The following is a 230686-nucleotide window of genomic DNA, read 5'->3' on the forward strand; positions in this document are numbered from 1 at the left end:
GGTCTGCGCGATGGTCGTTGCGCCCTCTCCGGAGGAGGAGGATCGCCGCAGGCTGTCCCGCGAGCGACGGACCTTGATCGCGGAGCGGATCGAGCATGTGAACCGGATCAAGGGCCTTTTGTTCGCGCAAGGAATCTTCGACTACGTGCCGCTGCGGCGAGATCGGCGGAAGCGGCTCGAGGCCCTGCGGACGGGAGACGGGCGCGCATTGCTGCCGCATTTGCAGGCGCAAATCAGCCGCGAGCTCGACCGGCTCGAACTGCTGCTCAACCAGATCGCGGCGGTGGAGCGCGAGCAGGATGCATTGCTGACTGCAAGCCGACCAGCGAGCGAGAAGACGGCGTCGGATCCGGTCACACTGCTGCTCAACCTGAAGAGTATGGGCCCGAACTTCGCTGCCGTTCTCTGGTCGGAGGCGTTCTGGCGGCAGTTCGCCAACCGCCGCCAGGTTGCGGCCTATGCCGGGCTTGCGGCCACGCCCTGGCGCAGCGGCGGCATCGAGCGCGAGCAGGGCGTGTCGAAGGCCGGCAATCCGCGGCTGAGAACCACGATGATCCAGCTCGCCTGGCTCTGGGTGCGCCACCAGCCTCAATCGGCTCTGACCCAGTGGTTCAGGCGCACAGCCAGCGCGGCCGCAAGCGCACGATCGTGGCGCTGGCGCGCAAGCTGCTCGTGGCCCTTTGGAAGTACGTGACCGCCGGGGTCGTGATCGAGGGGGCCGTGATGAAGCCCATCGCCTGATGCGAGGCTCCCCACAACCTTAAAACCAATCTGCCGAGGACCGATCAGCCTCGGCCGATCCGGGTGGACGAACCGATGGATTGCATGGCTTCAAACGCCGCAACGAAGAATGGTCCCGTCCTCTCGAGCCTGCCCGCCGCAAGCGGAATGTTGGTGCAGTCGCTATCGCGCGACGACCGAATGTGAGTTTGATCTGGCATGCAAACCAGATTGCCAAAACCGGCTCGACCCTGAGATCGCCAACGATAGGAGCTTCCGCCGCCCGCTACGCCCGACCACAAAAGCCTGATGGCGTGCTCGCTCACGTCAAGACCAAGCCGCTTCGCGGCGGCCCTCACGGGCCGGTCTTGACCTGATCTGCGCGCGCCATCCGGAAGTCCACACGGTCGGGACGAAGAGCTGGCCTGCAGTCGAACAAAGAGCTGACCATCCCACTTGACACACCAAATCCCCATGTGAGCAATCCAGACTGTCTCCGCGGCGGCAAGATTCTGGATTGCTTCACCGCGCTCGCAATGAGGGAAACGGCCCATCAGATCCCCGTTCAGGCCGGAATGGCGGGAATATCTTGCCGCCCCGTTGCCCGAAACTCGGGCGAGTCGAAATCCTTTAAGCTTAAAATAAAGACTAGGAGGGCGGCCTTGCCGGTGGCAGACTGGCTCCGGTTCGCTGGCCTCAAGTCAAGGAAGTCACGATGCGCGATTGGGATGACGCTTACGCCAATTCGGCCCATATCCCGGGCGCGGACAAGATGCCGGCGCTGTGGGCGGAGCGGGCGGCGACGTACCGCGCCGGACTGACAGAGTTTCGTTCCGACATCGCCTATGGCGCCGGCGAGCGCCAGAAGCTCGACCTGGTCCTGCCCGACGGCGGCAGCAAGGGCCTCGTCGTGTTCGTCCATGGCGGCTATTGGCTGCGCTTCGACAAGTCGACCTGGACCGATCTCGCCGAAGGCGCGCGCCATCATGGCTGGACGGTGGCGCTGCCGAGCTACACGCTGGCGCCGGCCGCGCGCATCTCCGACATCACGGCCGAGATCGCCGCCGCGATCGCCAAGGCGGCCTCGCTGGTCGCAGGTCCGATCCGGCTCGCGGGCCATTCCGCCGGCGGCCATCTCGTCACCCGCATGCTGTGCGACGACAGCCGCCTCGAGTCCGCCGTCTACAACCGCATCGCCGGCACACTCTCGATCAGCGGCCTGCACGATCTGCGTCCGCTGCTGAAGACCAAGATGAACGAAACGCTGCGCATGACGATGGAGGAGGCGACGCTGGAAAGCGCGGCGTTGCATCTGCCGCGCGGGCATTCGCCTGTGACCGCCTGGGTCGGCGGCAGCGAGCGGCCCGAATTCATCCGCCAGTCCGATCTGATGGCCAATGTCTGGACCGGCTTCGACGTGCCGACGCACCTCGTCATCGATCCCGGCCTCAACCATTTTACCGTGATCGACGGACTGAAGGATCCGTCGTCGCCGATCACCGCCCGCCTGATCGGCCTCGACTGACGAAGCATGGAAGATCGATCGAAAGGACTTGGCATGACGTCCAGCGATTACGATCCCACGAGCGAAGGCGCCGAGACCGATTTCGCGCGGCGGATGTCCTACGGCGACTACCTTGCACTGGATGCGATCCTCGGCGCGCAGCACCCGCTGTCGGAGGCGCATGACGAGATGCTGTTCATCATCCAGCATCAGACCACGGAGCTCTGGATGCGGCTTGCCATCCACGAACTCAGCGCCGCGCGTCGGGCCATCGCGAAAGACGAGGTGCAGCCCGCCATGAAGATGCTGGCGCGGATGTCGCGCATCTTCGAGCAGCTCAACGGCGCCTGGGACGTGCTGCGCACGATGACGCCCAGCGAATATACCCGCTTCCGCTCGCAGCTCGGGCAATCCTCGGGCTTCCAGTCGCGCCAATACCGGCTGATCGAATTTCTGCTCGGCAACCGCAACCACGCCATGCTGAAGCCGCACGCGCACGATGCGGAGACCACCAAGCTGCTCGAAGCGGAACTTGCAACGCCAAGCCTCTATGACGAGGTGTTGCGCCTCGCCGACCGCAACGGGCTCAAGATGCCTGCGGCGGTGCTGGCGCGCGATATCCGTGAGACCCACAGCTTCAACGAAGGCGTGCTGCAGGCCTGGCGTATCGTCTACGAGGCGCCGGAGACGCACTGGATGCTCTATGAGCTCGCCGAGAAACTGGTCGATTTCGAGGACTATTTCCGGCGTTGGCGCTTCAACCATGTGACGACGGTCGAGCGCGTCATCGGATTCAAGCGCGGCACAGGCGGCACTGGCGGCGTCAGCTATCTCAAGCGCATGCTGGAGGTCGAGCTGTTCCCCGAACTCTGGCGCGTGCGCACGATTCTGTAGGGATGTCCATGACCCGGCTTCGCGTCTACGACGACACTAGGGCGCTGTTCCATTTGCCCGACGGCGTGATCTATCTCGACGGCAACTCGCTGGGGGCGCTGCCGCTGGGCGTTGCCGAGCGCGTTGGCCGCGTCATCACGGACGAGTGGGGCAACGAGCTGATCCGCGCCTGGAACACCGCCGGCTGGTACGCACAGCCGCGTCATGTCGGCGACCGCATCGCGCGGCTGGTCGGCGCGGAAGCGGGCTCCGTGATGGTCGGCGACACGCTGTCGCTCAAGGTCTATCAGGCGCTCGCCGCCGCGCTCGACATGAGCGTCTCGCGCAAGGTGATCCTGTCGGATACCGGTAACTTCCCGACCGACCTCTACATGGCTGAGGGCCTGATCGAAACGCTCGGGCGCGGCCATCAATTGCGCCTGGTGGCGCCGGAGGAGATCGAGACCGCATTGTCGGAGGAGGTCGCGGTGCTCTACATCACCGAGGTCGACTACCGCACCGGCCGCCGCCACGACATGGCGAAGTTGACCGCGAAAGCGCACGCCCTCGGCATCGTCACTGTCTGGGATCTCGCGCATTCCGCCGGCGCGCTGCCGGTCGATCTCGCCGGCTGTGGCGCCGATTTCGCCGCGGGGTGCACCTACAAATATCTCAATGCCGGTCCCGGCGCGCCGGCCTTCCTCTACGTTGCGCCGCGCCATGCCGACGGCGCTCGCGCCGCGCTGTCGGGCTGGATGGGCCATGCGAAGCCGTTTGCGTTCGAGCTCGCCTATGCCGCCGCCGGCGGCGTCGAACGCATGCGCGTGGGCACGCCGCCGGTGCTGGCCATGGCGGCGCTAGAGGCTTCGCTCGATATCTGGGACAGGGTCGACATCGCCGAAGTCCGCGCGCGCTCGCTGGGGCTCGGCGATCTCCTGATTGCCGAGGTCGAACGGCGCTGTCCGTCCCTGAAGCTGGTGACGCCACGCGCTCAGGAGCGCCGCGGCTCGCAGGTCTCCCTCGCATTCGAGGGCGGCTACGCCGCGATGCAGGCCCTGATCGCGCGCGGCGTCATCGGCGATTTCCGCGCGCCCGACATCATGCGGTTCGGCCTCACGCCGCTGTATATCGGCGAGAGCGAGATAGTGAGGGCGGCCGAGATCATCGAGGATGTGATCGCAGGCGAAGTGTGGCGCTGGCCGGAATACCAAGTCGTCAACGCGGTGACTTGAGGAAGACGACTCCTCGGGCTTCATAGCGACGACCCCTTGCGACGAGAATCCAGAATGCCTCCGCAGTGACACTGTGGATTGCGTCGCTTCGCGCGCATGACGGTAGTGGATCGGGCGCTTTCATCCCCACAACGCCGTCACGATTGCCTCGAGACCGTCCGTCAGCGCCGCGGGTCCCGGCTGCAAAATGATCGGCGACTTGATCTCGATGATGCAATTGTTGCGCACGGCCGGGATGCCGCTCCATCCGTCGCGCTGCTTGATGCGGGCGGGCACGACCTTCTTGCCGCACCAAGAGGCGAGGATGACGTCAGGTGCGGCCTCGCGCACCGCCTCTGTCGAAACGATGCGATCCTTTGCCGCCGGCCGATGCCGCAGTTCCGGGAAGACATCCACGCCGCCAGCGATCTCGATCAACTCGGAGACCCAGCCGATGCCCGAGATCAACGGATCATCCCATTCCTCGAAATAAACTTTTGGCGACGACGAGGGGCGAGGCGCTGCGGCGATTGCCGCAAGGCGCCGCTCGAAGCCTTGCGCGAGTTGTTCCGCGCACCCGGCGGCGCCGACCAGTGCACCGAGCGTGCGGATCATCGCCAGGATCCCGGCGATGTCGCGCTGGTTGAAGACGTGGACATCGATGCCGGCGCGGACGAGATCGGCCGCGATGCCGGCCTGGAGATCGGAGAACGCGAGCACGAGGTCTGGCTCCAATGCCAGGATCTTCGGGATGTCCGCTGAGACGAAAGCGGACACCCGTGGCTTCTCGCGCCGGACCTGCGGTGGGCGCACCGCGTAGCCGGAGACGCCGACGATACGGTCCTGCTCGCCGAGCAGATAGAGCGTCTCGACCGTCTCTTCGGTGAGGCAGACGACGCGGCGGGGCGGGAAGTGGCGCATGGAGGGAGCATATGCGCGAACGCGGCGCATATGTCAGCACCGCCATTACCTCGGAGGTCATTGCTTTGCCGCGCGAAGCAATTCACCCTGAGACAACAAGCAATTGGGAGGAGATGTGATGACGCCGCTCGAGAAACTTAAAGCGATGAAGATGCCGTTCGCCGAGCTCAAGGGCGTCGAGTTCGTCGAGGCCGGGAAGGACCGCGTGGTGGCGCGAATGACGGTCCGGCCCGATCTCTGCACGCTTCACCACACCATCCATGGCGGGGCAGTGATGGCCCTGGCCGATTCCGTCGGCGCGGCGGCGACCGTGATCAATCTGCCCGAGGATGCCAAGGGCACGACCACGCTGGAGAGCAAGACCAATTTCATCGGCGGGGCCAAGGAGGGAACCACAGTCATCGCCACCGCCACTCCGGTTCATCGTGGCCGGCGGACCCAGATCTGGACCACCCGGCTGGAAACCGAGGACGGCAAGCTCGTCGCCGTGGTGACCCAGACGCAGCTGGTCCTGTAAGACTACGGGACTTTGATTCTATTAACGAATTAGTCGCTCTCGCTGCCTCTAACTTGGGCAGGTCTCCGTCTTGAAAATTATGGTGCGATGCACAATATAGGAGGCCTAGGGATTCGAACGCCTCCTCGAGGGACACCAAGAGGAGTTTCTGACGTGGTACTTGAAGAGACCGTCCGCACCGCTCCCGGCTATGTGCGGACCTTGATCCAGCAGGAAGAATTGCCGCTCCTGCGCGATCATCTGCTGAGGCTTGATGCCGGCAGTCGACACGATCGCTTCAACGGCTTTCTCGACGACAGCTTCATCGAGCGTTACGCCGCCCGCTGCGCCGAGGACGGCACGGTGATCGTGGCCTATATCGTCGATGGCGTGGTCCGCGGCGCGGCCGAGCTGCATCCGCCGGAACATGATTGCTTGCCCGAAGTCGCCTTCAGCGTGGAAGCCTCCGCGCGCCGCCAGGGTGTCGGCACAGTGCTGTTCCGCCGCCTGATCGCGGAGGCGCGCTGGAAAGGCTACAAGCAGCTGCGCATCACCACGGGTGCCGAGAATCACGCGATGCGGGCGCTCGCCAGGAAGTTCGGGGCGCATCTGGCTTTCCGCCACGGCGAATCGACCGGTACGATCGACCTCGCGAGGACGCCTGAGGCCGAACTCGCCGATCTCGCGGCGTCGCCGTTCACGGCCGGGCGCGCGCTTCTCAGCTTCAACAGCACTTGCTGGAAGCTGATCTCGAGTATGTACGGCAGTCGCGCCGCATAGCCTGAAGGCAACGGACACGAATCAAAAAGCGGACCGGCATGGCCGGTCCGCTTTCGTATTCTGGGTGGTGAAATGAACGCTCAGGTGCCGGTGCGCTTGTCGTTGCCGAAACGGCGGACGACGCGGCGCTCGACCACCACGGAGCGCTGCGCGCCCTGTTCGCCGGCGATGACGCGCGTGGCCGTGATGCGGCTGTTGGTGCGAGCCTGCTTCTTCACCTCGGCCTGGACGACGTCGAGCGGCATTCCCATCAAGGCTGCGGCGATCTCGGCCTGCTGCGCCTGATCGTCGGTGATGCCGACGGCGGCGAAGATCGCCTCGTCCAGGGTGGGCGGATCGTGGCGCACGCGCCGCGTGCCATATTTGGTGTTCCAGTCTGCGCTCATAACGGCCTCGTTTTGATGCCGGGATACCTAGTGCCCTGAATGTTGCATTGCAATATGAAATCGGAGTGGCAGCTCAGCTATGCACCGTTCGGGTGTCATGGCGGTGACACAGCACCTGCGACGACCTCCACACGTTGCTGAGGCCAGCGTTTCAGAGCTGCGTCTCCGGCTTCGGTGAGCCGGTAAATCCCCCGCTCAGTGCGTTCGAACCAGCCGTACACATTGTTAAGCAAGATCTTGCCGGCATCGGGACAGCGTTCGCGCAGCTCGCGCACGCGCTTCGGGCCCTCGGCAAGCGCCGACGCGCAGGCCAGTGCCTGCTGCCGATAGGCCGTCATGATCGGTGCGCGGGTGCTGCCGCCGAGCACGGGATCGCCCTGGCGGCGTTGATGCTCGGCGACGAGCCGCGAGCGCACCTTCGGCTCCCGGCGCGGCGCAGCGGTCGGCGGTTTCACCAGCACCTCGACCTGGCCGCGATCGGTGACCCCGAGCATGCCGAAGCCGAGACGGCGGCAGAGATTGCGGTAGCGCGCATCGCTCTCGCGTCCCTTGCCGCGCGCTGACATCTTGGCCGCGATCCAGACCTCGTCGCCGGCCGGCGCGCGGTCGACCGCCTGGAGGATCAACTCGAGATTGAAGGCAAGCTTGAGCTCGCCGATGACCACGACCGGCGGATCGCCGGCGCTGAGACCGACGAGATCGCAGCCGCCGATCTCGCCCTTGACCGTGAAGCCGAGCTCTTCGAGGAAGCGTTTGACGGGCAGGTATAGCGCGGTTTCCAAGGCAGTTCCGATCGGAGAATCAGTTGCGGCTAGTCTAGTGCCTTCTCGCCTCCGATTGAATCAAGCCGGTGTTCGGACGATCAGATCAAAACGCAATCACACCCGACCACCTACCGGAATCAGCGCACCGGTGACGCCGCTCGCGGCGTCGCTGGCGAGGAACAGGATGACCTCGGCGAGTTCCTGCGACGTCACCCATTTGGAGAAATCGGCCTTCGGCATGTCGGCGCGATTGGCCGCGGTGTCGATAATCGAGGGCAGCACGGCATTCACGGTGACCTTGCCTTTCCATTCGTTGGCGAGCGCCTCGGTGAGGCGATGCACGCCGGCCTTCGACGCGGCATAGGGGCCCATCCCGCTGCCGGCCTGAAGCGCGCCCATGGCGCCGATGTTGACGATGCGACCGGCGTTGGACGCGGCGAGATGCGGCAGAGCCGCGCGCGAGGCGTTGAGCGCGGTGAGCACGTTGAGCGCGTGCATGCGCTGCCACGTCTTGATGTCGCCGTCGCCGATGGTCTCGAAGGCGAAGCCGCCGGCAATGTTGATCAGGGCATCGAGCCGGCCGAAATGCTTTGCCGCCGCATCAACGGCCGTCGTTGCCTGCGCCGGGTCGGACAGGTCGACGCCGCCGATCTCGATGCGGTCGGCGCTTGCGGGGGCTTGCGAAGGCGCGTGATCGATGCAGGCCACGCGCGCGCCGCGCGACTGCGCGGCCTCGGCAACGACCTTGCCGAGTGCGCCGAGCGCGCCGGTCACGATCAGGATCTTGTCTTGCATCATCGTTCTCCCGGCGCGGGGGCCGAAGATTGCAGATAGCGCTCCTTGAGCGCGGTCCGCTCTGCCGTGCCGAGCTTGAGCCCGTCGCGCAAATAGGTTTCGAGATCGCCGTATTCGCTGCCGACCGCTTCGAATGCGGCCGCAAGGTAAGAGGCCTCCACGCTGCCGATCGCGTCGAGAACATCGGCGGGGAGATCGGAGGCGTTTGAGGCGTCGCGCCTGTAGTGCCGGTTGGTCAAGAGGTAGTCCTCGGCAATGACGTCGTCCGGCACGCCCAGCGCATGCAGGATCAGCGCGCTGGCGAAGCCGGTGCGGTCCTTGCCGGCGGTGCAGTGGATCACCAGCGGCGCGCGGTCTTCCAGCAAATGGCCGAACAGCGTGCGAAAGCAGTGCGTGTTGTGGCGAACATAGTTCCGATAGGACTCGCGCATGAGCTCGAGCGCCACGGGTGCGGTGAGCGCGCCCCTGGCGAGCTCGGCGCGCAGCGCGGCCACGACGGTCGGCTCGATCGGCAGCGAATGCACCGTGATTTCGTTCACGACGCAGATGCCGGCTGCGCGCTCCTCCAGGCCGCGGAAATCGAATGCGCTTCTGACGCCCAGCGCGCGAACGATCTCGACGTCGGCTGCGGTGAGCTGGCCGAGATGATTGGAGCGGAAGATGTGCCGCCAGCGCGTGATGCGGCCATCGGTGGTCGGATAGCCGCCGAGGTCGCGAAAATTGCTGGCGCCTTGCAGGGAGAGATGGCGGGCAGGAGAGTCTGACATGAGATCAGCTTGGGTTATGTTCCATTGGACGCACGACGGGCGTTCTTAAGGGCTACTAGAGGGGGCGATCATGGGCTGCCACAAGGCCATTCTTTTGGCGGTCACCATGCTGGTGGACGGAGTTTGCCACGCGCCGCAGGCCGATGCGCAGACGGTCCGGACCTATCGCTGTGCCGATGGTACACGGTTCATCGTTGGTTTTTATGATGGCGACAAGCGCGCCTTTGTGCAGATCGACGGCGAGCCCGTAACGCTCGCGAAGCGGCTGGCGGTCTCTGGCGCGCGCTATTCGGGAGCCGGTATCACGCTGACCATCGGGAAGGCCGGGACCACCACGGTCAAGCATCTGAAGCGGCCGGTCACGGCCTGCGCGGTGGTCTGAACAGCCTGGTGCCCCTCAGAATCAAAAAGGACCGAAACTTCGTTGTTTCGGTCCCTTTTCAAACTGCCGCCGCTTGGAGGCGAGAGTGCGGCGGTCTCAAACCAAGTACAGGCATCAGCGTTCCCATTTGGGCTTGGCTTCATCGACCGCATCCTGATGGTACCAGCTGTCGCTGCAGATCGAGACGTTCGCGGGAAGCGAAGCGTGATCGGCGGGAAGGCGGGTATCGCCATAGCGGCGTCCGGCGAGGGCCGCACGGCCGCCGACGGGGAAGTGGTAGATCTTTGCAGATCCGTGACTCAGACCATTGTTCATCATTGCGATTCTCCTTGGTCGAAGCGCCTTGGCCTCCATGGTGCGCCCGACTCGTTCGATTGTGGTTACTGGAATCCCCATATCGGCCGGGCTTCCCGGATTGGAAAGTGCTGAAAAGGAAATCAGTTTCCGCCCAATTTGTGGGCAGGCAGCCTTCTGCATCGTCTAAGGCACGATCCCTCTGGCCAACGCGTGGGCCATTCCGAAGGTTGCGGGGCAGGGGGCGGATAGTTTGCGAAAATTGCCGGACGTTGATGCGCGTTTAGTCGGCAACTTCCGGGACGATGCTGGCTGCTCCAGAATCGGGCGTTTTCCGAGGAATTTTGCAGTGCAGCTTCACGTGAAGGTGCGCGGCTATGACGCACACTGCCGTGAGTGGTTCGCCGGCGACGTGGGGAGGTCGGCCGCGGTGGAAAACCGCCCGTACTGCGGCTTTTTGGCACGTAAAATGCTTGGGAAGCGCCGGCCGATGATGGCCGGGTACAAAACGTGCGGGGGCCTTCAGGCCCCCAACCTTTCGCATCATCTACAGAGAGGCTCAATGACCAAGTACAAGCTCGAGTACATCTGGCTCGACGGATATACGCCGACTCCGAATTTGCGCGGCAAAACTCAGATCAAGGAATTCGCGTCGTTCCCGACGCTCGAGCAGCTTCCGCTCTGGGGCTTCGATGGCTCCTCCACCATGCAGGCCGAAGGCCACAGCTCCGATTGCGTGCTGAAGCCGGTCGCGGTGTTCCCGGACGGTGCCCGCACCAACGGCGTGCTGGTGATGTGCGAAGTCATGATGCCGGACGGCAAGACCCCGCATCCGTCCAACAAGCGTGCCACCATCCTGGACGACGCCGGCGCCTGGTTCGGCTTCGAGCAGGAATACTTCTTCTACAAGAACGGCCGTCCGCTCGGCTTCCCCGAGGCCGGCTATCCGGCGCCGCAAGGTCCGTACTACACCGGCGTCGGTTACTCGAACGTCGGCGACGTCGCCCGCAAGATCGTCGAAGAGCACCTCGACCTCTGCCTCGCTGCTGGCATCAACCATGAAGGCATCAACGCGGAAGTCGCAAAGGGCCAGTGGGAATTCCAGATCTTCGGCAAGGGCTCCAAGAAGGCCGCTGACGAAATGTGGATGGCCCGCTACCTGATGCTGCGCCTGACCGAGAAGTACGGCATCGACATCGAATTCCACTGCAAGCCGCTCGGCGATACCGACTGGAACGGCTCGGGCATGCATGCGAACTTCTCGACCGAGTACATGCGGACGGTCGGCGGCAAGGAGTATTTCGAGGCGCTGATGGCCGCCTTCGACAAGAACCTGATGGACCACATCGCCGTCTACGGCCCGGACAACGACAAGCGTCTGACCGGCAAGCACGAGACCGCGCCGTGGAACAAGTTCAGCTACGGCATTGCCGACCGCGGCGCGTCGATCCGCGTTCCGCACTCCTTCGTCAACAACGGCTACAAGGGCTATCTGGAAGACCGCCGTCCGAACTCGCAGGGCGACCCCTACCAGATCGCTTCGCAGATCCTGAAGACGATCGCGTCCGTGCCGACCGACAAGAAGGCCGCGGCCTAAGATCCTCCCGGCCCGGGCTTGGGGGCTGGCCCGGGTTGGTCTCAATCCGCCGGAGCTGCAAGGCTCCGGCGGATTTTTGCATTTGAATGACGGCCGTTTCCGGGTCTGCCGACCGCGGCTCCGCGAAACTTGTCCATTGCCGCCGAAACCGGGATAGAGTGCTCCAGGATGCGCGCAGGGCCGGGGCACGGCTGGTGTTTGAAGGTTTCTACAAGGTGAGATTTCAGCTCGGCGATGCCATCGGCCGGAGCGTGATGCATGCCGGCAACGGCAAGATGCTCGGCGGCAATTCGGCCTTTGCGCATATCGGCACCTACGTGAAGACCGGCGAGGGCGTGGACATCGTGATCAACACCGTCCGCCATAACCCGGATCCGAGCTATCGCGCGATGGCGGGCACGGACGATGCGACCTTGATCGCGAAAGGCTGGGCGGACGGCGACCTCTATCGCTTCAAGGGCGAGCTGAAGGAGCTGCCCGGCGTGCCGTTCCAGTCGGTGATGACGCCGATCACGGATGACGAAGTGCCGATCGCCGGCGGCGTCGGCGAGGCCGGCATCGCCGACGGTCTCTACTCGATCCATCTGCGGATGCTCGACGGTCTCGACGGAGGCCTCACCGGCGTGATGCTGCTCAATCAGGGCCGCATCCTCGGCGGCGATGCGTCGTTCCACTATCTCGGCAGCTACACCGCTGCGAACGGCCGCTGGAAGGGCCAGATTCTCAACCAGGAGCACACGCCGGCCAAGGACGATCCGATCTTCGGCGGCCACGAGGTCGGCATCGGCTTCTCCGGCAGCTACGATGCGGAGCAGGCGGTGCTCGAGGCGACAGCGCTTGCCGGCAAGCGCAGCCTGCGCCTGACCGCCGCGCTCAAGCTGATGCATCGCGCCTGATCGCGCCAGGAACTGCTCATGGAAAATGTCCGCATGCTCTCGACGCTCGGCCTCATGGGCGGGATGCGCAGCCTGTCCTCGGCCTTCGAGACTGCAACCGGCATCCATGTCGATGCCGATTTCGCCCCGACCCTGGCGCTGCTGAAGCGGTTGCGCGAGGGCGAGGCCGCCGACCTCGTCATCCTCACCCGCGAAGGGCTCGACGAGATGATCGGCGAGGAGCGCGTGATTGCCGAGAGCGCGGCAGATCTGGCGCGGTCCTTCGTCGGCATCGCCGTGCGGGCCGGGCAGGCGCACCCCGACATCGGCAGCGAAGCGGCGCTGCGCACGACCCTGCTCGCAGCGCGGTCCGTCGCCTATTCGCGGCTCGGTGCGAGCGGCGTGTACTTCGCCCAGCTGATCGTGCGGATGGGGATCGCGGCCGAGATCAACGCCAGGGCCACCATCGTCGAGCAGGGATTTACGGCGGAGCGGCTAGTGACCGGCGAGGCGGACCTCGCCGTGCAGCAGATCAGCGAGCTGAAGCAGGTTGGCGGCATCGAGGTCGCCGGCCCGATCCCGCACGATTTGCAGACGCCGGCCGTGTTCTCCGCCGGCCGCATGGCGAATGCGAAACATGCCGACGCCGCCGACCGGCTGCTGCGCTATCTGTCATCGCCTGATGTCGTGCCCGTGCTGCGCCAATCAGGACTCGAGCCTTGAATTCGCCGGGACGGGGACGCAACGTGACGACCATGCGGACTTTCCTCCTTGCCATGCTGTTCGCGCTCGCCGTGCCCCTGACGGCGCAGGCGCAATCGGCCGACCTCGTTCTGTGCGATCGGGTCGCCGCCGATCCCAGCGATCCCGACAAGCCGGCTGACGTGAAGGGCGTGGCGGAGATTGCGGCCTCCGACATTGCAACCGCGGTCAGGTTCTGCAAACAGGCCGCGCCATCCTCGCGGCGCGCAATGTTCGCGCTCGGCCGCGCCTATGCGGCCAACAGGCAGACCGGAGAGGCGATCGCAGCCTGGCGCAAGGCCGCCGACAAGGGATCGAGCGCGGCCATGGTCGAACTCGGCGTGGCCTATGCCACCGGCGCTGGCGTTGCCAAGGACGAGGCGCAAGCGCGAAAGCTGTTCGAGAAGGCGGCGCAGGCCGGCAACCCCCGTGGCGTCAGCAATCTCGCCGCGCTCGGCGGCGCAGGTGGCGCCGCGCCGGCCGATCCCGCGCAGGCGCGCGCGCTGCTCGGCAAGGCTGCCGAGACCAACGCGGAAGCGCAGTACCAGCTCGGCCTGATGCTCTCCGAAGGCACGGGCGGTGCGAAGGACGACGTCGCGGCGCGTGCGCTGTTCGAGAAGGCGGCGGCACAAAACCATCCCGGCGCATTGGAGCGGATGGGCGCCTTCGCGCAGGAAGGCCGCGGCGGGCCCAAGGACAAGGACGCCGCGAAGGCCTATTACGAGCGCGCCGCGGCGCTCGGCGACGAGGACGCGAAGAAGGCGCTGGAGCGCATTCGCTGTCCCTACGCGATCAAGGACAAGCAGGGCAGGCTTGTCACCACGCTCTGCTTCTGAGCAGAGCCGGGACCTGACGGAACCCGGCTCGCGCGTACGTCGTTGTCGTCCGGACAAAACGGAGCGCGATCATGATCCGCAAACTGGCATCGGGCGAATATCGCCTCTATTCCCGCAAGGTGAATCCGAAGACCGGCAAGCGCCGCAATCTCGGCACGTTCAAGAGCCGTGCAGCCGCCGAGAAGCACGAGCGCGAGGTGCAGTACTTCAAGCGTCATTGACGCGTGAGAGGGCCTTTCCCGCGAGCCGGACGCAAAAAGTCGAAAAACAACCTCATGCACAGTAGCCAAGCCACTGAAATCACAGGGTTGCTGATTTTGCGAAATCGATTTGACCGTCGCGCAAAACAGGGGCATATGGCACCATTGGCGGCGAGCGTCCCGGGATCGGCCCCGCGCGGAAAAGCCGGATGGCTTCAATGCGGCGACGATGCTAGATAGCCCGCATTCTCATTTCTATTTGCGGGTTCAGGCGTTGCTGGACGGGCTCTACAAGGTTGAATACGGCGTGAACGATGCGTTCGGCTGCAGCATCATGTGCCTGCATGACGGCAAGATGCTGGGCGGCAATTCGGGCTTTGCGCATCTTGGCACCTATGTCGAGCGCGACGGCGAGATCATCGCCGAGGTCATCACCGAGCGGCATAACCACGATCCAAACTACAAGCCGCTGCTCGGAGCCGATGTCGCCTCGATTGGGGCGCGCGGCCGGCTCTACGGCAACCAGATCCGTCTCGAGGGCGGCGCGAATACCATGCCGAGCGCCAGATTCTGGGCCAATCTCACGCGGCTTGACGATGGGGCGCTGCCGGCATGCGGCACGATTGGGCCGGGCGGCATCGCCAACGGGCTCTATGGGATGAGCCTGCGCGCGCTCGACGGGGTCGATGCCGGACTGTCCGGCGTGATGCTCCTGATCGACGGGCGCATCCTCGGCGGCGATGCGTTCTTCTACTATCTCGGCTCCTATTCCTCGGCGGACGGCCGCTGGAAGGGCGAGATGCTGAACCAGGAGCACACGCCGGCGAAAGGCGAGAACCCGGTGTTCGGCGGCTACGAGGTCGGGATCGGTTTCTCCGGGACCTGCACGGAAGACAGCGGCGAACTCGAAGGCATCGCGCTCGCCGGCAAGCGGAGCTTACGGCTTGCGGCGTCGCTCAAGCTGATGCGGCGGGCGTAGTCTCGCCGCCGCTCAATGGTAGGGAACGAATTTCGCACCCTCGGCGAGAAATTTCGCGGCTGCCTTCATTGCATCGAGAAACATCGACTTCATCGCATCTGACCTCGTCTTTGCATGAGCAAGCAAAGACCGTGCCCGGCTCGGGCAGCTGCCATGCCGACGCTTCGCGCACGTTGCCATGGCTAGAGAGTCGATATCGTGAGTTGCTGGGCGGCGAAGCTGACGCTTTTGAAGAACTCGTCGACGAGCCGCGGAGCTCGAAATCGGTACAATCGGGCGAGCACGAGTTGCTGCGGTCGGTCCACATCGGCAAGGGGCCGGGACGTTAGCGTCCCATGGCCATAGACATTGTAGGGTGGCACAAAGTTCAGCAGCGCGTAGCCGAATCCGTTCGCTACGAGACTGCGGACCATCTCGAAGGAGTCGACGCGGTACGCCACAGTTGGACTGAGGCCGCGGTTTGCGAACAGCGACAGGAAGTAGTCGCGCGTCCGCGGCTGATCGAGCAGCACCATGGGCAGTGCGACCAGGTCGGAGAGGCTGCAACTCTGGCTGGAGGCCAGGGGATGTGCACTCGGCAGGACCACCTGGATCGGCATTGATCGCAGCGGTGAGGCGTGAAGCGTCGTCGGAATATCGTAGTCGTAGACAATGATCAGGTCGAAGCTTCCGTTGTGCAGACCGTCAAGCAGCGCTTCGTGCTTGTCCGCGCGCCAGCGCATTTCGATGTCTGGATGCTTCTCCTGGAGGTCGCGCAACACCAGCGGGATCAGATAGGGGGCGATCGTCGCAAGGCATCCGACGTTGATGCGGCCGGCGGCTCGAAACGGTCCTCGTTGCGCAACGGCCTCGATTTCGCGGGCGTGGAGGAGAATGTTCCGAGCATGGGCGGCGAGATCCTGTCCGGCCGAGGTCAGCACCAGACCGCGCGCGTGACGGCGGATGAACAATTGAGTCTGCAGAAATTCCTCAATCTGGGCGATCGCAGTCGAAATGGAGGCAGACGATACGTTCAGCGTTTCCGAGGCGCGCAACACGCTCTCGTGGTTCGCAGTTGCGAGAAAATACGTGAGTTGTCGCAGCGAAAGCTTAGGAACGGCCTCGCCGACCTCGATCTGGTCCCTGTATTTCTCGGCCGCCAAATCGGTTCACCTCGCAAAGGTCCATTTTCAGGCAGTGTCTGCTCGCATCATAAGCGCTGCCGCTGATCTATTGAGCAATTCAAGATTTCCAAACTCGTCTTGCATGTAACTATTATTGGCAGAACCAGAGCCGCACACAATACTCGAATGAGACTAATTCCAACGACCCGCGCGAGCGGAACGAGGGCAGCGATGGTTGCGCAAAAGCAGTTTCTGACGACCGCCTATGGTGGCTACCTCAAGCAGGAGATTCCGGGAGAGAACGTCGAACTCACGCACGTGGAGAAGGGATCGCCTGCCGGCGAGCTGCTGCGCCGCTACTGGCAGCCGATCGCGTTGACGTCCGAGCTCACAGACGTGCCGCTTGGCTTTCGTATGTTCGGCGAAGACCTCGTGGTGTTCCGCACCACCCAGGGCGAGTACGGCATTCTCGACCGGCATTGCAGCCATCGCGGCACGTCGCTGGAGTTCGGCCTGCCGACGGAGAACGGATTGCGGTGCTGCTATCACGGCTGGCTGTTCGGCGTGAACGGACAGGTGCTGGAAACGCCCGGCGATCCCCCTGGCAGCGCGCTCAAGGAGCGGCTGTTCCATGGCGCCTATCCCTGCAAGGAATACAAGGGTCTCATCTTCGGTTACTTCGGGCCGCCCGACAGCATCGCTGAATTCCCGATCTTCGACAGCTACGACTATCCCGGCGACAGAATGGTGCCGTATTGCATCACCTATCCCTGCAACTGGCTGCAGGTGCAGGAAAACGTGATGGACCCGGCACATGCCGTGTTCCTGCACACCCGCGTCACTTTCTCGCACTTCTCCGACACGTGGGGTGAATTGCCGGTGATGGACTTCGTGGAGACGCCGACCGGCATGATCTACGTCACAACGCGGCGCTGGAAGGACAAGGTCTGGGTCCGCTCCAACGACATCATCATGCCGAATCTCGCGCAGGTCGGCCATATCTGGGAAGACGGCCAGGACGCCAAGCAGTTCGGCCGCGTCGGCATCACCCGCTGGACGACGCCGATCGACAACACGACTTGCAAGGTGATCGGGTGGCGGCACTTCCATCCCGATGTCAATCCGAGGGGGATCGGCAAGGAAGAGGATTGCGGCCTGGAGAAGGTGGACTTCTACGGCCAGGGCGCCGGCGGTTCGTTCGAGGAGCGGCAACGCCTGCCAGGCGACTATGACGCGATCGTCACGCAGCGTCCCATCGCGCTGCATGGACTCGAGCACCTCACATACTGCGACAAGGGTGTGGTGATGCTGCGCAAGCTGCTGCGCCGCGACATCCGAAAGGTCGCCGCCGGCGAGGAGCCGCCGCGCTCGACGCTCCGCTCCGGCGGCGCGATCCCCACTTATTGCCACGATACCGTCCTTGCAATCCCGCCGATCGCGGGTGTCGATGATCTCGAATTGCAGGAAGAGGTCGGACGCCGTGTTACCGAGATCGTGATCGCGGGCGATCATCACGCCGCCGACGACCGGCACGACGTCGTCCGCAAGCTTTTGATCGAATACGAAAGCAGCGTCGCATCGCAGGCCGCGGCCTGAGCCTTCAACGAAGAGAGCGTGAACGTGTCGAGCAAAAGTCCCATTCATCCCGGCGCGGTAGCCTGGACCGGCGAGAATCCCGGAATTTATCTGAAGGACACCCAGGACGGTCCGTGGACCGGATTGATGTGCTTCTTCCGCATCTTCTACTCCGCGCACGGCATGGGTAGCGGCATCGTGGTTCTGGACCAACCCGGCCTTGCGAAAGGCCGCCCGGACGCCGACAATTTCTGCATCAGTGACAACGAGCCGCTCGCCAGATATCTGGTTGCGGAGTTTTTCTCGAAATTCGCTTCGTTCCGGGTCTCGCCCGGCATTGGCGCACTGACGTACCTGCCGATGGTCGAGTGCCGTCGCGAAGGCAGTACGCTGTCGAGCTATTCGGAGATCGTGCGCGCCGCCGACCTGGAGGTTGTCGCGACATGGTCGAAGCTCGGCGCGCCCTATGCGGTCGACATGCCGGCCGAGAGCGGCCCGACCAAGCTGCACCAGATGTACAGCCTTTTCCTCGATGCCGGTGATGGCGCTGTGACCATCAACGGCCGTTCGCTCGCGGGCAAGGTGGTGCAGCGCGATTTCGCCGGAACACGCAAGAGCACGGCGTTCCTGGCGTTCTCCGAATCCTGGATGCAGGTCTAAGCAGAGGAGGGGCAATGCCCGACGCCTTGCAGTTTCTCATGAGCGGACTGGTGGTGGGCAGCATCTACGGGCTGATAGGCGTCGGCTTCACTTGCATCTACAACGTCACCGGCATCGTCAATTTTGCCCAGGGCGATTTCGCGATGGTAGGCGCGATGAGCGCGATCGCGCTGAACGTCGCAGGCGTGCCGCTGTGGCTCGCGATTCTGCTCGCCATCGTGATCACCTGTGTGGTGGCGGTGTTGATCGAGCGCACCGCCATCCAACCCGTCCGCGGCGACGTCATGCGCGGCATCATCGTCACCATCGGCGTCGGGGTGGTGCTGCAAGGTCTCGCCGCGATCGTCTGGGGAACCGACGCGCAGCCGATGCCTGCGTTCTCGGGCGAGAAGTTGATCCATCTTCTCGGCGCAACCGTGATGCCGCAGTCGCTATGGGTGATCGGGATCGGCATCCTGGCGATGGGCGGCCTCGACCTGCTGTTTCGTCGCACCTATCTCGGCCAGATGTTCCGGGCCTGCGCGATGAATCCGTTCGCCGCGCGGCTGGTCGGCATGAAGGTCGAGACGATGAGTCTGGTCGGATTCGTCATGTCGGGCGCGCTGGGTGCGATCGCCGGCATCGTCGTCGCACCCATCGCGCTGACTCAATACGACAGTGGCCTGCAGCTGGGGATCAAGGGCTTTGTGGCCTGCATCGTCGGCGGCTTCGGCGGTCCGGTCGGCGCCGCCCTGGGCGGCCTGGTGCTCGGTGTGCTGGAGGCGTTCTCTGCAGGCTACGTGTCCTCCGGCTACAAGAACGCGATCGCCTTCGCGCTTCTGCTCGGCTTCCTGCTGTTCCGTCCCGGCGGGCTGCTCGGTGACTACGATCGGGTGCGCGCATGATGCGATGGCGTATTCTCGCGCTTGCTGCGGCTCTCCTGGCCTGTGCCGCAACCGGTAACGGCTACATCATCAGCCTGTTGGTGGTGATCGGGCTGCAGGCGCTGCCCGCGATTGGCCTCGCGCTGATCGCTGGATTTACGGGGCAGATCTCGCTCGGCCACGCTGCCTTTTATGGGCTCGGAGCCTATGGCGCGGCGCTGTTCGGCCGGTGGCTCGGTGTTCCCGCCTGGGTCGATATCGCGCTGTCGACTGCGATGGTGGCGCTGCTGGCCTGGGCGATCGGCTGGCTCGTGTTTCGTCTCAAGGGCCATTACCTTGCGATGGCGACACTGGCGTTCGGCATCATCGTGCAGATCTGCTTCACCGAAATGCATGGTGTCACCGGCGGTCAGGACGGACTGACGGGCATTCCGCCGCTGAGCCTGTTCGGCCTCACTTTCCGCAGCGATGCCGCAATGCTGGCGGTGGTCTGGCTGGTTGCGATCGCAGCGATCCTGGCCGCGCAAAATCTCGTGGCTTCGCCGACCGGTCTCGCCATGCGGGCGATCGCGGAAAACGAAGTCACGGCCCGGTCGGTCGGCAACGACGTCCAGTCGATCAAGCGGCTGATCATGATGGTAAGCGGCGCATTCTGCGCGCTCGGCGGCGGGCTCTATGCGCACTACATCGGTTATCTCAGTCCAGGCCCGTTCGACGTCGGTTTCTCCATCAAGCTGTTGCTGATGGTCGCGATCGGTGGTTTCGCCGACGTCTGGGGCGTGCTGCTCGGCGTCATCTTCATCACCTTGATCGGCGAGTTGCTGAAGCCGCTAGGCGCCTATGACATCGTGGCTTACGGGACGCTGCTGGTCGTCAGCGTGATCTACTGCCCCAATGGATTGTTGCGCGGCATGGCGGCGCTCGTCGCTCGTGCCCGGCGGACGGCAACCGCGGGGAGCACGCGATGACGATCCCGTTGCTCTCGGTCAAGACCGCGTCGGTGAGTTTCGGCGCCTTTCGCGCGCTGACCGACGTCAGCTTCGACGTCGATGCCGGTGAACTGGTCGCGCTGATCGGCCCGAACGGCGCGGGTAAGACCACGCTGCTCAACGTGCTCTCCGGAGAGATCACTCCGCAGACCGGTTCGGTGCAGTTCGACGGCCAGACCATCACGGGCGAGGCGCCGCACGACGTCGTCGCGCGCGGATTGGCGCGCACGTTCCAGGCAGCCGAGCCGTTCCAGAATATGTCGGTGCGCGAGAACGTCATGGTCGGCGGCGTCGCGCGGCATCGCATGGGTCTCTTGTCCTCGATGATCGGCCGCGGGACGGCGGTGCTCGACCAAGGACTGTTGCGGCGCGAGGCCGACGAACATCTCGCGGCGGTCGGATTGGCAGACCTTGCGGATCAACAGGCGTCGATCCTGACCGCCGGCCAGCGGCGGCTCCTCAGTATCGCGCGCGTGCTCGCCTCGGGCGCGCGGATGCTGGTGCTCGACGAACCCGGCGCCGGGCTGAACGAGCTTGAAAAACGTGCGCTCGGCGACATCATCTTGTCGCTCTCGCGCGCGGGCAAGACCATCCTGTTCATCGACCACGACATGCCGCTGGTGAGCCGGCTGGCGCGCCGGATTCTGGTGCTTGACCAGGGCCGCATCATCGCGGACGGCGAGCCGGCGGATGTGCGGCGAAATCCGCAGGTGCTCGATGCCTATCTCGGGCGCCGCGACGTCGCCCAGGAAGCGCCGAAGGTGATCCGGGCCGTCACATCACCGTTGCTGGAGATCGGCGGTCTCGGCGTCAGCTATGGCGGGCTCCTGGCGCTGGACAGCGTCTCGCTCGGGGTGGGCCGCGGAGAAATCGTGGCGCTGGTCGGCGCCAATGGCGCAGGAAAGAGCAGCTTGTTGCGGGCGATCGCGGGGGTGGAGCCGTGCAGCGCAGAGAAACTGACGTTCGGTCAGCGCGACCTGCGCGGCATGATGGCGGACCGGCGCGTGGCGAGCGGCATCAGCCTGGTGCCGGAGGGGCGTGCGTTGTTCGGATCGCTCACGGTGCTGCAGAACCTCGCTGCCGGCCGCTACGCGTTGCGGCGGGCGAGGGGCTTCCATCACGTCGTCTGGCGCGACTCCGCCGAACGAAGCGCCTTCGAGCAACGGCTCGAAACCGTGTATCAGCTCTTCCCGGTTTTGCAGGAACGTGCGGATCAACTGGTGGGCACGCTCAGCGGCGGGCAGCAACAGATGGTGGCGATCGGTCGCGCCCTGATGGGTGAGCCGAAATTGCTGATGCTGGACGAGCCCTCGCTTGGCCTGGCGCCGCAGGTCCTCATCGAAATCCTGCGCTGCGTCGAACGGTTGCGCGACCAGGGGCTGACGATCCTGCTGGTGGAGCAGAACGTGTCCGCCGCCTTGTCGATCGCCGACCGCGGCTACGTGCTCGCGGGCGGGCGGGTCATCGCGGAGGGCGCGGGCCGGACGCTGCTCCAGGACCGCGGTCTCACCGAGGCCTATCTCGGGTCGAGCGAGTCAGAAGCGGACGACGCCGGGCCAGGCCGTGACGCCGTCGCCGTCAACGGAGGTTGAATTGTCCGATCCTTCCTCCGCAATGATGGATCGCTCGGTCGAGACCAGCCTTCACGCTGCCGATCGCGCGGCGCTGGCGCGGATGCATGCCGTGCGTCCGGTCTGGCGAGGTGTTGCGGCGGCGCGGGACGTCATCGCGCTTCCGGATCGCACCATCCTCCATGCCGGCCCTCCGGTCCGGCCCGATGCGATCGCCGCGCCAATCGTCAACAGCGCCGTGATGGCGATCCTGTTCGAGCGCTGGGCGGCGGACGAAGGGGCGGCCCGGGCAATGCTGATGCGAGGGGAGGTGCGGCTGGCGCCCGCCCAGGATTTCGACGCGATGGTGCCCCTCGCCGCGGTGCTGTCGCCCGGCATGGCGGTGCAGATCGTGACCGATGCCGCCGACGCGACCAACGTCACGTGCAGTCCTCTGAACGGCGGAATGGCGCTGGCGCAACGGCTGGGTTTGTGCAGCCGCGAAGTGCTGACGCATCTGCGGTGGATGAACGGAAATCTAGCCGCAACCCTCGAGATCATCGCCGACCGAGACATCCCGCTGATCGAGATTGCCGATCCGGCGTTGATGGAGGGCGACGATTGCCATTCGCGCACGTCAGCGGCGACGCGTCGCCTGATCGAAGAACTCGCACCGCGCCTCGGCGGCGACACGCCAGAGCGCCGCTTTCTCGACCGGGCCTCGGCTTTCTTTCTCAATCTCTGGATGGCGGCAATGAAGTGCATCGCCAAGGCAGGGGAAGGAGAAGGGAGCAGCATCGTCACTGCGCTCGGCGGCAATGGGGTCGATTGCGGCGTCAAGCTCGGCGGCAGCGGTCAACGCTGGTTCGTCGCCGCGGCGGAGCCGCCCGAAGGCAATCTGCTGCCGGGCTTTCAGAGCAGCGATCGCCTCGGTGCGATCGGAGACAGCGCGCTGGTCGACGCCATGGGCTTCGGCGCGATGACCGCGCGATCTTTGCTGGCAGATGGCGCCACCGCGGCGGAAGCAGTCCAGCTGCTACCCGCGGCTCATCCCGGCTTCGTACGAAGCCGGATCAGGGTCGGGACGGTCGCGCGGGCCCTCGTGTCCGGCGGCATGCCGCTCGACGTCGTCCTCGGCGTTCTCGATCGCAAGGGACAAAACGGCCGCATCGGCGGCGGAATCTACCGGCCGCCCAGGGATCCGTTCGCTGCCGCGGTCGCTTCGCTCGCACCCACGACTTTCCAAACACAGGGGATCTGATGATGACGACCAAGGCCATACTGGCTGCGCTGCTACTGATGACGTCCGCCGTCGGCGCCCAGGCGGAAGACACGATCAAGATTGGCGGATTGCTAGAGACCTCCGGGCCTCTGGCCTCGCTCGGTCAGCCCGGACTCGAAGGTGCGATGCTCGCGGTCGAGCAGATCAACGCCAAGGGCGGTGTCGCCGGCAAGAAGCTCGAACTCGACAACGTCAACACCGAGGGCGACAACACCAAGACAGTGACGGCCGCCAAGCGGCTGCTCGAGCAGAACGGCGTGGTCGCCCTCGTCGGACCGATGAACAGCGGCTCGTCCTACGCGATTATCGACACCGTCCAGAATGCCGCAACGCCGATGATTTCCAACGGCGGCTCGCGTGGCATCGTCCTGCCCGCGCAGGACAAGAAATGGCTGTTCCTGTCGCCGCTCACCGACGTGCTGGTGCAGAGCGTCATGATGACGGACATGCAGAAGCGCAGAGCCAAGAAGATCGCGCTGCTGTATGCGGACTCGCCGTTCGGCACCAGTGGCCGCGACCAGCTCGTGAAGAATGCAGGCTCGTTCGGACTGACGCTCGTCGCCCAGGAATCCTACGCCAACGCCGACAAGGACATGACGCCGCAGCTCACCAAGATCCGCAGCGCGCAGCCGGATGCGGTGGTGATCTGGGCGACCGGCCCGGGCCAGGCGATTGCTGTGAAGAACTACCGCCAGCTCGGTCTCACTGCGCCGTTGTACATGTCGCACGCCGCCAATGACTTCAATTTCTTGCGGCTGGCCGGCGGCTCCGCCGACGACGTGCTGATCCCCTCGTCTAAGATCTACGTGATCGATTCACTCAAGGACTCCGATCCCCAGAAGGCCGCGCTGCGGCGCTTCGTGACCGACTACCAGAACAAGTACGGCAAGCCGCCGGCGACCTTTGCGGGAAACGCCTATGATGCCGTCAACATGATCGCGGCGGCGATCGGGAAGGGGGGCACCGATCGCGCCGGAATTCGGGACGCCATCGAGGGTCTGAAGGACTATGTCGGTGTGACCGCGGTGTATTCCTACGGCCCCGACGATCATTTCGGTGCAAAGGCCGACAGCGTCGTGATGCTGACCGTGAAGGACGGCAAGTTCACCATGGCGCAGTGACCGCCGCTGGCCACAGGAGCGAGCCATGCCGACCCTTTTCCTCAGCTTTGCGGATGGCGATTGCGTGCGCATCGAGGCGAATCCAAGTGAGACGGTCCTGGTTGCGGCGCGGCGCGCCGGAATCCCGCTGAGCTCGGATTGCGAGGTTGGCGATTGCCAGACCTGCCGTGCGACCTGTTTCGGCGGCGATCTGGACTACGAGGACGGCGCGTCGGTGTCGCTGTCGCGGCAGGAGATCGACGCCGGGGAGATGCTGCCCTGCGTAGCCAGCGCCCGCACCGACGTGCAAATCAGGCTGCCCTATGAGCGCGGCAAGCTGATCCCAGCGAAGCCGTTTTCGATGAAGATCGAGAGCATCGAACGGCTGAGCGCCTCCGTGGTCCGAGTCGTTACGCGCACGCTCGGACTTTCACCGATCCGGTTTCTGCCGGGCCAGTACGTCAATTTTCACGTGCCGGGCACGACGCACTGGCGCTCCTACTCGATGGCCAATTCTCTCGGCGACGATCGCTGCTTGGAGTTCCTGGTTCGCCTGCTGGAGGACGGGGAGATGTCGCGTTATCTGACCGAGCGCGCGGCCGTGGGCGACGTCGTCCAGTGCCGCGGCCCGCAGGGCGTTTTCTATCTGAGATCGGGCGGGCGGCCGGTGCTGATGGTGGCGGGCGGAACGGGCGTGGCGCCGATGATGTCCATGCTCCGGCAGATCAAGGCGTCCGGCGAGAGCCGCAACGTCACGCTTTGCTTCGGTGTGAATTCTGCCGATGATCTTTTCTTCGTAGACGAGCTGAACGAGCTCGCCAGGGCAATTCCGGAACTGGACGTGCGGATTGCGGTCGCTCATGGGCCGAGCCCGACGGGTATCAGCCAGGGACTGGTCACCGACCTGATCGGGGAGCGCTCTCTTTCAGGGCACGATGTCTATCTGTGCGGCCCGCCGGCAATGGCGGACAGCGCGCGCCGCATCGCGATCGGGCTGGGCGCGGCTCCCGACAACGTCATCGCGGAACGTTTCGTCGCGGCCGGGGCGGCGGCTTGAACCGGCAACGCTGCGAAAGCGAAACCGGCGTCCGGCTCCGGGCCCCTACACGCCGGTGGTGACCCCAACGCGGCCGAGGCCTGGCAGTTTGAGCGCCGGGCGCCGGATGTCGACGCCGAGCACGGCGCCGAAGAAATTGATCTCCAGGCCTTCGACCCAGCCGATCGAAAAGCCGATATATCCGGCAAGTGAAGCATAGATGCCTGTGCCGGACGCCGTTACCCCGAACCATCTGCCGGTATACGGGAAGTCCTTGCCGATCGCGGTCGGCGGCAGGACGGCTCGGAGCTCAGGGACGGAGTCGAGTGCGGCCTGCACGAAGGTATTAGAATTGGGCCCCGGCCAGACGCTGTAATCTCCATAGGATCGAAACTTGTAGTTTTCGATCACATGTCTGATTTTCGGGATCAGCGCCTCCGCGCGCGCTCCATCCACGGCGACAATGGTTTCCGGCGCCGCGCCGAACCACCGCCCGTCCGGAGCGAAGCCGTTGGTGCGGATCGGCTCGCCCCACGCCGTGTAGTCATAGCGGGTGTAGGTCGCCGCATCCTTCTCTTTTACGACGATCCAGGTGTGAATTGCGAAGATGCTGCGCCATCTCACCGTTCTCGCCCCGAATACCCGTACGACGGCTTCGCGATGATCGGCCGCGGCGGCCAGAAGCCCCGCGCTCGACCGATCGGCTGTTTGCCAATTCTGGCGGCCATCGCCCAGCCAGAAATATCTCGCCGCTGATGCGGTAAGCGGTGCGATGACGAGGAACAGAAAGATGAGCAAGGGCTTCTTCAAGGGAGCGGTACGGGCGGGGGCTTCGACGAAACCATATAGTTCGCATGAACGCCGCCGCCATAGCTGCTCCCATTGGTTCCCAACCCGCTTGTCAGCAGAGCCGGACGGGCAGCCGAGATCAAGTCGTTGTTCCGCACCAGCATTGGAGCGCGCCCATGGACATGAAGGAAGCCGCGGCAATGACGGAAGCCTCCGGGCTGACGGACGACCAAGGCGGCATGCAGCAGGCTTCAAGCCCGCGGTCGGGTTCCGGAGAGCAAAGAGGCGCTTTCAGCCGGCAGCTCCACTCGCCCTCGTCGGAATCGGTGAAGCGATGGGCCGACCAGTTGCGCGAGGTGACGGTGAAGGCGCCTTTGGTGTCTTTGCTTGTTGCTTTTCTGGCCGGGGCATGGATCGCTCGCCGTCGATAGGAACTGTGCGCTGCGCGACTTCATCCCAGGAACCCAGCGCTTCCGGAGCTGGCAACGGATCGAGGGAGAGGACACAAATGAGGCTTCTGGCGGCGGTTGTGACCATTCTTCTGGGCACCATTTCGTTCTCCATGGCGCAAAGCTCGGGAGGCTCTTCAGGCGGTTCTTCATCCAGCGGCGGCGCGAGCGCGGCTGGTTCGAGCGGCGCGGGTGGCTCGACGCTCTCGAACGGGACGACGCTCAGCGGAACTGGCGGTTCGCCAGGCCCCAACACGCTCAATGCAAAAAACCGGAGAACGACGGGCGCGAGACCCGGTGCTACCCCTTCTGATCAGGAAGGCGGTGGATCTCGACCGACCTACAACACGCCCGCCGCAAACGCTGCCATCCAGCAGCTCGGAAATACCAATACGGGCATCCTCAAGAAGTGACGATCATCAAGACCGGGCGGCGGCTGGACCAACCAAGAGGTGGGTCATCGGGGGTTATAATCCCGAAAGCTGCGGTTTGAACGACGGTATTGCGGCCGGGTGGTGCGCTGGTCCCGGGCTTCCCCTGGAAGCCCGTATGGCCTATGACGCTGCAACGCAAAAATCCCCCCATAAAGACCTCATGATCCGCCTCGACAACGTCAGCAAGCAAGCCGGCCACCAGATCCTGTTCATCGAAGCCTCCGCCGCCCTGAACAAGGGCGAGAAGATCGGCCTCGTCGGGCCGAACGGCGCCGGCAAGACCACATTGTTCCGGATGATCGCCGGCGAGGAGCTGCCTGACGAGGGGCAGGTCTCGACCGATCGCGGCATTACCATCGGTTATTTCAACCAGGACGTCGGCGAGATGAGCGGCCGCAGCGCGGTGGCCGAGGTGATGGATGGCGCCGGCCCCGTCAGCGAGGTTGCGGCCGAGCTGCGCGAGCTCGAGGCCGCGATGGCCGACCCTGAAAAGGCCGATCAGATGGACGAGATCATCGCGCGCTACGGCGAGGTGCAGCATCGTTTCGAGGAGTTGGACGGCTATGCACTCGATGGCCGTGCGCGCGAAGCGCTGTCCGGCCTCGGGTTCAGCCAGGAGATGATGGACGGCGACGTCGGAAAACTCTCCGGCGGCTGGAAGATGCGCGTGGCGCTGGCCCGTATTCTCCTGATGCGTCCCGACGTGATGCTGCTCGACGAGCCGAGCAACCATCTCGATCTCGAAAGCCTGATCTGGCTGGAAAAATTCCTGCACGATTACGAAGGCACGCTGCTGATGACCTCGCATGACCGCGAGTTCATCAACCGCGTCATCTCCAAGGTGATCGAGATCGACAGCGGCTCGCTCACCACCTACACTGGCAATTACGAGTTCTACGAGCAGCAGCGGGCGCAGAACGAGAAGCAGCAGCAGGCCCAGTTCGAGCGACAGCAGGCCATGCTGGCCAAGGAGATCAAGTTCATCGAGCGCTTCAAGGCGCGCGCCTCGCATGCCGCGCAAGTGCAGAGCCGGGTGAAGAAGCTCGACAAGATCGAACGGGTCGAGCCGCCGCGCCGCCGCCAGAGCGTGGCGTTCGACTTTTTGCCGGCGCCGCGCTCGGGTGAGGACGTCGTGGCGCTCAAGAACGTGCACAAGGGCTATGGCAGCAAGCGCATCTATGACGGCCTCGACTTCATGATCCGCCGCAGGGAGCGCTGGTGCGTGATGGGCGTCAACGGCGCCGGCAAGTCGACGCTGCTCAAGCTCGTCGCCGGTGCGAGCGAGCCGGACCAGGGCACAGTGGCGCTCGGGGGCAGCGTCAAGATGGGCTATTTCGCTCAGCACGCGATGGACCTGCTCGACGGCGAGCAGACGGTGTTTGAGTCACTCGAATATGCATTTCCGACCGCTGGGCAGGGCTCGTTGCGCGCGCTCGCCGGCTGCTTCGGCTTCTCCGGCGACGACGTCGAGAAGCGCTGCCGCGTGCTCTCGGGCGGCGAGAAGGCGCGGCTCGTGATGGCTAAGATGCTGTTTGACCCGCCGAACTTCCTGGTGCTGGACGAGCCCACCAACCATCTCGACCTCGCCACCAAGGAGATGCTGATCAATGCGCTGTCGGATTTCGAGGGCACCATGCTGTTCGTCTCGCATGACCGGCATTTTTTGGCGACGCTGTCGAACCGCGTGCTGGAGCTGACGCCTGATGGCATCCACCAATACGGCGGCGGCTACACGGAATATGTCACGCGCACCGGGCAGGAGGCGCCGGGATTGCGGAGCTAGCATTCCGCTGCGCGGCTTGACGCGTTGACACCTCCCGCTACGCTCCCTCAAAATGGGAGCGAAACGGCGATGAAGCAAATCCGGATCGGCGACATCACCATCGACGCGGTGATCGAGCGGGAAGGGCCGTGGCGGCGGCCGCAGGATTTCTTCCCGGCCTATGACGAGCGCGTGTTCGCCCGCCATCTGCCGACGATGGAGCCGGAGGTGTTCGATGCCGCGCGCGGCATGATGGTCATCACGTATCAGACTTTCGTGGTGCGGACGCCGCGCCATACCATCCTGGTCGATACCTGCACCGGCGAGAACAAGGGTCATCCGCCGCCGTTCGACTTTCCCGGCAAGGAACGCTGGCGCAACGAGTTGTTCGCGCTCGGCATCGGCTTCGAGCAGATCGATTATGTCTTCTGCACGCATCTGCACATCGACCACACCGGCTGGAACACGAGTTTGCGCGACGGCCGCTGGGTGCCGACGTTTCCAAATGCGAAATACGTCTTCCACAAGGGGGAGTATGCGGCCTGGGAAGCGGAGCATGCCAAGGGTAACAACCCGCCCGGCACTGTCTTCCGCGACAATTGCCTGCCGATCGTCGAGGCCGGGCAGGCGCTGCTGGTCGATGACGACTACGCGCTCGACGATACCGTGACGCTGACGCCGACGCCGGGGCATTCACCCTGCCATTGCTGCGTGAACATCTTCTCCAGAGGCCGGCGCGCGGTGGTCGCGGGCGACCTCATGCATCACCAGATCCAGTGCCGCGAGCCGGACTGGTCAGCTAAGCCGGATTGGGACCCGAAGCAGTCGGCGGTGTCGCGGCGAAAATTCTTTGGGTCGGTTGCCGACACCGACACGCTGATCCTGCCGGTGCATTTTCCGGCGCCGACGGTGGGATGGATCAGGCCGCTGGATGGGGCGTTCGACTATCGGTTCAAGCGGGATTGAGGCGCGAACATCCCGGTCAACGCTTGCTGCGCTGCGCGAGCACCAACGCGATGCCGCCGAGCATCGCAGGGGAGGCGAGCAACAATCGGAGCGTAACCGGCTCGGCCAGGAACAGCGCGCCGCCGATCGCGGCGATGGCGGGGACGGAAAGCTGGACGGAGGCCGCGCGGGCCGCCGTCAGGTAGCGCAAGGTGACGTACCACATCACATAGCCGAGCCCCGAGGCGATCGCGCCGGATGCGATCGCATAGGCGAACCCGGTCGGCGTGACGTGGAGATCGGAGAGCTGCCAGAGGTTCACGGCTGCGGCAAGCGGCAGGCAGCAGAGGAAATTGATGGCGTTGGCCTCGATGGGATGATCAACGCCCCGCGCCGACAGCGAGAACACGCCCCAGGCGATACCCGACATGGCGATCAGGACCGCGCCGATGGGATCGGGGGCGCTGACGCCGGGCAGAACCAGATAGATGAGGCCCAAGCTCGCGATCGAAAGCCCGATCCAGCCAGCTGTGGAGAACCGTTCTCCCTCCCGCAGCGCGACGCAGAACATCGTGAGCTGCACGGCGGTGAACAGGATCAGGGCGCCGGTGCCTGCCGGCAGCCGCACATAGGCAAACGAGAAGCAGATCAGGTAGACGAACAGGGCGGCCACCGACCTGACCTTGGCATAGGCAAATGACGGCAGATGCCCGTAGCGTTGCCAGACCACCAGCGCGAGAATTGCGACCGCCGCAAGCACCCGCACCGTCGTGAAGCTCGCGGGATCGATCAGCCCGGGCCCCAGCGCGAGCCGGCACAGCAGCGAGTTGGCTGCAAAGCAAACCATCGTCGCGGTCGTCAGCACAGCCGCCTGGGTGGTTTGCGAACTTGTGGTGATCAAGATCAGGATACTCGCCAGTCGCGACGCTGAAGCCGCAAAGGCATCGAAGCGGCTAAACCGGAGACAAGGGAAACAGCAAATCGGGCTCGATACGGTCTGGATCGAGCCCGATGACGTCTTTCGAAGATTACCGAGGATCTCTCCGGGCGCTTACGCGTTCGTCTCGCACTTCTTCATGAAGCTGTTCTTGGCGGCGCCGGCGAGCGGCTTGCCATCGGAGCCGACCGCCTTGGGTGCGCAGGCATCGGCCTTGCATTTCTTCAGGAACGAGGTCTTGGCGGCGCCGGCCAACGGCTTGCCGTCCTTGCCGATCGCTTTGCTCTCGCAGGTTTCTTGTGCGAATGCCGAGCCCGCTGCAAAGGCGGCAACAATCGCTGCGAGGAAAATCCGCTTCATCATGGGTGTCTCCTGAAACCAGAAATGGCCGGGAGATTGGAGCTGGGAATCGTGGCGCAATCAAGCAGGACGAGCGGACGTCGTCCGGTCGACGTACCGATTTTTCGAGCGCGGTCGGCGGCCGTCCATCCTTGTTGCACTGCTCGCAGACCCCGCCGCGCGACCCTGCTAGCTTCGATCGGCTTAGCTGAATGGAGCATCGTCATGGACGCCACGATCCCGAAGGGCGGGGAATCTGCTGATCGGCATTCCCACCTGGTTCGGCCCCAGGACATGGACTGGCAGAAGACCCGCTTTCCGGGGTGCGAGGCCAAAACGCTGCTGTTCGATCGCAGCACGGGCCTGATGACCGCCTTGATGCGCTTTGCGCCGGGATCGGTGCTGCCCGATCACGAGCATGTCGGCATCGAGCAGAGCTGGGTGATCGAAGGCGCGCTCGTCGACAAGGAGGGCCCGGCCGAGGGTATCGCCTGCAAGGCCGGCGAATTCATCTGGCGCGAGGCGGGCAGCCGCCACGCCGCCTGGTGTCCGGACGGCGCCTTGATCCTGGCGATCTTCCAGGTGCCGAACAAGTTCTTCGAAGCCGACGGCCGCGTCGTCGACGCCGCCGGTCAGGACTGGGACGAGACCTGGGGGCATACCGGCGCGCAACGCGCGCGGAGCACCTGACCGCTTCAAACGCCCCGCATGAGCAGGGCCTTGAAGTCGGCGCGTGCGCGCTGCGCCTCGGCGCGCGCGACCTCGGAGGCGTCGCCCATGCCGAAATAGCCGTGGATCAGGCCGGGGCCCTCGTGGTGCTTGACGCGGACTCCGGCCGCCTCCAGCGCCCGCACGTAAGCCGCACCCTCGTCGCGCAAGGGATCGAACCAGGCCGTGGTCACGATCGCAGGTGCCAGCCCGGCAAGCGATGCGGCGCGCAGCGGCGAGGCACGCCAGTCGGTCGCGTGAGCGGGATCGGCGAGATAATGGCCGCAAAACCATTCCATCGTAGCACGCGTGAGGAAGTAGCCGTCCGCATTCTCCGCGCGGGAGGGATAGCGCGCGTTCTCACGTGCGTCCGCGTAGCTGCCGAGGACGTCGGTCACGGGATAGACCAGCAATTGCGCGGCGAGCTTGATGCCGGCGTCGCGGCAGGCGATCGCGGTGGTGGCCGCGAGATTGCCGCCGGCGCTGTCGCCGGCAACGCCGAAGCGCTTTGCGTCACCGCCAAATTCCGCGACGCGGTTGAAGATATCTCCGACTGCGGTGAAGGCATCCTCGAAGGCGCCGGGAAAGCGCGTCTCGGGCGGGCGGCGATAGTCGACGGAGACGACCACCGCGCCAGTCTCGATCGCGAGATTGCGCGCCTGCCGGTCGTGGGTCTCGAGGTCGCCCGCGACCCAGCCGCCGCCGTGAAAGAACACCACGGTCGGTGCCGACGTGGTGCCGACCCGATAGACGCGTGCATCGAGCGGCCCGGCGCCGCCTTTCACCTTGATGTCCTGCACGGTATCGACGGGCGGCGGCGGTATGGCCGCGCGCGAGGCAGCCAGTGCGCGCAAGGAATCGCGGGCACTCTGTGGCGTCATCGTGACGGGATCGCGCATCGGCATGAGCGGAATGATCTGGGCGATGACGGGATCGAGCGGCGCGGCCATGAGGGTCCTCCGGGATTCTTGGTCTTGCTTGCGGACCAGCATAGGTTTTGCGGGCCGCATCGGCAACCGGCCTGCGTCGCAACGCCGGACGAACGGGCAGGGAGGTTCACGAGGTGGAATTCGAGACGCTGGTCCAGTCGCGCCGCAGCGTGCGCGGCTTCAAGAACGAGCCGGTGCCGCGCGCGGTGATCGAGGTGATCATCGAGAGCGCCAAACGCGCGCCCTCGTCGATGAACACCCAGCCCTGGCATGTCCATGTGCTCACGGGCCATCCGCTGGAGGAGGTGCGTCGCCGCAACATGGAGGAGATGGCCGGCGGCGCCAAGGTCAAGCGCGACATCGTCAGCCACGGCGAGTACCAGGGTGTGCATCGCACCCGGCAGGTCGACATTGCCAAGAAGCTGTTCGGCGCGATGGGAATCGCGCGCGACGACAAGCCGATGCGGCAGGACTGGGTGCTGCGCGGCTTCCGCCAGTTCGACGCGCCGGTCTCGCTGGTGCTGACCTACGACCGCGTGCTCGATCCCGGCGCCGTCTGCCATTTCGATCTCGGCGCGCTCTGCTACGGCATCGTGCTCGCGGCGTGGGACCGCGGGCTCGGCTCTGTCATCAACGGGCAGGGCATCATGCGCTCCGACATCGTGCGCGAGGTCGCCGAGATTCCGGAGGACGAGGTCATCATGACCTGCGTCGCGATGGGCTATCCCGACGACGGCTTTGCCGCGAACGCGGTACGCTCGGACCGCGAGCACAACCACCAGTTCGTGCGTTACGTGGGTTTTGCCGATTAGCGCGACAGGAGGAGATTATTCTCTGGCGGAAATTTTTGCTGCGGAGTCCCAAGCGGCCTCTTGCAATCTCGAAGGTGCAGGAGGAACAATGTGCGGACTGAGAGGTTTGTTGCTGGCGCGAGGGAATTGACATGCGGCGGCTGGCTAGCCTGGTTCGACGGTTCTTCGGTCCGCGACTCCGGCACAAGATCGATGACGATCCAAGTCTTCCTTTCACACCCGAAGAGTTCGGCCGGCTGATACGCAGCGGCCGGCACGAGGACATGAAGCTGCTGGCCGAGGGGCTGGCCTGCCGATCCATCCCGCGCCGCGCCAGCCATCGCGCTACTCATTAGGCCGCGTTCGAGACCGGTCTGCCGCGCTCACCGCGTGAGCGCGACCTGCTTGAATGAGTGGACCAGCGCCTTCTCCAGCTTCCCGTTCATCCCGCACAGAATATTGTAGGCCTCCGCGCGCGGCATGGTCGGCTTGTAGTGTCGGTGCTCGATCAGCGCCGCGAAGATGTCCGAGATCGTTAGAATTCGCACGATGTCGCCGATCCTCTCGGCGCAGAGCGCGTCGGGATAACCGCTCCCGTCGAGGTATTCGTGATGATGGCGAACGGCATCGAGTATCTCCGGCGAGATTCCGTCGTGTCCCTTGAGAAACTCGTAACCGGCGGCCGGATGCGTTTCGATCAGCGCGCGTTCGGCGGCATCAAGGCGGCCCGGCTTGTCGAGGATGGCGAGTGGTATCTGCGCCTTGCCGATGTCGTGGAACATGGCAGCCGAATAGAGCCGTTCCAGGTCGGCCCTGCCGACGCCGAGGCTCAGTCCGAAGTCGATGGCAACGCCGGTCACGAGCAGGCAATGCTGATAGGTTCCTTCGTGGTGGCGCCGCACCGTCATGAGCCACTCCGTCAGGCCATGCTGGGTGATACGCTCGGCAATCTGGCGACCGGCTTCCTTGGTGCCGTCGACGTCGAGCGGCTGGCCCAGGGTCACAGCCGTGAACATCGATGCGATCGCGGTCGCGGCGGTCTCGACGGCGTTGTCCGGTTGCGACGCGTCGCCTGACGACGCCGACGGACCGTCGGCCGGATCGGCCAGCGCCGCCAGAAGCCTGGTCCGGCTAACCGTGCCGGGAAGGACCAGCGTCGCTCCGAGCGCGTAGGCTTGCGAGATGCAGACATGGGAGGCGTGCTCGAGCAGGAAGATGCGCTTCCTGGCCTTCGCCAGCTTGCCGGCCCGCTTCTTGATCGCGGCGATGTTGTCGACGTCGCGCAGCTCCGCGCGGATGACGATGGCGGCCGGCGTCTGCGACAGCCTGGAATCGGCGTCGAGTCGCTCGCCGGCAATGGTGAATTTCTCTTGGAGGATCGCGCAGACGCCCGAAAGTTTGTCGGACGTGTCGGCCAGCACATGCAGGAAGGGGCGATCGGTTCGTGTCTGACGGATACCGCCGTCACCATCGACCGGGCCGGATCTTGTTGGCGCGTGCTGCACGATCTGACCTACACTTTGCGACCGTATGAAAGTCAAACACCAGGTGGAATGCTCGAATCTATTTGCCCTGAACCGCGGTCTGCGCAGGCGCTGGTGCGCCTGCAGGTTTCTTCTTGCCGTCAGCCGTAACGAAGTGAACTCCAGCCGTGGTGCCGTCGATCCAGACCAGTTCGCAGCGCCGGTAGGCGAGGCCGGTCGACGACAGCAGCATGAAGAACTCCTTGGCCTGGAGCACGTCGAGTGTGCCCTCGACCTCGATCTTGGCGCCGCTTTGCGATACGTCCAGCAGGACGCAGCTGCGTCGCCAGGTCCCGTCCGAACCCATGAGATTGACCGGCTGCCTGTGGTCCATTTTCACACGAGCCGCTTTGCGACCGTCGAATTTCATCGGCTAATCCCCATCTTTGCGCCGCGATGTTCCCGACTGCTCTCCCTGGCACTTGCGGCAATTTCCCCCCAACGCACCGTCCACTGGCTGGTGGACAGGAGTAGTGTCTCAAAAGTGTGCTGCGCGCGTTCGCGCTCGGCGAAGGAGAGCCTTCTGCCGCAGCGATTGCCCAAGATGGCCAACGTGGTCTGCCAGTTCAGCCGCGAGGCGCGGCAGGCCATCACGAGACCCTCGCAATCGTCGTCCGTCATGACATGCTCGACGATTTCGATGGGGGTCCCCGAAAGCACCGATAGGGCCGTGACGAGGTTGGCGGTCTCGCCGCGGATGGCGAAGCGGTTCACCGTGGAATCGTTGAGCTTGCCGATGCGGTTGAGCGCGACGATCTCCGGCCGCGCGCTTGCATAGGCGGCCGCGCAGGGCAGCTTGGGGACGATCGGCGCGGCCGCTACGGCTTGAAGCGAGACGGTCGCCTTCGGCCCTGTGCCGGATGCCGGAGCCGCCGACAGCAACTTCCGCATGACCGTGTCGGGCGTGTCCGGCCTGAGGGCCAGCGCCTTCGTGAGCTCATCATCCGTCAGGCACTTGCCGACCAGCGCGGCGTAGGCGGCGTCAGAGAATCGTGCGTCCGTATTGGCGATCAGCGCAATACAAACGCCGCGGGAGCCGCCTTCGATCAGCGTCTCGATCACCGGCGGATCGATCGGCGCGCGGGCGGCGATCGCGCGTTGCTGCCGTTCGCCGCTCGAGGCCGCGATCGATTTGAGGTCGGCTGTGGACAGTGACGGCGATCGCAGCAAGACGGGGCACGCCACCTCCGGATCGTGGTGCGAGGCGAGACGCCGCATGGTCTTCGGCGGGGCCACCGCGAGCTCCGCGAGTGCGGTGCTGAGCTCGATCAACGCACTGGCCTCAACCCGCTCCGTCAGCCGCAGCAGAACGCCGTCGACCACATTGGCGAGCAATTCCTGGGGCCGGTCACGGCTGCTGGTGAGCAGCTGCATGATGCCGGAAAGAATGCGTGCGCAGCGGTCCAGCGGACACGTTGCGACCGCGTCCTCCAACTCGACCAGAACATCAGCAGGCGAATTTGCCGTCATGGCAGGGGCCTGAAATTCGAAATAACTTTGACGATCAAACGTGAGCTATTGCGCCTCAAAGTCGTTAATTTTGAATTTTAGATATCGAGGGTCAGGTAGCCTGGCACCATCACTGTGCGGGAAACGCTATCGAAATTCGGCGAGAGAGCAGACGTGCCCGCTTGTTCTTTCAAGTGGCTCCTCGCCAATTTGTCAGGACACGTTAAGATTGATCCTTTCTAGGGAGCGGAAAACCGAAGGGGGAAACGAACCGGCGTCGCGGCCGGACGCACGTCTACGCCACGTTGCGTTTCATATTTTCATGAACAGCATTGACGATGTGCCGAGACTGGCACTCAACACTTTTCGCTTTTCAGACGTCGACGAATTTCGAAGTGCGATACGCGGGCTGAATTTCGAATTCACGCCTTTCGTACGGAGGATTTCGGCTGAGCAGACAATCCTGTCGTTGCCCGGCTGCGACGTGAATTTGACGCGGACGTTTCCGCGAATGGTCGATGCGCAGCTGGTCGAGAACTGCACGGCGGTCGGCTTCATGATGGACGACCTCGACGTCCCCGTTCGCTTCAATGGCTCGCAGCGCGCCCGACCGGTCGTGGTCGTTGGCAGCGGCGGCGCCGCCTACACCACCATTGAGGAGGTGCAGCGACAAATCGCCTCGGTGGTTTTCAGGCCGGAGGTGCGGGACCGCGGCTGGCCGGCCACGCTCTCGAGCTTCAAGATTTTTGAAGTCTCAGCGGCCGGCCTGCACCGGCTGCGCACCGTGGTTCGTGAGGTGCTGGCCGAGGCGTCCGGCCCGGTCGAGGCGCCGGAGCTCTTGTTGAAGGGCGCGGCGATGAAGGAGTCCCTGCTCGGAGCCGCCGACGAGGCCTTCGAAAGCGTCGTCTCGGCCCGCTGGACCCACGGCCCCAACGACGAGCGGAATTTCAGGATGTTCCAGGACATCCGCGCACTGCTGACCGAGGATTTGTCGCAGCCGATCTACAGCGATGAGATCGCGCGCAAACTCGGGCTGTCCGTTCGCACCATGCACGACGTCGTCCGCCGCTATCGGGGCATGAGCCTGCACCGCTATTTGCGCCTGCGCCGGCTGTGGCTGGTGCGGCGGCAGCTGCTCGCCGGCGCCGATAGCGTCAAGGCGGTCGCGCTGGCGTTTGGCTTCTGGCATCTCAGCGATTTCTCTAGAAGCTACCGCGTCCAGTTCAACGAGTCGCCGTCGCAAACGCTGCGCCGTGGTCGCGGACGATAGTTCGACAAATCGAGTAGGGCGGACACCGGTTTCGTGCTACCGTTCGGCCATGAGCAATCGCATTCTCGTTCTCTACGGTTCCTACCGTTCCGACCGCATGGGCATCCGCCTTGCGAATTTCGTCGTCGATCGGCTGCGCGGCCGCGGCGAGGAGGTCGAATTCATCGACGCCAAGGCGATCGGCCTGCCGATGCTGGACCGCATGTACAAGGAATATCCCAAGGGCGCGGCGCCCGAGTCGCTGGAGAAGCTGGCCGGGCAGATCCGCGGCGCCGACGGCTTCGTCTTCGTCACCGGCGAATACAATTGGGGCATCCAGCCCGGGCTGAAGAATCTCACCGACCACTTCCTCGAAGAGTGGTTCTGGCGTCCGGCCGCGATCGTGAGCTATTCCGCCGGCCGACTGTCCGGTGCGCGCGCGGCGACGGCCTGGCACGGCACGCTTTCGGAGATGGGGATGGTGGTGGTGTCGAGCACCATCGGCGTCGGCCCGATCGCGCAGACATTGTCGGCGGACGCCGAGCCGATCGGCGAGGGCGGCAAGGCGCTGGAGCGCTCGTTCCCCCGCTTTGCCGACGATCTCCTGTGGTGGATCGAGGCGGCGAAAGCGCAGCGGGCGCGGAAGGCGCCGCCTTACTAAAGCGCGATGCGACCGGGATGAACCGTCATCGCGCTTTGGGTTGTAGTTTCAGCATGAGCTTTTCGGAAAACCGCTGCGCGCTTTTCCGGATCACGCTTTAAGCGGCCCTGACCTCGCCGAGGAAACGGTCGAACTGTCCGGCGAGATCGCGCGACTGGCTCGATAGCTGCTCGGCGGCGCCCAGCACCTCCCTCGCGGCAGCTCCCGTGTCGTCGGCGGCGCGCTGTACCCCGGAGATGTTGCTGTTGACCTCCTGGGTGCCGCGGGCGGCCTCCTGGACGCTGCGGGCGATCTCCTTGGTAGCCGAGCCCTGCTCCTCGATCGCAGCGGCGATCGCGGTGCCGATCTGGTCGATCTCGCCGATGACGTCGGCGACGTTGCGGATCGCGGCCACGGTCTCGTCACTTGCGGTCTGGATCGCCGTGATCTGCTCGGAGATCTCGGTGGTGGCCTTGGCGGTCTGGCCGGCCAGCGACTTCACTTCGGAGGCGACCACTGCGAAGCCGCGGCCGGCATCGCCGGCGCGGGCGGCCTCGATGGTCGCGTTCAGCGCGAGCAGGTTGGTCTGTTCGGCGATGCTCTGGATCAGCGTGACGACGTCGCCGATCTTCTGGGCGCCCTCGGCGAGCGCGCGGGCGGTGTCGCCGGTGCGGCGCGCGTTGTCGACGGCACGGGCGGCGATCTCGGTGCTTTGGGCGACCTGACGGCCAATCTCCGCGATCGAGGAGGTCAGCTCTTCGGTGGCGCTGGCGACGGTCTGCACGTTGCTCGAGGTCTGTTCGGAGGCGGCGGCGACCACCGCGGCCTGGCTGTTGGTCTGCGCCGCCGTAGAGGTCATCGACTGCGCGGTGCTTTCCATGGTCGCCGAGGCCTGGGACAGTCCGCCGACGAGCTCGGTGACCTTGGCCTCGAAGGCTCGCGTGAGGCTGTCGAGCGCCTGCGCGCGCCGCATCTTGCCGTCGTTCTCAGCCTGCTTCTCGGCGGCGAGCCGGTCGGCCCGGATCATGTTGTCCTTGAAGACCTGAACGGCCGCGGCCATCGCGCCGATCTCATCGGAGCGCTGGGCGCCGGGGATCTCGCCGGCAACGTCGCCATCGGCAAGCTGTGTCATGCGCGTCGTCAAGCCGACGATCGGGGCGCAGACGCGGCGTCGGACCATCACGATCAGGCCGGCGCTGGCGATCAGCACGGCGAGGAGAACGCCGAGGGCGATGATGAAGCTGGTGCGGGCGGCGGAAGATGCGCTGGCGAGAATCTGCTCGGCATTGTCGTAGAAGGCATCGCGAACGCCGATGATGGTGCCGAGGCCGCGCTGTGTCGCGGCGTAATAGGTGTCCATATCGTGCTCGTACTTGCCGGTGACGGCGCCGTCTTTCACCAGCTTGAGCTCACGACCGAACTCCTCGACATAGATCGCGTTGAATTTCTCCAGGGCCTCGGCGACGTTCGCAGGGGTTGACGGATTGCCGCGCAGTTCCTGCAGCGCCATCACGATCTGGTCGTTGCGGCCCTGTGAGCGGGCGATGTCGGCCTTTTCGGCGTCGGTCGCCGGTTTCTTGCCGCCGACCAGATTCTTGTGGAGGCTGGAATTGAAGCCGCCGACGTCCCGCAACGTCATGGCGATGTTGGCGTAGCTGGCCTGTCGGTAGGCATCGCCATTGAGGATTGCCATGCGGCGGACCTGCTCGTTGAGTAGCGCGGTCACACCTGCATTGAGCACGGCATTGTCGGCGACGATCTTCTTGGCCGCGTCCTTGCGGGCCTCCGCCGGTCCGGCGAGCGCCTTGTCGATGGCTTCGCGCAAGGCGGTGAATTTCGCATTGATCCCGTCGATATTGCTGCCGATGGTACTGCCGTCCTCGAAGGAGCCGGGCAGCTCCTTGCGTCGTGCGTTCATCCTGTCGCGGGCGCCGTCAGTCTGCTTGCGCAATTTGTCCTGCTCAGTGAGCAGTGCCGGGTCGATACTCGCAGGGCCATAGAGAATGTTGGTGGAAAAGCCGCGCTCGGGATTGAGGTAACGCGGGATATCGCTGACGGCGCGGACGATGGCCAGGCGGCCTTGCGCCTCGCCGACCCGTTCCATGGTCTGGTATTTCGTCACGGCGACGTAGACGGCGAGGCCGCCGCCGACGGTCGAGAGCGAGACGATGGCGCTGGTCAGGAGCGTACCGATTTTCATGATCTGTCCGGCAATGGCATGCGACGAGAGTTAAATTTGCACAGACGATAGATAGCCCGTGTTAATCTCGGGTTACGCCCCCGGCGGCCAATTCAGCCGGATGCGCGGTCGAGCCTCGACAGGATCTCAAGCGTGGCGCCGTCGCGTTCACCAGCAAAATAACGGGCAATCGCCTGATCGAAGACGGGTGCGTCGGACACCGCGCCGAACAGAGTCATCGACGAGCGGAATTTGGCGTCATCAGGTGCGCCCAGGATCGCGTTGATGGTCCGACCCTCGACGGCGAGCACGAGCCTCGTGCATTCGATCAGGCGCGCCCCGAGGACGGGATGGGCGAGATAGGCCTCGGCCTCCGCGCGGGACCCGATGGCGTAGCGCTGCGACATGGCGCTGAAGCCGAGGCCTGCGACCTGCGGGAAGATGAACCACATCCAGTGAGTCTGCTTTCGACCCCGGGCCAGCTCGGCCTGGACGTCGCGATAGACCGGGTCCTGGGCCCGGACAAAGCGGTTGAGATCGAAGAGATCGGTCATTGGATACCTTTGGGAGGTTTTCCGGCCGCGATTATGCCTAACTTTTGGCTCCCAATGTGGTAGCTGGTATAGAGTCTCCGGGTGGGGGTGGGCACCCCCGGGGTCGATTTTGGGGATCTGATGGTTTCCGACGCAGCAAACGCCGATAGGCTGTTGTCGCGCCGCCGTGTCGGGCGGGCCGAGACGATTTTACTGTCTGTGGCAGCGGTCGCGCTGGCGCTTGGCGCCGCCGCGTGGGTTTCTGACATCGGTGATTCGACTCCGCTGGTCTCCGCTGCGCTGCCGCCGGCCAATGCTCCTTCGTTCGAGGACCGTTTCGCGTCTGCTGCCGGCAGTCCGCCGGCGCGCGAGTTCGGCCTGCGGGCGCTCGAGCGCTCCGCCGTGAATGCGGTCCAGCTCAAGCTGCGAGACGCCAAGGCGATGCTCGCCCAGAGGCTCCAGGGCGACGACTGGCGCTCGATGCTGTCCGATGACGAACAGCCTGCAGCCGAAGAGGCGAGGCCCTCGCAGCGTGCCGACGCTATCCCGATCCCGCGCTCGCGTCCGGTCCAGGCAGATCTGGCCGCCCAGATCGCCTCCAGCCAAGCCTATGCCGATACCGGTTCCAGGACCGACAACCGCAACTTCTTCGAAAAATTCACCGACAAGATCAAGCTGGCTTCGTTGACGCCGGACAGCGGGCTGCTGACAAAGGCGCCCGATCTCGCTTCCCTCGGCTACGACTCGCGAACCGCGGTCTACGACATCTCGGCCAAGGCGGTCTATCTGCCGAGCGGGGTGGCGCTGGAGGCCCATTCTGGCCTGGGCGCGCTGATGGACGACCCCGACCACGTCGACCGGCGGATGGTCGGCGCGACGCCGCCGGCGACCTACGACCTCAAGCCGCGCGAAAAGCTGTTCCACGGCGTCCGGGCACTGCGCATGACGCCGACTGAGGGCACCAGTGCGCTTGGCCGCGTCGGTCTGCTCACGCACAACTACCTGCTCGGGCCGCGCGGCGATTCCAACGGTTGCGTCTCGATCAAGGACTACGACCGTTTCCTGAAGGCCTACGACAATGGCGAGTTCAACCGCCTGGTCGTGGTGCCGAGCCTGCGCGGGACGGCGACCGCTTCGCAGCGCGCGAGCACCAATTCCTGACCTTGCCTGCGACGGCGGGGCTGCCGTTTCCTCTTCGTTAAGCCGTCCTCGCCCAGAAGCAGCCCATGAGTGATCCATCAAGTTCCGAAACCCCGCTGCGCACGACGTTCAAGATCAAGCTGAACGGTGACACGTTGGCGATCGCGACCGTCGGTCAGGCCTACCAATTCCTGACCAACTTCAAGTCGGTCGAGTGGATGGAATTTCGCTCCCTGCACGAGGATGCAGTCGCAGCCCTGGAAGGTGCCGCCGGTAACGCTATGCTGGCGGTGCAGGCGACCAACGCCGTGCGCGCGCTGTTCGTCAGCGCCAAGCTGCTCTGAGAGCTCCGTACGGGCCTTCTCCTCGCAACTTGAACTCCGCTATAGGAACGGGCAAACGGTCCGCTAAGACCGTCGTCACAAAGCCCATATGTTCGAAATCTACTTCCAGGGAGAGTCCACATCATGAAACGCCGTACATTCCTCCAGGGCGGCGCGGTCGCCGGCGCGACGACGCTGGTTGCTGCACCTGCGATCGCGCAGAGCGCGCCCGAGATCAAATGGCGCCTGACCTCGAGCTTTCCGAGATCGCTCGACACCATCTACGGCACGGCGCAGACCTTCGCGAAATACGTCGCTGAGGCCACCGACAACAAATTCCAGATCCAGACCTTCTCGGCGGGCGAGCTCGTGCCCGGCCTCCAGGCGCTGGATGCCGTCAGCACCGCATCGGTGGAGATGGCGCAGACGCCGCTCTATTTCTACATCGGCAAGGAGCCGGCGCTGGCCTATGCCACCGGTGCGCCGTTCGGCATGAACCATCGCCATCAGGAGTCGTGGTGGCACTTCGGTGGCGGCGCCGACCTCACCAACGAGGCGCTCAAGCCTTTCAAGGCGCACGCCATCCTGTGCGGCAATTCCGGCACCCAGATGGGCGGCTGGTTCCGCAAGGAGATCAAGACCGTCGACGATCTCAAGGGTCTCAAATTCCGCATCGCCGGCATGGGCGGCCACGTGCTGGCAAAGCTCGGGGTCGTCCCGCAGCAGATCGCGGGCGGCGATATCTATCCGGCGCTGGAGAAGGGCACGATCGACGCGGTCGAGTTCGTCGGTCCCTATGACGACGAGAAGCTCGGCTTCTACAAGGTCGCCAAATATTACTACTTCCCCGGCTGGTGGGAAGGCGGCGCCATGCTGCACATGATCGTCAATGACGAAAAGTGGAATTCGCTGCCCAAGCAATACCAGGCGATTGTCAACCAGGCAGGCGCGGCGGCCGGCGCCTGGATGCTCGAGAAGTACGACAGCGTCAATCCGGCCGCGCTGAAGCGGCTGATCGCGAGCGGCACGGAGCTGAAAGCGTTCCCGCAGCCGGTGCTGGAGGCCTGCTACAACGCGACCCAGGACCATCTGAACGAGCTTGCCGCCAAGAGCGATCTGTTCAAGCGGACCAAGGAGAGCCACGACGCGTATATGAAGGAGCTGCTCTTCTACACGCAGATCGCGGAGAACTTCTACGACAACTATCTGCTCAGCAAGATGCGCAACAAGAGCTGAGAGAACGGGGCACGGTGTTCACGCCGTGCACCGTCATTCCGGGGCGCGCCTCTTGGCGCGAGCCCGGAATCCATTTCACCGCGTGTTTTGCTGCCCGATGGATTCTCGGATGCGCAACTGCGCATCGCAGGTCGCGACTTCCTTGCGCCCCGGAATGACAGCGGACCGGCTGTTTACGCCGTCCCTAAGCCCAGCTTCGCATAGATCCGCCTTGCATAGGCGCCGAACGCGTCCGTCGTCTTCAGCGGAAGGTTGCGCGGGAAGGGCAGGTCGATCGCGAAATAGTCGGCCATCTTCGCCGGGCCCGCCGTCAGCACGGCGCAGTGCGAGGACAGGAACACGGCTTCCTGGATCGAATGCGTGACGAAGATGATGGTCTTGCCGCTCTCGCGCCAGATCCGCAGCATCTCCAGATTCATCTGCTCGCGCGTCAGCGCATCCAGTGCGCCGAACGGCTCGTCCATCAGGATCAGTTTCGGATCGTGGATGAAGGCGCGCGCGATCGCCGTGCGCTGCTGCATGCCGCCGGACAATTGTTGCGGATATTTCTGCTCGTAGCCGGAGAGCCCGACGAGATTGAGAAGGTCGCGCGCCCGCTCGCGCGCGGCCTTCATCGGCAGGCCGACGATCTCGGCCGGCAGCAGCACGTTGTCCAGGATGGTCCGCCATTTCAGCAGCAGGGCCTGCTGGAACACCATGCCGATATCGCGGGTCGGATCGAATGGACTCGTGGCATTGCCTATCGTCACGGTGCCGCCATCGGCGCCATGCAGGCCCGCCAGGATCTTCATCACCGTCGTCTTGCCGCAGCCGGACGGGCCGACCAGCGAGACGAGCTCACCTTCCTGCACGTCCATGGTGACGTCGGACACCGCCAGAAACTCGGTGCCGCCGCTGCGATAGACCTTTCGGACGCCTTGCAGGCTGATGAACGGGTCTGAGCTCATGCCAGCCATTTGTCCAAATTCGCGGCGACGAAGGCATCGTCGCTGAGGTCGGCGTGCTCGCGGCAGACGCGATCGATCTCCTCCTTCTGGCCGGGGCTGAGGCCCTCGTCGGGGTCGAGGCACCACAAACCTTTCATCAGGCCCTGGCGCCGCAGCACCTCGTGGCAGCCGGCGATACAGCCGTGGAAATTGTTGGCGACGTCGAAGAAGGCGCTGTTGCTGTCGGTGACGCGGGCATCGAGCGCCAGCAGGTCGGCGGGCACGGTGTCCTTGTGCCGCGCCGCCTTGCAGCGCTCGAACTGCTGGATGGCGCTCGCGGTCCAGACCGACCAGTGGCCGAGCAGGCCGCCCTTGAAATAGGTGCGCGTGGTGACGCCCTTGTCGCGGAGATCGAACGGCAGCATCAGGTCGAGCAGGATGTGGTCGTCATTGCCGGTGTAGAGCGCGACGCGGTCGAGCGCGCCGGCGGCCGCGACGCCGCGCAGAACATCGAGGGTACGGTAGCGGTTGAACGGTGCGATCTTGATCGCAATGACGTTGTCTATCGAGGCGAAGCGCTGCCAGAACCGGCTCGACAGGATGACGCCGCCCACGGCCGGCTGAAGGTAGAAGCCGACCAGCGGAATTTCGGCGGCCACGGCCGTGCAGTGCGCGATGATCTCGTCCTCGGAGGCGCTCTTCATCGCGGCGAGGCTGAGCAAGCCCGCATGATAGCCGATGTCGCGTGCGGTGCGGGCCTCGGCGATCGCCTGGCTGGTTGGGCCGGCGAGGCCCGCGACCAACGCCAGCGGCCGCTGGGTCCAGTGTGCTGCGGTCTCCGCGGCGAGCTCGAGCACAGGACGGTAGAGGCCGACGTCGCGGATCGCGAATTGCGTGGTGTGCACACCTACGGCAAGACCGCCCGAGCCGGCGTCGATGTAATAGCGCGTCAGCGCACGCTGATGAATCTTGTCGAGCTGTCGCTCGGCGGTGAGCGCGAGGGGATGCGCCGGCAGCACGGTGCCGTCGGCGATCAGCTTGCGGACGTCGCTGTTGATCTGGCTGTGGTGCATGATGTCCTATCCGAATTCGGGGCCGGCGACGGCGAATGGCATTTCCCCGGCCATGGCGGTGGCGGGGCCGAGACGCATCCGCTGGAAGGGGCGTTCGATGGTCCAGCCGGACGCTGTCAATCCGTCCAGGAACGTTCCTTGCGACGCGACGGCGTCGAGCAGGAGCGGTCCGTCCTGCGACCGCGCGATCGCGTCGACCAGGGTCAGCGCGGCTGCGGTGTGATCGGCGCACAACGGGCCGATATGGCACGCGGCTCGGCCGTCCCGCACCAGCGCGATGGCGCCGTTCGCGGTGACGATGCGCGAGCCAGGCCGCCGCGCGAACGCCGAGAGAAGGGCGGTGCGGTCGAGGCCGGTCGCGCGCCGGTCCCGATCGCAAAGCGCGTCGAGCGTTGCGGTTGACGGCGCTTGCCCGGATGCGGACGTGGATTTCACCAGCTTCAGCCGGCGCAATTGCGAGGTCGGGGTGAAGCCGAGCGGGCCGTAGACCTTGGCGCCGTCGGGGGTCGCATCGAGCCAGCACGTCAGCCCGTCCCTGCGCGCCGCTTCGAGGCAGGCATCGACGAGCTGCGTGGCAAGACCGCGGCGGCGATGGCTTGCCGTCACCAGCACCATGCTGACCCATGCATTGTTGCCGGAATAGGGCAGCAGCGCCGCAGTCGCGACCAGTCGCGCGCCGTCGCGGATGCCGAACACGACTCCGTCGCGCAGGAAGATGCGCCAGTCCGCTTCGGTCTGGTTCCAGTGCGCTTCCGTCGAGAGCGCCAGCCCGGCGATCGCATCCTGCTCGCTGAGCTTGATGACGGCCGGGCCGTCAGTAGCGGCCATCGCGCACCTCGTATTTGGTGGGCTTGCCGAGGCTCGGCATGGCGCGAGAGACCCAATCCGCGGTCCAGGCGATCAGTTGCTCGGTGTCAACGACGGGCAGGCCGAAGAGTTCGACCGCTTTCGACGTGTCGGTCAGCCAGGCCGTCGGCTCTTCCTTGCCCGTCAGCACCGGCGCGCGGCCGAACCTTGCGCCGAACTTCGCCGCGAGATCGCGCACTGCGAGGATCTCGTGGCCGCTGACGTTGATCGGGGAGGTCGGCGCCGTGCAATGCGCCAGACAGCGCAGCGCCTGGGACGACGCATCGCCCTGCCAGATGAAGTTGACATGGCCGAGGCTGACGTCGATCGGCGTGCCCGTCAGCACTTTCGTCGCGATGTCGTGCAGCACGCCATAGCGCATGTCGATCGCGTAGTTGAGGCGGAAAAGGCGCCCCGGCGTGCCGAACTGGTGCGAGAAATATTCGAACATGCGCTCGCGGCCGACGCAGGACTGGGCGTATTCGCCGGGCGGGTTCGGCGCCATGTCCTCGCTCGAGCCTTTGCCATCGACCGGAACGAACGGATAGATGCAGCCGGTCGAGAACGCCACGATGCGCGAGGAGGGGAAAGCCTGCGCGACCAGCGCCGGGACGTGCGCGTTCATCGCCCAGGTCAGCGACAGATCGCCCTCGGCGCCGAACTTGCGGCCGGCCATGAAGACGATGTTCGGCGCCTTGGGCAGCGCTGCAATCGCCTTCTCGTCCATGAGGTCGCAGTTGATCGTTTCGACCCCGCGCGCGTGCAGCCAGTCCTTCACGCCGGCGTCGCTGAAGCGGGCGACGCCGATGATACGGCGATCCGGCGCGGCGGTCTTCGCAAGTCCTGCCAGCGTCGGGCCCATCTTGCCGGCGACGCCGAGGATCATGATGTCGCCCTCGACCTTCTTGAGATCGTCGATCAGGTCCTGGCTCGGCCGGCACAGGAGATCATCGAGCGCGGCGATGTCAGGGATGGTCTTCGGCAGCGTCTGGCGGGTGAGCAGCATGGATACGTCGTCCTTGGTCTTCAGGTCTGCCTGGCGTCGCCGACGACGAACATGCGTTCGAGGGCGAGCACCAGGCCGTAGAGAGCGACACCAAGCAGCGTCAGCAGCACGACCGCCATCACCATCGCGGGCGTGTCGAGCGAGGACTGCACCTGGATCATGAGGTAGCCGAGCCCGCGCTCGGAGGCGATGAACTCGCCGACGATGGCGCCGGCGACCGCGAGGATGGCGCCGACCTTCATCCCGGAGAAAATGTAGGGCAGCGATCCCGGCAGCTGGATCTTGCGGAACAGAGTCCAGCGCGAGCCGCGTAGCGATTTGACGAGATCGAGCAGGTCCGGCTCGACTTCGCGCAGGCCGCGCGCGGTGGTGAGCAGGATCGGGAAGAAGCAGATGCTGAAGGCGATCAGGATGTTCGGCACGATGCCGTAGGAGAACCAGACGATGAAGAGCGGGCCGAGCGCCACTTTCGGAATCATGTTCAGCGTGACGAACAGCGGCAGCAGCACGAGGCTGAGCAGCGGTGCCCAGCTGAAGATCACGGCGAGCGCCACGCCGACGAAGGCGCCGAGCGCGAAGCCGCCGAGGATCTCGACCGCCGTCACCAGCGTGTTGGCGCCCCAGGCATAGCCTGTGGTCCCCAACGTCTGAATTGTCGCAAGCGGGGAGGGCAGGATGAATTTCGGGACCTGGAAGGCATCGACCGCGACTTGCCACAGCACGAGCACGGCGAGGTGCACGATCAGGATGATCGCAAAGCTGCGCGAGGTGCGTGCCCCGTCTCCTGCCACCGCCTGCTCCCTGTTGCCGACAGCCACCCTGCCGCGGGTCGCGAGCCTAGCCGGACTCGAGGGAAGTTTCAACCAGTTGGTTGATTAGGGCCGGAGCGACTGGAGCACGAGGTCGGCGACGTGCCGGCGGCGGGCGCGCCGCTGGGCCCGGCTCGACAGGTCCTTGCCGAAGATCGCCGACAGCGTCTGCGTGTTGGAGAAGAAGAAATAGCTGAGGCCCGCAATGGAGATGTAGAGCTGGACGGGATCGATCCCCTTGCGGAATACGCCAGATCGCACCCCCTCGTTGAGGATGTGGGAGACGCTTTTGACGAGCGGCGAGTGCATCGCCTCCAGCCGGGTCGAGCCGCGGACATGACGGGCGCCGCCGCGGTTCTCGTCGTTCAGAAGCACGATGAAATCAGGGTTTGCCGCCAGGTGATCGAACGACGCCTCGATCAGCTTGCGGATCGCCTTCTCTGGCGCCAGGCCTTCGAGATTGAGCCTGCGCTCCTGCTCGCGGATGTCCTCATAGACCCATTCGAGCACGGCGAGGTAGAGCGCGTCCTTGTCGCCGAAATAGTGGTAGACGAGCTGCTTGTTGACGCCGGCGCGCTCGGCGATCTCGTCGACGCGGGCGCCCGCAAAGCCGTGCCGGGCGAATTCCTGGCGCGCCGCGGTCAGGAGTTTCCTGCGGGTGGCGACGGGGTCGCGGCGCTGCGGCACGGTGTCGCCAGATCGTTTTGCGGGCATTTCCAACCAAACAGTTGACAAGTGGAGGGCGGGCTTGTTGCATTGGTATCCTCACAAGGGGAGAGCGACAAGCCGGGTCGCGGCAACGAGGAGAGATGCGATGAAGCGTTTGCAGGCGGCGGGTTTGGCCCTGGTGTTGGCTCTGGCGCTCGGTGCGACGGCGATGCCCGCGCATGCGGGAGAGGCCGTCAATCTGATCCTGAACTGGACGCCGACGGCCGACCACTCGCCGTATTATTACGCCAAGGCGCAGGGCTGGTACGAGAAGGCGGGCATCGACCTCACCATCGAGACCGGCAAGGGCTCAGGCGTCTCCGCGGCCAAGGTCGGCTCCGGCGGCTCGCCCTTCGGCGTCGCCGATCTCGCCACCATGCTGGTGGCCAAGAGCAAGGGCGCCGACACGGTCGCGGTGATGAGCGTCTATGCCAACACCGGCCAGACCTTCTACTGGCTGAAGAGCTATGGCGTGAACGGGGTGAAGGATTTCGCCGGGCACAAGATCGGCAACCCGCCCGGCGATGCCTCGCGCGTGATGTGGCCGGCCTTCGCCAAGGCGGCGGGGCTTGCGCCCGATTCCGTCGGCTTCGTCAATGTCGGACCGACCGCCAAGATCGCGGCACTGAAGAGCCACACCGTCGATATCATCAGCGACTTCTACAACGAGCACGACCTGAAGGTGATCGAGTTCGGCGGCGATCTCGGCTACGTCAACTGGAAGGACATCGGGCTCAACCCTTACGGCAATTCCCTGATCGTCAACGGCGCCTACTTGCAGAAGAACCCGAAGGTCGTCGAAGATTTCGTGCGCGTCACGCAGAAAGCCTTCGCGGCCTGCGTCGCCGACGTGGCCCCGTGCCTGAACGCGCTGCTCGAGCAGGTCTCGGGGCTCGACCGGGCCAACCAGGAACGGCAGTGGGAGCGCATCAAGTTCCTGATGACCGACGAATTCACGACCACCAAGGGTCTCGGCTGGATCGACGGCGAGCGGATGAAGAAGGACTACGAGCTGGTCAACACCTATCTCGGCATGGAGAAGCCGTTCGACGTGACGACGGCGTTCACAACGAAGATGCTGGATCCGAACGTCAAGATGGATGCGAGCAAGGTGAAGAAGTGAGCGGCGCTTGCTGCCAGCTGCGTCAGCCCTTCTTCATGTCGTAGACGTGTTCCGGTCCGGGAAAGGCACGCGACCGCACGTCTGCGGCATACCGTTCGACCGCCGCTTCGATGGCCGGACCGAGATCGCCGTAGCGCCGAACGAATTTAGGCGTTCGTGGCGAGAGCCCAAGCATGTCCTCGAGCACGAGCACTTGGCCGTCGCAGGCCGCGCTCGCGCCGATCCCGATGGTGGGGATCGCGATCGTTTCCGTGATCTTGCGCGCTAACGGCTCGGCCACGGCTTCAACGACGACTGAGAACGCACCGGCATCGGCGACCGCCTTCGCATCGTCCTCGATCGGCCCCCAGTCGATCTCGTCGCGCCCCTGGGCGCGAAACGAACCGAGCGTGTTGATGGATTGCGGCGTAAGGCCGATATGACCCATCACCGGGATGCCACGCCCGGACAGGAATGCAATCGTCTCCGCCATGCGGACGCCACCTTCAAGCTTCACCGCGCCGCATTGCGTTTCCTTCATGATCCGTACCGCGGAGTTGAACGCTTGCTCTCTGGAAGCTTCATACGATCCGAACGGCATATCGACCACGACCAGCGCCCGCCTGGATCCCCGCATCACCGCAGCGCCTTGAAGGATCATCATGTCGAGCGTGACCGGCACTGTCGTCTCGAAGCCGTGCATGACGTTACCAAGGGAATCGCCGACCAGAATGACGTCGCAATGCTGATCCACCAGCGCTGCCGTGTGCGCATGATAGGAGGTCAGCATGACGACCGGCTCGCCTTGCTTGCGGGCCCGGATGTCCGGGGCTGTCTTGCGTCTGATGGAGGACTGAATTGACATGATCGGCTCCGTCTGCGGGACGCGCATCGAAACCAGATGGCACGACCGTGTCAATCCGGGTGAGCGGTCCTGCAATCACATGGATGACGCGACATGCGAGGGAAGCGGGCGTGCGCCGTCTCCACGGTCGCTTTCGCGTGACTGCTGCACTCATAGTTCAAGCGAGCGCGCCTGACTTTCACCTTTGTGGCCCAGCGTAGCGTTCCTGACGGTGCGCTGCAGAGCCGGGGCCCGGGCTCATGCTGGCGGTGAGCGTGACCGGCTTGGGCGCGTCATACGCAGCAGAGTTTTGCGTCGCAGCGCGTGTGCGGACACGACAGCGGCGGTCCAACCAGTTCACGTCCCCACGTAATGGCACGGAGACATTAACCGACCGTTAACCATATCCGCCGCATCGTTAACCATTCAATAACAGGGAACGAGTCGGCCGCTATGGAGGCTGCAGCAAAAGTCCAACGTCAAATGGTGCGCCTGCGCGGGCGCTCCTACGTGGCGTTCGTGTTCACGCCGACGGTTCCGGTCCAGGACTGGCTGCATGAGATCGACGCCACCATCGCGCGGTCGCCGGGCTTCTTTGCCGGCCGGCCCGTGGTGATCGACCTGTCGTCGGTCGATCTCAGCCAGGCCGGCATCGGCCATCTGCTCACCAGCCTTCAGGACCGCAACATTCGCGTGCTCGGCATCGAAGGGGTGGAGGAGGGCCGGTTGACCCCCATGATGCCGCCGCTCCTGTCGGGCGGGCGCAGCTGCGTGGTCGAGCCGAGCGCGCCGAAGAAGGCCGAGGTGAAGGTCGAGACCAAGCCGACCTCGTTGCTGCTCGAAAACCCCGTGCGCTCGGGCCAGACCGTGATCTTCCCGGAAGGCGACGTCACCATTCTCGGCTCGGTCGGCTCCGGCGCCGAGGTCGTTGCCGGCGGCTCCATCCACGTCTACGGCGCGCTGCGCGGCCGCGCCATGGCGGGCGTGAACGGTCACACCAGCGCGCGCATCTATTGTCAGAGGATCGAGGCTGAACTGCTTGCAATTGACGGGTTTTACCAGACAGCGGACGACATCGACGCCGCCTTGCGCGGCAAGCCGGCGCAGGCCTGGCTACAGGGGAATACCATGCGAATTACAGCACTGAACTGACCAGCAAAGGAGACATTTCAGATGAGTAAGGTACTGGTCGTGACATCAGGCAAGGGCGGGGTCGGCAAGACCACGACGACCGCCGCGCTGGGAGCAGCGCTCGCGCAACGCGGCGACAAGGTCGTGGTCGTCGATTTCGACGTCGGCCTGCGCAATCTCGACCTCGTGATGGGCGCCGAACGCCGCGTGGTGTTCGATCTCATCAACGTGGTGCAGGGCGTTGCGAAGCTGCCGCAGGCGCTGATCCGCGACAAGCGGCTGGAGAATCTCTGGCTGCTGCCGGCATCGCAAACCCGCGACAAGGACGCGTTGACGGAAGAGGGCGTCGGCAAGGTCATCGACGATCTGCGCAGCCGCTTCGACTGGGTGATCTGCGACAGCCCGGCCGGCATCGAGCGCGGCGCCTCCATGGCGATGCGCTTTGCCGACGAGGCCGTGATCGTCACCAATCCGGAAGTCTCCTCGGTGCGCGATTCCGACCGCATCATCGGCATGCTCGATTCCAAGACGGTGCGGGCCGAGAAGGGCGAGCGTGTCGAGAAGCACATCCTCATCACCCGCTACGATCCCTCGCGTGCTGCGCGCGGCGAGATGCTGACCATCGACGATATCCTCGAGATCCTTGCTACGCCCTTGCTCGGCATCATCCCCGAGAGCCAGGACGTGTTGAAGGCGTCCAACGTCGGCACGCCGGTGACCTTGTCGAACGCGGATGGAGCGCCGGCGCGGGCCTATATGGACGCGGCCAAGCGCCTCTGCGGCGAGAACGTGACGATGCATGTTCCTGCCGAGCGCAGAGGTCTGATGGATCGCCTGCTGCGACGGAGGGCTGCATGAGCATGGGTCTGCTTCGACTTCTCCGCGGTAAGAAGGCCTCGGCACCCGTCGCGCGCGAACGGCTGCAGATCCTGCTTGCCCATGAGCGCGGAATGCGTGGCCAGCCGGATCTGCTCGGCGTGCTGCGTGAGGAAATTCTCGCCGTCGTGTCAAAGCACGTCACGCTGGATCCGACCAAGGTCATCGTCCGGCTCGAGCGCGGCGACGAGGTTTCGACCCTGGAGGTCGACATCGAGGTGCCCAACGATTTCGAGCGCAAGAAGGTGGCTGTCGCGTAAGGGGGCGCGGCCGCGGATTTCCGTTTGGGGTGGGTGAGGAGGCGGTCCGCCGGGCATGGCGGGCCGCCTTCCTGTTTGGCTCACATCGACGGGGCGGAACGAGCTCGGGGCCTCGATCGTTGTGAGACACCCGCGGTGGCAGTTGTGCGCTGCACCGCAGTTCCCTCAAGCGGGAGAGCGCCCATGATGTCCGAGGTCCAGGTTCATACCGTTGCCCGGCAGATGCTCGAACAGCACGGTCTTGCTGCGATTGCGAAGGCCGCCGAGCAGGCCCAGGCCTGCGAGGGTCGCGGCGAGACCGACGAGGCCAGGGAATGGCGTCACATCGTGGACGCCATGAAGATCATGCGCGGCCCGCATCAGAGCTGACATTCGTAAGCGCGAGCGCCTTCAACGCTCCCCACGATCGCTGCCTTGCGGCGACGTGCGGTTCTGTGTCTGCGGCTGCCCGCGCTCGCCTGTCGCTTTGCAGGGGAGTGGCTCCCACGAGCCGTCCGGCGCCTGCTGATAGGCACTGCATGAGGACGGGGTGGAATTTTCCTCGCCTTTCTGGGCGTCGGCATTCCTCGCTTGTGCGGGCGCGATCAGCACCGTGGCCGCCGCAATCGCGCCGGCGAAAACGAAATGGATACTCCGCATGAGGACCTCCTGTTCGAATTCGAAGAGGTCGCATGCTTTCGAGAATTGTGACGATTTTGGGCCGGATCAGCGGTTCCGTCGCGAAGTGCTTAATGCGGCAAAAGCCGGGGCTGGCTAAAGCGCGATGCGATTAGGATGAATCGTCATCGCGCTTCAGGTTGTTGTTTAAGCATGATCTTCTCGGAAAACCGCTGCGCACTTTTCCGGATCATGCTTTAGCCGCCCTTGCTGCGGATCAGGCCGGCGAGGTTGGTCTTTTGGGCTTCGCACCAGCCGGGCATGCCGAGCCGGCGCTGGTCCAGGTCGGTGGCCTGGGTCGCGATCGCGACCTCGGCCATCAAATCATCGTCCTGCTTCTCGCCCATCTTGCCGCCGGTGTGCATCCAGGCGATCGCTTTGCGCACTTTCTCGGTGGTGCCGTCGGGCAGGTGCATCTGTTGCGCTCTCTGCACGAGGTCCTGATAGACGAGGTCCGTGTTGGGGCACTCGACCTTGGCGGCGAAGGCCTGCAAGACCATCGTCACATAGGTCGACCGCGGCGGCGCGTCGCCAGCCTGGACCGGCGCAGCTAGCAGCAACAGGCCCGTCATCAGAAAACCGATGCGCATCCCTGGAACCTCCTCCGTTTTTTGGGAGGCTAGCGCCCGGCGCGCCGCTCCGCAATGGCGCGCAGCGCAATTGTCGTCGGTCCACGCGGTGGGCTACCCTGCCGCTCCCCAGCCTCGGAGCACGACATGAGCCTGTTCAGCACGCCGTTCGATCCCGCACGCGACACCGCGCTCGTCACCGGCGCAGGCAATGGTATCGGCCGCGCGATCGCGCTAGGCTTGGTCGGTGAGGGCGTGCGGACCTTGTTTGCGGATGTGAGCGCGGAGCGGGTACATGCCGCGATCAGCGCCAGTGAGCATTCCGCTCTGGCCGTGCCCTGGGTCGGCGATCTCGCCAGGCTCGATGCCTGCGACGAACTGCTCGCTGCCGCACACGTAGCGCTGGGCGAGGTCACCCATTTCGTCCATAGCGCTTCGCCGCCGCGACGAGAGGCCGATCATGCCCTCGCGGTCGATCGCAGGACCTGGCAGGAGATGCATGCCGTCAATCTCGATGCCGGTTTTCACCTCGGGCGTGAACTCGCAAAACGACTGATCGCGGCGAAACGACCGGGCTCGTTCTTGTTTCTGACATCGCTGCATGCGGGCACCCCGCGCAACCTCGCGCATTATTCGACGGCGAAGGCGGCCATGGCGATGCTGGTGAAGGAGCTCGCGAAGACGTTCGGTCGTCACCACATCCGCGTCAACGCACTGGTGCCCGGCGCGATCGCGGCCGGCGGATTCGTTGCGGATCCCGCACTGGCGCGGCACATTCCGCTCGGGCGTCTCGGCGAGGCCAACGACCTCGTGCCGATGGCGCTCACGGTGCTGTCGAACAAGCTCTCCGCCTACGTCACCGGCGCGGCCTTCGTCGTCGACGGTGGATTGTCGCTGACGAACTGGTTCGAGCCGCCGACGCTTGAAGAATAAAGTTCGTTCCGATTCCATCGGAACGAACCTTGGCGTCTTTGTTTGACGCGTTTCTCGACGCGAACTGGCATCCGCTTCGCTTGAAAACGCTGTGCTTAGCAAAGTGCTGTGCTTAGCGCTGCCAGGCCGGTACCGGATCGAGCGGCGTGCGATAGAGCTCGTTGTGATCGCGATCGGTGACCCGCACCGCGCAACCCTTCTGCTGCAGCTCCGGCTTCACCTGTGACAGCTCGCATGCCAGTTGATCGGCGCGATCGGAGGCAACCTCGATGTCTTCGAGGATGATTCCCCCCTGGTTCTTGAACTCTCCACCAACCACGAGATCGAAATAGTAGTAGGGCATCTGAATTCCCCGTGTGACGATCTGAGCTTCAGTGCAAGTCTCAACACATCATCGGATGATACCACTGAGTCGATAGTTACCGAATGAACAGGCCGCGCAATCTCTGAGCTTATGGCGCAGAAATGATGTGCAGCCTGTGAGCGCGTTAACATTTTATTAAATATGTCCGGGCGACCATGAGGCATGGAATCGCAGCAGAACCGGGCTCCGGGAACCGGCAGCTGCACGAGAAGGCCGGCGGCATAGATCCCGACGGCCTTTTCTCTTGATCGGAAGACGTGCAAGGCATCGCTTCCCGTAGTAGCCCGGACTCAACGCATTACATCGACTCGGACAGCGTGCGCGAGATAGCGACTAACGCAGCGGCATTGGCGGGCGCACGATAGGTCCATCGTCATCGGCAACGGCTTGCGTCGTCGTGGCCGGCGCAGCTGGCGGCGGGACCGCGGCGGCCTGCGATGGCGGCGGCGGAGGTGCGAGCGGTGCGGGCGAGGAGGCCGGCATGTAGTTCCGCGCCACGGCCGGCTTGGGCTTGCGAACCGGAGGCGCGGCGGGCCGCGGCGGAAGCGCAGCGGCGCGTGCGCGCGGATCGACCGGTGGCTTCGCTTCGGCTGCCGGCTTCGGTGCCGGCGGCTTCGCCATCTCACGCGCCATCTGCTCCTGCCCGGCCTTCAGCTCGGCGATGCTGGCCTTGAGCTGCTCGATCTGCTGCGCCATCGCGGTGAGATCGCGCGTCATCGATTGCACCGACTGCGTTGAGTCGACAGGCGGTGTCGGGGCAGGCGCGACTGCGGCAATTTGAGCGGCGGGCGGCGGCGCAGATGGGTTGGCCGATTGATCTGCCGTGGCTTCCACTGCGGCCGGTGGGGCCGGCGCGGCGGCGACCGGAGCGGTCTGCGACGTCGCAGGTAGCCACGAGGTCACCGGCAGCAACGAAGTCAGTGCCGGCGTCCATTCGGCCAACATTTGCGTTGCCGTGTCGCCGTGCGTCTCCCAGGCGATGCTGGCGGCCACGCTGGCGCCGGCAAACAGGAACGCGACGGACGCACCGCGCAGCCACTTGCCGACCCAGGATCGCTTTTGCCTGACAGGAACGTCGCTGGACGTGACGCGGACATCCGTGTCGACGAACGGTGCCGCGGCGGGCTTTCCGTAGACGACGTTGATGGTGGGCTCGGGCGCACGTGCCGGCTCCGGCGTGAACTTCGGCTCCAAAGTGAGCTTGGGCTCCGGAGTGAGCTTGGCCTCCGGGGTGAACCTGGGCTCCGGGCGCGGCGCGATCTCCGGCGCCAGCGCAGGAGACGCGCTTGTGGACCGCGAGGCCAGCACGATCTCGGGAGAGATCTGAACCGCGTCGTGGGGGTCGTTGTCCTTGACCGTGTCCTTCACGATCTCATCGACGATTTGCTTGGCATTCAGCGTCGCGAGCATCGCAACTCCTTTGAAGCCTGGTGTTTGAAGCCTGGGTCGTCCGCATTGGCGCGGCGCCGATCGGTTGAGGTGAGCCCATCCCGAGCCCCGTGCCTCACGAGTCCAGCCGGGTTTGACCAAAGCAAGGCGAGGGGATGGAGATGATGCGACGGTCCTCCGCCGTTTGTGGTGATGGAACCCGGTTGATCGAACACGCGCACGTGTTCCTCTCCCGCCTTGTTTTCAGCACGGTTTTGGCGATATGTGGCGGTGCTGGGGGTGCTGCTATCCGCTATCGGGGGCCGGCGGTGCCAAAATCTCTACTCGTTTTGTTCGTTGCAGCATTGTTGCCGCTAGGCGGCTGCATGCAGACGACACTCTCGCCATCGACGGATGCGAGCATGACGCCGCGCGACCGTCAGTTGCTCGCGCATACGCCTTACGCTCAGGCGAAGGTGCCTGAGCAATATCTCCGCCATATCGTGGATTATCACCGCAAGGAACAGCCGGGCACGATCCTGGTCGATACCGATGCGCGCTATCTCTATTACGTTCTCCCCGAGGGCAAGGCGATCCGTTACGGCGTTGCGGTCGGCGAGGAAGCCATGGCGTTCTCCGGCGTCGCGCGGGTCGGCCGCCTGGCGGAATGGCCGGACTGGGTTCCGACGGCGGACATCCAGGCGCGGCTGGGCCCGTATCCGGCACGCGTTCCAGGCGGTCCCGCCAATCCGCTCGGCGCGCGGGGCATCTATCTGTATGTCGGCAATAAGGACACGCTCTACCGCATCCATGGCACCAACCAGCCCGAATACATCGGCCAGGCGATCTCGTCCGGCTGCATCCGGATGCGCAATGAGGACGTCATCGATCTCTACGACCGGGTAAAGCTCAATTCGACGGTCGTGGTGCTGCCGCCCGGGCAGAACGCGCAGGCCGAGACGGGTATGCGCTGGCGGAGCTGAGGGCCGCGCCGTCGGCGCTGGTTTGATTTCCGCCAGCCGTTACTTGGCTTAGTTCTCAGGCCGCGCAACACGCCATTGCAGCGTCGTGGCAATGCCGTTGGCGTCGCCCGGCGCCTTGTCAGCGGGTGACGTGTAGAGCGGACGATAGCGGTAGGCCCACATCTTGCTGCCGTCGTCGCGGCTGATCACGGTGAAGTCGCCGACGGCCCTGGCGTCGGCCGTCGCGGCCAGCGGAACCCAGCTCTCGGTGCACTTACCGTTGCAATTCGAGGACTTTCCGGTGGTGTCGCGCTCGTAGATGTAAAGCGTCATGCCGTTGAGATCGACGAGCTTGGGGCCCTGTTTGGTCAGGATCACCTTCGCTGGAGCCGTCGGCGCCTCGACCTTCGGCGGAGGAGGGTCGCCGCCCCCATGGCCGCCTGCGACCGCATGACTGGTCGAGAGCGTCATGGCTGCCGCCATAACGAGGAACCTGAACATTCCGAACTCCGTCCCACAAAGTTAATCGCACGTTAAGTGCCCAATGCGGCCGAGCTTAGCAGGCGAAGGTTAGTTCCTGGTTTCGTGCGCTGCGACAAATTCGGACGTGGTTCGGAGTTAGATTTGCGCATCGCGTTGCGGGGCGCGGCTGAGCTCGTTGCCGGCGGCGATGGCCTTGCGCAGCAGTCGCATCAGTTCCTCGCCCTCCTTCGCGCTGAGGCCACCCAGCATGATGCGCTGCGCAGATTCGACGGCAGGCGTGATTTTGCGCAGCGTGCGCCGGCCTTCATCGGTGATTTGGAGCTCCCGCGCGCGGCGGTCGCGGCTGGAGGGGCGGCGCTCCGCGAGACCTTTCTGGACGAGGCGATCGATCACGCCGGTGATGGTGGTGCGATCGTAGGCGATCAATCCGGCGAGCGTCACCTGATCGAGTCCCGGATTGGCCTTGATGGTCGCGAGCGCGGCGTACTGCACCGGCGTGAGATCGAAGCCGGCGTCTTCGACTTCGGCCAGGAACACCGCGACCGCGATCTGCTGGAAGCGGCGCGCCAGATGCCCGGGCATGTCGTTGTTGTCTTTCACCGACGTCTCCGCGGGGTTTCGAGGTCGTTGACAAGTATACTGATCGTCAGCATACTGAGCAATATCCAAGCAGAAGTTTGACGGGAGAGGTGCTCATGCAATTCCATCTGAATGGATTTCAGCCGGGCGATCCCGAGATTGCCGATCCCGCCGAGCGCGTTCAGGCACCGGGCGCAACGGGCACCGTGCCTGACGAGGTCGATGTTCTCATCGTCGGCTGCGGACCTGCCGGCCTGACGCTGGCCGCCCAGCTTGCGCAGTTTCCTGACATCAAGACCTGCATCGTCGAGCAGAAGCCGGGCCGGCTGCTGGTCGGCCAGGCCGACGGCATCGCCTGCCGCACCATGGAGATGTTCCGCGCCTATGGCTTCAGCGAGCGGGTGCTGAAGGAGGCCTATTGGGTCAACGAAACGACGTTCTGGAAGCCGGATGAACTGACACCGGAGAAGATCACCCGCAGCGGCCGGGTTCAGGACGTCGAGGACGGGCTGTCGGAATTCCCGCACGTCATCCTCAACCAGGCGCGCATCCATGACTGTTTCCTCGACGTCATGCGCAGATCGCCGGCGAAGCTCGAGCCGTATTATAGCCGACGCGTGCTTGATCTCCATGTCGATCCTGCCGCCGATGCTGACGATCACGCCGTGACCGTGCGCCTCGAACGCGTCGATGCCGCGCACGAGGGCAAGGTCCAGACGATCAGGGCGCGCTACGTCGTCGGCTGCGACGGCGCACGCAGCACGGTGCGCAAATCGATCGGGCGCGAGCTGCATGGCGATTCCGCCAACCACGCCTGGGGCGTGATGGACGTGCTGGCGGTGACGGATTTCCCGGACATCCGCTTCAAGTCGCTGGTCCAGTCGGCCAGGGACGGCAGCCTGCTGATCATTCCGCGTGAAGGCGGCTACATGGTCCGCATCTATGTCGAGCTCGCTAAACTCGATGTCGGCGAGCGCGTTGCGAGCCGCAACATCACCGCCGACGACGTGATCGCCAAGGCGAGGCGGATCCTGAAGCCGCATACGCTCGAGGTGAAGGAGATCGCCTGGTGGTCGGTCTACGAGATCGGCCAGCGCCTCACCGACAGGTTCGACGACGTGCCGGACGCCGACACCGATGCGCGCCTGCCGCGCATCTTCATCGCCGGCGATGCCTGCCATACGCACAGCCCGAAGGCGGGGCAGGGCATGAACGTCTCGATGCAGGATGCCTTCAATCTCGGCTGGAAGCTCGCCGGTGTCCTCCGGAGCCGATGCGCCCCAGGTCTGCTGCATTCCTATTCGGCGGAGCGCCAGGCGGTCGCGAAAGAGCTGATCGATTTCGACCGCGAATGGGCGGGGATTCTCGCCTCGGCCGCCAAGGCTGGCGGCGTCGATGCCGCCAAAACGCAGGACTATTTCGTCAGGCATGGGCGCTATACCGCGGGCACGGCAACGCATTACAGGCCATCGGTGCTTACCGGCGCGGCTTCGCATCAGCACCTCGCGCAGGGCCTCGTCATCGGCAAGCGCTTCCATTCCGCGCCGGTGATCCGGCTGGCGGACGCCAAACCGGTCCATCTCGGCCACGCCGCGCAGGCCGACGGCCGCTTCCGCATCTACGCGTTTTCACCTGCGGAAGATCCTGCGGCTGCCGGCTCGGCCATTCGCGCGCTGTGCAGCTTCCTCACCGAGGCCCGGGAATCACCAATGCGGCGATACACGCCTGTGGGCGCCGACATCGACAGCGTGATCGACCTGCGTGCCATCTTCCAGCAGGATCATCGTCAGCTTGACGTCGCGGCGATGCCGTCGCTGCTGCTCCCGCGCAAGGGCCGCTATGGTCTGATCGACTACGAGAAGATGTTCTGCCCGGACCTCAAGGGCGGCCACGACGTTTTCGCAATGCGAGGGATCGATCGAAAGAGCGGCTGCATGGTCGTGGTGCGGCCCGACCAGTATGTCGCGAATGTACTGCCGCTCGACGACTATGCCGGGCTTGCATCGTACTTCGACCGCTTCCTGCTGAAGGTGAACTGACGCCGGCCGCACCTCGTACGATACACGACAGCTTAATGGTGAACCCGCCGGGCTTTCTTCGGTGGGCCGGTTCCCTGCGCGTACAATTTAAGAAAGTTCTTCTCGGGCAGATTTCATCGATCGTAACATGTGTACCCAAAGATGCAGGCATCCACTCGGGGCAGCGGGGCACGGGAGGATGAAATGAGTCAGAGCCAGGCGGAGACGCGCCGTCAGCAGAATGTCGCTAAGCGGTCGATGACCAAGGAGGCCCAGCAGCTGGCCAGTTTGATTGCCGGACTGCGCAAGTCCCTCGAAGCGATCCACAAGGAACGGACGAGCACAAAGCTCAGCGGCGCCGAGATGGGTTTGCTCGACGAGCGCCGCAACAACCTGCTGCTCACCATTGCAGCCCTCGATGACCGCCTTTCGGCGGTGCAGGGCCTGATCAATCTCGGCCGCCCCCACATTATCCGCGTGCATTAGCGCCGATCCGACGCAGCAGGATCGGCTCCGTCGCCGATGGTACGGAGCGGCCCATACCGCGGATGGCACCAAATTGCCACGCTCCCGGCGAATTGCGGCCAAAACCCGCTGTCACGAGAAAGCTGGGTGCAGGGCGACGCTAGGGGATGCGAATTGGCCTACAAAATGGTCGCAGAACGCGACAACGAGAAGTACAGCTTCGCCCGCGAGAGCCGGTTGGTCATCGTGGCGAAGGCAAAGGTGTGGGCGAGCGAGGGATGGCGGGTCGTCATCACCGACCAGGACGGCAAGGCCTACGCGCCGCCCGAATTCGATCAGCAGTCGGCGGCGTGATCGCGAGACAGGGCGAGGGGACGACAGTTTGACGTCGTTGTTTCGACCTTGGCGCGGCCTGACTGTGCCTCTGATGACTGTCGCAGCCGCCAGCGTGCTGACGGTGACGGATGCGGTCGCGCAAAATCTCGACGCCGGCAAATCGCCCGCGAAGCTCTTTGCTGACGGCTGCGCGACCTGCCATCGCAGCCCGCGCGGTCTCGCCAAGGGCCGCTTCAGCCTGACCCTGTCCTGGTTCCTGAAGGACCATTACGCAACCAGCATCGACTCGGCGAGGGCCCTCGCCGCCTACCTCGTGTCGGTCGATGAATCGCCGCCCCGGGGTGCGGCCAAGCCAGGCGCAAAGCCGCCTCGATCCGCGCCGCGTCAGCCCAAGCCGGTGCAGAGCCAGTAGGCGCGCCGGCATCGGGCCGGCATCAACGCACCGTGGTCTCCGAGAACAGGTTAATGACCACGACCCCGGACACGATCAGCGCGATGCCGACGAAGGCTGCGGCGTCCAGGATCTGGCGGAACAGCACGAAGGAGACGGTGGCGGTCAGGATGATGCCGACCCCGCCCCAGATCGCATAGGCGATGCTCAACGGGATGACACGGATCGCCACCGACAGCGCGTAGAACGAGGCGACGTAGAACAGCACCATCGCCACCGTCGGCCAGGGACGGGTGAACTGCGCGGACTGCTGCAGGAACGCCGACGCGGTGACCTCGAACACGATCGCGAGGGCAAGAGCCGTATAGGCGTTGAAGACGGAGCTCATGCGGAGACCAGGCCGACGATGGCTGACATATGACGGCGCATACCACGCGGGGGTGACGAGCCTGCGACAGCTCGGAGCGCGGCGCAAAGGCTCCGCGGTCGGCCCGGATGACCAAGCCGCCGCGCGATGAATCGCGCAGCGGCTCCGTGATACAGCAACGGTCGAACGTGGCTTCAATCGATCCGCACCGAAAGCTCGACGTCGTCGGCGAAGGCCGTGGACATATAGCCGTTTCCGGGCTTGCGCATGCGCGAGAGATAGTCCGGGCTGTCGTCGGCGTTGTCGGCGACGATGATCGCGCCCGGCTTGAGACGGTCTTCGAGCAGATCGAGCGTCATCCGAATCGCGGCGCTGAGGGATTGCCGGCATCAGCGTTCGAAGGTTGATTGTTATCCAGATTTCGGGGGATTATGGGTTAGCCTCGCCGTGTTCGCCATCCATTCATCGAGTCCCCGTGCCATGCACGTTCTCCGCGCCCAGTTCCACATCGAGACGCAACGCGCGCTGGAATTTGCCGCAGCTCGCGGCTTCGGCGTGATCGTGGCGGCGGACGAGCGCGGGCCGCGGGCCTCGCACGTGCCATTCGTGCTGACCGAGCGCGGCGGGAACACTGTCGTGCAGATTCACTTCACCGCCAAAAATCCGCTTGTGGCGCTGGCCGATGGCAGCAGACGATTTCTGCTGATCGTTACCGGCGACGATGCCTATGTCTCCAACGACTGGTATGCCTCACGCGACAACGTCTCGACCTGGCTTTACGAAGCGGTGCACCTGTCGGGCGTGGCCCATCTGCGCGGGCTCGACGAGAACCGCGGACACGGCGATGCGCTGCTCGCAGTCTCCGAGGCGCGCTTACCGAAAGAACCCTGGGACCTCGCGCAGATGGAGCCGGGCAAGCGCGAGAGCATGCTGGCTGCGATCCGCGTCGTCGATCTCGTGGTGGATGAGGTCGAAGGGCAGGCCAAGCTCAACCAGCACAAGAGCGATGCTGACCATGTCGCGGTCGCCGATCGACTGGCGCGGTCGGAGGAGTCGGGTCACCGGCGGCTGGCGCGCAAGATGCAGGCGCTGCGGCAGGGGCTTGGATACGAGATGCCGTAACGCTTGCCCCGCGCGACGTTTGACCTTACGGACCTTCCTCATGCTCGTCATCTCGATTCAGAGTCAGGTGGTCCACGGCCATGTCGGCAACAGCGCGGCCGCCTACGCCATGCAGGCGGAGGGCGTGAACGTTGCGGCGGTGCCGACGACGCTGCTGTCAAACCATCCGCGCTATCCGAGCCTGCGCGGGCGGGTGCTGGAGAGCGATCTCGTCGCCGATCTCCTGAAGGGCGTCGAGGAGCGCGGCCTGGTCGACGAGGCTGCGGTGCTCGTCACCGGCTATTTGGGCTCGCCGGGCAATGCTGCCGTGATCGCCGATTTCGTCGAGCGGGCGCTGACGCGGAATGCGAAGCTCGTCTATCTCTGCGATCCCGTGATCGGCGATGACGGTCGCGTCTATGTCGCGGACGGCATCTTGGATGTGGTTCGGCACCGGTTGCTGCCGGCGGCGAACCTCACGACGCCGAACCAGTTCGAGCTCGAGCTGCTCTCCGGTCTCACCATTGCCGATGCCCAGGGCCTCCGCGCGGCCTGCTCTACGCTCGCAGGGGTGGGCCGCATCGACGTGGTCGCCACCGGCTGCACGCTCGCTGACATGGCGGCGGGGCAGGTGGAGACGATCCTGTGCGCCGACGGGCGATTGTCGCGCTTTGCGACGCCGCGCCTGCCGATCCGTCCCTATGGCACCGGCGACCTCCTCACCGGACTGATCGCGGCGCATCTGGCCAAGGGCGAAGCGATCGAGTCGGCAGTACGGCTTGCGGTCGACACGATCTTCGCGGTGCTGGTGCGCACGCAGGACGCCGGCTCCGCCGAGATGCGGCTCGTGCCGTTGCCGACGCGCGGGCCCGGTGCCTGATTGACGGTTCAGGTCGCGGGCTTGACGGCCGATTGCGCCGACTTCTGCTGCTTGGCCGGGGTCTTCTGCTCGCGTGCGGCGTGCGCCTTGGGCGGCTTGGCGCTGGCGGCGGCCCGCGTCTTTTTCGGCTTGACGTTCGCGGCTTCCTTGCTGTCGGTCGCAACGCCGCGGCGCGAGATGTATTCCTTCCCGTCGGTCGGGCCGACATGCGGCGGATCGCGGCCGAGATAGGGGCGGCCGATGCCGAACGCCTTGCCGTTGGCGTCGACCCACTTCCACAGGATCTCGGTCGAGACCCAGCGCTGCGCGCGGTTGTTGCCCTGGGTGCTGACGATGTCGGCCGCCATGCCGTGGCCATAACCGCCGCGCATGCTGCCCCCATGATAGGAGCGGTCGGAGGCAGCCTTGAGGCCGCTCGCGATCGACTGGCGATAGTCGTCGCGGAACGCGCTGGTGATGCCCGGCGAGAGGCCGGCGGCTTCGGCGGCGAGCATCATGCGGAACAGCTTCCGCTTGAAGCTCTTGTCCATGCCGCCGATGACGTAGTCCATCATCGACATGCCGGCGCGCTCGGCCGCCTTCGGATCCTTCCAAGTGAAGTCCTGATCGACCAGCTTCGTGAAGCTACGCATCACCGTGACCGTCTTGCCCTTGCGCTTGACGGTGACGGCGCGCCGCTCCTGAACCTTGATCGTGTCCTCCTTGGCGGTGCGCTGATAGAGCGCCCAGAGGTAGCGGTCGATGCAGGCCTCCATGACGAAGCATTCGTCGAGCACGGTGACGGTATCGGCCGGCGGAGATGGCTTGCTTGCGGGCGTGACGGGGCCGCTTGCGATTGCCGCAGGCGACAGTGCGTCCGTCGTCACGATCTCGGTCGGATCGGCGGATGCGAGCTTGACGGGCTCTGGCGCGGGAGCAGGGTCAGCCTCGCTGACGATGGCTTCCGGTTCAAGCGAAATCTGCGGCGCGGGCGCCGCCTCTGTCGGCAGGATCAGTGCAGGGTCGGCCGAAGCGAGCTTGATGGCTAAGGCGAGCCCCTCCGGCGTTTCCTGCGCGGTCGCCGCCGGGGCAGGCGCCGCAGCGACGGCGGCGGCGATGTCGGCGGTCAAGGCGATGCCGTCCTCAATCGTTGCAGCGCGCGGCACGTCGGCGAGGTCGAGGCGACTGACATCCTTGGCGCGCGAGACGGCAGCCACATTGGCGGCGCTGTTCTCGATGAGGGCAGGCGCATGGGCGGAGAGAGACAACACCAGCCAGCCGGCGAGAACGGCCGAGGGACACGACACCGCCACCAGAAGAGACCGCCGATCGTTCATGACCCCTGCCTCCAAACGGTTCTGTCCGAACCATCTTGTCCGAACAGTCATGATGCAAACGGTTGACGAAACAGTCTTGTACGGAAAGGCAACGCAGCTCGTCGATTGTTCGGGGGACGGTGTGGCGGCGCAATGGCACAAATCGGCGAGAACGGGCTTTTCAAGGCGGGTGTTGCCGAGCTGCAACGCGGGTTCCACGACGCCAGTGTGAAAACGACGGCAAATGCAGCATTGTCGTCAACTTGCAGCGATTGCGTTTACGCAATCTTGGATTGTGGTCGTGCAATTCTCTCGTGTCGGCAATCTTCGGTAGAAGTTGGAAGGACGTCGCCTGTGAAATTGAAATGCATGTTGGCCGCATTCATCGCTGACGAATCCGGCGCCACCGCGATCGAATACGGCCTGATCGCAGCCGGAATCGCGCTCGCCATCATCGAGGTCATCTACGCTCTCGGCACCGATCTCGTCGCAAAGCTGCAATCGCTGGCAACAGCATTGAAATAAGGTCCCGGCATCCTCCCTCTCGTGTCCCGGACCCAATCATCACCTGGACCACTGATGAGGCCGATGACTATCGCCGCGCCAGTCGGCCCTGCGGGAACGGTGACTGAGTACCGCCCACAGAAGCGTCATGTCGCGGCCACGTGATTCGTCCAAGACCTTGTACGCATTGAGCATATCGCCATGCAATGTGCGCGCTGTTGCGATGCAGCAAGACATGTCGCAATGCAACAAAACGTGCCTAAATAGACTCCGACCATCTTTCTCGGAGCATCACCATGAACAAAAAGACTTTGTCGATCGCCGCCGCCGTCCTGACCATCGTGAGCGGCTCCGCCGCCGTCGCCGCCGAGCTGCCGACCTATGAGGCCAACGGCCTGCCGGTCTCTCCGCTGCAGGTGCGCGTGCTCGGGGCTGCGCATGTCGAGCAGCAGGTCGCCGCGCCCGCCACGGTCGCCTCGGTCCACCAGGCGAAGGTGCTCAGCCCCCGCAAGGTGACGACCGCGGACGTCACCACGGGCGCTGTCCGCTAAGACTGAGGTCGCCTGAGGCAGGTGGGCCTCGCGCAGAGCGAGAGTGCACCGCCTCATGTGCGGCCACGAAGAAGCCGCATGCGCATTGCGCGTGCGGCAAGCACGGTCCTGCGCGGCATCGTCGCGATGTCTGCGTGCCAGCCCTGCAGCTGCGTGGGTTGAGCGGCGTAGCGCGCCGACATATCGCTTGATCCATGGATCAGCGGACGAGCGGCGCTGACGCTCTCACTCAAAAGAACGACGCAGCGCCAGCACTGCTCGGGGTGGTCTGCGGCCTTGCCGCGGCGCTGTTCTGGGCGCTCGGCTTTGCCGCCACGCGGCACGGCCTCAAGGTCGGCTTCACGCCGGTCGATCTCCTGGTGCATCGCTATGTCTGGTCGGGGATCGCGTTCCTGCCGCTGGTGTTGCGCGCCGGAATCTCCGATCTCTGCGGCATCGGCTGGAGCAGGGGCCTCGTGCTGATGGTGCTCGGCGGCCCCGTGATGTCGCTGATCTCCTACAGCGGCTTCCTGTTCGTGCCGCTGGGCCACGGCAGCGTGATCCAGCCCTCTTGCGCGACGCTGGGTGGCCTGCTGCTCGCCGCGGTCGTGCTGAAGGAGCGGATCTCCGCCTCGCGGCTTGCCGGCGCGCTCGTCATTGTCGGCGGCCTCGGCGTGATCGGCGCGGAATCGATCGGCCATATCGGGGCCGACGGCATTCAGGGTGATCTGATCTTCGTGCTCGCCGGATTCATGTTCGCTGGCTTCGGCGCGATGTTGCGCCGCTGGCGCGTCTCGGCCGTGCCGGCTGCGCTCGTCATCAACGTGCTGTCGCTGCTGCTGGTGCCGGTCTACGTCGTCACGGTCGGCCTCGCCCATATTGCGGCAATCGGCGTGACCGAGAACGCGATCCAGGCGCTTGCACAGGGCGTGCTTGCCGGCCCCGCCGCGCTCTATCTCTACGCCGTCTCGGTCCAGCGCCTCGGCGTTGCCCGCGCCGCAGTGTTTCCGGCCTGCGTGCCGGCGCTGACGCTGCTCACCGGCTGGCTGCTGCTCGGCGAGCCGCCGACGATGTTGCAGACGGCAGGCCTCGTGACGGTGCTGTGCGGGTTCTATCTGGCGCAGCGGCAAAGCTAGCGGATCTTCAAGCCTTCCGCACGAACTCCGACTTCAGATTCATCGCGCCGATGCCGTCGATCTTGCAGGCGATGTTGTGGCCGTCGCTGGCGTCCTGCAGGCGGATGTTGCGCACCTTGGTGCCGCCCTTGACGACCGAGGACGAGCCCTTGATCTTGAGATCCTTGATCACGATGACGCTGTCGCCGTCGGCGAGCACGTTGCCGTTGGCATCGCGCACGCCGGCATCCTGCGCCGTGTCCGCGACCGCTTCCGCCGTGCCGCTCCATTCATGGCCGCATTCCGGGCAGACCCAGAGATCGCGGTCCTGATAGGCGTGCTCGGAGCTGCAGGCCGGGCATTTCATCGTGTCGGTCATGTCTGTCTCGTCTCAACGGTTCGTTCGCGGCGCGACCGTAGAGGCGGGAACCGGGAAAGCAAGGAAAAGCTGCAAGCCGCGCGGACCGGGGCTCGCCGGCCGGTGCGATATCACCGAAACAGCGCGACGAAGATCACGTAGAGCCAGCCCAGGATGCCGTGGATGATCGCCCACAGGATCGAATGGTTGTTGGTGTAGGAGATCGCGATGGCGAGCGCCGAGCCGAATCCCACGCCGTATTTCGCGCCCTCGACGCGGACGCCGTAATAGCGGTTGCCGTTCATGGTGATGCCTCCTGAATCGTCGGATGAGCGCCGAGCCTATGCGGTCGCCGTGATCCTGGCGAGCGGCATGATCAATGAGCCAACCTCGCCCGCGCGGGATTGAGCTGCGTCAACGGCATTACGCATGAGGGGCGTATCCTCTTGCCGAATGACCACCGGAGGCGGAGCGATGGACGACACGCTCAGAGCAAAAGTCCAGGCCTTGCTGGACCAGCACCGCACGATGCGGATCGCAACCGTCCGCCCGGATGGCTGGCCGCAGGTGACGACCGTCGGCTACGCCAACGTAGGCTTCACCATCTACTTCCTCTGCGGCATCGACAGCCAGAAGGCGCAGAACCTGTCCCGGGACGACCGCGTCTCTCTGGCGATCGACGACGACCCGGCGGAAGTGATGGAGATCACCGGCCTGTCCATGGCGGCGCGGGCGGTGGCCGTGACCGATCCGGCCGAAGCCGAGAAGGCGATCGCGCTGCTGATGGCGCGCTATCCCGAGCAGAAGGCCCTGGGCCTGACGGTGCCGGAGCCTTCCGAGGTGCGGCTGATCCGCCTCACGCCGACGGTGATCTCGCTGCTCGATTATTCCAAGGGATTTGGCCACACCGATCTCGTGACGTGCTGATGACGCGCGCGGTGGTTTGCGAAGACGAGGGCAATCATCCGCGCCTTCCTTGACGCAGATCAACTTGGCCTCGCGGTGCAAATCTAGGCTCGATCGATGATTCAATCGCGGTGAGGTTTGGCGATGTCGCACACTGTTCGAATCTCCATCGGCATCGTCATCCTGATCGCCTTGTCGCTGCTGTTCCTCTTCAGCGTCGTCCACACCGCCGCGGGGGCCCCAAGGCCCGGCTCGCGCACGATCGCCGAAGGACAGCGCCTGGCGCAGGCGTGGTGCCAGTCGTGTCACGCGGTCGAGCGGCGCATGACTGATTTCTTCGACGAGGCGCCGAGCTTCCAGGCCATCGCCGACCGTAGCGGCACCACCGCGCTGTCGCTCAAGGTGTTCTGGCGGACCAGCCACCGGAACATGCCGAACCTCGTGATCTCGCCGGAGCAGGCGGATGCGCTTTCGGCCTATATCCTGAGCCTCAGGGGCAAATGAGGGACCGGCCAAACTGCATTTCGCGAAAACAACCCCATGCAAAGTAGGCATGGCCATGGAATCGCTGGGGATTTGATTGGACTTCGGCGATACCGAATTTCGTTTGCGCCGTCGGGCAAAACAGGTGCATGATGTCACGGTGGAGTCCCCTCGACGTCCAGGCGCTCGATGCGTAGCCTCCGCCCGTAACGCGCGACGAGCCCGCCATGTCCTTCCTTCTCAACATCGACGTCCCCGACGTCGCCAAAGCCACGACCTTCTACACCGAGGCCTTCGGCCTGACGGTCGGCCGCCGCTTCGGCGCCGACTTCGTCGAGCTCAACGGCTGGCCGGCGCCGGTGTATCTCCTGACCAAGCAGGCCGGCACGATCGGCGCCGGCGGCGACCGCCGCCGCTACGAGCGGCATTGGACGCCCGTGCATATCGACGTCGTCGTTGACGACGTCGATGCCGCAGTCGCGCGTGCGCTCGCTGCCGGTGCGATCCTCGAGGCGCCCGCGCGCGATGCGCCCTATGGACGGATCGCGATGCTGGCCGATCCGTTCGGGCACGGGTTCTGTCTGCTGGCGTTCAGCGCGCTGGGGTATGATGCGTTGTTGGGAAGTTCGTAGCTCGCGACGGGGCTAAGCTTGCTACGATCGCGAGCGAACATCGGGGCGACATGGCAAGAAAGCAAACAAGCAAGTCGACCAGGAAACTGAAGACCTACCAGACCTCGCTGGGGTTCTACGACCAGGCGATCGCCGCCCCCTCGATGAAGGCAGCGCTTCAGGCCTGGGGCGCCAGCTCCAATCTGTTCCATCAGGGCGCGGCGAAGGAGACCGACGACCCCGACATCGTCGCGGCGACCATGGCGAAGCCGGGTGTCGTGCTCAGGCGTCCGGTCGGCTCGGACGGCCCGTTCACCGAGAGTGCGGAGCTGCCGACCGATCTCGGCGAGAGCGAGGGCCAATCCGAACGCAAGCCCAAGAGCAAATCCAGGAAGCGCACGGCCAGGACCGCAAGGAAACCGTCCCGCAAGATCGACGATCAGGCAGGGCGCAAGGCTGCCGCGGCCTTCGAGAAGGAGGAACGGCGGCGCGAAGCCGAGCGAAGGAAAGAGGAGGCCGCCCGCGCCAGGGAACGCGCGCGCCGGGAGAAGGCTGTCGCGACAGCGCAGGCGGCGTTTGACAAAGCGAGGCGGGAGCACGAGGCGCGGGCGGAGGAGATCGAAGCCGAGCGGACTGCGCTCGACGAACGCGCCGAGGCCGAGCAGGACCGCTGGGACAAGCAGCGGATGAAGCTGGAGCAGGCGCTGCGCCGGGCGCGGGAGTAGCTTGCGCAGGCCGGGAGGGATTCCTTTACCACGCCATCCAGTCCCGGCCGAACCGCCGGACGTTTAGGAGTTGCGCCAAAATTCTGCGGTATCCTCGCTGCGATTGCGGATGCGTCGGACACGCCGTGCGCCGCCGCCGCAGGATTACGGGATCTGTCATGAGCGATCATCGCGCCGCAGTCAGGCATCACACCTTGCGCACCGGCATCGTCGAATTCGACAACGGCACCGGCAGCACCGTCAGCGTGCCCTGTACGATTCGCGACGTCTCCGGCACCGGCGCGCGACTGCAACTCAACTCCTCGCTATGGGTCGCCGAAGCGTTCGCGCTGGTTTTCGCGAGCGGCCTGCGCAAGGCCTGCCGCGTTGCCTGGCGCAAGGAGCGGCTGATCGGCAGCGCGTTCGCGGACGGCTATGCCAGCGTGGACGAGCAGGCCGCCATGATGACCGCAGGGGAACAGTCCCGGCACCGCCTCGGCATCGGCGCGCGCGTCAAAGCGGCGCGCGAAAAGCGCGGCTACACGCAAGCCCAGCTCGCCGAGCGCCTCAGCGTGACGCCGGCGTTCGTGGTGCAGGCCGAGCAGGGCGAGGTAGACATTCCGCTGTACCAGCTGATGCACATCGCGGATCTCTTGATGGTCGGCCTCGACGGGCTCGTGGCGGGCCCGGCGCCGGAGGAGGTGGATGCGGCGTAGGGCGTCACGGTCCGTCGCCCGCTCTCGGTCCGTTCGCATTGCGCGCGCTGAAATGCCGGAGCGCGCGCCTTGTCCTTCGAGACGGCGCTGACGCGCCTCCTCAGGATGAGGCTAAGCACGATATTCGCCCGCTGAAGCTGTTGCCGCGCACTTCGTCCTCATCCTGAGGAGCCCGCTCAAAAGCGGGCGTCTCGAAGGATGGCCGCAGAAAAACTCGCGCGAAATTCGCTTGCCTTGCCGCGCATCCTTTTGCACTCTTCGCGCGAAGGAGACCAACGCAATGAAGAAAATGACCATCGCCTATGCGCTCGGAACGGCCCTGGTGCTGAGCCTCGCAACATCGGCTGCCGACGCAAAGCCGCGGAAGCAAGTGGTTCGCGCGCCGCAGGAGCGGCTGATCGTCACGGCGCCGGTGCTGCGGCCGACGCCGTGGGACTACAACATCGTTCCGCGCTATCGCTATCGTCCCGAGGACGACAAGGTCGATCCCTACGGTCCGCCGCTGGTGCCGTCCTATGTTCGCTACGAGGGATGGCGCTGGCCGTACTGGTGGTAGAGCCGGGCTACGGCTAACCGCTCTCCGCTGCAAGCCGCAGAAACTGCCGCTTCATCGCGTTGACCCTGGCGAGATAGGCCGCGACGAGGTGATCGCCGCAGCGCTCGCCGGCGAGCATCTGAAACTTGCGGCGCGCATAGGCCGTGGCGGGACCTGCGCCGCAGAGATGGATGAAGGCGGCCAGATCCTGCTTCTGCGTCGCGTTTGCCTTGATATCGCCCGCGAGGGAGAGAACCAGCGCCATTTGGCGGTCGAGATACACCGAGGCCAGCTCGATGGCGTGGCTCGGGACCGCGCGGATGTAGAAGCTGGTGAAGCCGCAGCCGGTCTGCGTGACCGCGTTGCCGCGAACGCAGAATCGCGCGGCCTCCGCGAAGGCCGGGTCGGTCATCTGGAACAGGCCGACGGCGCTGGAGGCGGGCCGGTAGATCGCCAGTGGATTGAAGCTCCATCGCCAGCGCCAATAGGTGCGCGCCACCGGATTGCCTGAACTCTCGACCTGCGCCAGCGCGGCCAGCAATTCCGGCATGATCGTTGCGGTGGAGGCGTGCCGGAACAGCGGACCGTAGCTCGCCCAGGTCTCCGCCGGCTCCTTGTCGAGGGCGTTGCCGATGAGGACGAACAGCTCGGTCGGCTTGCGGATCAACTGATAGGCGATGTTCAGAAGCGTGACGGCCGCAAGCAGCACCGCCACGCTACCGCCGATCCTGACCATCCGCGGTGCGCGCGCGAACCTCCTTCGAACCCACCGAGCGCTCCGCCGGACGCTGCGAAGGCGGGAGAGGAGGCTCTTGCTTTTGGTCGGCATGGGCTGTGAGCGTGCAATCGCGGAGACTGTGGACCTGATTGGCGCTGTCTACCACGTGAAGCGGGCCGCAGATCCCGCATTTGAGAGCGGCTTCCGCAGGCAATCCGCCTCCCTTATGCGAACGTCCCGGGTTGAGGGGATTTGCGGGGCGGCGAAGGTGTAGCCCGCGTCCCGCCCCGCTGCAGGCGGAGCGAGACGGTTACTTGGACCAACTCGCTCAGATCAGGAAGTCGGTCGCGTGCAAGCTCGCCGCCTGGACGCCGTCGAGCGTGATGGTGTCGTTCGCCGACAGATGAATCACGGCATCGCCAGTGGTGTTGTCGCTGATCAGTTTCGACAACGCCGCCCAGTCCGCAAACCCGTAATCCTGCACGTTGATCAGGTCGTGCTCGGTCACGGTGCTGCCGACGGCCTTGTTGCCCTGATCGAAGTCGTTGATCGTGTCGTTGCCGGAACCGGTGTTGAAGACGAAGAGGTCGCTGTTCCCTCCGCCCCACAACTGGTCGTCGCCGGCTCCGCCGTTCAACGTGTCGATGCCGCCGGTGATCGAGCCGGGCGATGCGGGTTCATAGGTCCGCGCATCGCCATACATGAAGTCCCGGCCGGCGCCGCCGTCGAGGATATCGTTGCCGCCCTGGGAATGACCCGCCATGATCGGCGCGTCGCCGAACAGCGACGAGGCGGCATCCGCGTACTGGCCGTCGATCTGGACGGCGAGGACATCGTCGCCGCCCTGGGCAAAATCCATCAGGGACGTCGACGAATCCCCCGACAGGGATGCGCCGGATATGGGGCTGTCGCCGTTCAGCGTGACCGTCAAACTGTCGTTGCCGCCTTGCGCAAGGCCGCGCAACGCGCCGATGGCGTCGCCGCTGACCGTCGCCGCGCCGTCGATGGTGAGCACGCTGACATCGAGCGTGTCGTTGCCGCCGTGCGAGGTGTCGATCATGGAGCCGCCGGCATCGCCCGCGAACAGGTTGGCGCCACCGCGCCACCCGATCGAGCCGGTGATGTCGTCATTGCCGCCCTGCGCGTTGCCCGACATGTCGCCCGCGACATCGCCGAAGGCCGAGACAGTGGTGTAGACCGTGCCATGGGCATCCGCGACGATGGTGTCGTTGCCGCCCCTGGCGTCGTCGATCATCGATTGGGTGTCGCCGACCACGAGGCCGGTGTTCCAGCCGCCGCCGATGTCGGCGATGAGCGTGTCATTGCCGCCTTGCGAGTGACCAAGTAGCATCGTGTGGTCATCGCCGAAGATCGTCAGGCGCGTATTGAGCTCAGTGACGGTGGCCGTCACGGTATCGTTGCCGCCCCAGACGTCCCTGGCTGCGGGAAAGCCGGGGTCTCCGTAGACGGTCTCGATCTGACCAAACTGGTCGAGGGTGACGTCGATGGTGTCGTTCGGCAGATGCTGCATGGCGTAGCTCCCATTTCATTGTCGGAAGCGGGCCTGACGCCTGCAGAGTTTCTTGCAAGTCGCGTTGTTGACCACGCTTCAGGGGAGAAATCTACCTTTGGTAGATGGCAGAGATTTGTAGGAATTCGGGAGAGAGTTTGGTGGCGTGCATGGAACCGCGGCGGCGTTCGTCGAGATCGCCACGGCAAGTTTGCGCGTCCCGTGAAGACGGCGAGGGTTAACACATTGGTCATTTCTTTGCGGTCATTTTCACGACCTCAGTCAGCAAAGAGGCACCATGTCCGACATCACCATTCCCGGCGGCAAGATCCGTTCCTTCGTCGAGCGGATCGAGAACCTCGACAGCGAAATGCAGGAGTTGAGCGAACAGAAGAAGGAAGTCTTCGCGGAAGCCAAGGGCGAGGGTTTCGACGTGAAGATACTCAAGGAGATCATCAAGCTGCGCAAGGAAGACAAGAACGAGCGTGACGAGCGCGAAAGCCTGCTCGACCTCTACATGCGGGCGATGGAAACGGCCTCGCCGGAGCAGGCGAAGGCGGCGTGAGACGATCGGGTTGATCGGTGAGGAGAGGGCCGCGGTTTGCTGATCGCGGCTATTACTCCCGTGTGTAGGATGGTTGAGCGAGTTCCGTCACTCTCCCTGAGGATGGATCTTCGCTCCACCATCGGACAGGCTAAGGATCGATGGGACGCGGCTGGTCCGCCGCCGTCCAGCCTGGAGGAAGCGGTTCGCTGTGGCCCCCGGCTCTGGAGTAGGCGGCGCCGTAGGCGAATTGGCCGGTCGCGCCCTTGAAACCCAGGATGTACCAGACCTCTACGAGATACCCGCCGGTCCGGTCGCGATCCTCCGTTGCTAACCGAGAGATCAGCCTCATCGCTTTTCCAATGAGATTGGAGACGGTGCGCGCGTGAACAGGACCGTCAGGCTGCGCCAGAACTGCATCGATCACCCCGTTGACGGCCTCTGTAGCCCGCGCGCGATCCTCGGGCGTTTCGGCACCGGTATAGCCCAGAGGCGGGAAATGGTGGGGCTGGAATTTGGTTTCCTTTCTCAGCCGCTCCAGAACGGCGCGCTTCTCGGGCGTGATCTGCACCACCTCGTTCGAAGGCTCGGGAAAGAGCCGGGTGTATTTCCAGTAAAGCACGCATGCGAATGCGAGCACGCAGATAACGAAAGCGCCGGCGAACAGCAGGAGGTACTTCATTGTCCGAGGTTGGGTGAATTCAATGAGAGCAATCTATATCGGTCCGTAGGATGATGTCAGCGCGTAGGATGGGTAGAGCGAAGCGAAACCCATCGATAGCCGTTGTGGAATGATGGGTTTCGCAAGAGCTCTACCCATCCTACGAGCTACGAACTGAAACCGCCGCCATCAATAGCGGCCGCCGCTGCCCTTTTGCTGCGTGATCCAGTCCGACAATGATTTCGGCTTCGATTTCGCAGTCCGGCCCGGTGATGCCTTCGGATTGTCGCGGACCCCTTTCGCCGCACGGCTGCGCGGCGCTTGCGTTGCGCCGACGCCCTTCAAGGCAGAAGTCGATGCCTCTGCGGCTTCCTTCTCCAGGCGCAACTGTTTCAATCGCGCCATCTTGATGCGCTCTGCCTCGACTTCGGGTCGCTCGGCTAGCTGCGGCTTGTGCTGAGCAACCTCCGCCGGGACCAGGACGCCGAGAATGGTCGTCTCGCCGAGCGCCTTGCAGGCCTCTAACCGGTGCAGTCCCTCGACCAGAACGAGGCGGTCGCCGTCGGGCCGAACGGAAATGGGGGCCTGTTGTCCGATCTCCAGAATACTTTCCGCGATCTCCGCGACGGTCTCGGGCTTGACGGTCTTCTTCTGCTTCGTGGGCACGAAGATCTTCTCGATCGGGAAGCTTTCCGGTTTGGGCATAATCTAACTCCGCGTCTACCGGGGCGGTCGGAACCCATGCCGGTGGGGAGGGTAGTTTAGGGGGGAAGGACTCGACGGCAAAGGCAATTTTGACGGCAGAGCATTGATGAGCATCGAAGCCGGAACCGCGCCGGCGATAGCAAACGAACTTAGTGCACTGTCACCGCAAATGGCCTTTTCGCCCTTAGGTGAAGTACCTGAAGCGGGCATTCACATTCTTGCCTACGGGAACGTGCTTCAAAATGTCTCCGACGCGCCGTGCCGCGCGGACGGTGACCGGATCGCCCGTGTCGAACTGCGTGTTGTTGAAATTCAGTTTGGACAAGCCGATGAGTTCCCGCGCGAGTTCTGAGGCGTGCGTCTCGCCCTCCTCGCGGATGAACTCGATCGCGCGCGGGATGTAGGCCCCAGGATAGACCTGGAAATACGGGACGGCGCCCTTGAGGTAGACGATGCCGGATTTCTCGTCGAACAGCATCGTCGTCCCGCGCACCATGGGCGACTCACCGGCGCGGAGGATTCGTGTTCCGGACCTGCGCACCGTCACTAGATCGAGAACCTCGAGCTTTTCGCCCTCTGCTGCTTGCGTGAAGCCCGCCTTCTCGTCGGCATTGAACCCGGACGTCTTGTGCATAACGAGCCGCGCAGGCATCGTTCGATGCTCCCGCCGATAGGTGGCCAAGCCATCTGCCAAAAGCCGATAGGCGTTCTCCCGCGACAGATGCGGGCTACGGTCGTCCTTGTCGTAGGACGCGCTTCCGCCTTGCACGATCAGCCCTTCACCGCGCTCGTCGAATACTTGTGCAACGCTGGTCATCAGCGTTTCGCCCGTTACGCTCTTGAAGAAGCTCACGCCCACGTAGCATGTCGTCAGCGACGATGGCTGCCGTGCGAGCCGCCAAGGCACGCCGCCCGCCTTGTAGTAGAGCGCCGTATGGAAATTCCAGGCGGTCGTGGCCTTGTCCTGCAGCTTCCTGTCGCGCACACGCCCGCCTAGCGAAAAACCGTAGGTGTCCGGACGCACGATCTGGCACGGAAGGGGCAAGTCGACCGCACGCGCCTTGAATAGATCGTGGAAGTTCAGTGACGATGGCATCGGTCGCCGCTGCTCCGGAGCCGGCTCCTGCAGTTCGTCGATTGGAGGGTCAACCTCCGAGATGCGAGGTCCGTCTCCGAGCGCGAAGACCTCGTGAGGCGGCGCAATTATGAGAACGTGGAGCCCGCTTTTCGCCGCCAGATCTCGCGCGTGGTCCATGAACGTCTCGACCAGGCGCGTCAAAGGCTCCTCGCCGGCCAAAGCAGCCGAAAGCTCGTGGCGCGAAATCGCGCGCGTCGTCAGGTCGGAAAGCTCAAGAGTCGTCCCGAAGACCTGAACGGTCATCCCCGGGAACGAAGGGCGAAGGGTCGTGAGCTTCGTCTCCTGGGACACGACGCCGTTCTTGCAGTCCTCAAGCCAGTCGCGGACGCGGTCGACGGTCGCGGTCGTGCCAACCACTCCCAAGCGGATCGGCGTCGGGATCGTGGAGCTGCCCTTGTCGAAGACGCCAAACGAAGTCAATCCGGCGCGTATGTCGACGTGGCTGTTGTTCTGAAAGAACGCCAACGCCGGTTCGTCGATGAACTGGAGTCTCATCACTCGATCTCCTGGTCGCTCGATGGCCGATCAATCGGCGAGTCCAGCGGCGTGAGTGAATCGTCGTCCATGCGTGCGAAGCGAAAGGACTCCAGCGGTGCGAACTCCAGCAAGCGTGCCCGATCGACCCTCGTCCATGGCGCTCGCAGGGTCGCCTGCCAGATTAGAAGCTGGCTGAGAACGGAGCGGTTCTTCTCAATGCGCTTGATCCCCGACAGCCGCTTTTCGTGAAAGCGGTCGAGGTCCTTCCCGTTGAACGTGAAGCGGTACGTGGGCGTGATCTCCAGATACCATTTTCCGCCGAGCCAGCGGAAACGCCCCTGAAAGGCGTTGTGGCGGTAGTACGTGAACTTCCTTCCGTCTTTCGATGTCGCTTCGTAGTGCGAGACCACAGTGGAGGTGCTGCGGACCTTGAGGTTCGGATACTTCAGCCGCCTCGGTCCCTCTTCGGTGCGTCCCATGAATGCATAGACGTCGAGATCGCTGTGATATCTCACCCCATGGCCCCATAGATCGTCGCGGAGCGCACCGTTTAGCAACTGGACGAAAAGACGCCGGCGCAAGTCGTTCTCGGCGAGTGCCCATTCGCCAGTTTCGAAGCGGTCGATCGCGCCGACGTCGATGATGGATTTCAAGCGCGAGAGCTCAGGATCCACGAGGCTGTAGAGATTGTCCTCGTAGATCGTCCATGCGCCCGGAACATAGTCGCCGGGCTGGCCGGAGCCGCTCTGGTTCAGCGCCGCCCACGCTCCTTGTCGCGTGTGGCGCAAGGCAGGCGCCACGTAGAGAGTATCCGGAAATTGCCTCAGATGGATCAGGTTCGCGAACCCTTCTTCCTGCGCATCATTGACTTCCCGATCTGAGACGTTCGCTCCAGACGAGCCCGAGGAAGCTTCGCCGGTGCCGCCTAGCGCGTAGTTACCCGGCGGGACCGGCTGCGTGCGCAAATATCCCCGGGCGAAGGCGGCGGCCGAAAGGCACGCATATTTCGTCCAAGCCTCCTGCCGCTTGAGGCCGACGATGTCACTCAGGCCGCGGATGGATATCATCGGGGTCTTATCTCGCGTCGCGCGATGGACCCCCGCGGATTCCATTTCAACGGCGAGCATCGATCTCGCCGTCATGATCCATGGAAAGAGCAATTGCGGGTCCTTGACCAGCCGATCGCTGGAAGCAATGGAGCCGGCCACGAACCGCGGCGCGCGAGGCGCCACGTTCTTTCCGTAGACCGACTGCAACTTTGCCCGCAGGTCCCGTTGCCATGCCTTCGGCCCGTACAGCTTCCCCGTGCCGAAGGACACAGCCGGCTTAGCGGGGAGATCGGCCGTCCAATCCCCCATGTCCGCAACGCGCGCAGAGAGGTTCGCTATGCCGGCGGCGATCGTTCTGTCGATGGGTCCACCTCCGACGTTATAGGCGGTGGCCTCTTCGAAGCGTCGGGATTCTAGGCTAAAATCATGGATCCGCGTCGAGAGCACGACGTCTCCCAGCGTGACGTCGTCCGATGGCAGGCCCCCAGCGATGCCGACCACCAGTATGAGAGACGGCTGCATGTCGTCGAAGAGATCGCGAGCCGCCTCCTGCGCCTCGCCGTTACCCTGCTCAAGCTGTCGGAGGATGGCAAGGCGATAATGACGACCGTCGCCAGCATCCGCCGTGCGAAGCGTGTACTCGCGGTGGCGGGTCTTGTGAATACGCGGTTCGTCTGGAAAGGCCTCTAAAACGGCAACGAATTCGTCGTCGCGAATGGTCAGGATGCCGACGTCAACAAGCTGCGTCATCGATTTTCACGAGTAAGAATAAGAGTAAGAAGAGGAGTACTTTCGAGGCGAATCCAAAGCTCACCGCGCCCCCTCGCTGCTACCGCCGGTGCGTTCTGAACTTCCGCTTCCCGATCTGCAACCACGCTCGCCATCGTTCGTCTCACAGTTGATTCACGATTCGTTCGTCGCACCATTTTCGCGGCGATGCCGAAGCCCGCCGCGAATCTTTATCTCGAGGGACTCTGATGACGGAGACGAGGAAGTCTATTACGGCGCGGCTCTAGCCTCGTCTCCGTCCGTGTGAAATGCATGCCAAGTCGGCCATCGATGGTGCGAAAAGTGATGTAATTTCTGGCTTTCCGCGACAAGATGCAGGCGGCTTTTGTCCACGATGATCATACTCCCCTGGCACTTTTGACTAGGATAACCTGTCGGAAAGCGGCAGGCGGGGATTCACTTTCTATCAACAGGTTGAACTTCTGCGCCCGGCTCCACCAGACGCGTTGGAAGACCTCAGCGCGAACTTCCTCGTGCAAGAGAACAGGGACGGTGGTCGCGCCTTTGGCGCGGGCGACTGCAAGGCGGTGATTGCCCCATTCAAGCCGACCTCTTTCCGTCTTCTCTCGGCGACACGACCGGCGGGCTCATCCGGCCCCTTCCGACCAGAAGAAGATCGCTTTGGCGCTCTTCGCATAGAATCCCATGCCCCACACTTTCTCCACCGAGCAATTGGAATTGAACATCTTTCAGGCGACCCTAGGCGGCACATCGCCGAGCGACGCGGCGAACTCCCTCAGGAACTCATCCACATCGAGCGCGGTCATCTCCGGATCGTCAGCCTTCGTCATGACAGTCCGCTCCGGCATGCAAGGCTCCGCCACGTTCAGTCGTCACGACGACAGACCCCATCTATCTTTCAGAAGCCGCGATAGGTCGGCTCCCTCGGCTACAGTTATCGCCGACATGGCCTTCGCCAGCTTGGCCACGTTCGCCGACGTCGCCCCGAACGGCGCGTTCAGAATCTCCGGCACGCCAAGCGGCCACCCGGCGAGGGCCTCCTGGGCGTCCTCGGCGGACTTGAAGAGGTTGTTGTTGGCGATGAACTGGATCGACGGTCCAAAAGTGCCGTCGCCATAAGCCTTCTCATTCACGAAGCCGATGAAGTGGAGGCGCTCCCGAGCTTCGGCCGCGCCCTTCTGGTTCGTCTCCGAGTCGAAGACGCCGGTGATCAGCTTTCCCTCGAAATAGTGCCGGAACGGCTGCGGAACGAACTTGCCGCCAAGCGCGATGTGCGCGCGGTCAGCTTTGTCGCCGCCATGTTTGAAAGCGCGCATATCGACGAGCAGGACGTGGGTGGCGCCGGCAGGCGACGGAAATTTGTGAGGTCTTCCGTCTTTCTCGTGCTTTTTACAGATGCGCTGGACGGCCTTCAGCGTCTCGCCCTCCGGCGTCTGCTTCGGGTCACCGGCGTCGGAATGCAGGTGCCGTTCCGCCATGACAACGCCGCCTTCGATCTCCTTCACGATGGTCGCCTTCCGCACGGCATCGGTCTCTTCGAGGCGCATCATCTCGACCAGAAATTCCTTTCCCTCGGAGGCGAAGCCGAAATCGATCTTCGAGGCCGCCTCGCCAGGCACCTCGTAGCGCGGTTGGACCCCGGCCTCGCTCAGCGCGTTTCCGAAGCGAAGCTCGAACAGCTTCGCCATGTTCTCGCTCCTGAGGCCGCCGGAGGCGTCGATCTCGGCGATCAACGGTTTGGCCCAGATGGTCTCACGATGCTTGTCGATGACGCCGTCCATGTAGTCGGCTTCGGCGCCGGTCAGAAAGTCGAAAATGCGGGCGGCGTCCTGCGTCATGTGTCAGCGCCTCATGACCACGTTCCAGTCAATCTGAAAGCCGGCGGCCTGCAGCTCCCGCCCCAGCGCCTGCTTCCAGCCTCCGCCGGAGTCGAAAGGCTCGTAGACAACGCCTCCGAAGTCGGAAGGGACTTCGATGTCGCCTCGCTTTAGAGCGCACACCCGCGCTCGGCCCAGCCGTCCGATGAAGTAGCCGAGTTCCAGCATCACGTTCTGGCGGGCACGTGGACGTTGTTCCGCTCCATGCAGGCCGCCGACGTCGTCCGGGGTCAGGAGTATGACGGCGAACCCGACATCGCCGTGCGCTTCGATCTTCTCGATGATCGTCCGCCCCTGGTTAGCCTGTTCGTGCAGGATGATGGGATCGAAGCCCAGCCGCTCGAGAAACCGCGCGACCGCCTCGCGCGCGCCGTCGTCGTGCCCGTGCACGATGAATATCTTGCGCGCGGCGGGACCGGACCGCTCGGGCAGCAGTGTCGGTTCGGAGGCGCCGGTCGCATGCTTCACATGGTCGATGTAATCGCGGGCGAACGGAACGAACACTTGCGACACGAGATTCTGCACGTTGGCAGTGATGCTATTGCCGGCGTAATAGAACGTATGCGAAAACTGCATCGCCTCATCAGGCGTTTGCGCGAAGCGGTCGATCAGCAGAATGATCAGTCCGAGCTCTTCGCGCGTGTCTTTGGGCCATTCAAGCGACGCCGAACCCACGATGCCTCCTTGGGTGGCTTCACCGGCCTTGATCCAGGCATCCAGATCGACGCCGCGCGTGAGCTCGTCAGTTATCGGGGCGAGCGTCTCGGTATGCAGGATTCTTGACAGCTTCTTTATATGTCGGTCGAACGTGTTGTATTCCGACGAACGGAGGTCGCTGACCACGTTTTCGATCTGCCGGAAGACGGTTCGGTCGACTGGGGCGTTCGTCACGTCGTTGGCCTCGTTGGTCAGGCGCGCCGCAGCGGCGCGCGCTAAGATGTCCGCTTCGTATTTGCGCTTCAGCTCCGCGGCCATGTCGGCCACGGCGGAGCTATGACTGTATGCGGCGACCTTGCGGTCTATCGCGAGCCTCATGTCGGCGATGGCGCGTTCGACGCTGGTCTGATCGGAAGCATTGAACCGCAGCGTCGTGAGCTCTCCGTCCAACGCCTCGGCAGCTTCGGCGAGGAGACGCATCTCGCGCTGGAATTCATCCAGCCCGGTGATCTTTATGGACATGAGAGGCCCGAAAGGCGCGCCGCGTAAGCTAATACTGCCTGATTCGGCCTGCGAATTGCGAGGACCGACGCCGGCAGGACGACCTCAGCGCGACCGGCTTTCGGCGGCTCCAAGGGTGCGCCGCCCCACCGAAGTCGGCCGCGACCTCGTTGGCGGGACCAGAAAGGCCGTCTCGGCTTCAGCGGAGCGCGTGGAGCGGGGGCCGGCCGTTATTCGGCCGCGACAGCGGGCGCACTCGCGGAATGGGGAGCGGCACCCTGACGACGGGCGGCTGCGCCGGAGCGGACGCCGGCTGCAGGACGACCATCTTGGCGGTAATGGCCCACACGCTGGTCGCTCATTTCAGTTACCCCTGCTGGTCGGCAACGGTCTTGCCGAGGGTCCTGCGCCGACTTCTGCTGGCCTGCGGGCAGGTCTGTCAACATCGCCTTACCGCCGGAATCCGCTTCCGTGCCCGCCGGGCGGCTCACCGCCCGCAACTGGGCGTCCGGGTTCTGCAAGGCGTACGTGCCGGCGGCCCCAACCGCGACGACGAACGCCAGCGCCAGGATCCACGGCCACCACCGGCGGCGCCTAGGGACGATGTAGGAGGGCGTCCCGGCCGTGACACGCGAGGTCGAAATCAGCGGTCATCCGGGGGTGTTCGGGTCGAGGCAATCAATAGGGCGGCCGGCTTCGGCGGTCTGCCATGTCGCGAGTGCCGATGGGAACGTTCAGGCCCCGTGGATAACGGTGACCGCCGACGAAAGAGGGGAAAATGGATCACGCTGATTGTATAATTCCGACGCTGGCAGAGTCGCGCCGCCCAGTTTAAGCGGCCGGACGCCGGCAGGCTCATCAGAGCCTTCCGCTCGACACGCAGGCAATGATGACGCAGTTGGTAGACGTCGGAATTCTGACGATTCGTGACGACGAGTTCACGGCCGTCTTGCAAGCATTTCCGGACGACCATCGAATTCACAAGAGCCGACACCGCGAGTACACGCTCCGCAGCGCGGGTGCCGGCGAGGGCCGACGATATCGCTTGGCCATCCTGCGTCAGCTCGAGCAGGGCAACGGAGAGGCCCAAGAAGCGGCCCGCGACCTTTACGACGACCTGCAGCCAGCCCTGATCTTGGTAGTGGGCATCGCCGGCGGACTTCCGTCGGATGACGTGACTCTCGGGGACGTTGTGATCTCGACACGCATCCACGATTTTAGCATCGAGGCCCGTCGCTTCGAAGAGTGGCCGACATACAACGTCGGAGGCGGCCCGATCGACAGAACGATTGCCGCTGGCATCGCAAATCTCTCCGCCCGTGCCGAAGAGATTGGAGACTGGACGGCCGATCTGCCCCCCAAGCCCGCTGTCTCTTTCGGCACAGGCAAGCTGTACGGACCCAAAGCCTGGCAGCGAGATCTTCGCTCGAAACTGCAGGCCGCCTACGGCAAGAATGCCGAACCGCGAGCGTCCCGATTTATGGCGGGCGCGATTGCGTCCAGCGACCGGCTGATAAAGGATCCGCAGGTGCTCTTCCCATGGATCACCACGGCAAGGTCGATGCTCGCCGTGGAGATGGAATCGGCCGGCGTACATCGCGCGACGCGCGACAAGACGCCGATGATCTCGATACGGGGCTTGAGCGATATCGTCGGTCTGAAACGCCAGGAAGCCTGGACGAAGTATGCGTGCCTTTCGGCGGCGGCCTTCGCGCGGGGCTATCTCCGCACGCAACCCGTCTCTCCTGGCGGCGGTGCTGAACCTTCCGATGGTGGCGACACGTCCGGCGTTGCACCACAAGGCGTTGTCGCAGACCAAGTGGGTCAAGACGCGCAAGAGGAGGGGTTTCCAAACCTCATTCTCCTCCGACGGTTTCCGGAAACGTTATTCGTCGCGCCATCCCTGCGCAACACGAGGCAAGCCGTTTGGGCGGCGTTGAATGAGGACGCGTCCGGGCAACCTGCCGAATACGTGCCGAACGCGTGGACTATACACGAGGGAAATTTCTACAGTCTCGTGGATCCTGAGCTTTCCCGCCTCGGCACCGTCATCGACGTCGGCGGGATTGATCGCTTCGAAGCGCGCGAGTGGGCTTATTCGGATGATGACGCACGCCGCCGGCTGTTCGTCCAACTGCTCAACCGAGCCATCCGCGACGACCTCTGGGCACAAGGCGTGCGGTATCACGGCGATCTGGATGTCTTCGCCTTCATGGGCCGCGTCGAGGAAGGCCCAAGACGCCTGAAATATCCGAACCTCAAGCTCCGGAGCACCACCACCGTGGTCTCGCACTACCAGTCGACCTCGAAGGATGGAAAGAAGTTCAACTACTACCGTCACAACGCCGTCCAGGGACGCTTCCGTTGGCTGGCCAAACAGTGGTATCTGGAAATCACGCCCACGTACCGCTTCACCTACAACGGAAAGGATCTCGACCGCTTCCACGAGAACCGTCTGTCGGGCATCAAGCGCATCGAAAAGAACCGATCCGTACTGAGCCAACTTCTGATCTGGCAGGCCGTACTCCGGGCGCCATGGACGCGTGTCGATAGACCACGCTTGCTGGAATTCGCGCCGCTCGAGTCGTTCCGCTTCGCGCGGGTGGACGACGACTCGTTGACACCGCTGGATACGCCCACCGTTCGGCCGTCGAGTGATCGGGAGCTCGATCAATGAGGCTTCATTTCGTAGACGAGCCGGCGCTCGCGTTCCACCAGAACAACCAGCACGTCGACATAAGAGCCGGCCTCGGATTATTTGGCGTCTTCGATAAAGGTAGCCCGACGATTCCGACCCCGATCCGCCTGGGCGTGATCGGCACGACGGCAACGGTAGACCACATTCGGGACTGGCTCGAGGACTGCAAGAACGGCGTCGCCTCCCAGGAAACGAAGCTCACCAACCTTCGCCCTTCCTTTCCGGGGATGATACCTCAGGTCTTCGGGACTTCGCTCGAACTTTCTGACCTGACGACGCGTGCGATCTCGCGCCACGAACTTTCGGCTGCCTTGGCCGACGCGGACCCGCTGACCCGACTCGTCGACATTTTCATGGACCATGGAAGGGATCTGGCTGCCAAAAGCGGTCTGCATGTGCTGATAATTGCTCCGCCCCAGGAAGTCTTCGCGCTCGGAGACGGGCCACGGACGACGGATGTCGATCCGCCGATCGACGAATTGCAGGAGCCAGCACCGGAGCAGCGCCGGCCGGTGCCGTCGTCGCTGAATTTCCACGACTTGTTCAAAGCCCGCGCAGTCGACCTGCCCCTGCCATGCCAAGTCGTTCGCCCCGACACATACGGCTACTCGCTCGGCGGCAGGGCGCGCGACAGGAAGCTGCAGGACCGGGCGACGACGGCCTGGAACTTTCATACAGCGCTCTACTACAAAGCGGGAGGGGTGCCTTGGAGACTGGCCCGTCAGCCGTCGTCCCTAACGACATGCTACGTGGGCGTGAGTTTCTTCAAGAGCGTCACGGGCGAGAAGCTAATGACTAGCGTTGCCCAGGTGTTCGACGAGCGGGGAGAAGGCCTCATCGTGCAGGGCGGGAGCGCATCCTATGATAAGGACGATCGCACCCCGCACCTTTCTCGGGACAGCGCCTATCAGCTTCTGGCCGATGGGTTGGCGACATATCGCCGAGAGCACCGTACGATGCCCGCCAGGCTCGTGATGCACAAGACGTCCGGGTTCAACGAAGACGAGAGGGCAGGCTTCATGCAGGCCGCTGCGGGTGAGAAGCTCGACGTCCTCGATCTTGTGACGGTCCGCCGATCCGGAACACGCGTCCTCCGCGGCGGCGATTCCCCCATGGTGCGCGGCACGGCGATGCTTTTCGACGACAAGTCGGGCATCGTATACTTGAAGGGAGCAGTCCCGTACTTCCAAGTGTACCCGGGCGCATACATTCCGCGCGCGATCGAATTCGTCCGCGAAGACGGTGAAACGAACGCTTCAGAGCTTGCGCGCGAGCTGATCGGGCTATCGAAGTTGAACTTCAACAATACTCAATTCGACACTGGCGATCCGGTGACCGTTCGAGCCGCCCGGCGGGTCGGGGATATTCTGAAGCACGTTCCGGAAGGCAAGAAAGTGAACGCGCGTTTCCGCTTTTTCACCTGAACGTATTCCTCCACCCTCGAATTCATTGTCGAGAGCGACGTTTTGACTTTGTCAGCATACACGCGGAAAACGTGGGCGCTAACTGTCAGCCGTCCAGGGACGGTAGCCGAGGAGCCATTGTACGGAAGGTTCGGACGGTGAGGATACTCAATACGAACCGAGCTCCCTCCGTCGGTAGAACGTCGCCCCGACACCGTCGAGTTCCGGGGCCGGCCGAATTCCAAGTTCGGTGAGCTCGCGGAGCAGGCCGGGCATGTGCTTTCCCTGTGCACGGGCGAGCGTGAAAAGGGACACGTACTCCTCCTTGAACCTTGCGATCTCCTCGTGGGGAATGACTGTCTGCGGATTTCTCTTGATCGGGTGTCGCTGGACAATCGTCTTGAACGCACCGACCTTCACCAGTCCGGCCATGACTTTGCTGTTGACCCGCAATACCCGGATTGCGTCAGCCGGGACGAGACCAGAGAGCTCGGGCAGCCTGATCAGGGGACGAGCTTCCTCCAAGTTGACGAGCAAGGAGAGGACGCCATCGATGCCTTCCTTGCGGCCGACCCAGGCGAGGCGATCTTCGAGTACAAGTCGGACGTAATCCGCCGTGGACCCATTCGTGCGCTTCGCGGCCGTTGCAACATCGCAGATCCCAGGACCAGGCACCGCGACCGTCTCGGCCCTGCGGAAAAGACGCGCCAAGAATTGATCGAGCTCCGACTTGAAGTAGACTTCGTTCATCTTTCCCAAGCCGACGACGTGCCGGCGGATAAGGTCGGCCTGAAAGAGGATCTGGGCCATCGGGCGGGGTGCGTTGATGTATACCTCCACCTGCTTCATGGTCAGCGAATCGGCCTCTCGCTTGAACAGGCGGTCCGCCACTTCGGCATCGAACAGGATGTCCCTGTCCCTGAGCGCGGGGTCAGAAATCAGACCTTCCGCCTCGATGAGCTTCCGCAGGCGCTTCGGGTGCATGCTGTAAGCGATCGATGCCGTCCGGATCGAGTGGAAGCGCCTGGTAGCGACTGGCCTTCCGAATAAGACATCGCCGGGACCGAGTGGGAAATTGGCCAAGATGTGCTCGGCCATGGCTTCGCGGACCGGATCATAAGCAAGATCCGGAAGTCCTTGAGCGAAGCACATGAACAGCTTTCCGTAGATCGCCTGCGGCCCGTCGGCAGAACCTCGGCCGGACTTGGGCACATGACTACCCTTGAGCGCCCGCATGAAATCTTTGAGGCCTTCGGCTCCGTCCTTCAGGATCTCGAAGCCGGCACATCCGGCTGCGTACCGCTCGTTGTCGGAGAGATTGTCCAGGTTCACGCGCTTTCCGAATGCGGCCACCGCCCCCACGACCTCGGCGGTCCAGGCTGCAGCGAAGAAGGGCAGGGTATCCAACCAGGCGAAATCGCGGCGGCCGTCGATGCGACCAAGGAGATAGGTCTCCAGACCGGAAGGAGCACGGCGATACGCCTCCGCCGCCAGGCGATCGATGTTGGGGATGGCATCGGCGATATTCCGGGTGAAGTCATGGAGCTGGCTCGGCGGCAGATCGTCTCTGACTTCAACAAGTGCGACCGAGTGCCGGACGCAGGTTCGAATCGCTGTGATCGCCCATTCGTATCGACCGTAGGCCGACAAGGCCGGATGAAGGTTCGACGCGGCAATGTCTTCCTGGAGACAGATCGGACAGACGTGCACACGCGCGCGTCTGATAGCGGGCTTCGTGATCTGCTGGCCGCGCAGCTCAAACAAAGTCCCATTCTTGAGGATTGCGTTCCGCATTAGGTCGTCGAAACGACCTCCGGCCAATTCGGTCAGGCGCTGGATCTCGGAGCGATCTCCGTCGACGATCTTCTGGAAAGAGATGCCGAAGTCCGTCGCAAGATCGCGCGCACTTACGAAGTTGCGCGCCGCCACACGCGAGGCAAAGCTGGCCGGCGTTTCTCCGATGCCCTGCTGGACGGTCAATGCGAGCTTTTGCATGGGGGAGCTTCCGTGAATTGATGAAGGGACAGGGCATGCTGCCGGAGTAGCTCCGGCAGCATGTTGTGGCTTACCTGCGATCCTTGTCGCGTTCGGTCGCGAGCGGTGGCCCGGCGGGATCGGCCTCATGCACCGCGGTCTTGCACACGATCTCGTGCCAGCGGTCCGCGAGAAAGGGGTTCTCTGGAGCGGACTTTCCCGATTTCGCGGCATAGACGGACGCGAAATGCTCCTTGGTGAGCGTCGCGTCGCCCTGCTGCTTGCACAGGGCGATGGCGGCGATCGTGTTCTCGATCGACAGACCCCAGGCATGTAGGGAGGCGTGGACTAGCCGCGGGAATAGCGCGTCGTTGTCGGAGTAGGCGATCTCGAGACCAGCTTCCTCCACGTAGGCGTGGACCATATCGGCCACCTTATCGAGATCGGCCGGCGTGAGGCGGTGGAAGTACACCTTCGAAATGCGGCGATCGAGCTGCGGATCCAGAGCCAGGAACGGCAGCAAGGTCTCGATTCCGGACAAGATTACAGTGATCCGTTCGACCTCCATCAGGTGCTTGAGGATGTCGGCGACGGCCTGCTGGTCTTTCACCGGCACATTGTGGACAACGTGCTGGAACTCTTCGATCGCGAGCACGATCTTGCCCATTGCATTGAGCCGCTGGCCCACGATTTCGAAGAGGCGATGAGCCGGCAGCTCCCGTTCGAGCGGGTATCCGCTCGCAATGAGGATCTTGCGACCCAGCTGGATGATCGTGCACGGGGAGGGCGCACTCAGCCAGAGCAGGGGCGACACCGAGGCGGGATCGCGGTAGCCGGCAAACACCGCGTGGTTTCTGAAGAAGTCCCGCAGCGAGGTGGTCTTGCCGGCGCCGGTCGATCCGATCAGGGCCAGACCCTTTCCCTCGATCCGGTTGTCCAGCGAGGGGGGCAGATTGGGGTCGCGGCACTGAACGGCGTTGTTGATGAGCAGGTTCATCTGCTCGGCCAACTGACCATCGCGCTCCGTGCGCACGAACTTCGTGCGCAAGGCTTCGATGGTCGCGTACTGCTCGCCGAACTCCTCGGGGAGAGAGGCGCGCAGGCGGGCGATGGGGTCGTTGTGGTTGATGGGCTTGTTCATCATGAATCAGTCCTCCAGCTTCAGGTTGGGTTTGCGGGTGCGGACGGTCGGCTTGTTGCCCGAACCATTCGCGTCGTCCCCTTCGGGGGGACGGGTCTCGGTGCCGGGTGGCGTATCGGCCACAGGAATCGCGTTCGCGAAGCGGTCGCGGCTTCCGTTCGTGTCGCGGGCACTTGCGGCGTCGGGAGCGTCGCCGTCATTGGGGTCGACGATGTCGAATCCGTAGAGGAGCTCGCGCTCGGCGCGTTCGAGGTCGTCCGCCGTTAGAGTCGGTGCGGAGACGTCGGCGAAGGACAAGGCTAGGCGTCCCATCGATGCGAGATCGCGGATGGCCGTGTCGACGTAGTGCCGGGACAACGACGACTGGATGAGGTTCCGGCGGCGCAGATCCTTGACCGCTTCGCTCCAGTGATCGAGGTGGACGCCGTCAAGGGATCCGACGATCGCGGGCACCGTCAGCCACGCGTCGTCGATCCAGACCGAGACCCGACCGAGATCCTCCGGATCGAACTTCACCGCCACCCTAGCGTCGCCCACCTTGCGCCGGTATTCCTGCAGCCTAGCCGACTGGTAGTGGACGCCTGCGACCCGCACGCCGCGATGATCGAGCGCACGCTCGATGCGCGGTCCGAAGATGTTTCGGACCTCGTCGCGTCCGGGCGGGGGCAGCACGCCGTAGCGCTCGACGAGCTCGAGCCACTTGTCGTACGGCGTCATGCCGCAAAGGGCCGCATGCGGCGTGTGGTGGTAGCGATCCACGACATATCTGACGAACGCGGACCCGATGCTTTCGGAAAAGATGCTTGCCTCCGCAGCCGGATCGTCGTCGCCCTTCTCCTCGATGCTGCCGAACGTCCTGCCGGTGAAGTTCGGCAGGAGGCTGCGGTCGATCGTGCCGAAGACGCGCTCGGCGTGACCTCTCATCTGGGGTAGGCCAACCGGTGCCGTCTCGAGCGTGCAGCGGAGATCGGCGACGCAGCCGCGGAATTCGGTCGAAATCCACGCGCTGCCCGTGTCGGTATGGATCGAAGCGGGACGGGCGGTCATCGGCCAGTCGCTCTTGCACTTAGCGGCGGCCGCGTAGCGGCTCTTGTCTGTCACGCTCATGCGCAACAGCGCCTTCGCCGTCTCCTTGTTCTCGGTCTTGGCGAAGCGGATGCCAGTGATGCAGCGGCTGGCGGCGCAGAGCGACAAGTGCAGGATCAGCCGTTCGCGTTCGGCCTTCCTCTTCTCCTCGGGCGAGAGCGCGCCCCACTTGCTGATCCGGACCGCGATCGTGGAGATTTGGGTCTTGTGACCGTCCATCACCAGGCGCTGGAACGCGCGAACCGACTCCATGCCCTGGCCAACGACGGCGAACTTCCGCTTGGCCGCGTCCAGTCCGTGCCGCCCGGCGTAGGCGTCGAAGACCGGGATCGCCTTGATCGCCTTCCGGAAGGTCCCCTTTGCGGGGATGGAGAGCTTCCCGTTATCGGGCCGTCCCTCGTTTATCCGACGGATTTCTGCCCCGAGCGCGTCGTACTGCGCGGCCATGGTCGGACGGCGCCGGTCGCAGTAGTCCGCGGCATGCTTGTCGATGAGCTGCAGGACGTCCGGATCAAGGTTCGAGTAGGGATTGCCGCTGCGGTGGTGGCCGTCGCGCAGCGACATGATGTCGAATCCCGACCCTTCGTAGGACTTCCACCAGCGGCGGATGGTGCGCGTGGAGGGGATCTTCGACATCTCGAAGCGCTGGTCGCAGCGCTCGGTCTTGCCTTCGGCCGCGCGCGCCTGGTTGCGCTCGACCAGCGTCGCCGTGATCCTCGGCAGCACCTTCTTGAGATGGGCGTCGGTTCGGACGAACGAGGGGTCGGTGACCTCTTCCTGGCGGATGAGTTCGAGTATCTCCTGTCTCTCAAGCAACTGCTTCTGCTCGGAGGGCGACAGATCGAACAGGCAGATAGCGCCGCCGTTCCTCAGGCGCGTCAGGGCGCGGGCTTCGTCGTAGTAGTGGAGATCGTGCTGGAGCACGCCCCTTTCGGCGAGCATGTCGAGGTCTTCGTGGGAGAAGCCTTCGGAGATCGGCTTGCCCGGCCCGAGCACGGGGGAGAGGGCGTGACCGAATTCGTCCGTGGAGACCCAGCGGTACTCACGATTGCGGATAACGATGCGATCGAGCGGGCCGAAGACAAAGCGCCGCGGCTGCTTCTTGAGGGGGTACATTGGAAGTTTCCGTGATTTGGCTTCGCCACAGCGGCGGCGGCATCGACTGGGTCAAATGAGCCGGCCAACCGTCGAGGAGGAGCGGGTAGGCGAAAAAGGTGAGAGCATGCTCGGCGGGTACCGGCACGAGCCGGCGCAGCGAGCCGTCGACGAGCCGCACCGGGATGGTGTCGGCGACGCCGGCGTTCCGTGACACGTCAAACGTGAAGTGCATCGTGATCTCCTTTCTCTGGATCAGCGCAGGTGGGGCTTGGCCGGCTTGTCGCCGGAAGCGCCCCGGACGGCGGAGCCGAACGGACCGCCGGCGAAGCCGGGCCAGGCGTCGGCGTTGAACCGGCCGGGCGCGCGGTTGCTGGAGCGCTGCACGGGGGCGGCGGGATGGCGGCGGAGGTCCTTGAAGGCAGTCATCGGTCGTTCTCCTGGTTTGTTGGGGTGGGTTCAGTAGCGCCGGATGCGGCTGTGGTAGTCGATCCGGTCGTCGACATCCGCGAGATGGAAGAAGCGGTCGGCGATGAGCCGGACCGTCGCGCGGAATCCTTCGGCGGCCAGGCCGCTCAGCTTGACGACGTCAGCGATGGTCACGACGCCGATGATCTCGGCGGTGATCTGACGGACATGATTGTCGTGCTCCGGCACGGGGTGCCTGCGGACTTCATGGACCAGTTCGGAGTTGAACCGCTGGTTCCGGGAAAAATCGGCCTCCGTCATCAGGATGACCTCGTCGGCGACTTTCCTGCCGGCCTGTGCTGCGATCAGCTTGAGGACCTCCCGGATGCCGCTCTTCTCGACGCGCCTGCTGTGCTTGATCGCGACGCAGGAGCGGATGCCCGGCTTGCGGACGGTGAAGAAGTCGAAGGTGTGGTGGCGGATCGTCTTGCCGTCGTGATAGGGCACACGGGGGTACTGCTCGACGAAATGCGTGATGTTGAAGTCGAGCGAGAAGGCCTCGCCGGCATACTTCTCGGGACGCGAAGCGAATCCGATGAGCCTGCCGTCTTCGACCATGAACCCAGTGGTGGCGGAGCGCGAACGCAGCGGCGCGTCGAGCAGACCCTCGCTGGGCCGCGTCGGTTTCCAGGTCTCGGGATCGATGCCGGGACCGCTAGCTGAATCGAGGTGTTGCGTACGCAACTGCATGAGGACCTCCGGACATGGAGGAGCGCTCGCCGGCCATAGGACCGACGGATTTCGCTCCGGGGATTTTTTCGGTGGAGGAGGTCGACGGAAGGACGCGACGGCACGCTTGCGCCATGCAGCGCGAGGTGCGATCGTCTCTTTTGTCCCGCTCAGGACGGTTGGCCTTCCGCCGACCTCTGGACGTGCGCTTCGTCGAAGGGTGAGTGAACACCTAACGGCGAGGCGCGCGTCCGAAGTTTTACTTGGCGGTGCAGATCGACATCAGAAACTCCGTTCGGAATGGTTGCTCGGTGGGCGCGTTAGGGCGATCCTCGGGTCCGAAGTTGCAAGTGTCGAGGGCGGGTCAAGAAAAAATCTCAAGTCTCGTGAATCGGTTGGCGGAGGAAGTTCAGATTTTGATTCGACTTTTTCGGCTCGGCTGATTCAGTCAACCTGACGAGGCTGATGCCGTAGCGGTCAGAAGGCGTGAATCGATCGATGGCTCTTGGTGATTCAGCTACTCGGTATCCGCTGCGCGAAGCCTGAGATATGGGTTCGAAGGGGCAGGGCTTTCGACACATTGGCTGCACGAGAGGAACCCTCAATCGCGCGTTTCCACAAGAAAAAGCCGCTTGTCACAATATCGTGATGCGACCAATGCGGCTGTTATGGAGGCGATCTAAAAGCCCGCCTTCAATGCTTCAGCGATCCCAGCCCCTATCAGGGACCATACGCTCCGAGCACGTGCATGATTACGAACGTAAACAGTCAAGGTGCGAGCTTTCGCTCTGGTCAGAGGATTGTCTCCCTCGGTGATGTCGATCCGGTAGTCACTCTGCGGTGTAAGGTCCGAGATGCTGGCAATGAACATGTGCCCGATCGTGCGGCGGCCTTCAGCGTATCCGCCCAGGAGGATTTCGACGGTCACTCGGATCACGCCAGACCTCCACTGCTTTCGTTAGACGATGCGAGGTCCTGCAACGGATATGCCTTCAGGAGCTCGTCGATACCTGCGCGATCGAGATAGCCAATTTCTTCCAGACGGCCGCCGATGACTTCGACGGCCTCCTTGTTGGCGGCGATGAGGTCGTATGCTCGGGCCAGGCAGCGGTCGAGCCGGGCCTTGACCCGACCAACTACAGCCGGCTCGTGATAAAGGATCTCGGTGGCCTTCTCCGGGAAATGCGTGACCCCGAGTGCGCCGAAGCCGAAGCGCAATTCGAGGTCCATGGCTGCGCGAGTTGCGCGGGCGAAATCGCTGGTCTCGCCGATGCCGGCGCCTGCCGTGGCCTTCGCGGCTCCGAGGATGACAACCTCGGCGGCGCGGCCGCCGAGGAGGGACGTGATGAAGTTTTCGATGCCCTGTTCCGACTGGCCGCTCTCTCGCGATAACTCGACTTGAGTGGCGCCTCCAGCATCGAGAATCGAAAGGGCCTGTGGCTGGAAGACGTTCAGAGCGACGCCGACAACCATGTGCCCAGCCTCGTGAAGCGCAACGACCCGACGAAGCTGCTCGGGAAGACCTGGACGACCGGACCGGATTTCGTTCATGACGTCATCGAGCGTCATTTCGCGCTTTTCGCGGCGCGCGTGGGACCTCGCCCGCCTGACCCAGGCCTCGACATCTGCACCGGTTCTGCCGACGGCCGCGAGCGCGGCGGGCGTCAAATCAACGCCCTTTAATGCCGTTTCGCCGAGATGGAATCGAAAGATCTGCGCCAAGCTGTCGGTGTCTGGCAGTTCGATCTCGATCGTGCGGTCGAGCCTCCCAGCGCGCCTTACGGCAGCATCGATGTGCTCAGCATGGTTGGTCGCGCCGATGACGACGACGCCGGGCCGATCCTCTACGCCCGCCAGCTGTTCGAGGAGGAGGTTTACGATCTGTGTCCAATACTCCTTGTACTCATTGGTTAGCGTGGCGCGATCACTGATGCCATCAAGCTCGTCGATAAAGAGCACGCAAGGAGCGAGCTGCCGTGCTTGCGCGAAGCAACTCTTTATTGCCGCCAGTGTGCCTGACAAATACGCCGATGCATTCCAATCTGCGACGGAAGTTGCGACCAACGGTACGTTGGCAGATTTGGCAACCGCACGGGCAAATTGTGTTTTCCCCACGCCAGGTGGGCCGACGAGCAGCAAGCCTTTTTCGATGGCCTCCCAATCGAGGCGGCCGGCGCGATACTCCTGCAAATCGGCGACGAGGTTGATGCCCCATTCGCGCGCTGCGCCGTATCCGGACAGCTCCTCAAGGCTGGGTCCGCGATGGTCGAAGACCGATTTGTTCGAAACGATCTTCTGAAGATGCGCGACACACTCGTCAGCGCTGCGGTCGGGACGCACTGAAAGCGCCAGATCCGAAACGTCGACTGCTCGGACAAGTTGCTCGTCGATCGTTACCTCTGGGGTCTTGCCTGTCACGGCTTCAATGACCAACGCAATGGCCGAGGCGTCGAGTTGACCGAGCAAAAGGTGATGCTCGGCGGCGCGGAGCAGATCGCGGGGAAGTTGACGTCGAGGATCGGGTGCCATGCCGACAATGGGGGCGCGCACGTGTAAGGCCTCGGCGATGGCATCGTTGCCGCGGTCGGACTTGTGATCGCTCGCCGTGCCGTCTCGGGCAATGAGCAGCACCGGACGCGTGTATCGGTTAGTGAAGTGCTTTTCGTCCAACGACTCTGCATTGCTCCCGAAGCTGCAAATTTTCATCACGTCGCGGACAAGCGCTACGATCTCGGGTGCATGTGTAGCAACGGAGACCACCGGCGTGCCGCGGCGCAGATCGCGCGTGAGCCCATCGACACCTTCGATTGCCCGTGCAACCAGAATAGCTGCGGCAGCGAGGTCGGCGCGAATTGACGTCCGTCCTACCGTGTCAGGAGCGGTCGACAGGTCGTCGAGGAGGCGCTCGATCGGGTCGTTTGGGTCGCCGCTGCGCAGGAGCGGGCCGCTGTTGGTCCCGGAATCGGTGCCTAACATGTCGAGGTAAGCGCGTGCGAGAAGATCGCGCGGACTCGCCAAGTGCAGGTTCATGTTCTCACTTCCAATATCTAGCGGACGTTTAAGGGCGGAATGGAGAGGGGCGCGAAGACTGCGGATAGTGTCAGGGGACTGTTGGAGAAAGCCTGCGGAACTCTATCGAAGCTTGATGCTGTCGAGTTCGCGAGGGTTTCGGTCGACGAGGCCGTTCGGGCCTGAGCGGCCTCGATCGAAGGCTCGAAGCTTAGTCGTTAAGGGCGCGCCAGGCTGAGTGAGGCGGATCTTTTGTAGTTCGGACGCGGAGGCACAAGCTGTCTGATCCGCGTGATTCGTTGCGCAAAGCAGTCGAAACAGCTCACGCGCTTACCGGCAAAGGATCGTGCCTCTCGGTCCCCAATCGATAATACATGGATCGCGTACGTGCCCAGCGCCTGCTCGGATCGATGAATACGATCTCTGAAGTGTACAGCGAGGGGCGGCTACCGAGCAGTGGATGCTGGTAGACCGCGCCAACCAGACAAGCGGCTGGCAGGAAGCCAAGTGACCATTGGTCGAGGAGAGGGCACCTCTCCAAGACCTCGGAAGACGGTGCGACGCCCGCTTGGATGCGTCGCAGGTCAGCTGTCAAGCTGTCAAGGTCGCGCAAGAGGCTGGTTACGGAGGTGATGCGAGCAGTCATGTCGATCCTCGATGGCCGAAGCATTGATGGACAGGAAGTGGCTGCAGGGGGGCCTAGCCAACGTCGGACTTTCGCCAAGAACGACTGAGCTCTGCGCTTCTTGAATCGAAGCGGCTACGCCGGTTCAGGGCGGAGCGAATGACAACCGGTGCGGCGGAGTCCCCTTCGAGGGCGCAACAGAGCACTGCGGAAAGCGCGGCGTCGACGACAGGGTTGGTCATTCCGGCTGTGTGCATCGTTCTGATCGCTACACCGATTGCGGCGGCAGAATCCCCGGTCGCCGCTCCAAGCCAGTCCAGGTCGGCTACACTCTCTGTACGCAAAAGGACTGCTCGAAGGACTCGAATATCGCTGCGACGAAGGCTCTGGGGTCTCCGCGTCCTCCACCAATGAAGCGGTGACGCCTCCAGTGCGCGAATTGGGCTAATTTGTTTTCGGTAGTTGTGCAGATGCATGCGTGTTCCCCAATTGAAGTTCGCAAACGGCGCATGGCCGTTGCAGTCCACAAGGATTTGAAAGTGGAAGACGCTGATTGTTGAGTCCTTAGAGAGAGGTCCTCCTTTGTCGGTGGTGGAAAGCCGGCACGGCTCGTCGACCTGCGGCGGGTAAATTTCCCGGCAAGGATTCGAAACTAGGATTCTGATGAAGGATTCTTCGCCCGGCGCGTCGGGCTCGGCACGTTAAGAAGTGCTTAATAATACCTCGTCGCCCGGCTTTTGAGAACCGTCAGAACCAGGAGTCCATAAACTTGGTTAACGCCGTCCCGACTATCTCACCCGCTCAGCTTCGAGCTGCCAGGGCATGGCTGAACTGGAGCCAGGCGGAGTTGGCAAAGGCCGCCGGCGTCGCCAAGACCGTAGTCAATCGCTACGAGCAGGGGCACTCAGTGCCTCATGCGGAAAGCTTGCAGAAAGTGCAGGGGGCTCTCGAGGCCGCCGGAATTCGATTTGTGTTTGACGGAATGAAGGGCACAGGCCTCAGCGCTGTTGGCTGATCGTTCGACCTACGAACTCGAATAGGAAATCGCGGCTACAGCTACTCAACCAGCTCGAAATCATCTTTCTTATCCGGCACCTGGCCGCCGCCGGTCCGATCAACCTTTACGAGGAAGGCGAACGGCTCCTTCGCTGCTGGCGATTTGGTGACCGTGAACGGCCACAGAAACAGCCCGCGCCGACGCACGTGTCCTGCAACCAGATCATGGAACAGGTCCGGGAACTCGATGCGCTGCGGCAAAGGCGCAGTGGCGAACAGGGCCGTGCCGATACTGCTTCCGTCATGCAGCGTTGCAAGGCCATAGGTCGCGGCGGGCGGGGCGAGTACCGGCTCGGCCACGATGCCGACATCGACGCTCAGGAAATCATTCGGATTGTCGACTTTCAACACGCTCACGCGCAGTCGATCGCCGGCTGCGATCCGGGCCGTTTCGCCGCCAGCTTCCCGCAACGTACTGATGGCGATCGCGTAGGCGGCCTTTGCCGTCCCCAGCTCATAGCGCGGCGTAGGTGGATCCGTAGCGTCCATCGCCTTTGTCGCAGTGAGACGCAATGGACGCGCCGGCGTGCTGTCGCCGGGAATGAGCTCGAAGGCGACTGCCCAGCCAGTCGGAACTGCAATTGGATTCTCCTGTCCATTTTTTGGAGTCTCGCGGCTCCAGAACGCGAAAAAGACGGTGGATGTCAGGTCGTATTCCGCACGGTCAAGCGCGAGTACGTGCGGAATGTCGCTGAAGGCGCGAAGGTCGTTCTTTGCCGGGCTACCCAGCTCGCGGTCATAGGCGGGATCGCCAAAGGCAAGCGTCAGCGTGTGAAGTGGCAGCCAGCGCTCGCGCATCGGCGCATGCCCAAGCTCCAGCGTAAGAACGGATGGTGGACCGGCCCGCAGGGATTGCGCGTCGTCCGTGTCGAGAGAGATCTCGCCGTTTTCCGGTGGGGCCGGGTCGTTGTCGTCTGGTCCCATGGGCGCGTATCCGCTCATGGTGAAGCTGACGCGAGTGTCGGCTGTTGCATCCGAAAGTGCCACCAGCACGGCATTGCGCGCAGCATCGAAGCTTTCTTTGCTACTTCCCACGGCAAATAGGAGCAGCGTCCCGTCCGCGCTCGTGCTCCACTTCATTGAGTCGAACACGACCCGTGTACTGCCCACTGTAAGGGATGCCTGGACTTTGGATTTCGTCGCTGCGTTTTGTAGGAGCCCGACGCGCGCGGCCGCAACCTGCGTCGGCACCGGCGGCTGACCGGTCACCAGCAGTCCGATGGTCCCATCCCATTGCTCAGCAGTGAGCCAGCCGTTCTCCGGCCTCGTTGGCGTAATTATCACTCCGCGTAAAATCGAGAGATCGTTTTCCTTGTGCTCGTACCGTAAGACGACGGCCGGTCCATCGATCAGCTTCGATTTCCTGCTGTAAAATGGCGCTTGTGTAGCTTCACTCATTAGGAAGGTGCGGCGGCGCAGCTCCAGCGCGTCCTCCTCGCGCAGGTTGGATGAGCGCGGGGTTCGCAACTGGCGCGTGATCACCGGCCCGCGCGAGGAGGGGCGGCCGAAGCGCTGGAACTCCTTGTCGAATGGGAGACTAGCATAAGTGAGTGTCACGCCTTCATGCTGCGTGAGCAGCACGCCCGGCCGCCAGCCAGTGAACGTCGTCTCGATCTGGCCGGGCAGCATGGGTGCGAGTTTCGCGCGGTCTTTGGGATCAACATCTTTTTCATCGATGTCCTCCTGGATGCGAGCCTTCGCAAAGGCGGCCTGAAGCGCGCCTGGCGTGGGCGCGCGGGTGCGCGGAGGTACGAGCACGGAGGCCCGGTCCGATGGCGAACGCAGATTCCGCGCGGCGCGTCGGCGGAATGCCAACCGCTGGCCCATGGACAGGAAAGCCGCTTCGCTCAGTTCCTCCGCGCCGCTGTCCCAGGCCACTGCAGGCCAAGCGGTGCTGTGCACGCGGCCAGCCCAGGCGAGCTCTTCATTGCGGCGGACTTCCTCGTCTCCGAGTCGTGGCTGCACCTTGGCAAGTTCTTCGCCGCGCGCGAAATCAGGCCAGCCGAGTGCTGGTGAGGCGTAGATCGTGTCCTCGAGACGGCGCAGCACCCGCGAGCGCCCCATCAGAATGGCCGGCTTCTGTTGTGTGGCGAGCCAGTGCACGTGGGGCGGAGGGAGCATCGCGTCGCCGACGCTCGGTCCGACCGCCAGGGACCCGATGCGCGGTCCGACATCCAGAGCCTGCCGGAGCCCGTCAGCGGTCGTGGCTTCGGTGCCGCGAATGCTAAGATAGGTTTCGTCGACGCGCGCTAGCAGCACCGCGCGCGGATTGGCGCTGAGCCCGAGCGCGCGCAGGCTGGCGGAGGCACGCTGTTCAGACGAGGACACAAGCTCGTCGTCGCCCGGATTGACGAGCGTGCGTGCCAGTGGGGCGGGCAGGATTTCGGTGCGCACACGGCGCTCGTCGGCAACGATCAGGGTGACTGCCGGCGCTGGCGTGTCGAGCGGCGACACGCCTTGGGGCCATGCGGTGACGGCGAACCGAAATTCGGAAACGTCTTGATGGGATTGCGGCACGACAACACTGATGCGCTGGACGAAGTCCCGCGGTGGCTTCTCCTTCTTTAAGAATTCTGCGAAGGCGGTCGCGACAGCATCGAGTGCCAGCAGCGTGCGCACGAACAGCGGACGCTGAAGCCAGCCGGGTGCCGAAGCCTCGTCTCCATCGTATCTCAGGAAGGCTTGATCGACGGCGATTGTGGATTCGACGCGAGCGGTTGGCACACCCATCGCGGCAGCAAGCCGCCCCTCGATCAGGCTTTGCGTGCCGTCCTGTGCGGCAAAGGCGAAAGGCCGTCTTTCGTGCAGCGGTTTCGGCTGGCCCGTGGCAGCGTCATAGGCCGCAATCTCAAAAATGCGTTCCGCGGCATCCACTTGTGGGATTGCAGTCAGAGGGCCGAGATCCATGATCTCATCCCTGGCGCCCCAGCGCAGGATCCACTGCGGTGTCAAGGTGACGCCGATATCCGTTTTTTTGTCCACTGTCTCTAGCGATTCGGTTGTTACCACTGCTGTGGTCACGGCGCCTGCGAGAACGAGCGTATCTGGAGGCGTGGATTCAATGCCGCCATGACAGTCGTTTATGGCTCTCAGCATGGTCCGGACCGGAAACCCCGCGTTGGCAAGGGTGCGGCGGATTACGCCTGCGATCCGGGCCTCCGAATCGCTACCCTTATAGCGGGCCATGAAGGCGTAGCGCTCGTCGGCGCCCGGTGGATCGCAGTCGATGGCGGCCTCGGCCGCCAGCTCGCTCATATCGACGAGGCAAAGCTCGTCGATTGAGCTCCATGCGAGCTTTTCGGAGGCTTGCTGCGTGCCTTCAAGCGTCGGCCATGCACCTTGGAAGGGTTCGAGCACATGATCGCAGAGCGCACGGAAGCGCCATGGCTTTTTCAGCACGAACTCTTCTTGGCCGCCCGCCTTTATGGCGATCCCGAGCAGCTCGGCGACCGGAAGCTCGTGAGCCGACAGGCGCGGTCGCACCTGGTGTCTCAGGACTAGGCCGTTGTCGCGCGCATGCATGACGAGATACTTCGTCCAATCCTTCTTCCTGTTTGGATCTGGATCGAAAGAAATCGACCCTGGAGTTTTCACCTTCGTCGGCGGCCTTGTATCACTGATGCGCGCGCAGCCGACCGGCCATGACATTGCACTGATGTCCATGCGGCTGGCAGTGAAATCGGCGTCGAGCATAAAGCGTGACGTCCATTGTGGCGCCGCATCCGGCTTCGAGTCCTCGGGCATACTGGCGGCGTGACGATGTCGGATAGCGGTCACACGCTGCGGCGACGAGCTGCGGGAAGCATCGAAGGCGAACTCGGAAAAAGCGGATCCCAAGAGAGGATGGGGCCATGTGGTGGACGGCCCGTCCGAACGGAAAACCAGCGCGGCCGTACCGCGGAGCCGGCCGGCTGGCAAATAAAAGCCGCGGAACAATGTTTGATTTTCGGCGAGATCATCGTCGAGGCTGATCGTGACCACGCCCATCTCGTGATCAATACTGACCGTGGCCTGCTTCTTGACATCGAACCAACGTAACTCCTGTTTCTCGAAGTCAATCGTGAATGCGGTCGGCGCGTCCTTTGCGTCGTTGAGAGGCGCGACAATGCGTCCCTTTGCGATCGTGAACGTCAGCTCTTCGGCGGTCCAGCTCAGCCTGAGCAAACTCAGACGCAGGACGTCATCGAGCACCACCGGCGACTTAAACGAGGCGAGCAGCGCTTGGTCAACGAAACGCGCGTCCGTGCTCTCAAGATCGCAGGTCTGTCCGAACAGACGAGTTCTCAGCTTCGCCGCTATGATATCAACGCCGCCGCGGTCGGCCTTGAGCTTGAATTCAAAGGTGATGGGAAGGCTTTCCTGGTCGCCCTGATGGGCGTTCGCCTGGCCGGCAACTACGAGCGGCTTTTGAGAGCTCACGAACGCGCCGCCGCTGTCGAGCTTCACGCGCTGGCAGTTGTCGAGAATCAGCTCGCCGCCAGTAGGGCGCTTGAAAGTCAGGCGCAGTAGGTTTCCCGTGCGATAGGCGTTGTCAGGCCCGAAAGGTCCGTCCGAAGGCTTCTCCTGTGTCTCCTTCGGTGGCTCGTCTGCGATCTGCACCGTCACCAGGACCTGCAACTCCGTAACCGTACCGTTTGCGTCGAGATCGACTTTGAGTAGCCTCAGCGGACGCGCGGCCAGCGGGCCGGCGAGGATGAAATCGTATTGGCGGCGGTCCTCTTGAAACATGCGCCATTCGTACAGGGATCTCGCTAGTCGCTCCCGGTTGAGCGCGGCGGGGTCCGGGCCGAGGCCGGTCTCAAGCCCGCCAGAGAGATCGAAGGAAAGATTTCGACCACTTTTCTTGAGCGGCAGATCGCGGAACCAGAACTGCAATTCGCTGCCACCAAGGGTCAGTGCCTCTGCCTTGCGGAGCGTTGCGAGCAAGAGCGACTGATCAGCTGGCGCGCTGAAGAGCCTGATGTTGCGACCGGTATAGTTCTGCTTCTGCTCTGGCTCTCGTGAGAGCGCCATCCCCCGCGTGTCGCGCAGATGGTCGCTGTCGGGGTGAGCGAAGGAGGATACCGCAAACCCGCTCACCTTCACGATTCCTTTCTCGTCCGGCACGAGCTTACCGGCATCGATCTTGAAATTATCGGAGAGCCCACGCAGCGCCTTGGTGCCGAAGTACCAGTCTTGATCATTTTCCTTGAAGCGATACGCTCCGAGATAGGCACTCATGCCATTGGTCGCGCTAGCGAACTCGAAAACAGGCGGGGTCCACACATAGGGCTCGACCAGCCCTTGCACGACGACGTTCTGGTTCTTTTCTGTCAGATGAAACAGCGCGATCCTGTTCTTCCCGTCGACCACTTGCTCCCGTGACACGACTCGATCCGCTTCTGTGCGGGCGCGCGCAAGGCGCCGCGCATTGGCAAGCCACACTCCGGCAAGCCGCGCTGGTTCAAGGGCCGTCGGCGGCAGTTCTCGTTTTGGAGTCCCCTTGGTGCTCGCTTCGTCCTTCGCAGCCGGTTTATTAGCGTCGACAGGGGACTTGCTCTCGGGCTCCTTGGCGTTTGCGAAGAGTTCGTCGAGAAGGGGCAGATCGTAGCGCAGCGACACGCGCAGCGCCTCTTTGAAAGTCGCAGCTCCTTCCGCCAACGTGCACTCCACCCCCGGCAGGGTGAGCGAGGCCATCGCGACACCTGCCTCCTCCTGGGGTGAAGATGGGTATGGCCGCGCGCTGACCGCCCAGAGCGGCGGCCATGGCCAGCGCCAGGTGCCGCGGCCGAAGAAGATCAGCTTCGGCGCGGCGCTGACGCGAGGCAGCCGTCCCCCCTTGAAGGACAGAACCAGGTCTCCTGTGCCAGTGACCTCCATCGGGATCAGCTCGCGCGTGGAGGACGGCACGGCGGAATTTTCGGCCGTCCGCGTCATCGCAACCGACGACACCAGCGCTAGGCGCGGATGTGGTTGCCAGACCAGCAGCGGAAATCCGTTCACATCGGGGTCTGGTAACGGCAGCTTGAAACGGATCTCCTTGTTGCTCGCGAAATCGACTTCGGTGGTCCAGTTTTTCTTTGCGCCGGTCTGGCCGAATGCGATAGGGACGCTAATCAGAGACGCCGGGCCTGCATCGCGGGGCGGCAGGATCTCGAGCGGCGAGGGGCTTGCAGCACCGGCCCACAATGCTCCGTCAAGCTCGCCAACTGCGTCGTCGACGATGACCTCGATGGTGCGCTTCAACGTCGTGTCAAGTGGCTGCTCCCACTGGATCTTGGCCGTCACGACCCTGGCCATCGTGATGCCAAGTCCGATCAAACTTGCGGGGCTGCTACCAGCCTGATCGGGCAGGACGAACCGTATCTCACCCCGGAATGCGGAGCTTGAGAGGACAGGCACCGCTCGCTGTGGCTCTGCCGGTAGCGGTTTTTCCGGTAGTGGCAGTTGCACATAACCTCGCTCGAGCGCGATGAAGGCGCAGGGCGGCCGTGTGTCCGCGGCGATTGCACCGGAGGCGCCCCATGCGCGCCCGAGCCGACGGGCCAGCGGCTCGACCTCGACGAGGCCCGAGAAGTTCGTGACCTTGATCGCATCGGGATCCAGGCCCTTGTCGGCACCGCCGGACGTCTCCCAGCTCAGTGTCACATCTGGCGCGTCGACCGAGGCCGGAGCGCCTTTCGCGTTGGACGTAACCTCAAGCTCCACAGGTTTGGCCTCGAGGCGGCTCTTCAGTTTGGCGTTGTGGCTGACCAGCTCAGCGGTCCCCGCGATTCCGCCACCGAGATCCTCGCGGCTGAGCACGAAAATCCGGACGCTTTCCGCGCGCAGCTGAACCGCCGGGATCTCGTCTGGCTCCCCGCAAGTGTATATCGGCCCGGCCGGACTATTTTGGAAAGTGAGCGGCCACGACAGCGGCGGCACCGCAAGCGCGTCGATCTGCAGGAGGAGGCAGCCGCGCCGACGCGACAGGTCCCTCGCCATCCAGGATAGCCCTTCAGCAAGCTTTGCGAGCGCTGCCGGATGTCCGCCGACCAGATCCAGGCGCAGGCCAACTGTTTTGTCGAGTTGATGAAAGGCAACGAGGCGCACGCGTAATTCTAATAGATCGCCAGTAGACGTGCCGAACGGGTTGGGAACCTGGAGCTCGAGCTCCACGCCGTCGGCAACAAAGTCGAAAGCGATGGCTTCGCGAATTCTTGGGCGACGGCCGAGCTTCTCCGTCGTCTTGGTCTTCTGAATCCGGAGATTGCCGAGGATACTTGCCGTCTGATCCCTGCTGCTGCCCCAGTCTATGGACAACAGGCGCTTGATGTCATCGCTTTGGTAGTCGCGTGCGCAGCCAAGTGCGATTCGGCCGCTCGTCGCCCGCATCGTTGGCGCAGCGAGTGGTTCGTTCGGGTTAAACCCGGTCTGATTTGGCGGCCATGGCGAGGCGGGAACGACGCGCAGGTCGGAGTAGCGTCCGGTCATCTCTTTGGTTAGGAAAGGGGTGAACGCGGCGCCGCGGATGGTCGCAACTTGCTTCGGGGGATGGTAGTTGCGAGGTGTCACCGCCGCGGCCAGCATCAGCGGCGAGTGAAACGTGACTTTTGCCTCGCCGGCGACGGGAAATTTCTCCGGCTCCGCCCGCTGCACCAGCAGCCGGATCGAGTGGTTTTTCACGAGCGGAGGATCGGAACGCGCCTTCAACGGATGGCCGAGCTCGACGACCGCGCTCCACAGCCGCATCGTGCCCTCGAACGGCGGCCCTTCGATCTCGATTTCGCGGAATTCGAGCATGGATTCCGCCATGGTCAGGGCCCTCCGTTCGCGCGCACGATGTCGTCTTCCTGTGGCACCGCTATGCCGCGGTAGATCTTGATCTTGGGCTTGCGACAGACGCCAAAGATCTGCGCCGCGATCTGCTCATCGACAAAGCGCTCCAGGTCCTGCTGGATGGCGGCGTCGGTCACCACCGCGGCAATCGCGCTCATGATGCGCTCGCGCTCCGTCCCAATCGGCGCCTTTCTTAGGACGAGAGAAACCGGCCGCCATTTCTCCGGTTCGGGCGCAGCTAGCGCAGCGAGAGCATCGACGACCGCTTGCTTGCCGAGGGCTGTTCCAGGCAGGTGAACTACGATTTCCGTAGCCCCCTTGAGCAGCGCGCTTTCCTCGGCCTTGGCGAGATCGAGAGTGGCCGTGGCCGTGAACTGCTCGGCCTCGATTGCTTCAAGCAGTGAGCGAACTTTGCTCTCCGTGTCGCCGCCCGGGGTGATCGTGAGTGTGGCAGCGGCAACGACGTCGCAGCAATCGGGCCAGAGGCGCGCGCCCCCAAGATCCTTGGAGAGCGCCACCTTGAGCGCTGCGGCGCCGCGTTCGTCCGCATCGAGCGAAGTGGTAAACGGCGGATAATTCAAGTGCCACTCGGCGCGGTCTTTTTGCGTCGCGTAGACGCGGCGCATCCCCGCCCGCATCGGCGTGGCGATCTCGGACTGGAACAAGGCCGGATCGTAGGCCGCATCGTGGTTGCTCGGGATCAGCTGCTTGAGTGTATCGCGTTGCGTGATGCCAAATTGAGCCGATGTCGGCCAGCCCCACGATTCGCCGACTGCTTGAACGATATGCACGCCAGCTGGACGGCCGGTTTCGAGCCGCGGCAAGCCGGCAGGGAATGCATCGACCGGAAGCTCCGTCGGGGGCGGCGTGGTGCCAGTCGTGCCTGCCCAGTCGTCGAGGAATTGGCGGATCTTCTCTGCCATCGGGTTCGCCGCGTAGAGCTGGAAGATGTCGCGCCAGACTTTCACATTGGCCTGGAAGGTCGGCCAGTGCGGATTCGTGTTCGGGACCGCATCGACCTTTACCACTACCTGCGCGGTCGGTGCCACCATAGGCCACGCCTCGCCGGCTGCGAATGCGCTTGACGGAAGCTCGAACAGCGCAAAGTTTTTCGTGTCGATCGCGGGCGCAAAGAGCACATCAGCCGGTGGATCCGGTGCCTTGAGTTTCGCTCTTACGAAGAGCTTCCACCAGGGGACAGCGTCAGCCTGTCTTGCCGGAAGGTCTGGCACCGCTTCCGCAGCCTCGAACAGGGGCCCGACTACGTTGACGCGGTACCGCGACTTCGGTCCATTGCCTTTCCGCTGTTCCCCGATTAGGTCGAGTTCGACCGAACTGGCGGCAAGTCCTGCGCGGTCTGGCGTGATCATGCGCAACTCGTAGCGTGCCACCTGATCGGGCAGGGTGAAGACTTCCTGGATTTGGCCAGCTTTCAGCCAGATCTGTCGAGAGTCCTCAGGCATGCCGTCCACGAAGCGCACCAGCGGGAGCCGGAAGATTGCCCAAACGCCGTCATTGTCGCGCGTCACATCCCATTGCGGCACGTCGGTGAGCGCGCCAAACACCTTGGTGTGCCATGGCAGGTTAAGATTGTAGTGACCCTCTTCCACGGTCGCCACGACCGGATCCGATACAACGACGCCCGCGGAGGCGAAGGCTACCAAATGGGAGCGGAAGAAGAACGGCAGTGCTTCGCTGCGCAACCCGCGCAGCGCGCGCCAACCATCGGTGTACCGGCCCGGGACCCTGCCATCTATCGTCCTGCTCTCTGCGAGTCCGCCGAACTGGTCGGAGGTGGTTACAAGGGCCATTGGTTCAGGCACCGGCGTCCAATCGCCGAACTTAGCGGCGGTGTCGATGTCGGGTGCAATGTCCCGCGCCCAGCGCTGTGTCGGAAACTCGCGGAAAAATCCATACGACACACTCTCAAAGGATAGCGCACCCTCGACCTGCACGTTTGCCTCCGACATGACCTCCTCAGGATGCGCGGCAAATAGGAATTCGAGCAGTCGCCGCGTGCTTTGCGCGGCTGGCGGAATGATCTGGATCTTCTCCTCCGGCGCAATCTCGATGCGCTTGCCGTCGAGCAGCACAGGTGGGGCGATCGGCTCGGTGCGGGGAATTTCGATGTCGAAAAACCGGAGATCCCAGCTCTGCTCTAACTTTTGCTGTATGTCGCCGACAGCCTCCGATGAATCGATCCAGACACCGGTGAGCTTGGGCGGCTCTGCTGACGCTTGTGGATTGGCCGCCTGCCACAGTGCCTCGGCGAAGGCGTCGTAGCGTCCGAAGGGCTTGACAGCGTAGCGTTTGAGGCGCCGCTTGCGGTCCTTGTGTGTGAACAGCACCTCCATCGTCCCATCTTCGTTTACGCCAACGCGCCACGGATCGGGACGGGTCACCTCGGCAATAGCGAAATGTGGCTCGGCCGGGTCGATGTTGTCCTGTGGCTGCTTCGGAAGCGCCGGGCCATGTTCGATGAAACGGCGTGTCCACTCGGGGATGCGAGCGATGAGGGCCGCTTCACCCTCGGGCTTTGGCCATCCTTCGGGCCAGCGACGCAGGCAGTAGGCTCGCAGGGTATCGATGTTGCGCAGCACCTCGTCGTGGCCGAGTGGCGCGGTCTTGCCGTCGGCTATCGTCCGCGTTGTCAGCGCGCTGAAGCGCAGGGTGCTGATCTCGGTGAACAGCCCGAACGGCTCCGCAAGAACCTTCTCCACTTTGCCCGTCTTGTGTTGGGGGAAACGGAGCGCGTCGACTGTGCCGTTCACAACCCACTTGACCGTACCGTCCTGCACCCACATGTCTGGACTGAAGATCTTGTGCGCGTTGCCCTTGGTGACGATGACGCGCGCCAGTGCCACAGGCCTGTCATTGCGGCTCGGGCCGGTCTCGATGCTGTACAGTTCACCGGCACCGTCGAACAGTGCCTCGCGTACCGTCTTTTGAGGCCCCTTCGGATCTGGCTGCTTCTTGACAATTGTGAAGGAGGGAGGCTTCGCGAGCCCTGTCGTCAAGTCGAGTATATCCACAACCGCGAATACGTCATCTGGAAGCGCGATATTTTCCAGTGTGATTGTGGTTGGGTTCTCCTTATCGCTTGCTGAGATGACGAAATAGGCGACCGGATTGTCGACCAGATTGCCGACTTTCATTTGACCATCTGCGCCCCAGCCACGGCTGATGCGGTCGACCAGAGGACGCAGCGAGATCTGGGTCAACGCCAATGCATCATTCTCGAGAAAGTTCTCAAGGTCGTCCGCGTTGAAGGCAGGCGCGCCTCCGTCGAACGAGGCGACTGAAGTCGTACCGCCAGCGCGCGAGATGACGTCCACGAAGGGTTGCCCATAGGGCACGAAGCCGTAGCGAGGCAGCGTTTTCTTGAACGCCTCCTGCAGTCGTCGCAGGACTTCTTTGCCGGTGAGGTACTCGCGTGTTTCGGTGTCGTAGAGTTTCAACCCTGCTGCGAGCCCGAGCGTACGCAGGATCCCCCAGCCATACGGGTCTCGCTCGGCCGGTGTGTCGTCGAACCAGGCTGAGACGTCCTTTGCATTGGTCTGTGGGGCCGGCTCGAGCACGGGTTCGTAGCGGCGATAGAAGGAGCGCGCGAGCTCCTCTCCTTGCGCAAGTGCGAGGCCGTCGATCTCGAATGTTTCCATAAACTCGGTCAGACCCTGGTTCAGCTGCACTGTGAGTTTTGCAGAGGGAGGGTTTTCCTTGATCTTTTCACGCGCCTTCTTGTCGAGACGAACCGCCAGCCGACCCGCGGCGCAGACAATGTCGTGTACAATCGCACTTTTCGGGTCCGCCGCGTCGGGTCCGGGCGTGAAGAAGCGGAAGTTGCGACCCTCGAAGTTGGCAGCGCCTTTCGAGACGAAGCCGAGTAGCGGTTCGGCAACTACGGCGTTTGCCGGCCATTCAAGCGAGAACGTTGCGGTGCCGCCCTCGGAAGTCAGCTTTTCTTTAAGCCACGCGCAAAGCGACCCCTTGAGCCGAAGTGGCACATAGGGTGAGAAGCGTTCCTGCACCTGATCATAGCGAACCCAATCGATGACGTCGGCGAGTACCGGGTGCAGCGGTGGATCGAGATCGATCGTCCATTCTGCGCTTACCGGCTCCTTGCGGTCTGACCTCGCCTCGATCTTGAGGCGTGCAGCACGGAACGCAGCCGGTTCATCGGAGAAGTCCTTCCGGATAGCGCTGGAATTGCTGTCCCACACCAGGTCCTGTAGGAGTGAGCGTATATCACGCACCGATTTCGGAGCCAGGAAGCCATCAGCGGGCTGGGGCGCGTTGTCCAAGAAACGGCGGATGACTGGTGTCAGAGTGACGGGCTTGCCTTGAGCATCTAGCCTCGAGAGCGGGATGGTGAGTGTAACGAAAATTGTCTTCGGCCGGCCCTTGGACAGGAGTTCTGCCAGGACTGGCTCGTCCACACTGATGGAGAGCGAACGGCGCGGCGTGTGTTGCGGCCAGACGATGAATGACTCGGCCGGCGAGAACCAGGACGCTCGACGGCTGCTTCCTGCATTGGCAAGTCGCCAGCTTTCACTGGGATACTGCGCCTCGAGCCTGGCGAAGTCGTCGATCTCAGCCGGTTCAAGGGCGCGAAGTGATGGCGGCAAAGCCTGGACCCGCGCCACATGCTTGGCCGCGTCGTTGCGGATGAAGGCGAAGATGATCCGGTCGTTCCTCGAAAAACTGCCGGCACCTCCTTTGAGAGCGACCGAAAGAGTGTGGTAGCCTGCGTACCGCGAGCTTCCGAGAAGATCGAACAGCATCCATTGGTCCGGAATGCCATCCTTGACCAAGCGAATCTGACCTTTGATCTGCTCTCGTGACGCAGCGAGTTCGTCCAGTACCCTAGCCCGATCTTTGCCCGCGACGTCCTTGATCGATACGTGGATCTCGTACGGCCTATCGCCGGCTCCTAGCTTCAAGAATCCGGAGCCCGGATCGCCCGTGTTGCCCGCCTTGAACTTGTAGACTATCGCGGCAGCTTCGGGTGCGCTGGTGGCGCCCTCGACTTCGCCTGCTGCGTCGACCTCAAAGACATCGAATCCGCCGAAATAGGCACCTAGCTTCCGCGCGCTTCGGCGGTCGACGGTCTTGCCATCGATCGTATCATGGTCGATCGGGTCCGAACTTGCCGGCTGCGCGTTCCATTGCAGGCGCGTCGCCACCCGTCGGCTGCCGTCGCGCACGGGGATTATCGGCTTTGATGTCCCATCAATCAGTTCGGCCAACCGCGCTGTGGGGTTTGGTTGGAGCACAAGCACGCGCCCGGCATCTCCGCCGAGGTCCTCGGATATCAGTGGCGCCGACGACATCGTGACCGGGTGCTCGAAGATCTCGACCGGGACGCCGACGGCCGGCAGCTTCTTTGGCGGCACGTCCTGGCCTCTTTTTGCGAGATCGATAGGTGGATCGATCAGCAGTGTTATGTCGACTGGGCACCAGGGCGGCGGTTCCTCGTTGGCTTCGGCTAGCGGAGCAAGCGCGAACCGTACGCCGAGCGGACTCTCGATGCGAAGATCTGGCTTCCGGTCGACCCCGATCGCCTTTAGGAAGTTGTCCAGGCGCACCATTCTGAACTTGGCGTTCTCACTCTGAGAGATTGTTTGTGGATCGTCGTAGGACTCCTTCTTTTGGTCTGACGCAATCTCGAGCCTGAAATCCTCGTCGGTCGGCCGCTTCAGGGCAAAGTCTCCGGCCAACGGGCGGACGCGCGCATCGGTGACTGCGTCCGAGCCATAGAGTCCGGTGGCTAGTCCACGTTCATGGCGCACGCGCAGCATATAGATGCGCGTCTGCTTCGCCGTTGCTCCCACGTCGTCGAGCCCGAGCCTGATATCCGGCGTAGGCTGCGCGTCCGCGGTCACCTCGGCGAGCTCCTTCCGGTATTCGAAATGCATGACCGCGCGGCTCACGCCCTTTCGCGCTGGCGTGGCCTTCCGCACGGGTAGCCGCAGCTGCGCGGGCGGCCCCTCGGTTCCCGCGCAATCGATGGGTATCACGGTGTACTTCACATCGACGACCTCACCATCCTCCAGCGCCAGCGAGATCTCATCGATTGTTCCTTCAGCATTTGCTAGCGGGTTGGCGCCGAGTATCAGTGCGCGCGCTCTTGGTGTGAGATCGGCGAGGTCGTCCACGAACTGGGCTTTGCGGCGTCTGTAGCGCCATACGAAGGCTGCGGTCACTGCATCACGTCCAAGGTAAAGCGCGGCCGCAGATTTTGCGGTGATGCGCATTGGCTTCACGAGGCTCGTGGTGCTCTGTCTGGACGTAATGGTCCGCTCGAGGCGGTAGTGCTTCACGTTGAACTCGGGATCGTGCCAAATCCCCCGCGCGCGTTCGAATGGCGGCTCCAGATCCCAGTCCAGGCGAATGCCACCTGCGACGGCTTCGATTACGGGCTCGGCAAGTTTCGGCCCGAGCTGATCGAACATGCGCTCCGGCGGATTAAACAGATGTACGCTTTGATGTTCGGGGAGCGGATCAATTCCTGCGGTGTTGGCGACCAGGTCGAAATTGGCTCGCCGCGGCATGCCGTTGATGCCGGTCTTGAACAGCACGTCAATATCGGTTTCCTTGACTACGAACGCGAGGTCGAAGGAGCGCACGTCGAAGCCATCGCCGGCCGGATCGTCCCAGGCCTTCGGGCCGCCGACCGCGAGCTGCGCAGCCGAGTCACAGAGGGCGGCAATGGCCGCCGAGCGACGCTCTTCGATGTCATTTGTCGCACGATCCTCCACGCCCAGCGCGAGCTGGTCGAGGTTAGCTTCGGCCAACGCCTGGGCAGCAGCCTCGCGATTGTCGGGCAGCCGCTCGGCATCGGTCTCAATCCGCTTGGCTTTCGGTTCATGAAGGCTTTCGTCGCTGCGTTCAACGAAGCAGCTGCGCATGAAACCATTTTTCAAGTTGTCAGGCGGATCGATGAGTGGAATCGTTTCGCTGTCCTGACGGGCGACGACGGCGGCGGCATTGTATGAGAGTTGAACATCCTGAGTGGTCCATGTCTCATCCGGGTGCTTTCCGTCCCATCGCAGTCGCGTCAGGGTTACATCGCGGGCCAGCTTTAGGTTCTTGATGGTCAGCGCATCGGCCGAAGAGGCATCTGCGCCGTGCGGCGGGTAGAAAGTGCCGAGCAGGCGACCCTGCTTATCGTGGCGGGGGAGATCCTTCTCCTCCAGGCCGGTCTCGGAATGGTCCCGTGGCACGAACGTCATGACGTACTGCCGCTTGTCTGGTTCGCCGCCTGGCACCAAGAAGAGCATAGCCCAGTAGCCCGTCGCGCGCAGATCCTCACCCTGCGGCTCCAGGCCACCACCGACCGGTGCGACGTCTTCCTGCTTGTCCAGCGCCTCGTCGATCTTGTCGTCGGCCTCCGTGACCCCAGGCGCCCGTGGCAGCTCAGGCGCCGGCGGCGCCACGCCTTTCTCGGCATCCGGCGTAGCCACCGTGAGCCCGAGTTGGAGAAAACGTTCCACCCGAGCACGGGCGCCATCGAGCTTGTCGGCATTCAGCGAACAGCCGATACCGAGCCGCACTTGGCGACCGAAAGCGCCGACAACTACCGAGGCCGAGCCTCGCGCGGCGATCTGGTTGGTCCAGGCCGCGGCTTCCAGCGCGAGCGAGATGGTCAGCGACATCGAGAAGCCGACCTCGAGGCTTACCTGGACCAGGCCTGCTTTGAAGCGAAGCCACACTCTTACCTGCAGGCCGAGGGTCAGCTCGAAGGAGAGAGCGCCGTAGAACAGCGTATCGCTGGAGCGCGTGACCGACACATAGGCGATGAACTTCGCGTCGATAGCAAAGTCGGCGCGTGCCGTCACCGAGGCTCCAAAGGAGCGACCACCCACCTGGCCGCCGATAGTGGCATAGCCGTTAGCCTTGAACGCAATGCCAAACAGGAATGCGCCATCCTCGACCCGGTTGACGAGGCCGCCGCGGCAGTCGATCCGCAGCTCGCCATAGCTCTCGTGCCGCTCGAAGGTAAAGGCGAGCTCATAGGGCCAGCCGAACTCCTGATGAAAGAGTCCGGGCCGAATATAGGTGGTGGCCGACCAGCGGACATTCTTCATGGCTTCCATGAGCGGCTTCGGAAGCTGCGGGTGGGTGCCTTCCACGTCGCCTGTGCCGTCCGCGACCAGTCGGCTCAGGAACTCCCGTCGCGGCACCGAAAGATAGGCATAGCCGCGCAGTGTCGGATTATTGCGCCAGGTGTCGTTCGCGCTCGAGTCAACCCAGTCCGCGTAGTTGCGACAGAGCCAGAAGCGCGCGTTCATGAAAAAAGTGAGATCGCTGCGCAGCGCCGCGACGATGTCGAACAGCACCAGATTCGGTAGCTCCTTTTCGCCATCGGCGTCGTAGGAGCCCTCCGATGCTGTCGTGAGGGTGATCAGTCCACGCAAAGCAAGCGTCAGGCGATTGCCTTCAGCCTCGGGTTCCCACGAGCGGATCGAAGCGAGGTCGCCCTGGTATTTGGAGATGTCGTCCAGCACCTTGATCAGGCCCTTGACGTCTGTGACCTGGTCGGCGCGGTTGAAGGCGGCGAGCGTGAAGCGATAGCCGAAACCGAAACCGACTTCGCGCAGCCATATCGATCCCAGCGGGGTAGGAATCTCGATCGATAGCTTGTCCTTCTGGGCGTAGATGAAGAAGGCCTGGCGCGGTGGGCCGATTGTCTTCTGCTCTTCGTTCGTCTTCTGCAATTCCAGAAAACCCATCGCCGCGCTCATCGCGCCCCATCCCTTGATGGAGAGTTTGCCGGACGCAAGAAAGCCGCGTGCGGTGACGTCCTTCGGCAGGGCTCCGGGCCGGTACAGACTCGGCAGGGCTTCATCGACCGCAATTGCGGTGGCCTCAATTGATGCAGCACCGCCAAACCGCACACCGACGGTGAGACCATCGAAGCGGATCTGGGGCCGCCAGTCGCCCGGTTTGGCGGGTCCGATCCACATCTTGTGAAAATCGAATTTCGGACTGACGATGTCACCAGCCTCGACGAACTTGACTTGGCCGGAAATGGATAGCGCGGGTCTGCCGTCAAACGCCGGAGAGGCTGGATGGAAGCCAATGCCGCGCAGTTCGAAGGTGAACAGATTGAAGACGTTGAAGCGCTTCTTGGGCTCGATTGCGACTTGAAATTCGATCTTGTTGAGCAGCATCTTCGGATCGCGGGCGAGGGGCGCCTTGTCCAGCGTGATGGTGATGCTGCTGAGGTTCTTGAGCAGGCCGTCGGTGAATTCGCCCGGCTTCGGCTTGAACTGGGCGCTGCCAGTGAGCGTAAAGTAGAAGTGGTACCCGGCGCCCTTGTCTTCGAAATTGTGAAACTCGAGGCCGAGCGCCGTGATCGTCAGTGTAAAGCGGGTCGCGTGACAGACGATCGGATCGTTCGACTTGTCCAGCGTGGCTTCGGCACTTTGCACGATGAGCGATCCGCTGGCCCCGCGCCCCATGGAGATCGAAATCGTGGCATTGGCCTCTCCGACAAGCTCCGGCGGTAGCTGGCCGCTGCCCCTAATGGAGAAGGCTTGCACCTCGCTGCGCTTGATGGAGAGTCCGCCGCTATCGAACCGAAACGGCATGTCAACGCCGGCGAGCTGCACCGGCGTCTCGCGGTCAACCTTGGCGTTCAGGTCGAGACCCGCGCGAGATAGCCCCAGCTCATCTACACGGAAGACGATGCCACGCCCGCTGCTTGCGACCTTGCCATAGGAGAGATCAAGACGTGCACTATCGGCGAGCGCAAGCCGTGCGTCGCCCTTGGAGAAGTCGAGCTGGAAGAAATTGTATTTGTCTGGGGGAGTGCCTCCGGGTGGAGTGTTTTTGGGCAGGATTTCGCCGTTGAGTCCAAAAATGTTGAACTTGTTCTTGCCTCGCTCCCCCTCGATCGTGACCTTGTCGCCGCCCTCGACAGTGACCCTGAAATCCGTGAACCGAACCTTGATGACGAGCGGGAAGGCAACATCCGCCCCCTTGATTTTCAGGGTCGCATTGAGGCGAAGAGTAGCCTCGCCACCCCGAACCTCGGGATCTGCTGCTGTTACCTCAATCCATTGGCTCAGGCTGTCGGTGAACGAGCTGCCGTTCTGTCCCCCGCTTTGCAGGAAGGGCAGAAGCCGCTTTGTCGCATCACCGAACGCGACCGTGATCCCGAGCGACTTCCAATCCAACTGTTCTTCATAACTGATTGGCCCGTCGAGAAGTGATAGCCGCAGCCGATCCTCGTTGATCGGTGTGACCGTCGTCTTCAGGTGCTCGAAAAATGTCGGCTTTCCGCGTGAAAGGCGGATCAGGCTTAAGCCTTGCCCGACATTGCTCTGCTTGGCCGTGACCTGGATCAGGCGCTTTGTGGGGCGTACTCCCTGATCATCGGTTTCGCGGATGGCGTCGACGCCGACATCGCGTGCAAGCCAGAGGTCCGTCCCGATCGCGAATGGGTAGGCACTGCTGCCCGTGAGCGCCACCAGCGCGACATCGACGCCGCGGTCGAAATCGAGCACGAGTGCGGGCGTCCAATCGATAGGTAGTGAAATGTCGATTGCGGCCGTAGAAAAATCCAGGGTATCGGCCGCGCCTGGTGCCGCTTCCCAGGCCGGCGAAATGAGGATCTGGCGCAATGCATAGCTGCGCGCGTCGAGGCGGACCTCGATGATCAGGTGGGGATTGGAAGCCTCGAGCTTGCCGAACTTTTCGATGAGGGAGCGGATCGCGTCCGCGAGCGCCTCAAGCACCGCTTCCGCGATCCCAAGGAGCGCATCCACCGCGGCGCCAGCCTTGCGCGCCAGCCACCGTACCGCCGCAGCCAGCATGTCGGCGATGCGCTTAAGCAGGTTCAGGAGGCCAACATCAGGTCCGTCCGGCTTGGGGATCTTGATGCCACTGACCAGGCGGATCAGCTCCTTCGCCAGGTCGGCAGCGCCCTGCGCCGCTAGCGCAATCAGCTCGACCGGATAGGGCTCGACGATCTTCAGGGAGGTTAGCTTGCCTGCCGTCTTACCCGCGGCGCGATCGAAGGTTTGTTCGTAGGTCGCCGAAAAGCCGAGCAGGAGAGATGGATCGCTCTTGGCCCGTACCAGGACCCGCGGCAGGGTTAAGGTCGCGACCACATTGAGGTTGAGGTTCGCGGTGGCGAGATCGATCTCATCGTCGATCGTTAGGTTCACCGTCGACGGATCCACCTCGATTGTGAAGGGCAGAATATCCGGCCTGTCGATAAAGGCGCGCTGCAGATGCACCTGTGGCGGGTTCACTGCCGGCTTTAACTTTCCCGCGATATTCGCGCCTGCCGGCGAAAGCGAAAACTCAAAGTCCGTGAGGTCGGCTATCTCATCTCCGCCCGGATCGGTGACCAGCTTGCCTGTGTAGGGGCCTGCCGCCAGCGTGAGCGCCTGATTGTTCACAGCAAATGTCAGCTTGAGTTGCGGCTCGAATCTAAGAGGTGGGGCCGCACCCATCGCACCGGGCCAGGGTAGGTCCAGGCGCAGCAGTTTACCGATTCCGACCGACCCGAATTCGGGCCAGTCGAGTGTTTGCATTTTGATGCGTGGCCACTCGAAATCCAGCGCTGGGAAGCCTTTCACCGAGTCTATCTTGAGCGAGGGCAGCGCGTTCACCACGGCGCTACGCGTGACAGTCACCTCGACCCGCATGGCGGCGGCGCGCTCCTCGTTGGCAAGCCTGACCTGTCCCGCCGCTTCGATGCTTGCTGTCAAAATCACCGCATCGTCAGAAGGCGTGGGTTTCTGGTCGGCGTCGAGCAACGTCAGATCGATGGCGATGCGCGCGGTGACGGTACCGGAGAGCGCCAGCTCGTTGGTGCCGAGAAAGCCGCCGGCCGCCGCTCTGAGGTCGACCGAGCGATTGGCGAGGTAGTCGCGCAGTTCGTCCCTATCTTTTTCAAAATCGTTCAGGAGCTTGCGGGCTGTATCGATGGTCGCGGAGTCCTGGAGCAGCGCGTCCTGAACGGCCTTCCGGAGACGTTTGGCGTCGTCCTGGATTTCAGTCCATGTCATCAGCCTGTGTTCGGCTTTCCTGATAAGCTGCTCAGGAATTTTGACAGGCGTGATCTTGAATTCCCCGCGACCCACTTGGTTGCCGCCAGCATCCAAAACGGTAATGACGATCGCGTCCGCTGTGAATGTTCCGTCAATCGTGCTCGCATCGATGCTGACGCTAAAGCCATCGACAGCCTTGCGGGTGAACAGCTGAACTCGTCCGGCCATTGCTTCCGCCCCAATTCAACTCATACCCAATATGCTTTGGTAATGGCGCGCAGCCTGCAATTCTCATCCTCGGCAACGGCACCATTGCCGAAGTCTAAAAATGCATTGACGTCGCCGTGCCTAAAGGACCGGCGGTCGCAAGAAATCGAATTCCGTTTGCAATAGAACCTAGCGGCGGATGACCGGTGGACCACGCTGGCGTTGGGGCACTTTATGCGGGGTTGCTAAGGCAGCACTTGTGGTCGGTGCGAGGATCGGCCCGCACAGCAGCACTGCACTCGAAATCGAAAGCCATAAGTGCATGACTTCCCCCGACCAGCGTGCGTTCTACCCGAACGAGCATACGCCACAAGGGAATGCCGTCAAGCGAGACACTTGCGCGCAGCTAGTAGTCGTGCCACGCTGCGGAGGCAGCCTGCGGAGCGAATGATGCTATCGCTAGGACGAGGCCGGCAAAGAGCAAGCGGATCGCGACCACAGGCGAGCCTGCGAACGCCGCCCGCACCGATCGTGATGTCGATTGGAGCGCCGTCACTCGTGAGGCGACACAATGGTCGTTCAGCACCGGTCGAACTGATCTTATTGCCGCTCGGAACGTTTGCGGAGAGTCAGAAACGCGCGCTCCAATATAAGTGTCACGGCTCGCTATTTTGGACGATCAACTAGAACGGTGGTGTCCGATGACAGATTATGTTTTCGACCTGACAAGTAATGATAAGGCGTTAAAACTCAAACTAACCAAGGCTGGTACGGAAACGTGGACTGATCTGACGGTAAACGACAGTTGTCTCGCTATTCCAAGCGGTTTCGTTGATAGCTCTCACCCAGACAAGCTCATTTGTCATAGTGGTCCCCCCGACAATGACGCCGTAATTACATTGGATGGTGCGTCCTGGACAAGCAAGGTTCGCGACGAGGGGACTGCAGTCTGCGAGCTATGCAATATAGGCTGTCCAAACGATTGGGATTGGATACTCTCGTCAAAAAACTAGCTCTTTGTTCGCCTCGTCTTCGTGTTGGCGGCAGGCGAGCTTTGCTCAGCCATCGCTCGCCGCGAATTCTCGCGACACCTACTTTGCTCGAAGCCGCTAGACAGAGCGAGACGATCGTCGTCAGCCTGAGGCAGGTCGGTTGCAACACGCTCCGCGAGAGCCGACCACGCCATATCGACCTTGTGGTCGCAGATGCATCTCGGCACTCAGAAGCGCCTAGACCGCTAAGGAGGCAATCGCCGGCGCCCGACATCGGCGCCGGCCCTATCACGCCTCATGCGCGGACCGAAAACCGGTCGAACGCAGTCAAGGTCTGCAAGCGCGGCTCCATCTCACGGAGATAGATCTTGGCCCTGAGAAACGCGATCTCGTCGTCGAGTTTGTTTTCGTCGGCGTCGATAGCGGGCTAGCGCGCTGGCAGCGTTGCACGGTACGGGAGCGTTCTAGGGCCTTCGGGCGATAATTTGTGATCCGGCCAACTCAAGACCCGGTTTCTTTCTGCTAGAGTGCTGCCTCCTGTTCATTTAGAGGTCGAGGAGGCCAAAATGAATACTGCAAACAAGAAAGAGGAAAAAGAAACAACTGACGTATTCAAGGCAGCAGATAACTCGGTCAAGTTTGTAACGTCGCTCGCCGACTTAGCAGCTAGAGTAGCAAATGCATTTGGACTTGTTCCTGAAATGCGCCGCGCTGAATATGCCGAGCTAATCGATAGGACCTTTGCAACATTCATTGACCAAGTTGAGGCGGTCAGGCGCGCTTTAAGGGAAATAGAAGACGAGTGTCACGATGAGAAAAATAAAGAAAGTAAAGAACGTGTCGTTGAACACCTGAAGAGGCTTGGAATCAGCTCCCAATGGGAAAAAATGGAGCGGGAGATGCGCATGTGTGCGCAAATCAGGTCCCTCCACAACCGGATGCATAACTTCTTCGGGAAACGCGCTGACAAAATCGCCAATGTAGATCGTGAGAAACTCACGGAACTAATAGACGAGATGATCTACGTGACCGAAGAGCGCATGGCGGACTACATCACCCAACAGCTCGAAAGTTTCGCTCAAAAGGGTGAACTTGTTGAACGCGGCAAATTAAGTCTCAAAAGCCTCCGCGCTGAACTGGCGACACCAATTGCGGAACTGACGAGGGCGCGCGAGCATCTTATGCGCCTTGAACTCAAAGCACGAGACGCGATCAAGGCTCACGAGAACCCTCAAGCGGCCTGATTGGATTCGCCGGAATAACTACGCGGCGTCGACCGACAATCCGACCTTCGCCGCGATCTGGCCGGGGTCGACGACGCGGTGCGCGTGATGGGGGCCGACTTGTCGGTAGGTTTGAGAAACGGGATATGGATCAGCACAATTTTGTGCGATTCGTGTTCCGGAAGGGATCGAAGATTGGACGCTGGATCAGTGCCTCACGCTCTTTTTGCTGTTGCGAGACGAATGGGGCTTGTGCCGAATGGCGGGGCGTAGTTCATCGCTCAGGATGTCGCTGCTACCGCCACCTATCAAGGATCCGACCACTGCGCGCATCACCGGCGCGCAGACCCCGTTGCCCAGCACCTTGATCTTGTCACGTCGGGTCCCGTGATCCAGTTCGAATCTCACGCCTTCGCCGAGGTGGTCCTTCAGGTAGGTGAGTCCCATGGCTCGCTTGAGCTCGGAGACCTGGAGCATCCGAAGGGTCGGTTCTCCGTCTATCCACTGGACGAGCCCAAAGCGGTCAAGCGTCGTAAGCGTTCTGAGTGGACGATCCAGTCTTTGCCAGCCGCCGGCCCGATCGGAGCCGTAATAGACGATGAGGAAGTCCTTCTTGCGCCCAAGCTCGGCAATACCCCGCTCGACGCGCTCGATCGTCGAGGTGGCCCGACGGCCGTTATAGACGGGCTCCGCGGGGTAGGTGCCGACCCGATCCAGGATGCTCGTTGCGTCCCGTTCGGTCCTGAGGATGGGTTTCACCAGATTTGGTGTGGCAAGCTTGTCGCCCATGATGAACAGGCGACGGCGATTTTGCGGTGTGCCAAAATCGGCAGCATCCAGGGGCTCGATCCGAAGCTTGTAAGATCGCTTCAGTTCGGCGATGAGCTCATTGAACCCCGGCCAGTGGCGCATGGGCGTGACGTTCTCGAGAACGATCCATCGGGGATCCAGCTTCCGAATGAAGTTCATCACGTACCAGCCGGAACGACGGCTCTCCTCGTCGACCGGCTTGTTGCCTCGGGCAATCGAATGATGGGTGCATTCGGGCGAGGCGATCAACACGTCGACCTTGCCTACACGATTGAATATCTCGGGCCCGCTGCGATCCGTCAGTCGAGCGGTGACGACCTCGGCATCCTTGAAATTCGACTTGTAGGTCTGGGCGGCGATGTCCCACGCGTCGACGGCAGCGACCATGTCCAGACCGGCATGACGCGCGCCGGCGCTGCCGCAACCGCCACCGGAAAAGAGATCGATACCCTTCATGATTTCATCCCTTCAATGGTGCAGGCCGGTAGCTGCACGGTCGGTCGCATCTGGCCGATTTAGTCCGATTCGGGCATCAGGCACGACGATCTTCCCGATCGTCCGCTGCGGAGGGGGCGATAGCCCGTCGAACAGGCATCGGGAGGACGGAATCGGACGCCAGGGATGCCTTGAGGTAGATCGCCTCGCGGCAGAAGTCCTCTGCGATATCGCAAATTTCGCCGATCGATTTCGCTCTCGAAAGGGCCTCTTCGGAATTCATGAAGAACAGCCGGGAGAGTTCGTCGGCAAGTGGACCGGCATCGAAGTCGCGCGCACTGCAGCAGGTGATGATATCCTCTATGCCATGGTTGTTGGCGGCCGCAGCCCCCATTGCGACTTTCATCTGCTCGTCCAGATGTGCCGCCATATCGGGATCGAGCAGAGGAGCACCTGTCGCGGTGCGCAGATCAGCGAAGGATCCCGAGCGGGGGATGTCGATCCCGTCGTCAAGAAGCGACCAGACCCACTCGACATAGTTCGAGCCGTCCCGACGTAGATTGTCAGGAATGTCGAAGATCGGCTCCCACTCGTCGCCGTCTTCCTTGTTCTGGTGATCCTCTGACATGTCCTTCGGGCCTTTGTCTGGTTCCACCATGCCAGGCCGAGCTGCTTTCCGCCAGGCCTCGGGAGGCCTTGGCCGACAATATTTTGTCGAGACAGAGGGACGGGGACTTTCGGACCTGGTGCTCCCAGATACGGATGACCTTCCAACCAGCGCGTCTGAGGGAGCGAAAATTTCTGACGTCCCTGCGGATGTTGCCTTCTATCTTCCGCTCCCAATGCTCCGAGAGCTTCAGTCGCCACACCGGAAAGCGCCAGCCATGCCAGAAGTCGCCGTCGACGAAGATCGCGATTTTGAGGCTCCGGAGCACGAAGTCGGGACGTCCCGGAAGGTCCCTGCAATGCTCCTCCCATTGCAGGCCGGCGCCCGCCATAAGTTCTGCGATCGCACGCTCAGGTTTAGTGCCCTTTCCCCTTATCCGCGCCATGACGGCGCTGCGGGTCGCAGGACTCATGATGTCCCCACGGTGCAGCCGGACTGGGCGTGCTTCCACTGGTTTCTTGCGGGTGCGGCTTGCGTAAGTCATTGATTAAAAGGACAACTGGAGCGGGGGGCGATTCTACCATGGAAGTTCACGATCGGCTCGAAAGCAAGGTCACGCAAGGCGATTTCCTTGTGAACATGCTGCGGGTAGCGCGGTCGGAAGGTCCGCGCCTGGAACAGGCCTTCATCCAGCACGTCGGCAACCTGGCCGAGAACCTCAGTGACTTTCTTCGCGCCAACGATCTCATCCGAAAGGCGTTGTACGATCCAGCCGAATTCTGGCCTCGACAGCAGGGCCAGGCGTTCGGCTTCGTGGATGGTGGGGTGGCGTCGATCGATCTTCCGGGGGCTTCGCCCCTGGGCATCCGGGTTGGCAGTTACGTTGTACGGCCCGGCGACGAAACCGATGCGCGTGAAGAGTTCAACATCGAGTTCTCGATCGTTGATGATCTGTACGCCGAAAGTCCGTCCACCTTCGCAGTGCCCGATGACCTTGAAGATCGCTACGAGGATCGAGCGAAGCTTCGCGACGCTGCCAGGATCATTTCCGAGATTGCGGCAGCGTTGGCACTGACCCGGAGGCGGGCAGACGTTAGTACGGTGCTAGTGCATGGACCTCTGATCAATCCGGCCGCGCCCTACGGCCCCCCAGGGTTCCCATACTTCACTGCCGAGACTGCAGGCAGCCTGTTCGGAGCGCCGGTGCCGAGTGAAAGGCGGCATTTCGTCCCGCTTTATCGCGACATCCTTGAGCAGGTGAGGGCTGCCAACGCCCGAGCTTTCGGAATCGTGGAGCGTGATGGAGGCGGCCGGCCTCTTCTTCTGCGAGTGCTCGACGAGATGAAAGAGGCTGGCGACCTGCCAGACAAAAACTACGCCGCGGGGGCGGCGCTGCTGCGCAAGTACGATCTGTCCGATACGCAGATTCTCGACGTGGTGCTTGGCGCCGGCGAATACCTTGAACCAAAAGTCGTGCAACGACAGGAGCCCAGCAACAAATGGCCGGTCGCATGGGAGGAGAGTCTCAAGGCCTATCCGAACCCTTTGACGACATATCTTAAGCCGTCCGAAACAGTTCGTCCCTTCAGGGTGGAAACCTTCGAGGAAACGGAGGGCTATGAGGAGGCCATGACACTGATTCTGGCGACGGCTCGACTTCTTCCCGGCTACGGATTCCCGGTAGCCCTGGATATCGTCGACAAATACGCGAAGGTGCCCAGCTGGCTCAGCAAGGAAATCGGCGCGGGACACAAGGCGGTGCTGCTCAGGAAGGCGTTCGAACAGGACGACCGGAGACTGCAGGAGTACGCCATCAAGATGCTGTCCGTGAGCAGCAGAGACTGGTTCTTCAGGCCTAAGGCATAAGGGCGCCCAAGATGACGTGGATCACCGACCCGGAAAACATGATCGGCACTGTCGTCGGCAATACGTCGACGGACAGCTACCGCTTCATTCTGCGTAGTCTGCGCGCAAAGGTGGGCGACATCGTCGCGACGGTCTCGAAGATTCCGAACGACAATCGCAAGCACGAGGACGCGGTCGTTTGGGGGCGCATAATGTCGATCGATCGGCACAATCCCTTTTTTCCCGCCGAAGCAGCGCAGGAACTTGCCGAACAGAATTTGCGCCTGATCGACACCGTGCTTTCTACCAGCCGGGACTACCTGAATGCCGAGGTATTGATCCTGGGCTCTTCCGGAGAGAACTCAGCGGAGAAGATGGAGCTCTCTCCGCTCACGTATCCCGTCCAACCCGCGGCCAGGGTGATCAATCCACCCGCCGCAAGCATTCGCAAGCTGCTGGGTGCCGCACAAGACAACGCACCCAAGCTGCACGTAGGCACGTTGCTTGGCCGCTCCGACGTCGAAGTATCCCTCGCTGCCAACAAGGTCGTCTCGCGCCATCTGGCAATTCTCGCGATGACCGGCGGCGGCAAGACAGTCGCCGCGCGCAGGATCATCCTTGAGCTTATCGCGCACGGATATCCGATCGTGATCTTCGATCCCCACGGCGACTATCTCGGACTCTACGAAAGGCGCGACCGCCTGCCGCCAGACACCGAGATCAAGCTCTTCTATCCGATGATGAAGGTGTCGGACGAAAACGTCACGGTCGTTTCTGATCTCCTTGCCAAGATGGGCAAGAAGATGACCGAAGCGCAGCATGATTTCTTCAACAAGATCGTCACGGAAACCAAATTTTCGGACGGAACGCGGGCTTCCGCCTACATCCAGGAACTGATCGAACACGCGGAGCGTATCGCCTCCAACATTCAGAGGAGGGACAAGGACGCGGAGGCGGAGGATTCGCCAAAGAAGTTCGGCGCGATGACGGTGAACGCAGTCAAGCGCTCGCTAAGCTTCGTATTGAGTGCGTTGAAGCAGATGGAGCAGAACAACAAGCAACTCTGTGAACGACTGAAGGAATCGTACGTCTTCCACGAGATGCCCGATCCGAAGCGCGATCCGGAAGACATCGTGCGGAAAAAGCAGGTATCCATCTTCTATCTGGCTGGATACGATCACCTGACGCAGTCGACCATTGTCTCGATGGTCCTGGACGCACTGTTCCTGCATCGCGCTTCTCTCACCAACCGGATTCCGCCGTTTCAGACGGTGATCGAGGAAGCCCACAATTTCATTCCCAGTCGCCAGGAAGGCACGGATGAGACGCCGTCACTCTCGACGGTCAGAAAGGTGATCACGGAAGGTCGCAAGTTCGGCACCGGCCTGATGATCATCTCACAGAGGCCGGCGCGACTGGATGAAACGATCCTTACGCAGTGCAATAGCTTCCTCGTGCTGAGACTCGTGAACCCAAAGGACAAGAACTTCGTTCGGTCGGTCATGGAGAACCTGTCGGAATCCGACGCGAACATCCTTCAGACTTTTGGCCCCGGTCAGGGCATCGTTTCCGGACAGGCCGTCCGTTTTCCTTTGCTTGTAAAGGTCCAGCACGACGAGAACTTCGAGAGCTCGAAAATCGGGGACGAGGATTTCCTGAAAGTCGCGGCCGGATGGAACGAGAAGGAGGCGAGGGCGCGCAATCGCTCGGCGTTTGTGTCTGCTGACGCGGCGGCTGGCCAGAAGGAGGGAACCGAGCGGGCAGGGAGTAAGAACACGGGTGCTGATCCGGAGCCGAAGGCCTCGAAGGGCAGCGGATCGAAGCCCGGGCGGACGGACCTGAAGTTCAGCACTGTCAGCAAGCGCAAGCGCTAGGAAGGGCGGACCACCTCGTGGTCGATTGCGCGACGGGCTATGCGGCCGGCGTGCTTCGCCTGTTTGGGACTCGGATCCCTTCGCCATCCACCGATGGCCATTCTCTGCATGGTCGCAACGATGCTCCGCTCGAAGTCGTCGAGCGAGCGGGTCTCAGCTCCCCACATGGCAATCTGGGCCCAGGCCCGCTCGTTCAGCCTTCGGCAAAGCTCCACATCGCCGATTTTGGCGGCGTCGATTTCAACCAAGTTTGTTCCGTTGGCCGATTGTGGCGGCGGCGCGATGTTGGAAGTCGGAGGATTGACCGAGAACAGTGGATCCCTGTCCTCAGGAAGCGCTTCGGGCGGCAGCTCCTTTGTCGATAACTCGATCTGGCTGACTGCGTCCCAACAACCATCCTTCTTGCACCATTCGGTGACGTTCTGACCATTCGCTGAGTCGATGATGGACTTCTGGATGACGGTGGCCCACTGCTTCAGAAGGTCGATGAGCTCATCCGAGAGGCATTGTTCGGCCCAGACGCGACTGAGACGGAAGCTGTCCTTGAACTCGAGCGCGCAGCGAGCGACGAGGTACGCGGTAATCTGGGCGCGATAGGCCGGGATTTCCGCTTCCCGCACGGCTTTGGCGGCGCGCTCGAAGAGAATACCCTTGGCGATCGCGTCTCGATAGAATTGCGGATCCGGATCCTGTCTCTCCGGAACGAATTCGTCGAGCTTGTTCATGAACTGGTTGAAGTTCTTCTGGGCACCGAGACAGACTTTCTGCGGCTCGCAATTCCAGGCCATGAGATAGGCGGCTAGATCGGTCTTGCCGAACTTCTGTTCCTTCGGGCATTCCTCGCGGAATTCCTTCTTCTTCTTCGGCGTCGTGCCGTACCGAATGTACGCCGCCTCATAGGCACCGCGGGCGCGTTCATAGAACCAACGACTTATCCCATCGGGGCACCAGACGTCGTTCGACAGGTCTTCCATCTGACGATGGAATTTGATGTTTGACTGAAGATCGGCCGCCTTGATCGGATTTTGGGTGTTTGCGTATTCGGTGATGCGCGGAATGAACTCTTCCAGATCGTCTGCGTCTACTCGCGTGAGCTTAACCGCGACGTGGATCTGAGCGACATCCTCGCCACTCTTTCGAGCCCGATGTATCGTGCTGGTGGTTTGCGCACCGTTGACGATCTGGAACCCGATCAGCTTCTTTATGACCGTCTGCCCGTGCTCGAGGCCGGCTTCAATCAGGTCGGCCGTCGCGCAGATCCCGTTGTTGTAGGCGAGGAAGCGCACCGGAGCTGTCTTGATGGTCTCCAGCATCTTCCTGTTAACGCCGGTCTTCGGCTGAAGGTAAGAACGGAGGTTCAATTCGTAGAGTTTCGAACCGTAGCGCTCGAAGATCTTGAAAAGCGTTTCCCCGTCGAGAGTCAGGAGATAGGTCTTGTAGTTGTAGTCCTTTCCGCTCACCTCGATGCACGGCACGCCGTTTCCGAGCAAATGCTCGAAGTCGACCTGTATGTCCGATCTCCGAATAGTGACGTCGGAGATTCTGTAGAGGCGATCGATGTCGTATTGCTCGCTCTTGAAGGTGATGCCTTCGCCATCGGCTTCGATATCGTCGACATTGATACTCGCATTCGAGACGACGATGACCCGAACCTCCCGAAGCTCGGAGAGGTGATCCCGGATATGCTTCACCAGCTCTATCACTTCGGGGCGGTCGTCGAGCTCCTTTTCATCGGAGACTGCGGAAACCAAGTTGCAGGCATGGCGAACGAGCGCTACGAAGTCAGTTCTTCCGACAGAGGCTCCGTCCTGGTAGGCCGTGGTGACGAGGCGCAGTGTCCCGGTGTCATCGATCGGCGAATAGCCACGAACCGTTACCTTGTTGCGGCCAACCCTTTCGTTGATTGAGCAAGGAACAAATTCGGGAAGACCGCCGTCCTGGGTGATGTAAGCGCCTGCGACCTCCGCAAAGGCGGCCTGAACCTCGTCGTCCTCGGCCGATTCCTTGGCGAGCCTATCCGAAACTTGCACGGCCAGTCGCTTCGAGAACTCGCTCGCTTTTTCTTCCTCGATCGTGGTGATGCGCTGCTGAGACACCTTTCCCCCCTGCCAACCCAGACCATTCCACGCGGCCGTCGTTGGTTGCAACCGTTAGGTGAGGTCATTAGCCTCATTCTTTGGGTGAATCCAGCTTTTCGATCGTTAAAACAACGGCTTATTGGGTCTGTTGATGAGGCGGGTTCCGCGAAGGAAGCGCTCTGGCGCGGGTCGGGAATCACCGGCGGCATTGGCCTGCTGGATGAAAGGCAGCCCGACCCGGACCATTCGGGGGCCAGTCGATATCGAGGCATATAGTCGGATTGGCTCTGGCTACCTTGGCCATCACCACGAAACTATCGGCACCATCGAAGGATCCGGGCTCCGGTTTCACACTTCGAACGTCTTCGGCGCTGAGCACGAACGACCTCTGATTTCGGTTTATGACCCGCGCGAAGGTTTCGAATGTGTCGGTCGGAAGAAATTCATATCGGGTGAAGGACCATTGAGACCACTGCCTGAACAGATCGTCCAGGCGTCGGGTAAAGAAGGCGCTGTGGACATCATCCTGCAGGTTTTGCGGCTTCGGTAGCATGGTATGGTACGTCGGCAACCCGATCTGCGCGCTGCTGCATTGTGTCTGAACGTAGAGCTCGTCAACGATCATTGCTCCGGTGAGCCCTCCAAGAACGGGCTCCGGAACTGTTTCGTAGGCGCAATGGACGAGAGGCGCCTGCGAATGTGAGGCGGCGCGTCGCGTGTTGAGTAGTTCCTCCCATCGTCTCTCCAGGTCACGAAGGTACGTGTTGAGGAGACCTGGGAACATGTCCTGCGCCTGCCGTCCGCACACGCCTGCGACTTTGTCGGCTCCCATCAGCTTATAGAGGTAGCTTTGGACGCCGGGATTTGGTGCCTGTTTGCTTCCCTGTGAAGGGACGCCGAGAAAAATTACCGCGATCGTTCGTGCCAACATCCCGTCCGGATCACCGGCGGTTTGCCATTCGAGCAGCATGTTCTTTGTCAACAAGCCACCCATACTGTGGGCGACGATGATTATCTGTTCGTAGCGATCGAACAGTCCGCTGGACTCGATTCTTGAACGCACCAGCCGGGCTGTTTCCGGGATGCTGAAGGGCGCGCAATCCGCGTTCGTAAGTCGGCTGTAGTCGACTCCCCAAACTCCGAGATCGTCGATCCTCAACGGAGATGGCAGAATGTCCTCAAGTTGATTTGCTGCGAGATGATGGTCATCGCTCGCGATCATTTCCGGCCAGCTCTTCGAGGCCTTCGGATTCTTGAAGCTATCTTCCGAGTTTGCGGCACATGCGCTTGCGGCCGTCTGCCCGGGGGGAACAGCGCAGCCGCCTATGCCGTGGATGAAGAGCAACGCAATCGGAGAACGCCCCTTGCTCCACTCGAAGATGCGGACCGTCTGCGCCTGGGTTTGGGGCGACACGCAAATAACCAAGAAGAGTAGTGTAAGCGCTCGGCAAGGCATCATTCGCATCGGCGCCCCTTGCCTGGCGACGACGGTGTCTTGACCATGGAACCGACGGTAAGCTGGTCGCTCCAAATGTCGAAGCAGCCGGGAATGGTGCGCGCTCTTATAATAAACTCGATAAATTGGCCGGTGGGCAGCTTCGCTTTCCCGGGTTGTTCGAACGATCCCTGACCGTTGACCGTGAACGCGGCGAGGCGATCACGATTGCGCATCATCGCGACCAGCATCTGCTGCCGAATCTCCGGATCAGTCCCTCCCTGTCGAAGATTGACGACGGTAACGTATGTTAGCGCGCCAATTGTGAATTGACGAAAGTCCGCCCCCGCGTCGGAGTTGGCCAGAAAGGCAAGCGAGAGATCGAAGGTGCCTGGTTTGATGCGGTCATCGATCGAGGTGCGCTTTCTGATTTCGGATTGGTACTGGCTCCAAAAGCTGGGATCGGACATGCGCGAAACGCCTGGCGCAAGACTCTCGGCGTCGGGTGAGGGGGCGAGAGCGGCGGCACGCGTGATCTCGCCATAGATCGAATTGTCATCGAAATACGATGCTCTGGCTTCCTTGGAGGCGGGACCGGGCGGCATGCCCCATACCAAATTGCAATCGCGAGCCATGTCTTCGCGCACGGCGCACGTCCCTACACTGGACTCTGAATGTGCTTTCTGGAAGCGGCAACCGCAGTCAGCCGCCCATACTTGCGTCAAGGAAAGAAGCAGAATTGCCAGTGCAATGATGTTCGAGATCGAAGACAAAAGGGTGCCCCATATGCGATTCAAAAGCCGAACGTAACTTCAACTTAAGCGAGAAGTAAAGAGACGGGCCTCGGCAGGGCGGGAATTGTCTATGTTGGCGTCGGCCGTGGCGACGAATCGGCCGTCTACTACGTTCCGGCAATGTTGCTATGGTGGCGTTCCCGTCCCGAGGTACCTCATGGTTGCGGCTTTCAAGCAGAACGGACTGTTTAGGGGTCTCCAAAATGACCTTTCACGCTTCAACGCGTGCGTCGGCAACAATGGCGGCCCCTACGATCTTTACGACTACGCCTGGAGATATTTCGAAGGCACCCGATTGCTTTTGATCGATGCGAAGGTGCCTGGAGCCACTATTGACGTTCTAGTCTATCCAATTTGTTTCAACTTCCGTCACGCCGTGGAGCTCTACATAAAATACATTATCGCCGACCTGGGGCGGGTGAAGGGAACAGGTCAGCAGTATCGGACAGGCCATACGCTTCTTCGGAACTGGAGAAAGGCAGAAAAGCTGTTGGGCGCGATCGATTATACCGCCGAGGACGCTGCGCTCTTCGAGCAGGTGGTCGCACACATCGAAGAGGTCGACCCGACCGGTCAAACGTTCAGATACCCCGAGTCGATCAAGTACGATCAGCATCTGAAGGATTGGCCCAGTATCAACCTCGCCGTATTGGAGCATAACTACACTCGCTTGTTCGCAGTCGCGAAGGATTGGCAGTATCGTATCGACGCCGTGGTCGATCGTGCGGCGCAAGACGGAACGCTGGCGCCGCCGTATCGACGGCCGCCCGACAAGAATGCACTCGTCGGGCACTGGCATTTCTTCATTTACAGAACCAAGAATGCCGGTCTAAGAGCCTGGAATTTCTTCAGCCCGAATTCGAGAAAGACGAGTGGTATCTCCCGCTAATGCCTCAAAGCTTCCAGCGGGGACGAGCCCCGAACGATCCGGGATGGACGAATTGCGTCTTTTGCGGAAAACCGGTCGGCAAGGCCGCGCGGTGGCGCGAGCATGTCATTACCCATGTTACTCGCGGCTCTAGCCATTCTTCTCTTCGACGTGTTCGATGAAGGTGAGGCCACCTTCACCATGATCCATGGCCTGATAGATAGACAGGCCTGAGTTCTCGAACATCACCCTCCATGCAGCTTCCAGGTCCTCATAGGCCGCAAGCACAATGTCCGGCGTACAGGTCTTCTCCCATTCCGGGCCGATGTCGTAACGCTTACCATCCAGCTCGCCGACCTCAGCTTCAATGATCTTGTCCATCTCGAACGTCTGCGGCTTGCCGTGGGCGAACACGTCACGCAGCTCCTTCATGGCCTTCATGCTACTGAACGGCCGTGCCGTCCAATTTGGTGCCAGCTTCAAGGCCGCGAAAACCTGTTTGATCTTGTCGTTCATCCCCTGGCGCTCCTGCCATGGCTTGACCAGTTCGGCGCCGAAGAAGTTGAGGTAAGCCTCGAAGGCAAAAGCAATCATGGTCGAGCAGGCCATGCAATCGAAGAAGAGTGCATCGCGCGTGTTCGACGCTAGCTTGTCCCTGATGATCTTCTGGAAATAGAAGGCTGCGCTGTCGAGGTCGTTATGCGGGCGCACGTGGCGTGTTTCCTGGACGCGAGCTCTTATCCTCTTCGCCATTCCTGCCTCCTTTTAGCTCGTCAAGCCAACATGGCCGCCTTCGGCGCAAAGGCTAGCCTCGGCTCAAATCCTCGGAGGTTGAATGGCCGGCATCGTAGCGAGTTTCAAGCACCCGCAAGTCACCTCAGCGTTGACGGCAGCAAAAGACGTGGCTCGAACCTGAGATCCGCACGCTTGGTTTCAAGCCGGGTGAGGTCAATCGATCATCCTCGGCCGCAGTCAAGTATCGCAGCCTCCGCGACCCGTCCAGGACGTGGGCGGGCCGCGGTGCTGAACCAACCTGGCTAAGACTGAGATGGCCGCGAGTGGTAAGTCGTTGGGTGCTTTTAAGGTCGGTTAGCCCTCCGTGGTTCTGGGACGGATGGCGAGGCCGATGACCATGACGCGAAACCCGTAGAGGAATGCGTCAATGAGCCGATGCAGCTCGCTCGGATCGCCAGAGAGGATCGCGGCGGTCATTGCGAAGCCACCTGCGGCAAAAGCCATGGCCGCAGTCACGTAGAGCCGGTGGGGGATCGATTTTCCCATCGTCGATATGCCTTCTATTTGGCCGTATCGGGGATGGGTTCATCAGGGGGAGCTTCCCACATGAAGACCACCACCCGATACCGGTGAGGATCTTCGACGTGGCCGACTCGTCAGGGAGGGCTCAGACGAAGTTTAAATTCGGTCCAACCGGCCATACTGGCCGTCCGCGCAGCTTGCGTTTCTGACGAGTCCACCCAACGTGGGCGTCCAAAAACACGGTGGCAATTCTACCTCGCCGTGGCTGACACGGATAGGTGGGATGGAACGCCGTTCAAGGTGTCGGCAAAAAATAGCAGGCGCTAGCCCGTTGCGACGTCGGCTAGGACGGCACCGAGCCCGCCCACAGGAAAAAGCCCATGATCGGGGCTCCTTCAACCGCAGCTCCGGCTCCCGCTCGCTGAAGCGGCGCGGGGATATCGGCAGGTAAGGCAGCTTTGGATGTGCCACCATGGCGATGGCTGGCGCCGGGCGTCGGCCGAGTATCGGCTATTCGCCATCTGCACAGCAGCGAAGTGGGCGGTTGTTGGAAGTGAGAGCTTCCGAGCGTGTCGGCCTTCATGGACGATCTGAGGCCGACGATTGGCCGCAACGTGCTTGAGCGCTACCGGCCGTGCCGCTTCTGAAACGCTCTTGGTGCAATGCAGCAAGTGTTTCGGACGTGATGTGGCGGGGCCCTGCGTACCTCCCATTCAAGGATACGCAGCTATGCACGACTCTATCGAACTCACCCTTCTCTGGGGCACCAAGATCAAGGCGACGGGACGCCTGCCTTGCGTTTTGGGCTTCTTGATCGGGGTGGGCATTTTACTCGTTGCCCGGTTCTGAGATGCACAAAAAGAATCGCTTAGCGGGTTGTAGAGCGGGCTGGACTCTTTCGGAGCACTCGATTCAGAGCGTCGAGCCCACGGATATGTTCGATAGCTGCGCGCTACACGAAAAGCCGAATGGCGAATTGACTTCGCACTTTCCAGCCGTGGGCTTAAGGGCCAATCCTCGGTAGTCGCGAGGTAAGCCGAACAGTGTTTTCGGCTCGAAGGGGCCGAGAAGCATGTATAACTTCTCGGACCTGCACTGGCTGCGTGTCAAAAACGTTCGGCGACGAAATCGCGGGAAGTTGGCCACTGTTATCAGCGCGACTTGCGGCCAAGAGCCGAGCCACTGCCCGAAGTGCGGCGACCGTCGTTCGCTTCGTAACCACGGCAAAAAAATTACCACTTTCCGGGATTTGCCTCAGAGTGATGGGCGGTTCGTCGCGATCGAGGTCGATCGACTGCGGTATCGGTGCGCCTCCTGCGGAATGACATCGCTTCAAGCGGTGGCGGACATGGACGACAAGTACCGCATGACCGAGCGCCTGGTCGAACGCATCCGCCTCGAGGCCGCCCAACGTCCCTTCACGGCCGTTGCCGCGGATTTCGGGATGCATGAAAAGACCGTGCGTCGGATCGTAAGAGACCGCATCCCGTTTTTAACGCGCCGCACTCGCATAGCCGGGGAGCAAAGCGGAAGCGGTCTGGACGGTCAGTCGTTGGGACAATTGGTATTGCCGGCGGACGTCGGTACCCTTGAAACGATCGATAGCGATCGCGCTTCCGACGGCGCCACTTCTCATGCATCCGGTACACGAACCGGCTAAATGTTGGCAAATCGGCAGGCCCGGTCGCATCCACCGATCTGCATTTTTAACGATTGACGATGATGGCCTTATTTGTGGTCACGGGCGGCTTGCCACGCTCATAGGTCAGGCAAGTGGGGTAAGGGGCGGCGGCAGTCCTCCACGCGAAAAGCCGAACGCATGAATCCTCAGTTTTACGACAATTGCGGACGCCTGATGCGATCGGTCACTCGGTAGGCCACACGGTAAGCCGAATCCCGCACATCGCTGCTACTGCGCCGCCGGCGTTCCGCCGCGGCTGCAAGCGGCCTGCTGGCAAGTCCGTGCGTCGCGCAACAGGCTGTAAATTGCAGTCGCCGATCCTAAAAAGCGAAAACCTGCCGGTGATGGCGGGGTTTTTATGTTTCCAGGCGAAGTGAGAGGGGCGGCGCTCCACACGATAAGCCGAATCCGGCATAGCGCAGCTACTGCGCCGCCAGCGGTCCGATGGAACCGTTGGCAACGCGGCCGCTACGCGGACGTCTGGATACGCGGCTGATTTGCGGCAATGGCGCTTGCCCGGCTGTCGCCCATTGCGTAGCGGCGTTAGGCCCAGGCGCGTCCGTTGCGCGGATACCTGAAATCCTTTTGGAAGAAGTCTCGAGCGCTCAATTTCCGGTGAAGGACTGGGATGCTCTGTCTTTTGACCGGCACGTGGCCCAGCGTGTACTTCTGAGCTCGAACCAGCGAGTTCACGTCGTAAGCTCGGATTTGCTGCCAAAGGAAGTCCGCCAGATGCTGGGACAATCCAACCTCCCAATCGACGAGCAGCCTGAGCGTTCTGGCTATGGCTCCCAAAGGATTGGGGTTCTGCTCCAAGTTTATCGTGACTACGCCACTGTCGATCCGTTCGAAATAATCGGCACTACAGTGGAGCTTGTGCTCCAACGGAATGTACACGACCGCGTCCCAATCGAAGAACGTGGTCTTGATAAGGTCTCCCAGGCCCGACGCTCTAACGAGACCTTCCTTGATGGCCCACGTGTTGTGAAGAGCCCATACGTCGAACTTCACGTGGTGACCATCTAGGCGATAGCCCCCAAATCGGTTGCGCTCTGCGGTACCGCCAGCGAAGAGCCCTGCCAAGTCGTCGGCATCACCTTCGACGACCAAGTCGATGTCCGAGGCGAAAGCGTCGCTGCCGGACCTGGCGATGTCCCGCACCATGCCGCCGAAGATGCCGACCTTGCCCACCGTGCTCAGCCGTTGGATCAGCTCGTGAGCCTCGATTCCTCGCGCGTCGGACTTCAGGAAAGTGTCTATCCTTCGTCCGAGTTCTCGTTGGTTCCGGGTGGGCGCCTGCATAGTCATCCCCTGAGCGCCACCAGGTCGCGGCAGAGCTCGACGGCGAACGAATCGGTCATGCCGGAGATCATGTCGGTCATCAACTGCAGTTCTCGGTAACGCATAGGCATTTTCGACATCTGGGCGGCGCGCCGGTAGTTCTCCGAAATGCGGGAGTAGACATAAGCGTCATAAGGCGCGGCGCCATTGGTCTTCGTGAAGTCTTCGCTGCCACGATCGCGGATCGCCTGCCAAAACGCGTCCATCAAGGCGTGAATGGTCCGATGGCCCTCCAATTCTACCTCAATTACGCTGCGGTGAGAGTAGACGTGCTTTTTGGCGAAACTCTTAAAGGCCTTCCAGAGCGCATCAGAGCGTGACCCCGCGAGAAGCTCTCCGTTGAATTCTCCCACCATAATCGTATCGTGATTCGCCACGAACGCGTCAGTCACGGCATTGACCATCAAGCCGATGGCTTGGACCCTCAGCATCTGCATCGAGATGTCCGATAGCTCCGCTCCGGACAGCTGGGCTTCGCGGTATTCGCTCTCGCGTGTGCGGGATTCTTGGCAAATTTCAAGGATTTGCGGGTCGTCTTTGGCGTCATGATTTAAGGATGCGATCAAATCGTGGAACGAGATCAGCCCCTTTTTTGCGGCGTCTTCGAGGTCCAGCACTGAGTAGGCGATGTCGTCGCATGCCTCCATGATGAGGGTCAGGGGATGGCGCACGCCTTCTTCCAAGCCGGTGTGCTGCCATACCTCTTCAACGATTGTGGCCTCCGACTGGAAGAAGTTGAACTTCTTCCGGGCCCCGATTTTTTTGTCGATCTTGTCGGACGAGACCGGATACTTCATGAGCGCGGCAAGGGCGGCATAGCTCATGTTCAAGCCGAAGCCGTCGTTGATGATCTGAAGCCTAGTCAGAAGACGTAGGGCCTGGGCATTGCCCTCGAATTTTTCGAAATCCCGCCGCTGGGCCGGCGTGAGGTCAGCTCCCGAAAATATGTTGAAGCTCTCGCTGTCCTCGTCCGAATGCCGGGCGATCCAGGACTGCATCGCATCTTCGCCCTGATGACCGAAGGGCGGGTTCCCGAGGTCGTGGGCGAGACCGACGGCAGCAAGCAGGGAAGGGATCGCTCGTGCCGCGTCCGGGATTCCGGTGAGGCCGAGCTCAGCCCCGTGATTGTAGACCAAGGTGGTCCCAATGCTGCGGGCGAGGTTGGCAACCTCGTGGCTGTGGGTCAAGCGAGTCCGGACGCTGTCGTTCCGCTCAAGGGGAAAGACCTGCGTCTTGTCGGCCAAACGTCGGACCGGAGTGGAAAAGAGGAGCCGATCGTAGTCCCGCTCCAGCGAGATCCTGTTTTCGGCGCCCTTCTGCCGGCTCGGCGCGGTCGGCGGCTTACGCCGTTTGCCGTTCAGCAGTTTTGCCCATTCTAATCGGCGCTGCGCGTTACCCATCACAACGCTCCTCAAGACCAAAACATACCACGGCAGTCACTACAACCTGGAATACTGAACGCATCTGAACTGTACCAAAAAGTGCGGTGGGTCAATTCGTCGGAGGTCGAATTCGCAGGCCATCGAGCTAACCAGACTCACCTGCGCCGGAAGGCCCGCTCCCGAGACGGAGCCGGCGGCCCTTAGGCCGCCGGCTAGAAGATTTTTCGAATGGCATCCGAGCTTGATCTAAATGGACACGGAAATGCTCAGGATGGACGACTTGGGCTGAACTTCACAGTCCGTTGGCATAATCACGAACACCCCGTCGTGCTGCCGCAAGTATCGCACTTCATGCACGTGCCATTCCGCACCAGCGTGAAGTTGCCGCACTCCGAGCACATCTCGCCCTCGTAGCCCTTGGCCTTCGCCTCGGCGCGGCGCTCGGCCTTGGTGGGGACGAGGGTTTGCGCGGTGCCGGCCTTGCTCCACTGGAGCTGCTCGAGCTTCTCCGTCGGCGAGAGGTCGTGCTGGACTTCCTGCTTCAGGGCGACGGCGCCTTCGAGGGTATCGCCCACGCGGGCGCTCGCACCATGCGAGGCCATCGCCGTGACCTTGCTGCCGCCGGAGGGCGCGCTGTCGTTGCCTTGCGTGACCGCGGCGCTGCCGCCGCGCATCACGACGAGGTTGTCGGTCCGCGAGCGGGTGAGGCCGCGCGAGACCAGCCGGGTCGCGTGGTGGCCGCCGTCCTCGTCCGGCTCCTTGCCTTCCTCGACGCCCTTGCCGAGCGCGTCGAAGCCGGTCTCGTTGGGATCGACATGGGCGAGATCGAACCGCGACATGTAGCTCACCGCGAGCTCGCGGAAGACGTAGTCGAGGATCGAGGTCGCGTACTTGATGCTGTCGTTGCCCTGCACGGGGCCCGCCGGCTCGAAGCGGGTGAAGGTGAAGGCGTCGACATATTCGTCCAGCGGCACGCCGTATTGCAGGCCGAGCGACACCGCGATGGCGAAGTTGTTGATGAAGGAGCGGAGCGCGGCGCCTTCCTTGTGCATGTCGATGAAGATCTCGCCGAGACGGCCGTCGTCATATTCGCCGGTGCGCAAGTAGACCTTGTGGCCGCCGACGACCGCCTTCTGGGTGTAGCCCTTGCGGCGATCCGGCATCTTCTCGCGCTCGCGCATCACGATGATGCGCTCGACCAGCTTCTCGACGATCTTCTCCGAGACCTGGGTCGCGCGCGCGGCCATCGGCTTCTCGTAGAGCTGCTCGACCGCATCGTCCTCGTCCTCGTCGTCGCTGATGAGCTGCGAGTTGAGCGGCTGGGAGAGCTTGGAGCCGTCGCGATAGAGCGCGTTGGCCTTCAAGGCAAGCTTCCACGACAGCATGTAGGCGGACTTGCAGTCCTCCACCGTGGCGTCGTTCGGCATGTTGATGGTCTTGGAGATCGCACCCGAGATGAAGGGCTGCGCCGCCGCCATCATGCGGATGTGGCTCTCGACCGAGAGATAGCGCTTGCCGATCTTGCCGCAGGGATTGGCGCAGTCGAACACCGGATAGTGTTCGGCCTTGAGGTGCGGGGCACCTTCCACCGTCATCGCGCCGCAGATGTGGACGTTGGCCGCCTCGATCTCGCGTTTTGTAAATCCGACGGCCTGAAGGAGATCGAAGCCCGGAGCCGCAATGGCTTCAGCGCCGATTCCCAGCTGGTCGCGAATAAAATCCTCGCCGAAGGTCCACTTGTTGAAGGCGAACTTGATGTCGAAGGCGGTCGGCAGCGCCTTCTCGACCTTGGCGATGGCGTCATCGGTGAAGCCCTTGGACTTCAGCGTGGTGACGTTGATGCCGGGGGCGTTCGCCAGCGAGCCGTGGCCGACGGCGTAGGCCTCGATCTCCGCGATTTCAGCTTCGCGATAGCCGAGCGCGCGCAGCGCGGCCGGCACGGCGCGGTTGATGATCTTGAAGTAGCCGCCGCCGGCGAGCTTCTTGAACTTCACCAGCGCGAAGTCGGGCTCAATGCCGGTGGTGTCGCAATCCATGACGAGGCCGATCGTGCCGGTCGGCGCGATGACAGTGGTCTGGGCGTTGCGATAGCCGTGCTTCTCGCCGAGCTCGAGCGCCGCATCCCAGGCCGCCTGCGCATGGCTGACGAGATCGGGTTGCGGGCAGGAGACGAGGTCCATCGGCACCGGGTTGACGCTGAGCGCCTCGTAGCCGTTGGACTGGCCGTGCGCGGCGCGCCGGTGGTTGCGGATCACGCGCAGCATGTGCGCCGCGTTCTTCTTGTAGCCGGGGAAGGTGCCGAGCTCGGAGGCGATCTCCGCCGAGGTCTTGTAGGTGATGCCGGTCATCACGGCGGTCAGCGCGCCGCAGAGCGCGCGGCCTTCCTTGCTGTCATAGGGCAGGCCCATGGTCATCAGCAGGCCGCCGATATTGGCGTAGCCGAGGCCGAGCGTGCGGAACTCGTAGGAGAGCTCGGCGATCGCCTTGGACGGGAACTGCGCCATCATGACGGAGATTTCCAGCACGATGGTCCAGAGCCGGCAGAGGTGCTCGTAGCCCTCGACGTCGAAGCGCTTGGTCTCGGTGTCGTAGAACGTCAGCAGGTTCGCCGAGGCGAGGTTGCACGCCGTGTCGTCCAGGAACATGTATTCCGAACACGGATTGGAGGCGCGGATGTCGCCGGACGCCTTGCAGGTGTGCCAGTCGTTCATCGTGGTGTTGAAGTGCAGGCCCGGATCGGCCGAGGCCCAGGCGGCGTAGCCGATCTTCTCCCAGAGGTCGCGCGCCTTCAGCGTCTTCGTCACCTTCTTGGAGGTGCGGGCGGTCAGATTCCAGTCGCCGTCGGTCTCGACCGCGCGCAGGAAGTCGTCACGCAGCGAGACCGAGTTGTTGGAGTTCTGGCCTGATACCGTGAGATAGGCTTCCGAGTCCCAGTCGGTGTCGTAGGTGTCGAACTGGATGTCCTTGTAGCCCTGCTTGGCGAACTGGATGACGCGCTTGATGTAGTTGTCGGGCACGAGGCTGCGGCGGGCGAGCTTGATCTCGCGGCGCAGGGCAGGGTTCTTCTCGGGGTCGAAGCAATCGTCGCCCGAGCCTTCGCAGTTCACGCAGGCCTTCAGCACCGCCTTCAAGTGCTTCTGGTTGATCTTGGATCCCGTGACGAGGGCGGCGACCTTCTGCTCCTCCTTCACCTTCCAGTCGATATAGGTCTCGATGTCGGGGTGATCGACGTCGACCACGACCATCTTGGCGGCGCGGCGCGTGGTGCCGCCGCTCTTGATCGCGCCCGCGGCGCGGTCGCCGATCTTGAGGAAGCTCATCAGGCCGGAGGAGCGGCCGCCGCCGGAGAGCTTTTCGCCTTCGCCGCGCAGGCGCGAGAAGTTGGAGCCGGTGCCGGAGCCGTATTTGAACAGGCGCGCCTCGCGGACCCAGAGGTCCATGATGCCGCCCTCGTTGACGAGGTCGTCACCGACACCCTGGATGAAGCAGGCATGCGGCTGCGGATGCTCGTAGGCCGACTTCGACTTGGTCAGCTTGCCGGTGAAGGGGTCGACGTAATAATGGCCCTGGCCGGGACCGTCGATGCCATAGGCCCAGTGAAGACCGGTGTTGAACCATTGCGGCGAGTTCGGCGCGACCATCTGCCTGGCGAGCATGTAGCGGAGCTCGTCGTAGAAGGCCTGGGCGTCGTCGTCGGATGAGAAATACTTGCCCTTCCAGCCCCAATAGGTCCAGCAGCCGGCGAGGCGGTCGAACACCTGTTTTGCGCTGAGCTCGCTGACATAGCGCTCCTTCTCAGGCAGCTGGCCAAGCGCGTCGGTGTCGGGCACGGAGCGCCACAGGAAGGAGGGGACGGATTCCTCCTCGACCTTCTTCAGGCGCGCGGCAACGCCCGCTTTACGGAAATATTTCTGGGCCAGCACGTCGGAGGCGACCTGCGACCACTCGGCCGGCACCTCGACATTCTCAAGCTTGAACACGACCGAGCCGTCGGGATTGCGAATCTCCGACGTGGTCAGGCGGAATTCGATTCCCGCATAAGGTGACTGTCCCGAAGTGGTGTGGCGCCGCTCAATCCGCATGGTCTTGCCCCGTCCTTAATCTTTGACCGGTCCCGCCCCTCGTTGAGGGCGTACCGGGTCGACATTTCGTTTCGCGGCGCCTTCCGGCCGTCCGGCCTTCGGTCACCGCAGTTCAGCCGGTGGATCCGGCCCTGTTTTTTCCCGGCGCGACGTCGATGCGTGCATCGATCATCCCGCCGGCACGTCCACACCCATCCGCCCCCAAGGGGATGTGCGCGACATGCGTTCAACGCCCCACAACGCCGCTACTTCTCTCACTTCACGCAGGTGTCACTTCGAAACCACCGTGAAGTCTGCCTTCCGAGCCTGTTGCCGGCCCGTTCCGGCTCCCCCGGGAGTCCGCATGTCGAGGGCAGACAAGCCCTCATCCCGCTGCCTTTGGCTGGCCGGCGGAGCTGAGATTTGCGAGACCCTTTGGGGGAGTGCCGGCGGGACGCAAACTCACTCGCGCCGAACGGACCGAAAGCTAGGACTCTCCGTTGCGCCGGTCAAGAACTAGTGCGAGTTCCTGAATCAAATACTAAATATGGTGGATTGTGGGGGATAACAGGGGTCTTCGCCGCGCCTGTTGTGGAGCCAAGTATCAGTGAGTCCTCAGGGATTCCCAACCGAAAAAATTCGTATCCGGTAAGCTGCGGAGGCTTCATCCCGCTGTTCACAGGGCAGGTATATTTTTCCGGACCGGGATTGCGCGAGGGGGACTCACGTAGCCCTACGGAAGGTGAGGGCAGGCATGCCCGCCGGGACGGTGGTTCGGCCTGCGAATCCGGGCCAAGCTGACCGCAAGATTTTGCCGGATTGCCCACATGCATGATTCGACTCGCCGGGATGCGCGGCCGCGCATCGCCCCGGCCGGCCTGATGTTCCTTGCGATCACCTCGATCGGCTGGGGCTTCAACTGGCCGGTGACGAAATTCCTGCTCGCCGAGCTGCCGCCGCTGACGCTGCGCGGGGTGACCGGCGTGCTCGGGGCGGTGCTGTTGGCGCTACTCGCGGTGATGCGCCGGCAAAGCCTGCGGGTGGAGGGCGCGATCTGGCCGCGCCTGCTGACCGCGGCCGCGCTCAACGTCACCGGCTGGATGGTGCTGATGGGGCTGGCGCTGCTCTGGCTGCCGGCGAGCGAGGCGGCGCTGATCGCCTATACCATGCCGGTCTGGGCCTCGATCATCGCCTGGCCGGTGCTCGGCGAGCGGCCGACGGTCCTGCGTACGCTCGGGCTGGTGCTGGCCTTCGCGGGGCTTGCCTCGATCATGGGCGGCAACGGCTTTGCCGCCAGCGCTTCGAAGCTGCCGGGCATCATCATGGTGCTGGTCGGTGCGTTCGGTTTCGCCCTCGGCACGGTGCTCTCGAAGAAGTACCCGATTCACCTGCCGCCGCTCTCGGCGGCGGCCTGGCAGATCGGGATCGGCTGCCTGCCGATCTCGATCGTCGGCCTCCTGGTCGAGACCACCGACCTGTCGAAGGTGACGCCGCTGGGCTGGTGGCTGCTGGTCTATTCGGTCGTCGGGCAGTTCTGCATCGCCTATGTCAGCTGGTTCGCCGCGCTGGCGCGCCTGCCGGCCTCGGTCGCCGCGATCGGCACCATGGCGGTGCCGGTGATCGGCGTCGTGGCCTCGGCGATCGCGCTGGGCGAGCCGCTCGGGGCAGGGCAGATCGCCGGGCTGGTGTTCACGCTGGCCGCCGTGGTGCTGGCGACGCGTTAGCCGCCCAGCGCCTTCCGGATCGTCTCGGCGAGCTGGTTGCGGCGGTAGGGCTTGGTCAGCAGCATCACGCCGTCATCGAGCTTGCCTTGATGGATGATCGCGTTGTCGGTGTAGCCGGAGGTGTAGAGCACCCTCACGCCCGGCCGGCGCCTGGCCACTTCTTCGGCGAGTTCGCGGCCGCTCATGCCGCCGGGGATGACGACGTCGGTGAACAGCAGATCGAACTTCTGGCCGGCCCCGATCAATTCCAGCGCGGCTTTGCCGTCGGGCGCGGCCACCGTCTTGTAGCCGAGGCTCTGGAGCTGGGTGGTGACGAAGTTGCGCACCAGCGGGTCGTCCTCGACCACGAAGATGGTCTCGGCGCCGCCTTCGGCCTGCGGCGCGATGCCGGCTGCCACCTCCGCCGTGCCTTCGCCCGGCGGCAGATAGAGCTTGATCGTGGTGCCGTGGCCTTCCTCGCTGTAGATCTTGATGTGTCCGCCGGACTGCTTGACGAAGCCGTAGACCATGGAGAGGCCGAGGCCGGATCCCTTGCCGACCTCCTTGGTGGTGAAGAACGGCTCGAACGCCTTCTGCTGGATATCCACCGACATGCCGGCGCCGGTATCGCTGACCGCGAGCATGATATAGGGGCCGGGCGTCACGTCGGCATTGGCCAGCGCATAGGCCTCGTCCAGCACGACGCGGTGGGTTTCCAGCAGCAGCTTGCCGCCGTTCGGCATGGCGTCGCGGGCGTTGATGGCCATGTTGAGCACCGCATTGGTCAGCCTGGACGGATCGATATGCGTCGTCATCGGCCCCTGTTCCAAGACGGTCTCGATCTGGATCTGCTCGCCGAGGGTGGGGCGCAGAAGCCTCGCGATGTCCGCGATCGCGGCGTTGATCTCGACGTTGCGCGGCTCGAGCGGCTGCCGGCGCGCAAACGCGAGCAGATGCTGGATCAACTCGGCGCAGCGCTCGGCGGCGTCGTCGATCAGCCGTGCCGTGCGCTGGAGCTCGGGTTGGTCCTTCAGGCTCTCCACCAGTGTCTCGGTGTTGCCGGAGATGACGGTCAGCATGTTGTTGAAGTCGTGCGCGACGCCGCCGGTGAGCTTGCCGATCGCATCCAGCTTCTGCGACTGGTGTAGCTGCCGCTCGGTCTCGCGCGAGGTGGTGGCATCGTGATAGACCAGCACCGCGCCCGAGACATTGCCTTGCCCGTCCCGCATCGGCCGGCCGCTGATCATGAGATGGCGGGGAGGATCGCCGCTGTGCGGGCGGACGATCATCTCCAGCTCTTCGAACTGCTCGCCGCGCAGCACGCGCGTCGATGGCAGCTCGTCGGCATCGAGCGGCGTGACGCCGTCGCCGTGAAACACATCGGACAGCGCGCGCAAATTGTTCAAATTCATGCCGGCGCGATGCAACAGCATGCGCTCGGCGGCCGGATTGGACAGAAGGACATTGCCCTCGTCGTCGATGACCAGCACCGCCTCCGCCATGCTGCGAAACGTGCTCTGAAGCACGTTGACCGACAGGCGCAGCTCGTCATGCGCGGTGACCAGGTGCTCGGTCCGCTCCGCCACCGCCGCCTCGAGCGCCGTCTTGGCGGCCTGTGTTTGCTCGAGCGAGCTCTGGAGCTCACCCGTGGCGCGCCGGCTTTCGCGCATCACCAGCGCGACCAGGAGCAGGATCAGCACGGCGCCGGCGACGTCGATACCGAGCAGCGCGATGCCGGTGCGGCGCGAATCCCGGGATCGCTCGGCGAGCAGGCGCTCTTCCTCCGCGCTCAGATGGTCGAGATTGGCCATCACCCTGTCCATGAGGCCGCGGCCCTCGGCCCTGCCGTTGAGCGCGGCAATGCCGGCCTGGTCGTTCTCGGCGCGCAGGCGCATCGCTGTGGCGGCGATCTCCATCCGGCGCAGCGCCAGCGGCTCGGTGCCCTCCAGCAGCGCGACCTGATCGGGACTGTCGCGCACGTCGTGCTTGAGGTCGGCGAGGGCCGGCGCGATCCTGGCGTGCACCGCCTGAAACTCATCGCTGAAGCCCGGGGTGCGATAGAGCTCGTAGCCGCGCGCAGCGCTCTCGGCACGGCGCAGCAGCACGCGCAGATCCGAGATCTTCTTCTGCACCTGGACGGTATGGTTGACCCATGCCGCGTCGGAACGCGACTTGACGTCGAGGGCGATCGAGGCCGCGGCGATGATCAGGAGGATGGCAAGTCCAGCACCGAAAATGACGCGCTGCGTTGGAATCAAGGGGCTTCTTTCTTGTCCTTCGGCTGCGCGCTCTCGCCTGCGCCGGCGAGGCATTCCCGGATCGTGGTCATCAGCGCTTCCGGCGTGAACGGCTTGCGCAGGCAGCGCGTCGCGCCAAGCTCCAGCGCCATGCGGAGAAAATCGGGAGAGGGCGAGGCGGATGAGGCGAAGGCGTAGCCCGACATCGCGATCAGCGGAGTGGTCGGCGCGCGTTCGTGAAAGATGCGGATGGATTCGAAGCCGCGCATATGCGGCATGAAGATGTCAACCAGCATCACGTCGAAGGGCTGCGATTCCAGCGCAGCCAGTCCCGTTTCGCCGCCGTCGGCCAGCGTGACGTCGAAGCCCTGGCGTTGCAGGAGGACCTCGATGGTCGCGCCGACCATCGGATCGTCGTCAACCACGAGAATGCGCGGCATGACACTTCCCAGATGATCGAAGTCCCCACTGCATTTGGTGATATCCGCGAATCGTGTGTCCGGTCAATTTTGGATTGGGCCTCCAAGGATATGCACGGCGCAGTGCATAGAGGTCCGTGTCCCCCGGTCCGTTTCTCTGGCGGCCGCAGGACGGAACCCAAGCGGAGCGAGGGATACGCCGATTGCGAGAAAGGCGCCGCATCGCTGCGGCGCCTTTTGCTCCATGCCTGGCGGTCTGCTTATGGGCAGGGGTGCCGCTTGCCGTCGTACCCGAGATAGGTGCCGGAAGCCGGGTCGTATGATTTGAAGCGCTGCGCGCAATAGGCGGAATCGCCGCCGCCATCCTGCACCACCGCGACCGACGGTTCGTCGTAGTAGTTGCCGTAGTAGTAGGGATCATCGTAATAGCCGTAGCCGCCGCCGTAGCCGCCATAATAGGCGTACGAGCCGAGGCCGCCGACTGCGACGCCGGTCGCGAAGCCCGGCCAGAAGCCGCCGCGACGATGATGATGCCAGTGACGGCCGCTCCAGTTGCTTCTACCGTGCCAGTTGCCCGCAGTTGCGACGCTGCGGGTGCCGCTGAAGGACGGCGAGAAGGACTGACGGGGCGTCGCGCCGGCTACGAAGCGGTCGCCGCTCGGACGCATCGGAGTGCCGGCCGCGAAACTGCCTGCGCTCGGACGCATTGCAGGGCGGGCGGCGAAACCGCCTCCGCTGGGACGTACCGCGGCACCGGCCCCGAAATTGCCGCCACCGCCGCGGAACGCAGCGCCGCCGCCACCGCCACCCATGCGCGCGCCGCCACCGAAGTGAGCGCCGCCGCCGCCACCGCCACCGATATGGGCGCCGCCGCCACCGCCCACTCCGGGACGCTGGGCAAAGCTCGGTGTGGCAAAGGGAACAACCAGCGCCACCGCCGCGGCGGCACTCAAGATTTTCAGACTGTTCATAGTTAAACTCCTTTCCCGGAAAGCAAACCCTATGAAAGCGCGGGGGTTCCTTGGGATCACGCCGGTTTGGGCGCGAATGGAGCCTCTCGCGCGGCCGCTGTACCGGGCATGAATGAATCGCGACCGCTTTGCGGCAGGGGCCTGCTCGGTAGCCGGATTGCGGAGGCGACCCACGCACCTGCCGAACTGGACATTTCGCTGCCCGGATGGCATCAGGACCCGACGAAGCAGGGCCCTTGCCGCATGAAACAATTCTTCCTCAAGTTCTTCACCTGGTGGAATGGCCAGACTTTTGGCACCCAGCTCTGGACCAAGCGGTACGGGGAGCTGGTCGGCCAGGACGAGCAGGGCAACCGTTACTACCGTACTCGCGGCGGGGCGATCGATCCCACCCTCGGTTTTGAGCGGCGCTGGGTGATTTACAACGGCTACGCGGAAGCGAGCCGAATCCCGCCGTCCTGGCATGGCTGGATTCATCACGTCGTCGACGTGCCGCCGACCGAGGCTAACTACCAGCCGCGCGAGTGGGAAAAGCCGCACCAGCCGAACCTCACCGGCACGGCGAAGGCGTATCGTCCCTCCGGCTCCACGCTTGCCAGCGGCCGGCGTCCGAAGGCGACCGGCGACTACCAGCCCTGGACGCCCGGCTAGCCTTTATCATCCACCCGCGAACTGCCATCGTTCGAAGCGGATGCACATGCATCCGCGCCGCACTGCTGTGGACAACGGGAACAGCGGGGATGCGGCTCGCGCCGGCGTTGCATTGATGCCTGCGATGCGGCTCAATGATCCCATCTTACGGTGATGGGAGACCATCGCGTTCGGTTCGGGCAACAGCTCGCGACTGTCCCGAAATGCAGCGGCCGCCGACCAGGACTCGATCGGGAGATAGGCCCCCGGTCTGGAAGCTCCGAAATCGCCCGATGTGAATGTGCAGCCGCCGTAAGACAGGAAGGGCCGCTCGGGAAACCGGGCGGCCTTTTTCTTTTGGGAGATCAGCACGAAGGTCAACGTGCTCCGGACACAGCGTAGCGCTCCTTCAGCGGTGCGCTGCAGAGCCGGGACCCATGTTGCAGCGGTCGGCGTAGCTTCCTGGATCCCGGCTCAGCGGAGCAGCGTTGCACGCTGCACCGCGTCCGGACACGAGAGCGGAGTCTAGTTCACCCGCTCCGCTGCGCGCTTGACCGCTTCGAGCCGCTGCGCCTGATTCTGTGCACCGCGCTCCTTCAGCAACGCCTTCACTTCGGCGGAAGCGGTGTCCGGCGAGCCGGAATTGAACGGCGGGGCCGGATTGTATTCCATCTGGAGCTGGATCGCTTCCGCCGTCGTGCGATCGACCATGATCGATACCAGCGTCAGTGCGAAATCGATGCCGGCGGTGACGCCGCCGCCGGTGATGCGGTTGCGATCGATGCAGACGCGCGTCTTTGTCGGCGTCGCGCCGAACTGGGCGAGCATGTCCATCGCGCTCCAATGGGTGGCGGCGCGGTAGCCCTTTAACAGGCCTGCGGCGCCGAGCGCCAGCGATCCCGTGCAGACCGAGGTGACGTATCTGGCGCCGCCGGCCTGTCTGCGCAGGAAATCGAGCACCTCATCGTCGTTGAGCAGGTCGTTGGTGCCGGCGCCGCCGGGCACGCAGATCACGTCGAGTTGAGGGCAGTCCGCAAACGTCGTGGTCGGCGTCAGCGTCATCACGGAATCGCTCGGTACCGGCTCGATCCGCTTCCAGATCAGGTGCAGTTTTACGCCGGGAACCATGGCGAACACCTGCAGGGGACCGGTGAAGTCCAGCTGGGTGACGCGCGGAAACACCAAGAGACCAATCTGGAGCGGTGACGACATCGGAATATCCTCCAATTGCGGGCTTGACGCCGGCACGATGTCATGGTGCCCTCCCGTCCGAAATGGCTTAATTCCCTCACTTTCGGACATGTCGCTTAGGAGCTGGCCCATGATCGGCATCCTGATCTTCCCGGATTTCCAGCTGCTCGATGCGGCAGGCCCGATCTCGGCGTTCGAGATCGCAGCGCGCTGCACCGGCAAGACGCCGGCCATCCGCGTGCTGGCAGTCAAGCCGGGGCTCGTGCGCAGCTCAGCCGGGGTCGAGATGATGGCGCGCGACTTCAAGGCGGCGAACGCGATCACGACGCTGGTGGTAGCCGGCGGCGTGGGCGTTGCCGATGCCGCGCGCTGCGAGGTCTCGCGGGCCTTCTTGCAGCGGCTGGCAAAGCGCGGTGTTCGGGTCGCGAGCGTTTGCTCGGGCGCCTATGTGCTCGCCGAAGCGGGACTTCTCGACGGCCGGCGCGCCACCACGCATTGGGGGCGGACGCGCGATTTCGTCGCGCGCTTCCCCAAGGTGAAATTCGAGCCGGACCAGATCTTCACCCGGGACGACAATGTCTGGACCTCGGCAGGCATCTCCGCGGGCATCGATCTCGCGCTCGCGATGATCACCGAGGACCACGGCGAGGAGATCGCACAGCAGACCGCACGCCAGCTCGTGCTCTATCACCGCCGCAGCGGCGGCCAGTCGCAATTCTCCTCGCTGCTGGAGCTGAAGACGCCGAACGGGCGGTTCGGCGCACTGCTGTCCTGGGCACGTGAAAATCTCGACGCGCCGCTGACGGTGGAAGATCTCGCCGATCGCGCCGGCATGAGCGCTCGGCATTTTGCCCGCGCGTTTGCCGCCGAGACCGGCACGACGCCATCCAAGGCGATCGAGCGCCTGCGGCTCGAAGTCGCGCGCGAGCGCGTGCAGTCCTCGCGCGAGGCGATCGAGCTCGTTGCGGAAACGACCGGCTTCCGCGATCCCGAGCGAATGCGGCGCGCCTTCATCCGCGCCTTCGGCCAGCCGCCGCAGGCCCTGCGGCGCGCGGCGCGGGTGGGATAGCTGCGTCACGGACCTCCTTCGCGACGAGGTGGGCAGTTCGATCACACGATGTCAGCTCGCGCGCGACATCCCATTTCGCGATCGGCTGGCCTGCGCCTGCCGCCTAAAATAATCGATTTTCTCGATTAGTTATATACAAACAATCTGTTGGATCAATTTATTGGATTCTCCGATCCTCGCTGCGCCAGCGTCGATACCGAGAGATACGCCAATGACCATTGCCCAAAATTCCCGCCCATACCCAGTCACGCGTGCGATGCGCGACAACATCCTGTCATACGGAAACTCCGTCCTTGCAATCGTGCCCGGCGTCGCGCTGGCCGCGACCATTGCCGTGGTCGCCAATATGATGCGCAGTATTCCTGCCGTCGCGACGTTCAGCCCCATGATCCTGGCGATCGCGATCGGAATGGCCGTACGCAACCTCGCCGGCACGCCGGCTCTCGCCCGCGCTGGAATCAGCTTCAGCATGCGTCGGTTGCTTCGGCTCGCGATCGTTCTCCTGGGCTTCCAGATCACGCTGGCCCAGCTTGCCAGCGTCGGCCCCAAGGGGATCCTCATCGTCGCCGGCACGCTCGTTGCCACGTTCGGATTCACGTTTGCGGCCGGGCGTGCGCTGGGCGTCGAACGCAAGCTCGCTCGACTGATCGCCGCGGGCACCTCGATCTGCGGCGCGTCAGCCGTCGTCGCGACCAATAGCGTCACCGAAGCTTCCGACGAGGACGTTGCATATGCGATTGCGTGCGTCACGGTCTTCGGCTCGATCGCGATGTTCGTCTATCCCATGCTGCCTCGCCTCCTGCATCTCGATGCCGACGCGTACGGCCTCTGGAGCGGCGCATCCATCCACGAGATCGCCCAGGTGGCTGCCGCCTCGTTCCAGAACAGCCAGCGGGCGGGTGAAATGGCAACCGTTGCCAAGCTGGCCCGTGTCATGCTGCTCGCGCCGGTCGTGCTGACCCTGAGCGTCGTCACCCGGGCTTCGGCGCAGCCGGCCGGTGGCAAGTCGGCAAGGCCTCCCGTCCCCTGGTTCGCGATCGGCTTTGTCGCGATAGCCGCACTCAATAGCGTCGTGTGCATTCCGGCGGGCCTCAGGAGCGCGACGATCACGCTCTCGACGTTCCTGCTCACGATGGCGCTCGCGGCCATGGGCCTCGAGACCGACATCTCGAAATTGTACGCGGAGGGGCTGCGTCCGGCTATGCTGGGCGGGCTCGCATTTCTCTTCATCGCAGGCTTCAGCCTGATCCTCATCAAACTCGCTGGATGACCATGACGCTCGAACAGCTCCGGATCTTCGCCGCTGTCGCCGACAAGCAGCACGTCACCCAGGCCGCCCACGAATTGAATCTGACACAATCGGCCACGAGCGCGGCAATCGCTGCGCTCGAAGGACGCTACGGGGTCAAGCTGTTCGATCGGGTGGGGCGCGGCATCGTTCTCACGCATATGGGCCGCACGTTTCTCGGGGAAGCGCGTGCGGTGCTGGCGCGCGCGCACGCCGCCGAGCAGGTCCTGCGCGATTTTGCCGGCCTCAAGGCCGGCCGACTGGTGATCGCGGCAAGCCAGACGGTCGGGAGCTACTGGCTTCCGATGAGATTGCTGGCGTTTCAGGCCGTCCATCCCGGCATCGAAATCAACGTCAGGATCGCCAACAGCGAGCAGGTCGCAACCGACATTCGCGACGGCATGGCGGATGTCGGCTTCGTCGAGGGCGACATTGACGACGCCGCATTGTCCGCCCGCCGGGTCGATGGCGATGCGTTGGTCGCCGTCGTGGGTGCGCGGCATCCTCTGGCGAGCCAAAAGAAGCTGCCCGCCGACTGGATGACCAGGACACCGTGGATCCTTCGCGAGCCGGGCTCCGGAACGCGGGCCATGTTCGAGCGTGCCCTGAAGAAGCGCGGGGTCCGCCTTGCCGACCTGACGGTGCAGCTCGAGCTGGCCTCGAACGAGGCGATCCGGACCGCGGTCGAGGCGGGCGGCTGCGCTGCAGCCATCTCCGATCTCGTGGTCGAAAAGGCGATAGCGGCAAAGCGGCTGGTCCGGCTCGAGGACGAATTGGCCAAGCGTTCATTCTACGCGCTCCGTCACAAGGAGCGGCATATCAGCAAGGCGGAAGCCGCCCTGATGTCCAGCATCGCTGCCGGCGCGGCACGATAGGCAGAGCTGCGCCCGCTCGTAGCACCGATTCCGCAACGATCGAACCCACGTCCGGCCGGCGAAGGCGCCGACGCGCGCGTGCAAGCGCCTGCGGGATTCGATCGCAGTCGGCGATCAGAACGATCTGATCATCGCGTTGGATTGCCGATGCGCCGAGGTCTACCTCTTTCGACACAGGCAGGCAGTTCGAGCATTGCGTGCCGGAAATACAGAGATGGAGAACGATAATGACCCATTCACGTCGCGCTTTCCTTGCGATCGCCCTGTTCGTCGCCGTCGCGTCCACGCTTGGTGCGTCGTCCGCGCTTGCCGGCAGCCCGGTGCACGTGCGGAATCCCGGAGTTGCCGTTCATTCGGAACGAGGCTTCCCCCAGATCGACAGGCATCCTCCGACCATCCGGCAGGCGCAACCTCGCCGGCCCGTCGAAGATCCGCTCGCGGACTTGCTCCTCGGATGAGCCGCGGGACTGAACCAGCACAAATCCATTCCTGAGGAGCCTTCGATGTCCCAACATTTCGACCATGCACGCTTTCCGGCATTTTCCCGCCGCGCCATGCTTCGAGCCCTCGGGGTTGCCGGCCTCACGCTCGCCGGCTCATCGGTCCGCGCCGATCAATCGATCCGGCTGCCGATCGCCGGCGAGCCGCGTGATCGGCCGATCACGCATGACTTTCCGCAAAAGGGGAGCATGATCCTGCAGCGCACGCGACCGCCGCTGCTCGAGACCCCGATGGAGGTGTTCGACCGCGGCGTGTTCACCCCCAACGACCAGTTCTATGTGCGCTGGCACTGGGCGGTGATACCGACCTCGGTGGATGCGGACGCCTTCAGACTGTCCGTGCGCGGTCACGTCAACCAGACTCTCTCGTTGTCGATCGGCGACCTGCTCAAATTGCCCCGTGTCGAGCTTGCCGCCGTCAACCAATGCTCGGGCAATTCGCGAGGGTTCTTCCTGCCTCGTGTGCCCGGCGCGCAATGGGCGCATGGCGCGATGGGCAATGCGCGGTGGACGGGAGTCCTACTCAAGGACGTCCTGGACCGCGCCGGCGTCAAGCCGGGCGCAGTTCAGGTCCGCTTCAACGGACTGGACGAGCCGGTCGTGCCCGACGCTCCGGACTTTCGCAAGTCGCTCGATATCGATCACGCCCGTGACGGCGAGGTCATGATCGCCTTTGCCATGAACGGCGAGCAACTGCCGCTCCTCAACGGCTTCCCGCTGCGGCTGATCGTGCCGGGATGGTATTCGACCTATTGGGTCAAGATGCTCAGCGACATCGAGGTTCTCGATCGCCAGGACGACAATTACTGGATGGCGACGGCCTACACCGTCCCGGATACGCCGCATGCCAACATCAGGCCGGGCCAGACCGGCGTAAAGATGGTTCCGATCAGCCGCATGGTGCCACGGTCGTTCTTCACGAACGTCGCGGACGGCGCATCGCTTCCGGCGGGCGCAGTCGCAACAATCCGCGGCATCGCGTTCGGCGGAGATGCCGGCGTCGCCAGGGTCGAGCTATCGATGGATGATGGCCGGACGTGGCAACCCGCGACGCTTGGCGAGGACCACGGCAAGTACAGCTTCCGCCGCTGGCAGTTGGACATTCCAGAGCTGATGAAGGGCGGCCATTCGTTGATGGTCCGCTGCACGAACACCGCCGGCGACATTCAGCCGGCCGCATCGAACTGGAACGCCGGCGGCTTCATGCGCAACGTCGTCGAGACGGTCCAACTCACCGCGATCTAGGAGCAACATCATGCGTCACCTCATCTTCGTCGTCGGCACCTCGTTCGCCGCTCTGCTGGCATCCACGCCCGCGTGGCCGGCCCCCGCAATCACCTCCACGACCGTGGAGCTTCCGGCGGGCGACGCGCTGTTTCCCGGTGGACGTGAAGCGGATGCCATCAACAACAACTGCCTGGCTTGCCATTCGGCAGACATGGTGCTGAACCAGCCGGCCTTGCCCAGGTCCACCTGGGAATCCGAGGTGCACAAGATGATCAAGGTCTATGGAGCTCCCGTCGAGGACAGCGACGTGCCAGCGATCGTCGACTATCTTGCCAAGGTCAAAGGAAGCGGCCAGTGATGCTCGGCGCCGCTGACAAGCGCTGCCGAATGGATGGGATCAGGACGTTGTTCCAAAGCGACCACCGCTGAATCTCCCGCCTGAGAAGCGGACTTCGGCGTGCTCATCGATCGGGCTTCTCGCGCACGATCGCGCCGGTCTTGGGGTCGGCATGGAATTCCATCTTCTGTCCGTTCTTGACGCCTTCGCCCTCCCACTGGCCATCGTCGGCTTCAAGCTTGGTGACCTCCGAATAGCCCGACTCCATGACTTTGGCTTTCACTTGCTCCATCGGCATCCAGTCGGGTCCGGGTTGATCGGCTCTCGCTGCCGAGCCCACGGCGAGCGAGCCGAGAACCAGAATTGCGGCAAACTTCATCGCGAACCTCCTTTTCGATGAGAGGCTTCAACGGGGGCCTTGAATTGATGTTCCTCCGCTGCGTCGGTGCGACGCAAACGAGTGAACGTCAGCCTTGTTGTCCCCGCCGGGCGCATCTGCGCGTGCCGTCAAGCGCCGCGCGATCGGCATCAGCATGTATGGCGCAAGATGGATCGGGAACTGCGTCATCGCGAAATAGAGCCAGGTGGCCGGCGGCAGCGCGCCGGCCGTCGCCGCCAGCATCAGGCCGAGATTGCGCTGTGACACCATCAGCCCGAGCGCAAGCGCGCGCTCATGGCCGATGCGGCGGAACAGCAGCGTGGTGATCGCGAGCAGTGTGAAATAGATCGCGAAGGACAGCAGCGCGAGCCCGATGGTGAACACCGGCTGGCTCAGCAGCTCGCTCGCGACGTCCCCCATGACTGCGGACGCGAACACAAACAGGATGATGATGTTGAAGCCATCGATCGGCCGCTTCCGGTGCTGGATCGCCTTCGCGCCGAAGATCCAGCGGATGACGGTCGCGGCGAGCAGCGACGCGGCGAGAATGCCGAGCAGCTTCAGGCCGAGCGTGAGCGGCGAGATGCTGAGCATTCCGTCGAGGAACAGGCCTGCGAACATCGACGCCGTGAAGGGAACGAGCGCGGTCGAGGTCACCAGCGTGACCAGTACCAGGGTGGCGTCGAGCCCCATCAGCGCGGCGAGTGCCGGCGAGGCCATCATCGGCGAGGCCATGCCCTGGAGCATCAGCGCAAGAGCAAGGCCGGGCGAGTGGCTCGCCAGTCCCGTTGCATGGGCGATCGATCCGATGATCAGCGGTACGCCGATCGTGGTCCAGGCCGTGGCGGCCGCGACCAGCGCCGGCCTGCGGAGATGGCCGTAGAGCGCGGCCAGATCGACCCGCATGAAGGAGATGCAGAGCAGAAGGAAAATCGCCTCGGTGACATAGGGGCGGAGCAGCGCGCCGAGCGGCGGCACCGCGACCGCGATGAAGGCGACGGCGGCGACCGCGCGGGTGCCCTGGCTGCCGAGCCATGTCAGTCCGCGCAGGGGAAGAGCGAAGATGGGATGAAGAACGGAAGGCATGCCGGAGGGGTCAGCCCAATCCCTTCAACCAGACGCCGATCTCGCTCACGGCGACGTTGGCCTGTCGCAACAGCTTGCCCATGGTGAAGAAGCCGTGGAACTGGCCGGGGAAGTGCTTGTAGGTCACGGGCACGCCGGCCTGCCTGAGGCGCTCGGCATATTCGTCGCCCTCGTCGCGCAGGGGATCGGCGCCGGCGGTCAGCACGTAGGCGGGCGGCAGGCCGGCAAGGTTCTGCGCGCGCGCCGGCGAGGCGCGCCAGTCGTGGATGTCGGCGGCGCCATTGAGGTAGTGGTCGCGGAACCAGCGGATCACCGAATGCGTCAGCAGCACGCTGGTCTCGGGCTCGCTGTGGGAGCCGTGCGTCATGGCGAAATCGGTCGCCGGATAGATCAGCACCTGGCCCGCGAGCGCGGGGCCGCCAGCGTCACGCGCGGCGAGCGCCACGACCGCTGCGAGATTGCCGCCGGCGCTGTCGCCGCCGATCGACAGGCGCGAGGCGTCGATGTCGAGTTCGCGCGCGTTCGCGGCGATCCATTTGGTCGCGGCGATCGCGTCTTCGGCGGCGGCAGGAAACTTGTGCTCGGGCGCGAGGCGGTAGTCGACCGAGATCACGATCAGTGCGCCTTCGGCCGCGAGCTGGCGGCAGACGACGTCGTGGGAGTCGAGATCGCCGATCACCCAGCCGCCGCCATGGAAGAACACCAGCGCCGGCGACAGGCCGTCGTGCTGGCGAGGTTCCTTGGGCACGTAGAGACGGGCTGGGATCGTCCCATGCGGTGCCGGTATCGCCAGCGGCGCGACGCGCGCCAGTTCCGGCGCGTCGGGATTGGTGGCAAACCGCGCTTGGGAATAGTAGGCGCGTGCTTCGTCCGCGGTCAGGGTCTCGTAGGCGGGGCGGCCGGCCTCCTGGAAGGCCTTGTAGACGGCGACGGCATCGGGATCGAGCACAACGGGCATGAAGGGGGACCTTGGAGTTTCCGGTTATCGTTGGATGGTATTTTCGGGGCAACGCCCGCGTTCGGCCCTGGGAGGGCCCATGACTATCCCATCCGGGAGCTGGCCTGGCCAGACCGCGCCGGGAAGGGCAGGGATGCCGCCCTTCCCCCGCCGTATTCCCCGTGTTAACCGGAGGCCTGCGAGCGGCGGTATCCCCTGTAAAATGTCCAACGAGCCCGATTCGCTGTTGAAGCCGCGCGAGATGTTCAAAACCTTTTCCCTGACAGGCCTTGCGGCACTGCTGGCCGCCACCGCGCTGACCGTCGCGACGCCGGCCCAGGCGCAGATCGGCACGATCTTTTCGGATCCGCCGCCGCTGCGGCCGCCCGGCAGCATTCCGCGCGGCCAGCCGCAGCCGCAGGTCCCCGAGGACGACGAGGAAGTACCGGAGCTGCCGCCGCAGGGCCGCGTGCTGCCGTCGCGCCCGATGGCGCCGCCGCCGGGCCGCCAAGGTAACGTGATGCCGGGGCCGGTCGAGAGCCAGCCGCTGGCGCCGCCGCCCGGCTCGACCGTGGCGCCGCCAAACCAGCTGCCGTCCACGGCGATCGCGCCGCCCAGTCCGCAAGGTGTCCCTGGTCAGCGCCAGCCCCAGCAGAAGGGCGCGCCAGGCTCGGTCCCGCAGACCCCGGCAAGCCTCCAGCCGGGCGATGAGGTCGTGACCGAGCCTCCGGCCCAGAAGATCGTGAACAAGAAGGCGACCTTCTCGGGCCTCGACAAGATCACCGGGCGCATCATCAATTTCGACGAGGAGATCGGCGAGACCGTCCAGTTCGGCGCGCTCAGGGTCAAGACCGACGCCTGCTATACGCGGCCGGCGACGGAGGCCGCCAACACCGACGCCTTCGTCGAGGTCGACGAGATCACCTTGCAGGGCGAGGTGAAGCGCATCTTCTCGGGCTGGATGTATGCGGCAAGCCCCGGCCTGCACGGCGTCGAGCATCCGATCTACGACATCTGGCTGACCGACTGCAAAGAGCCGCAGCAGACCATTGCGACCGCGGCACCGGATCCTGCGACCAAGCCCGCGGCGCCGCCGCCGGCGCAGAAGAAGGCTGCGCCCAAGCAGGCCGTGCAGCAGCGTCCGCCGCAGCCCTTGCCGCCACCGCCGCAGCAGCAACCGGCTCCGCCACCGCCGCCGCCGGAGCAGCGGCCAGGCCTGTTCGGTATCCCCGGGTTCGGCCGCTAAGATCGAGGTAGGCTGTCGATCATTGCCGCGAGGCGATGATCTCGAGCGCGCGTGCGCCGGGGATCGCTTCGCCCTCGGAGAGCCTCAGGAAATCGCCTGGTTCGCCCGCCAGCGCCTTGTCGAGCAGCGCGGTATAGCGTCGCCGCGAAATCTCGACCGCGCCGAAGCTCTTCAGATGCTCGGTGACATATTGGGTGTCGAGCAGCTCGAAGCCGCCATGGATGAGCCGCGCGACCAGATGCACCAGCGCGACCTTCGAGGCATCGCGCGCGGTGTGGAACATGCTCTCGCCGAAGAAGGCCCGTCCGAGGCTCACGCCGTACAGCCCGCCGACGAGGTCGTCGCCCTGCCAGGCCTCGACGCTGTGGCAATGGCCGAGCTCGAAGAGGCCGCCATAGAGGTCGCGGATGCGCTTGTTGATCCAGGTGTCCTCGCGACCGACCTGCGGCGCGGCGCAGCCGGCGATCGTCGCCTTGAAGGCGGTGTTGACGGTCACGCGAAAGGCGTCGGACCGTACGGTGCGCGCGAGCCGCGAGGCGACGCGAAAACCGTCGAGCGGGATGACGCCGCGCAATTCCGGCTCGACCCAGAACAGGGTCGGATCATCGGCGCTTTCCGCCATTGGGAAGATGCCGCAGGCATAAGCGCGCAGCAGCACGGCCGGCGTGATTTCAGACGGGGCGGAGTCGCGCGAAGTCATGGTTTGCCATCATAGCAGGATCGCAATGCGGTTGCGATGGGTGGCGCAACCCGGCGCGAGCTCAGCTCGCCGCGGCGGTGCTGGCCTTGCCGGGGGCAGCGGGCACGCGGCCGAACTTCAGCACGATCCGGGTTCCGGAATGTGCGGGATCGCGCTCGACCGAGGCATCGAGCTTGGAGGCCATGGCGGCGACGATGCGCTGGCCCATGCCGGTCGAGCGCGGATCGGCCTTGGCGTTGTCGCCGACGCCATCGTCGCTGATCGAGAGCAGGAGATCGTCGCCCTCCGAGACCAGCTCGACATGGATCGGGCCGGCGCCGTCGGGATAGGCGTATTTCACCGCGTTCATCACCAGCTCGTTGACGATGATGCCGACGGCGACCGCGCGGTCCGGATCGATCTCGATCGGCTCGGCCTTCAGCGTCAGGCGCGACATCCGGTTGCCTTCGGCCGAGCGGCGGAGATCCTCGAGCAGCGAGTCCAGATACTGGTTCAGGACCACGCTTTTGAGGTCCTGCGAGGTGTAGAGGCGGCGGTGCACCTGCGCGACCGCGGCGACGCGGCCCATCGCATTGGTCAGTGCCGCCTTGACCTCGTCCTGCGCGGCGGAGCTCGCCTGAAGGTGCAGCAACGAGGCGATGATCTGGAGCGAATTGCCGACACGGTGGTTGACCTCGCGCAGCAGGAGCTCGCGTTCGGCGGCCAGCGCCGCGTAGCGGTCGCGCGAGGCGTGGATCTCGGCTTCGGCTTCCTCGCGCGCCCTCTGCAGCGCGGCCTGGCGCAGCGCGCCTTCAGCGGCGACGTGGAGGAGCGGGATGAAGTCGCCCTGGACGTCCTTCACCAGATAGTCGGCCGCACCCGCCTTCAGCGCGGTGACCGCGATGCTGGAATCCTGCGAGGCGGTGACGAATACGACCGGCGGCGCGTCCGGGATCGCCATGATCTGTTCGAGCGTCTCCAGCCCGTCGAGGCCCGGCATGTACTGATCGAGTGCAACAACATCGATGCCGCCTTCGCTGCTGTTTTGGGCGCAGGCGCGGCGGATGCGCTCGAGACCTTCCTCGCCGCTCGCGGCGTGAACGACCCTGTAGCCGCGCCGCGTCAGGCCGCGGTCGACAAGGCGCGCCAGCGCGTCGTCGTCGTCGATGTAGAGCAGTGTCGGCGGGGGCTGGTTCATGTGGCGGCGGGCGGGACCTGGATGACCGAGAAGAACAGCCCGAGCTGCCGGATGGCATTGGCGAAATTCTCGTAATTGACCGGCTTGGTGATGTAGACGTTGCAGCCGAGCTCGTAGCAGCGCTTGATTTCCTGGGAATCGTCGGTGGTGGTCAACACCACCACGGGCGAGGCCTTCAGATATTTGTTCTCCTTGATCTGCTTCAGGATGTCGATCCCGGTCATATCGGGGAGGTTGAGATCGAGCAGGATCAAGAGCGCATTGCCTTTCTGAACCAGTCCGGAGCGGTCCGCACCAAACAGGTGCATCATCGCGTCCGTGCCGTTCTGGAAGGAGACGATCTCGTTGTTGACGCCGGAGCGGCGGATATTGCGCTCGATCAGGCGGGCGTGGCCCTCGTCGTCCTCGATCATGATGATGGTGACAGGCTGGGTCATCGATCTGTGTTCCGGTTGCTCACATTCCAGGCGATCGGCAGCGTGATCGTGAAGGTGCTGCCTGCGTTCAGTTCCGATGATACCGACATGGTGCCGCCGAGGCGACGCACAAGTGCACGGACATGCGCAAGACCGATGCCCTGGCCGGGCTTGTCCTGGGTTCCCGCGCGGCGGAACAGGTCGAATATCCGCTGGTGATCCCTAGCGTCGATCCCGCGGCCGTTGTCGCTGATCTCGAAGATAGCGTAGCCGAGCTTGGTGCGCCCGCGGATTCTGATCTCGCCGGGCATGCCGGGTTTGAGATATTTGATCGCATTGTCGATCAGGTTCGAGAAGATCTGCTCGAGGGCGAGACGGTCGCTCACGAGGTCTGGCAGGGGCTCGAGGTGGATCTCGGCCTGTGCCTCGGCCGCCTGGTGCGCCAGCGTTGAGACGATGGCCTCGATCAGCTCGCGCGTGTCGATCTTCACCGGCTGGAATTCGCGCCGGCCCTCGCGCGTGAGGTTGAGGATGGCCGAGATCAGCCGGTCCATCTTGGCGATCGACGTCTTGATAAAGCCGAGCGCTTCGGAAAAATCCTCCGAGAGCTGCTTGTCGGCGCCCTCGAGCGCGATCTCGTCCGGCCCGGCGGGGGCCAGCCGTGCTCCCTCCGCAGAGACATGAGCGAGGCTGCTGATGCGGCGGAAGATGTCGCCGCCGAGCTCCTCGAGTTCGCTGGTGAAGCCCATGATGTTGACGAGCGGCGAGCGCAGATCGTGGCTGACGATATAGGCAAAGCGCTGGATCTCGTCGTTGGCTTCGCGCAGGTCTGCCGTGCGTTCGTCGACGACGGCCTCCAGATTGACGTTGGCATCGCGCAGGCGGGATTCGGCTTCGTCACGGGCGCGGGCCGAACGCCGCACCAGCCAGATCGAGAGCATCGCCAGCACGACCACGAGGCCGGAGCCGATGCCGGTCATGGACGCGGCGAGGGTCTGGCTGCGGTCGGAGTTGTCAGTGCGGAGGCGGAACAGGCGCTCCTCCTCCTGGATCATCGTGTTCGCGAAGGTGGCGATCTTGGTCGTGGTGTCCTGGGCCGCGGCCTCACGCACCACGGCCGTGGCCTTGTCCGGCTGGCCTTGCTGGATGAGGACCATTTCCTGCGCGAACTGGCCGAGGCGGATTTCGATCGCTGCGCTCAGCTTTTCGACGTTCTTGCGTTGCTCTGGATTGTCGCTGCTCAGGCGCGTGAGCGTGTCGAGGGCGGGGATGATTGCCGCCACGGCCTTTTCATGGTCGCCCCTGAAATTCTCCCCCTGCGTCAGGAGATAGCCGCGAGCGCTGCTCTCGGCGCGACGGACTTCGAGCAGCAGGGCGTTGATCCGGTTCTCCACCTCGATGGTGTGGACCACCCATTTGCTGTCTTCCCGCGCCTTGTTGACGAGATAGACGGAGCCGGCGCTGATCACGGTCAGCACCAAAAGGCCCGCCGCGAACAGCAGGATCTGCCAGAATGCGCGCCGTCGCTGGCCTTCAGCCGTCACGGCGGTTCACCTGTCTGCGTTCAATGGAGATCAAAACGCCCCCTTTGGAACTAGCCCCAACCGTCCAGAACGCGATTGGGGCCAAAGGGTTCCACAAGAGGAAGACTATCTCGCTTCGGGTTCCGGCTTGCCGGCGAGATACTGCTCCAGCCAGTGGATGTGGTAATCGCCGTTGATGATGTCGTCTTCGCGCACCAGCGCCCGGAACAGCGGCAGCGTGGTCTCGATGCCTTCGACCACCATCTCGTCCAGCGCCCGGCGCAACCGCATCAGGCATTCGGCGCGGGTCTTGCCGTGCACGATCAGCTTGCCGACGAGCGAATCGTAATAAGGCGGGATCGTGTAGCCCTGATAGACGGCGGAATCGATCCGGACGCCGAGGCCGCCGGGCGGATGATATTGCTGGATCCGGCCGGGCGAGGGACGGAAGGTCTGCGGGTTCTCGGCATTGATGCGGCACTCGATGGCGTGGCCGATGACCTGGATTTCGTCCTGCCTGGCGGGCAGGTCGCCGCCGGCGGCGATGCGGATCTGCTCCAGCACGAGGTCGATGTCGGTGATGCTCTCGGTGACGGGATGCTCGACCTGGATGCGGGTGTTCATCTCGATGAAGTAGAACTCGCCGTCCTCGAACAGGAACTCGATGGTGCCGACGCCGAGATATTTCATCTCGCGCATCGCTTTGGCGCAGGTCTCGCCGATCCTGGCCCGCGCCGCGGCGGAGAGCACGGGCGAGGGGCCTTCCTCCCAGACCTTCTGGTGCCGGCGCTGCAGCGAGCAGTCGCGCTCGCCGAGATGGATGGCACCGCCGCGGCCGTCGCCGAGGATCTGGATCTCGATGTGGCGCGGCTTCTGGAGATATTTTTCCAGATAGACGGACGCATCGCCAAAGGCGGACCTGGCCTCGTTGGCCGCCGTCGACAGCGCTAGCTGGAGGTCGGCCTCGCTGTGCGCGACCTTCATGCCGCGGCCGCCGCCGCCGGCCGCCGCCTTCACCAGCACCGGGAAGCCGATCTTCTTGGCGATCGCCATCGCGTCGTCGTCGGGGCCGACCGCACCATCTGAGCCGGGCACCACGGGAATGCCGAGGCGCTTCGCCGTCTTCTTGGCTTCGATCTTGTCGCCCATCAGGCGAATGTGCTCGGCCTTCGGGCCGATGAAATGCAGATTGTGCTCGGCGAGGATTTCCGCAAAGCGCGCATTCTCGGAGAGGAAGCCGTAACCGGGATGCACCGCGTCGGCGCCCGTGATCTCGCAGGCCGCGAGCAGCGCGGGCACGTTGAGATAGCTGTCCTTGGACGACGGCGGCCCGATGCAGACGCTCTCGTCCGACAGCCGCACGTGCATGGCGTCGGCGTCGGCCGTGGAGTGCACGGCGACGGTCGCGATCCCGAGCTCCTTGCAGGCCCTGAGGATGCGAAGGGCGATCTCGCCGCGATTGGCTATGAGGATCTTGTCGAACATGTTGTCCTGCAGCGAATGGCGAGTGGCGAATGGCGAGTAGGGAAGGCTGACGCCATTCGCTATTCGCTATTCCCCATTCGCGTCACTCAATAATCACCAGCGGCTCGCCGTACTCGACCGGCTGGCCATCCTCGACCAGGATCTGCGTCACCGTGCCGGCGCGCGGCGAAGGGATCTGGTTCATCGTCTTCATGGCTTCGATGATCAGCAGCGTCTGGCCGACCGAGACCTTGGTGCCGACCTCGATGAACGGCTTGGCGCCCGGCTCCGGCGCCCAATAGGCGGTGCCGACCATCGGCGAGGTCACGGCGCCGGGATGCTTCGACAGATCGGAAGCGGCAGTGGCGGTCGCGCTTGCAGCCGCCGTCATGGCGGCAGGAGCGGCTGCCACCGGCAGCGGCATGGTCGCGGCCACGCTGATGTTGCGGGCGACGCGCAGGCGCAGCCCCGCCCGCTCGATCTCGATCTCGGTCAGGCTGGTCTCATCGAGCAGCAAGGCAAGCTCGCGGATGAGCGCCGAATCCTCGCTGGAAAACTTTGCGGCTGCTTTGTCGTCTGGCTGGCGCGCCATGTTGTTTGATCCGAATGTTCTGTTGGAAGGGAGCGTCAGGCGTTGGGCTTGATGCCGAGCTTGGCGGCAAGGCCCTGAATGGCGAGGCGGTAGCCCTCGATGCCGAAACCGCAGAGCGAGGCGAAGGCCGCGCGTGCGGTGTAGGAATGGTGACGAAAGCTCTCGCGGGCATGGATGTTGGTCACGTGCACCTCGACCGTCGGGATCTGCACCGCGAGCAGTGCGTCGTGCAGCGCGATGGAGGTGTGGGAATAGCCGCCGGCATTGATGACGATGCCCTTCATCTTGCGCCGGTGCGCCTCATGGATGAAGTCGATCAGCTCGCCCTCGCGGTTGGACTGCCGGCAGTCGGCCCTCAGGCCGAAGGTCGCCGCTGTCTCCCGGCATAGCGCCTCGACGTCGGCCAGCGTCGCATGACCGTACTTTTCGGGCTCGCGCGTCCCTAACATGTTGAGGTTCGGCCCGTTCAGGACGAGGATCGTGTCGGTTGCAGGTTCGGCCATTCCAATCCCGGGAGAGGTGCTTCGGCGTGGCGGGGTTATAGGTAACAAAGCGCGTGAGGGGAAGCCTCGAAGGTCCTCAGGGGCGGGTTCAAGCACCTCACCCAGTGCGCAAAAACCTGTGCGGAAACTACGGAAATTGCTTGTTAACCAGTCCGAAGCATGGCTGCGGGCCGAATGCAAAGGGGCGGGCATCGCTGCCCGCCCCAAGGTTGCCGGTATCCTGCCTCAAGCGTTCAGGACCGCCACGATCTCGTAGGTGTCCGGATTGATGATCACGATCTCATCCCGGACCAGGACGTACCTGTAGGTCCGCCACTCCGGATAAATGGTCACCACCCGCGACGGCAGGGTGTGCAGCGTAATGCCCTCGCGCGGGATGCGGGTGCCGACCGAAATCGAGAAGTTCACGTTCGTCACCGGAGCGACACGCTGCTCGCGGATCACCGACGTGATCTGTGTCCGCTGCTCGGTCGAAAGCTTGGCAGCGGCGCCGGCCTGGCCGACCGTGGTCGAGCTCTGGCCCTGAGCATTCTGGTTCGTGCCGGTGCCCGGCCGGTTCTCAGCGTTGTTGGTCGAGGTGCCGCTCTTGCTGCCCTCAGCCTTCATGTCCTTCTGGTCCTTGCTGCCGGACTTGCTGGTGTCCTGGCTCATGCTCTTGGACTTGTCCTGCTGAGACTTGTCCATCTGGCCCTGCGCGCGATCATCGGTGCGCTGGCCCTTGGTGGCACCAGCCTTGTCCTCGGCCGCGTTCTTGTTCATGGCGCCGCCCGGGCGCTCGTCCTTCATCGCGCCGGACTTGTCTTCCGAGGCGCGATCGGACTTCATCGTGCTGGAACCGCCGGCCTGACCGACGGTGCCCTTGTCATGGCTCATGGAATCGCGCCCCATCGAGCCGCCGCGCTCTGCGGCGCCGCCGGAGGGCTGCGAGTGCTGCATCTGCTGCGAGCCACTGGCGCCGCCACCGCTGTCGCGGCCCATGCTGCCCTGTGCGTTTGCCAAACCGGTCCCCGCGACGAGTGCAGCTGCGGCAACCGAGATCATAAAGCGGTTCAACATCGAAATTCTCCTCACGTGTTTCCTGCGTCATTGCCCGCGCCGACAACGAAAGGAGATTTGAGTTGTTCCGGAACTTCGTCTGTTCCGCGGCATTTGTTTGTTGAACGCTGGATGAATGATTTTGCACGAAGACGCCAATGTTGGGCGCGCGAAAAAAAGGGCCGGCTCTTCAGCCGGCCCTTTTGCATGCACGAGTTGCGAACGGCGCCTTCAGCAAGTCGCCTTCAGCAAGTCGCCTTGCCGCAGCGGGCGATGCCGATCTTTTCCCTGAGGCCTTCGACGCCGACAGCGCCGATCACGATCTGCTTGCCGATGACGTAGCTCGGCGTGCCGTTCATGCCCATCGCTTCGGCAAGCTTGAAGTTCTCCTCGATGGTGGCGCGCACCTCGGGGCTGGCGATGTCCTTCTCGATTCGGGCGGTGTCGAGGCCGGCTTCCTTCGCCGCCTGAATCGCGCGCGCCTTGTCGGCGGCGCCCCGGCCGCCGAGCAGTTTCTGGTGGAAATCGAGATATTTCTTGCCGGTGGGATCCTGCATGCGCACCGCGACTGCGACCTGGGCCGCTTCGACCGACCCCTGGCTCAGCACCGGAAACTCCTTCAGCACGATCTTCAGCTTTGGATCGCTCTTCATGAGAGTGAGCATGTCGTCCATCGCGCGCTTGCAGTAGCCGCAATTGTAGTCGAAGAACTCGACGAAGGTGACGTCGCCGTCCTTGTTGCCGAGCACGACCTGGCGCGGAGAGTTGAAGATCGCATCAGCGTTCTGCGCGATGCTGGCCTCGTGCTTCTGCGTTTCGGCCGCGGCCTGGCGCTTGCTGAGCTCGGCCATGGCCTCCTCGAGCACCTCGGGATGGCTGACGAGGTAGTTCTTGATGATGGCCTCGATATCGGTGCGCTGGGCATCGGAGAAGCTGTCGGCCGACGCGGGCACGGCTGCGCCGAACATGGCGAGCGCGAACAATGCGGGAGCAAGCAGGCGCAGCGAAGGCATAGGTAAATCCTCTTATCCAAAGCAGGTTTCGATAAACGTCCCGGCGGACTTAAGCTCGGTGTCGTGACGTCGTGGTATCGGGCGTCGTTCGAGTTGCGTCAGTTGCGCGGCGGCTTCGCCGCCACGATATCGTCGGCCTTGACCCATCCGGGCGTGCCGATGGCGAAACGGGTTTTCGCGCGCGTTGCAAGCTCGCGGGCGGTCTTGTTGTCGCCGCGCAAGTAAGCGGCCTGGGCCGAGGCGAGATCGGCCTCGGCGTAGTCTCCCTTCCGGCCATAGGCCATTGCGAGCTGGGTATAACCGAGTGCCGCCTCGGGCTCTCGGGCCACCGCAGCGCGGAGAATCCGAACGGCATCGTCGGTGTAGGCTTTATTATCGGTTCCAACCAGAGCCTGCCCAAGTAACATCTCGATGAGGGGGGCGTTGTTCGAGAGCTGCGCTGCCTTGCGCAGGGGAGCGATCGCCTCCGCCGGCTTGCCGCTCTCCAAGAGCGCCTGGCCGCGCACCTCGTAGAAGTAGGGGTTGTTCGGCTGAACCTGGATCAGCGCGTCGATCTGAGTGAGCGCGCTGCGCAAATCCCCATGCAGATAGGTGCTGATGGCGCGGGCATAGCGTGCCGGCAGGCTGTCGTTGGTCTGGGGATAGCGGCGGTACACCGTCTCCGGCCTCTCCATGAAGGCTGATATCTTGGCGCGGACCATGTCGTGCCGGAGCTGAAGCGCGGGATCGTCCTTCTTGTTCCAGTATGGGCTGGTGCCTGCGAATTCCTGGAGCGCGGCGACACGCTCAGCCGGCATCGGATGCGACTGGAGATAGGGATCGGAGCCGCGCGAAGCGAACAGGCTCTCGTTGGTGAAGCGCTTGAAGGTCTCGTACATGCCCTTCGGCGACTGCTGGGTCGCAGTCAGGAATTTCACGCCGGCGCGGTCGGCGTTCTCCTCCTGCTGGCGTTGGTAGGATAGCAGCGTACGGCGGATCATCTCCTGCGGAGCGGCGATCGCGGCCGCGCCGACATTGGCCAGCCCGTTGTTGCCGGCGCTCGAGCTGCGGGTGCTGCCGGCGGCGATTGCGCCGGCGCCGAGCAGCATCGCGATGATCATCTGGGTCTGGGCCGTGGCGAGCTGCTCGCGCAGCTTGGACAGGTGGCCGCCGGCCAGATGTCCGGTCTCGTGTGCGAGCACGCCGATGATCTGGTTCGGCGTCTCCGACTGGAGGATCGCGCCCCAATTGACGAAGATGCGGCGGCCGTCCGCGACGAACGCGTTGAACGAGCCGTCGTTGATGATCACCATCTGGATGTTCTGCTTCTCCAGACCTGCGACGCGCAGGATCGGACGGGTGTATTCGCGCAGCAGCTGCTCGGTCTCGGTGTCGCGCAGGACCGGCGGCCCTTTGGCCTGTGCCCGCGCGGCCGAGAACGGCGTCAGCGCGATGGCCGCGGCCGTGACGAGGGCGGTGAGAGCGGAGGCCTTCTGGCGCAATGCGATCCTGAACAACATCGAGCGGTCTGGTCAAACGGTCTTGGTCAGCAGTTTCGTGATTGGTTTGGCGATTGGCGGCAGACCGGATCCGCGATATGCCCCTTGTGAGCCGTGCCCTTTATGAGCCGTACAATGCGGCCAGTCTGGGGCGCAAGTGCCCTGTTTTCCGGACCGGACGGATCCGGTCCGCCAGCGAATAGCAGAAATCGATGCACGATGCGACCTTGAGGAACCGGTTGGGGCAGTGGCTCGAGCCCTCCCGCCGCAGCGATGTTCCCCCCTTCATGGTGATGGACGTCATGGCGGCGGCGGCCCGAATCGAGGCCGCCGGCGGTCATGTCATCCATATGGAGGTCGGCCAGCCCGCAGCCGGCGCGCCCAGGACGGCGATCGCCGCCGCCCATGCGGCGCTGGAGGCCGGGCGGATCGATTATACCTCCGCGCTCGGCATCCCCAGTCTGCGCGAGCGCATCGCGCGCCATTATCGCGACACCTATGGCTGCGACGTCAGCCCCGAACGGATCGTGGTGACCACAGGCTCCTCGGGCGGCTTCATCCTGGCTTTCCTGTCGATGTTCGAGCCCGGCGATCGCGTCGCCGTGACGGTGCCGGGCTATCCACCGTACCGTCATATCCTCACCGCGCTCGGCTGCGAGCCGGTGCTGATCGAAACCACGAACGAGACGCGCCACGCGCTGACCGGTGAGGCGCTCATCGCCGCCCATCGCAGGGCGCCGCTGAAGGGCGTGCTGGTCGGCAGCCCCGCCAATCCGACGGGCACGATGATGTCCCGCGAAGCGCTCGCCGGCCTCATCGCGGCCGCGGAAGACGCCGGCATCCGCTTCATCTCGGATGAGATCTATCACGGGCTCGATTACGCGTTTCCAGCCGTGACGGCGGCGGCGCTGTCCGAGCACGCACTCGTGATCAACTCGTTCTCGAAGTATTTTTGCATGACGGGCTGGCGCGTCGGCTGGATGGTCGTGCCCGAGATCCTGGTGCGGCCGATCGAGCGGCTTCAACAGAACCTCCTGATCTCGGTGCCGTCGCTGTCGCAGATCGCGGCAGAGGCTGCCTTCGACGGCGCGGCCGAGATGGAGGAAATCAAGCACGGCTATCAGGAAAACCGGCGTCTCCTGATCGATGGATTGCCCAAGGCCGGACTGACGAGATTCCTGCCCGCCGACGGCGCCTTCTATCTCTACGCCGACGTCTCGGACTTCACCTCGGACAGTTTCGAGTTCGCCAAGCAAATGCTGGAGCAGGCGCGCGTGGCGGCGACGCCCGGCGTCGATTTCGATCCCATCCACGGCCGTTCATTCATACGGTTTTCCTATGCCCGCTCGCCCGACGAGATGCGAGAGGCAGTTGACCGGATTGCTGAGTGGCTTAAATAACTGCGCCAGTTTTCTTCAGCCTTCCGGAGTTCAACTTGTCAGATCGTTCCGCCCCGTCCGCCGCTGCGCCACATTCCTCTCTCGCCGCTTTGATGTGGCCGACTCGGCCGGGCGAAGCCGTCGGCACGCTGCGTGCCGTCGTGTTGATCGTTCTCGGCACCGCGTTGATGGCGCTGTCGGCCAAGGTGAACCTGCCGCTGCCCTATGTGCCGATGACGCTGCAGACGCTGGTGGTGCTGATGATCGGCGCCGCCTATGGCCGGCGGCTTGGCTGCGCAACCATGATTGCCTACCTCGCCGAGGGCGCGATCGGGCTGCCGCTGTTCGCCGGTCCCGTGGGTGGGATTGCGCCGCTGGTCGGCCCGACCGCGGGCTATCTGTTCGGTTTCGTGCTGGCTGCCTTCGTGACCGGCTGGCTCGCCGAGCGCGGCTGGGATCGCAGCGTGATGCTGCTCTTTGCGGCGATGGCCGTTGGCCATATCGCCATTCTGGCCGCCGGCTTCGGCTGGCTGGCTTTTGGCATGGGTCTCGGCGCCGCCAAGGCCTGGCAGGTCGGCATCGTGCCGTTCATTGCGGCCTCACTGGTCAAGAATGCACTCGGCGCGGCCCTGATGCCGGCGGCGCGCCGGATCGTCGAGCGCCGCGGGTAAAACGCGCTACAACCAGCAGTTCCAATTGAAAGGGCCGGCCAAGTTGATCTTGGCTGGCCGGTGTTTTGAGGGGGAGTGAAGCCATGACGACGACAACGATGGCGGGAGCGCCGGTCGCGCCGCCCGTCGCCAAGCCGTGGTACAAGGTCCTCTACGTCCAGGTGCTGATCGCGATCGTGCTCGGTGCCATCGTCGGCTGGCTGTGGCCGCAGGTCGCCACCAACGAATGGATCAAAGCGCTCGGCGACGGCTTCATCAAGCTGATCAAGATGGTGATCGCCCCGATCATCTTCTGCACCGTCGTCTCCGGCATCGCCCATATCCAGGACGCCAAGAAGGTCGGACGCATCGGCATCAAGGCGCTGGTCTATTTCGAGGTCGTCTCGACCTTCGCGCTGGTGATCGGTCTCATCGTCGGCAATCTCGTCAAGCCGGGCTCCGGCTTCGGCAATGCGGCGGCGAACGAGGCGGCCGTTGCAGGCTACGCCAAGCAGGCCGCCGGCCAGAGGTCCGTCGATTTCGTGCTGCACATCATTCCCGACACGGTGGTCGGCGCCTTCGCGCAAGGCGAAATTCTGCAGGTGCTGCTGTTTGCGGTGCTGTTCGGCTTTGCTTTGATGAGCCTCGGGGAGCGCGGCCATACGATTCGCAGCTTCATCGACGATGCTGCGCACGCGGTGTTCGGTGTCATCTCGATCGTGATGCGCGCGGCGCCGATCGGTGCGTTCGGCGCGATGGCCTATACGATCGGCAAGTTCGGCACCGGCGCCATCCTCAACCTGGTCGGTCTGATCGCCACGTTCTATGTCACCGCGGCGCTGTTCGTGTTCGTCGTGCTCGGCCTCATCGCGCGCATCGCCGGGTTCTCGATCTTCAAGTTCCTGGCCTACATCAAGGACGAACTGCTGATCGTGCTCGGCACCTCGTCCTCGGAAAGCGCGCTGCCGTCCCTCATGGAGAAGCTGGAGCGGCTCGGCTGCTCCAAGTCGGTGGTCGGCCTCGTGGTGCCCACGGGTTATTCCTTCAACCTCGACGGCACCAACATCTACATGACGCTGGCGACCCTGTTCATCGCGCAGGCGCTCGGCGTCGATCTTTCGTTCGGCCAGCAACTCACGATCCTGGTCGTGGCGATGCTGACCTCGAAGGGCGCCTCCGGCATCACCGGCGCCGGCTTCATCACGCTGGCGGCGACGCTCGCCGTGGTCGATCCGCGCCTCGTGCCGGGCATGGCGATCGTGCTCGGCATCGACAAGTTCATGAGCGAATGCCGCGCGCTGACCAATCTGTGCGGCAACGGCGTCGCCTGCGTGATCGTGGCATGGTGGGAAGGCGAGCTCGACCGCGACAAGCTCAACGCCAATCTGGCCAAGGAGATCGACCCGACCGACATGGAGACGGCGATCACGACGGACTGATCTGCAAGCCGCGTCCGACGACGCGGGCCGTGCCGTCAGATCTTGAACAACAGGGCTGGTCGAGATCCTCGATCAGCCCTTTTTCTTTGAGCTAGAACCGCTCGGGCCGGTATGGCGTGGGATCGACCGCCGGCGTCTCGCCGCTCATGATCTCGGCGAGCAGGCGGCCGGTCGCAGGTCCCAGCGTAAAGCCCTGATGACCATGGCCGAAGTTCATCCAGAGGCCGGGGTGGCGCGGGGCGCGGCCGAGCACCGGGAGCATGTCGGGCGTGCAGGGCCGCGTGCCGAACCACGGGTCCGGCTCGACCCGCTTGCCGAGGTCGATCAGCTCGCGTGCCGAGGCTTCGGCGCTGGCGAGCTGCACCGGTGTTGCCAGCGCATCCGGCCCCGTCAGCTCCGCTCCCGTCGTGATGCGAATGCCCTTGGCCATCGGACCCATGGCATAGCCGCCGGACTTGTCGATCAGCGGCAGGTCGAGCGACGCGCCGCCGCTGTAATGCATGTGGTAGCCGCGCTTGCGCACCAGCGGGATGCGATAGCCGAATTTGTGGAGGAGGTCGGGCGACCACGGCCCGAGCGTCACGATGGCGTCGGGCGCATCGAGGCGTCCGCTGTCGGTGTCGACAGACCAGCCGGTCGCGGTCTGCTGCAGCGACTGCGCATCACCGAGCACGATCGTGCCGCCGAGGCGTTCGAACAACTCGGCATAGGCGGTGACCAGTGCGCCGGGATCCGATACGGTCCAGGTGTCGAGCCAATGGATCGCGCCGGGGAGATCGTCGCGCAGGATCGGCTCGGCCTTGGCGAGCTCGCTGCCGGACAGCACGCGAAAGTTCACGCCGAATTCGCGCTGATCCTCTTCCGCGGCCTTGATCGAGAGATCCAGTGAAGCGGGGTCGCGAAACAACGCTCGGTAGCCGGCACGGCGGATGAGATTGTCGGCATGCGCCTCGCGGATCAGGATGTCGTGCTCGGCCGTCGCATAGGCGATCAGCCGTGCCCACGCCTCGATCGCCTCGCGATGCCGCTTCGGCGCCGAATGCCACCAGTAGCGGAGCAGGGGCTCGATGTGGAGATGGAGGGAGGAGAGGCTGTAGCGCACGTCGTTGGTGCGGCCGGTCGCGATCTTCAAGAGCGAGGCGAGGTCGCGCGGCATGGGATAGGGGCGTACCGCTTCCGCCTGGATCATTCCGGCATTGCCGTAGCTGGTCTCGCGGCCCGGCTCCCTGCGGTCGACGAGCGTGACGGACCAACCGCGCTGCTGCAGGTGCAGCGCCGCGCTCACACCGACCATGCCGCCGCCGAGAACTATTGCACGTCGCATCGAAACTGACCTTGCCAACCAAAAACCGCCCGGTTTGGCCGGGCGGTTTCGTGGATGTCCCTGTTATTCGCCGCCGCCGAAGCGGCGCGACCACCAGCCGGCGCGGCGCGGGGCCGCCGGGGGTTCGCTTGCGGCCTCCGGCGCAGGCTCGGGTGCCGGCGCGGGCGCAGCGACCGGTTCTTCGGTCACCTGCGCTACCGGCGTTGCCGACTCAGGCTGGCTGTTCAGCAGGAAGCTCACCTTTTCACGGACGGTGGAGCGGCGCCGCGCGGCCTTGTCGCCGGCGGACTCCTCTTCTGCCGTTGCCGTCGTCGTGGCGGAAGCCTGCTCCGGCAGAGCCGGCGCCTCGGTCCGCACCTCGGCGCGCGGTTCGGGCTGCACGATTTGCGGCTCGGCGATGTGTTCCGCCTCGATGTGCTCGGCCTGTGCGATGGAGGGCGCAGGCTCGGTGCCGAAGCCGTCGAAATCGGCAACCGCATCGGTCGCCTCCGACGGCTGACTGGCGCCGAGCTCGTCGCCGATGGAGCCGGCGAGACCTTCCTCGCCGCCCCCGCGACGGCGGCGTCCGCCGCGGCGACCACGCCGACGCCGGCGCTCGCCGTTGCCCTGCTGCTCGCCGCGGGCTGCTTGTTCGTCGCCTTCCTCGCCGTCCTGCTCAGACTCGGTTTCGTCTTCGCCTTCACCGGCCGCCACGGCCGCTTCGGGCATTGTGGGCGCGGTATCCTCGCGCAACTCACCCTCGCGCTGGCCACCGCGGCCGCGCCGGCGGCGACGGCGCTTGCGGCGCTGGCCGTCCTGCTCGGAGGCTGCCTCGCCGGCAGCCTGCTCGTCAGCAAGACCTTCGGTCTCGTCGGTCTCGACCTCGGATTCGGTCTCCAGGTCGAAGCCATCCTCGTCGTCATAGGCTTCTTCGGCCTGTGGCGGCGGGCTCGCAGCCACTTGCGCAGCGAGCAGCGCCTTGGCGGCTTCGAGCGTGTGCACCTGCTCGCCGCGGTCGATCACATATGCCTGCGGTCCGCTGACGGTGGGATCGGCGATGACCGACAGCGTGACCTTGAAGCTGTTCTCGAGGTCGCGCAGATGACCACGCTTGTGGTTCAGCACGTAGAGCGCGACGTCGGTGCGGGTGCGGACCACGAGATTGTGGGTCGCGCCCTTCATCAGGATCTCTTCGAGGCCGCGCAGCAGCTGCAGCGCCACCGAAGACACGGAGCGGACGTGGCCGGTGCCGCCGCAATGCGGGCACGGATCTGTCGAGCTCTCCAGCACGCTGGCGCGGATGCGCTGGCGCGACATCTCGAGCAGGCCGAAATGCGAGATGCGGCCGACCTGGATGCGCGCGCGGTCCTGCCGGAGGCAATCGGACAGCTTGCGCTCGACCGCGCGGTTGTTGCGCTTCTCGTCCATATCGATGAAGTCGATGACGATCAGGCCGGCGAGGTCGCGCAGGCGAAGCTGGCGGGCGACCTCTTCGGCCGCTTCCAGATTGGTCTTGAGCGCGGTGTCCTCGATATGGTGCTCCCGCGTCGATCGTCCGGAGTTGACGTCGATCGAGACCAGCGCTTCGGTCTGGTTGATGACGATGTAGCCGCCGGAGCGCAGTTGCACGGTCGGCGAGAACATCGCGTCTAGCTGGCTCTCGACGCCCATGCGCGAGAACAGCGGCTGGCCGTCGCGATACTGCTTCACCGCGCCGACATTGGCGGGCATCAGCATCTTCATGAAATCGCGGGCTTCGCGGTAGCCGGATTCGCCGGCGACCTGAATCTCGTCGATCTCCTTGTTGTAGAGGTCGCGCAGCGAGCGCTTGATCAGCGAGCCTTCCTCGTAGACGAGGGTCGGGGCCTGCGACTTCAGCGTGAGGTCGCGCACCGTTTCCCACATCCGGATCAGATATTCGAAGTCGCGCTTGATCTCGGGCTTGGTGCGGGAAGCGCCTGCCGTGCGCAGGATGATGCCCATGCCCTCGGGCACGTCGAGATCCTGCACCACTTCCTTCAGGCGCGAACGATCCTGCGCGCTGGTGATCTTGCGGCTGATGCCGCCGCCGCGCGCGGTGTTGGGCATCAGCACGGCATAGCGGCCGGCGAGCGAGAGGTAGGTCGTCAGCGCCGCGCCCTTGTTGCCGCGCTCCTCCTTGACCACCTGCACCAGCATCACCTGACGCCGCTTGATGACCTCCTGGATCTTGTACTGACGGCGCGGACGGAAGGTGCGCTCCGGCACTTCCTCCAGCACATCGTCGCCGCCGACGGATTCGACGACTTCCTCTTCGACTTCCTCGCCGTCCTCGTCCTCGTCTTCGTCGTCTTCGCTGGTTGCTTCCGCAGCCTCGGCCGACGTCTCGCCATTCTCGCCGTCGGCGTACATCGCATCGGCCGGCTCGGCGGCCGATGTCACGGCCTCCGCCGGAGCTTCCGCATGGGCTTGGGGAACGTGAGCTTCGAAGGTTTGGGCATCCTGGAGCTCGGCAACGGCCTCGGTCGCGACCACGGGCTCGGCGCCGACGGCCGCGACAGGCGCGGGCGTCTCGTCGGAATGATCATGGTCGTGATGATCATGGTCGTGATGATCATGGTGGTGGTGATCGTGGTCGTGATGATCGCGCTGGTGATCGTGATCACGGGCGTGCTCGTCATCATGGGCATGATGATCGTCGTGATCCTGCTCGCCATGAGCACGTTCGCCCTGATCGTGGTCGTGATCGTGGCCTTCGTGCTCGCCGCGATGCTCGGCATCGGCGTGCAGATGCTCGCCCTCGTACGGTGCGCCTTCCGTGTGCGGGACCTCGCCCTCCGAGGGCTGGGCTGCGGGATCGGCGCCGACCTCGAGGCCTTCGACGATGTCGCTGCGCACGCGCTCGCCATGACCGCGGCGACGGGCGTTGCGGTGGCGCGAACGGCGGCGGCCGTGCGAGCGGTTCTCGCTCTCTTCCTCGGCCTCGCGATGGGCCTGTTCCTCGGCCTCGATCAGCGCCTGCCGGTCGGCGACCGGGATCTGATAATAGTCGGGATGGATTTCGCTGAAGGCGAGGAAGCCGTGGCGATTGCCGCCATATTCGACGAAGGCGGCCTGGAGCGAGGGTTCAACCCTTGTGACCTTGGCGAGGTAGATATTCCCGCGCAGTTGCTTGCGTTGCGCGGTTTCGAAATCAAACTCTTCGACGCGATTGCCGCGGACCACGACGACCCGGGTCTCTTCCGGGTGGGTGGCATCGATCAACATCTTGTTGGGCATGTCTTAACTCTTGGCGGCGGCGGACGCGATAAACCGTGGGCGCGTATCGCGCCGCCGGGTGACGCGACGGTCCACCTGATTCGGGGGTGAGGGGAAGGCCGAAACGCCGTCTCTCGCGCCTTGCCGAACCGGAAGCTTCGGGACCATTGCGACGCGCGGGATTGTCACTCCGCAGCGTCGCGAATGGTCCTTTAGATTTCGTCGGCACAGTCTGGCGCATCAAGCGTCGGCCCGTATGAAACATTGGGCGGCGAGGCCGCCCTTCAATCAGTTGCTGCTGGCCAGGCACGGCGCGAGCGCGCTCGCCTTGGGGGATCACGAACCGCTCCCTTGGGATCAAGGGACCGGGTAATGGGTTACGCCGCCGTCAGAACCGTCCCGGTAACATGAGTGGTAACCCGAGACCGTCCACCGCCGGTGCCTAACCCGCTCCACCTCGCTGCCGCGCACCGCGCTGGTCTTAGAGGGAAGCGGAAAACGCTGGAATCCCCAAATCTTGGGAGTTCCGGCGCAGCGCCGGGAGGCTGAATGCGACACAACCTGAAATATCGGCCGTCAGCATTCCGTACATACGAGGAATGAGCCATCCGTGCAAGGGAAGCGTCGCACGGCGGTCACAGTCGCCGAATTTCGCGCTTCTGTCATTAGGGAGCGATTAACCCTGTGGTTCTATTGCGTTAAGAGGGCTGCTCGGAGGCACGGAATCGGTGGCGAGCCGCACGAATCGACGGGTTTTGCTGGGAGGCGTGTTGCTGTGCACCGCGGCATTGCCGTGTGCTGATTCCTCGCGCCTCATTGCTGCGGAAAGTCAGCCGCAACCCGTTGTTGCCGCAGCGAATTTTCCGGTAGCCTCGGCCGCCCGGCTGGCCGGCGATGGCAAGCAGACCCGCTTCATCCTGGACCTCGACCGGACCATTACCTTCCGCACCGCTACGCTGGCCGACCCGTTCCGCGTGGTGGTGGATGTGCCGCAAGTCAATTTCCAGCTACCCGCCGGCACCGGAAGCGGGGGGCGAGGGCTGATCAAGGCTTTCCGCTATGGGCTGGTCATGCCCGGCGGCTCGCGAATCGTGTTCGACCTGACGGGGCCGGCGAAGATCGCCAATTCCTACGTGGTCGAAGCCGCCAACGGCCAGCCGGCCCGGCTCGTGCTCGAGCTGGAGGAGATCGAGCGCGCCGCCTTCGTGGCATCGCTTCCCCCTGAAAACCGTCCCGAGTTGCGGCCCGCGATCGCCGAGGCGCCGCCTGCCACGGTTCCCGCCAAGGCAACCGCGGATGCAGCGCAGCAGAAGGCCGACGACCGTCCGGTGGTCGTGATTGATCCCGGCCATGGCGGCATCGACAACGGCACGCAGTCGGGGGGCGAGAGCGAAAAGAACCTGGTGCTCGCTTTTGGTCTGGCGCTCCGCGACAAGCTGGAAAAGGCCGGTAAATACCGCGTGGTGATGACGCGGGAAGACGACACCTTCATCCCCCTCAATGACCGGACCAAGATCGCCCGTAACCACAAGGCGGCTTTGTTCGTCTCGATTCATGCCGATGCGCTGCCTCGTGCCGAGGGCGACGCGCAGGGCGCGACCATCTATACGCTCTCAGATAAGGCATCCGACGCCGAGGCCCAGCGGCTGGCGGATGCGGAGAACCGGGCCGATGCGATCGCCGGGTTCAACCTCGCGGAGGAGCCCAACGACGTCGCCGATATCCTGATCGACCTCACGCAGAGGGAAACCCGTACCTTTTCAAATCGTTTTGCCCGCCTCTTGATGGGTGAAATGAAGGCGACGGTGCGGATGCACAAGCATCCCCTGAAGTCCGCCGGCTTCCGGGTGCTGAAGGCGCCCGACGTGCCCTCGGTGCTGGTCGAGATCGGTTATGTCTCCAACAAGGGGGATCTCGAGCATCTGGTCTCCGAGGGGTGGCGGTCGCGTGCCGTGGGCTCGATGGCACAGGCGATCGACGGGTTTCTGACCAAGCGGATGGCCACGGCCGGAACTCCGAACTGAATGGGTTGATCCCGCCCGATCCAAGGCCCTAGTTTGGCCACAGCGGACGCTCTATAAAAACCCCGCAGGGGGTCGGAATCGGCGAGAATCCTGCTCGGCAAGCGTCGGAAGTCCGGCACTGATGTGATTGCGTAGGCCGGCGAATTCGCGACGTGAGGTTGGCGGCCGTTGGGGCGCCATGGGGCTGATACTGGGCTGATCCAGAGTTTGAACGGATAACAGATAATGCGCTTGCTGGTGCGGTTCATGGGCTTCCTGTTCGCCGCGGGAACGGTGGTGTTCCTTGTCGGTGTCGGGGCCGTGGCAGGCCTGATCTGGCATTTCTCCAAGGACTTGCCGGACTACTCTCAGCTTCAGGATTACGAGCCGCCGGTGATGACCCGCGTGCACGCGGTCGACGGTTCGCTGCTTGGCGAATACGCCAAGGAGCGGCGGCTGTATCTGCCGATCCAGGCCGTGCCCAAGCTCGTGATCAACGCGTTCCTGGCCGCCGAGGACAAGAATTTCTACGAGCATGGCGGCATCGACTACACCGGCATGGCGCGCGCCGGATTGCTCTATCTGCAGAACTACGGCTCCAACCGCCGCCCGCAGGGTGCATCCACCATCACCCAGCAGGTCGCCAAGAACTTCCTGCTCACCAACGAGGTCTCCTTCGCCCGCAAGATCAAGGAAGCCTTGCTGGCGATGCGGATCGAGAAGACCTATTCGAAGGACAAGATCCTCGAACTGTACCTGAACGAAATCTATCTGGGCCTCGGCGCCTACGGCATCGCGGCCGCCTCGCTGGTCTATTTCGACAAGTCGGTGAACGAGCTGACGGTGGCGGAAGCGTCCTATCTGGCGGCACTGCCGAAGATGCCGGCGACGCTGCATCCGGTCCGCAACCGCGACCGCGCCATCGAGCGCCGCAATTACGTGATCGACCGTCTGCTGGAGAACGGCTGGATCAAGCAGGCCGACGCCGACAAGGCACGCAAGGAGCCGCTGGCGGTCACCAGCCGGTCCAACGGCGCCCACACCTTTGCCGGCGAATATTTCGCCGAGGAAGTCCGCCGCGACATCTTCGAGCGCTACGGCGAGAAGAAGCTCTACGAGGGCGGCCTGTCGGTTCGCACCTCGCTCGATCCGAAGATCCAGGTCATGGCGCGCAAGACCATGGTGGCCGGCCTCGTGAATTATGACGAACGGCAGGGCTATCGCGGCGCAATCAGCAAGCTCGACATTTCCGGCGACTGGGGCGTGAAGCTCGCCGAGATCAAATCGCTCTCCGACATTTCGCCATGGCGCATGGCGGTGGTGCTGGAGACCAGCGATCAGTCGGCGCGCATCGGCTTCCAGCCGAGTCGTGAACTTGGCGGCGCGGTGAGCAAGCAGCGCGAGACCGGCATCGTCACGGTCGACGGCGTGCGCTGGGCGCGGGCCGTTCAGGGCAGCACAAAGGGCAAGACACCGACGGCGGTGTCGCAGGTGCTCCAGCCTGGCGACGTGATCTATGCCGATCCGCTCTACAAGGACGGTCAGCCCATCGAAGGCCAGTACCGGCTCCGCCAGATCCCCGAAGTCTCCGGCGCCATGGTGGTGATGGACCCCTGGACCGGCCGCGTGCTCGCGATGGTCGGCGGCTTCTCCTTCGACCAGAGCCAGTTCAATCGCGCCACGCAAGCGTATCGGCAGCCGGGTTCGTCGTTCAAGCCGATCGTCTATTCGGCCGCGCTCGACAACGGCTATACGCCTTCGACCGTCGTGCTCGATGCGCCCATCGAAATCGATCAGGGCCAGGGCGCCGGCGTGTGGCGGCCTGAAAACTTCTCCTCGGGCAAGTTCCAGGGACCGGTCACGCTGCGCAACGCGCTGCGGCAGTCGCTGAACACCGTGACGGTGCGCCTCGCGCAGGACATCGGCATGCCCCTGATCGGCGAATACGCCCGCCGTTTCGGTGTCTATGACGAGCTGCCGAACTATCTCTCCTACGCGCTCGGCGCCGGCGAGACCACGGCGATGCGCATGGTCACCGCTTACTCGATGCTCGCCAATGGCGGCCGCCGGGTGAAGCCGACGCTGATCGACCGTATCCAGGACCGCTACGGCCACACCATCTTCAAGCACGACCAGCGCGAATGCCGCGGCTGCGACGCGCCGGGCGGCTGGAAGAACCAGCCCGAGCCGCAGCTGATCGACCGCCGCGAGCAGGTGCTGGATTCCATGACCGCCTATCAGATCACAGAGCTGTTGGAAGGCGTGGTGCAGGCTGGTACGGCGACGGTACTCAAGGATGTGGGCAAGCCGATCGCGGGCAAAACCGGCACCACCAACGAGGCCAAGGATGCCTGGTTCGTCGGCTACTCGCCGGACATGGCGGTCGCGGTCTATATGGGCTATGACAAGCCGCGTCCGCTCGGCAGAGGCAATGCGGCGACCGGCGGCCATCTCGCCGCGCCGATCGTGCGTGATTTCCTCAAGCTGGCGCTCGCCGATAAGCCCGCCGTGCCGTTCAAGGTGCCGGCCGGCATCAAGCTCGTGCGCGTCGTCGCCAAGACCGGCATGCGGGCCGGCCCGGGCGAGACCGGCGGGACCATCCTCGAAGCCTTCAAGCCGGGCACGGCCCCGCCGGACAATTATTCGGTCATCGGCGTTGCCGACGCCGACGGGCGCATGCCGGCCTCGCAGCAGCAGCAGCCGGATTCCGGCTTCTTCATGCGGCCAGGCACCGGCGGGCTGTACTAAGCATGATCCGGAAAAGTGCGCAGCGGTTTTCCGAAAAGATCACGCTTAAACGACACCTAAAGCGCGATGACGATTGATCCTAATCGCATCGCACTTTAAGGCTCAGGACAAACAGACGATCGCGGTTCCGGCGGTTGCGCTTTGCAGCCGCCGCCGCTACATCCCAACCTCAATTGCTTGCGGGCCGGTTCCGCGAAACCAGAGAACGTCATGCGCGCCGAAATCGAACGGTTGGTAGAAGAGATCAAGCAGTCAGTCGGGCTGCTGAGGAGGCATCTTTGACGTCGAGAAATCGACGGCGCGCCTCGCTGAGCTGAACAAGCTCGCAGAAGATCCCAATCTCTGGAACGATCCCCAGAAAGCCCAGAAGCTGATGCAGGAGCGCACCTCGCTCGAGGACGCGCTCTCAGGCATCGGCAAGGTCGAGCAGGAGCTCGAAGACGACATCGGCATGATCGAGCTCGGCGAGGCCGAGGGCGATGACGGCGTCGTCGCGGAAGCCGAATCTGCGCTGAAGAACCTCAAGAAGGAAGTGGCGAGACGCGAGCTCGAGGCGCTGCTCTCGGGCGAGGCCGACCGCTTCGACTCCTATCTCGAAGTCCATGCCGGCGCCGGCGGCACCGAGAGCCAGGACTGGGCGCAGATGCTGCTGCGCATGTACACGCGCTGGGCCGAAAACCACGGCTTCAAGGTCGAGTTTCTGGAAGAATCCGAGGGCGAAGAGGCCGGCATCAAATCCGCAACGATCCAGGTCTCCGGGCACAACGCCTATGGCTGGCTGAAGACGGAAGCCGGCGTGCATCGCCTGGTGCGTATCTCGCCGTTCGATTCCAACGCGCGGCGGCACACCTCGTTCTCGAGCGTGCAGGTCTTCCCCGTCATCGACGACAGCATCAAGATCGACATCAAGGAATCCGACGTCCGCACCGACACCATGCGTTCCGGCGGCGCCGGCGGCCAGCACGTCAACAAGACCGAATCCGCAGTGCGCCTGACGCACATTCCGACCGGTGTTGCCGTGGTCTGCCAGGCCGGACGCTCCCAGCACAAGAACCGGGCGCAGGCCTGGGACATGCTGCGCGCGCGCCTTTACGAAATCGAGCTGAAGAAGCGCGAGGAGAAGGCCGCCGCCGATCAGGCGGCCAAGACCGACATCGGCTGGGGCCACCAGATCCGCTCCTATGTGCTGCAACCCTACCAGATGGTGAAGGATCTGCGTACGGGCGTGCAGACCTCCGACACCGCGGGCGTGCTCGATGGCGAGCTCGACGAGTTCATGGCCGCGACGCTGGCGCAGCGCGCGTTCGGCACCACGACCGGAGAGATCGAGGACGTGGACTAGCCATGCCCCGTGTCGCCTTCATCGGTTTGGGGCGGATGGGTCATGGCATGGCCGGCCGCTATCTCGATGCCGGCTTCACGGTGACGCTGTGGAATCGCAGCAAGGCCAAGGCGGAAGACCTGATCGCGCGCGGCGCGCATTGGGCGACCTCGCCGGAGGACGCGGCGATCGATGCCGCCGCGGTCGTGACCATGGTCGCCGACGACGAGGCCTCGCGCGCGGTCTGGCTCGGACCCAAGGGTGCGGCCAAGACGGCGAAGGCCGGCACCATCGCGATCGAATGCTCCACCGTTTCCCATGACCATGCGCGTGAGATGGGCCGCGAGCTCAACGCGCGCGGGCTGATCTACATCGATTGCCCCGTGACGGGATTGCCGGACGCAGCTGCGGCTGGGAAGCTGACGCTGCTCGCCGGCGCAAATGCGGCCGATCTCGAGCGTGCGCGGCCTTATCTGACGCCGATCGGCTCGACCATCCGCCATTTCGGGCCGGTCGGTTCCGGCACGGTCTACAAGCTCATTAACAATCTCATGGGCGCGATCCAGATCGCCGGCCTCGCCGAGGGCCTCGCCATCGCCGAGCAGGCCGGGCTCGACATGAATCTGGTGCTGGAATCGATCCAGGCGGGCGTCGCCGCAAGCCCGCAGGTAGCGCGTCACTCCAGGCGCATGGTCACCCGCGACTTCAGCGGCGCGACGTTTACGGCAGCGCTGCGGCACAAGGATGCCGCCTACGCGGTCAAGCTCGCGGAGAGTCTGCTGGCCGACAAGCCGCTGGTCGCGCGCGCCGCGGTCGAGGCCTACGCGCAGGCGAAGGCGGAGATGCCGGATGATGACGAAGGCAGGATGATCGAACTGGTGTCGCGGCCGAAGAAGCCGTAGCTGGTCGACATGCGGCCGTTTCGATCGTCTCGTTCATTTCCGCGAATCGGGTTTGCAAACCTCTGTTTCATCGGAATTCGGGTGGCGCTGTCGATCGCACCGTCCTAGGCGACAGGCCTCGGACGCCCAGGTGAGACCCCATGCCCCCGAACGCCAACCGGATCGACGCGCGAGACTGGTCGCTGCTCTGTGTGCTCTCGATCCTGTGGGGTGGGTCGTTCTTCTTCAATGGTGCGGCCTTGCGCGAATTACCGCCGCTGACATTGGTGTTCCTGCGCGTCGGGCTTGGCGCTGCCATTCTCCTGCCGTTGCTCCGCATGCAGGGCATCGGCTTTCCCGAGGGCATGGCCGGCTGGAAGCCGTTCGTCGCGATCGGGCTGCTCAACAACGTCATCCCGTTCTCGCTGATCGTGATCGGCCAGACCTTCATTCCGAGCGGGCTGGCGTCGATCCTGAATGCGACCACGCCGATGTTTGCGGTTCTCGTGATGGCGGCTGCGGGCGAGGAGGCGTTGCAGATGCGGCGCGTGGCCGGAGTGGCACTGGGGCTCTTCGGCGTGATCATCCTGCGCGGATGGGGCATCGAGGCAAGGCCGGGGCAGGGGCTCGGCATCCTGCTCTGCCTTGGCGGGGCCCTGAGCTACGGCTTTGCGGCCTTGGCGGCACGGCGGCTGCTGAAGGACTCCCCGCCTCTTGGAACGGCGACGTTCCAACTAATGGCGTCCACCGTGATGATGGCGATCATCGCCGGTGCGGTGGAGCAGCCCTGGCAGCTAGCCATACCGAGCCTCACGACCTGGCTCGCCGTGCTCGGCCTCGCCGCGCTTTCGACGGCGCTGGCCTACATCGTCTTCTTTCAGATCGTGCGGCGCTCGGGCGCGAGCAATGTGATGCTGGTGACGCTGCTCATCCCCGTCACCGCCATCCTGCTGGGCTGGCTGGTGCTGGGGGAGTCGATCTCGATGCGCGAGATCGCGGGCGCCATCGTCATCGGCAGCGCGCTGCTGGTGATCGACGGGCGTGCATTCAGCTTGCTGCGTAAGCTCTCGGCCGCCAGTCGCTTCTCTAGCTCTCGGGAAGTGCGGCGCTGCGAAACTGAAGAGCGCGGACCTAACCCGCGCTGAGCCGCACGCCGGCGCGCAGGAATTTCTGCGGGTCGACCGCTTCGCCCTCAATGCGGGTCTCATAGTGCAGGTGCGGACCGGTGGAGCGGCCGGTCGAGCCGACGAGGCCGACGACCTGGCCGATCTTCACGATCTCGCCGACCCTGACATTGATCTCCGAGAGATGGCCGTAGCGGGTCGACAGCCCGTTGCCGTGGTCGACCTCGACCATGCGGCCATAGCCGCCGGACCAGCCCGCCGAGACCACCTTGCCGTTGGCGGTGACACGAACGGGATCGCCGGAGGCGGCGCGGAAGTCGAGCCCGGTGTGCATCGCGGGCCGACCCAGGAAAGGATCGCTGCGCACGCCGAACCCGGAGGTGAACTCGACCTCGCCGATGACGGGCTCGCGGTAGGGCACCAGCGCCAGCGTGCGGTTGAGACGGTCCATCTCGGCGCGCGTGGTGTTGATGCGATGGAGCTGCTTCTCGAACGGTCCGGCATTGGCCGTCAACTTGACCGGTACGAAAGGCCCGCCCATCGCTGTGCGCGGCACGGCAGCTTCGAGATGGGCGAGGTTCAGGCCGAGATCGCTGACTACGCCGCGCATGCGGCGCATGCGCGAATCCATGCTTTCCTCAACGGCGTTGAGCGTCGCCATCTGGCGCCGCTCGACCTGATCAAGCGAGGTCGTGAGCCGGACCAGCACGTTGTCGAAACCGTTGTTCCTGGCGAACTGGCTGGTCGGCGGCGCCACGATGGTGGGGGCGCGCGATTCGAGGCGCGCTTCGCGGTCCGGCGGCGCCACGAAGATGACGGTGTCGCTGATCGGCGACGGCTTCGGTGTGGCCTGGCTAGCATCGCTGCGCTGCGGGGCGGAGCGGGGAATCGAGCCGGTCACGTCGGGCATGGCTCCGAGCGCCGTGGCCCGGGACTCCAGCGCCGTTTGGCGCTTCATGATCTGGTCGAGCTTCTGGTCGAACTGTTCCTGGTCGAGCAATTGGCGGCTGGTGGCGCGGTCGACCTTGGCGCGCAGCTCGGCGATGCGGTCCTCATAGGCATATTGCATCTCGGCCTGGCGGGCGATCAGCCGGGTCAGCACGTCGTCACGGAACGCAAAATAGGTGGCCGTCGCGGCCGACCACAACCCGAGCAGCACCACGGTGCCGACCACGATCCAGAATACCACGGGGCCAAAGCGGACCTGCTTGCCGGCATGGACGATGGTGTAGGCGTCGTCGGCGGCGGGCAGGGGAATCGCGGTTACCGCCGCCGGGGCGGCCGCACGGCGATGGAGGACGCGCCCGTGGTCATGAGGATGATGTTGGGGGTAGTGCGAGTATTGGGCAGAACTTTTCGACATCGGCACTCCCGCGCCGGTCGGATGGGTTCCTTGCGGCTCAATTGCCGCAGCAATCTGGGTCGGTCATGGTTAATTTTCTGGAAACGGGAGCGGGCGAATTCAAAGGTCTGGTTAAAGGCTTCTTGCCGCCTCCAGCACTTCGTCGGCATGGCCGTCGACCCGGACATTGCGCCAGATCCGGGCCACCCGGCCGTCGGGGCCGATCAGTATCGTGGTGCGAAGAATTCCCAGGAAGCTTTTGCCATACATGGATTTTTGGCCCCAGGCGCCATAGGCCTCCAGCATCTCATGTTTCTCATCCGAGATGAGGGGCACGCCGAGCTTGTGCTTGTCGCGGAACTTCTCCTGGGCCTTTAACGGATCGGCGGAGATGCCCAGCACGGCCGTGCCGGCGGCGGTGAAGGCGCCGGCCAGGCGGGTGAAGTCGATTGCTTCCCGGGTGCAGCCGGGCGTGTCGGCCCGGGGATAGAAGAACAGGACAAGCTTTCGCCCGGCATGGTCCGCCAGCGTGACCACGTCGCCGCCGTCGCGGGGCAGGCGGAAGGCGGGAGCCTTCTGGCCCTCAACCGGGCCGGACTTCGCCTGAGCGGGCGGGGACGCCGTTTTGGATGAATTTAACTGTTCCGACGCGGCCTTATGTGATCCTGCTTTTGCTATGGTCCCGGTTGATTTGCCTGCCGGTGTCCGCTGTGTTTTCGCGGACTTTGCTCGAGTCGATGCCCGCGTTTTCGCGGTCTTCTTTTTGGCGGTCGAACTGCCGGAGGACGCTTTGGACGATTTCTTTCGGGATTTCTTGGACATACGCCTTCCTTTCGACGCTTTCGGCGGGTCAACCGAAGCGGTATTGCAGCCCTCGTCCGGCGTGCCGGAATCGCGCCCTCGGCTGGGCAAGTCTGACGACGCCGGAGTATGGTTACAAGGAATTCCACCGACCACCCCACTGCTCGTTGAACGCGCTCCCGGGGCGAAATGACGAACAGCAGGAATATACGAGGTATGGCGGCAGTGCCGGCGCAGGGAGCATCGCTTCCCGTGGGCGGCTGCGGTCCCGGCGGCGCTCAATCCTACGACGGGCGCCTGTATCGAGAAGCAATGGCAAGGAATACGTCGCCCCAGGACTACAACCGGGATTTCGATCGGCGCGGCGGCCAATATGAGCCGCAGGAATGGGACGACGCCGACTGGGATCCGGATCAGGAAGCGGCGGCGGGCCATCGCGCGCGGCGGCTGCTGGCGCGTTCCGGTTCGGGCTTTCATCGCTTCGGTGGCGGATTCGGCGGGTTGCGCCGCTGGCTGGGTGGTGGTCGCTGGCTGAAGCGCATCGCGGTGGTTCTCGGCACCCTGCTCGTCATCTTCGTCGGTTGTTTCGGCGCGCTGTGGTGGCGGCTCGGCGCCGGTCCCATCAATCTGGACATCGCAACGCCATGGTTGGCGGCCGCGATCGAGGACAATATCGGCCACGGCAACACGGTGGAGATCGGCGGCACCCAGATCGAGCGCGCCGGCCGGGTCCGCATCGCCGTCCGCATCCGGGACATCATCGTTCGCGATCGCGATCACGCCATCGTCGCCAGCGCGCCGAAGGCCGAGGTGAAGCTGTCGGGTGCGGGTCTCCTGATGGGGCACCTGCGCGCCGAGAGCCTCAATCTCGTCGATGCCGAGCTCGCGATCCGCATCGCGCCCGATGGCACCGTCACCGTGTCGGCCGGCGACACCGCGAAGCCGCTGGCGACCGGCGTCGCGTCCAAGAAGGACGCCGGCCTGCCGCCGACATTCCCGCGTGGTGGTGTCCCGCCGCCGCCATTCGCGACCGCGCCCGCGAGCCCGGAGGTGTCGCAAGCCGCCCCGCAGGCGACAGCGCAGAGCGGCATTCTCCAGGGCCTCGACTGGCTCGACAGTCTGAGCATGACCGGCCTCGACGGCCAGAACCTCAACGAGATCGGTCTGAAGAACGGCAACCTGGTCGTCGACGATCAGCAGCGCGGCAGCAAATGGTCGTTTGAGAACATCACACTCAGCCTGCGCCGGCCGAGCCGCGGCGGCGTCGCGCTCAGCCTCGGCGAGGAGGGCGCGCGCCCGTGGATGCTGCGCGCCACGATCGGTCCAGCCGAGAACGGCGTGCGCTCCGTCGACATCAGGGCCGACAAGGTCTCGACCTCCAACATCCTGTTGGCGTTGCGGGTGAAGGACTTCACCTATACCGCCGACCTGCCGCTGACCGGCGAACTCAAGGGCGAACTCGGCCGCGACGGCGTGCCGACCTTCTTCCGCGGCAGGCTCGCCGTCGGCGCCGGCAACATCATCGACACCGACACGCCCGACTATCCGATGGGCATCGACTCGGCCGAGATCAATGTCGAGTGGGACGCCAACCGGCGCGTGCTGGTCGCTCCGTTCAAGATTCTCTCTGGCGCGAACCGCCTGACGCTGCTGGCTCATCTCGAGCCGCCCAACGGCACCACCAACGACTGGCAGCTCGGCTTCAGCGGCGGTTCGATTCTGCTCGGCGGCATAGACAACGAGCCGCCGCTCGTCTTCAACCGCATTGCAATCGGATTCCGCTTCGACACGGATCACAAGCGCCTCTTGCTGACGCAGGCCGACATCAGCAATGGCGAGATCGGCGTCGCCGGCACCGGTGCCATCGACTATTCCGGCGAGCCGCGGCTGACGCTGGGCTTTGCCGGAACGCCGATGTCGGCCTCCGCCTTGAAGCGGATGTGGCCGACGCTGATCGTCCCCGAACTGCGCGAATGGGTGATCGAACGGATCGAGCGCGGTACGCTCCAGCGCATCGAGATCGGCATCAACTCGCCGACGAAGAACCTCCCGCGCAGGGGCCCGCCGATTCCGGACGACGGCCTGTCGGTCAATATCGTGGCGAGCGGTGTCGCGGTCCGCCCCGTGGACGGCATGCCGGTGGTGCGCGATGCCGATTTGAAGGCGCGTGTGACCGGGCGCACTGCGACCGTGAACATCGGGCAGGGCGTTGCCGATACGCCCGCCGGCCGCAAGATCACGATCTCCGACTTCACCTTCGAGGTGCCGGACATGGCGCCCAAGCCGTCGCCGTCGCGAACCAAGTTTCGCGTCGACGGGCCGGTGCCCGCGGCCGCTGAAATGCTCGCCAATGATCGCCTGAGCGATCTGTCGTCGACCGTTGTCGATCCCAACACCAGCAAGGGGACGTTCTCGGCGAACATCCAGCTCGGCATGCCGGTCAAGGGCGAGCTGACCAAGGCCGACACCACTTATGCCGTCACCGCCGACCTCAACGGCTTTGCCGCCGAGAAGCTGGTGATGAACCAGAAGCTGGAGGCCAACAACCTCAAGATTTCAGCCAATAACCAGGGCTATCAGGTCAAGGGCGACGTCAAGATCAACGGCCAGGCGGCCTCGCTCGATTATCGCAAGCCGGCCGAGGGCGACGCGGACGTCCGATTGCAGGCGACGCTGGACGATGCCAGCCGCGCGCGCCTGGGATTCGATCTGAGCCCCGCCGTCAGCGGATCGTTGCCGATCAAGCTCTCGGGCAAGATCGCAAGTGGCACGGATCAGACGACCAAGCTGGGCGTCGAGGCCGACTTGACCTCGGTCAAGCTCGACAACATCCTGCCCGGCTGGGTCAAGCTGCCGGGCAAATCCGCCAAGGCGAACTTCAAGGTGGTGCCGACGGCGCAATCGACGCGATTCGAGGACATCGTGATCGACGGCGGCGGAGCCTCGATCAAGGGCTCGCTCGAGATCGACGCGAACGGCGATCTCATGAACGCCAACTTCCCGACCTACGCGCCGTCCGACGGCGACAAGGCGTCGCTCAAAGTGGAGCGCAGCCAGGACGGCGTGGTGCGCGGCACCATGCGCGGCGACGTGTTCGACGGCCGCGGCTTCCTGAAGTCGGCGATCTCAGGCAATTCCAAGGACGACAGCAAGAGCAAGCTGAAGAACGTCGATTTCGACATCGACGTGAAGCTCGGCGCCGTCGCCGGATTCAACGGCGAGGCCATGCGCAGCGTCGATGCCAAGATGTCGAAACGCAACGGCGCCGTCAAAGCCTTCACGCTGAGCGGCAAGATCGGCCGCGACACACCGGTGGCAGCCGATCTGCGCGGCGGCCGCGCGCAGGGCAGCCGCGAGGTGATCTATCTGCAGACCAACGATGCCGGCGCGCTGCTGCGCTTCACCGACACCTACACCAAGGCGGTCGGCGGCCAGATGGTGGTGGCGATGGAGCCGCCGACCTCCGAGCCGAACGCCGCGCGCGAGGGCCTGATCAATGTCCGCGATTTCACCGTGAAGGGCGAGGCGCAGCTCGAACGCGTTGCCGCCGGCGCGCCCAACGGCACCGGGAATGGCGTCTCCTTCAGCGCGCTTCGCGCCGAGTTCACGCGGCAGAACGGTGCGCTCACGGTCCGCGACGGCGTGGTCAAGGGGCCGATGATCGGTGCCACCATCGAGGGTTCGATCGACTATCCCGGCAACCAAGTGTGCATGAGCGGTACCTTCGTGCCGATGTATGGCGTCAACAACATCTTCGGCCAGATCCCGTTGTTCGGCATCTTCCTCGGCGGCGGCAACAACGAGGGACTGATCGGCGTGACCTACGAGGTCGTCGGCACCCCGGCGGCCCCGGTGATGCGCGTCAATCCGATCTCGGCGATGGCTCCCGGCTTGTTCCGGAAGATCTTCGAGTTCAACACCGGCAAGCAGAACTCGCCGTTCGACGAATTCCCGTCGCAGTCCAACGACGGATCGACGGGATCGACGCGCCAGCTGTCGAGCGGTTGCAGCCTCGCCCGGCGATAAACACCCTCATTCCCAAGTGCTCGTCACGCCCGGGCTTGTCCCGCCTGCGCGGCCGAATCTGCTTCGGCGCGGCGAAGGCCCGGGCATCCGCGTTCCTCGTGCGGCGCGGCCAAAAACGTCGATGGCCGGGACAAGCCCGGCCATGACGAATATGGCGACGCTTTCGCGCTAAACGTCTCGAGTCGGGGGTGGCGCGTTAGGCGGCGCGCACGCCCGCGAGGAAAGTCCCGACTTCGCCGGAGAGCTGCTCGGCCTGCTTGGAGAGGTTGCTGGCCGCGGCGAGCACCATGCCGGCGGCGTTGCCGGTCTCGTTGGCAGCGGTGGAGACGACGCCGATATTGGTGGTGACCTCCTTGGTCGCCTCCGCCGTCTGCGAGACGCTGCGGGCGATCTCGGCCGTGGCGGCGCCCTGCTCCTCGATGGCGGCGCCGATCGAGGTGGCGATGCGGCTGACCTCCTCGATGGTGGCGGTGATGCCGCCGATGGCGTCCACCGCCTCCTTGGTCGCGCCCTGGATCTGGGCGATCTTGTCGCCGATCTCGCGGGTGGCTTCCGCAGTCTGGCTCGCCAGCGACTTCACCTCGGAGGCGACGACGGCAAAGCCGCGGCCGGCTTCACCGGCGCGTGCCGCCTCGATGGTGGCATTGAGCGCGAGCAGGTTGGTCTGTGCCGCGATGCTGGAGATCAGCTCGGCGACGTGCTCGATCTGCTGGGCGCCGTCGGACAGTGCGCGCACGATGGTGTCGGTGCGGCGGGCGCTGTCGACGGCACGGCCGGTGACCTCGGCCGATTGCGCGACCTGACGGCTGATCTCGGTGATGGAGGAGGAGAGCTCCTCGGCGGCGGCCGCGACGGTCTGGACGCGCTGGCTGGCCTCGGTGGCGGCGGAGCCGACCACGGCGGCACGGCGGTTGGTGCCTTCGGCGGTGGAGGACATCGACTTGGCGGTATTCTCGAGCTCACCGGAGCCGGAGGCCATCAGGCCCACGAGCTGGCCGACGGAGGCATCGAAGCGGTCGGCAAGCGCGATCAGCGCCTCGCGCTTCTCCTGCTCGCTGCGCGTCTTGGTGGCGGCCTGCTCGGCCTCGAGCGCGCGGGCAGTCAGTGCCGTCTGGCGCAGGACTTCGAGGGTCTCGGCCATGCGGCCGATCTCGTCGCCGCGGTCGGTCTCCTCGACCGGCTTGTCGATGGCGCCTTCGGAGATCGCCTGCATGCGATTCTTCTGGCGGTCGAGCGCGCCGAGCACGTCGCGGGCGATCAGCCAGGACAGCGCCGCCATCAGCAGCATCAGGCCGACGCCGATCGCGCCGAGCTGCAGCGTCAGCGCGCGCACGTCGGCATCGATGTCGTCGACATAGAGGCCGTAGGCGATCGCGACGTTCCAGGGCGCAAAGTGGCGCGCGAACACCAGTTTGCGAACCGGAACGGTCTCGCCCGGACGCGGGAAGAGATAGGACAGGATCGCGCCTTGAGCCGCCTGCTTGGCCGTGCTGACCGTGGCATCGCCGATCACGATGCCATTGGCATCCTTGATCCCGTTGTTCTTGCCCTCGAGCTGAGGCGCGCCGCCGTTCATCATAACGGTTGAATCGGCCGTGTAGACGACGGGATAGCCCTGGCCACCGCCAAACTTCATCTGCCGGCCGCGCAGCTTGAACTGGGCTTGCGCATCGGCGAGCGTCATCTTGCCGGCGGTCACATCGTCCTGAAGCGATTGCGCGAAGCCGTGCAGCAGATCGACCGCCGTCTGCATCTGGCGTGCGCGATCTTCGAGCATGCGGGTCTTGCTGAGATAGCTCGACCCGACGATGAGAGCGGTGACGGTGAGCGCCGCGAGACAGACCATGCTGGCGAGCTTGGTGCGGATCTTCAGGTGACTGAGCAGCGACATGACGGCCTCGGGAACGGTTGTGGAATGCTTGTTCTCGCGCAGCCGTATCAGGAAGTTCTTACCATTCCTGAATGCAGGAGATGTCGCGTTCAGGCGCTCCGCAATCGGCGCAGCCGTGGACACGCATATGCAGGCGTGAGGTCGACGACTGCGGCGACGTGTCCAGAAAAATATGGATCGTGATCGTGTTTATGTGGTCGAGCGTCGGCTCAATCGATGCATCGATTCCTCGATGCATCGTCGTGTTCGGGCCACGGATGTCGCGCGGCTCACGCCGCGCGCACGCCGGCCAGGAACGTGCCGACTTCGCCGGAGAGCTGTTCGGCCTGCTTGGAGAGGTTGCTGGCCGCAGCGAGCACCATGCCGGCGGCGTTGCCGGTCTCGTTGGCGGCGGTGGAGACGACACCGATATTGGTGGTGACCTCCTTGGTCGCCTCCGCGGTCTGCGAGACGCTGCGGGCGATCTCGGCCGTGGCGGCGCCTTGCTCCTCGATGGCCGCGCCGATCGAAGTGGCGATGCGGCTGACCTCCTCGATGGTGGCGGTGATGCCGCCGATGGCGTCCACCGCCTCCTTGGTCGCGCCCTGGATCTGGGCGATCTTGTCGCCGATCTCGCGGGTGGCTTCCGCGGTCTGGCTCGCCAGCGACTTCACCTCGGAGGCGACGACGGCAAAGCCGCGGCCGGCTTCGCCGGCGCGTGCCGCCTCGATGGTGGCGTTGAGCGCGAGCAGATTGGTCTGTGCCGCGATGCTGGAGATCAGCTCGGCGACGTGCTCGATCTGCTGGGCGCCGTCGGACAATGCGCGCACGATGGTGTCGGTGCGGCGGGCACTGTCGACGGCACGGCCGGTGACCTCGGCCGATTGCGCGACCTGACGGCTGATCTCGGTGATGGAGGAGGAGAGCTCCTCGGCGGCGGCCGCGACGGTCTGGACGCGCTGGCTGGCCTCGGTGGCGGCGGAGCCGACCACGGCGGCACGGCGGTTGGTGCCTTCGGCGGTCGAGGACATCGACTTGGCGGTGGCTTCGAGCTCACCGGAGCCGGAGGCCATCAGGCCGACGAGCTGGCCGACGGAGGCATCGAAGCGGTCGGCAAGCGCGATCAGCGCCTCGCGCTTCTCCTGCTCGCTGCGCGTCTTTGTGGCGGCCTGCTCGGCCTCGAGCGTGCGGGCAGTCAGTGCCGTCTGGCGCAGGACTTCGAGGGTCTCGGCCATGCGGCCGATCTCGTCGCCGCGATCGGTCTCCTCGACCGGCTTGTCGATGGCGCCTTCGGAGATCTCCTGCATGCGATTCTTCTGGCGGTCGAGCGCACCGAGCACGTCGCGGGCGATCAGCCAGGACAGCGCCGCCATCAGCAGCATCAGGCCGACGCCGATTGCGCCGAGCTCCAGCGTCAGCGCGCGTACGTCGGCGTCGATGTCGTCGACATAGAGGCCGTAGCTGATGGTCACGTTCCAGGGCGCGAATTTGCGTGCGAATACGGTCTTGCGGACCGGCTCGGTCTGGCCGGGGCGGGGATAGAGATAGGAGGTGACGCCGCCCTGCGCGGTCTCGCTGCCGGCCTTGATGATGGCGTCGGCGATCAGCACACCGTTGGAATCCTTGGCACCGGTGATCTTGCCTTCGAGCTGCTGATTGGCGCCGTTCACGACCAGGGAGGAGTCCTGATTGTAGACCACCGGATAACCCTGGTTGCCGTTGAAGTTCATGCGGCGGCCGCGCTGGTGGAACAGGCTCTTGGCCTCGGCCGGCGTCAGCTTGCCGGCGGTCACTTCGTCCTGGAGTGCCTGGGCGTAGTTGTAGAGGAGCTCGACGGCGGTCCGCATCTGCTGGACGCGGTCCTCCATCATGCGGCTCTTGCTGAGCACAGCCGATACGCCGATGATGGCCGTGACTGTGAGAGCCGCAAGGCAGACCATGCTGGCAAGCTTGGTGCGGATCTTCAAATGGCTCAGCAGCTTCATCACAGCCCCTACGGAATGATTGTTATTGCTCGCATGGGTAGCAGGAAGTTCTTACCAAACGTGAACATGCGCGCGCAGAACCGCGCCGCGCGAAAGCTGCCGTGCAACCGTCTGCGCAAGCCTTCAATCAAACCGACGACAGGCGTCGGTGCGGGCCAATCCGGATGCCGGAGAGAACTGGTTATTCGCTTTGGCGGTCAGCCAGCCTGGCAGGAGCGCTCATGAATCGATTCGTTCACCGAATCATCATGTCCGTGCTGCTCGTGGCGGTCCTCGTTCTCATCTGGAACGTGCTGGGGACGCGCTGACCGGCACCGGCAGATCCGCCGGTGCCGTCTTACTTTCAGGTTAACCGGCGAAGCGCGTCAGCGCCGCGCATAGGCGCCGCCTGCGTCGCTCTCCTTGCCCATCGCGGCATCGACGCTCACCGAGCCGCCGCCGGCCGCCGAGAGATAGAGACAGGCGAAGCAGAACAGGATCGCGGCGGTGCCGCCGTTCAGCAGCGGCAGGAGCACCGGCGTCTCGCCCTTGAACATGTGGCCCATGAAGTAGGCGAAGGCCATTTCACCCGAGAGGATGAACGCGGTGAGCCGCGTGAACAGGCCGAGGATCAGGAGCGCGCCGAGCACGAGCTCGATCGCGCCGGCCGTCCAGATCAGCGGCGGAATGTTGGCGAAGTAGGGAAGCACCGGAAACTTGAACAGCTTGGCGACGCCGTACTGGAACAGCAACAGGCCGGTGACGAAGCGAAACAGGCTCAGCAGAACCGGTTGAAAGCGAGAGAGATAAGGAAAGTCCATTGGTTTGCCCTCCATCCAATGCTGCGACTTGGACCGTATTCAGTTTCGTCTCGCAAGCCACCTACGATCAATTCCGCGCTGACATTTTTGTCATGTCGGACAAAACACCGCAGGCCCGGCTTTTCAGCCGCGCGCGATCCGCTTTTTTTGCGTGTTCGCCTCGGGCTCGTAGGTAGTATCCCGGTGACGCCAGGGGATGCAGGTTACGTCGGGGAGACCTACTCCCGCAAGGCGGGGACGATCAGGAATGGAATCATTCCGAGGATCACGCTCGCGAGTGCGAAGACCAGCAGGACATTGTAGCCGTGCGTTGCATCGTGAATCAGACCGCCGCTCCATGAGCCGAAGGCCGAGCCCAAGCCGCTGCCGATCGAGATCGTGCCGAAGATGGTGCCGACGCGCTTGCCGCGAAAGATCTTCATCGCGGTGGCGGTGATCAGCGGCCCGCGGGAGCCCATCATGCTGCCGAAGCAGACGACGAAACCGGTGAGCAGGATGACGTTCGGATAGTACTGCAGCAGCCAGAGCAGAACGATGCCGAGGATCGAGATCGCGTAGCTGAGCAGCACCGATGGCCGGCGTCCGATCAGGCCGTCGAGCGCGGAGACGCCGAGCATGCCGAACACCAGCACGACGCCAGAGAAGCCCCAGGCGGTCGCAGCCTGGAGCGGCGGAAAGCCGGCGTCGATCAAATAGGCCACGATCTGCGCGGCGATGGAATACATGCCGACTGCGGTGAAGAAGAAGGTCGAGAACAGCGCCCAGAAGGCATGATGACGCATCGCGCTCACGAGCGTCCAGCCGCTGTCGACGAAGTCAGGATCGCTCTTCTTGGCGACGTGCGGTGAGCCGGCCGCGAACACGCGCCAGGGCAGAAGCAGCAGCGGCACCAGCAGCCCGAGCGCGGCGAGGCCGTAGACCTGATAGGTTTCGCGCCAGCCGAGATGATCGATCAGAACCTGCGAGGCCGGAAGCAAGGCCAGCACGCCGCCGCCCATCGCCGAATAGACTACGGCCGTGGCGGTCGGCAGCCGCGGCCCGAACCAGCGGCCGAGCAGGATCGAGTTGGGTACAATGCCGATGAAGGCAACGCCGATGCCGAGGCAGATGCCGATCGAGAGCTGGAATTGCCAGAGGGCTTGCGCTTGGCTCGCGATCAGGAAGGCCGAACCGAGCAGGAGCAGCCCGAGCGCATAAACGATGCGCGGTCCGGAATGATCGAACAGGCGCCCGACCAGCGGTGCGGTCAGCCCGCTGACGAGCCAGGTCAGTGAATAGATCGAGACGGCCTGGGCACGGTCCCAGCCAAGATTTTCGGAGATCGGCTTGAGGAAGACGGTGAAGCTCTCGCTGAGCCCGCGGCCAAGAACCGCCAGCGTAAAGCACAGGCCGAGCACGACGAGAGCAGTGCGCACCGCCTTCGGCCTGGTGCTTCCAGCTTGGTCCTTGCTCGCTTCCGCTGTCGTTTCCTTGGTCGCGTTCTGGTCCATTGCCGGTCAGGAGGCGCGCTTCGGCGCGACCTGACAAGCAGTGAAAAGCTCATACGCCTATGCAGGCTTGATGAGCACGTGCTTCTTCCTGCCGAAGGACAGCTTGATTACGCCTTCCGGAGTCAGGTTGTCGGCTGAGAGGGCCATCTTCTCGTCGGTGACGGGCGCGTCGTTGACGCGCAGGCCGCCGCCCTTGATCTGGCGCCTCGCTTCGCCGTTGGAGGCAACCAAGCCTGCCTTGACGAAGGCGTTGAGCACACCGAGGCCGGCGTCGAGCTCGCCGCGCGGAATTTCCACCGTCGGCAGGCTTTCGGCGAGCGCGCCTTCCTCGAAGGTGCGGCGCGCGGTCTCCGCCGCTTCGTTCGCGGCATCGCGGCCATGCAGCAGCGCGGTTGCCTCGGTCGCGAGGACCTTCTTGGCTTCGTTGATCTCCGAGCCGCCAAGCGCCTCGAGCTTCTTGATCTCGGCGATCGGCAGCGTCGTGAACAGTTTCAGGAACTTGCCGACGTCGGCGTCCTCGGTGTTGCGCCAGTACTGCCAGAAGTCATACGGGGAGAACTGGTCGGCATTGAGCCACACCGCCCCTTGCGCGGTCTTGCCCATCTTGGCGCCCGAGGCGGTCGTCAGCAGCGGCGTCGTCAGCGCGAACAGTTGGTGCGTGCCCATGCGGCGGCCGAGATCGACGCCCATGATGATGTTGCCCCACTGGTCCGAGCCGCCCATCTGCAAGCGGCAACCGGTGCGCTTGGCCAACTCGACGAAGTCGTAGGCCTGGCAGACCATGTAGTTGAACTCGATGAAGCTCATCTCCTGCTCGCGCTCGAGGCGCAGCCGCACGGAGTCCATGGTCAGCATGCGGTTGACCGAGAAGTGCCGGCCGACATCGCGCAGCATCTCGATCCAGTTCAGCCTGGTCAGCCACTCCGCATTGTCGAGCATGATGGCGTCGCTCTTGCCCTCGCCGTAACGCAGCACCTTGGCGAACACGCCGCGGATCGATTCCTTGTTGGCCTCGATCTCGGCGACGGTGCGCATGGCGCGCGTCTCGTCCTTGCCGGAGGGGTCGCCCACCATGGTGGTGCCGCCGCCCATCAGCGTGATCGGCTTGTTGCCGGACTGCTGCAGCCAGTGCAGCATCATCATGGTCAGGTAATTGCCGATGTGCAGCGAGCGGGCGGTGCAATCGTAGCCGACATAGGCGATGGCTTCGCCCTTGGCGGCGAGCGCATCCAGCCCCTCGAAATCGGAGCACTGGTGGATGAATCCTCGTTCCTGCAGGATATTGAGGAAATCCGATTTAAATGCAGTCATCTGTCGGCATGCCTGACAATTCTTGGTTTACTGTTTTGGGGGCAATTTAAGGGTCTTCCGCGGGAACCCGATGACCGCCCGCCACTTGGCGCGTTGGCATTATAAGATGTGTCCCTCTGGCACAAGATCGGCAGGCCAGGGCGGGTCTCTTGAGGACGCTGATCCATGATGTTGACGGCACTCGGTCTGATGAGCGGCACCTCGCTGGACGGGGTGGATGTCGCGCTGATCGAAACCGACGGAAAACAGGTGAAGGCGTTCGGGCCGACCGGCTACCGGGCCTACAGCCCGGCCGAGCGCAACCTGCTGCGCCAGGCGCTGAGCGAGGCCGTGCATCTTTCGCAACGCGACGCCCGCCCGGGCATTCTGGCCGATGCCGAGCGTGCGGTGACGCGGGCCCATGCCGAGGCGGTGACTGCCTTCCTCGCCCAGAATCGCATGAGGCCGGAGGACATCGACATCGTCGGCTTCCACGGCCAGACTGTGCTGCACCGGCCCGAGAAGCGGCTGACGGTGCAGATCGGCGATGGGCGGGCACTGGCCAGGGCGATCCATATTCCCGTCATGTATGATTTCCGCGCGGCCGACGTCGAGGCCGGCGGGCAGGGCGCGCCCTTCGTGCCGGTCTACCACCGGGCGCTTGTCCAATCGCTGCAGCGCGAGGGGCCGATCGTCGTGGTCAATATCGGCGGCGTCTCCAACGTGACCTATATCGACGGCAACGAGGCGCTGATTGCCTGTGACACCGGCCCGGGCAATGCGCTCCTGGACGATTTCATGTACCGCACCATGAACCAGGCGTTCGATGCGGAAGGCAAATTCGCAGCGCTCGGCAAGGTGGACGAAGCCTGGATCGCGCGGGCGCTGGAGCTGCCGTTCTTCGCGGCTCCGCCGCCGAAATCGCTCGACCGCAACGATTTTGCCGCCCTGAAGCTCGGCGACGTCGCGCCGGCCGACGGTGCCGCGACGCTGACTGCCTTCACCGCGGCGGCGATCTCCCGCATCATTTCGCTGTTGCCGCGGCGGCCGCGGAGCTGGATCGTCTGCGGCGGCGGCGCCCGCAACCTCACCATGCTGCGGATGCTGCGGGAGCGGGTGGGCTCGGCGACCGTCGAGGCCGCCGAGACGCTCGGCTGGGCCTCCGATGCCATCGAGGCGCAGGCCTTCGGCTTCCTCGCCGCCCGCGGCCTGAAGGGCCTGCCGCTGTCGTATCCCGCTACCACGGGCGTGCCGATGCCGATGACGGGCGGGGTCATGGCGCGGCCTTGATCGCGCGAGCGCTGGCGGATCTGCAAGGGAGATCGGAAGTGAAGGATTCTTCAGGAGATTCCGGCCTGGGGCGCCTCTCGGTGGCGTCGGGGGACTGTATCCATTGCGGACATGCGATCGGATATCACCATCTTGAGGGCGACAAGTGCAGTTGCAAAGATTGCGCTTGCCCGGGGTACGCGGACTGTCCGCGTCCCGCAAACTCAAACTCGAAGCTTCCTCGCTAACCTCGAAGTTTCATGCAAGTGCATTGAACTTGACGAGTGGATGCGAATGCATCTATCTTGGATGCAGTTGCATCTAACCGTCCGGGATCATCGCCATGACCGCTTCGTTGAAACTGATCAGCCACAAGCTTTGTCCCTACGTGCAGCGCGCGGTGATCGCGCTCAAGGAGAAGGGCGTGCCGTTCGAGCGGATCGACATAGATCTCGCCAGCAAGCCCGAATGGTTTCTGAAGCTCTCGCCGCTCGGCAAGGTGCCGGTGCTGGTGGTGACGAACGACAGGGGCGAGGTCGCGCTGTTCGAGAGCAACGTGATCTGCGAGTACATCGAGGAAACGCAAGGCGGCGCGAAGCTGCATCCGGCGGATCCGTTGAAACGCGCCGAGCACCGCGCCTGGATGGAGTTCGGCTCGGCGATCCTTGGCGATCTCTGGGGCCTGGAGACGACGACCGATCCGGCGACCTTCGACAGCAAGAGACAGGCGCTGGTGTCGAAGTTCGCGCGTGTCGAGGCCGCGCTTGGCGCAGGTCCATTCTTCTCCGGTGCGCAATTCAGCCTGGTCGATGCAGTGTTCGCGCCCATCTTCCGCTATTTCGACCTGTTCGACGAGCTGACCGAGCACGGCATCTTCCGCGATGTGCCGAAGGTCAGTGCGTGGCGCGCCGATCTCGCGAAACGTCCGAGTGTGCGCAGCGCGGTCGGCGCGGACTATCCGCAATTGCTGCGCGCCTTCCTCGTGCGGCACGACGCGCATCTGCTCAAGCTCGCGGCCTGAGCGCACGCCATGTCTCCGTCGCTGGCTTGGGCCATGCTCGTGCTCGCAGGCCTGCTCGACGTCGGCTGGGCGATCGCGATGAAATATGCGGAAGGCTACACGCGGCCCGGCTGGAGCATCGCATCGCTCGTGCTGCTCGCCGCGTTCGTCTTCCTGCTCGGACGCGCCTTGAAGGTGCTCGAGATCGGCGTCGCCTATTCGGTCTGGACCGGCATCGGCGCCGCCGGCACCTTCGTGATGGGCGTGGTGTTGTTCGGCGAGACCTTGAGCGCGATGAAGCTTGCGGGCATCGCGCTCGTCTTGACGGGGATCGTCGCGCTCAAGCTGGCTTGAGCTGCATCCTTCACCGCACGTTGGCGAGACGCATGTCGAGATAGGCCGTGATGGTTTCCATCAGTGGCTCGAGCTTGGCGTCGAAGAAATGGTTGGCGCCGGGGATGATCTGCTGGTCGATCACGATGCCCTTCTGCGTCTTCAGCTTCTCGACCAGCGTGTTGACGTCCTTCGGCGGCACCACCGCATCCTTCTCGCCATGCACGATCAGGCCCGACGACGGGCAGGGCGCGAGGAACGAGAAGTCGTAGAGGTTCGCGGGCGGCGCGATCGAGATGAAGCCTTCGACCTCGGGGCGGCGCATCAGGAGCTGCATGCCGATCCAGGCGCCGAAGGAAAAGCCGGCGACCCAGCAGGCGCGCGCTTCGGGATTGATGGTCTGCGCCCAGTCGAGCGCGGCGGCTGCATCCGACAATTCGCCGGTGCCGTGGTCGAACGAACCCTGGCTGCGGCCGACGCCGCGGAAATTGAAGCGCAGCACCGAGAAGCCGCGATGCGCGAAGGCGTAGTAGCACTGGTACACGATCTGATGGTTCATCGTGCCGTGGAACTGCGGATGCGGATGCAGGATCATCGCGATCGGCGCGTTCTTCTGCTTGGCCGGGTGATAGCGGCCTTCGAGACGGCCCGCAGGGCCGGTAAAAATGACTTCAGGCATGGATGTCTCTGATTTAAGTCCCTTGGAGGTGATCCCTGCGCAATCGTCCGATTGTGGCTCTCCCAGCGTCGCCACCGAGGAGAGCACGGATGAAAGGTGGAGAAGCGCGCCCTCGGATGATGCGCGAGTGGCGCGCGGTTGAACTGACGCGCGCTTCTAACACGAGGCAAGGGTCAAAAAGCAAGCATCTTCGACATCTCTCAATCGGCTCAAGAGCTTAGCTGGTCATGGCAGCGTCATGTCCGGCTTGTCTGCCGCGGCCAGGACCTGCCTCAGTTGAATCGGGCAATGGCGGAGCCGGGGCAAGGGCGGCGCTCAACCATTTGAAATCACGATTGTTTATGAGCCGCGGGTGGATCGGCGACGGCGCTTGCCGAAGGGGCGGTTCGGCTTCCGAGCGAGGCGACCGCCGGCCGGTAACGCCGGCTGCCGCCGAGCGCCTGGCCGTTGTCGAAGGCGAGCTCGAAATCTCCTGATGGCTTGAGGTCCACGCCGCGCACCCGGTCGAGATTGGCAAGCCTGGTCCGATGAACGCGAACGATGGAGAATCGCGCCAGCTCGCTTTCCGCGGCCGCCAGCGTGCCCCGGATCAGGTGCTGGGTGCCGTCGGCGAGGCTGTACTCGATGTAGTTGCCAGCGGAGGCGACCCAGAGGATCTCGCGCGGCACCACGCGAATGCGGCTCGCGCCGTCGCGCAGCCAGATCACATCCGGCGATGAAGCCTGTTGGGGGGGCGGTGGTGCCGGCGGAGCGGCCGCGGCGCTCTTCAGCTCGCGGCGGCTTTCGAGCAGCCAGATCGTGCCGGCGATCAGGACAGCCGCCACGGCATCCTTGCGGAATTCGTAAAGGACCGTCGCAAGCGAGAAACGGAAATCGTAGGCTCCTCCGGCGAGCCAGAGCGCAAGCTTCCGCACCCAGACCATGCCGGTGATGTGGAGCGCCGAAAAGCCGAGCAGGGTGATCGCCCCGATTGCTGCGCGGGCGGCAAGGCCGGGCGTTCGGCGCATGCGGCGGACCGCCAGCACCAGGATCGGCAGCAGCAGCAGGATGACGGCAATGCTCGACATCTCCCAGAACAGCCGCCGGCCGATGTCGTAGCTGTCGCCGCGCCAGGCCGCGTCCTGAGCGAACGAAAACGCGTTGACGATTCCGATCGCGAGCGCGACGGCCGCGATCGCTGCGAACATCATCCGGTCGCCGCCGTTGATCCCGAAAGGCCCGCTATTCGTCCCGGCCGCGGGCGGCTCGTCCCCCCGTGTCCGATTCTGATCCCAAACCGGCTCGACGCGCGCCGCCGGCGGAGCATTTTCGGTGTCAGCAGCCATGGTCCGGAAACCGCGTTCGTCGTCCCGTCAAGGAGCAGAATACCATGCCAACACCACAGCAATTCCAAAGCTCGGACAGGCGCATCGATCTGGACTGGGTGCGGATTTTAGCCTTTGGGCTGCTGATCTTCTACCACGTCGGCATGCTCTACGTGTCCTGGGGATTTCACATCAAGAGCGTGCACCGGCTCAGCTGGCTGGAACCGGTGATGCTGTTCCTCAACCCCTGGCGGCTGTCGCTTCTGTTTCTGGTGTCCGGGGTTGCCACGCGCTTCATGCTGGACAAGTCGAGTCTCGGCTCGATGGCCGGTGCACGGTCGGCGCGGCTCTTGATCCCACTGATGTCAGGCATGCTCATCATCGTGCCGCCGCAGTCCTACCTCCAGATCGTCGAGAGCCTCGGCTATTCCGCGGGCTTTTTCGATTTCTACGCCCGGCACTATTTTGCCTTTGGGGCGCAGTTCTGTCCGAACCCGTGCATCGTGTTGCCGACCTGGAACCATCTCTGGTTCGTGGTCTATCTATGGATCTACACGATGGCCTTGATCGGCGTCCTCGCGTTGTGGCCGGCCGGCGCCGACTGGCTTGGCCGGAAGCTGGCGGGCGTGCTCGTCGGGCCATGGCTCCTGATCGCACCCTGCCTGCTCTATGCCGCCTGGCGCCTGGTGCTGTTCCCGGCTTTTCCGTCCACGCACGCGCTGTTCGGCGACTGGTACAACCACGCGGACCACGCGACGGCCTTCCTGATCGGTTTCCTGCTGGCGAAGCAGGAGGGCATCTGGCGCGAACTCGAGCGCCAGCGCTTCGTGGCGCTGCTGGCGGCCGCTGCCTGCTTCGCTGCCTTCATTCTGGTACGCGCCGGCCTGTTTGCGCCGCCGCCCATGTTGAGGTGGTTCGCCGCCTCGGCCTATGGGTGCTATCAATGGCTCGCGATCGCCGTCGTGCTGGGCCTTGCGCGGCGCTACTTCACGGCCGACAGCGCCGTGCGCCGCTATCTGACCGACGCGATCTTCCCGTACTACATCGTGCATCAGACCGCGATCATCGTGATCGCCCATCAATTGCATGACACCGGTATGCCGGTCGGGATCGAGGCGTCCATCGTCATCATTGGGACCGCACTCACATGTGTGACGACCTATGAAATCGTCCGGCGCATCGCCTGCCTGCGGCCGTTGTTCGGATTGCGAGCGGTGCCGCGGACGGCTTTCAGGACGGAGCAGCACCAGCCGGTCTGATACGCTCCGTCCGATTGGCCCGCTGGCAAAAGGTGCTAAGAGGGCGAGATGCCGACACGTGTCTATCTCGACTGGAACGCGACCACGCCGCTGCGCCCCGAGGCGCGGGCGGCGATGGTTGCGGCCTATGACCTCGTCGGCAATCCGTCATCGGTCCATGCCGAGGGGCGGGAGGCGCGACGGCTGGTCGAGGAGGCGCGCGCCGTGCTCGCGGCCGCGGTCGGCGCGCTGCCACGGAACGTTATCTTCACCTCCGCTGGAACCGAGGCCAATGCGCTGGCGCTCTCGCCGGGTCTGCGGGGGCCCTCGGGCGGCCCCGTCGAGCGGCTGCTGGTCTCGGCGGTCGAGCATGCTTCGGTGCTGGCCGGCGGCCGGTTCCCGGCGGACAGGATCGGCCCGATCCGTGTCACGCGCTCCGGCGTGGTCGACCTCGAGGATCTGAAGGCACAGCTCAAGGACGGCCCGCCAGCTCTGGTTTCAATCATGGCCGCCAATAACGAAACCGGCGCGCTCCAGCCCATCGCTGAGGCCGCAAGCGTCGCCCGTGGGGCCGGCGGCCTCCTGCACGTCGATGCAATCCAGGCGCTTGGTAAAATCCCGTTCGATATCAATAAGGTAGGCGCAGACCTTGCCACTTTTTCTGCGCACAAGATCGGCGGCCCCAAGGGGGTCGGCGCGTTGGTGATGGCCGAGGGGATCGTCGGCCTGGAGCCGGTGCTGCGGGGCGGCGGGCAGGAGCTCAGCCGTCGGGCCGGAACCGAGAATGTCGCGGGAGTCGCCGGCTTCGGGGCGGCGGTGAAAGCCGCGCTTCAGGCTCTGCCGGAGGATGTGAATCGAATGGCAACCCTCAGAGATCGTTTGGAAAATGGCCTGCGCAGCGTTGCGAGGGTGACGGTCTTTTCGGACGACGTGGAACGCTTGCCAAACACCGTGCTCTTCACCGCACCCGATCTGAAGGCCGAAACTGCCGTGATCGGCTTCGACCTGGAGGGGGTCGCCGTCTCCTCCGGCTCCGCCTGCTCCTCTGGCAAGGTCCAGCCGTCCCACGTCCTGTCGGCCATGGGCTATGACCCCGCGGTCGCACAGGGAGCGGTGCGGCTCAGTCTGGGCTGGTCCACGGGACCAGAAGACATCAATAGGGCGTTAGAGGCTTGGCGAAAGCTTGGTAATACCCTACTTAAGGGCTAAGCGACGAAACACGGCTCGAACGGTTCTAAGCCCGTGCTTTCCGCAGAGAAATATCGTAATACTCGACCGAGTTTGATCCACCGCGGTCCTTGAAACCGCGAGCGGAGGATGGAATGCCAGCCGTACAAGAGACGGTCGAGCGCGTGAAGCGCATCGACGTCGACCAGTATCGTTATGGGTTTGAGACCCTGATCGAGTCCGACAAGGCCCCCAAGGGGCTGTCGGAAGAAACCGTCAAGTTCATCTCCGAAAAGAAGAACGAGCCCGCCTGGATGCTGCAATGGCGGCTGGAAGCCTATCGGCGCTGGCTGACCATGACGGAGCCGACCTGGGCGCGGGTCGATTATCCCAAGATCGACTTCCAGGATCTCTATTATTACGCGGCGCCGAAGCCGAAGAAGACGGTGTCCTCGCTCGACGAGATCGATCCGGAGATCCTGAAGACCTACGAGAAGCTCGGCATCCCCTTGCGGGAAGTCGCGATGCTCGAGGGTGTCGAGCCGAAGCCCGGCGAGGAAGACCCGGCCCGCCGCAAGATCGCGGTCGATGCCGTCTTCGATTCGGTCTCGGTCGCGACCACGTTCAAGGCGGAGCTGAAGAAGGCCGGCGTGATCTTCATGCCGATCTCGGAGGCGATCCGTGAGCACCCTGAACTCGTGCAGAAATATCTGGGATCGGTGGTGCCGACCTCGGACAATTTCTACGCGACGCTCAACTCGGCGGTGTTCTCCGACGGCTCGTTCGTCTACGTGCCGCCGGGCGTGCGCTGCCCGATGGAGCTGTCGACCTATTTCCGCATCAACGAGCGCAACACCGGCCAGTTCGAGCGCACGCTGATCATCGCCGACAAGGGCGCCTACGTCTCCTATCTCGAAGGCTGCACCGCGCCGCAGCGCGACGAGAACCAGCTGCACGCCGCCGTGGTCGAACTCGTCGCGCTCGACGATGCCGAGATCAAATATTCGACGGTGCAGAACTGGTATCCCGGCAATGCCGAAGGCAAGGGCGGCATCTACAATTTCGTCACCAAGCGTGGCGACTGCCGCGGCGCCAACTCCAAGATCTCCTGGACCCAGGTCGAGACGGGATCTGCGATCACCTGGAAATATCCGAGCTGCATCCTGCGCGGCGACAATTCCCGCGGCGAGTTCTACTCGATCGCGATCTCGAACGGCTTCCAGCAGGTCGACTCGGGCACCAAGATGATCCACCTCGGCAAGAACACGACGAGCCGGATCATCTCCAAGGGCATCGCCGCCGGCAAGTCGCAGAACACCTATCGCGGCCTCGTCACCGCGCACCGCAAGGCATCAGGCGCGCGCAACTTCACGGCCTGCGATTCGCTGCTGATCGGCGACAAATGCGGCGCGCATACCGTGCCGTACATCGAGGCCAAGAACTCGTCGGCGACGTTCGAGCACGAGGCGACCACGTCGAAGATCTCCGAGGACGTGCTGTTCTACTGCATCCAGCGCGGGCTCAGCCAGGAGGAGGCGGTCGGCCTCGTCGTCAACGGCTTCGTCAAGGACGTGCTGCAGCAGCTGCCGATGGAATTCGCGGTGGAAGCGCAGAAGCTGATCTCGATCTCGCTCGAAGGGTCGGTCGGCTAGCTCGGACCTCATCCTGAGGAGGCCGCGGAAGCGGCCCTCTCGAAGGATGGATACCGGAAAGATTGTTGGCCTCAATCCTTCGAGACGCGCCTTGCAGCGCTCCTCAGGATGAGGGGATAGATGGAAAAACAAAATGGCTTTGCTTGAAGTGAAAGACCTCAAGGTTCGTGTCGAGGAGCGCGAGATCCTCCACGGACTGACGCTGACCGTGAATGAGGGCGAGGTGCACGCGATCATGGGGCCGAACGGCTCCGGCAAGTCGACGCTCTCGCACGTCATCGCCGGCAAGCCCGGCTATGAGGTCACCGACGGTCAGATCCTGTTCAAGGGCGAGGACCTCCTGGAGATGGCGCCGGAGGAGCGCGCCGCGAAGGGCGTGTTCCTGGCATTTCAGTATCCGGTCGAGATTCCCGGCGTTGCCACCATGACCTTCCTGCGCACCGCGCTCAACGCGCAGCGCAAGGCGCGCGGCGAGAGCGAGTATTCGACGCCTGACTTCCTCAAGAAGGTCCGTGAAGTCTCGAAGTCGCTGAACATCCCGCAGGACATGCTCAAGCGCGGCGTCAATGTCGGATTCTCCGGCGGCGAGAAGAAGCGCAACGAGGTGCTCCAGATGGCGCTGTTCGAGCCGAGCCTGTGCATCCTCGACGAGATGGATTCCGGCCTCGACATCGACGCGCTGCGCATCGCGGCCGACGGCGTCAATGCGCTGCGCTCGCCGGGGCGCGCGATGGTCGTGATCACCCACTATCAGCGGCTGCTCAACTACATCGTGCCCGACGTCGTGCACGTGATGTCGAGAGGCCGCGTCGTGAAGAGCGGCGGCAAGGAGCTGGCGCTGGAACTGGAGGCGTCCGGTTACGCCCAGTTCGAGGCCGCGTAAGGATTATTGAAGATGAACGTTGCTGTGGCAAAGACCGGAGGCGGCCGTGCGGTGAGCGACCTGTTCGCCAGCGCCGAAGGCCGCTTGTCGGGATCGCCTGATGTGATCGCGGCGCGCCGCGAGGCGTTCGAGAGCTACGAGCGCCTCGGCCTGCCGCACCGCCGGATCGAGGAATGGAAATATACCGATCTGCGCGCCTTGGTCGGTGAGGTGCTGCCGCTGGCGGCTGCACCCGATGCGGCCGCGCTGAAGCGCGCCTCGGACGCGGTGAAGGCGCATGCGATCGAAGGCGCCCGCAAGCTGGTGCTGGTCGACGGCGTGTTCGCGGCCGAACTCTCCGACGTGAAGGCGCTGGTTTCAGAAGCGGGTGTCAAGACGCTACGCGAGATCCTGGACAACGAGGCTAACCCGGTCGCTGGCGATTTCCTCCGGACCACCTCGACCGATGCAGTGATCTCGCTCAATGCAGCCATGGCGACGGATGGGATGGTCGTCACGATCGCCGACGGTGTGCAACTGGCCGCGCCAATCCAGATCATCCATGTTGCGACGGCGGCTGGCGCGTCCGCGTTCACCCGCTCGCACCTGCGGATTGGCAAAGCTGCTCGTGCCACGATCATCGAGACATTCGTCGCGGCCGGAAAGGCAGGCGGCTATCAGGTCAACGATGCGGTGATCCTCTGGATCGGCGACGACGCCGACGTCGCCCACATCCGTCTGATGGACGACGCGCCCGATGCGGTGAACATCACCTCGCAGTTCGTCACCGTGGGTGCCAACACCAAGCTCAATTTCTTCAACATGACCAGCGGCGCCGCGGTCAGCCGTTTGCAGGGCTTCATCACGCTGGCGGGCGAGGGCAGCGAGCTCTCCATCAACGGCGTGAACCTGTTGCAGAAGACCGAGCACGGCGACACCACGCTGGTGGTCGACCATGCCGTGCCGAACTGCGTGAGCCGCGAGATCTTCCGCGCCGTGATCGACGATCGCGCCCATTCGGTGTTCCAGGGCCGCATCATCGTCCGTCCCGACGCGCAGAAGACCGATGGCAAGATGATGACGCGCGCGCTGCTGCTCTCGGACGAAGCCGAGGCGGACAACAAGCCCGAGCTCGAGATCTTCGCCGACGACGTGTCCTGCGGCCACGGCGCCACCGCCGGCGCGCTGGACGACACCCTGTTGTTCTATCTGAAAGCCCGCGGCCTGCCGGAGAAGCAGGCCCAGGCGCTGTTGATCCAGGCCTTCGTGGGCGAGGCGATCGAGCAGATCGCCGACGATGGTTTGCGCGAGCACGTGATCGGCATGGCCGAGCGCTGGCTGGAGCGGCGGTCATGAGCACCCATCCGGCAGTCAAGAACGGCACCTATGACGTCGCGCGCGTGCGCCAGGATTTCCCGGCGCTCGCTTTGCAGGTCTACGGCAAGAAGCTGGTCTATCTCGACAACGCCGCCTCGGCGCAGAAGCCGCAGTCGGTGCTCGATCGCATGACGCAGGCCTATACGAGCGAGTACGCCAACGTGCATCGCGGCCTGCACTACCTCGCCAATGCCGCGACCGAAGCCTACGAGGGCGGCCGTGCCAAGGTGGCGCAGTTCATCAACGCGCCGCGCACCGAAGAAGTGATCTTCACCCGCAACGCGACCGAGGCGATCAACCTGGTCGCGTCCTCGTGGGGTGGGCCGAATATCAAAGATGGCGATGAGATCGTCATCTCGATCATGGAGCACCACTCCAACATCGTGCCCTGGCATTTCCTCAGGGAGCGCCAGGGTGCCGTGATCAAATGGGCGCCGGTCGACGACGAGGGCAATTTCCTCATCGACGAGTTCGAGAAGCTGCTGACGCCGAAGACCAAGCTGGTCGCGATCACGCAGATGTCGAACGCGCTCGGCACCATCGTGCCGGTCAAGGACGTCGTCAAGATCGCCCATGCCCGCGGCATTCCGGTGCTCGTCGACGGCAGCCAGGGCGCGGTGCATCTGCCGGTCGATGTCCAGGACATCGGCTGCGACTTCTATGTCTTCACTGGCCACAAGGTGTACGGGCCGACCGGCATCGGCGTGCTCTGGGCCAGGTACGACCACCTCGCCGCGATGCGCCCCTACAATGGCGGCGGCGAGATGATCCGCGAGGTCTCGCGCGACATCGTCACCTATGGCGACCCGCCGCACAAGTTCGAAGCCGGCACCCCGCCCATCGTCGAGGCCGTCGGCCTTGGCGCCGCCATCGACTATGTCAATTCGATCGGCAAGGAGCGCATCGCCGCGCACGAGCACGATCTCACCACCTATGCCCAGGAGAAGCTGCGCGAGATCAATTCGCTGCGGCTGATCGGCACGGCGCGGGGCAAGGGCCCGGTGATCTCCTTCGAGCTCAAGGGCGCGCATGCCCATGACGTCGCCACCGTGATCGACCGTCAGGGCATCGCGGTGCGCGCCGGCACCCATTGCGTGATGCCGCTTTTAGAGCGGTTCAACGTGACCGCGACGTGCCGGGCCTCGTTCGGCATGTATAATACGCGGGAAGAAGTCGATCATCTGGCACAGGCGCTGCTGAAGGCGCGGGATTTGTTCGCATGAGTGACACGGCTGAAATCAAAGCCAATCCGATGGAGACCCATTCGGCGCTGCCGCCGGAGGAGACCGAGCGTCTGACCACCGAGATCATCGCCGGGCTCAAGACCGTGTTCGATCCGGAAATTCCGGCCGACATCTATGAGCTCGGCCTGATCTACAAGGTCGAGATCAAGGATGACCGCTCGGTCGACGTGCAGATGACGCTGACGACGCCGAACTGTCCGGCCGCCGGCGAACTGCCGACCATGGTCGAGAACGCGGTCGCCAGCGTCCCTGGCGTCGGCGTGGTCGACGTCAAGGTCGTCTGGGAGCCGCCGTGGTCGCCGGAACGCATGAGCGACGAGGCGCGTCTCGTGCTCAACATGTGGTGACGCCACCACCGGCATTGAATTCGCGCCGCAACGGACCACATCATTGATATGACCCAAATTTCGTCAGGCTCGACACCAGCATCCACCCCGAAGCCACGGCGGCCGCGCCCGCAGGTGATGCGGCTGACCGATGCCGCCGCCCAGCGCATCAGCGAGCTGACCCAGCGTGCAGACTCCGAGATCGTGGGCCTCCGCGTGGGCGTGAAGAATGGCGGCTGTGCCGGTCAGTCCTACACGGTCGAATACGCCCATGATGTCCGCCCGACCGACGAGGTCGTCGAGGACAAGGGCGTCAAGATCCTGGTCGATCCCAAGGCCGTGCTGTTCCTGCTCGGCACCGAGATGGACTACAGGGCCGACAAGATGCAGGCGCAGTTCGTCTTCAACAATCCCAACCAGGTCTCCGCCTGCGGCTGCGGCGAATCGGTCGAGCTGCGTCCGGCCAAGATCGACGGGTAGCCCGGCTCGCGCCAAGCCCTCCGCTGTCGTCCCCGCGAACGCGGGGACCCATACCGCGTGATCTATCGGTGACGGGCGGTGTTCGTACCGACACTGGCATGACGAACAGTCCTCGCTAAACTTCTCCCTGTGGTTATGGGTCCCCGCGTTCGCGGGGACGACATCTGGGAGAGTATTGGGCCATGGACCGCGAATTCCTGATCGACCTGTTCGCCGATTTTGGCCCCGTCACCATCCGCAAGATGTTCTCGGGCTACGGCATCTCCGCCGACGGTGTCAATTTCGCGCTGTCCCTGCGCGCCGGCCTGTTCTTCCGCGCCGACGAAACGACCATTCCAGACTTCGAGGCCGAAGGCTCAAAGCCGTTCCAGTATTCGACCCGCGCCAAGACCGTGGTGGTCAATTCCTACTGGGAGTTGCCCGCACGCCTGTTCGATGATTCCGCAGAGCTTGCACAATGGGCGAGGGCGGCCCTCGCCGCGGCCCAACGCGCCAAGGTGAAGAAGCGGCCGAAGGCGAAGAAGGCAGCGAAAAAGACGGCGGCGAAGAAAGCGCAGCCGAGAAAGGCCGAGGCTAGGAAGCGGCGGACTGAGAAAGCTGGGACCGAGCGACGCGTCCGCCGCAGGTCGTAGCGCGGAGGCGGACCCGCGAATCAAGCCAAACTATGCTCCATTGTCGCCGTCATTCCGGGGCGCGGCGTAGCCGGGAGCCCGGAATCCATAACCACCATCGTGAGTATGGATTCCGGGCTCGCGCCCAAGAGGCGCACCCCGGAATGACATCGATAAATGGATCGGGCCTCACGCCACGCGGCTGGGTGTCTCGGCCGCGTATTCCGGATCGGCTTCGCAGATCACGCGATTGCGGCCATTGCGCTTGGCGGCGTAGAGGCAGGCATCCGCACGCTCGATCAGCGCGTCGGTGTCGTCGCCCTCCCTCAGCATGGAGACTCCGACGGAGATGGTGACGCGGCCGAGGATCTCGCCGGTCGATTTCTTCTTCAATTCCTTCGCCATCACGGCGCGACGGATGTGGTCGGCCACCGTGAGAGCCTGGCGCAGCGCGGTGTTCGGCAGCACGACCGCGAATTCCTCGCCGCCATAGCGTGCGGTGATATCCTGGCCCTTGATGGTCTGCTTCATCGAAAGGCCGACGAGCCGCAGCACCTGGTCGCCGGTGAGATGGCCGTAGGAATCGTTGAACGACTTGAAGTGATCGATGTCGAACAGCAGCAGCGACAGCGGCTCGCCCGAGGCGAGCGCGTTCTGCACGGCCATGCCGATCATGCGGTCGAAATATTTGCGGTTGCCGAGGCCGGTGAGGGGATCGGTCAGGCTCTCGGCGCGGATCGCTTCCAGGCTCTGCTGGAGATTGCTGATCTCGTTCTTCGACAGCGTGAGTCGGTCTTCCAGCGCCTTGTTGGTCTCGCGCATCTCGCTGGTCGAGCGCAGCAGGGCCTCGACGATCGTCTTGAGCTGGTCGCGGCTCTTGGCTGACGACAGTTTCTCGGTCGCGCCCGACAGGCTGGCGTCGTAGGCGCTGGTCATGCCGAGCGCGTCGCCCAGGACCTTCATCACGTCGTCGATCTCGCCGATGACGCGGGCGCCGACCTTGTCGATGCGGTCGGTGGTCTTGATGTGGGAGAGATAAGTCTCGTAGATCTGCTCGAGATCGGCTTCGGTCAGCTTGCCGCTGCGCGCCAGCGTCTCGTTGATGATCTTGTTGAGCGGCGCGTTGTATCCGGTGGCGTAGACGTACCAGATCTCGTAATTGCGGGGAATTGCCGTCTGCCGAAGCGATCGGATCTGACCGAGCGCCACCTCGGCGAACGCCATCGTGCGTTCGTGTTCATCGAGCACCTTGATCACGGAACATACCCCACAGCGGCCGGCGCGCCCCCGACCGCAGCAATGCTTAAATTATGTTCGTAGGCTAACGGACGATCGTGAACGCCCCGTAAATATACGTTCACGAAGGCGTCTAATAAGGTGTGTCGCGGGTTTGCTCAACCGGAATCTGGAGCGCGTTGCGCTTCAGGCGCCGGCGGGCGAGCGTACCGGCCGCAGCAGAAACGCCGGCAGATGCGAGTGATCGCCCGGCTCGGTGTCGACTTCGCGCTGGCGGCGCGGTTCGGGACGGCCGATCGAGGGGACATGCGAGATGTTGGCCTGCTGGCGCGCTTCGTGTCGCGGCTCCGCCCGGCGCTTGTCGTCGGACCGATGCCGTGATTCGGCGGGCTGTCGCGTCTCCGAAGGAGGCCTCGATTCGGAGGCGTGCCTTGCCTCGCCTCGTGCGTCGCGCGGCTCGTGGCTGCGCTCACGGTCGCGGCCGCGTTGCGGCTTGCCGCGGCCGCCGCGTGAACGTTCACGGCCGCGCTGCTCGCGCGGACGCTCGCTCGCATCGGATGCCTCGGCCGAGACTTCGTAATCGCCCTCGGCGCGCGGAATGCTTTGGCCGATCAGCTTTTCGATCGCCACCATCGACTTCTGGTCGAGTGGTGTCACGATCGAGATCGCGGTGCCGGTGCGGCCGGCGCGGCCGGTGCGGCCGATGCGATGAACGTAGTCGTCGGCGTGATGGGGAACGTCGAAATTGAAGACGTGGCTGACTTCGGGAATATCGAGGCCGCGGGCGGCGACGTCGGAAGCGACGAGCAGCGGCAGCTCACCCTTTCGGAACTGTTCGAGTGCGGCCGTGCGGGCCGACTGGTCCATGTCGCCGTGCAGCGCGCCGACGCTGAAGCCGTGCTTCTGCAGCGACTTGTGAACGATGGCGACCTCGCGCTTGCGATTGCAGAAGATGATCGCGTTCTTGAGGTCCTTGGCCTCGCGAAGCAGGCGGCGAAGCAGCTCGCGCTTCTCGTGCGCCTCGCGTCCGGCAGGCACCTGGGCTTGCGTGACGGTGACGGCGGTGGTGGCTGGCCTGGAGACCTCGATCTTCTGCGGATTGTGCAGGAAGGCTTCGGTGATGCGCCGGATTTCCGGCGGCATGGTCGCGGTGAAGAACAGGGTCTGCCGCGTGAACGGGACCAGCTTGCAGACGCGCTCGATGTCGGGGATGAAGCCCATGTCCAGCATGCGGTCGGCCTCGTCGATGACGAGCAGCTCGACGCCGGTGAGCAGCAGGCCGCCGCGCTCGGTGTGGTCGAGCAGGCGGCCGGGGGTTGCGATCAGCACGTCGACGCCGCGCATCAGCTTGGCATCCTGATCGCCGAAGGAGACGCCGCCGATCAGGAGGGCGACGTTGAGTTTCTGGCCGACGCCGTAGCGGTCGAAGTTTTCCTTCACCTGGGCCGCAAGCTCGCGGGTCGGCTCGAGGATCAGGGTGCGCGGCATGCGCGCCCGGGCTCTGCCCTTCTCGAGGATGGTGAGCATCGGCAGCACGAAGGCCGCGGTCTTGCCGGTGCCGGTCTGGGCGATGCCGAGCACATCCTTGCGTGCGAGGACGTGAGGGATCGCCTGTTCCTGGATGGGGGTGGGATTGGTGTAACCGGTGGCCGCCACTGCGGCGAGGACTTTTTCGGATAGTCCGAGATTTGAAAAGGACATTGAGCCTCTGGTCGAAACCGCCGTTCGGAATCGAGGGTAATTAAGGCTGTCGCGTTCCACCCCGAAACGGCGCGCTCTCGAAGAAGCTGGGGGTGCTGACTCACGCGAACAAAGCGCAAGGCTCAGGAATCGCTCGTCGATCTGAGCCGCGTCGCACTGGAACATAGGGGGGAATTGGCCAAAGTCAATGGAGCAGGCGCGGGAAGGCCCTAAAAAACCTGAGGTTTTTGCCCAAATCGCGGGCGCTGCTGGGATTTTCCGCTCTGCCCGCGGTCCGGCGGCAATCGCCAAACGACCCGTCTAAAGGTCATCCGCGCCCCTGGCCCGGAAGTCGCCGGGCGCCATGCCATAGGCGGCATTGAAGACCCGGTAATAGGTCGCCAGGCTCTCGAAGCCGCAGGAGGCCGCGATGTCGGCGATCATCCGCTCCGGCGCCTCGCGCATCAGGCGGCGGCTCTGTTTCAGGCGCTCGTCGGTCACGGTCTGCGAGAAGCTCTTCTCGGCTGTCTCGAACAGCATGTGCAGGTGACGCACGGACACGCCGAGCAGGTCGGCCACCATGGCCGGCGCCAGGTTTGGGTTTTGCATGTGGCGTGCGATCAGGCGCCGGGCTTGCGAGAGGCGGGCGGTCCGCAGCGCCGCCTGGCCGCGCCGGCTGCCGGGCCGCACGATGCCGCGCTCGATCAGCGCCAGATGGGCCAACGCCTGAACCAGGGAGGTCTGGACGAGAGGGGACGCATCCGCGGCGACAGCATCATCCGCGGCGGCCTCGCCGAGATCGGCAAAGCAGGCAGCGAGCAGGGGCGCCAGGGTCGGATCGTTGAACGTCCGGGGTGCAAGCTCGCGCATGCGCTTGTCCTGCGTCGGGATGCTGCTCACGGGAATCTTCAGGATCCGCAGGTGAAAGCCCCCGGCGCCCTGTGGCGCGGTGCGGTAAGGCAGGTCGGTATGGCTGGTGGCAAAGCGGCCGCTCCCGATCGAAAAGTCGCTTGTGCGCATGCCGCCGAACCAGCCGCCGCTGCCGAGCTGCTGGTACACGCAGATTGCGTCACCCGGGGCGTCAGCGATGTCGGACGTGCTGCGCTCGACCGCGTAGGGCGAGGCCTTCAGCTCGACGAGGCCGGCCCCGCCAAGCTGGCGCAGCGAGAACTCGCCGAAGAAGTTCGTTCGCCGCTCGCGCTCGAGCTCGGCGGTAACGCCGAACAATCCCTTGGCGCGCACCTCGCGCCAATACTCGAAACGGTCGTGCGGCTCCACCTCGTCCGTACACCAGTGAAACACGGCTGCCCCTCGTTTCCGGCGAAATCGTTCAAGAAGAAGCAGATTCCAACGCAATCTGCCAGAGCCAGATCGAGGAATCGGGGGGCAGGCCCCTTGAACCGTCGTTGCCTCTGGGCCGACTATCACACAGCGGCAGGGGATCCCGTGAACTGCTGTTCGAAGGAACCGGCGTAGGGCCGTTCTGCAGGGAAAATTTTGCGATGACGCGTCGGCTTTTCGGAATTCTGGCGGCCCTTGGTCTTGCGGCGAGCCTGAGCGGCTTCGCAGCGCCTGCCTATGCCGAGAAGCGCGTCGCGCTCGTGGTCGGCAACAACGACTACAAGAACGTCCCGAAGCTGCTCAAGGCCGTCAACGACGCCCGCACCATGGGCGACACGCTGAAGCAGCTCGGCTTCTCGGTGATGGTCGCCGAGAACCAGAGCCGGCAGCAATTCTCCGAGACGCTGCTCGCCTTCGACAAGGCAATCGAGCCCGGCGACACCGCGTTCTTCTTCTACGCCGGCCATGGTTTCGAGATCGCCGGCCAGAACTACCTGCTGCCGACCGACGTGCCGGCGGCGACGGAAGGTCAGGAAGAGCTGGTGCGCGACGCCTCGATCCTGGCCGACCGCATCGTCGAGCGCCTTCAGAACAAGAAGGCGCGGACCTCGATCCTGGTGTTCGACGCCTGCCGCAACAACCCGTTCGAGCGCAAGGGCACCCGCGCGGTCGCCGGTGGCGGCGGGCTCGCGCCGATGACGCAGCTGCCCGAAGGCGTGTTCTCGGTGTTCTCGGCAGGACCTCGTCAGACAGCGCTCGATCGCCTGTCCAACGACGACGCCAATCCCAATTCGGTGTTCACACGCACCTTCGCCAAGGAGCTGCTCAAGCCCGGCGAGAACCTGGTGCAGGTGGCGCAACGCACGCGCCGTGCCGTCAGCGAGATGGCCGACACGGTCAAGCACAGGCAGGTGCCGGTCTATTTCGATCAGATGGTCGACGACGTCTTCCTCAGCGGCATGGCGAAGGATGCAGCCGCGCGCCCGGCCGATCCACCGCCGCAGAAGCTTGCGGCACTGCCGCCGGTGTCGGTGCCACAGATGCCGAAGGAGGAGACCATCAACGCGCCGATCGCGAGCTTCTCGCGGCACAATGGCGGCTGGAGCGTGACGTTCTCCTTCGCCGACCCGACGCTCGGCATTTCCTGGCGCATGGCCGGCAAGGGCGATTTCCGCGAGACCGGATTCATCGATACGCTCGATCCGCGCACGCGCAAGCGGATGCCGAACCCGTCGATCGAGCTGCCGCCTGATGCGCAGGCCGGCACCATCGAGGTCCGCTACGTCGATCAGTCCGGCGACATGCAGGGACCGTTCCCGATCAGGTTCGATCCCGAGGCCGCGCTGATCCGCGACCAGCGCAAGATCCTCGACATGACCTCGACGAGCTGGCTGTCGTTCCGCGAGTTCAACGGGCTGCTGGTCTACTACACGCATCTCGTGTCGTACCGCTGCGCCATCCGCGAGGTGCGCATCGGCATCGACACCGCCGTCCCCAACCAGGTGCTGAAGATGCCGCCTTGCGACATGCGCGACCCCAGCGCGGTCACCGCCGGCATGCCGCTCTACATGAAGCTCGCGCCAAGCACGCAGTCCGTCTCGGTGGAACTGACCTATCGCGACGGCAGCGTCTCGGAGATCAAGAGTTTTCGTAGCGCGAACCGCAGCAATCATTGATGCGCTGTCGGCCTGACGCGATCGGCCTACGGAGTGGACGAACTTAAATCGGACAGGTCAAGGCGGAAGTGCTAGAGGCGGGGATGGCAAAGTTCATCATCGTCGCGGTCGTTACGACGCTTCCGGTTTTGGCCCAAACGACTCCCGCCCCCACAGCGCCGCCACTCACCGACCGTGAACGTGTCCAGGCGGACCGCGCGAAGGCCGCCGAGGATGAGAAGGTAGCTCCGATCACGCGACCCTGGGATCGCGACGCCGACGGCAAGCGCCCATGGGAACGGAAGTCGTCAAAGCCATGAGGCAAGCGCACGTCGATCTCCGCGGAAGGAACAACTCCTTGGGCACCTGGATTGTCTGTCAAACCAGGGAGACGATCCATGATCCGCAAATCCATCTTCGTAATCACCGCTTGTGCTGCGCTGTCGACGGCCGCCTTTGCGCAAGGGGGAGGTGGTGGCGGAGGCGCTGGTGCGGGTGGCGGTGGTGCGGGTGGCGGTGCCGGCGCCGGGGCTGCTGCCGGAACGGGGACCGGCGGCGCGGGATCTGCGGCCAGCTCAGGCGCCGGAATGGGCACGTCATCCAGCAGCGCCAACTCGGGGCCGTCGGCTCCCTCGGGAATGGGGACGCATGGCACCACCACCGGAGCGAACATCAATACCAACAACAGCCTGAACAATCCGAACGCTCAGCCCCCGACCGCGGCCGGCAAGACGCCCGCGGCGGCGCAAGCCGAGCGAAACGCGGGTGTCGGTCATGCGCCCAATGGGCTGCCGATCGGCAGTCCGGGCACCGGGACCAGCAACGAAGACCAGAAATAGTCATCCCGCTTTCAGGCAAAGGCCCGCGCACTGCGGGCCTTTTTGTCCGGGGGCTTGGTGCTGCTGCGAACCAGTCGCGGCGGCTATGGCCGCAAATTGAAACTGCGTTCGGCCTGAATCGCGCTAGTATCGTCAGGGATATGTTGATCGATACTCACATCGCGGATCGCAGCGGCAATGACATCTGACAAACAGCCAAACCGCACCATGAAGGTCCGCTGCTGCGTCGTCGGCGGCGGGCCGGCCGGCATGATGCTCGGCTATCTGCTCGGGCGGGCCGGCATTGACGTGATCGTGCTGGAGAAGCATGCGGATTTCTTCCGCGACTTCCGCGGCGACACCGTGCATCCCTCGACGCTTCAGGTGATGGACGAGCTCGGCCTGATCGACGGCTTCCTGAAGCTGCCGCATCAGCGCTTGCAGAAGATGGACGGCTTGTTCGGCGGCACGCCGGTGCGCATCGCCGATCTCAGCCGGCTCCATACCAAATATCCCTTCATCGCCTTCATGCCGCAATGGGACTTCCTGAACTTCCTGCGCGAGGCCGGGCGGCGCTTTGCCTCGCTCGAGGTGATGATGAGCACGGAGGCGGTCGATCTGATCCGCCGCGGCGAGACCGTCGCCGGCGTGCGGGCGAAAACGCCTGACGGCATCATCGACATCGAGGCCGATCTCACCATTGCCTGCGACGGCCGGCATTCGACGGTGCGCGAGCGCGCCGGCCTCGAGGTCGAGGAGATCGGCGCGCCGATGGACGTGCTCTGGTTCCGCGCCGGCCGCAGACCCGACGAGACCGAGAACGTGTTCGCGCGGGTCGAGCCCGGCAAGATGATGATCACCTTCGACCGCGGCGACTATTGGCAATGCGCCTATGTCATCGCCAAGGGACAATATGAAGCGGTGAAGGCGAGGGGATTGCAGGCGTTGCTCGACGACGTCGTGCGCATGGCGCCGATCCTTCGATCCGGCATCACTGATGTGAAGAGCTTCGACGATATCAAGCTGCTCACGGTCGCGATCAACCGCCTCAAGCGCTGGACGCAGCCGGGCCTGCTGTGCATCGGCGACGCCGCGCATGCGATGTCGCCGGTCGGCGGCGTCGGCGTCAATCTCGCCGTGCAGGACGCGGTCGCGACCGCCAATCTGCTGGCGGACAAGCTTCAGCGCGGCTGCCCGACCGAGGGCGAGCTCGATGCCATCAGGCGCCGACGCGAATTTCCGGTGAAGATGACGCAACGCATGCAGGTGATCGTGCAGAACAATATCATCAGCGGCGCCTTGCAGGGCGGCGATCGGCCGCTCAAAGTCCCGCTGGTCGTGCGCCTCGTCACCGCGTTGCCGTGGCTACAGGGCATTCCGGCGCGCCTGCTTGCGCTCGGCGTGCGGCCGGAGCACGTGCATTCGAGGGCCGCGCCGGCACCGTAACGCAGGAGCTGCTAAGGATAATGCCGCGTTAAATCGCGCGCCAAGCGTTGCGCGCGAACAACAACGCCAACGGATTCAAGGCGCGCTGCGTGCCAATCCGGCATCTTAACTTTCTTGATTCAAATTTGAGTAAGACCTGCGTGTGACCGTGCGCCCATCAAAGGACACGGGGTGTACCATGCGTAATAAATTGATTGCCGCCTTCGCCTGCACGACGGCTCTGGTTTCGACCGGCGCGGCCTCCGCCGCCGATCTCGGTGCGCGCTACACGAAGGCGCCCGCCTATGTCGAGCCGCTGTTCAACTGGACCGGCTTCTATGTCGGCGGCCATATCGGTGGCGCCTGGACCAACGAGCAGTTCACCAACAACGGAACCGGCGCGCCGTTCGGCGATCTTTCGCCGGGTGATGGCTTCCGTCAGCGCAACTCGGGCATCATGGGCGGCGCCCAGATCGGCTACAACTGGCAGGCCAACAACTACGTGTTCGGCATTGAAGGGACGATCTCCGGCCTCGACAACAAGGGCACGGTCGTCAACAACGTGTTTGGCGCTGCGGACGACGTGTTCTCCTGGCGCGCCAACGTGCTCGCGACCGTCGTCGGTCGCGCCGGCTTCGCCGTGCAGAACAACCTGTTCTACTTCAAGGGCGGTTATGCCGGCGTGAACAACCGTCTCTCGGTGACCGACACCACCGGTGTGGCGACGGGGTCGGGCGAACAGACCCACTGGGCCAACGGCTGGACCGTCGGCGCCGGCTGGGAATACGGCGTCACCCGCAACTGGATCGTCGGCCTCGAATACAACTACGCGGCCTTCGGCAGCCAGACCTATCAACTCGGCGGCACCTCGGGCAACTACACCTTCGATGCCAAGCCGCGCGACATCCAATGGGCCGTCGTGCGCGCGAGCTACAAGTTCGACGCGCCGACCATCGGCCGCTACTGAGCACGTCGACGCAACGCGACCAACGATCAAGAAAAGCACTGCAAATTTCAAAAGCCCCGGCCTGGTCCGGGGCTTCTTTTTTGCGTCGTTTGATTGCGGGCGCGCCCGGGCTCAGGCCATTACCGAGAAGCCTCCGTCGACGGGGATCGCTGTGCCCGTGACGAAGTTCGACGCGGGCGAGGCGAGGAACACGGCGATGCCGGCGAAATCGTCGATGTCGCCCCAACGCCCCGCAGGCGTGCGCGCCAGCACGCGCTCGTGCAGCCCCGACACCTGCTGCCGGGCGCCGCGGGTGAGGTCGGTATCGATCCAGCCCGGCAGGATGGCGTTGACCTGGATGTTGTCGGGCGCCCAGGCGTTGGCGCAGGCGCGGGTGTACTGCACGATGCCGCCCTTGCTCGCGGCATAGGCCGTCGCGAAGCTCGCGCCGAAGATCGACATCATCGAACCGATATTGATCACCTTGCCGTTGCCGGACGCCTTCAGCGCCGGGTAGGCCAGCTTCGAGCACACGAAAGCGCTGGTGAGGTTGGTGTCGATCACCTTGTTCCACTCGTCGAGCTCGAGCTCGTGCGGCGGCTTGCGGATGCTCATGCCGGCGTTGTTGACGAGGACGTCGATGCGGCCGAGCTCCCCGACGACGCGCTCGATCATCGCAGCGACCGCCGCCTTGTCGGTCACGTCGGTGGTGACGGCGATCGCCTTGACGCCGCGCTGCCTGAGGTCGGACACGGCGGCGGCGGACTTGGCCTCGTTGCGTCCGACCACGGCGATGTCGGCGCCAGCGTCGGCAAGGCCGCGCGCCATGCCGAGGCCGATGCCACCATTGCCTCCCGTGACGATCGCGACCTTGCCGCGAAGATCGAACCGGCTGGATGTCATGCTTTCATTCCCTGATTTATCTCATTGATGACTCTGCCAGATCAGCACCAGCCCGAAGCCGGCCATGGCTGCGCCATAGCCGGCCCATTGCAGCTGGTTGACCATGAAGCTCGATCGCGGCCACGGAACGGCGCCCGTGCCCTGTCCGATCCAGAGCAGCCCGACGGCAGTCGCAAGCAGGCCTGCGACCAGCAGAAATCTGCGCATGGATTCCTCCCATCGGTCCGCTCCTGTCAGCGGTGCGGCGATGAGGATCGCCGCGCCGCGAAAGCTTGAGCGCACACTAACCGTAGCGTCAGTGTGGATACAATGGCAGCACCGGCGCAAGCTGCCGGTGGGAGGAAGCGTGTCCCTGGAAAGGCAATTCGCGGCTGCGCGATCGGCCGCACCGATAGTCGGCGAGCGGAGCCCGGTTCGCCGTACAGGTCATTGCAGGCGAGCCTCGGCCGCCCGGCCCAAAACGAAAAAGCCCCGGCGATGCCGGGGCTTTGACGTTTGATCGTGAGATCGGATCAGTACTTCGCGACCACCGGACCGGTCCAGTTGAAGCGGTAGACCAGCGAGGTCGAGATCGTCTGGTTCCAGCTGTTGGCGCGGATGCTGTTCACGCCGGTCGGCAGGCCCGTGGCATCGGAGATCTGATCCTGAGTCTTGGTATCGTAGAAGGCCGAACGGTACTCGGTCTTCATGAACCAGCCGGGCGAGGTGATGCCGAAGATGTTCAGGCTGTTCTCCACGCCGCCGCCGATGAACCAGCCGTGGCGATCGTAGCTGTTGAGGTGGACGCCAACGGGAGTGCCGCCCAGCGTCGTGAAGTTGGTCTGTCCGAAGTGAGCGCCCGAGTAACCGCCGTTCACGTAGGAGAGAACGTTCGGGGCGACCAGCCAACCGAGGCGAACACCCGCGGCCCAGGAGGTTTCCAGCTTCTGGTTGCCGGTGATGCCGAGGGTCGGATCCTGGATGGTGGCGCGAATGCTGCCGAACTGACCGTCGGCGAACACACCGGCGACCCAGGTGCCGTTGAACTGCCAGTCGTAGCCGGCGCCAACGGTGCCGAACCAGCCCGAGCCGCCCTGGCGCTGGGTGATCGTCAGCGGGGTGCCCGTGCCGGTGTCGACAACGCTCTGGTCGGCATTCGAAAGGCCGCCGCCGCCACCGCCGAACACGTAGAAGCCGGTCCAGTTGGCAACGGGCGCCGGCATCGGGGCCTTCATGTAGGGACGGGCGCCAAGGTCTGCCGCCGAGGCCGAACCGGTCATCGCCGCAACCGCGGTCAGAGCGAGCAAAGTCTTCTTCATGTCAAATCCCCAACCTTGGTCTGTCGTAGCAGGCGCGAGCGCGCGCTGAAGTTCGTATCATCTGATGCCCGGACTATAGACGGTTCTCGCCGAAATGCTGTTGCCGGGCAGGCACAGTCGCCGGAAAACGCCGGTGCTGGAGTATTTCGAATGCTACTGCTCGAATCCATATTATGTCATATATTTCAATATGTTGTTTGGGGTCTGCAGACTTCGATTTCGGGTAACTTGTCGTTAGCAAATCCGGCTTTGTTCGAAATGGAGGCATTCCTCGCTCGGCGTTTGAGCTCCTGAGTCGCTGGCCCACTCGCCCGGTCCGGCGCGAATCGCGTCGTCCACGCCGTGGCCTCGACTTGGAGGAGCCAAAAAGCAAAAAGCCCCGGCCGAGGCCGGGGCTGGTTTTCGAAGAAGCGGCGGCGCGGTACTTCGCCACCACCGGACCACCGAGCTTGTAGCTGGCGCGCCCGGCACGGACCAATGCCTCAGACGTCCAGCAGCTCTTCGCTGGCAAATTCGGCCTTGTCCGAGATGAAGGCAAAGCGCGCCTCGGCCTTGGTGCCCATCAGGCGCTCCACCGAATCTGCGGTGGTGTCACGGTCGTCGGGCAGCAGAACCACCTTGAGCAGGGTCCGCTTGGCCGGATCCATGGTGGTCTCCTTGAGCTGCGCCGGCATCATCTCGCCGAGGCCTTTGAAGCGGTTCACCTCGACCTTGGCGTTGGCGTTGAACGCGGACTTGATCAGCTCGTCCTTGTGCTTGTCGTCGCGCGCGTAGACCGACTTCGTGCCGTGGGTCAGCTTGTAGAGCGGCGGCACCGCGAGGAAGAGGTGTCCTTCGTCGATCAGCTTCGGCATCTGCCGGTAGAAGAAGGTGATCAGCAGTGAAGCGATGTGGGCGCCGTCGACGTCGGCGTCGGTCATGATGATGATGCGCTGGTAGCGCAGATCCTCTTCGCGATATTGCAGGAGCTGGCCGCAGCCGATCGCCTGCACGAGATCGGAGAGCTGTGCGTTCGCCGTCAGCTTGTCCTTGCCGGCAGAGGCGACGTTGAGGATCTTGCCGCGCAGGGGCAGCACGGCCTGGGTCTTGCGGTCGCGCGCCTGCTTGGCGCTGCCGCCGGCCGAGTCACCCTCGACGATGAACAGCTCCGAGCCATCGGTGCCGGCGTCGGTGCAGTCGGCGAGCTTGCCGGGCAGGCGCAGCTTCTTGCCGGCGGTTTTTCGCGCGGTCTCTTTCTCTTGCCGCCGCCGCAACCGTTCTTCGGCGCGGTCGATCACGAAGTCGAGCAGCCGGTTGGCCATGTTCGGATTGCCCGACAGCCAATGGTCGAACGGATCCTTCATCGCTTGCTCGACGATGCGCTGCGCCTCCGCAGTGGCGAGGCGATCCTTGGTCTGGCCCTGGAATTCCGGCTCGCGCACGAACACCGACAGCATCACGGCGGCGCCGACCATCACGTCTTCCGAGGTGACGGAGGCCGCGCGCTTGCCCTGACCGACGCGCTCGGCGTGATCCTTCAGGCCGCGCAAAAGGGCGCTGCGCAGGCCGGATTCGTGCGTGCCGCCATCCGGCGTCGGCACGGTGTTGGTGTAGGAGGAGAGGAATCCGTCGGCATCGGCGGTCCAGGCCACGGCCCATTCGCAGGCGCCATGCGCGCCGTTGCGGCCCGACTTGCCCGAGAAGATGTCGGGATGCACCAGCGTGTCGGCGTGGATCGCCGCGGCGAGATAATCCTTGAGGCCGCCGGGGAAGTGGAAGGTCGCTTCGGCCGGCACGTCCTCGATGCCCTTGAGCAGCTCGGGCGCGCAGTTCCAGCGGATCTCGACGCCACCGAACAGATACGCTTTCGAGCGCGTCATCTTGAACAGGCGTTGCGGCTTGAACGCGGCCTTAGGCCCGAAAATATCGGTGTCGGGCTTGAAGCGCACGCGCGTGCCGCGGCGGTTGTTGATCTTGCCGAGGTCCTCGAGCTTGCCCTTCGGGTGGCCGCGCTCGAACGTCATGCGGTAGAGTTTCTGGCTGCGCGCGACCTCGACCTCGAGACGCGAGGAGAGGGCGTTCACCACGGAGATGCCGACGCCGTGCAGGCCGCCCGAGGTCTCGTAGACTTTGCTGTCGAACTTGCCGCCCGAATGCAGCGTGCACATGATGACTTCGAGTGCCGACTTCTTCGGGAATTTCGGGTGAGGATCGATCGGGATGCCGCGGCCGTTGTCGGTCACGGTCAGGAACCCGTCCGCGCTGAGATCGACCTCGATGAAGGTCGCATGCCCGGCGAGCGCCTCGTCCATCGAGTTGTCGATGACTTCGGCGAACAGATGATGCAGCGCCTTCTCGTCGGTGCCGCCGATATACATGCCAGGCCGGCGACGCACCGGTTCCAGGCCTTCGAGCACCTCGATGTCGGCTGCCGTGTAATCGGCTTCCCCGCCGCTTCCGCGCGGCGCCGCCTTGGCGGCACGAGGTTTCGGCTCGTCGCCGCCGAAAAAGTCGTCTTTTGCTTTGGGCTTCAACTGCTTGGACATATATCTTGATGCGTTTTGAGGGCCGCAGGGGCGGCGAATCGGTTGCGCCGACTATGCCACTTCTGCCTTGGAAAGGTTACCGCGCCGGGGCTGGCGGTGTGGGGTTGGGAGCCAATCCCGGCGATTTTACGCCGCAGGGCCCACAAGTTCCCGGCAATTTGACGGTTCGCCACGTGTCATGTCGGGTTTTGTGACTTGATGTCACACAAGTCCTTGGCTTACCAGTCCTTTTCATCGAGCAGCACCTTGAGACGGGGCGGGAAGGCTATTTTTGATGGAGCAATTTGCGCACGCCCTGGCTGATTTCGTGCGCGTTCACCAGGCCTGGGCGGCACCGATCGTGTTTCTGCTCGCCTTCGGGGAGTCGCTTGCGTTCATCTCGTTGCTGGTTCCGGCCTGGGGCGCGCTGGTGGCCATCGGTGCGCTGATCGGGGCCAGCGGCATCAGTTTCTTTCCGGTCTGGATTGCCGGCGGCCTTGGCGCGGCGCTGGGCGACTGGGTCTCCTACTGGTTCGGCTACCGCTACAAGGAGAGGGTTGCCCAGATGTGGCCGCTCTCGCGCTATCCGGACCTGCTGCCCAGAGGCGAGGCTTTCGTGCGCAGCTGGGGCATACCCAGCATCTTCATCGGGCGCTTTTTCGGCCCCTTGCGCGCCTCCGTGCCGCTTGCGGCCGGCATCTTCGAGATGCCCTATTGGAGCTTCCAGGCCGCGAATTTCGTCTCGGCCCTGATCTGGTCCGCCGTGCTCCTGCTGTTCGGCGACGTGCTCGCCAAGATCATGGAATGGATCTGGCGGGTGATCTGACCGCATTTGGGATCGGGTACATGCCCGATCGGATCGCGGCGCAGAAGGAAATCTAAAAATCGTTCTTTCTGAGGGTGCTGCTGGTAAGTTTCGCCTGCTAGTTGAGCTGCGGAATTGGTTGGCCGAGCGCTCAACAGATGATCGTACGAATTTATTCTACCTTCCTGGTGTCGTTGCTGCTGCTGTTGCCATGCATGAAATCGTATGCCGCGGAATCATCCGGCCTGGATGTGAGGCCCGGCTGGATCGACCCGGGCTGGCGGCGAACGCTCGCCCGTCACACCATCACGTTCGATGAGGCCGGTCTCAGCAACGAGGTCTTCGAGTTCGAGATCAAGGCGCTCGACGAGAAGGGCGCCGAGGCGATCGCGCAGCAGAGTTTTCAGTACAACAGCTATTTCGACGAATTGTCGTCAACGGAGCTTGCTACCCTCAAGGCCGATGGCAGCGTGGTTGCGGTCGACGAGCGGGCCATTCGCGATCAACCGGCTTCGACAGATTCCTCTTCGCCCTATTTCGACGAGGTCCGCAACAGGATCATCGCCTTCCCGCACGTTGCTCCCGGCGACAGCATCCGCGGTCGTCTTGTTTACAAGGCAAAGCAGGCGAGATTTCCAGGCGAGTTCGCACGCGTCTGGAGCGAGCCGGCAAGCCAACCGCCCGAATTGCTCGAGGTGATCGTGGACGGGCCGGCATCCAGGCCGCTGCGGATCGCAATGCGCAATGTCGAGCACTGGGAAGAGAGGGGCAACGATCGCATCATCCACCGCGTGCGCTTCCGACAAGACACACCGAGGTCCGGGCAGATTGACGATGAGACTCTGTCATACGCCGCGCGTTTCGAGGCGAGCACGTTTGCCGACTATGCCGCTTTCGCGGCGACACTGAACGCCCGCAACGCGCCCATGGCGCGACCGGACGAGAAGATTGCACGACTTTCGCGGGAGATCATCGGCGAGGCGACCGGCTCGCGGGTGAAGATTGAACGCATCTACAATTGGGTGGCGCGCAACATCCGCTACGTCGGGATTGGCCTCGAGGATGGCGGCTGGACCTCGCAGCCTGCCTCGGCGGTGCTTGCGTCGCGTTACGGCGATTGCAAGGCGCATGCGACGCTGTTCAAGGCGCTGCTTGCTGCCCAGGGCATCGAAGTCAATCTGGTCGCGGTGAATTCGCAGGCAAGGTACACGCTCACCGAAATAGCCACGCCGAATTTCGACCACGCGATCGCCTATGTCCCGGAGATCGACCAATATCTCGATCCGACCGCGTCACTCTTCGCCTTCGGCTCCCTGCCGTCCGAACTCGCGGGCAAACCGGTCCTCAATATCGACAAGGGCACCTTGGGGCGCATTCCCATGGCCGACCCGACGCGCTTTCGGCTGGCTGCGGAAACAGACTATGTGCTTGGCAAGGACGGGAAGCGCGACGTGCGCTCGATCCTGTCCGGTACAGGCATCGGGGCCCAGCTGGGTCGTGCGCTCGCCCTGGGATTGGATGATTCGGACCGACGCGTGACTGCCAGAAAACTGATCGAGCAGGCGGGCCTGACCGGAACCGGTGATTACACCTATCCAAATCCGCGCGAATTGACGGATGACTATGCCATCACGTCGACGTTTCAGATCAGCAAGATCATCGCTCTTGATCGGCCCGCGCATGTCAGGATGTTGCCTTTGACCGATCCGAGGCGATCATTTCTGCGGTTGATCGCGCGCCAGACCGACGGGAGGCCCTTTGTCTGCCGGCCGATGGAATACCGCGAAGTTGCCTCTCTCACGGTTCCCGAGAACACTTTTTTCTACGAGAAGCCGGCGCCAGTCACCTATTCGGCGGCGTTCGAAGGCAGGACGGGCTACGGGATGGTCCACGGCCGGATCGATGTGAGCAGCACCATTGTCCTGGATGGCCGGACCATTCGCTCCAGCGCAGTTCTTCGCTTGGCGCTTGATGCGCCCGTCTGCCCGCCAGAGTTTGGCGCGGCAATCGAGAAGGGGTTCGACAAGCTCGACGACTTCCGCTACGGGCCGATCGGCCTCACGCCAAAGGGGGCATCCTCGGTGGTCGAAGTCAGTGCCGACTACACCGAGGGGGCGAACGCATATCTCGCTCACGATTTCGAACGCGCGATGGAACGGTTGAAGCCGCTCGCCGAAATCGGCAATGCCCGCGCCCAAGCCCATGTGGGGGCGATGTATCGGGACGGAAGCGGAACCAAGCGCGACGCCGGGGAGGCGGTCAAATGGTTTCGCCTGGCTGCCGAGCAAGGCGATCCCTATAGCCAGGAGCAGCTTGCGTACCTCCAGGAAGCCGGTCCGGGGCAGGTTCGCGACGAGAAGCAGGCGGCCGATTGGTACGCCAAGGCGGCGGAACAGGGTAGGGCCTATAGCCAGATGCGCCTTGCCGCCATGTACCGGGACGGTCGGGGTGTTCCACAGGACCTTGCCGTGGCTTTCGATCTGTTTTCTCGGGCGGCGGAGCAGGGCTCCACATACGCGCAGATGAGCCTCGGCCTGATGCACATCAAAGGCCAGGGCGTGCCGCAGGATCTTGCCAAGGGCATATCCCTGTTGCGCATGGCCGCCGACCAGAACGACAGCTGGGCTCAATACAATCTGGGCTGGGCCTATGAGAGCGGCACCGGTGTGCCGAAGGATACACAGCAGGCGATCAAGTGGTACACCAAGGCCTCCGATCGCGGAAACGAGCAAGCAGGCGCTCATCTTTACGAGCTGACCCGTGGCGGCGGTTCCTTTTGGGGCTCGGTCTTTAGCCGCCTTGGCCTTGCCCGCTGGTAAGCGGCAGCGAATATCTGACGGTCGCTCGATGGTTCCAGAACCTTGACGTCGGGCCGATATCGCCTTATAGCCGCGCGCCATGATCAACGCCGCGACCATCCTGTTCGCCCGTCGCCGCCGCCGCAGCTTTGCGGTTTGGGCGGTCGATCGCGTTTGAGATCATCGTCTTTGCCGCTGGATCCGATCCGCGGCATCCTCTCTCCTGTCAGCGCGATCTGATCCGGCGGCTCCCTTAGGAGGCCCAGCAGGAGACCACGATGTACACGCCACCCTTTTTCAAGCAGGACCGCGCCGCGAGCCTGAAGTTTGCCGACGAGCGCGGCTTCGGGACCATGTGCGCCTTCGACGGCCACAAGCCCATCGCCTCGCCATTGCCGTTCTATCTGACTTACGGCGCTGACGGCACGCCGCAGGCCGCCTTTCATCTGGCCCGTCACAATCCGCTGCTAAAGCTGGCGGGCGGCGAGGCGTCGTGGCTGCTCGCGGTCAACGGCCCAGATGCCTATGTATCGCCGGACTGGTACGTCTCGCCGGATCAGGTTCCGACCTGGCTCTACCAGTCGGTGCATCTGAGCGGGCCGGTGCGGCTGCTGTCGGATGACGAGCTGTCGGTGCAGCTCGACACGCTCAGCGAAAAGTTCGAGAGCTGGCTGTTGCCCAAGAAGCCATGGACGTCGGGCAAGATGACCGCCGGGCGGTTCGAGGCGATGAAGAAGGCGATCGTGGGTCTGGTCATGACGGTTGAAGAGGTCGAGGGCAGCTTCAAGCTGAACCAGCACAAATCGGATGCCGATTTCGCAGCGATCGCCAATGCGCTCGGCGCGCAAGCCCAGGCCGACGCCAGAGAGATCGCACAATTGATGCAGGACGTGAGGCCGGAGGCCTTCGCGAACGAAACCAACATGCTCGAAAGGAGCGCGCCATGAGCCTCACGGAAACCACGAAAGCCCCGGCCACGGGCGCGGCGAAGAAGCCTGCCACCGTCTTCGTCGATGGCGGTTCCGGCACCACCGGCCTCGGCATCAACGAGAGGCTCAAGCTCCAGAGCGATGTTGTGGTGAAGACCATCGCCGACGACAAGCGCAAGGACCCCGCGGCCAAGAAGGCGCTGATGGAGGAGGTGGACCTCGTCATCCTCTGCCTGCCCGACGATGCCGCGAAGGAGACTGTTGCGCTGGTCGACAGCATGGGCGCCTCGGCGCCGAAGGTGCTGGACGCCTCGACCGCGTACCGGGTCGCGCCGGACTGGGCCTACGGCTTTCCCGAGCTGACGCCGGACCAGGCCGGCAAGATCAAGGCGGCGAAGAAGGTCTCGAATCCCGGCTGCTATCCGACCGGCGCGATCGCGCTGCTGCGGCCGATCGTCGATGCCGGCCTCCTGCCTCCGGACTATCCCGTCACCGTCAACGCGGTGAGCGGCTATTCCGGCGGCGGCAAGTCGATGATCGCGAGCTTCGAAGACGGCAGCGCGCCATCCTTCGAGCTCTACGGCCTCGGCTTCGAGCACAAGCATCTGCCGGAGATGCAGCTCTACTCCAACCTGACGCGGCGTCCGATCTTCATTCCCTCGGTCGGCAACTACCGGCAAGGCATGCTGGTCTCGGTGCCGCTGCAGCTCGACGCGCTGCCGGGCAAGACTGGCGGGGCCGACCTACAGGCGGCGATGGCAAAGCGTTACGCCGGTTCGAAATACGTCAAGGTGATGCCGCTGCAGAACGAGGCGACCAAGGCCGGCCGGCTCGAACCGGAGGCGCTCAACGAGACCAACATGCTCGAGCTCTACGTCTTCGCCAGCGACAAGTACCATCAGGCACTGCTGGTCGCCCGGCTCGACAATCTCGGCAAGGGCGCATCGGGCGCTGCCGTGCAGAACATGCGCCTGATGCTGGGTCTTGCCGAGAAGTAGCTGATCGAGCGTTGCTCGCGAGGCCAGCCTGGCGAAGGAAGCGACGCTGCAGCTTTCTACCGTGGCAAGACGATCCAATGACGCCTGGAAGGGACGCGTGATGAGCTCGAAGAAGATCGGCATTCTCGGCGCCTCCGGTTACACCGGGGCCGATGCGGTGCGCCTGTTGGCGCGCCATCCGGATGCGGAGATCGTCACGCTCACCGCCAATACCCACGCCGGCAAGTCGATGGGCGACGTGTTTCCGCATTTCTTCATGCTGAACCTGCCGAAACTGGTGGAATGGGAAAAGGTCGACTGGAGCAAGCTCGATGCGGTATTCTGCGGGCTGCCGCACGGCACCACGCAGGAAATCATCGCCGCGGTCCTCAAGGCAAATCCCAAAATCAGGGTCCTCGACATGTCCGCCGATTTCAGGCTGCGGGACAAGAACACCTATGCGCAATGGTACGGCCACGAGCACCGGGCGCTCGAATTGCAGGCCGAAGCGGTTTATGGTCTGACCGAATTCTATCGCGAAAAGATCACGTCGGCGCGGCTGGTCGCCTGTCCCGGCTGATATCCCACGGCCGCGCTGCTCGCGCTGGTGCCGCTTGCGAAGGCCAAACTGATCGACATCGACGACATCGTCATTGACGCGAAATCGGGCGTCACCGGCGCCGGCCGCGGGCTGAAACAGAACACGTTGTTCAGCGAGGCGGGCGAGGGGCTGTCGCCCTATTCGGTCGGCACCCACCGGCACGCGCCCGAGATCGAGCAGGAGATCGGCGTCGCCATCGGTTCCGCGGTGACGATCAACTTCACGCCGCATCTTATTCCGATGGCGCGCGGCGAACTCTGCACGTCCTACGTCAAGCTCAACGGCGCGACACCGGACGATCTGCGAGCCGTGCTGGAGCAGGCTTATGCCAACGAGCCCTTCGTGCATGTTGCCAGGAAGGGCGTGCTGCCGCAGACCCAGAATGTGCGCGGCTCCAACTATGTGCAGATCGGCGTCGTCGCCGACCGGATCAAGAACCGGGCGATCGTGATTTCCACGCTCGACAATCTGGTGAAGGGGTCGGCCGGGCAGGCGATCCAGAACATGAATCTGATGTTCGGGCTGCCCGAGACGACGGGGCTGGAGCAGATCGCGCTGTTCCCATGACACGAGGTACTGCGGTGGACGAAGCGAC

201 protein-coding genes and 3 pseudogenes (1 of these 204 cut by a window edge) are annotated in these 230686 nt (G+C 63.9%); 105 read left to right on the forward strand and 99 right to left on the reverse strand.

Going from position 1 to position 230686, the window contains the following annotated elements; genetic code table 11:
• The 4 genes and pseudogenes from EDE08_RS07545 to kynU all read left to right on the forward strand — a co-directional run.
• Positions 1 to 741, forward strand: a pseudogene (locus EDE08_RS07545) (IS110 family RNA-guided transposase); the annotation flags it as partial.
• 694 nt (positions 742 to 1435) lie between these two features.
• Positions 1436 to 2245: a hormone-sensitive lipase gene (locus tag EDE08_RS07550; RefSeq protein ID WP_131868343.1), complete on the forward strand. Its 810-nt coding sequence runs from the start codon at positions 1436 to 1438 to the stop codon at positions 2243 to 2245.
• Positions 2246 to 2278: 33 nt separating this feature from the next.
• Positions 2279 to 3118: a tryptophan 2,3-dioxygenase gene (kynA, locus tag EDE08_RS07555; RefSeq protein WP_131868344.1), complete on the forward strand. Its 840-nt coding sequence runs from the start codon at positions 2279 to 2281 to the stop codon at positions 3116 to 3118.
• A gap of 8 nt (positions 3119 to 3126) precedes the next feature.
• Positions 3127 to 4329 (forward strand): kynureninase, encoded by a 1203-nt coding sequence (kynU, locus tag EDE08_RS07560; RefSeq protein ID WP_131868345.1) that lies wholly within the window; start codon positions 3127 to 3129, stop codon positions 4327 to 4329.
• Positions 4330 to 4449: 120 nt separating this feature from the next.
• Here the strand turns inward: kynU and EDE08_RS07565 are convergent, their stop codons facing one another.
• Entirely contained in the window at positions 4450 to 5229 is a 780-nt protein-coding gene (locus tag EDE08_RS07565) for a cobalamin-binding protein (RefSeq protein ID WP_131868346.1), read from the reverse strand.
• Between the two features lie 118 nt (positions 5230 to 5347).
• On the opposite strand from EDE08_RS07565, the gene EDE08_RS07570 reads away from it, so the two are divergent.
• Together EDE08_RS07570 and EDE08_RS07575 are read left to right on the forward strand one after the other, a co-directional pair.
• The gene (locus EDE08_RS07570) at positions 5348 to 5746 is read left to right on the forward strand and encodes a PaaI family thioesterase (RefSeq protein ID WP_131868347.1); all 399 of its coding nucleotides are present in this window, start codon (positions 5348 to 5350) and stop codon (positions 5744 to 5746) included.
• A gap of 153 nt (positions 5747 to 5899) precedes the next feature.
• Positions 5900 to 6505, forward strand: a complete 606-nt coding sequence (locus EDE08_RS07575; protein WP_061876526.1) for a GNAT family N-acetyltransferase — start codon at positions 5900 to 5902, stop codon at positions 6503 to 6505.
• Positions 6506 to 6585: 80 nt separating this feature from the next.
• Here EDE08_RS07575 and EDE08_RS07580 read toward each other — a convergent pair whose 3' ends face one another.
• From EDE08_RS07580 to EDE08_RS07595, 4 genes are all read right to left on the reverse strand, one after another.
• A complete protein-coding gene (locus EDE08_RS07580) occupies positions 6586 to 6891 on the reverse strand; it encodes a hypothetical protein (RefSeq protein ID WP_028182079.1) in 306 nt (101 codons plus the stop codon).
• Between the two features lie 95 nt (positions 6892 to 6986).
• The gene (locus EDE08_RS07585) at positions 6987 to 7673 is read right to left on the reverse strand and encodes a DUF2161 domain-containing phosphodiesterase (protein WP_131868348.1); all 687 of its coding nucleotides are present in this window, start codon (positions 7671 to 7673) and stop codon (positions 6987 to 6989) included.
• Between the two features lie 96 nt (positions 7674 to 7769).
• Positions 7770 to 8450, reverse strand: a complete 681-nt coding sequence (locus EDE08_RS07590) for an SDR family oxidoreductase (protein WP_131868855.1) — start codon at positions 8448 to 8450, stop codon at positions 7770 to 7772.
• On the reverse strand, positions 8450 to 9217 hold the full coding sequence (locus tag EDE08_RS07595; RefSeq protein WP_131868349.1) for a tyrosine-protein phosphatase: 768 nt from the start codon (positions 9215 to 9217) through the stop codon (positions 8450 to 8452). Before EDE08_RS07595 ends, EDE08_RS07590 begins: the two co-directional genes overlap by 1 nt.
• A 70-nt stretch (positions 9218 to 9287) precedes the next feature.
• On the opposite strand from EDE08_RS07595, the gene EDE08_RS07600 reads away from it, so the two are divergent.
• Entirely contained in the window at positions 9288 to 9599 is a 312-nt protein-coding gene (locus EDE08_RS07600) for an MliC family protein (protein WP_131868350.1), read from the forward strand.
• A 114-nt stretch (positions 9600 to 9713) separates the two neighbouring features.
• On the opposite strand, the gene EDE08_RS07605 is transcribed toward EDE08_RS07600, so the two are convergent.
• Positions 9714 to 9917, reverse strand: a complete 204-nt coding sequence (locus EDE08_RS07605) for a DUF2735 domain-containing protein (RefSeq protein ID WP_131868351.1) — start codon at positions 9915 to 9917, stop codon at positions 9714 to 9716.
• A gap of 538 nt (positions 9918 to 10455) precedes the next feature.
• Here EDE08_RS07605 and EDE08_RS07615 point away from each other — a divergent pair.
• The 6 genes from EDE08_RS07615 (at position 10456) to EDE08_RS07640 (ending at position 15121) form a co-directional block, all read left to right on the forward strand.
• Positions 10456 to 11490, forward strand: a complete 1035-nt coding sequence (locus tag EDE08_RS07615; RefSeq protein ID WP_131868352.1) for a glutamine synthetase beta-grasp domain-containing protein — start codon at positions 10456 to 10458, stop codon at positions 11488 to 11490.
• A gap of 194 nt (positions 11491 to 11684) precedes the next feature.
• Positions 11685 to 12386, forward strand: coding sequence for a GrlR family regulatory protein (locus tag EDE08_RS07620; protein ID WP_131868353.1), 702 nt, complete (start codon positions 11685 to 11687; stop codon positions 12384 to 12386).
• Positions 12387 to 12404: 18 nt separating this feature from the next.
• Positions 12405 to 13088, forward strand: a complete 684-nt coding sequence (locus EDE08_RS07625; protein ID WP_131868354.1) for a substrate-binding domain-containing protein — start codon at positions 12405 to 12407, stop codon at positions 13086 to 13088.
• Between the two features lie 32 nt (positions 13089 to 13120).
• The gene (locus tag EDE08_RS07630) at positions 13121 to 13942 is read left to right on the forward strand and encodes a tetratricopeptide repeat protein (protein WP_165935846.1); all 822 of its coding nucleotides are present in this window, start codon (positions 13121 to 13123) and stop codon (positions 13940 to 13942) included.
• Positions 13943 to 14013: 71 nt separating this feature from the next.
• A complete protein-coding gene (locus tag EDE08_RS07635) occupies positions 14014 to 14163 on the forward strand; it encodes a hypothetical protein (RefSeq protein WP_007609497.1) in 150 nt (49 codons plus the stop codon).
• A 253-nt stretch (positions 14164 to 14416) separates the two neighbouring features.
• Positions 14417 to 15121 carry a hypothetical protein gene (locus EDE08_RS07640; RefSeq protein WP_165935857.1) on the forward strand — a complete coding sequence of 235 codons (705 nt, stop codon included), beginning with the start codon at positions 14417 to 14419 and terminating at the stop codon, positions 15119 to 15121.
• Between the two features lie 182 nt (positions 15122 to 15303).
• On the opposite strand, the gene EDE08_RS07645 is transcribed toward EDE08_RS07640, so the two are convergent.
• Positions 15304 to 16263: a LysR family transcriptional regulator gene (locus EDE08_RS07645; RefSeq protein ID WP_131868356.1), complete on the reverse strand. Its 960-nt coding sequence runs from the start codon at positions 16261 to 16263 to the stop codon at positions 15304 to 15306.
• A 192-nt stretch (positions 16264 to 16455) separates the two neighbouring features.
• On the opposite strand from EDE08_RS07645, the gene EDE08_RS07650 reads away from it, so the two are divergent.
• From EDE08_RS07650 to EDE08_RS07685, 8 genes are all read left to right on the forward strand, one after another.
• On the forward strand, positions 16456 to 17820 hold the full coding sequence (locus tag EDE08_RS07650) for an aromatic ring-hydroxylating dioxygenase subunit alpha (protein ID WP_131868357.1): 1365 nt from the start codon (positions 16456 to 16458) through the stop codon (positions 17818 to 17820).
• 24 nt (positions 17821 to 17844) lie between these two features.
• Positions 17845 to 18459: a hypothetical protein gene (locus tag EDE08_RS07655; RefSeq protein WP_131868358.1), complete on the forward strand. Its 615-nt coding sequence runs from the start codon at positions 17845 to 17847 to the stop codon at positions 18457 to 18459.
• Positions 18460 to 18473: 14 nt separating this feature from the next.
• On the forward strand, positions 18474 to 19343 hold the full coding sequence (locus EDE08_RS07660; protein WP_131868359.1) for a branched-chain amino acid ABC transporter permease: 870 nt from the start codon (positions 18474 to 18476) through the stop codon (positions 19341 to 19343).
• A complete protein-coding gene (locus tag EDE08_RS07665; RefSeq protein WP_245524727.1) occupies positions 19340 to 20290 on the forward strand; it encodes a branched-chain amino acid ABC transporter permease in 951 nt (316 codons plus the stop codon). Before EDE08_RS07660 ends, EDE08_RS07665 begins: the two co-directional genes overlap by 4 nt.
• The gene (locus EDE08_RS07670; RefSeq protein WP_131868360.1) at positions 20287 to 21903 is read left to right on the forward strand and encodes an ATP-binding cassette domain-containing protein; all 1617 of its coding nucleotides are present in this window, start codon (positions 20287 to 20289) and stop codon (positions 21901 to 21903) included. Before EDE08_RS07665 ends, EDE08_RS07670 begins: the two co-directional genes overlap by 4 nt.
• Positions 21904 to 22123: 220 nt before the next feature.
• Complete coding sequence (locus EDE08_RS07675) at positions 22124 to 23122, forward strand: YlbE family protein (RefSeq protein WP_165941852.1); 999 nt, start codon at positions 22124 to 22126, stop codon at positions 23120 to 23122.
• Positions 23122 to 24264 (forward strand): ABC transporter substrate-binding protein, encoded by a 1143-nt coding sequence (locus tag EDE08_RS07680; RefSeq protein WP_131868362.1) that lies wholly within the window; start codon positions 23122 to 23124, stop codon positions 24262 to 24264. Before EDE08_RS07675 ends, EDE08_RS07680 begins: the two co-directional genes overlap by 1 nt.
• Positions 24265 to 24328: 64 nt before the next feature.
• Entirely contained in the window at positions 24329 to 25300 is a 972-nt protein-coding gene (locus EDE08_RS07685) for an FAD-binding oxidoreductase (RefSeq protein WP_165935845.1), read from the forward strand.
• A 45-nt stretch (positions 25301 to 25345) separates the two neighbouring features.
• Here the strand turns inward: EDE08_RS07685 and EDE08_RS07690 are convergent, their stop codons facing one another.
• Entirely contained in the window at positions 25346 to 26077 is a 732-nt protein-coding gene (locus tag EDE08_RS07690) for a DUF3750 domain-containing protein (RefSeq protein WP_131868858.1), read from the reverse strand.
• Between the two features lie 167 nt (positions 26078 to 26244).
• Here EDE08_RS07690 and EDE08_RS07695 point away from each other — a divergent pair, with 167 nt between their 5' ends.
• The 4 genes from EDE08_RS07695 to EDE08_RS07710 all read left to right on the forward strand — a co-directional run bounded on the left by EDE08_RS07695 (position 26245) and on the right by EDE08_RS07710 (position 29679).
• Positions 26245 to 26499: a hypothetical protein gene (locus EDE08_RS07695; RefSeq protein WP_131868364.1), complete on the forward strand. Its 255-nt coding sequence runs from the start codon at positions 26245 to 26247 to the stop codon at positions 26497 to 26499.
• A gap of 77 nt (positions 26500 to 26576) precedes the next feature.
• Positions 26577 to 26930: a hypothetical protein gene (locus tag EDE08_RS07700; protein ID WP_131868365.1), complete on the forward strand. Its 354-nt coding sequence runs from the start codon at positions 26577 to 26579 to the stop codon at positions 26928 to 26930.
• 181 nt (positions 26931 to 27111) lie between these two features.
• Positions 27112 to 28734, forward strand: a complete 1623-nt coding sequence (locus EDE08_RS07705; protein WP_131868366.1) for an ABC-F family ATP-binding cassette domain-containing protein — start codon at positions 27112 to 27114, stop codon at positions 28732 to 28734.
• Positions 28735 to 28803: 69 nt separating this feature from the next.
• Positions 28804 to 29679 carry an MBL fold metallo-hydrolase gene (locus EDE08_RS07710; RefSeq protein WP_131868367.1) on the forward strand — a complete coding sequence of 292 codons (876 nt, stop codon included), beginning with the start codon at positions 28804 to 28806 and terminating at the stop codon, positions 29677 to 29679.
• Positions 29680 to 29695: 16 nt separating this feature from the next.
• Here the strand turns inward: EDE08_RS07710 and EDE08_RS07715 are convergent, their stop codons facing one another.
• Entirely contained in the window at positions 29696 to 30559 is an 864-nt protein-coding gene (locus EDE08_RS07715) for a DMT family transporter (RefSeq protein ID WP_245524728.1), read from the reverse strand.
• Positions 30560 to 30709: 150 nt separating this feature from the next.
• A complete protein-coding gene (locus EDE08_RS07720) occupies positions 30710 to 30958 on the reverse strand; it encodes a hypothetical protein (RefSeq protein ID WP_131868368.1) in 249 nt (82 codons plus the stop codon).
• Between the two features lie 201 nt (positions 30959 to 31159).
• Here EDE08_RS07720 and EDE08_RS07725 point away from each other — a divergent pair, with 201 nt between their 5' ends.
• Positions 31160 to 31624: a cupin domain-containing protein gene (locus EDE08_RS07725; RefSeq protein WP_131868369.1), complete on the forward strand. Its 465-nt coding sequence runs from the start codon at positions 31160 to 31162 to the stop codon at positions 31622 to 31624.
• A gap of 5 nt (positions 31625 to 31629) precedes the next feature.
• Here EDE08_RS07725 and EDE08_RS07730 read toward each other — a convergent pair whose 3' ends face one another.
• Positions 31630 to 32592, reverse strand: coding sequence for an alpha/beta hydrolase (locus EDE08_RS07730; RefSeq protein WP_131868370.1), 963 nt, complete (start codon positions 32590 to 32592; stop codon positions 31630 to 31632).
• Between the two features lie 113 nt (positions 32593 to 32705).
• Between EDE08_RS07730 and EDE08_RS07735 the strand changes: the two genes are divergently transcribed.
• Positions 32706 to 33383 (forward strand): nitroreductase, encoded by a 678-nt coding sequence (locus EDE08_RS07735; RefSeq protein ID WP_131868371.1) that lies wholly within the window; start codon positions 32706 to 32708, stop codon positions 33381 to 33383.
• A 131-nt stretch (positions 33384 to 33514) separates the two neighbouring features.
• On the forward strand, positions 33515 to 33718 hold the full coding sequence (locus EDE08_RS07740) for a hypothetical protein (protein WP_061876542.1): 204 nt from the start codon (positions 33515 to 33517) through the stop codon (positions 33716 to 33718).
• Positions 33719 to 33745: 27 nt separating this feature from the next.
• On the opposite strand, the gene EDE08_RS07745 is transcribed toward EDE08_RS07740, so the two are convergent.
• Genes EDE08_RS07745 through EDE08_RS07755 form a run of 3 tightly spaced genes read right to left on the reverse strand, consistent with a single transcriptional unit; the run spans position 33746 to position 36355 of the window.
• Positions 33746 to 34867 (reverse strand): HD-GYP domain-containing protein, encoded by a 1122-nt coding sequence (locus EDE08_RS07745; protein ID WP_131868372.1) that lies wholly within the window; start codon positions 34865 to 34867, stop codon positions 33746 to 33748.
• A 58-nt stretch (positions 34868 to 34925) separates the two neighbouring features.
• Positions 34926 to 35255, reverse strand: a complete 330-nt coding sequence (locus EDE08_RS07750) for a PilZ domain-containing protein (RefSeq protein WP_131868373.1) — start codon at positions 35253 to 35255, stop codon at positions 34926 to 34928.
• The gene (locus EDE08_RS07755) at positions 35252 to 36355 is read right to left on the reverse strand and encodes a DUF2336 domain-containing protein (RefSeq protein WP_131868374.1); all 1104 of its coding nucleotides are present in this window, start codon (positions 36353 to 36355) and stop codon (positions 35252 to 35254) included. The genes EDE08_RS07750 and EDE08_RS07755 overlap by 4 nt, the downstream gene beginning before the upstream one ends.
• A gap of 301 nt (positions 36356 to 36656) precedes the next feature.
• On the opposite strand from EDE08_RS07755, the gene EDE08_RS07760 reads away from it, so the two are divergent.
• Together EDE08_RS07760 and EDE08_RS07765 are read left to right on the forward strand one after the other, a co-directional pair.
• A complete protein-coding gene (locus EDE08_RS07760) occupies positions 36657 to 37604 on the forward strand; it encodes an AraC family transcriptional regulator (RefSeq protein ID WP_131868860.1) in 948 nt (315 codons plus the stop codon).
• Between the two features lie 49 nt (positions 37605 to 37653).
• Positions 37654 to 38244: an NADPH-dependent FMN reductase gene (locus tag EDE08_RS07765; protein ID WP_131868375.1), complete on the forward strand. Its 591-nt coding sequence runs from the start codon at positions 37654 to 37656 to the stop codon at positions 38242 to 38244.
• A gap of 97 nt (positions 38245 to 38341) precedes the next feature.
• Here EDE08_RS07765 and EDE08_RS07770 read toward each other — a convergent pair whose 3' ends face one another.
• Complete coding sequence (locus EDE08_RS07770) at positions 38342 to 40423, reverse strand: methyl-accepting chemotaxis protein (protein ID WP_131868376.1); 2082 nt, start codon at positions 40421 to 40423, stop codon at positions 38342 to 38344.
• A 92-nt stretch (positions 40424 to 40515) separates the two neighbouring features.
• The gene (locus EDE08_RS07775) at positions 40516 to 40956 is read right to left on the reverse strand and encodes a DUF1810 domain-containing protein (protein WP_131868377.1); all 441 of its coding nucleotides are present in this window, start codon (positions 40954 to 40956) and stop codon (positions 40516 to 40518) included.
• A 120-nt stretch (positions 40957 to 41076) separates the two neighbouring features.
• On the opposite strand from EDE08_RS07775, the gene EDE08_RS07780 reads away from it, so the two are divergent.
• From EDE08_RS07780 to EDE08_RS07790, 3 genes are all read left to right on the forward strand, one after another.
• Positions 41077 to 42096 carry a DUF2778 domain-containing protein gene (locus tag EDE08_RS07780; RefSeq protein ID WP_131868378.1) on the forward strand — a complete coding sequence of 340 codons (1020 nt, stop codon included), beginning with the start codon at positions 41077 to 41079 and terminating at the stop codon, positions 42094 to 42096.
• Positions 42097 to 42161: 65 nt separating this feature from the next.
• Positions 42162 to 42419, forward strand: coding sequence for a hypothetical protein (locus EDE08_RS07785; RefSeq protein WP_024338019.1), 258 nt, complete (start codon positions 42162 to 42164; stop codon positions 42417 to 42419).
• Positions 42420 to 42542: 123 nt separating this feature from the next.
• Positions 42543 to 43634, forward strand: a complete 1092-nt coding sequence (locus EDE08_RS07790; RefSeq protein ID WP_131868379.1) for a TRAP transporter substrate-binding protein — start codon at positions 42543 to 42545, stop codon at positions 43632 to 43634.
• Positions 43635 to 43807: 173 nt separating this feature from the next.
• Here the strand turns inward: EDE08_RS07790 and EDE08_RS07795 are convergent, their stop codons facing one another.
• The 6 genes from EDE08_RS07795 to EDE08_RS07820 form a co-directional block, all read right to left on the reverse strand.
• Positions 43808 to 44590, reverse strand: a complete 783-nt coding sequence (locus EDE08_RS07795) for an ABC transporter ATP-binding protein (protein WP_131868380.1) — start codon at positions 44588 to 44590, stop codon at positions 43808 to 43810.
• Positions 44578 to 45633 (reverse strand): dihydrodipicolinate synthase family protein, encoded by a 1056-nt coding sequence (locus tag EDE08_RS07800; protein WP_131868381.1) that lies wholly within the window; start codon positions 45631 to 45633, stop codon positions 44578 to 44580. The genes EDE08_RS07795 and EDE08_RS07800 overlap by 13 nt, the downstream gene beginning before the upstream one ends.
• Before the next feature lie 6 nt (positions 45634 to 45639).
• Positions 45640 to 46461: a GNAT family N-acetyltransferase gene (locus tag EDE08_RS07805; protein ID WP_131868382.1), complete on the reverse strand. Its 822-nt coding sequence runs from the start codon at positions 46459 to 46461 to the stop codon at positions 45640 to 45642.
• Positions 46448 to 47485 carry an NAD-dependent epimerase/dehydratase family protein gene (locus tag EDE08_RS07810; protein ID WP_131868383.1) on the reverse strand — a complete coding sequence of 346 codons (1038 nt, stop codon included), beginning with the start codon at positions 47483 to 47485 and terminating at the stop codon, positions 46448 to 46450. Before EDE08_RS07810 ends, EDE08_RS07805 begins: the two co-directional genes overlap by 14 nt.
• A gap of 20 nt (positions 47486 to 47505) precedes the next feature.
• On the reverse strand, positions 47506 to 48276 hold the full coding sequence (locus tag EDE08_RS07815; RefSeq protein WP_061876625.1) for an ABC transporter permease: 771 nt from the start codon (positions 48274 to 48276) through the stop codon (positions 47506 to 47508).
• Between the two features lie 84 nt (positions 48277 to 48360).
• Positions 48361 to 49008 (reverse strand): TetR/AcrR family transcriptional regulator, encoded by a 648-nt coding sequence (locus tag EDE08_RS07820; protein WP_131868384.1) that lies wholly within the window; start codon positions 49006 to 49008, stop codon positions 48361 to 48363.
• Between the two features lie 100 nt (positions 49009 to 49108).
• Here EDE08_RS07820 and EDE08_RS07825 point away from each other — a divergent pair, with 100 nt between their 5' ends.
• Positions 49109 to 50125: an ABC transporter substrate-binding protein gene (locus EDE08_RS07825; protein ID WP_131868385.1), complete on the forward strand. Its 1017-nt coding sequence runs from the start codon at positions 49109 to 49111 to the stop codon at positions 50123 to 50125.
• Positions 50126 to 50147: 22 nt separating this feature from the next.
• On the opposite strand, the gene panB is transcribed toward EDE08_RS07825, so the two are convergent.
• Positions 50148 to 50969 (reverse strand): 3-methyl-2-oxobutanoate hydroxymethyltransferase, encoded by an 822-nt coding sequence (panB, locus tag EDE08_RS07830; protein ID WP_131868386.1) that lies wholly within the window; start codon positions 50967 to 50969, stop codon positions 50148 to 50150.
• A 432-nt stretch (positions 50970 to 51401) separates the two neighbouring features.
• Here panB and minC point away from each other — a divergent pair, with 432 nt between their 5' ends.
• The 4 genes from minC to EDE08_RS38250 all read left to right on the forward strand — a co-directional run bounded on the left by minC (position 51402) and on the right by EDE08_RS38250 (position 53584).
• Entirely contained in the window at positions 51402 to 52100 is a 699-nt protein-coding gene (gene minC / locus EDE08_RS07835; RefSeq protein WP_131868387.1) for a septum site-determining protein MinC, read from the forward strand.
• A 21-nt stretch (positions 52101 to 52121) separates the two neighbouring features.
• Positions 52122 to 52937, forward strand: a complete 816-nt coding sequence (minD, locus tag EDE08_RS07840; protein ID WP_061876558.1) for a septum site-determining protein MinD — start codon at positions 52122 to 52124, stop codon at positions 52935 to 52937.
• Positions 52934 to 53215, forward strand: a complete 282-nt coding sequence (minE, locus tag EDE08_RS07845; RefSeq protein WP_035703963.1) for a cell division topological specificity factor MinE — start codon at positions 52934 to 52936, stop codon at positions 53213 to 53215. Before minD ends, minE begins: the two co-directional genes overlap by 4 nt.
• Before the next feature lie 183 nt (positions 53216 to 53398).
• Complete coding sequence (locus EDE08_RS38250) at positions 53399 to 53584, forward strand: hypothetical protein (RefSeq protein WP_035676245.1); 186 nt, start codon at positions 53399 to 53401, stop codon at positions 53582 to 53584.
• Positions 53585 to 54069: 485 nt separating this feature from the next.
• Here the strand turns inward: EDE08_RS38250 and EDE08_RS07860 are convergent, their stop codons facing one another.
• The gene (locus tag EDE08_RS07860; protein WP_131868390.1) at positions 54070 to 54462 is read right to left on the reverse strand and encodes a hypothetical protein; all 393 of its coding nucleotides are present in this window, start codon (positions 54460 to 54462) and stop codon (positions 54070 to 54072) included.
• Positions 54463 to 54588: 126 nt separating this feature from the next.
• On the opposite strand from EDE08_RS07860, the gene EDE08_RS07865 reads away from it, so the two are divergent.
• The gene (locus EDE08_RS07865; RefSeq protein WP_131868391.1) at positions 54589 to 55374 is read left to right on the forward strand and encodes an SDR family NAD(P)-dependent oxidoreductase; all 786 of its coding nucleotides are present in this window, start codon (positions 54589 to 54591) and stop codon (positions 55372 to 55374) included.
• Positions 55375 to 55486: 112 nt separating this feature from the next.
• Here the strand turns inward: EDE08_RS07865 and EDE08_RS07870 are convergent, their stop codons facing one another.
• A complete protein-coding gene (locus EDE08_RS07870) occupies positions 55487 to 55717 on the reverse strand; it encodes a DUF6894 family protein (RefSeq protein ID WP_061021818.1) in 231 nt (76 codons plus the stop codon).
• A gap of 354 nt (positions 55718 to 56071) precedes the next feature.
• On the reverse strand, positions 56072 to 57148 hold the full coding sequence (locus tag EDE08_RS07875; RefSeq protein ID WP_131868392.1) for a hypothetical protein: 1077 nt from the start codon (positions 57146 to 57148) through the stop codon (positions 56072 to 56074).
• A gap of 344 nt (positions 57149 to 57492) precedes the next feature.
• Here EDE08_RS07875 and EDE08_RS07880 point away from each other — a divergent pair, with 344 nt between their 5' ends.
• Positions 57493 to 58089, forward strand: a complete 597-nt coding sequence (locus tag EDE08_RS07880) for a L,D-transpeptidase (RefSeq protein ID WP_165935844.1) — start codon at positions 57493 to 57495, stop codon at positions 58087 to 58089.
• Positions 58090 to 58137: 48 nt separating this feature from the next.
• Here EDE08_RS07880 and EDE08_RS07885 read toward each other — a convergent pair whose 3' ends face one another.
• Positions 58138 to 58569 carry a COG4315 family predicted lipoprotein gene (locus EDE08_RS07885; protein ID WP_131868394.1) on the reverse strand — a complete coding sequence of 144 codons (432 nt, stop codon included), beginning with the start codon at positions 58567 to 58569 and terminating at the stop codon, positions 58138 to 58140.
• A 117-nt stretch (positions 58570 to 58686) separates the two neighbouring features.
• The gene (locus tag EDE08_RS07890; RefSeq protein ID WP_061876627.1) at positions 58687 to 59151 is read right to left on the reverse strand and encodes a MarR family winged helix-turn-helix transcriptional regulator; all 465 of its coding nucleotides are present in this window, start codon (positions 59149 to 59151) and stop codon (positions 58687 to 58689) included.
• Positions 59152 to 59246: 95 nt separating this feature from the next.
• On the opposite strand from EDE08_RS07890, the gene EDE08_RS07895 reads away from it, so the two are divergent.
• The 4 genes from EDE08_RS07895 (at position 59247) to EDE08_RS07910 (ending at position 62361) form a co-directional block, all read left to right on the forward strand.
• The gene (locus EDE08_RS07895; RefSeq protein ID WP_165935843.1) at positions 59247 to 61169 is read left to right on the forward strand and encodes an FAD-binding monooxygenase; all 1923 of its coding nucleotides are present in this window, start codon (positions 59247 to 59249) and stop codon (positions 61167 to 61169) included.
• Positions 61170 to 61352: 183 nt separating this feature from the next.
• Positions 61353 to 61634, forward strand: a complete 282-nt coding sequence (locus EDE08_RS07900) for a hypothetical protein (protein WP_131868396.1) — start codon at positions 61353 to 61355, stop codon at positions 61632 to 61634.
• Positions 61635 to 61760: 126 nt separating this feature from the next.
• Positions 61761 to 61967 (forward strand): hypothetical protein, encoded by a 207-nt coding sequence (locus EDE08_RS07905; protein ID WP_028179791.1) that lies wholly within the window; start codon positions 61761 to 61763, stop codon positions 61965 to 61967.
• A 73-nt stretch (positions 61968 to 62040) separates the two neighbouring features.
• Positions 62041 to 62361, forward strand: coding sequence for a hypothetical protein (locus tag EDE08_RS07910; protein ID WP_131868398.1), 321 nt, complete (start codon positions 62041 to 62043; stop codon positions 62359 to 62361).
• Between the two features lie 22 nt (positions 62362 to 62383).
• Here the strand turns inward: EDE08_RS07910 and EDE08_RS07915 are convergent, their stop codons facing one another.
• Both EDE08_RS07915 and EDE08_RS07920 read right to left on the reverse strand, forming a co-directional pair.
• The gene (locus EDE08_RS07915) at positions 62384 to 62728 is read right to left on the reverse strand and encodes a DMT family transporter (RefSeq protein WP_131868399.1); all 345 of its coding nucleotides are present in this window, start codon (positions 62726 to 62728) and stop codon (positions 62384 to 62386) included.
• A gap of 173 nt (positions 62729 to 62901) precedes the next feature.
• Positions 62902 to 63060, reverse strand: a pseudogene (locus EDE08_RS07920) (O-methyltransferase); the annotation flags it as partial.
• Positions 63061 to 63187: 127 nt separating this feature from the next.
• Here EDE08_RS07920 and EDE08_RS07925 point away from each other — a divergent pair.
• Complete coding sequence (locus tag EDE08_RS07925; protein WP_131868400.1) at positions 63188 to 63829, forward strand: FMN-binding negative transcriptional regulator; 642 nt, start codon at positions 63188 to 63190, stop codon at positions 63827 to 63829.
• Between the two features lie 40 nt (positions 63830 to 63869).
• On the forward strand, positions 63870 to 64688 hold the full coding sequence (gene pdxY / locus EDE08_RS07930; RefSeq protein WP_131868401.1) for a pyridoxal kinase: 819 nt from the start codon (positions 63870 to 63872) through the stop codon (positions 64686 to 64688).
• A gap of 8 nt (positions 64689 to 64696) precedes the next feature.
• Here the strand turns inward: pdxY and EDE08_RS07935 are convergent, their stop codons facing one another.
• Complete coding sequence (locus tag EDE08_RS07935; RefSeq protein ID WP_131868402.1) at positions 64697 to 66004, reverse strand: M15 family metallopeptidase domain-containing protein; 1308 nt, start codon at positions 66002 to 66004, stop codon at positions 64697 to 64699.
• A 339-nt stretch (positions 66005 to 66343) separates the two neighbouring features.
• On the opposite strand from EDE08_RS07935, the gene EDE08_RS07940 reads away from it, so the two are divergent.
• From EDE08_RS07940 to EDE08_RS07950, 3 genes are all read left to right on the forward strand, one after another.
• Complete coding sequence (locus tag EDE08_RS07940) at positions 66344 to 66508, forward strand: Flp family type IVb pilin (RefSeq protein WP_165935856.1); 165 nt, start codon at positions 66344 to 66346, stop codon at positions 66506 to 66508.
• 275 nt (positions 66509 to 66783) lie between these two features.
• On the forward strand, positions 66784 to 67038 hold the full coding sequence (locus EDE08_RS07945; RefSeq protein WP_131868403.1) for a hypothetical protein: 255 nt from the start codon (positions 66784 to 66786) through the stop codon (positions 67036 to 67038).
• A gap of 194 nt (positions 67039 to 67232) precedes the next feature.
• On the forward strand, positions 67233 to 68153 hold the full coding sequence (locus EDE08_RS07950; protein ID WP_131868404.1) for a DMT family transporter: 921 nt from the start codon (positions 67233 to 67235) through the stop codon (positions 68151 to 68153).
• Positions 68154 to 68160: 7 nt separating this feature from the next.
• Here EDE08_RS07950 and EDE08_RS07955 read toward each other — a convergent pair whose 3' ends face one another.
• Positions 68161 to 68511 carry a zinc ribbon domain-containing protein YjdM gene (locus tag EDE08_RS07955; RefSeq protein WP_131868405.1) on the reverse strand — a complete coding sequence of 117 codons (351 nt, stop codon included), beginning with the start codon at positions 68509 to 68511 and terminating at the stop codon, positions 68161 to 68163.
• Between the two features lie 110 nt (positions 68512 to 68621).
• Positions 68622 to 68795: a hypothetical protein gene (locus tag EDE08_RS38255; protein ID WP_018644642.1), complete on the reverse strand. Its 174-nt coding sequence runs from the start codon at positions 68793 to 68795 to the stop codon at positions 68622 to 68624.
• Between the two features lie 169 nt (positions 68796 to 68964).
• Between EDE08_RS38255 and EDE08_RS07960 the strand changes: the two genes are divergently transcribed.
• From EDE08_RS07960 to EDE08_RS07985, 6 genes are all read left to right on the forward strand, one after another.
• Positions 68965 to 69417: a pyridoxamine 5'-phosphate oxidase family protein gene (locus EDE08_RS07960; protein ID WP_131868406.1), complete on the forward strand. Its 453-nt coding sequence runs from the start codon at positions 68965 to 68967 to the stop codon at positions 69415 to 69417.
• A gap of 123 nt (positions 69418 to 69540) precedes the next feature.
• Complete coding sequence (locus EDE08_RS07965; RefSeq protein WP_131868407.1) at positions 69541 to 69900, forward strand: c-type cytochrome; 360 nt, start codon at positions 69541 to 69543, stop codon at positions 69898 to 69900.
• Positions 69901 to 70106: 206 nt separating this feature from the next.
• Positions 70107 to 70511, forward strand: coding sequence for a VOC family protein (locus EDE08_RS07970; protein ID WP_131868408.1), 405 nt, complete (start codon positions 70107 to 70109; stop codon positions 70509 to 70511).
• 50 nt (positions 70512 to 70561) lie between these two features.
• Positions 70562 to 71215, forward strand: a complete 654-nt coding sequence (locus EDE08_RS07975) for a cell envelope biogenesis protein TolA (RefSeq protein ID WP_131868409.1) — start codon at positions 70562 to 70564, stop codon at positions 71213 to 71215.
• Between the two features lie 158 nt (positions 71216 to 71373).
• Positions 71374 to 71910: a helix-turn-helix domain-containing protein gene (locus EDE08_RS07980; protein ID WP_131868410.1), complete on the forward strand. Its 537-nt coding sequence runs from the start codon at positions 71374 to 71376 to the stop codon at positions 71908 to 71910.
• A gap of 280 nt (positions 71911 to 72190) precedes the next feature.
• Positions 72191 to 72466, forward strand: a complete 276-nt coding sequence (locus EDE08_RS07985; RefSeq protein ID WP_131868411.1) for a hypothetical protein — start codon at positions 72191 to 72193, stop codon at positions 72464 to 72466.
• A gap of 13 nt (positions 72467 to 72479) precedes the next feature.
• Here EDE08_RS07985 and EDE08_RS07990 read toward each other — a convergent pair whose 3' ends face one another.
• Together EDE08_RS07990 and EDE08_RS07995 are read right to left on the reverse strand one after the other, a co-directional pair.
• Entirely contained in the window at positions 72480 to 73274 is a 795-nt protein-coding gene (locus EDE08_RS07990; protein WP_131868412.1) for a transglycosylase SLT domain-containing protein, read from the reverse strand.
• Positions 73275 to 73491: 217 nt separating this feature from the next.
• Positions 73492 to 74694: a calcium-binding protein gene (locus EDE08_RS07995; RefSeq protein ID WP_131868413.1), complete on the reverse strand. Its 1203-nt coding sequence runs from the start codon at positions 74692 to 74694 to the stop codon at positions 73492 to 73494.
• A 277-nt stretch (positions 74695 to 74971) separates the two neighbouring features.
• Here EDE08_RS07995 and EDE08_RS08000 point away from each other — a divergent pair, with 277 nt between their 5' ends.
• Entirely contained in the window at positions 74972 to 75238 is a 267-nt protein-coding gene (locus EDE08_RS08000) for a DUF2312 domain-containing protein (RefSeq protein ID WP_025575662.1), read from the forward strand.
• A 130-nt stretch (positions 75239 to 75368) separates the two neighbouring features.
• Here EDE08_RS08000 and EDE08_RS08005 read toward each other — a convergent pair whose 3' ends face one another.
• From EDE08_RS08005 to EDE08_RS08030, 6 genes are all read right to left on the reverse strand, one after another.
• On the reverse strand, positions 75369 to 75899 hold the full coding sequence (locus tag EDE08_RS08005) for a DUF4844 domain-containing protein (protein WP_131868414.1): 531 nt from the start codon (positions 75897 to 75899) through the stop codon (positions 75369 to 75371).
• 168 nt (positions 75900 to 76067) lie between these two features.
• A complete protein-coding gene (locus tag EDE08_RS08010; protein WP_131868415.1) occupies positions 76068 to 76583 on the reverse strand; it encodes a ParB N-terminal domain-containing protein in 516 nt (171 codons plus the stop codon).
• Between the two features lie 184 nt (positions 76584 to 76767).
• Positions 76768 to 78216 (reverse strand): argonaute/piwi family protein, encoded by a 1449-nt coding sequence (locus tag EDE08_RS08015; protein WP_131868416.1) that lies wholly within the window; start codon positions 78214 to 78216, stop codon positions 76768 to 76770.
• Positions 78216 to 79997, reverse strand: a complete 1782-nt coding sequence (locus EDE08_RS08020; protein WP_131868417.1) for a 5'-methylthioadenosine/S-adenosylhomocysteine nucleosidase family protein — start codon at positions 79995 to 79997, stop codon at positions 78216 to 78218. Before EDE08_RS08020 ends, EDE08_RS08015 begins: the two co-directional genes overlap by 1 nt.
• An 872-nt stretch (positions 79998 to 80869) precedes the next feature.
• Positions 80870 to 81835 carry a hypothetical protein gene (locus EDE08_RS08025; protein WP_131868418.1) on the reverse strand — a complete coding sequence of 322 codons (966 nt, stop codon included), beginning with the start codon at positions 81833 to 81835 and terminating at the stop codon, positions 80870 to 80872.
• Between the two features lie 3 nt (positions 81836 to 81838).
• On the reverse strand, positions 81839 to 83053 hold the full coding sequence (locus EDE08_RS08030; protein ID WP_245524729.1) for a YuaX family protein: 1215 nt from the start codon (positions 83051 to 83053) through the stop codon (positions 81839 to 81841).
• An 865-nt stretch (positions 83054 to 83918) separates the two neighbouring features.
• Between EDE08_RS08030 and EDE08_RS08035 the strand changes: the two genes are divergently transcribed.
• Together EDE08_RS08035 and EDE08_RS08040 are read left to right on the forward strand one after the other, a co-directional pair.
• The gene (locus EDE08_RS08035) at positions 83919 to 85709 is read left to right on the forward strand and encodes a 5'-methylthioadenosine/S-adenosylhomocysteine nucleosidase family protein (protein WP_131868419.1); all 1791 of its coding nucleotides are present in this window, start codon (positions 83919 to 83921) and stop codon (positions 85707 to 85709) included.
• Positions 85706 to 87154: an argonaute/piwi family protein gene (locus tag EDE08_RS08040; RefSeq protein ID WP_131868420.1), complete on the forward strand. Its 1449-nt coding sequence runs from the start codon at positions 85706 to 85708 to the stop codon at positions 87152 to 87154. Before EDE08_RS08035 ends, EDE08_RS08040 begins: the two co-directional genes overlap by 4 nt.
• A 147-nt stretch (positions 87155 to 87301) precedes the next feature.
• Here the strand turns inward: EDE08_RS08040 and EDE08_RS08045 are convergent, their stop codons facing one another.
• From EDE08_RS08045 to EDE08_RS39590, 8 genes are all read right to left on the reverse strand, one after another.
• The gene (locus EDE08_RS08045) at positions 87302 to 89128 is read right to left on the reverse strand and encodes a TniQ family protein (RefSeq protein WP_165935842.1); all 1827 of its coding nucleotides are present in this window, start codon (positions 89126 to 89128) and stop codon (positions 87302 to 87304) included.
• A gap of 70 nt (positions 89129 to 89198) precedes the next feature.
• On the reverse strand, positions 89199 to 90251 hold the full coding sequence (locus EDE08_RS08050) for a TniB family NTP-binding protein (RefSeq protein WP_131868422.1): 1053 nt from the start codon (positions 90249 to 90251) through the stop codon (positions 89199 to 89201).
• Positions 90252 to 90254: 3 nt separating this feature from the next.
• A complete protein-coding gene (locus EDE08_RS08055) occupies positions 90255 to 92450 on the reverse strand; it encodes a TnsB C-terminal domain-containing protein (RefSeq protein ID WP_131868423.1) in 2196 nt (731 codons plus the stop codon).
• Positions 92377 to 92664, reverse strand: a complete 288-nt coding sequence (locus tag EDE08_RS38260; protein WP_132013662.1) for a hypothetical protein — start codon at positions 92662 to 92664, stop codon at positions 92377 to 92379. The genes EDE08_RS08055 and EDE08_RS38260 overlap by 74 nt, the downstream gene beginning before the upstream one ends.
• A 20-nt stretch (positions 92665 to 92684) precedes the next feature.
• On the reverse strand, positions 92685 to 92858 hold the full coding sequence (locus tag EDE08_RS38265; RefSeq protein ID WP_165935841.1) for a hypothetical protein: 174 nt from the start codon (positions 92856 to 92858) through the stop codon (positions 92685 to 92687).
• Between the two features lie 30 nt (positions 92859 to 92888).
• Complete coding sequence (locus tag EDE08_RS08060; RefSeq protein WP_131868424.1) at positions 92889 to 93587, reverse strand: CBS domain-containing protein; 699 nt, start codon at positions 93585 to 93587, stop codon at positions 92889 to 92891.
• Positions 93588 to 94499: 912 nt separating this feature from the next.
• Entirely contained in the window at positions 94500 to 96596 is a 2097-nt protein-coding gene (locus EDE08_RS08070; protein WP_131868426.1) for an AAA family ATPase, read from the reverse strand.
• 301 nt (positions 96597 to 96897) lie between these two features.
• A complete protein-coding gene (locus EDE08_RS39590) occupies positions 96898 to 97245 on the reverse strand; it encodes a DUF6634 family protein (protein ID WP_502700576.1) in 348 nt (115 codons plus the stop codon).
• A gap of 724 nt (positions 97246 to 97969) precedes the next feature.
• Between EDE08_RS39590 and EDE08_RS08075 the strand changes: the two genes are divergently transcribed.
• Positions 97970 to 98215, forward strand: a complete 246-nt coding sequence (locus tag EDE08_RS08075; protein WP_131868427.1) for a helix-turn-helix domain-containing protein — start codon at positions 97970 to 97972, stop codon at positions 98213 to 98215.
• 41 nt (positions 98216 to 98256) lie between these two features.
• On the opposite strand, the gene EDE08_RS08080 is transcribed toward EDE08_RS08075, so the two are convergent.
• Both EDE08_RS08080 and EDE08_RS08085 read right to left on the reverse strand, forming a co-directional pair.
• The gene (locus EDE08_RS08080; RefSeq protein ID WP_131868428.1) at positions 98257 to 106029 is read right to left on the reverse strand and encodes a hypothetical protein; all 7773 of its coding nucleotides are present in this window, start codon (positions 106027 to 106029) and stop codon (positions 98257 to 98259) included.
• Positions 106030 to 106031: 2 nt separating this feature from the next.
• Positions 106032 to 118286 carry a hypothetical protein gene (locus tag EDE08_RS08085; RefSeq protein ID WP_131868429.1) on the reverse strand — a complete coding sequence of 4085 codons (12255 nt, stop codon included), beginning with the start codon at positions 118284 to 118286 and terminating at the stop codon, positions 106032 to 106034.
• A 1537-nt stretch (positions 118287 to 119823) separates the two neighbouring features.
• On the opposite strand from EDE08_RS08085, the gene EDE08_RS08095 reads away from it, so the two are divergent.
• On the forward strand, positions 119824 to 120501 hold the full coding sequence (locus EDE08_RS08095; RefSeq protein WP_131868430.1) for a hypothetical protein: 678 nt from the start codon (positions 119824 to 119826) through the stop codon (positions 120499 to 120501).
• A gap of 186 nt (positions 120502 to 120687) precedes the next feature.
• Here EDE08_RS08095 and EDE08_RS08100 read toward each other — a convergent pair whose 3' ends face one another.
• The 3 genes from EDE08_RS08100 to EDE08_RS39595 all read right to left on the reverse strand — a co-directional run bounded on the left by EDE08_RS08100 (position 120688) and on the right by EDE08_RS39595 (position 122876).
• Positions 120688 to 121746 (reverse strand): DNA cytosine methyltransferase, encoded by a 1059-nt coding sequence (locus EDE08_RS08100; protein WP_207912945.1) that lies wholly within the window; start codon positions 121744 to 121746, stop codon positions 120688 to 120690.
• Positions 121747 to 121822: 76 nt separating this feature from the next.
• Entirely contained in the window at positions 121823 to 122383 is a 561-nt protein-coding gene (locus tag EDE08_RS08105; RefSeq protein ID WP_165935792.1) for a hypothetical protein, read from the reverse strand.
• Entirely contained in the window at positions 122289 to 122876 is a 588-nt protein-coding gene (locus EDE08_RS39595) for a very short patch repair endonuclease (protein WP_131868433.1), read from the reverse strand. The genes EDE08_RS08105 and EDE08_RS39595 overlap by 95 nt, the downstream gene beginning before the upstream one ends.
• A gap of 38 nt (positions 122877 to 122914) precedes the next feature.
• Here EDE08_RS39595 and EDE08_RS08115 point away from each other — a divergent pair, with 38 nt between their 5' ends.
• Positions 122915 to 124198, forward strand: coding sequence for a DNA double-strand break repair nuclease NurA (locus tag EDE08_RS08115; protein ID WP_131868434.1), 1284 nt, complete (start codon positions 122915 to 122917; stop codon positions 124196 to 124198).
• A gap of 11 nt (positions 124199 to 124209) precedes the next feature.
• Entirely contained in the window at positions 124210 to 126051 is a 1842-nt protein-coding gene (locus EDE08_RS08120) for an ATP-binding protein (protein ID WP_131868435.1), read from the forward strand.
• Here EDE08_RS08120 and EDE08_RS08125 read toward each other — a convergent pair.
• From EDE08_RS08125 to EDE08_RS08135, 3 genes are all read right to left on the reverse strand, one after another.
• The gene (locus tag EDE08_RS08125; protein ID WP_165935840.1) at positions 126048 to 128147 is read right to left on the reverse strand and encodes an AIPR family protein; all 2100 of its coding nucleotides are present in this window, start codon (positions 128145 to 128147) and stop codon (positions 126048 to 126050) included. The two genes, EDE08_RS08120 and EDE08_RS08125, sit on opposite strands and share 4 nt — an antisense overlap.
• 178 nt (positions 128148 to 128325) lie before the next feature.
• Entirely contained in the window at positions 128326 to 129543 is a 1218-nt protein-coding gene (locus tag EDE08_RS08130; protein WP_131868437.1) for an esterase/lipase family protein, read from the reverse strand.
• A 41-nt stretch (positions 129544 to 129584) separates the two neighbouring features.
• The gene (locus tag EDE08_RS08135) at positions 129585 to 130211 is read right to left on the reverse strand and encodes a hypothetical protein (RefSeq protein ID WP_131868438.1); all 627 of its coding nucleotides are present in this window, start codon (positions 130209 to 130211) and stop codon (positions 129585 to 129587) included.
• 304 nt (positions 130212 to 130515) lie between these two features.
• Between EDE08_RS08135 and EDE08_RS08140 the strand changes: the two genes are divergently transcribed.
• Positions 130516 to 131247 (forward strand): HEPN domain-containing protein, encoded by a 732-nt coding sequence (locus EDE08_RS08140; RefSeq protein ID WP_131868439.1) that lies wholly within the window; start codon positions 130516 to 130518, stop codon positions 131245 to 131247.
• 129 nt (positions 131248 to 131376) lie between these two features.
• Here EDE08_RS08140 and EDE08_RS08145 read toward each other — a convergent pair whose 3' ends face one another.
• Positions 131377 to 131979 (reverse strand): hypothetical protein, encoded by a 603-nt coding sequence (locus tag EDE08_RS08145; protein WP_131868440.1) that lies wholly within the window; start codon positions 131977 to 131979, stop codon positions 131377 to 131379.
• A gap of 164 nt (positions 131980 to 132143) precedes the next feature.
• Here EDE08_RS08145 and EDE08_RS39600 point away from each other — a divergent pair, with 164 nt between their 5' ends.
• Positions 132144 to 132356, forward strand: coding sequence for an H-NS family nucleoid-associated regulatory protein (locus EDE08_RS39600; RefSeq protein ID WP_131868863.1), 213 nt, complete (start codon positions 132144 to 132146; stop codon positions 132354 to 132356).
• On the opposite strand, the gene EDE08_RS08155 is transcribed toward EDE08_RS39600, so the two are convergent.
• On the reverse strand, positions 132316 to 132507 hold the full coding sequence (locus EDE08_RS08155) for a hypothetical protein (RefSeq protein WP_131868441.1): 192 nt from the start codon (positions 132505 to 132507) through the stop codon (positions 132316 to 132318). The two genes, EDE08_RS39600 and EDE08_RS08155, sit on opposite strands and share 41 nt — an antisense overlap.
• A 1048-nt stretch (positions 132508 to 133555) precedes the next feature.
• Here EDE08_RS08155 and EDE08_RS08160 point away from each other — a divergent pair.
• Positions 133556 to 134143: a helix-turn-helix domain-containing protein gene (locus tag EDE08_RS08160; protein ID WP_131868442.1), complete on the forward strand. Its 588-nt coding sequence runs from the start codon at positions 133556 to 133558 to the stop codon at positions 134141 to 134143.
• 564 nt (positions 134144 to 134707) lie between these two features.
• Here the strand turns inward: EDE08_RS08160 and EDE08_RS08165 are convergent.
• The 3 genes from EDE08_RS08165 to EDE08_RS08175 form a co-directional block, all read right to left on the reverse strand.
• Positions 134708 to 135466 (reverse strand): nucleotidyltransferase domain-containing protein, encoded by a 759-nt coding sequence (locus EDE08_RS08165; protein WP_131868443.1) that lies wholly within the window; start codon positions 135464 to 135466, stop codon positions 134708 to 134710.
• 2 nt (positions 135467 to 135468) lie between these two features.
• Positions 135469 to 136905, reverse strand: coding sequence for a dGTP triphosphohydrolase (dgt, locus tag EDE08_RS08170; RefSeq protein ID WP_131868444.1), 1437 nt, complete (start codon positions 136903 to 136905; stop codon positions 135469 to 135471).
• Positions 136906 to 137198: 293 nt separating this feature from the next.
• Positions 137199 to 140969 carry a vitamin B12-dependent ribonucleotide reductase gene (locus EDE08_RS08175; protein WP_131868445.1) on the reverse strand — a complete coding sequence of 1257 codons (3771 nt, stop codon included), beginning with the start codon at positions 140967 to 140969 and terminating at the stop codon, positions 137199 to 137201.
• Positions 140970 to 141775: 806 nt separating this feature from the next.
• On the opposite strand from EDE08_RS08175, the gene EDE08_RS08180 reads away from it, so the two are divergent.
• Entirely contained in the window at positions 141776 to 142672 is an 897-nt protein-coding gene (locus EDE08_RS08180; protein WP_131868446.1) for a DMT family transporter, read from the forward strand.
• On the opposite strand, the gene EDE08_RS08185 is transcribed toward EDE08_RS08180, so the two are convergent.
• The 3 genes from EDE08_RS08185 to EDE08_RS08195 form a co-directional block, all read right to left on the reverse strand.
• Entirely contained in the window at positions 142669 to 144909 is a 2241-nt protein-coding gene (locus tag EDE08_RS08185) for a CHASE3 domain-containing protein (RefSeq protein WP_165935839.1), read from the reverse strand. The genes EDE08_RS08180 and EDE08_RS08185 overlap by 4 nt on opposite strands.
• Positions 144906 to 145328 (reverse strand): response regulator, encoded by a 423-nt coding sequence (locus tag EDE08_RS08190; protein ID WP_131868447.1) that lies wholly within the window; start codon positions 145326 to 145328, stop codon positions 144906 to 144908. The genes EDE08_RS08185 and EDE08_RS08190 overlap by 4 nt, the downstream gene beginning before the upstream one ends.
• Positions 145329 to 145567: 239 nt before the next feature.
• Positions 145568 to 146278, reverse strand: a complete 711-nt coding sequence (locus EDE08_RS08195) for a BA14K family protein (RefSeq protein ID WP_131868448.1) — start codon at positions 146276 to 146278, stop codon at positions 145568 to 145570.
• Between the two features lie 243 nt (positions 146279 to 146521).
• Here EDE08_RS08195 and EDE08_RS08200 point away from each other — a divergent pair, with 243 nt between their 5' ends.
• A complete protein-coding gene (locus EDE08_RS08200; protein WP_061876590.1) occupies positions 146522 to 146929 on the forward strand; it encodes an NADH:ubiquinone oxidoreductase subunit NDUFA12 in 408 nt (135 codons plus the stop codon).
• A 6-nt stretch (positions 146930 to 146935) separates the two neighbouring features.
• Here EDE08_RS08200 and EDE08_RS08205 read toward each other — a convergent pair whose 3' ends face one another.
• Both EDE08_RS08205 and EDE08_RS08210 read right to left on the reverse strand, forming a co-directional pair.
• Positions 146936 to 147289, reverse strand: coding sequence for a hypothetical protein (locus tag EDE08_RS08205; protein WP_131868449.1), 354 nt, complete (start codon positions 147287 to 147289; stop codon positions 146936 to 146938).
• A 144-nt stretch (positions 147290 to 147433) separates the two neighbouring features.
• Positions 147434 to 148120, reverse strand: a complete 687-nt coding sequence (locus EDE08_RS08210) for a DJ-1/PfpI family protein (protein ID WP_131868450.1) — start codon at positions 148118 to 148120, stop codon at positions 147434 to 147436.
• Positions 148121 to 148229: 109 nt separating this feature from the next.
• On the opposite strand from EDE08_RS08210, the gene EDE08_RS08215 reads away from it, so the two are divergent.
• From EDE08_RS08215 to EDE08_RS08225, 3 genes are all read left to right on the forward strand, one after another.
• The gene (locus EDE08_RS08215; protein WP_131868451.1) at positions 148230 to 149168 is read left to right on the forward strand and encodes a GlxA family transcriptional regulator; all 939 of its coding nucleotides are present in this window, start codon (positions 148230 to 148232) and stop codon (positions 149166 to 149168) included.
• Between the two features lie 211 nt (positions 149169 to 149379).
• Positions 149380 to 150438, forward strand: coding sequence for a YeiH family protein (locus EDE08_RS08220; protein WP_131868452.1), 1059 nt, complete (start codon positions 149380 to 149382; stop codon positions 150436 to 150438).
• 2 nt (positions 150439 to 150440) lie between these two features.
• Positions 150441 to 151331: a LysR family transcriptional regulator gene (locus EDE08_RS08225; protein ID WP_131868453.1), complete on the forward strand. Its 891-nt coding sequence runs from the start codon at positions 150441 to 150443 to the stop codon at positions 151329 to 151331.
• Between the two features lie 236 nt (positions 151332 to 151567).
• Here the strand turns inward: EDE08_RS08225 and EDE08_RS38270 are convergent, their stop codons facing one another.
• Positions 151568 to 151717, reverse strand: coding sequence for a hypothetical protein (locus tag EDE08_RS38270; RefSeq protein WP_165935838.1), 150 nt, complete (start codon positions 151715 to 151717; stop codon positions 151568 to 151570).
• Positions 151718 to 151834: 117 nt separating this feature from the next.
• On the opposite strand from EDE08_RS38270, the gene EDE08_RS08230 reads away from it, so the two are divergent.
• Together EDE08_RS08230 and EDE08_RS08235 are read left to right on the forward strand one after the other, a co-directional pair.
• The gene (locus tag EDE08_RS08230) at positions 151835 to 153076 is read left to right on the forward strand and encodes a molybdopterin-dependent oxidoreductase (RefSeq protein WP_245524730.1); all 1242 of its coding nucleotides are present in this window, start codon (positions 151835 to 151837) and stop codon (positions 153074 to 153076) included.
• A 10-nt stretch (positions 153077 to 153086) separates the two neighbouring features.
• Positions 153087 to 153416 (forward strand): cytochrome c, encoded by a 330-nt coding sequence (locus EDE08_RS08235; RefSeq protein ID WP_131868454.1) that lies wholly within the window; start codon positions 153087 to 153089, stop codon positions 153414 to 153416.
• Between the two features lie 103 nt (positions 153417 to 153519).
• On the opposite strand, the gene EDE08_RS08240 is transcribed toward EDE08_RS08235, so the two are convergent.
• The 3 genes from EDE08_RS08240 to lipP1 are packed head-to-tail and all read right to left on the reverse strand — an operon-like array spanning position 153520 to position 155818.
• Positions 153520 to 153774 (reverse strand): PepSY domain-containing protein, encoded by a 255-nt coding sequence (locus tag EDE08_RS08240; protein ID WP_131868455.1) that lies wholly within the window; start codon positions 153772 to 153774, stop codon positions 153520 to 153522.
• Between the two features lie 27 nt (positions 153775 to 153801).
• Positions 153802 to 154860 (reverse strand): bile acid:sodium symporter family protein, encoded by a 1059-nt coding sequence (locus EDE08_RS08245; protein ID WP_245524731.1) that lies wholly within the window; start codon positions 154858 to 154860, stop codon positions 153802 to 153804.
• Positions 154861 to 154870: 10 nt separating this feature from the next.
• Positions 154871 to 155818, reverse strand: coding sequence for a LipP1 family hormone-sensitive lipase (gene lipP1 / locus EDE08_RS08250; RefSeq protein WP_131868456.1), 948 nt, complete (start codon positions 155816 to 155818; stop codon positions 154871 to 154873).
• Between the two features lie 202 nt (positions 155819 to 156020).
• Between lipP1 and EDE08_RS08255 the strand changes: the two genes are divergently transcribed.
• Positions 156021 to 157043, forward strand: a complete 1023-nt coding sequence (locus EDE08_RS08255) for a DUF2155 domain-containing protein (protein ID WP_165935837.1) — start codon at positions 156021 to 156023, stop codon at positions 157041 to 157043.
• A gap of 19 nt (positions 157044 to 157062) precedes the next feature.
• On the opposite strand, the gene aat is transcribed toward EDE08_RS08255, so the two are convergent.
• From aat to EDE08_RS08305, 10 genes are all read right to left on the reverse strand, one after another.
• Positions 157063 to 157743, reverse strand: a complete 681-nt coding sequence (aat, locus tag EDE08_RS08260; RefSeq protein ID WP_131868458.1) for a leucyl/phenylalanyl-tRNA--protein transferase — start codon at positions 157741 to 157743, stop codon at positions 157063 to 157065.
• A 61-nt stretch (positions 157744 to 157804) separates the two neighbouring features.
• The gene (locus EDE08_RS08265) at positions 157805 to 158920 is read right to left on the reverse strand and encodes a sensor histidine kinase (RefSeq protein WP_131868459.1); all 1116 of its coding nucleotides are present in this window, start codon (positions 158918 to 158920) and stop codon (positions 157805 to 157807) included.
• Entirely contained in the window at positions 158917 to 159357 is a 441-nt protein-coding gene (locus EDE08_RS08270) for a response regulator (protein WP_028177209.1), read from the reverse strand. Before EDE08_RS08270 ends, EDE08_RS08265 begins: the two co-directional genes overlap by 4 nt.
• Entirely contained in the window at positions 159354 to 160880 is a 1527-nt protein-coding gene (locus EDE08_RS08275; RefSeq protein ID WP_131868460.1) for a sensor histidine kinase, read from the reverse strand. Before EDE08_RS08275 ends, EDE08_RS08270 begins: the two co-directional genes overlap by 4 nt.
• 105 nt (positions 160881 to 160985) lie before the next feature.
• Positions 160986 to 162344, reverse strand: coding sequence for an acetyl-CoA carboxylase biotin carboxylase subunit (accC, locus tag EDE08_RS08280; RefSeq protein WP_131868461.1), 1359 nt, complete (start codon positions 162342 to 162344; stop codon positions 160986 to 160988).
• A gap of 82 nt (positions 162345 to 162426) precedes the next feature.
• Complete coding sequence (accB, locus tag EDE08_RS08285; RefSeq protein ID WP_028177212.1) at positions 162427 to 162915, reverse strand: acetyl-CoA carboxylase biotin carboxyl carrier protein; 489 nt, start codon at positions 162913 to 162915, stop codon at positions 162427 to 162429.
• A 35-nt stretch (positions 162916 to 162950) separates the two neighbouring features.
• Entirely contained in the window at positions 162951 to 163418 is a 468-nt protein-coding gene (gene aroQ / locus EDE08_RS08290) for a type II 3-dehydroquinate dehydratase (protein WP_131868462.1), read from the reverse strand.
• A 225-nt stretch (positions 163419 to 163643) separates the two neighbouring features.
• Entirely contained in the window at positions 163644 to 164474 is an 831-nt protein-coding gene (locus EDE08_RS08295) for a DUF1236 domain-containing protein (protein WP_131868463.1), read from the reverse strand.
• A 224-nt stretch (positions 164475 to 164698) separates the two neighbouring features.
• On the reverse strand, positions 164699 to 165466 hold the full coding sequence (locus EDE08_RS08300; protein ID WP_131868464.1) for a DsbA family protein: 768 nt from the start codon (positions 165464 to 165466) through the stop codon (positions 164699 to 164701).
• Positions 165467 to 165564: 98 nt separating this feature from the next.
• Positions 165565 to 166965, reverse strand: coding sequence for a M48 family metalloprotease (locus EDE08_RS08305; RefSeq protein WP_131868465.1), 1401 nt, complete (start codon positions 166963 to 166965; stop codon positions 165565 to 165567).
• Positions 166966 to 167156: 191 nt separating this feature from the next.
• On the opposite strand from EDE08_RS08305, the gene EDE08_RS08310 reads away from it, so the two are divergent.
• The 3 genes from EDE08_RS08310 (at position 167157) to EDE08_RS08320 (ending at position 170412) form a co-directional block, all read left to right on the forward strand.
• Complete coding sequence (locus EDE08_RS08310; RefSeq protein ID WP_131868466.1) at positions 167157 to 168344, forward strand: pyridoxal phosphate-dependent aminotransferase; 1188 nt, start codon at positions 167157 to 167159, stop codon at positions 168342 to 168344.
• Positions 168345 to 168436: 92 nt separating this feature from the next.
• Positions 168437 to 168994: a biotin transporter BioY gene (locus EDE08_RS08315; protein ID WP_131868866.1), complete on the forward strand. Its 558-nt coding sequence runs from the start codon at positions 168437 to 168439 to the stop codon at positions 168992 to 168994.
• A gap of 83 nt (positions 168995 to 169077) precedes the next feature.
• A complete protein-coding gene (locus EDE08_RS08320) occupies positions 169078 to 170412 on the forward strand; it encodes a dicarboxylate/amino acid:cation symporter (RefSeq protein WP_131868467.1) in 1335 nt (444 codons plus the stop codon).
• A 91-nt stretch (positions 170413 to 170503) separates the two neighbouring features.
• Here EDE08_RS08320 and EDE08_RS08325 read toward each other — a convergent pair whose 3' ends face one another.
• Positions 170504 to 171736, reverse strand: a complete 1233-nt coding sequence (locus EDE08_RS08325) for an NAD(P)/FAD-dependent oxidoreductase (RefSeq protein ID WP_131868468.1) — start codon at positions 171734 to 171736, stop codon at positions 170504 to 170506.
• Between the two features lie 63 nt (positions 171737 to 171799).
• The gene (locus EDE08_RS08330; RefSeq protein WP_131868469.1) at positions 171800 to 174973 is read right to left on the reverse strand and encodes an Rne/Rng family ribonuclease; all 3174 of its coding nucleotides are present in this window, start codon (positions 174971 to 174973) and stop codon (positions 171800 to 171802) included.
• Between the two features lie 707 nt (positions 174974 to 175680).
• Between EDE08_RS08330 and EDE08_RS08335 the strand changes: the two genes are divergently transcribed.
• The 5 genes from EDE08_RS08335 to EDE08_RS08355 all read left to right on the forward strand — a co-directional run bounded on the left by EDE08_RS08335 (position 175681) and on the right by EDE08_RS08355 (position 183050).
• A complete protein-coding gene (locus EDE08_RS08335; RefSeq protein ID WP_131868470.1) occupies positions 175681 to 176976 on the forward strand; it encodes an N-acetylmuramoyl-L-alanine amidase in 1296 nt (431 codons plus the stop codon).
• 225 nt (positions 176977 to 177201) lie between these two features.
• Entirely contained in the window at positions 177202 to 179703 is a 2502-nt protein-coding gene (locus EDE08_RS08340; RefSeq protein ID WP_131868471.1) for a penicillin-binding protein 1A, read from the forward strand.
• 210 nt (positions 179704 to 179913) lie between these two features.
• A protein-coding gene (prfB, locus tag EDE08_RS08345; RefSeq protein ID WP_131868472.1) for a peptide chain release factor 2 occupies positions 179914 to 181045 on the forward strand; the annotation gives its coding sequence in 2 pieces (ribosomal slippage) (positions 179914 to 179982 and positions 179984 to 181045; 1131 coding nt in all).
• Between the two features lie 2 nt (positions 181046 to 181047).
• Positions 181048 to 181926, forward strand: coding sequence for an NAD(P)-dependent oxidoreductase (locus EDE08_RS08350; protein WP_131868473.1), 879 nt, complete (start codon positions 181048 to 181050; stop codon positions 181924 to 181926).
• A 140-nt stretch (positions 181927 to 182066) separates the two neighbouring features.
• Positions 182067 to 183050, forward strand: a complete 984-nt coding sequence (locus EDE08_RS08355; protein ID WP_131868474.1) for a DMT family transporter — start codon at positions 182067 to 182069, stop codon at positions 183048 to 183050.
• Here EDE08_RS08355 and EDE08_RS08360 read toward each other — a convergent pair.
• The gene (locus tag EDE08_RS08360) at positions 183037 to 184392 is read right to left on the reverse strand and encodes a M23 family metallopeptidase (RefSeq protein ID WP_207912940.1); all 1356 of its coding nucleotides are present in this window, start codon (positions 184390 to 184392) and stop codon (positions 183037 to 183039) included. The genes EDE08_RS08355 and EDE08_RS08360 overlap by 14 nt on opposite strands.
• 111 nt (positions 184393 to 184503) lie before the next feature.
• On the reverse strand, positions 184504 to 185193 hold the full coding sequence (locus EDE08_RS08365) for a peroxiredoxin family protein (RefSeq protein ID WP_131868476.1): 690 nt from the start codon (positions 185191 to 185193) through the stop codon (positions 184504 to 184506).
• Positions 185194 to 185388: 195 nt separating this feature from the next.
• Here EDE08_RS08365 and EDE08_RS08370 point away from each other — a divergent pair, with 195 nt between their 5' ends.
• Complete coding sequence (locus EDE08_RS08370; protein WP_165935836.1) at positions 185389 to 189198, forward strand: YhdP family protein; 3810 nt, start codon at positions 185389 to 185391, stop codon at positions 189196 to 189198.
• A 196-nt stretch (positions 189199 to 189394) separates the two neighbouring features.
• Here the strand turns inward: EDE08_RS08370 and EDE08_RS08375 are convergent, their stop codons facing one another.
• From EDE08_RS08375 to tyrS, 5 genes are all read right to left on the reverse strand, one after another.
• On the reverse strand, positions 189395 to 191089 hold the full coding sequence (locus EDE08_RS08375; protein ID WP_131868478.1) for a methyl-accepting chemotaxis protein: 1695 nt from the start codon (positions 191087 to 191089) through the stop codon (positions 189395 to 189397).
• Positions 191090 to 191358: 269 nt separating this feature from the next.
• Complete coding sequence (locus EDE08_RS08380; protein ID WP_131868479.1) at positions 191359 to 193053, reverse strand: methyl-accepting chemotaxis protein; 1695 nt, start codon at positions 193051 to 193053, stop codon at positions 191359 to 191361.
• A gap of 365 nt (positions 193054 to 193418) precedes the next feature.
• On the reverse strand, positions 193419 to 193853 hold the full coding sequence (locus EDE08_RS08385) for a DoxX family protein (RefSeq protein ID WP_131868480.1): 435 nt from the start codon (positions 193851 to 193853) through the stop codon (positions 193419 to 193421).
• A 218-nt stretch (positions 193854 to 194071) separates the two neighbouring features.
• Positions 194072 to 195343 (reverse strand): MFS transporter, encoded by a 1272-nt coding sequence (locus EDE08_RS08390; RefSeq protein ID WP_131868481.1) that lies wholly within the window; start codon positions 195341 to 195343, stop codon positions 194072 to 194074.
• A gap of 57 nt (positions 195344 to 195400) precedes the next feature.
• Positions 195401 to 196654 carry a tyrosine--tRNA ligase gene (tyrS, locus tag EDE08_RS08395; RefSeq protein ID WP_131868482.1) on the reverse strand — a complete coding sequence of 418 codons (1254 nt, stop codon included), beginning with the start codon at positions 196652 to 196654 and terminating at the stop codon, positions 195401 to 195403.
• Between the two features lie 165 nt (positions 196655 to 196819).
• Between tyrS and EDE08_RS08400 the strand changes: the two genes are divergently transcribed.
• The 3 genes from EDE08_RS08400 to EDE08_RS08410 all read left to right on the forward strand — a co-directional run bounded on the left by EDE08_RS08400 (position 196820) and on the right by EDE08_RS08410 (position 199256).
• Entirely contained in the window at positions 196820 to 197923 is a 1104-nt protein-coding gene (locus EDE08_RS08400) for an anhydro-N-acetylmuramic acid kinase (RefSeq protein ID WP_131868483.1), read from the forward strand.
• A 322-nt stretch (positions 197924 to 198245) separates the two neighbouring features.
• The gene (locus tag EDE08_RS08405) at positions 198246 to 198923 is read left to right on the forward strand and encodes a glutathione S-transferase family protein (protein ID WP_131868484.1); all 678 of its coding nucleotides are present in this window, start codon (positions 198246 to 198248) and stop codon (positions 198921 to 198923) included.
• A gap of 9 nt (positions 198924 to 198932) precedes the next feature.
• Positions 198933 to 199256, forward strand: coding sequence for a DMT family transporter (locus EDE08_RS08410; protein WP_131868485.1), 324 nt, complete (start codon positions 198933 to 198935; stop codon positions 199254 to 199256).
• A gap of 10 nt (positions 199257 to 199266) precedes the next feature.
• On the opposite strand, the gene EDE08_RS08415 is transcribed toward EDE08_RS08410, so the two are convergent.
• Both EDE08_RS08415 and EDE08_RS08420 read right to left on the reverse strand, forming a co-directional pair.
• The gene (locus tag EDE08_RS08415) at positions 199267 to 199914 is read right to left on the reverse strand and encodes an alpha/beta hydrolase (protein WP_024337874.1); all 648 of its coding nucleotides are present in this window, start codon (positions 199912 to 199914) and stop codon (positions 199267 to 199269) included.
• A 329-nt stretch (positions 199915 to 200243) separates the two neighbouring features.
• Entirely contained in the window at positions 200244 to 201104 is an 861-nt protein-coding gene (locus EDE08_RS08420) for a LytTR family DNA-binding domain-containing protein (protein ID WP_245524732.1), read from the reverse strand.
• Positions 201105 to 201283: 179 nt separating this feature from the next.
• Between EDE08_RS08420 and EDE08_RS08425 the strand changes: the two genes are divergently transcribed.
• The 9 genes from EDE08_RS08425 to EDE08_RS08465 all read left to right on the forward strand — a co-directional run bounded on the left by EDE08_RS08425 (position 201284) and on the right by EDE08_RS08465 (position 210196).
• Positions 201284 to 202477, forward strand: coding sequence for an acyltransferase family protein (locus EDE08_RS08425; protein ID WP_131868487.1), 1194 nt, complete (start codon positions 201284 to 201286; stop codon positions 202475 to 202477).
• Positions 202478 to 202525: 48 nt separating this feature from the next.
• Entirely contained in the window at positions 202526 to 203665 is a 1140-nt protein-coding gene (locus tag EDE08_RS08430) for a cysteine desulfurase family protein (protein ID WP_131868488.1), read from the forward strand.
• Positions 203666 to 203778: 113 nt separating this feature from the next.
• Complete coding sequence (gene sufB / locus EDE08_RS08435) at positions 203779 to 205275, forward strand: Fe-S cluster assembly protein SufB (protein ID WP_131868489.1); 1497 nt, start codon at positions 203779 to 203781, stop codon at positions 205273 to 205275.
• 133 nt (positions 205276 to 205408) lie between these two features.
• A complete protein-coding gene (sufC, locus tag EDE08_RS08440) occupies positions 205409 to 206158 on the forward strand; it encodes a Fe-S cluster assembly ATPase SufC (protein WP_131868490.1) in 750 nt (249 codons plus the stop codon).
• Positions 206159 to 206170: 12 nt separating this feature from the next.
• Positions 206171 to 207493, forward strand: coding sequence for a Fe-S cluster assembly protein SufD (gene sufD / locus EDE08_RS08445; protein ID WP_131868491.1), 1323 nt, complete (start codon positions 206171 to 206173; stop codon positions 207491 to 207493).
• Positions 207490 to 208737, forward strand: a complete 1248-nt coding sequence (locus EDE08_RS08450; RefSeq protein WP_131868492.1) for a cysteine desulfurase — start codon at positions 207490 to 207492, stop codon at positions 208735 to 208737. Before sufD ends, EDE08_RS08450 begins: the two co-directional genes overlap by 4 nt.
• A complete protein-coding gene (locus EDE08_RS08455) occupies positions 208734 to 209105 on the forward strand; it encodes an SUF system Fe-S cluster assembly protein (RefSeq protein ID WP_063683732.1) in 372 nt (123 codons plus the stop codon). The genes EDE08_RS08450 and EDE08_RS08455 overlap by 4 nt, the downstream gene beginning before the upstream one ends.
• A gap of 117 nt (positions 209106 to 209222) precedes the next feature.
• Positions 209223 to 209564, forward strand: coding sequence for a HesB/IscA family protein (locus tag EDE08_RS08460; RefSeq protein WP_131868867.1), 342 nt, complete (start codon positions 209223 to 209225; stop codon positions 209562 to 209564).
• Positions 209565 to 209746: 182 nt separating this feature from the next.
• Positions 209747 to 210196: a TfoX/Sxy family protein gene (locus EDE08_RS08465; protein ID WP_131868493.1), complete on the forward strand. Its 450-nt coding sequence runs from the start codon at positions 209747 to 209749 to the stop codon at positions 210194 to 210196.
• Between the two features lie 168 nt (positions 210197 to 210364).
• On the opposite strand, the gene EDE08_RS08470 is transcribed toward EDE08_RS08465, so the two are convergent.
• From EDE08_RS08470 to EDE08_RS08480, 3 genes are all read right to left on the reverse strand, one after another.
• Positions 210365 to 211432, reverse strand: a complete 1068-nt coding sequence (locus EDE08_RS08470) for a GGDEF domain-containing protein (protein ID WP_061880365.1) — start codon at positions 211430 to 211432, stop codon at positions 210365 to 210367.
• A 165-nt stretch (positions 211433 to 211597) separates the two neighbouring features.
• A complete protein-coding gene (locus tag EDE08_RS08475) occupies positions 211598 to 213112 on the reverse strand; it encodes a DEAD/DEAH box helicase (RefSeq protein WP_131868494.1) in 1515 nt (504 codons plus the stop codon).
• A gap of 300 nt (positions 213113 to 213412) precedes the next feature.
• Complete coding sequence (locus tag EDE08_RS08480) at positions 213413 to 214393, reverse strand: helix-turn-helix domain-containing protein (protein ID WP_131868495.1); 981 nt, start codon at positions 214391 to 214393, stop codon at positions 213413 to 213415.
• A gap of 200 nt (positions 214394 to 214593) precedes the next feature.
• Between EDE08_RS08480 and EDE08_RS08485 the strand changes: the two genes are divergently transcribed.
• The 5 genes from EDE08_RS08485 (at position 214594) to EDE08_RS08505 (ending at position 219297) form a co-directional block, all read left to right on the forward strand.
• Complete coding sequence (locus EDE08_RS08485; protein WP_131868496.1) at positions 214594 to 216108, forward strand: caspase family protein; 1515 nt, start codon at positions 214594 to 214596, stop codon at positions 216106 to 216108.
• 83 nt (positions 216109 to 216191) lie between these two features.
• Complete coding sequence (locus EDE08_RS08490) at positions 216192 to 216407, forward strand: hypothetical protein (protein ID WP_131868497.1); 216 nt, start codon at positions 216192 to 216194, stop codon at positions 216405 to 216407.
• A 78-nt stretch (positions 216408 to 216485) separates the two neighbouring features.
• Positions 216486 to 216926, forward strand: coding sequence for a hypothetical protein (locus EDE08_RS38815; RefSeq protein WP_131868498.1), 441 nt, complete (start codon positions 216486 to 216488; stop codon positions 216924 to 216926).
• 177 nt (positions 216927 to 217103) lie between these two features.
• A complete protein-coding gene (locus EDE08_RS08500) occupies positions 217104 to 218351 on the forward strand; it encodes an FAD-dependent oxidoreductase (protein ID WP_207912938.1) in 1248 nt (415 codons plus the stop codon).
• 178 nt (positions 218352 to 218529) lie between these two features.
• Positions 218530 to 219297, forward strand: coding sequence for an outer membrane protein (locus tag EDE08_RS08505; RefSeq protein ID WP_131868499.1), 768 nt, complete (start codon positions 218530 to 218532; stop codon positions 219295 to 219297).
• A 111-nt stretch (positions 219298 to 219408) separates the two neighbouring features.
• Here the strand turns inward: EDE08_RS08505 and EDE08_RS08510 are convergent, their stop codons facing one another.
• From EDE08_RS08510 to parE, 4 genes are all read right to left on the reverse strand, one after another.
• The gene (locus EDE08_RS08510) at positions 219409 to 220179 is read right to left on the reverse strand and encodes an SDR family NAD(P)-dependent oxidoreductase (RefSeq protein ID WP_131868500.1); all 771 of its coding nucleotides are present in this window, start codon (positions 220177 to 220179) and stop codon (positions 219409 to 219411) included.
• 21 nt (positions 220180 to 220200) lie between these two features.
• Positions 220201 to 220386: a hypothetical protein gene (locus EDE08_RS08515; protein ID WP_028177579.1), complete on the reverse strand. Its 186-nt coding sequence runs from the start codon at positions 220384 to 220386 to the stop codon at positions 220201 to 220203.
• A gap of 305 nt (positions 220387 to 220691) precedes the next feature.
• A complete protein-coding gene (locus EDE08_RS08520) occupies positions 220692 to 221477 on the reverse strand; it encodes an outer membrane protein (RefSeq protein ID WP_131868501.1) in 786 nt (261 codons plus the stop codon).
• 482 nt (positions 221478 to 221959) lie between these two features.
• Positions 221960 to 224002: a DNA topoisomerase IV subunit B gene (gene parE / locus EDE08_RS08525; RefSeq protein ID WP_131868502.1), complete on the reverse strand. Its 2043-nt coding sequence runs from the start codon at positions 224000 to 224002 to the stop codon at positions 221960 to 221962.
• Positions 224003 to 224276: 274 nt separating this feature from the next.
• On the opposite strand from parE, the gene EDE08_RS08535 reads away from it, so the two are divergent.
• The 6 genes and pseudogenes from EDE08_RS08535 to EDE08_RS08560 all read left to right on the forward strand — a co-directional run.
• The gene (locus EDE08_RS08535; RefSeq protein WP_028177576.1) at positions 224277 to 224807 is read left to right on the forward strand and encodes a DedA family protein; all 531 of its coding nucleotides are present in this window, start codon (positions 224277 to 224279) and stop codon (positions 224805 to 224807) included.
• A 167-nt stretch (positions 224808 to 224974) separates the two neighbouring features.
• Positions 224975 to 227605: a DUF3857 domain-containing protein gene (locus tag EDE08_RS08540; protein WP_245524733.1), complete on the forward strand. Its 2631-nt coding sequence runs from the start codon at positions 224975 to 224977 to the stop codon at positions 227603 to 227605.
• Positions 227606 to 227862: 257 nt separating this feature from the next.
• A complete protein-coding gene (locus EDE08_RS08545; protein ID WP_131868503.1) occupies positions 227863 to 228531 on the forward strand; it encodes an FMN-binding negative transcriptional regulator in 669 nt (222 codons plus the stop codon).
• On the forward strand, positions 228528 to 229511 hold the full coding sequence (argC, locus tag EDE08_RS08550) for an N-acetyl-gamma-glutamyl-phosphate reductase (protein ID WP_131868504.1): 984 nt from the start codon (positions 228528 to 228530) through the stop codon (positions 229509 to 229511). Before EDE08_RS08545 ends, argC (EDE08_RS08550) begins: the two co-directional genes overlap by 4 nt.
• 100 nt (positions 229512 to 229611) lie before the next feature.
• Positions 229612 to 230658, forward strand: a pseudogene (gene argC / locus EDE08_RS08555) (N-acetyl-gamma-glutamyl-phosphate reductase).
• Between the two features lie 14 nt (positions 230659 to 230672).
• A protein-coding gene (locus tag EDE08_RS08560) for a class I SAM-dependent methyltransferase (protein WP_131868505.1) crosses the window boundary here: on the forward strand, positions 230673 to 230686 show its 5' end (the start). Its footprint extends 580 nt past the window's final position; only the first 14 of its 594 coding nucleotides appear in the window; it begins with the start codon at positions 230673 to 230675; the stop codon falls past the right edge of the window.

It is taken from the genome of Bradyrhizobium sp. R2.2-H (assembly GCF_004346455.1).
Lineage (GTDB): Bacteria > Pseudomonadota > Alphaproteobacteria > Rhizobiales > Xanthobacteraceae > Bradyrhizobium > Bradyrhizobium diversitatis.

Bases quoted from the DNA above. Each gene is read 5' to 3' on its own strand.
- EDE08_RS07550 (WP_131868343.1), top strand. From the start codon at position 1,436: ATGCGCGATTGGGATGACGCTTACGCCAATTCGGCCCATATCCCGGGC.
- kynA (WP_131868344.1), top strand. From the start codon at position 2,279: ATGACGTCCAGCGATTACGATCCCACGAGCGAAGGCGCCGAGACCGAT.
- kynU (WP_131868345.1), top strand. From the start codon at position 3,127: ATGACCCGGCTTCGCGTCTACGACGACACTAGGGCGCTGTTCCATTTG.
- EDE08_RS07565 (WP_131868346.1), bottom strand. From the start codon at position 5,229: ATGCGCCACTTCCCGCCCCGCCGCGTCGTCTGCCTCACCGAAGAGACG.
- EDE08_RS07570 (WP_131868347.1), top strand. From the start codon at position 5,348: ATGACGCCGCTCGAGAAACTTAAAGCGATGAAGATGCCGTTCGCCGAG.
- EDE08_RS07580 (WP_028182079.1), bottom strand. From the start codon at position 6,891: ATGAGCGCAGACTGGAACACCAAATATGGCACGCGGCGCGTGCGCCAC.
- EDE08_RS07590 (WP_131868855.1), bottom strand. From the start codon at position 8,450: ATGCAAGACAAGATCCTGATCGTGACCGGCGCGCTCGGCGCACTCGGC.
- EDE08_RS07595 (WP_131868349.1), bottom strand. From the start codon at position 9,217: ATGTCAGACTCTCCTGCCCGCCATCTCTCCCTGCAAGGCGCCAGCAAT.
- EDE08_RS07600 (WP_131868350.1), top strand. From the start codon at position 9,288: ATGGGCTGCCACAAGGCCATTCTTTTGGCGGTCACCATGCTGGTGGAC.
- EDE08_RS07605 (WP_131868351.1), bottom strand. From the start codon at position 9,917: ATGATGAACAATGGTCTGAGTCACGGATCTGCAAAGATCTACCACTTC.
- EDE08_RS07615 (WP_131868352.1), top strand. From the start codon at position 10,456: ATGACCAAGTACAAGCTCGAGTACATCTGGCTCGACGGATATACGCCG.
- EDE08_RS07625 (WP_131868354.1), top strand. From the start codon at position 12,405: ATGGAAAATGTCCGCATGCTCTCGACGCTCGGCCTCATGGGCGGGATG.
- EDE08_RS07630 (WP_165935846.1), top strand. From the start codon at position 13,121: ATGCGGACTTTCCTCCTTGCCATGCTGTTCGCGCTCGCCGTGCCCCTG.
- EDE08_RS07635 (WP_007609497.1), top strand. From the start codon at position 14,014: ATGATCCGCAAACTGGCATCGGGCGAATATCGCCTCTATTCCCGCAAG.
- EDE08_RS07650 (WP_131868357.1), top strand. From the start codon at position 16,456: ATGGTTGCGCAAAAGCAGTTTCTGACGACCGCCTATGGTGGCTACCTC.
- EDE08_RS07660 (WP_131868359.1), top strand. From the start codon at position 18,474: ATGCCCGACGCCTTGCAGTTTCTCATGAGCGGACTGGTGGTGGGCAGC.
- EDE08_RS07665 (WP_245524727.1), top strand. From the start codon at position 19,340: ATGATGCGATGGCGTATTCTCGCGCTTGCTGCGGCTCTCCTGGCCTGT.
- EDE08_RS07670 (WP_131868360.1), top strand. From the start codon at position 20,287: ATGACGATCCCGTTGCTCTCGGTCAAGACCGCGTCGGTGAGTTTCGGC.
- EDE08_RS07675 (WP_165941852.1), top strand. From the start codon at position 22,124: ATGGCGATCCTGTTCGAGCGCTGGGCGGCGGACGAAGGGGCGGCCCGG.
- EDE08_RS07680 (WP_131868362.1), top strand. From the start codon at position 23,122: ATGATGACGACCAAGGCCATACTGGCTGCGCTGCTACTGATGACGTCC.
- EDE08_RS07695 (WP_131868364.1), top strand. From the start codon at position 26,245: ATGGACATGAAGGAAGCCGCGGCAATGACGGAAGCCTCCGGGCTGACG.
- EDE08_RS07700 (WP_131868365.1), top strand. From the start codon at position 26,577: ATGAGGCTTCTGGCGGCGGTTGTGACCATTCTTCTGGGCACCATTTCG.
- EDE08_RS07705 (WP_131868366.1), top strand. From the start codon at position 27,112: ATGATCCGCCTCGACAACGTCAGCAAGCAAGCCGGCCACCAGATCCTG.
- EDE08_RS07710 (WP_131868367.1), top strand. From the start codon at position 28,804: ATGAAGCAAATCCGGATCGGCGACATCACCATCGACGCGGTGATCGAG.
- EDE08_RS07720 (WP_131868368.1), bottom strand. From the start codon at position 30,958: ATGATGAAGCGGATTTTCCTCGCAGCGATTGTTGCCGCCTTTGCAGCG.
- EDE08_RS07725 (WP_131868369.1), top strand. From the start codon at position 31,160: ATGGACGCCACGATCCCGAAGGGCGGGGAATCTGCTGATCGGCATTCC.
- EDE08_RS07730 (WP_131868370.1), bottom strand. From the start codon at position 32,592: ATGGCCGCGCCGCTCGATCCCGTCATCGCCCAGATCATTCCGCTCATG.
- EDE08_RS07740 (WP_061876542.1), top strand. From the start codon at position 33,515: ATGCGGCGGCTGGCTAGCCTGGTTCGACGGTTCTTCGGTCCGCGACTC.
- EDE08_RS07750 (WP_131868373.1), bottom strand. From the start codon at position 35,255: ATGAAATTCGACGGTCGCAAAGCGGCTCGTGTGAAAATGGACCACAGG.
- EDE08_RS07755 (WP_131868374.1), bottom strand. From the start codon at position 36,355: ATGACGGCAAATTCGCCTGCTGATGTTCTGGTCGAGTTGGAGGACGCG.
- EDE08_RS07760 (WP_131868860.1), top strand. From the start codon at position 36,657: ATGAACAGCATTGACGATGTGCCGAGACTGGCACTCAACACTTTTCGC.
- EDE08_RS07765 (WP_131868375.1), top strand. From the start codon at position 37,654: ATGAGCAATCGCATTCTCGTTCTCTACGGTTCCTACCGTTCCGACCGC.
- EDE08_RS07770 (WP_131868376.1), bottom strand. From the start codon at position 40,423: ATGAAAATCGGTACGCTCCTGACCAGCGCCATCGTCTCGCTCTCGACC.
- EDE08_RS07775 (WP_131868377.1), bottom strand. From the start codon at position 40,956: ATGACCGATCTCTTCGATCTCAACCGCTTTGTCCGGGCCCAGGACCCG.
- EDE08_RS07780 (WP_131868378.1), top strand. From the start codon at position 41,077: ATGGTTTCCGACGCAGCAAACGCCGATAGGCTGTTGTCGCGCCGCCGT.
- EDE08_RS07785 (WP_024338019.1), top strand. From the start codon at position 42,162: ATGAGTGATCCATCAAGTTCCGAAACCCCGCTGCGCACGACGTTCAAG.
- EDE08_RS07790 (WP_131868379.1), top strand. From the start codon at position 42,543: ATGAAACGCCGTACATTCCTCCAGGGCGGCGCGGTCGCCGGCGCGACG.
- EDE08_RS07795 (WP_131868380.1), bottom strand. From the start codon at position 44,590: ATGGCTGGCATGAGCTCAGACCCGTTCATCAGCCTGCAAGGCGTCCGA.
- EDE08_RS07800 (WP_131868381.1), bottom strand. From the start codon at position 45,633: ATGCACCACAGCCAGATCAACAGCGACGTCCGCAAGCTGATCGCCGAC.
- EDE08_RS07805 (WP_131868382.1), bottom strand. From the start codon at position 46,461: ATGGCCGCTACTGACGGCCCGGCCGTCATCAAGCTCAGCGAGCAGGAT.
- EDE08_RS07810 (WP_131868383.1), bottom strand. From the start codon at position 47,485: ATGCTGCTCACCCGCCAGACGCTGCCGAAGACCATCCCTGACATCGCC.
- EDE08_RS07820 (WP_131868384.1), bottom strand. From the start codon at position 49,008: ATGCCCGCAAAACGATCTGGCGACACCGTGCCGCAGCGCCGCGACCCC.
- EDE08_RS07825 (WP_131868385.1), top strand. From the start codon at position 49,109: ATGAAGCGTTTGCAGGCGGCGGGTTTGGCCCTGGTGTTGGCTCTGGCG.
- panB (WP_131868386.1), bottom strand. From the start codon at position 50,969: ATGTCAATTCAGTCCTCCATCAGACGCAAGACAGCCCCGGACATCCGG.
- minC (WP_131868387.1), top strand. From the start codon at position 51,402: ATGGAGGCTGCAGCAAAAGTCCAACGTCAAATGGTGCGCCTGCGCGGG.
- minD (WP_061876558.1), top strand. From the start codon at position 52,122: ATGAGTAAGGTACTGGTCGTGACATCAGGCAAGGGCGGGGTCGGCAAG.
- minE (WP_035703963.1), top strand. From the start codon at position 52,934: ATGAGCATGGGTCTGCTTCGACTTCTCCGCGGTAAGAAGGCCTCGGCA.
- EDE08_RS38250 (WP_035676245.1), top strand. From the start codon at position 53,399: ATGATGTCCGAGGTCCAGGTTCATACCGTTGCCCGGCAGATGCTCGAA.
- EDE08_RS07860 (WP_131868390.1), bottom strand. From the start codon at position 54,462: ATGCGCATCGGTTTTCTGATGACGGGCCTGTTGCTGCTAGCTGCGCCG.
- EDE08_RS07865 (WP_131868391.1), top strand. From the start codon at position 54,589: ATGAGCCTGTTCAGCACGCCGTTCGATCCCGCACGCGACACCGCGCTC.
- EDE08_RS07870 (WP_061021818.1), bottom strand. From the start codon at position 55,717: ATGCCCTACTACTATTTCGATCTCGTGGTTGGTGGAGAGTTCAAGAAC.
- EDE08_RS07875 (WP_131868392.1), bottom strand. From the start codon at position 57,148: ATGCTCGCGACGCTGAATGCCAAGCAAATCGTCGATGAGATCGTGAAG.
- EDE08_RS07880 (WP_165935844.1), top strand. From the start codon at position 57,493: ATGCAGACGACACTCTCGCCATCGACGGATGCGAGCATGACGCCGCGC.
- EDE08_RS07885 (WP_131868394.1), bottom strand. From the start codon at position 58,569: ATGTTCAGGTTCCTCGTTATGGCGGCAGCCATGACGCTCTCGACCAGT.
- EDE08_RS07895 (WP_165935843.1), top strand. From the start codon at position 59,247: ATGCAATTCCATCTGAATGGATTTCAGCCGGGCGATCCCGAGATTGCC.
- EDE08_RS07900 (WP_131868396.1), top strand. From the start codon at position 61,353: ATGAGTCAGAGCCAGGCGGAGACGCGCCGTCAGCAGAATGTCGCTAAG.
- EDE08_RS07910 (WP_131868398.1), top strand. From the start codon at position 62,041: ATGACTGTCGCAGCCGCCAGCGTGCTGACGGTGACGGATGCGGTCGCG.
- EDE08_RS07915 (WP_131868399.1), bottom strand. From the start codon at position 62,728: ATGAGCTCCGTCTTCAACGCCTATACGGCTCTTGCCCTCGCGATCGTG.
- EDE08_RS07925 (WP_131868400.1), top strand. From the start codon at position 63,188: ATGCACGTTCTCCGCGCCCAGTTCCACATCGAGACGCAACGCGCGCTG.
- pdxY (WP_131868401.1), top strand. From the start codon at position 63,870: ATGCTCGTCATCTCGATTCAGAGTCAGGTGGTCCACGGCCATGTCGGC.
- EDE08_RS07935 (WP_131868402.1), bottom strand. From the start codon at position 66,004: ATGAACGATCGGCGGTCTCTTCTGGTGGCGGTGTCGTGTCCCTCGGCC.
- EDE08_RS07945 (WP_131868403.1), top strand. From the start codon at position 66,784: ATGAACAAAAAGACTTTGTCGATCGCCGCCGCCGTCCTGACCATCGTG.
- EDE08_RS07950 (WP_131868404.1), top strand. From the start codon at position 67,233: ATGGATCAGCGGACGAGCGGCGCTGACGCTCTCACTCAAAAGAACGAC.
- EDE08_RS07955 (WP_131868405.1), bottom strand. From the start codon at position 68,511: ATGACCGACACGATGAAATGCCCGGCCTGCAGCTCCGAGCACGCCTAT.
- EDE08_RS38255 (WP_018644642.1), bottom strand. From the start codon at position 68,795: ATGAACGGCAACCGCTATTACGGCGTCCGCGTCGAGGGCGCGAAATAC.
- EDE08_RS07960 (WP_131868406.1), top strand. From the start codon at position 68,965: ATGGACGACACGCTCAGAGCAAAAGTCCAGGCCTTGCTGGACCAGCAC.
- EDE08_RS07965 (WP_131868407.1), top strand. From the start codon at position 69,541: ATGTCGCACACTGTTCGAATCTCCATCGGCATCGTCATCCTGATCGCC.
- EDE08_RS07970 (WP_131868408.1), top strand. From the start codon at position 70,107: ATGTCCTTCCTTCTCAACATCGACGTCCCCGACGTCGCCAAAGCCACG.
- EDE08_RS07975 (WP_131868409.1), top strand. From the start codon at position 70,562: ATGGCAAGAAAGCAAACAAGCAAGTCGACCAGGAAACTGAAGACCTAC.
- EDE08_RS07980 (WP_131868410.1), top strand. From the start codon at position 71,374: ATGAGCGATCATCGCGCCGCAGTCAGGCATCACACCTTGCGCACCGGC.
- EDE08_RS07985 (WP_131868411.1), top strand. From the start codon at position 72,191: ATGAAGAAAATGACCATCGCCTATGCGCTCGGAACGGCCCTGGTGCTG.
- EDE08_RS07990 (WP_131868412.1), bottom strand. From the start codon at position 73,274: ATGCCGACCAAAAGCAAGAGCCTCCTCTCCCGCCTTCGCAGCGTCCGG.
- EDE08_RS07995 (WP_131868413.1), bottom strand. From the start codon at position 74,694: ATGCAGCATCTGCCGAACGACACCATCGACGTCACCCTCGACCAGTTT.
- EDE08_RS08000 (WP_025575662.1), top strand. From the start codon at position 74,972: ATGTCCGACATCACCATTCCCGGCGGCAAGATCCGTTCCTTCGTCGAG.
- EDE08_RS08005 (WP_131868414.1), bottom strand. From the start codon at position 75,899: ATGAAGTACCTCCTGCTGTTCGCCGGCGCTTTCGTTATCTGCGTGCTC.
- EDE08_RS08010 (WP_131868415.1), bottom strand. From the start codon at position 76,583: ATGCCCAAACCGGAAAGCTTCCCGATCGAGAAGATCTTCGTGCCCACG.
- EDE08_RS08015 (WP_131868416.1), bottom strand. From the start codon at position 78,216: ATGAGACTCCAGTTCATCGACGAACCGGCGTTGGCGTTCTTTCAGAAC.
- EDE08_RS08020 (WP_131868417.1), bottom strand. From the start codon at position 79,997: ATGACGCAGCTTGTTGACGTCGGCATCCTGACCATTCGCGACGACGAA.
- EDE08_RS08025 (WP_131868418.1), bottom strand. From the start codon at position 81,835: ATGACGCAGGACGCCGCCCGCATTTTCGACTTTCTGACCGGCGCCGAA.
- EDE08_RS08030 (WP_245524729.1), bottom strand. From the start codon at position 83,053: ATGTCCATAAAGATCACCGGGCTGGATGAATTCCAGCGCGAGATGCGT.
- EDE08_RS08035 (WP_131868419.1), top strand. From the start codon at position 83,919: ATGATGACGCAGTTGGTAGACGTCGGAATTCTGACGATTCGTGACGAC.
- EDE08_RS08040 (WP_131868420.1), top strand. From the start codon at position 85,706: ATGAGGCTTCATTTCGTAGACGAGCCGGCGCTCGCGTTCCACCAGAAC.
- EDE08_RS08045 (WP_165935842.1), bottom strand. From the start codon at position 89,128: ATGCAAAAGCTCGCATTGACCGTCCAGCAGGGCATCGGAGAAACGCCG.
- EDE08_RS08050 (WP_131868422.1), bottom strand. From the start codon at position 90,251: ATGATGAACAAGCCCATCAACCACAACGACCCCATCGCCCGCCTGCGC.
- EDE08_RS08055 (WP_131868423.1), bottom strand. From the start codon at position 92,450: ATGTACCCCCTCAAGAAGCAGCCGCGGCGCTTTGTCTTCGGCCCGCTC.
- EDE08_RS38260 (WP_132013662.1), bottom strand. From the start codon at position 92,664: ATGCACTTCACGTTTGACGTGTCACGGAACGCCGGCGTCGCCGACACC.
- EDE08_RS38265 (WP_165935841.1), bottom strand. From the start codon at position 92,858: ATGACTGCCTTCAAGGACCTCCGCCGCCATCCCGCCGCCCCCGTGCAG.
- EDE08_RS08060 (WP_131868424.1), bottom strand. From the start codon at position 93,587: ATGCAGTTGCGTACGCAACACCTCGATTCAGCTAGCGGTCCCGGCATC.
- EDE08_RS08070 (WP_131868426.1), bottom strand. From the start codon at position 96,596: ATGAACCTGCACTTGGCGAGTCCGCGCGATCTTCTCGCACGCGCTTAC.
- EDE08_RS39590 (WP_502700576.1), bottom strand. From the start codon at position 97,245: ATGCTTCGGCCATCGAGGATCGACATGACTGCTCGCATCACCTCCGTA.
- EDE08_RS08080 (WP_131868428.1), bottom strand. From the start codon at position 106,029: ATGGCGGAATCCATGCTCGAATTCCGCGAAATCGAGATCGAAGGGCCG.
- EDE08_RS08085 (WP_131868429.1), bottom strand. From the start codon at position 118,286: ATGGCCGGACGAGTTCAGCTGTTCACCCGCAAGGCTGTCGATGGCTTT.
- EDE08_RS08095 (WP_131868430.1), top strand. From the start codon at position 119,824: ATGAATACTGCAAACAAGAAAGAGGAAAAAGAAACAACTGACGTATTC.
- EDE08_RS08100 (WP_207912945.1), bottom strand. From the start codon at position 121,746: ATGAAGGGTATCGATCTCTTTTCCGGTGGCGGTTGCGGCAGCGCCGGC.
- EDE08_RS08105 (WP_165935792.1), bottom strand. From the start codon at position 122,383: ATGGTGGAACCAGACAAAGGCCCGAAGGACATGTCAGAGGATCACCAG.
- EDE08_RS39595 (WP_131868433.1), bottom strand. From the start codon at position 122,876: ATGACTTACGCAAGCCGCACCCGCAAGAAACCAGTGGAAGCACGCCCA.
- EDE08_RS08115 (WP_131868434.1), top strand. From the start codon at position 122,915: ATGGAAGTTCACGATCGGCTCGAAAGCAAGGTCACGCAAGGCGATTTC.
- EDE08_RS08120 (WP_131868435.1), top strand. From the start codon at position 124,210: ATGACGTGGATCACCGACCCGGAAAACATGATCGGCACTGTCGTCGGC.
- EDE08_RS08140 (WP_131868439.1), top strand. From the start codon at position 130,516: ATGGTTGCGGCTTTCAAGCAGAACGGACTGTTTAGGGGTCTCCAAAAT.
- EDE08_RS08145 (WP_131868440.1), bottom strand. From the start codon at position 131,979: ATGGCGAAGAGGATAAGAGCTCGCGTCCAGGAAACACGCCACGTGCGC.
- EDE08_RS08155 (WP_131868441.1), bottom strand. From the start codon at position 132,507: ATGGGAAAATCGATCCCCCACCGGCTCTACGTGACTGCGGCCATGGCT.
- EDE08_RS08160 (WP_131868442.1), top strand. From the start codon at position 133,556: ATGTATAACTTCTCGGACCTGCACTGGCTGCGTGTCAAAAACGTTCGG.
- EDE08_RS08165 (WP_131868443.1), bottom strand. From the start codon at position 135,466: ATGCAGGCGCCCACCCGGAACCAACGAGAACTCGGACGAAGGATAGAC.
- dgt (WP_131868444.1), bottom strand. From the start codon at position 136,905: ATGGGTAACGCGCAGCGCCGATTAGAATGGGCAAAACTGCTGAACGGC.
- EDE08_RS08175 (WP_131868445.1), bottom strand. From the start codon at position 140,969: ATGCGGATTGAGCGGCGCCACACCACTTCGGGACAGTCACCTTATGCG.
- EDE08_RS08180 (WP_131868446.1), top strand. From the start codon at position 141,776: ATGCATGATTCGACTCGCCGGGATGCGCGGCCGCGCATCGCCCCGGCC.
- EDE08_RS08190 (WP_131868447.1), bottom strand. From the start codon at position 145,328: ATGCCGCGCATTCTCGTGGTTGACGACGATCCGATGGTCGGCGCGACC.
- EDE08_RS08195 (WP_131868448.1), bottom strand. From the start codon at position 146,278: ATGAACAGTCTGAAAATCTTGAGTGCCGCCGCGGCGGTGGCGCTGGTT.
- EDE08_RS08200 (WP_061876590.1), top strand. From the start codon at position 146,522: ATGAAACAATTCTTCCTCAAGTTCTTCACCTGGTGGAATGGCCAGACT.
- EDE08_RS08210 (WP_131868450.1), bottom strand. From the start codon at position 148,120: ATGTCGTCACCGCTCCAGATTGGTCTCTTGGTGTTTCCGCGCGTCACC.
- EDE08_RS08215 (WP_131868451.1), top strand. From the start codon at position 148,230: ATGATCGGCATCCTGATCTTCCCGGATTTCCAGCTGCTCGATGCGGCA.
- EDE08_RS08220 (WP_131868452.1), top strand. From the start codon at position 149,380: ATGACCATTGCCCAAAATTCCCGCCCATACCCAGTCACGCGTGCGATG.
- EDE08_RS08225 (WP_131868453.1), top strand. From the start codon at position 150,441: ATGACGCTCGAACAGCTCCGGATCTTCGCCGCTGTCGCCGACAAGCAG.
- EDE08_RS38270 (WP_165935838.1), bottom strand. From the start codon at position 151,717: ATGCCTGTCGATCTGGGGGAAGCCTCGTTCCGAATGAACGGCAACTCC.
- EDE08_RS08230 (WP_245524730.1), top strand. From the start codon at position 151,835: ATGTCCCAACATTTCGACCATGCACGCTTTCCGGCATTTTCCCGCCGC.
- EDE08_RS08235 (WP_131868454.1), top strand. From the start codon at position 153,087: ATGCGTCACCTCATCTTCGTCGTCGGCACCTCGTTCGCCGCTCTGCTG.
- EDE08_RS08240 (WP_131868455.1), bottom strand. From the start codon at position 153,774: ATGAAGTTTGCCGCAATTCTGGTTCTCGGCTCGCTCGCCGTGGGCTCG.
- EDE08_RS08245 (WP_245524731.1), bottom strand. From the start codon at position 154,860: ATGCCTTCCGTTCTTCATCCCATCTTCGCTCTTCCCCTGCGCGGACTG.
- lipP1 (WP_131868456.1), bottom strand. From the start codon at position 155,818: ATGCCCGTTGTGCTCGATCCCGATGCCGTCGCCGTCTACAAGGCCTTC.
- EDE08_RS08255 (WP_165935837.1), top strand. From the start codon at position 156,021: ATGTCCAACGAGCCCGATTCGCTGTTGAAGCCGCGCGAGATGTTCAAA.
- aat (WP_131868458.1), bottom strand. From the start codon at position 157,743: ATGACTTCGCGCGACTCCGCCCCGTCTGAAATCACGCCGGCCGTGCTG.
- EDE08_RS08265 (WP_131868459.1), bottom strand. From the start codon at position 158,920: ATGAACCAGCCCCCGCCGACACTGCTCTACATCGACGACGACGACGCG.
- EDE08_RS08270 (WP_028177209.1), bottom strand. From the start codon at position 159,357: ATGACCCAGCCTGTCACCATCATCATGATCGAGGACGACGAGGGCCAC.
- accC (WP_131868461.1), bottom strand. From the start codon at position 162,344: ATGTTCGACAAGATCCTCATAGCCAATCGCGGCGAGATCGCCCTTCGC.
- accB (WP_028177212.1), bottom strand. From the start codon at position 162,915: ATGGCGCGCCAGCCAGACGACAAAGCAGCCGCAAAGTTTTCCAGCGAG.
- aroQ (WP_131868462.1), bottom strand. From the start codon at position 163,418: ATGGCCGAACCTGCAACCGACACGATCCTCGTCCTGAACGGGCCGAAC.
- EDE08_RS08295 (WP_131868463.1), bottom strand. From the start codon at position 164,474: ATGTTGAACCGCTTTATGATCTCGGTTGCCGCAGCTGCACTCGTCGCG.
- EDE08_RS08300 (WP_131868464.1), bottom strand. From the start codon at position 165,466: ATGCCTTCGCTGCGCCTGCTTGCTCCCGCATTGTTCGCGCTCGCCATG.
- EDE08_RS08305 (WP_131868465.1), bottom strand. From the start codon at position 166,965: ATGTTGTTCAGGATCGCATTGCGCCAGAAGGCCTCCGCTCTCACCGCC.
- EDE08_RS08310 (WP_131868466.1), top strand. From the start codon at position 167,157: ATGCACGATGCGACCTTGAGGAACCGGTTGGGGCAGTGGCTCGAGCCC.
- EDE08_RS08315 (WP_131868866.1), top strand. From the start codon at position 168,437: ATGTGGCCGACTCGGCCGGGCGAAGCCGTCGGCACGCTGCGTGCCGTC.
- EDE08_RS08320 (WP_131868467.1), top strand. From the start codon at position 169,078: ATGACGACGACAACGATGGCGGGAGCGCCGGTCGCGCCGCCCGTCGCC.
- EDE08_RS08325 (WP_131868468.1), bottom strand. From the start codon at position 171,736: ATGCGACGTGCAATAGTTCTCGGCGGCGGCATGGTCGGTGTGAGCGCG.
- EDE08_RS08330 (WP_131868469.1), bottom strand. From the start codon at position 174,973: ATGCCCAACAAGATGTTGATCGATGCCACCCACCCGGAAGAGACCCGG.
- EDE08_RS08340 (WP_131868471.1), top strand. From the start codon at position 177,202: ATGCGCTTGCTGGTGCGGTTCATGGGCTTCCTGTTCGCCGCGGGAACG.
- EDE08_RS08350 (WP_131868473.1), top strand. From the start codon at position 181,048: ATGCCCCGTGTCGCCTTCATCGGTTTGGGGCGGATGGGTCATGGCATG.
- EDE08_RS08355 (WP_131868474.1), top strand. From the start codon at position 182,067: ATGCCCCCGAACGCCAACCGGATCGACGCGCGAGACTGGTCGCTGCTC.
- EDE08_RS08360 (WP_207912940.1), bottom strand. From the start codon at position 184,392: ATGTCGAAAAGTTCTGCCCAATACTCGCACTACCCCCAACATCATCCT.
- EDE08_RS08365 (WP_131868476.1), bottom strand. From the start codon at position 185,193: ATGTCCAAGAAATCCCGAAAGAAATCGTCCAAAGCGTCCTCCGGCAGT.
- EDE08_RS08370 (WP_165935836.1), top strand. From the start codon at position 185,389: ATGGCGGCAGTGCCGGCGCAGGGAGCATCGCTTCCCGTGGGCGGCTGC.
- EDE08_RS08375 (WP_131868478.1), bottom strand. From the start codon at position 191,089: ATGTCGCTGCTCAGTCACCTGAAGATCCGCACCAAGCTCGCCAGCATG.
- EDE08_RS08380 (WP_131868479.1), bottom strand. From the start codon at position 193,053: ATGAAGCTGCTGAGCCATTTGAAGATCCGCACCAAGCTTGCCAGCATG.
- EDE08_RS08385 (WP_131868480.1), bottom strand. From the start codon at position 193,853: ATGGACTTTCCTTATCTCTCTCGCTTTCAACCGGTTCTGCTGAGCCTG.
- EDE08_RS08390 (WP_131868481.1), bottom strand. From the start codon at position 195,343: ATGGACCAGAACGCGACCAAGGAAACGACAGCGGAAGCGAGCAAGGAC.
- tyrS (WP_131868482.1), bottom strand. From the start codon at position 196,654: ATGACTGCATTTAAATCGGATTTCCTCAATATCCTGCAGGAACGAGGA.
- EDE08_RS08400 (WP_131868483.1), top strand. From the start codon at position 196,820: ATGATGTTGACGGCACTCGGTCTGATGAGCGGCACCTCGCTGGACGGG.
- EDE08_RS08405 (WP_131868484.1), top strand. From the start codon at position 198,246: ATGACCGCTTCGTTGAAACTGATCAGCCACAAGCTTTGTCCCTACGTG.
- EDE08_RS08410 (WP_131868485.1), top strand. From the start codon at position 198,933: ATGTCTCCGTCGCTGGCTTGGGCCATGCTCGTGCTCGCAGGCCTGCTC.
- EDE08_RS08415 (WP_024337874.1), bottom strand. From the start codon at position 199,914: ATGCCTGAAGTCATTTTTACCGGCCCTGCGGGCCGTCTCGAAGGCCGC.
- EDE08_RS08420 (WP_245524732.1), bottom strand. From the start codon at position 201,104: ATGATGTTCGCAGCGATCGCGGCCGTCGCGCTCGCGATCGGAATCGTC.
- EDE08_RS08425 (WP_131868487.1), top strand. From the start codon at position 201,284: ATGCCAACACCACAGCAATTCCAAAGCTCGGACAGGCGCATCGATCTG.
- EDE08_RS08430 (WP_131868488.1), top strand. From the start codon at position 202,526: ATGCCGACACGTGTCTATCTCGACTGGAACGCGACCACGCCGCTGCGC.
- sufB (WP_131868489.1), top strand. From the start codon at position 203,779: ATGCCAGCCGTACAAGAGACGGTCGAGCGCGTGAAGCGCATCGACGTC.
- sufC (WP_131868490.1), top strand. From the start codon at position 205,409: ATGGCTTTGCTTGAAGTGAAAGACCTCAAGGTTCGTGTCGAGGAGCGC.
- sufD (WP_131868491.1), top strand. From the start codon at position 206,171: ATGAACGTTGCTGTGGCAAAGACCGGAGGCGGCCGTGCGGTGAGCGAC.
- EDE08_RS08450 (WP_131868492.1), top strand. From the start codon at position 207,490: ATGAGCACCCATCCGGCAGTCAAGAACGGCACCTATGACGTCGCGCGC.
- EDE08_RS08455 (WP_063683732.1), top strand. From the start codon at position 208,734: ATGAGTGACACGGCTGAAATCAAAGCCAATCCGATGGAGACCCATTCG.
- EDE08_RS08460 (WP_131868867.1), top strand. From the start codon at position 209,223: ATGCGGCTGACCGATGCCGCCGCCCAGCGCATCAGCGAGCTGACCCAG.
- EDE08_RS08465 (WP_131868493.1), top strand. From the start codon at position 209,747: ATGGACCGCGAATTCCTGATCGACCTGTTCGCCGATTTTGGCCCCGTC.
- EDE08_RS08475 (WP_131868494.1), bottom strand. From the start codon at position 213,112: ATGTCCTTTTCAAATCTCGGACTATCCGAAAAAGTCCTCGCCGCAGTG.
- EDE08_RS08485 (WP_131868496.1), top strand. From the start codon at position 214,594: ATGACGCGTCGGCTTTTCGGAATTCTGGCGGCCCTTGGTCTTGCGGCG.
- EDE08_RS08490 (WP_131868497.1), top strand. From the start codon at position 216,192: ATGGCAAAGTTCATCATCGTCGCGGTCGTTACGACGCTTCCGGTTTTG.
- EDE08_RS38815 (WP_131868498.1), top strand. From the start codon at position 216,486: ATGATCCGCAAATCCATCTTCGTAATCACCGCTTGTGCTGCGCTGTCG.
- EDE08_RS08500 (WP_207912938.1), top strand. From the start codon at position 217,104: ATGACATCTGACAAACAGCCAAACCGCACCATGAAGGTCCGCTGCTGC.
- EDE08_RS08505 (WP_131868499.1), top strand. From the start codon at position 218,530: ATGCGTAATAAATTGATTGCCGCCTTCGCCTGCACGACGGCTCTGGTT.
- EDE08_RS08510 (WP_131868500.1), bottom strand. From the start codon at position 220,179: ATGACATCCAGCCGGTTCGATCTTCGCGGCAAGGTCGCGATCGTCACG.
- EDE08_RS08515 (WP_028177579.1), bottom strand. From the start codon at position 220,386: ATGCGCAGATTTCTGCTGGTCGCAGGCCTGCTTGCGACTGCCGTCGGG.
- EDE08_RS08520 (WP_131868501.1), bottom strand. From the start codon at position 221,477: ATGAAGAAGACTTTGCTCGCTCTGACCGCGGTTGCGGCGATGACCGGT.
- parE (WP_131868502.1), bottom strand. From the start codon at position 224,002: ATGTCCAAGCAGTTGAAGCCCAAAGCAAAAGACGACTTTTTCGGCGGC.
- EDE08_RS08535 (WP_028177576.1), top strand. From the start codon at position 224,277: ATGGAGCAATTTGCGCACGCCCTGGCTGATTTCGTGCGCGTTCACCAG.
- EDE08_RS08545 (WP_131868503.1), top strand. From the start codon at position 227,863: ATGTACACGCCACCCTTTTTCAAGCAGGACCGCGCCGCGAGCCTGAAG.
- argC (WP_131868504.1), top strand. From the start codon at position 228,528: ATGAGCCTCACGGAAACCACGAAAGCCCCGGCCACGGGCGCGGCGAAG.